Source organism: Pseudoduganella sp. R-32 (assembly GCF_049913245.1).
Taxonomy (GTDB): domain Bacteria; phylum Pseudomonadota; class Gammaproteobacteria; order Burkholderiales; family Burkholderiaceae_D; genus Rugamonas.
The window spans coordinates 1,467,428-1,690,637 of record NZ_CP183987.1; the positions used below are offsets into that span (position 1 = coordinate 1,467,428).

The window sequence follows — 223,210 nt, forward strand, 5'->3', positions numbered from 1 at the left end:
TGGATCCTGGCGAAGCGCCGTGGGAGGCGGTGGTTCGCGAGGTACGCGAGGAAGTCGGGTTGGAAGTTCGTGTGGAAAAGCTGCTCGGCGTGTATTCAGTTTCTTCTCGGGACGACCTTGTTTTCAGTTTCAGGTGCCTGCTCGTCGGCGGGGAACTTCGGACTTCTGACGAGGCGGACGATGCGGCATGGTTCGCGTGTAGCGATATTCCTGCAAACACTTCTCGGCGGCAGGTCGAGAGAATCCGGGACGCCTTTGAGCATCCGGGTGAGTTGCTATGCCGCGATCAGTCATAATGAACGTGTGAAAATTGTCGGCAAGGACAGCGCCAACGGCGCTCTTTGCCAGAGGGGGAAATGTCATGCTCGATCGAGTCAACGACGCAATCCGGACGCACTACGCCCGTTCCGATCTTGGGAACGCCATCCTTGCAGCGCTGGAAAAGGCCGGCAACGACCTGGATCACCTCACGCCCGAAGAGCTGGCGCCGGTGGACGAATTTCATATCCGCGGCAGGACAGCGACGCTTGAACTTGCGAGGGCGGCCTCGTTGGATGAGTCGAAGCGGGTGTTGGATGTCGGCAGCGGTATCGGCGGCACCTCTCGATGCCTGGCTAAGGAATTTGGCTGCCGCGTCACTGGCATCGACCTGACCGAGGAATACTGCAATGCTGCGGCGCTGCTCTGCGCCAAGGTCGGTCTTGCGGATCTTGTCGACTTCCGCCAGGGTGACGCAACCAGGCTGCCGTTCGATGACGCGTCGTTCGACGTCGTGTGGACCGAACACGTGGCGATGAATATTCCGGACAAAGCCCTGCTGTACCGGGAAATGCACCGGGTTCTCAAGCCGGGTGGCACCCTCGCGATCTACGACATTCTCGCCGGCCCGTCCGGTCCTGTTCTCTTTCCGGTTCCGTGGGCGCGCACACCCGATACCAGCTTCCTGGTGCAACCTGGTGAACTGCGCCGGCTGTTGGAGGCAGCGGGCTTCAAGGTGACCCATTGGTCGGACACGACCGATGCGGCGCGCACCTGGTTCGTGGCGCTTGCCGAGAAAATACGTCATGAAGGGCTGCCGGCAGTTGGTTTCCACATCCTCCTCGGACCTGATTTTCCGGCCATGGCCCAGAATCAGCGACGAAATCTCGAGGAAGGGCGGATTGTTCTCGCTCAAATCATCGCAAGCAAATGAAAACCATGGAGGCATCGTGACCGTCAAGCGCATGGACAATGTTGGCATTGTGGTGGAGGACCTGGACGCCGCCATTGCATTTTTCGCCGAGCTTGGCCTCGAACTTGAGGGGCGTGCGCCAGTGCAGGGCGATTGGGCCGATGGCGTCACAGGTCTGCACGGCATGCGTGTCGAGATTGCGATGTTGCGTACGCCGGATGGCCATAGCCGGCTCGAGTTGTCCCGCTTCCTGGCGCCGGCGGTGGTCGCCGATCACCGTGCCGCGCCGGTGAATGCCCTTGGCTACCTGCGCGTGATGTTTGCTGTGGATGACATTGACGATACGCTGGAGCGGCTTGGCAGGCTGGGGGCGACGGTCGTTGGAGAAGTGGTCCAATACGAAAACGTGTACCGGCTCTGCTACATTCGCGGACCGGAAGGAATCCTCATTGGACTGGCCCAGGAGCTTGGGCAGGGGTGAGGCCGGGGCGGGCGGACTGCGTGCTAGAATTTGCCAAAAAATTAACCAGCGCCCACATGTCCCGCCGAAGCAAGTTCCTGCCCTTATTGATCCTTCCCTGCCTCGTGCTGATTTCTGCCTGCGGCCAGAAGGCTGGTGGCGTATCCGATGAAGATATCAGGGTTTCCAACCTCGAACCACTGCCAAGCATTGCAAGGTCCATGGTCGGGAAGGAGCGCCAGATCAAGCCGAGCGAGCCGGATTACGTTCCCGAGCCGATAGCGCAGTCGCTCAAGGCTCAAGTTGCGAAATGGCCGAAGGGGGAGAAGATTGCTGAAGCTCTTGGCTATTGTTCCGGCGCGCTGGTTTCCGAGCGCCTTGGCGCGAAGTCGGCCTGCGCAGGTGCTGATTTGATCTCCCCGGAGAGTTCGTGCATCGAAAAGCATGGCTATGGCAGGAAATCCATAGGCCAGACGCTTACCGCCGACCGCCAGGACCTCAATGGCGACGGCATCAAGGATTACATCATCTCCGACCGTTACTACTGCCAAAGCCTGTCCGCAAACGCGGCCAATGTGCACTTCGTGATGCTGTCGAATTCAAAGAAGGACTTCACGCTGGCTTATGCGGACTGGGCGTCGCTAGGCCTTGTCGTGGTGGATGACAAGGTCAAGGGCAGGCTGGTCTTGCTCGAGCAGGCCGTCAGGTCATACGGAACTTTCTCGACCATTTATGAGTTGATTGATTCGAAGTATGTTGCGAAAGCCTGCGTCCTGCGCGACGATGATGGCTACAGTGCCTGCGAAATTGTTGCGCCTCAAAGCAGGTTTAATTGAATTCGCCATGACTTGTCCAGCGCGATCAATTGGCTTGTTGCGCGCGCGGTGCTCTATACTCGCCACGATTTTATAATTCGCGCCGCGTATGGAACACCTGAAATGACCAACATCACTGCTACCCAAGTCCCTCCACGAATCCGTCGAAGGCAAAGCCTGGCGCTGGTGCTGCTGGTGGCGAGCGGGGTCATCAATTACCTGGACCGCGCCACCCTGGCGGTGGCCAACGAGTATATCCGCGCGGACCTCGGCCTGTCGCTGGGCGAAATGGGTTTGCTGCTGTCGGCATTCTCGTGGAGCTACGCCTTGTGCCAGCTTCCGGTCGGCGCACTGGTCGACAAGATCGGTCCGCGCTGGCTGCTTGGGCTCGGGCTGGTGCTGTGGTCGGTGGCCCAGGCAGCCGGCGGGCTGGCCTCGACTTTTGGCTACTTCGTGCTTGCGCGCATTGCGCTCGGGGTCGGGGAGGCGCCGCAATTTCCTTCTGCTGCACGCGTGGTAAGCAATTGGTTCCCGCTGCGCTCGCGTGGGACGCCGACGGGTATCTACAATTCCGCCTCGCCGTTGGGCGTTGCCCTGGCGCCGCTGTTGCTGCCGCCACTGATCGCGGCGACCAGCTGGCATTGGGCGTTTTACGCCACCGGCGCGCTTGGCCTGCTGGCTGCAATCGTCTGGGTGAGCGTCTATCGCGACCCTGTGCGCGAGGAATTGAGCGCGGAGGAGCGCGCCTACCTGGAGGATGGTGAAGCCAGCGAAGCCGCACCCAAAACCAGCTTTGCCGGCTGGCTGGCGCTGTTCCGCCATCGCGTGACGTGGGGCATGATGTTCGGCTTTTTCGGCTCGGTATACCTGAACTGGGTGTACTTGACCTGGCTGCCCGGCTACCTGCGCACCGAGCGCCATATGGACCTGGCGCATGCGGGCTTCGCATCGGCAATACCTTTCCTGTGCGGTTTTGCCGGCGCGCTGATCGCTGGTTGGTCTTCCGACCGCATCGTGCGTTTTGCGAGCACCCCGATTTCGGGGCGCCGCAATGCGGTGGTGCTGGCGACGCTGGGCATGGTGATATTCACGATTCCTGCAGCGCTGGTGGAGAGCAATGTCCTGGCGGTGGCGTGCATTTCCATTGTGATCTTCCTTGCCAACGCCTCTTCGGCCTGCGCCTGGTCGCTCGCCACGGTGGCGGCGCCTCGCAGCCGCATCGCTTCGCTCGGCGCGATCCAGAATTTCGGCGGCTTCCTCGGCGGTGCGCTGGCGCCGGTGCTTACCGGGTATATCGCGCAGCAATGGTCCTTTGTACCGGCGCTGCTGGCCGGTGCCGCAATTGCCTTCCTTGGCGCCATGTCGTACCTGTTCCTGGTCGTGCGCCCCATTCCGGAAAACGACGGAGACAGTATTCATGCGTAAGGCTGCTTTCGCTCTGGGTGGGGCGCTGATTGGAATGGTCGCGGTGTCGTGCTGGATTGGCGGCGTCATCGGCTGGCAGCAAAGCGGGCAATGGCCGGCGTGGCTGGCGGTGCCGCTCGGCGTGGGCATGGGACCGGTCTATCTCGCGGCCGACCTGATGACCCTCGCAGATGGCAGGGCGCAGGACATGATCGCTCTGCCGCAATCGCTCCTTGGCGGCCTGGCCGGTGCAATCCTGGGCTTGGCGGCGGCCCGCATTCGCCGCTGAGAGGGCGGCGAGCAATTTTTTGAGAGAATTCGATGCGCTGCGGGCGCGTACAATCTTGCACCCATTCCCGCAAACGCGGCAGCGCTGCACTCAAAATGAAGACTCAATTTTTTACCGCGACAAGCCTTGATGGCTTTATCGCTACCGAAGACGATTCGCTGGACTGGCTGTTCCCGCTTGGCGATATCAATGACAGCAGCTATCCCGAGTTCATCGCCCGGGTTGGCGCCATCGCGATGGGCTCGTCCACCTACGAGTGGATGGTGCGCAATGCCGCAACGGTGGCGGCGGAAACGGGATCGCCTTGGCCCTATACGCAGCCGACCTGGATCTTTTCGTCGCGCACCTTGCCGTCGATTCCCGGCGCCGACCTGCGCTTCGTGAAGGGCGACGTCCGTCCGGTGCACGCCGTCATGCGCGAGGCAGCGGGCGACAAGAATATCTGGATCGTGGGCGGCGGCGACCTGGCGGGGCAATTCCATGACGCCGCACTGCTGGACGAATTGATCGTCCAGGTGGGTTCGGTCACGCTGGGGCACGGCAAGCCGCTGTTCCCGCGGCGCCTGACCAACCCGCCGCTGTTGCTGCAGTCGGCGCGGCAGATCGGCACCGGCATGGCCGAACTGCGCTACCTGGTCCCGGGACGCTGATCGCATGATTATCCGGCCTTATCAAGCTGCAGACTGGCAAGGCATCTGCGCGGTGCACGATGCCGCGCGCAAGTTCGAACTCGATTCCAGCGGCCTGGCAGATGCCTTCCTGACGCTGGAGCAAACCGGCGAGGCAGAGGGGCTGTTCGAGGCGACGCTGCTGGTGGCGGAAATCGCCGGTGAAGTTGCAGGCTTTGCCGGCTTCACGGAAGATGAAGTCACCTGGCTGTACGTCGATCCTGCCCGCTACCGGCAGGGAATCGGCCGTGCGCTGCTCGACGCAGTACTGCGCGAGTCGGGCAGGGCCTTGTCGCTGGATGTACTGGTTGGTAACACGGCCGCCCTGGCCTTGTATCAAAGCGCTGGCTTCAAGATCGTTGACACGATCAGCGGCAAGCTGGCGGGCAACGAGCAGTTCGCCGCGACTGCACATGTACTTCATAACTCAAACTCACTACTGGGGAAATCAATTGCTGGACAGGACTAACTACTTCGTCAAGGAGCACGTCGGCGTGCTCAAGCTTTCGGACGCTTACGACATCATCGACCCCGATACCCAGCAGAACCTGGGCGTGGCACAGGAAAAACTGAGCTTCCTGGTCCATGCGCTGCGCCTGGTGATCGACAAGCGCATCCTGCCGACCAAGGTGGAAATTTCCGAGCAGGCCAACGGCCCTGCGCTGCTCACCATCAAGCGCGGCGTAACCTTCCTGCGTTCCCGCATCGAGATCCTGGACCGTTCGGGCCAGGCGATCGGGTACTTCAAGTCCAAGCTGTTCAGCCTGGGCGGCGGCTTCTTCGTCTACGACATGCGCGACCAGCTGATCGCCGAAGTGAAGGGCGACTGGAAGGGCTGGAACTTCAAGTTCCTCGACGCCAAGGGCAACGAGAAAGGCACCGTCAGCAAGAAGTGGGCTGGCATCGGCAAGGAATTGTTCACCAGCGCCGACAACTACATGATCTCGATCGCGGAGGACTTCAAGGCCAATTCCGGCCTGCTGCTGGCCGCCGGCCTGGCGATCGACATCGTCTACAAGGAGCGTTAAGCGCTAGCCCGGCCGCTGGATCACCTCTGCGGCAGTCCTTCACGACCGGCCGTGCTAGACTTTGGCGAATATTCGAGGAGATTTCTCATGACTATTCGTCAACTTTTGGCGGTGCCGCTGGGCGGCTTGCTGTTGGCAGCGGCGCCTGCGGCCTGGAGCCAGCAGGCCGCGCCGGGGCAGGACAAGCCGGAAGCCCGGCAGCCGGCCAGGGCAACAGTAAAAGGCGAACCTTCCACCGCTGCGCGCAAGGCCACCGGGTTGCAGGAGCCGAAGAAGGATGGCCAGCCTGACCGCCGTGAGAAGGCGATGCAGGTGTCAGGCAGCCTGCAGAAAAAAACCAACGAAACGGCAAGCGCGGCCGCTTCCAACATGAAGTGAGCCCCGGGCTGTCCGGCCTTGATAGAATCATGCCTTGAACCTGTTTTTCGAGCTGGCATGAGCATTCAAACCGACAATTTCACCGAGCAGCGCATCATCGATGCGGCGCCATCTTCGCCCAACGAGGAGGCCATCGAGCGCGCCTTGCGTCCCAAGCATCTCGATGAATATGTCGGGCAGTCCAAGATCCGCGACCAGCTCGAAATCTTCATCTCGGCCGCCCGCAAGCGCAGCGAGGCGCTTGACCATACCTTGCTGTTCGGCCCCCCGGGCCTGGGCAAGACCACGCTGGCCAATATCATTGCGCGCGAAATGGGCGTTAACCTGCGCCAGACATCCGGCCCGGTGCTGGAGCGCCCGGGCGACCTGGCGGCGATCCTGACCAACCTGGAGGCGAATGACGTCCTGTTCATCGACGAGATCCATCGCCTGTCGCCGGTGGTCGAAGAAATCCTGTACCCGGCGCTGGAGGACTACCAGATCGACATCATGATCGGCGAAGGCCCGGCGGCGCGCAGCGTCAAGCTGGACCTGCAGCCTTTCACCCTGGTCGGCGCCACCACCCGCGCCGGCATGCTGACCAACCCGCTGCGCGACCGCTTCGGCATCGTGGCGCGGCTGGAGTTCTACACTACCGAGGAATTGGCAAGGATCGTCGCCCGCAGCGCGGCGCTGCTGAAGGCGAATATCGACGAAGGCGGCGCGCTGGAAATCGCGCGGCGCGCGCGCGGCACGCCGCGCATCGCCAACCGCCTGCTGCGCCGCGTGCGCGACTACGCGGAGGTGAAGGGCAACGGCGACATCACGCGCGAGCTGGCCGATGCGGCGCTGCGCATGCTCGACGTCGACCATGTGGGCTTTGACGTGATGGACCGCAAGCTGCTGGAAGCGGTGCTGTACAAATTCGGCGGTGGCCCGGTCGGCATCGGCAACCTGGCGGCTGCCATCGGCGAGGCCGCGGATACTATCGAGGACGTTTTGGAACCATACCTGATCCAGCAAGGCTTCCTGCAACGCACGCCGCGCGGGCGCGTCGCCACGGCGCAGGCCTACCAGCATTTCGGCGTGACCCCGCCGCGCAGCAACGCCACCGGAGACCTGTGGGATGCGTAAGCTCGCAGCGCTGGGCGCGGCGGCGTTGGCCGCGCAGATCGCATCGGCTGCCATGCCCGTGCAGGGCTACACGATCAAGGCAAGCTACCCGCACGATCCGCAAGCCTTCACCCAGGGCCTGTTCTTCAAGGACGGCTTCCTGTGGGAGAGTACCGGCCAGTATGGCGCGTCCTCCGTGCGCAAGGTGGAACTGGCCACCGGCAAGGTGCTGCAAAAGCGCGACCTGCCGGAGAAGGTGTTCGGCGAAGGCATTGCGCCGCATGGCGACAGCATTGTCGGCATCACCTGGATGAACCAGGCCGGCTACGTGATGGACCAGGGCAGCCTGTCCATCAAGGGCACCTTCAATTACCTGGGCGAAGGCTGGGGCATCACCAGCGACGGCGAGCGCCTCTACATGAGCGACGGCACGCCGGAAATCCGCGTGCTGGACCCGAAAACCTTCGGCGAGCAGCGCCGGATCAAGGTCACGGCCGACGGCCAGCCGCTGGCGCAGATCAATGAGCTGGAGTGGGTCGATGGGCAGATCTATGCCAATGTCTGGCAGACCGACCGCATCGCCCGCATCGACCCGTTCAGCGGCCATGTGCTGGGCTGGATCGACCTGTCCGGGCTGGCCGCTACCGCCAGGGCGGGCAGCGATGCCGACAATGTCCTGAACGGCATCGCCTACGACGCCAAGTCGCACCGCCTGTTCGTGACCGGCAAGCGCTGGCCGAAGCTGTTCGAAATCGTGCTGCGGCCACTAAAAAAATAGTAACTGTCGGTAGGCTTGCCTCATGGGATATTCCGCGCAAGAATAGGGTGAAAACTCAGCCTTGCGGAGGCTTGCCGTGCTCGCACGTTCCAGCAGCTTGTTCTGGAAGCTGTTCCTGCCAATCGCCTTGCTGCTGGCCGGGTGTGGTCTGGTCATTTCGGCATTATTGCCAATCCTGATCAGCGAGAACGCCGAGCGCGACGCTGTCGATTCGGCGCAGGCCACGGTGCGGCAATTCCTCATGCTGCGCAAGTACTACACTGAAAACGTGGCGGCGCGGGTGCTGGCGCAGACCGACATGCAGGTCGACCCGGACTATCGCAGCAAGGAAAACGCGATTCCGCTGCCGGCCACGATGATCCACGACCTGAGCGACCTGATGCAGGGCGGCGGCACGGTGGTCAAGCTTTACAGCCCCTTTCCTTTCCCGCAGCGGCGCGAGCGCGCCAGCGACCAGTTTGCGCGGGACGCCTGGACCTACCTGCAGAAGACTCCCGACGGCGTCTTCTCCCGCACTGAAACCCTGCACGGCCGCACGACGGTGCGCGTGGCGCTGGCCGACCGCATGAGCGCCGATGCCTGCGTTTCCTGCCATAACAGCCATCCGCAAAGTCCCAAGACCGACTGGAAGCTGGGCGATGTGCGTGGCGTGCTGGAGGTGGATTCCACGCGCGAGGCGGCCAGCGCCACCCGCGTCGTGAGCTGGGTGCTGATCGCATTCGGCTCCGTGCTGGTGCTGATGGCGGCGGCGCTGCGCGTGTTTTACCAGCGTAACGTGGCGCAGCCGCTGCACCGGGCGCTGGACTCGGCGCGCGCGCTGGCCGATTCGCGCGCCGGCCATGTGGCAGCTGTGCAGGCTGTCGCAAGCGGCAATCTCGATCACGGCTTGACGCCGGCGCCGCTGCCGCAGCTGGACCTGGCCGGCGTGGCGCACGATGAGGCGGGCGACCTGCTGCTGTCGGTAGCGGCGCTGGCCGAATCGCAGCGCAGCTTCGACGAGGCCTTCGCCAAAATGACCGAAGCGCTGCGCGCCAGCAAGCTGGCCGACCGTGCGCGCGACTGGCTCAAGTCGAGCCAGAATGAACTCAATATCGTGATGCGCGGCGAGCAGGAACTGGCGGTGCTCGGGCAGCGCCTCCTGGACTTCCTGGCGGAGCGCCTGGGGGCGCGGGTCGGGGCGCTGTACGTCGATGAAGCAGCGGGGGCGGGCATGTGCCTGCTGGCCGGCTATGGGCTGGCGCAGGAGCGCCATCCTGCACGCATTGCGCCGGGCGAGGGACTGGCGGGGCAGGCGATCCGCGACGGCAAGCGGATACTGGTCGACGCGGCGCCGCCCGGCTACCTGGAGATCGGCTCGGCCCTTGGCAGTGCGGAGCCGTCCTGCGTGCTGGTGCAGCCGCTGCAGCATGGGCGCAATATGGTGGGGGTGATCGAGCTGGGCGCCTTCAGGCACTTCAGCGATAACGAGCTGGCTTTTGTCGACCTGTGCGCGGAGGCGATCGCGATCGGGCTGGAGGTCAACATCACGCGCCATCGCACGCGCTCCTTGCTGGCGGAGACGGCGCAGCAGGCGGAGGAGTTGCGGGTGCAGCAGGAGGAGCTCCAGCAAAGCAATGCGGAGCTGGAGGAGCGCGCCGACCTGCTGGAGCGGCAGCGCGAGGAAATCCAGCGCGTCAGCGCTTACAAGAGCGAGTTCATGGCCAATATGTCGCACGAGTTGCGCACGCCCTTGAATTCCATGCTGATCCTGTCGGCGCTGCTGAAGGAAAACAAGGCGAACAACCTGAACGAACGGCAGCTTGAATATGCGGGAACCATCCACAATTCCGGGCGCGACCTGCTAAACCTGATCAACGATATCCTGGACCTGGCCAAGATGGAATCGGGCAAGGTGGAGCTGAACGTCGAGCCGGTGGAGCTGGCCGGCCTGTGCGACGACCTGCTGGCGCAGTTCCAGCCGCAGGCGGAGCAGAAGGGCCTGGTGCTGCGGATCGAGCGCCTGCCCGGCACGCCGGCAGCGGCAATGATGGATGGACAGCGCGTGCAGCAGGTACTGCGCAACCTGCTGGCCAATGCGCTCAAGTTCACGCACCAGGGCAGCGTGGCGTTGCGGATTTCCGTCGTGGGAGACCAGTTGTCGTTTGCGGTCAGCGACACGGGCATCGGCGTGCCGGCGGATAAGCAGGTGACGATCTTCGAAGCGTTCCGGCAGGCGGACGGCAGCATCAGCCGGCATTATGGCGGCACGGGGCTGGGCCTGTCGATTTCGCTGCAGCTCGCGCGCATCATGGGCGGGGCGCTGCACCTGCACAGCGTGGAGGGAGAAGGAAGCACGTTCACTTTCATGCTGCCGCTGCTGCCTGGGTCCGCCCCGGCAAGCGCCGGACCGGCAGCCGCTGCGCCGCCCGCCACGGCGCCGGGCGATGGCGTGCGCCGCATCCTGATCGTGGAAGACGATCCATTCTTCGCCAGCCTGCTGGCAGATTTCGTGCGCGCACGCGGCTACACGCCGCTGGTCGCGCCGGACGGGGAGCAGGGCCTGCAACTGGCACGGCACGAAGCGCCGCATGCCGTGCTGCTGGACGTGATGATGGCGCGCATGGATGGCTGGGAAGTGATGCGCGAGCTGCGCGCCGATCCCCGTACCAGCCACCTGCCGGTGCATTTCATCTCATGCCTTGACGAAATCCAGCGTGCGCGCGACCTGGGGGCGCTGGGCCTGCTGACCAAGCCGGCCAGTCCCGAACAGCTGTCGCAAGTATTCGAGACCATCGAGCAGGCCTGGGCCGGTGCGCTGAAGCGCGTGCTGGTGGTGGAAGACGACGAAAGCCAGTCAAGCAGCCTCGCCGCCCTGCTGGCGGGGCGCGACGTGGAAGTCGTGCGCTGCCTGTCCGGGCATGAAGCCATCGAGCTGCTGGCGCGAGGCCACTTCGACTGCATGGTACTGGACCTTGGCCTGCAAGACATGTCCGGCTACCAGGTGCTGGAGGCGATGCAGGCCACGCCCGGCATGCGCCACCTGCCGGTGGTGATTCACTCCGGCCAGGACCTGACGCGCGAACAGCTGCGCATGCTGAACCGCTACGCGCGCAGCGTGATCATCAAGGGCACGCACAGTCCCGAACGGCTGCTCAGCGAAGTGCAGTTGTTCCTGCACAGCGTGGAGCAGGGCGGCCATGCCACGCGGCAGGAGGCCCTGGCCCTGGCCGGCAGCAGGGTGCTGGTGGTGGACGACGACATGCGCAACCTGTTCTCCCTGGCCAGTCTGCTCGGCGACCGCGGGGTGGAAGTGCTGGAAGCGGAAAATGGCCAGGAAGCGCTCGACAGGCTGGCGTCGGAAGGAAGGGTGGACGCTGTGCTGATGGATATAATGATGCCGCAGATGGATGGTTACGAAGCGATGCGCCGCATCCGCGCCGATGCCCGCTTCAGGGATTTGCCTATCATCGCGATGACCGCCAAGGCGATGCCGGGCGATCACCAGCATTGCCTGGAGGCGGGAGCCAGCGATTACCTCGCCAAGCCGATCGATACCGCGCAGCTTTTGTCGCTGCTGCGGGTCTGGATTAGACGCTAGGGGAGCGCATGGAACTGAACATCCCGGTGCTGCTGGTCGACGACCGACAGGAGAACCTGACAGCGCTGGAAGCATTGCTGGAAGAGATGCCGCTGTCCCTGCACCTGGTGAAAGCCATGTCCGGCAACGAAGCCCTGCGCCAATCCCTCCGGCACGATTTTGCCGTGGTGCTGCTGGACGTGCAGATGCCGGAGATGGATGGCCTGGAAACGGCCGAACTGCTGCGCGCCAACCCCCGCACGCGCCACCTGCCCATCATCTTCGTTACCGCCGGCCTGCACGACCGCGTGCGCCAGTTCAAGGGCTATGAAATGGGCGCGGTGGATTTCCTCAACAAGCCGATCGAACCGGCCGTGCTGCGCAACAAGGTGGCCGTGCTGTGCGAGCTGTATGCGAAGGTGCAGGAGCGCACGCAAGCCCTGCACGAATCGGAGCGGCGCCTGCGCATGGTGATCGACAGCGCCTGCGAAGCCTTCATCGGCACCGACAGCCAGGGCATGGTGACCGACTGGAACCATGCGGCGGAGGACCTGTTCGGGTGGCGCCGCCATGAAATGCTGGGCCAGCCCGCCGGCAAGGTGCTGTTGCCGGCGCAGGGTTGCAGCCAGCGCGCACGCCACCGCACCGGGCGCGAGTTCGACGTCGAGGTGTCGCAATGGCAGGTGCCGCAATCGCAGCCGCCCGCCTTTGCGGCGCTGGTGCGCGACATCACGCAGCGCAAGGAGGCGGAGGAAGCGCGCAGCTGCGAGCTGCGCCTGGCCCTGCAGCAGATCGTCGAGCAGGAAAAGATGGTGGCGCTGGGCAGCATCGTGGCCGGCGTGGCGCATGAATTGAACACGCCGGTCGGCAACCTGGTGCTGCTGGCATCGACCCTGCGCGACCGCGTGGATGAACTGGCCGGCAATGCCCTGGCGGGCAAGCTGACGCGTTCCTGCCTGGTGCAGTCGGCCGGCGATTGCCGCGAGGCGAGCGAGGTGCTGATCCGCAGCGCCGACCGCGCGCGCGAATTGATCGAGAGTTTCAAGAACGTGGCGGTGGACCAGACCAGCCAGCGCCGCCGCCGGTTCGACCTGCATACCTGCCTGCACGATATCCTGGTCACGCTGGGACGCATGATGCGGCAGGCGAATGTCACGGTGGAGCTGCAAGTGCCGCCCGGGGTGCTGATGGATTCCTATCCGGGACACCTGGAGCAGATCCTGAACAACCTGATCGTCAACTCCATCCTGCACGGGTTCGAGGGGCGCGGCTGCGGCAAGGTGTCGATCGCCGCCAGCGTGGCGGGCGACCATGTGCGGCTGGTCTACAGCGACGACGGCGTCGGCATCGCGCCTGAGCTGCAACAGAAAATCTTCGAGCCCTTCTTCTCCACCAAGGTCGGCGCCGGCGGTTCCGGCCTCGGCATGTACATCGTGAACAACCTGGTTTGCGGTGCGTTGCAAGGCAGCGTAAGCCTGACCAGTGCGCCGGGCCAGGGCGTGCGCTTCGAATTCCGGCTGCCGCTGACGGCCGGCTAGTCCAGCCCCCGCGCGGTGACCGGCAGCAGGGCGCCAGTCACGGCGGCCGAAGCGTCGGACAGCAGGAACAGCACCACCTCGGCCAGCGTTGCCGGAGCGACCCAGCGGCTGGTGTCGGCGTCCGGCATGGCCGCGCGGTTGGCCGGCGTGTCGATGATGCCGGGCAGGATGGCGTTGACCGTGACGCCGCGTGCGAGCAGTTCTTCGGCCATGGCTTCGGTCAGGCGGGCCACGCCGGATTTGGCGGCGGCGTAGGCGCCCATGCCGGCCTGGGCGCGGCTGGCGGCCATGGCGCCGATATTGACGATGCGGCCGCGTCCCTGGCGCAGGAGGTGCGGCAGCGCTGCCTGCGATGCCAGCAGAGTGGTGCGCACATTCATGGCGTACATGCGGTCCCAGGTTGCGATGTCGCCGTGCTCCACGGATTCCCAGGCAAAGCCGCCCGCCACGTTGACGATGCCATCGAGGCCGCCGAAGCGCTCGGCGACGCCGTCGATGCAGCGTTGTGCAGCATGCGGGTCGCACAGATCCACGCCGCCGCAGGCCAGTGCGCCTTGCAGCTGGCTGGCGTTCGCCGGGGCGTGGTCGACCAGGGCGACGCGAGCGCCGCCGGCCAGCAAGGCGCCGCCAACGGCGCGGCCAAGGACGCCGAAGCCGCCTGTCACCACTATCCCGGCCTTATTCATCGCTATAGCTCTTTCCGCCGAATTTCAGGGCGCTGTATTCGCGCTTCGACTGCAGCAGCGGGTAGAACATCTGCCTGTCCCAGCGCTCGGCGCCGAAAAGCTGGTCGTCGCGCAGCCCGTACTGGGCCGGGTAGCGGCGCGTGATGTGGGCGGTGCCGAACAGTACGTCCCAGAAGAACAGCAGGTTGCCGAAATTGCCCTTGTAATGGCCGATGCCGTCGGCGTTGGTGATGGCGTGGTGAGCGCGGTGGGTGGCCGGGGTGGAGATGGTGCGCTCCACGACCCACATCAAGGGCCGCAGCGCGCAAACCTTGTACAGCGGTTCATCCCAGGCCCAGGCGCAGTGGGCGCCGAGGATGACCGCCTGCTTGACCACGACGTAGGCGAAATACATCCAGCCGCAGCCCAGGTAGACCATGGCGCCGGCAAACCAGATGCCCGGCATCATCAGATAGTAGAAGAAGTTGTTGCGGTAGGTGATGCGGATGCTCATGTAAGAGGCCGAGTGGTGGGCGCGGTGCAGGGGCCACAGCAACGGCGAGTGCGAGATGCGGTGCCACCAGTACTGCGTCATGTCGTCGCCCACCAGCAGCAGGCCGGCCCAGGCCCACCAGGGCAGGCCGGCCCAGGCATCGCGCATGCCGGGCGCCAGCCACTGGCCCAGCGCGCTGGTGGCGAAGAGGATCAACGGCTGGGTAATCAGCAACAGGCTGACTGTCATGCCCACTTCGAGCGCTGTATCATTGGCGCTGGCGTGCACCGTGTCGCGGTAGCGGCGGCTGGCGAATTCCGCCAGGGCGAGGCCCGTGATCACCAGTGCGAGCAGCGTGTACATCATGGTGTTGTCCATATGGCTGGTCTCCTTTGGCAACCATGATGCAGGGCTGCGCCGGCGAAGATTGTTCAATTCCGGGCAATTCAGGATTTTTTTTGCATGCAGATATTCTTCAACAACCCCTGGTTCGCGCGATTGCCGGCGGCGCAGGCCAGCGCCTTGCTGGCGGTGACGCGCAGCGTGCGCCTGGAGCAAGGCGAGGTGCTCTACCTGCAGGGTGAGCGGACGTCCGGGGCGCAGGATGGGCTGTGGGGCGTGGTGCGCGGCGCGGTCCGGCTGTCGGTCATGCATGCGGACGGCAACGAGGCGATCGTGACCCTGGCTGAAGCGGGCAACTGGTTCGGCGAAACGGCCCTGCTGGCGGACTTGCCGCGCAGCGCCACGGCAACAGCGCAGGAGGACACGGAACTGCTGGCGGTCAGCGCGGAACGTTTTACGGCCCTGATGCAGGACGTGGTGTTTGCCAACGCCATGGCACGGCTGGAGGCGGAGCGGCTGCACGCCGCTTTCGGCCTGATCGCCGACATGGCGATGCACAGCACCCGCACCCGCCTGGCGCGGCGCCTGCTGATGATGGCGCATGGCGAGCTGACCCAGGCTGCCAGCGCGCGCACCACCATCGCCGCTTCACAGGACCAGATCGCGATGATGCTCGGCGTCGGGCGCACCACCCTGAACAAGGAATTGCAGGCGCTGGCCGGCTGCGGCGCGATCGGGCTGCGCTACGGCCAGATCGAGCTGCGCGACCTGGAAGCGCTGCGCGCGGCTGCGGCCTGAGGCTGCGCCAGCGGAGCCGCGCCGGCGGATCACTGGCGCGGCATTTCCGTGCCGGCCAGTTGCGCCAGGATTTCCCGCGCCGCCTGCAGCACGCGCTGGGCGCCGGGCGAGAGGGTGCGCCCGCGCAGGCGGATGGTGGCAATGTCGGCCCATAGCGGCGGCAGCGGCACCTGTACCTGTTCCAGCCGGCCTTCCGCGGCCGCCTCGGCCAGCGCCGCATGGCTGGAGATCAGCAGCAGATCGCTTTCGGCCACCACGTCGACCAGGGTATGCACGCTGTCGCAACTGAGCATGATGGGCAGGTCGCGCCCCGGCGGCAGGCGGAACAGCTTGTTCATCTGCGTCATCAGCACTTCGGGAATGGTGGGCGCCGCCATGCCATAGGGCAGCAGCTCGGGCGGGGTGACGTCGTCGCGCCCCAGCAGCGGGTGGCCGGGGCGGCAGTAGATGCCGCCGTACTGGCGGCATTCGTGGGTAATGATCAGGTCTTCGGCCGGCTCGATCAGGCGCACGTCGGACATGAAGAATTCCATTTCCTCGCCGCGCAGGTGGTCCAGCAGGTAGGTCGAGGTGTTGATGGTGACCGACAGGCTGATGCCCGGCTGGTCGGCGCGCACCTGGCGCAGCATGCGCGGCAGCAGGGCGCCCGAGTGCAGGGGGCCGATGCCGAAGGCCACATGGCCGCTGTCGCCATTTCGCAACAACGATAAATCGTGTTCCATGTTGCGTACATCAAACAACAAGCGGCGCGCGTGGTTGAAGAAGGCGGCGCCGGCCACCGTCACCGCCACGTTGCGGTTGCCGCGGTCGAACAGCAGGAATCCCAGTTCGTCCTCCAGGGTCTGCACGGCGCGCGACAGGGCGGGCTGGCTGATGCTGATCTTCTCGGCGGCCCGCACGAAATTGCCTTCGTCGGCCACCGCCAGGGCGTAGCGCAAGCGCTTGAAATCCATGGAAAACTCCTAGTATGCGGAATATGCATTGTGCGGATAAATACAATGCATTGGACGAATAGTAGTGTCAAACACATACTCGTTTCAAGACAGCGTTAAATAAAACGCGGCGCAACTGGAGACACTGTGATGAAAGTTCAGGAATTCGACCCTGCCGTCGTAGGACGCGGCTCGCCATCGCTGCTGGACAGGCTGGAAGTGCAGCGCGCGGCCTTCAATGCCGACATGGTGCCGCCGGCCGCCATCCGGCGCGAGCGGCTTGACCGCCTGCAGGCGCTGGTGGCCGACAACGAAGCGGCCATCCTGGAAGCGATCGATGCCGACTTTGGCGGGCGCGCGCGGCAGGAAATGGTGCTGACGGAGCTGTTCGTCGTGCTGTCGGCCATCCGCCAGCAGCGCCGCAAGCTGGGGCGCTGGATGCGGCCGCGCCGCGTGGCGACGCCGCTGCACATGCTGCCCGGCTCGAGCCGGATCATGCCGCAGCCGCTGGGTGTGATCGGCAATATCGTGCCGTGGAACTACCCCTGCCAACTGGCGCTGGTGCCGGCGGCTGCCGCCCTGGCGGCGGGCAATCGCGTGATGATCAAACCCAGCGAGCTGACGCCGGCCTTTTCGCGCCTGCTGGCGCAACTGGCGGCGCGTTATTTCACCCCGGCCGAGCTGGCCGTGGTCGAAGGCGGCGTTGAGGTCAGCCGCGATTTTGCGGCGCTGCCGTTCGACCATCTCATTTTTACCGGCTCCACCGCGGTAGGACGCCAGGTCGCTGTCGCCGCGGCGCACAACCTGACACCGGTGACGCTGGAACTGGGCGGCAAGTCGCCCGCCATCATCGACGAAAGCTGCGACCTGGCGCAGGCTGCGCCGCGCCTGGCTTTCGGCAAATTGTTCAACGCCGGCCAGACTTGCGTGGCGCCCGACTACGCGCTGGTGCCGCGCGCGCGCGTGGACGAATTCGTGCGCGAACTGAGCGCGGCGGCGGCGGCGATGTACCCGCAGTTTGCCGGCAACGAGCAGTACACCAGCATCATCAGCGAGCGTCATTTCCAGCGGCTGGAGAAGCTGGTGCGCGAGGCGGAAGAGCAGGGCGCGCGCGTGCTGCGGCTGGGCGGTACCGAAGCGGGGCAAGCGGGCGAGCGGCGCATGGCGCCAGTGCTGCTGCTGGACGTCACGTCCGAGATGGCGGTCATGCGCGAAGAGATCTTCGGCCCGCTGCTGCCGGTGCTGCCCTACGACACGCTGCAGCAAGCCATCGCCTTCATCAACCAGCGCGAGCGCCCGCTGGCGCTGTACTGGTTCGGCAAGGAGCGCCGCAACTGCACCAAGGTGCTGCGCTCGACCATCTCGGGCGGGGTCACCGTCAACGACGCGCTGTGGCATGCGGCGCAGGAAAACCTGCCGTTCGGCGGCGTCGGCGCCAGCGGCACGGGCGCCTATCACGGCGAGCATGGCTTCCTCGCGTTCTCCAAGCAGAAGCCGATCTACCGGCAGGCGCGCCTGAACGGCTTCGGCCTGTTCCGCCCTCCGTATGGCCGCGTCTTCGACACGCTGGCCGGTTTCCTGAAACGCCATATGTAATGGATTAGCGTATGCAAGCCTTGATGCAGGATCAGCCGCTGCTGATTTCCTCGATGATCGAGCACGCGCGCCGCGTGCACCCGCGCGCCGAGATTGTCTCGCGCACTTGTGAAGGCACGCTGCACCGCAGCAGTTACGGCGAAGTGGAACGGCGCGCGCGGCGCATTGCCAATGCGCTGCTGGCGCTGGGCGTGGGCATGGGCGACCGGGTCGGCACGCTGGCCTGGAACACGCATCGCCACATGGAGCTGTACTTTGGCGTGTCGGGCATGGGTGCGGTGCTGAACACCATCAACCCGCGCCTGTTCCCGGAACAGGTGGAGTACATTCTCAATCACGCGCAGGACCAGGTGCTGTTCTTCGACACTACCTTCGCGCCCTTGGTGGCCGCGCTGGCGCCGAAGCTGGCAGGTGTGAAGGCATTCGTCTGCATGACCGACCGCGCGCATATGCCCGCCGGCCTGCCGGCGGGAACGCTGTGCTACGAGGAGCTGGTGGAAGGCGCCAGCGATGATTACGCCTGGCCGCAGTTCGACGAACGCACGGCGTCGGCGCTGTGCTACACCTCCGGCACCACCGGCAACCCGAAAGGGGTGCTGTACTCGCACCGCTCGGCCTACCTGCACTCGATGGGCCTGTGCGCTGCGGGCAGTGCAGCCATTTCGCACCGCGACAGCTGCCTGGTGGTGGTGCCGCTGTTCCATGTGAACGCCTGGGGCATGCCGTACGCCGGCGCCATGAGCGGCGCCAAGCTGGTGCTGCCCGGGCCAGCGCTGGACGGCAAGAGCATCTACGACTTGCTGCGCGACGAGCGCGTGACGATGGCGCTGGGCGTGCCGACCGTCTGGCTAGGCTTGCTCAACCATATCGACAGCGAAGCGCGGCCGGCGCTGCAGGAGCTATGCCTGGAGCGCATGCTGTGCGGCGGCTCGGCGATCCCGCCGGTGATGTTCACGCGCTGCCGCAACACGCTGGGGGCGACCCTGATGCAGGCCTGGGGCATGACGGAGATGTCGCCGCTGGGCACCGTGTGCTCGCTGTTGCAATCGCACGACAAGGCCAGCGAGGAAGAAAAGCTGCGCGTGCAGGCGCGCCAGGGCCGGCCGGTGTGCGGCGTGGAGCTGGCGCTGAAGGACGAAGCGGGCCGGCGCCTGCCGCACGACGGCGTGGCGACGGGGCGCCTGATGGTGCGCGGGCCGTGGATCCTGTCGGCCTATTACGGCAGCGATGCCTCGGTGCTGGACGAGGAAGGCTACTTCGATACCGGCGACATCGCCAACATCGACCGCGATGGCTATCTTCAGATAACCGACCGCGCCAAGGACGTGATCAAGTCCGGCGGCGAATGGATTTCATCGATCGATGTCGAGAACGCAGTGATGGGCCATCCCGATGTGATGGCTGCCGCGGTGATCGGCATCCCGCATGAAAAATGGCAGGAACGCCCGTTGCTGGTGGTCGTTCCCCGCCATGGCAGTTCCCCCACACGCGATGAAGTGTTAGGCTACCTTGCCAGCCGCGTAGCCAAGTGGTGGCTTCCCGACGACGTGGTTTTTGTCAGCGAGCTTCCGTATTCCGCCAACGGCAAAGTGCAGAAGATGAAGTTGCGTGAGGAGTTCAAGCAGTTAAATAAGCCTGTATAAGAAGCTGTAAAAACCATTAGGAGACACTAGGATGACGAGGAAGTACAACCGTATCATGGCGCTCGCCGTGGCGGCGGCGCTGGCAACCCCACTGGCGCACGCAGATACCTTCACCACCGACAATGGACTGGAAGGACGCTGGTCCCTGAACATGTCGGTCGGCACCAGCATCCGGATGAAGGATGCAGACAAGAACCTGATCTCTGTACCCAATGGCGGCACGGCGGGCGCCGGCGCCGACGACGGCAACCTGAACTTCAAGAAGCACGATGCCTATTCCACCGTCGGCAAGCTGACAGGCGAACTGGAACTGAAAGGCGATACCTACGGCATGTTCGTGCGCAGCTTCGCGTGGTACGACCGCGTCCTGAAAGGCAAGGAGATGCCGCACGGGCATTTCAACAACGGCTACAAGCAGAACGGAGAACTGAGCGACACCGGCTTCGACCAGCTGTCCACCTTCGACGGCGTGGCGCTGGCCGACGCCTATGTGTTCGCCAACTGGGACCTGGGCGGCAAGGCGCTGAGCGCCAAGCTGGGCAACCAGGTGATCAACTGGGGCGAATCGCTGTTCGTGCCGGGCATTAACGCCATGGGCGCCTTCGATACCAGCGCCGCGCGCCGCCCGGGCGCGCAGGTCAAGGAAGTCCTGCGTCCGCAGCCGGCCCTGATGGCTAACCTGGGCCTGGGCAACGGCGTGTCGGTGGAGGCCTTCTACAACCTGGGCTGGCGCCAGAACGTGGTCGACGGCTGCGGCACCTACTGGTCGGCGGCCGATTCGCTCAACTGCAACAACGGCACCGTGCTGTTTGGCGACGGCACCAAGCTGAACGACCAGGGCCAGTACAACGGCGCGCCGTTCCTGGCCGCGCTGCCTGCTGCGCTGGACCCGGTGCTGGCCTCGCTCGGCCTGTCGCGCAGCATGCCGCTCAACTTCCGCATGACCACCGCGGAAAAGATCAAGCCGAAGAAGTCCGGCCAGTTCGGCGTGTCGAGCCACTACTTTGCCGACGCCATTGCCACCGACTTCGGCGTCTATTTCGCGCGCTACCACAGCCACTCGCCGATCGTCTCGGTGGTCAAGCAGCCGTCGGCGCTGCCGTCGGTATGGTCGGGCCGCCTGGCGCAACTGGTCAAGGCCGTGCCGTCGCTGGCGCCGGCACTGGGCACGCTGGGCGTGCTGCCGGCCGGGAATATCGTGTGGGACTACAGCGGCGAGAACGTGAAGACCCTGGGCCTGTCGGCAGCCACCGAAGTGGGCGGCTTCTCGCTGTTTGGCGAAGTGTCGCGCACCAAGGACATCCCGGTGCAGATCAACGCGATCGACCTGCTGGTCGGCACTGCGCTGGGCATCGGCCCGCAGGCCAAGCTGGCGGTCATTGCGCGCAACCCGGCGGTGCCGACCGGCACCGTGATCCACGGCTATGACCGCAAGGACAAGACGCAGGCGCAGGTGTCGTTCATCCGCCAGATCCCGCAAGTGCTGGGCGCCGATTCGCTGACCCTGCTGGGCGAAGTGGCGGGCCAGAAGTGGAGCGGCATCGGCGACCCGAACACCAGCACCCGCTACGTGCGCGGCTTCATGTACAACTTCGGCCCGACCGCGGCGCTGGGCGGCACTTGCGGGCCGGCCGGCATCCAGCCCAATGCCTCCTACTGCGAGAACGAAGGCTATGCCACCAGCAGCGCCTGGGGATATCGCCTGTCGGCCGAAATGCTGTTTCCGAACGTGGTGGCCGGCGTCAACTTCAAGCCGCGCCTGTACTTCGCGCATGACGTGAAGGGTTATGCGGCCGACAACCTGTTCGTCGAAGACCGCCAGACCCGCAGCGTGGGCCTGCGCGCGGACTACAACAACCGCTACTACGCCGACATCAGCTATACCAGCTATAACAAGAGCGCCAAGTACGACCAGTTCCACGACCGCGACAACATGCAGTTCGTGATCGGCGCCAACTTCTAATAAAGACACAGGAGACATGTAGATGAAGATGATGAAGCAAAGCTTGCTGGCCGCAGCGCTGGCGTGCATCGCGGGCAGCGCCCTGGCCGGCCTGCCGCAGGCGGAAGCAGACCGCCTGGGCAAGGACCTGACGCCGGTCGGCGCGGAGAAGGAAGGCAACAAGGCCGGCACCATCCCGGCCTGGACCGGCGGCATCACCAAGGCGCCGGCCGGCTTCGACAGCAAGAACGGCTACGCCGACCCGCTGCCGAACGAAGCGCCCCAGTACACCATCACGGCCGCCAACATGGACAAGTACAAGGACATGCTGGCGCCGGGGCAGATGGAGATGCTGAAGCGCTACCCGAGCTACAAGATGAATGTCTACAAGAGCTACCGCACGGCAGGCTACCCGCAGGCGGTGTACGACAACATCAAGGCCGAAGCGACGAAGGCCGAGCTGACCGGCGGCGGCAACGGCGTGACCGGCACCGCCAAGACCACGGTGCCGTTCCCGATCCCGAAAACCGGCGTCGAGGTGATCTGGAACCACCTGATGCGCTACCGCGGCGGCACCATCGAGCGCTACACCGCCGAATTCCCGGTGCAGACCAACGGCGCCTTCACGCCGGTGACCCGCACCGAGAAGGTGGCCTTCGCCCAGGGCATGCCCAACCCCGAGCCTAACCGCCTGGTGTACTACATGGCGACCCTGACCGGCCCGTCCTCGGTGGCCGGCGACGCGCTGCTGGTGGTGGACCCGATGGACCAGGTGAAGGAATCGCGCCTGGCCTGGACCTACAATCCTGGCCAGCGCCGCGTGCTGCGCGCGCCGAACGTGGCCTACGACTCGCCGGGGCAGGGCGCGGACGGCTTGCGCACCACCGACGACTACGACGGCTTCAACGGCGCGCCCGACCGCTACGACTGGAAGCTGGTGGGCAAGAAGGAGATGCTGGTCTCCTACAACAACTACAAGATCACCAACAAGGCGATCAAGTATGCCGACATCGTCCGCCCCGGCCATATCAACCAGGACTTCGTGCGCTACGAGCCGCACCGCGTGTGGGTAGTGGAAGCGACCCTGAAGAAGGACAAGCGCCACATCTACGCCAAGCGCGTGTTCTACGTGGACGAGGATAGCTGGGAAGTGCTGCACACCGATTCCTACGACGGCCGCGGCGAACTGTGGCGCGTGCACGAAATCGGCGGCATCCAGTACTACGATGCGCTGACCCACTACTTCGCCTACGAAGTGTTCTACGACCTGCAGGCACGCCGCTACCTGCTCTCCGGCATCTCCAACCAGGAGAAGCCGATCAAATTTGGCGTCAAGCTCGATCCGTCGAACTTCACGCCAGATACGCTGCGCCGCTCTTCCAACTAAGGACGGCGTAGCGGGTTTGGGGGTGTCTCTTCGGGCGCTTGCGTTCACAGGGAGCGCTGCGCCCATTTTTTCGCAGGTAGAGCATGAATATAGTATTGAAACAGGCCGCTGCTGCGCTGCTGGGCGCATTGGCGGTGGCGCCGGCCGTGGCGCGCGATCCGCTGCAGACGCCGGCGCGCATGTCGGCGCGGGCGCCGAAAGCCATGCTGACGGCCATGGCGCTGGCCGGCCAGCGCACGGTGGCGGTGGGCGAGCGCGGCATCATCCTGGTGCGCGATGGCGGCGCCAATGCGCCATGGCAGCAGGCGAAAGTACCGGTGTCGGTCACCTTGACCAGCGTGGCGTTTGCCGATGCTTCCAACGGCTGGGCCGTCGGGCAGGATGGGGTGATCCTTTCCACCAATGACGGCGGGGCGCAATGGAGCACCCGCTTTGACGGCAACCAGGCCAATGCACTGATGCTGGCCGATGCCAAGGCGGCAGTCGAGAAGGCGCAGGCGGCCGGGGCGGGAGCGGGCAAGGCGGCGCTCGCCGATGCCGAGAACGCGCTGGGCGATATCGAAGCGGCGGCCAAGTTCGGCCCGTCGCGCCCTTTGCTGGGCGTATGGTTCCGCGATGCCAGGACCGGCTACGCGGTGGGCGCATACGGCCAGGCTTTCCGTACCACGGACGGCGGGGCACACTGGAATTCCATGGGCGCGGGCCTGCCCAATCCTGAAGGCTTGCATTACAACGCGATTGCGGGCGGGCCTGGCAATGTGTTGGCCATCGCGGGCGAGGGCGGCTACGTGTACCGCTCGGCCGACGGCGGCGCAAGCTGGCAGCGTATCGAGACCGGCTACGGCGGCCAGCTGTACGGCGTGATCTTCACCGGCCGCAGCGTGCTCGCTTACGGCTTTGGCGGCCATGTGTTCCGCAGCGAAGATGGCGGCGCCACCTGGCGCGAAACGCCGGCCGTGACGAAGAAGAGCCTGGTGGGCGGCGCCCTGCAGGGCAACAGCATCGTGCTCGCGGCACAAGATGGCGCGCTGCTGCGCAGCGACGACGATGGCGTGAGCTTCCGCGTTATGCGCCAGGGCGATGCGGTGCCGACGGCCGGCATGCTGGCTGTGAATGGCACGGTGCTGCTGTCCGGCGTGGGTGGTGTGCGGGAGGCGGCGAAATGAAGCGCGAAGACGAAAAATCCTGCAAGGTGGCCGAGGAAGGACACCAGCGCTTCACCTCCGTCGAGCACTGGCTGGAGCCGCGCCTGTTCAAGCACCGCCTTGTGATCATGGTGGCTTTCCTGCTGGCGTCGGTGCTGTTTGCCTGGCAGGCGGCGCTGCTGAAACCGGACGCCAGCTTCCAGAAGATGGTGCCGGCCACCCACCCCTTCATCGCCAACTACCTGAAGTACGAGAACGAGTTGCGCCCGCTGGGCAACAACATCCGCATCGCGGTGGAGGCGACCAAGGGCGACATCTACAGCAAGGAGTATCTCGATACGCTGAAGGCGGTGACCGACGAAGTGTTCTACATCCCCGGCGTGGACCGCGGCAACCTGAAGTCCCTGTGGACGCCGAACGTGCAGTGGATGGAAGTCACCGAGACGGGCTTGAACAGCGGCCAGATCATCCCGCAGGGCTTCGACGGTTCGCCGGCCATGCTGGACGAGGTGCGGGCAAACGTGGCGCGTTCGGGGCGCATCGGCAGCCTGGTGGCGGCGGACCAGAAATCCACCATCGTGCAGGTGCCGCTGCTGGAGATCGATCCGGACAAGGGCACCAAGCTCGATTACGGCCTGTTCTCCGAGCGCCTGGAAAAGCTGGTGCGCGACAAGTACGAAGCACAGGGCGTGAAGATCCACATCGTCGGCTTTGCCAAGGTGGTGGGCGACCTGATTCACGGCGCCAAGGCGATCGGCCTGTTCTTCGCGATCACCTTTGCCATGACGGTGGCGCTGCTGCTGTGGTATTCGCACTGCTGGAAGTCGACCCTGGTGACGGTGTTCTGCTGCTCGCTGGCGGTAATCTGGCAGCTTGGCATCGTGCGGCTACTGGGCTTCGGGCTCGATCCGTATTCGATCCTGGTGCCGTTCCTGACCTTTGCCATCGGCGTCTCGCACGCGGTGCAGAACATCAACACCATGGCCAGCGAGCGCCTGTCCGGCAAGTCGGCCACCGAGGCTGCCAAGCAGACTTTCCGCCAGCTGTTCATTCCCGGCACCATTGCGCTGCTGTGCGATGCGGTGGGCTTTTCGACCCTGCTGGTGATCGAGATCGGCGTGATCCGCGAGCTGGCGATTTCGGCCTCGGTGGGCGTGGCGGTGATCGTGCTGACCAAGATGTTCCTGCTGCCGGTGCTGATGTCCTACGTGGGCGTGACCGATGCCTGCCTGCGCAACCAGGCCCGGAAGGCCAAGCGCAAGCACCGCTTCATGCGCATGCTGTCGCGCATTGCGGAGCCCAAGTACGCCAAGCTGGCGGTGCTGGGCGCAGTGGCGGTGTTTGCCACAGCGTTTGCGCTGAACCGCGACCTGAAGATCGGCGACCTCGATCCGGGCGCGCCGGAGCTGCGCGCCGACTCGCGCTACAACCGCGACAACGCCTACATCACCGGCCATTACTCGACCAGCTCGGACGTGTTCGTGGTGATGGTAAAGACGCCGGCCGGCGAGTGCGGTGCCTACCCGACTGCCGAAGTGGTGGACCGCTTCCAGTGGGAGATGGAGAACGTGCCGGGCGTGGAGTCGACCACTTCGCTGTTCACGGTGCAGAAGCGGATCATCTCCAACGTCAATGGCGGCAGCCTGAAATGGCAGGCGCTGTCGCGCAATCGCTTCGTGTCCAATTCGGCGCAGCGCATGATTCCGTCCGAGTTGTACAGCAACGACTGCTCGATGCTGCCGGTGCTGGTGTTCCTGGCCGACCACAAGGCCGACACGCTGACGCGGGTGGTGCAGGCGGCGCAGGCGTTCGCCAAAGAGAACAACACGCCGCAGGCGGAGTTCATCCTGGCGGCCGGCAATTCGGGCATCGAGGCGGCCACCAATATCGTGATCAAGCAGGCCGAGATCACCATGCTGGTGCTGGTGTACGCCATCGTGGCGCTGCTGGTGTGGTGGGAGTTCCGCTCGCTGCGCGTAACCATCTGCATAATGGTGCCGCTGTATATCACGTCCGCGCTGTGCGAGGCCATTATGGCGCGCCTGGGGCTGGGGGTGAAGGTGGCGACCTTGCCGGTGATTGCGCTGGGGATCGGCATCGGCGTGGACTACGGCATCTACATCTACAACCGCCTGCAGTGCTTCCTGGACCGCGGCATGGAGCTGAAGGAGGCTTACTTCGAGACGCTGAAGACGACCGGCGTGGCGGTGGCGCTGACCGGCGTGACGCTGGCGCTGGGCGTGCTGACCTGGGTCTGGTCGGACATCAAGTTCCAGGCCGATATGGGCCTGCTGCTGATGTTCATGTTCCTGTGGAATATGGTGGGGGCGATTGTGATGATTCCGGCGCTGGCGTCGTTGCTGCTGCCTAAGCGCTAAACCGGGTAAACCGGGGTCTGACCCGCAGGGTCAGACCCCCTACGGTCTTCGGGCCCTCGACGGTGGGTCAGACCCTGGTTTACCGGTTTTACTCCTGGCGCTCCCAAGTCTGCGACCGGCCCAGCATCGGAATACCGATATACCCGCGCACTTTCAGCTTCTTGCCGCCATCGGCAACTTCCAGCTTGCTCTTATAAACCTTGCCGTTGTTCGGGTCGAGAATCTCGCCGCCGTTGTATTCGCTGCCGTCCTTCTTCAGGCCGGACACGATCACCATGCCGACAATCGGCTTGTCCTTGCGCGCATCGGTGCACTTGTCGCACACCGGATTCTGTTCTTCCGCCGGGCCGCGGTACAGTTTTTCGATCTTGCCCTGCAGGGCGCCGTTTTCCTCGGTGATGCGGATCAGGGCCTTCGGCTTGCCGCTGACGTCATCGATGTTCTTCCACAGGCCGACAGGAGAGGGATCTTGGGCAAATGCCGGAGCGGCAGCCAGCAAGGCTGCCGCAGCCAGCGCCACTGTGCGGGTTAGGCGCATGGGGGTGTCTCTTATTTAGATTTGGGGAAAATCAGTGTAGCAAAGGACCCGGCAGGGCACCGTACGGTCATGCTATTTTTTTTGGAGGGAAGACTCTAGAAAATTGAAAGTCGGGGTCAGGTCTGGCAATCCGCCACATTTTTCGCATCGCGGAAAATGTGGCGGATTGCCAGACCTGACCCCGACTTTTAAATCAGGACTTGAAGTTGCCGTCGTTGCGCGGAAGGGGGCTGCTGCACGAGGCCGGGGTGCTGAACTCGCGGTTGCCGGAGGCGGTGGCCTGGCTGCCTTCCCAGGTCGCCGTGCTGCCGTTCCATTTGACGTATTTGTACTGGATGGCGCTGGCCGCTGGCAGCGTGACGGTGCCGCTCCACGGTACGTTGGCGCCGCTGCCCTGGATCGCCAGCGCAAAGCCGCTGGCCGGTGCCCAGTTGCCAAGGCGTGTGTCGTTGCCGACCACGTACAGGTTCTGCCCCATGACGGTATTGGCGTTGGCGATGGTGAAGGTGACCTGGCAGGACGATGCCGCCGTGGTGGTCACTGCCAGCGCGGCGCTGGCTGCCGAAACGTTGCCGGCGGCGTCGATCGCCTTGACGGTGTAGCTGTAGCTGGTGGCGGGGGCCGCTGTGCTGTCGACGTAGCCGGTGCCGGTGGCGGTGCCGAGCAGGCTGCCGTTGCGGTAGACGTAGTAGCCGGTCACGCCGGCGTTGTCGGTGGCGGCGCTCCAGGCGAGGCTGACGCTGGTGGCGCCCACCGCGCTGGCGGCCAGGCCGTCCGGTGCGCCGGGCGGCGTGCTGTCGACATTGCACGGGTTGCTGCCGCTGGTGACGGCGCCGCCGGCCACGCTGGACAGGCCGGTGCCCAGCGCGTAGTTCTTGCCGCCGTTGTTGTCCCAGCTGCCGCTGCCGTTGTTGAACACGGCCTGCCAGCTGCTGGCCGAACCGAGGCTGGCGGTGTAGGACAGCCAGCCGCTGCAGGCTGCGGCCATCGGCACGCCGGGCACCGCGGTCCAGGCGCCACCGGTCGGGCTGTAGTGGATGTTGGCGCTGTTCCAGCCGCTGGGCAGGCGGTAGTAGACGGTGGCGATATTGCCGGCGGCCGTGGTGAGCGTGCGGGCGGCGGAAGCCGGGCCGGTATTGCCGGCGGCATCCTGCGCCTTGATGGTGTAGCTGTAGCTGGTCGAAGGTGCCAGCCCGCTGTCGGTGTAGCTGGTGGCGGCGGTGGCGCCGACCTGGCTGCCGTTGCGCAGCACCAGGTATTGCGCGACGCCGTAGTTGTCGCTGGCGGCGGCCCAGGACAGGGTGGCGGCTACCTGCGTGATGGCCGATGCCGTCGGCTGGCCCGGGGCGGTCGGTGCCTGCGTGTCGGCGGCCAGCGTGGTGACGGCCAGCGCCGGGCTGGCGGCGGACTGGTTGCCGGCGGCGTCGATGGCGCTTACCGTGTAGCTGTAGGCCGTGGCGGGCGCCAGGCCGCTGTCGCTGAAGCTGGTGCCGGTGGGCGAGCCGGCCAGCACGCCGTTGCGGAATACCTTGTAGCCGGTAACGCCGATATTGTCGCTGGCCGCGCTCCAGGCCAGGCTTACCGAGCGGTCGGTCAACTGGCTGCCGGCCGGCTGGCCGGGTGCGCTGGGCGGCGTGCTGTCGATCGTCAGGAAGGGATAGACGCCGTTGACGGTGCCGTTGATGTCTTCCGTGTAGCCGGAGCCGGTGGCCACGGCGCGGTAGCGGCCGGCGCCGACGAACACTTGCTGGATCTCCGAGCGCGTGACGTTGCCCAGCGTGTCGGTCATCTCGACGTAGTAGTCCAGCAGCTGGTTGCGGTAGCCCGGGATATAGGCGTAATACAGGTCGCCGCTGTCCTGCGCCGGCAGGGCGGCGATGGTGTCGCGCGTGGAGGGAATCCAGGCCACGCCGTTCATGTCCGGCTGCAGCTCGCGCACCTGCATCGTCACGTCCTGCCAGGCGCCGACATTGGCCGGGTTGATAGAGAGGCCGGGCTGGCCGGCCAGGGCGGCCGGATCGTACACCTTGTACGTGTCGTCGGCCGCGTCGATATTGTTGCTGGCGTGGACCCGCACCTTGACCTTGGCGCTGGCGATGCCCGACACGTCGTGGCCGTAGGTGTAGACGGCGAAGTCATTGCTGTAGTGCTGCACGGTCCAGCCTTCGGCCTTGGAGGCGTTGACCGAGCCGGGATTGTAGGGATAGCGCTGCGGCCACCACACGGAAGGGCCGGTGCGGTCTTGCGCCAGGTGCGCCTGCACATAGGGGCGCGAGAAGGCTAGCGAATTGTTGAAGGCCAGGGTCGGCTTGACCGAGTCGTCCTTGTTTTCATCGTAGTAGCCGAAGCCCGAATCCATGGCAGGCAGCAGGAAATACCAGGCAAGTTCCGCCGGGTTGGCGCCGCCGGCGTAGTCGTTGGCGCCGTCGCCCTTGACCGGGTAGGACAGCATCCACGGGTTGAGCTGGTTGCCGGCGTGCGTGACCTGCTTGTCCAGCGCGGTGCTGGGCGACCAGTGGTTGGGGTGGCCGTCCAGCCAGATCTGCTCGGCGGTCTTGGCGTAGTTGAGGGCGGCTTGCAGCAGGGCGAAATTGCGCTCCAGGTAGTGCCAGCCGTATTCGAAGGAGACGGTGGCGCCTTCCTGCTGCCCTTTCAGGTTGGTCTTGGGCGCCAGGTTGTTGCCGGTGACGCGGTTGAAGTCGGCGAACTGGCCTTTCCATATCAGGAAGGGCAGGTGCCAGTGGTACCAGGTGGGGTCGGACGAAGAGTCGCGCGTGTCGATCCAGGAGCCGTCCTGCACGTGCTGCACGTCGCTCTCGGGAATCGGCTTGGCGCGCAGGTACTCGTCGATGCCGAGGCAGTAGCCGTTGCCGCTGCAGGTGGTCGAGTGGCCGGCTTGCCAGGTGCTGAGCGCACCGGCGCGGCCGCCGGAATTGTCGCCGTCGTGCGCCACCACGAAGAACTGGCGTCCTTCCAGGCTGGTGTAGGGCGCCAGCTCGTCGACCGTGACCGCGCCTTCCCACCCTTCCAGCCAGGAGCCGTTCTGGCTGACGGGGATGCCGGCCAGGCGCGTGACGGCGCCGGTGGCGGGGTCGACGTGGCGTACCCAGTGCGGGGTGGAGGCAAAAGGGAATTTGTTGACCACCACTTGCTGCTCGTGGGCCATATTGGCGGCCACCCAGCTGCCGCTAGCGGAGGTGTTGCGCAAATCGGCGCGGTTGGGCGGGGAGGTCAGGGTGTCGACGCTGGCGTCAAAGCTGGCGTAGGGGTAGTCCTTCAGCGTGCGCGAAAAATGGTTGTTGCCTATCACCGACCACTGCACGCCCAACTTGGCCAGGGTCGGGATCAGGCGCTCCGAAAATCCCAGCTCGGTAGGAAAGAAGCCCTTGGAGGCGACGAAGCCGTTGCCGAGGAAGTAGGGCTGGGCCAGCGTGACGTTCTGGTAGACCAGGTCCTTCAGGAAGTAGTCGGGGCCTGCCAGTGGGCCCATGCTGTGGTGGCCGGTGAAGTGCACGGTGTCGAGCGTGCGGTAGTTGTTGGCGGTCTTCAGCGAGTTCCAGGTATTGAGCCAGGACGCGCCCCAGTTGCTGTTGCTGTAGCCGGGAACGTTCTGCGCGCTGGCGAGGCTTTGCACGTTGTTGATGACGGCGCCGGACATGGTGACGTGGACCTGGCCCTTGCCGCCGGACCAGCTTTGCATCTCGTTGGCCACCTGCATCGGCCAGTACTGGTAGGCGCCGGTCTTGGCGTCAGGCGTGTAGTAGGCCACCAGGTCGTCGTGCGGCATGATGGCGCCACCCAGCGAGGCAGGCAGGTAGTAGCTGTAGCCTGCTGGCGGATTGTTTTTCAGCTTGATCACGTCAGCGTCATAGGTGTAGCGCACTGGCGCGCCGACGGGCGTGGCGTTGTACTTGGCCAGGGGATCGACGGCGTAGAAGGGCCAGAAGTTCGGCATGTGGTTGTGGTACACGTGGGCGGCCGGGATGGTGCCGGCGCCGGCGTGGCTGGCGGCGAACAAGGCCGCGAGGACGGCGGCCAGGGGTTTCAAACGCGATTGCATGCACATCTCCTTTCACAGGTTGGAACTGCGGAACGGGTGCGCAAGGGCGCCTCGCCAGTGGGGCGATAGCGGCTATCGGGTGGAGCGTCTCAGTGCGTGGTGCCCTTTGCGGGACTGCTTGGGTGTGGATGTACTATTACTACCACTGAGGCGTGATGTGCAGAGGTAGAGAGGGGTAAACTACGGATTGTTTGACTACATGTCAACACGAATGATGTAGTTTACCTACAGTTCGGGGTAAAAAATGCCCGGCTGGGGCCGGGCATTGCTTTCATCTTGGGTGGCGGATTGCCAGACCTGACCCCGACTTTTAAGCTGGGAGCTTGGCCAGTTGTTCCTGCATCTTGGCCAGGGTGGCGCCGAAGGTGGCGACGCGCTCTTTTTCCTGCGCCACTACGGCGGCTGGGGCGCGGGCGACGAAGCTTTCCGAGGACAGCTTGCCGTTGGCCTTGGCGATTTCGCCTTCCAGGCGGGCGATCTCTTTCGACAGGCGTTCGCGCTCCGCTTTGACGTCGATTTCGACCTTCAGCATCAGCTTGGTGGTGCCGACCACGGAGACGGCGGCCGGCGATTCCGGCAGCACGTCGACGATCTGCACTTCCGACAGCTTGCCCAGCATCTGGATGTATGGGGCGAAGGCGGCCATGCGCGCTTTGTCGGCGCCGGTCGCTTCCACGATCAGCGGCACGCGCACCGATGGCGCCAGCTTCATTTCGCCGCGCAGGTTGCGGGTGGCGTCGGTCAGTCCTTTCAGTTCGCCCACCCAGGCTTCGGCTTCGGCGCTGATCGCCGCTTCGTTCGGCAGCGGGTAAGCCTGGGTCATGATCGATTGGCCATCGCCGCCTTTGCCGGCCAGCGGGGCCACGGTCTGCCACAGCTGCTCGGTGACGAACGGGATGATCGGGTGCGCCATGCGCAGGATGACTTCCAGTACGCGCAGCAGGGTGTGGCGGGTGGCTTGCTGCTGGCCCGGCGTGCCTTGCTGGACCTGCACCTTCGCCAGTTCCAGGTACCAGTCGCAGTACTCGTACCACACGAACTGGTAGATGGTGGAGGCGATGTTGTCGAAGCGGTAGTCGGCAAAGCCCTTATGCACTTCCTGTTCGGCGCGGTTGAGGGCGGAGATGATCCACTTGTCGGCAGCGGACAGGTCGGCTTCGTTGGCGGAGCAGTCGTGGCCTTCGGTGTTCATCAGCACGAAGCGGGTGGCGTTCCACAGCTTGTTGCCGAAGTTGCGGTAGCCTTCGCAGCGGCCCAGGTCGAAGTTGATGTTGCGGCCCAGCGAGGCGTAGGAGGCCATGGTGAAGCGCACGGCGTCGGTGCCGTAGGCTGGAATGCCTTCCGGGAATTCCTTGCGGGTGGCTTTTTCAATCTTCTCGGCCTGCTTCGGGTTCATCAGGCCGGTGGTGCGCTTGGCCACCAGCTCTTCCAGGCTGATACCGTCGATCAGGTCGATCGGGTCCAAGGTGTTACCCTTGGACTTGGACATCTTCTGGCCTTGCGAGTCGCGTACCAGGCCGTGCACGTACACGGTTTCGAACGGCACCTTGTTGGTGAAGTGGCTGGTCATGATGACCATGCGTGCGACCCAGAAGAAGATGATGTCGAAGCCGGTGACCAGGACCGACGAAGGCAGGAAGGCTTGCAGTTCAGGCGTTTCGTTCGGCCAGCCGAGGGTGGAGAACGGCACCAGGGCGGAGGAGAACCAGGTGTCCAGCACGTCGTTGTCGCGGGTCAGGGCGCCGCTCACGCCATTGGCGGCGGCTTGTGCCTTCGCGTCTTCTTCGCTGCGGGCGACGTAGACGTTGCCTTGCTCGTCGTACCAGGCCGGGATCTGGTGGCCCCACCACAGCTGGCGGGAAATACACCAGTCCTGGATGTTGTTCAGCCACTGGTTGTAGGTGGTGCTCCAGTTTTCAGGGACGAACTTGATCTCGCCGCTGGATACTTTTTCCAGCGCCACTTCGGTGATCGATTTGCCCGGGTTGAAGGTGCCTTCAGGTGCCGGCTTGCTCATGGCGACGAACCATTGGTCGGTCAGCATCGGCTCGATCACGACGCCGGTGCGGTCGCCGCGCGGCACCATCAGCTTGTGCGGTTTCACTTCGACCAGGAAGCCTTGTGCGTCCAGGTCGGCGACGATCTGCTTGCGGGCGGCGAAACGGTCCATGCCCTGGTAGGCGGCCGGGGCGTTTTCGTTGATCTTGGCGTCGAGGGTCAGGATCGACGGCATGTCCAGGTTGTGGCGCTGGCCAACGGCGTAGTCGTTGAAGTCGTGCGCAGGGGTGATCTTCACGCAGCCGGTGCCGAATTCCTTGTCGACGTATTCGTCGGCGATCACCGGGATTTCGCGGCCGACCAGCGGCAGCTTGAGCATCTTGCCGACCAGTGCGGTGTAGCGCTCGTCGGTCGGGTCGACTGCCACGGCGACGTCGCCCAGCATGGTTTCAGGACGGGTGGTGGCAACCACCAGGTGGCCGCTGCCGTCGGCCAGCGGGTACTTGATGTGCCACATCGAGCCGTCTTCTTCTTCCGACACCACTTCCAGGTCGGAGACGGCGGTGCCCAGCACCGGGTCCCAGTTGACCAGGCGCTTGCCGCGGTAGATCAGGCCTTGTTCGAACAGGCGCACGAAGACTTCGCTCACGACTTTGGAGCGCTCGGCGTCCATGGTGAAGTATTCGCGCTGCCAGTCAGGGGAGGTACCCATGCGGCGCATCTGGCCGGTGATGGTGGAGCCGGATTTTTCCTTCCACTCCCAGACTTTCTCGACGAATTTTTCGCGCCCCAGGTCATGGCGCGACACCTTCTGCGCGTCCAGCTGGCGCTCCACCACGATCTGGGTGGCGATGCCGGCGTGGTCGGTGCCCGGGATCCAGGCGGTGTTGTGGCCCAGCATGCGGTGGTAGCGGGTCAGGCCATCCATGATGGTCTGGTTGAAGGCGTGCCCCATGTGCAGCGTGCCAGTGACGTTCGGCGGCGGCAATTGGATGCTGAAGGACGGCTTGCTCAGGTCGAGGGAGGCTGCGTAGTAACCGCGCTTTTCCCACTCGCTGCGCCAGAACTGTTCAATGTCGGCAGGCTCGAAAGACTTGGCTAATTCCATGATTTGGGCTGTAAATTTGGCGAAAACTTTCATTATAAGGTAGATTGCTGGGGACATGGACGCCAGCAATTCCCCTCCGCCCCGCAAGCGCGGCCGCCCCGCGCAGGCCGCTTCCGACAGCCTGAAAACGCTGCTTATTGCCGTCTCGGCAAGACTTTTCCGCGAAAAAGGATTCGATAACACCACCGTGCGCGATATTGCGGCCGCGGCGGGCGTGCAGGCGGGGTCGTGGTTTTATCACTTCAAGTCCAAGCAGGACATCCTGCAGGCGGTGATCGAGGAGGGTATGCAGCAGGCCCTGGCCCGCATTGAGGAAGTGGCTTCGCTTGGCTTGCCGCCGCGCGAGGCGTTCCGGCGCCTGGTGCATACCCATCTCGAGACCTTGCTGTCGCCGGGACAGGATTTCGTCTACGTCATGCTCTACGAGTGGCGCGCGCTTTCCACTGAGGGCCAATTGCGCATCGTCGCGGCCAAGGATCGCTATGAGGCGCTGTGGGATGCTGTGCTGCGTGAGCTGCAGGCTTCCGGCGAATGGCCGGCGCCTGGCAAACTCGATCGGCTGTGGTTGTTCGGGGCTTTGAACTGGTCGGCGCAGTGGTACCGGCGCGACGCCGGCGTCAGCATCGATGAACTGGCCGAGTCCGCTATTCGCTTCCTGCTTCGGTAGCTCCTCGCGGGTCCCTCCGTGGAAGTGCTGAAATGGTGTTGCAAGGTGCTGAAAAGTGCTGAAATTTGAACTTCCCTCGAATTTCTCCCTCTAAGGGATTTTCACCTTGGGAGATTTCAGCATGAGCCAACACGTAAGTGTGACAGTCACACTGCCTACCCTGCGCGCCTTGCTCGACTATCAGGCAGAAAAGGCCTGCGATCAGGATTTCTCGGGGCTGGTCGACCGTGCGATGCATGTCGCCAAACCAGTTTGCCAGGGCGAGCCTTGGTACCGTGCGCAATGCATGGGAGGCCATCTTGGTCCAGCTCCCGGGCGAACTCAACTGGACGCCCGCAACCAAATTGCGCTTTTCCGCTGAGGCCGAAGCTCGCCGGAAAGCATACCGCGAGGCTGCACGAGCGAGAGAGGAAGCGATGTGCACATCTCGCGTTGAGAAGTGCTGAAATCGTGTTGCGAAGTGCTGAAAACTGCTGAAAATTTGATGCACCCGAAAATTCCCCCTCTGGAGTGATTTCAGTCCGCGTGATTTCAGCACCTCCCACAGACAGTGTCCGAGCGAAGACCCGCCGCCCAAAGCGTTGCGGCAGTCCTTGACATTTTATGTCATGCTTTTATACTAATGACATGATATGTCTAACCACCCGCAACAAGGAGTGACTTTATGGACGAAGTGATGGGCCGGATGCTGGCGATCGAGAGCGCGTTGTCCGCCCAGGTGGGTTCGCTGTCGGTGAGCGCCAACCTGCTGGCCCCCAACGAGCCGGATGGCGTGCCGGTCATGCGGATGTGCATCGAGGGCCAGGAGGAGATTCCTGTATTCGTCACTGCTTCGCCGCACCAGGTGCTTTGCATCTGCTACCTGTGGACCGAGCGCGAAGTGCGCCCCGAGCGCCGCGCTGAGATGCTGGAAGCGATGATGGACCTGAACATCGCCATCCCGCTGTCGAATTTCGGCCGCATCGGCGAGCACTACGTCATTTTCGGCGCGCTGGCGGCCGACGCCTCGCCGGAGAGCATCGCCACCGACGTGGCGATGGCCGCCGACAACGCGCTCGAAGCCCTGGAAGTGTTCAACGAATTTCTAATGTGAGGAGCCCATCATGGCTGTTTTTTCCAAAGTGCTGACCATGTTGCGAGGTAACCTGCGTGAGCTCGGCCAGAGCATCGTCGACAACAACGCCTCGACCATCTACGAACAGGAAATCGTCGAAGCCACTGCCCACGTGGCCTCCGCAAAGAACGACCTGACGGCCGTGATGGCCAAGGAAATGCAGGCCGACCGCGAAATCGAACGCCTGCGCGCCGAACTGAAAAAATACGAGGACCTGGCGCTGCAGGCGCTGCAAAAGGACGAGACCAGCCTGGCCGAGGAAGTCGCCGCGCGCGTGGCCGACCTGGAAGTGGCGCTGGCCGAACAGGAAGAGGCGCGCGCCCAATATGCCGGCCATATCGCGCGCCTGAAGGACATGATCCGCAACGCCGAGGCTACGCTGCGCGAGCACGAGCGCCAGCTGGCCATGGCCAAGACCACCGAGAGCGTCTACAAGGCCACCGCCACCATTTCCCAGAACATGGGTTCGAGCGGCTCCAAGCTGATGACCGCCAAGGAATCGCTGGAGCGCATCCGCCAGCGCCACCAGGACATGGCCGACCGCATGCAGGCGGCCGAAGTGCTGGAAGGAGAGTTCGGCAGCAAGGCGCTGGAGAACAAGCTGGCGCAGGCGGGCATCGGCGAGCGCGCCAACCGCAAGGCCGAAGTGATGGCTCGCCTGCAGGCGCGCGTCCGGCCGGCCCCGCCGGACCAGGGCTGACGCGCCATGGTCCGCAGTTCTTCCCGCTGGTCAGGATCGGATGCGGCCTTGCGCGCGGTCCAGGTGGCCTTCGACGTGGAGACGCAGGTGATCGATGCGGTGCGCCTCGCCGCGTTCAAGAGCCAGCTCTCCACCTCGGACCAGATCCGCAAGATCCTCGGCCTGCCGTATTCCAGCAAGCCGGTTCGCCCGCGCCTGACGGTCAGCCTGTCGGACGCCGATTACGCGCTGCTGGCCGAACGCCTGGGCGTCGACGCAGCCGACCGGCGCCGCATCAAGGAAATGTTGCATGAGCAGTTGATAACATTTGCATTAAAGCAATCGAAGCACGAGAATAGTTAGTAATTTGACCACCAAGAAGGGCACTGAATGAGCACCTGGCAAATCCTGGCCAGCTTTCCAACCGCCATCCCCAGCGTCCTGCTGATCATCCTGCTGGTGTACTGGACCTTGTCGTTGGTCGGTGTGTTGGACCTGGGCGAGAACATCGAAGGCGACGCCGACCACGCCGACCTGGAAACGCTGGCCTCTTGGCTGGTGGCGCTGGGGCTGGGCGGTGTGCCGTTCTCGATCGTCGCTACGCTGCTGGTTTTCTTCACCTGGCTGCCGACGGCCCTGCTGCACGAATACGTTCTGGCGTGGCTGCCGGCCGGGGTGCTGCAATGGGTCGGCGGCGCCGCCACCCTGCTGGCGGCGGCGGGGTTCAGCGTGTGGTTGTCGGCGCGCGTGATCAAGCCTTTGCGTCCGCTGTTCGTCAAGCACCACGCGCCGGAAAACCGCAGCCTGGTCGGCCGCACCTGCCGCATCGTCACGCTGTCGGTGGACGAAAAATTCGGCCGCGCCGAAGTGGAGAGCAGCGGGGCCAGCCTGAATATCCGCGTCTGGGCCAGTTCGCCCAACTCACTGGGCAAGGATGCTCTCGCAGTGATCGTCGCCTACGACGAGGCATTGCAGCAGTACGAAGTACAGGCCGCCAGCGCGGCAAATTAAATAACAACACCAACACAAACCTGAAGGAAATCCATGGACATCATGTTGATTGCAGCCGCCATCGGCGTCGTCGTTTTGCTCGGCGCCCTGGCAATGTTCGCGCGCTTCTACCATAAAGTCGAACAGGGTCACGCAATGATCATCAACACCCTGCGCGCCGAGCCGGACGTCAGCTTCACCGGCGGCATGGTCTACCCCATCATCCACAAGAAGGAACTGATGGAGATCTCGCTCAAGACCATCGAGATCGAACGCCTTGGCAAGGACGGCCTGATTTGCCGCGACAACATCCGCGCCGACATCAAGGTCACCTTCTTCCTGCGCGTGAACAAGACCAAGGAAGACGTGCTGAAGGTCGCCCAGGCGGTCGGCTGCGCCCGCGCTTCCAGCCAGGAGACGCTGGAAAACCTGTTCTCGGCCAAGTTCGCCGAGGCCCTGAAGACCGTCGGCAAGTCGATGGACTTCGTCGACCTGTACCAGGCGCGCGACCGCTTCCGCGACGACATCATCCGCCAGATCGGCAGCGACCTGTCCGGCTACATCCTGGAAGACGCGGCCATCGACTATCTCGAACAGACCTCGATCGAGAAGCTGGACAGCCATAACATCCTGGACGCCCAGGGCATCAAGAAGATCACCGAACTGACCGCGATCGAAAGCATCCGCACCAACGAATTGAAGCGCGACGAGGAAATGCGCATCAAGAAAAAGGACGTGGAAACCCGCGAAGCCATCCTGGAACTGGAACGCCAGCAAGCCGACGCCGAGGCCCGCCAGAACCGCGAAGTGACCAGCGTGCGCGCCCGCGAACAGGCGGAAGCCGAAAAGGTGCAGTCCGAAGAACGCGCCAAGTCAGAACTGGCCCGCCTGCAGGCCGAACAGGTCGTGCTGGTGCAGCAGGAAAACACCACCCGCGAGAAGGAAGTGGCGGAGAACAACCGCAAGCGCGCCGTCGCCATCGAGGAGGAGCGCGTCACCCGCGCCCGCCTGCTGGAAGTGGTCGCGCGCGAAAAAGAAGTCGAACTGCAGCGCATCGATAAAGAGAAGGCGCTGGAAGTGCAGAAGAAGGCCATCGCCGACGTGATCCGCGAGCGCATCGTGGTCGAACGCACCGTGGCCGAGCAGGAAGAAGCCATCAAGGACGTGCGCACCATCGCCGAGGCCGACCGCGGCAAGAAGTCGGTAGTGATCGCCGCCGAAGCCAGCGCGGAAGAGAAGCTGCTGCTGGCCGTGAAGGCCGCCGAAGCGGAAGAGCGCGCGGCCAAGCACCGCGCCGCGCAGGAACTGACCCTGGCGGAAGCGGCTCTGAAAGTGGCCGAGAAGGAAGCTGAGGCCAAGAAGCGCCAGGCGGAAGGCACGGAAGCCGAAATCGCCGCCCCTGGCCTGGCGGAAGCGAAGGTCATGCTGGCGTCGTCCGAAGCGATCGTCAAGCAGGGCGCGGCCCAGGCCGAAGCAACCCGCCTGCGCATGGAAGCCGAAGCCAAGGGCAAGGAACAAATGGGCCTGGCCGAAGCTGCCGTGAAGACGGCCGATGCGGCTGCCACCGCCACCCTGGGCACGGCGGAAGCCAAAGTGATCGAGGCGCGCTTCGAAGCCGAGTCGCGCGGCCTGGCGCAGAAGTTCGAGTCCATGTCCGCGATGAGCGCCGAGACCCGCGCCCACGAAGAGTTCCGCATGCAGCTGGAGCTGGCCAACGAGCAGGCCCTGAAAGGCATCGATGCGCAGACCATGATCGCCCGCGAACAGGCAGAAGTGCTGGGCAAGGCCCTGGGCAACGCCAAGATCGACATCGTCGGCGGCGACGGCAACTACTTCGACAGCTTCGTGCGTGCCCTGTCGGTTGGACGCGGCATCGATGCGGCCATCGAAAAGAGCAAGACCTTGCAGATCGGCCTTAAAGACCACCTGAGCGGGGAACGCGACATGCTGAACGACTTGCGCGGCCTGGTCGGCGCGCTGGGCGGCTCCTCGGGCGAGCTGCAGAACCTGACCGTGGCTTCGCTGCTGGCCAAGGTGTCGCGCGAAGGCACCCAGCAACAGCAGCACGCCCTGAACAATCTGATCGCTGCGGTACCTGAGCTGAAAGGCAAGCCATGATCTGCCCGGCCTGCGCACATACCCATTTCCAGCCGACCCGCATCGAAGGCGGCCTGCCCGCCGAGCGCTGCGACGCCTGCGGCGGCGTGCTGGTGGAACTCGAACGCTATCGCGCCTGGCGCAAGGCCATGCCCGAGATGGCATTGGCCGCGGCCGCGTGGGAGCCCAGCGTCACCGATGGCGCGGTCCGGCTCTGCCCCAAGACCGGCCGCCTCATGACGCGCCTGAAGGTGGACAGCCAGCATCCGCTGCGCCTGGACTACAGCGCGGCAGCCCAGGCAATCTGGCTCGACGCCGGCGAGTGGGACACCCTGGTGTCGCTCGGCGTCCATGGCCAGCTCGATGAAATCGCCTCCGACCGCTGGCAGGCCAGCGTGCAGAAGGCCGCATCGCGCGAGCGCATCGAGCAGGCCATGCAGGCGCGCTTCGGCGACGACCTGGCCGAGCTGGCCCGCATCCGCGCCTGGCTGGACGGCCAGCCGAACCGCCGCGAGATGCTGGCCTTCCTGGGCGCACCGAAAGACTAAAAGCGACTGAAGCACGAGATCATGAGCCAAGAACAAGCAGCACCTGCGGGTGCCGAGGCGTCCCTGCGCCATTCCAGCAGCTTCGACCTGCTGCGCAAGCGGCTGGCCGGCCAGGGCAAGTCCCTGCTGGAGAAAGCCACCGCGCTGAACGAAGCCAGGCTGGCCGAATTCGGCCGCGAAGAGATGGCGCTGCGGGCCCGCACTCGCGCCCGCACCGACAACAACTGCACCGCACGCGACCTGGTACTGGTCGGCGACGTGCTGCTGTTTGGCTATAACGTCTTCATCGGCCTGCGCCAGGAAACCCGGGTGGCGGACGTCTTCGCGCTGTACCGCCTGCGCCAGGACGGCGCCGAAGTGGAGCTCGACCCGCTGGCGCTGGACGGCAGCTTCCTGGCCGACCCGCGCTTCGTGGCCGAATTCAAGGAACTGTATAACTACTACCGCAACGCCCAGCTGGTGCAGTTGCGCCTCAACCAGGGCAAGCTGCTGGCCGCCTTCAAGATCGGCGAGCGCCAGAGCGACCTGCGCGTGTTCCGCTGGCAGCTGGACGAGCAGGGCGCGGCCACCTACATCGACTACCGCGGCGAACGCGATATCGCCTTGCCGCCGCCGCATGATTTCGAGTGGACCGCCACCACGCGCGACCAGCACGTGGTGGGCCAGCACCCGCACGTCAACGTGCTCGACACCCTGTTCGTGGAAACGGTGGGCGGCGACCTGACGGTCAAGATCGAGAACAACACGGAAACGGGACTGGGCATCCACAGCGAGCCGGTCGACGATCCCAACCAGTCGCTCAGCGACGCCGAAATCGCCTATGCCGCGCTCGGCGACTTGATCCTGCTGCGCATCCGGCCCTACCGCGAAACGCAGGTGCGCTACCTGGTGTATTCGCGCCTGAGCCAGCAGGTGCAGCGGGTCGACAGCATCGGCGCCTCCTGCGTGCAGCTGCCGGAAGACCACGGCATCGTGTTCCCCGGCGGCGTGATCCTGCAGGGCGGCGAGTCGCGCCTGTTCTCCGGCCTGCCGGACGGCCTGCAATTCGAGCGCCGCGTGCTGGCGCCGAACGGCGAAGATGTGCTGTACGTCTTCTACGAAGTGGTCAGCGGCACCTATGTCCTGCTGACCTACAACCTGATCAACAAGACCCTGTCGCAGCCGCTGGTGGCGCACGGCTACGCGCGCTATGCCGATGGCAGCATGCTGCTGTTTACCGCCGAGAGCGAGGAGCCGACCCGCAACCACCCGATGCAGTGGTGGCAGACGCCGTTCCTGAGCGAGGAATTTGCCGCCCGCGCCGCCCCGCGCCAGGGGTTCTTCGGCAAGATCGGCAACCGCGAGCTGGTGCGCGGGCTGTCCGAGCTGTATTCGATCGGGCGCATGGTGCGCGAGCAGGGCGAGGCCGGCGGCGATGCGCTCCCAGGCCGCGCCGTTTATGAAAGCCTGCTGCGCCAGTGCCGCCGGGTGGCCGACGCCTTCCACTGGCTCGGCGCGCCCGAAGCCAAGGGCGTCGGCGCCGACCTGGGCGGCCTGTCCGAGGTGGCCAATGCCACCATGGACGAATTCGACAAGGTCGCGGCAATCCAGCGCGAGGCCGCGCGCGTGCTGCAGCAGGCAGCGCAGGAACAGCGCCAACTGCTGGCGGAAACGGCAAGCCGGCTGTGGCAGTCGCCCACCGAATTCATCGAAGCCCTGGAACAGATCCGCCTTGCGCGCGGCCGCCTGGCGACGCTGAAGGAGCAGCGCTACATGGACGTGGCGCACCTGGCCGAATTGGACAGCGAGCTTGGCGCGGAAGAGGCCCGCGTGGGCGAGCGCACCGTGCAGTTCTTGTCGCAGGCCAATGCCTTCGCCAAGCTGGAAGCGGAACTGGCGAAACAGCGCGAACAGCTGCCGCAACTGGGCACCACGGCCGAACTGGCGCCGCTGAACGAAGCCCTGGACCGCACCGCCCGCAGCCTGGACGGCTTGAACGAGTTGCTTGGCACCCTGGCGGTCGGCGACGCCACCTTGCGCACCCAGATCCTGACGGCCATCTCGCGCCTGTACGCAGGCGTCAACCAGCTGCGCGCCGAAGTGCGACAGCGCCGCAAGCAGCTGTCGCAGGCAGAGTCGGCGTCCGAATTCGCCGCCCAGTTCCAGTTATTCAGCCAATCGGTGGAAAGCAGCCTGGAACAGGCCGACACGCCGGAGCGCTGCGACGAATTGCTCACCCGCCTGCTGGCCCAGCTGGAAACCCTGGAAGGGCAGTTCGCCGAACAGGAAGATTACCTGGCCGAGATTGCGCACAAGCGCGAAGCCGTGTACGAAGCGATGGAAGGGCGCAAGCAGTCGCTGCTCGATGCGCGTGCACGCCGCGTGCAGGCCATCGGCGATGCCGCCCGCCGCATCCTGGCCGGCGTGCCCAAGCGCCTGGCCCAGTTCAGCGAGCCGGCCCAGATGGAAGCGTATTTCGCTTCCGATGCCCTGCTGGGCAAGCTGAAGGCCAGTATCGAAGAATTGCGCAAGCTGGGCAACGCGGTCGCGGCCGACGACTTGAGCGGGCAGCTGAAAAGCCTGCGCGAACAGGGCCAGCGTGCGTTGCGCGACCAGAATGAACTGGTGACCGGCAATGTCATCAAGCTGGGACGCCACGACTTCACCGTCAACCGGCAAGCGCTGGAGCTGGCCATCGTGCCCCACCAGGGCGGGCTGGCTTTCCACCTGGCCGGTACTGACTACTACGCGCCGCTGCAGGACGAGCGCCTGGACGCCCTGCGCCCATGGTGGTCGCAGGAGACCCTGGCCGAGACGGCGCAGGTGTACCGCGCCGAATACCTGGCCTACCAGTTCGTGCTCGCCGTGCGCGCCGGCACGGCCGGCATCGACTGGCAGCAATTGCAGGAAGCGCTGGCGCAGCCGGACAACGCGGTGCTGGACGAACACGTGCGCCGCTTCGCCGCGCCGCGTTATCACGAGGGCTACCAGAAAGGCCTGCACGACCACGACGCCGCCGCCATCCTGCGCCAGCTGGTCCCGCTGTGGGAAGGCGCCGGGCTGCTGCGATTCAGCCCGCTGGGTCGCGCCGTCGCGCTGCTGTACTGGACCGACGTGAATGCCTCGCCAGCCTCACAGTCGCTGCGCCACCAGGCGGAACAGGCCGAGTTGATGCGCCGCCATTTCAATAGCGAACGCCTGTGGGACAAGTTGGCGGTGCAAGTCGAGCAGTCGCTGGAGCGTTTCCTCGAGGCCGAACAGCTCGACATCGACGCCTGGCTCGATCACGGCAGCGAAACCCGGGCCCTGCTGCTGCAGCAGGCCGCGCGCTACCTGCTGTCCGAGCTTGGCACGCCCGCTGGCGCCGACCAGGCCTGGCTGCTTAGCCGGACCGGCAGCGAACTGGCCAGCGGCCTGTCCCAGCACCTTGCTCGCCACAATATCGCCGCGCCCTGGCAGGCGCCTGCCTTGTCGTGGCGCGAACGCTGGACGCTGGCCACCGAATGGCTGCACGGTTACGCGAGCCAGCATGGCCACGAATTGTCGCTGCTGCCCGAGGCGGCCGCCAGCCTGCTGTGCAACCTGCCGCGCCGCGTGGTGCAGGCCAGCGTCGACGCCCATGTCGCCGGACTGCTTGGCGAGCATGCCCGCATCGACAACCGGACGCTCAAGCTGCAGCTGAACGACTTCCTGCGCCGCCTCGAACATCACGAGGCCGTGGTGGTGCCTGCCTTCCGCTCGCTGCAGCAATTGCGGCAGCAACTGGCACAAGAGGAAAACGCCCGCCTGCGCCTGGACCAGTTCCGGGCCAAGCCGCTGTCCAGCTTCTTCCGCAACCGCCTGATCGACGAAGCCTACCTGCCGCTGGTCGGCGACAACCTGGCAAAGCAGATCGGCGCCGCCGGCGACCAGCGCCGCACCGACTCGATGGGCATGCTGTTGCTGATTTCCCCGCCCGGCTACGGCAAGACCACGCTGATGGAATACCTGGGCGAGCGCCTTGGCATGATCTTCGTGCGCATCAATTGCCCGGTTCTCGGCCATAACGTCACCTCGCTCGACCCGGCCCTGGCCAGCAACAGTGCCGCCCGCATGGAACTGGAAAAGCTCAATCTCGGCCTGGCGATGGGCAACAACGTGATGCTGTACCTGGACGACATCCAGCACACCAATCCCGAGTTCCTGCAGAAGTTCATCGCCCTGGCCGACGGCACGCGCCGCATCGAGGGCGTGTGGCGCGGCGAGAGCCGCAGCTACGACCTGCGCGGCAAGCGCTTCGCCGTCGTCATGGCGGGCAATCCGTACACCGAGTCCGGCGACGTGTTCAAGATTCCGGACATGCTGGCCAACCGCGCCGACATCTACAACCTGGGCGACGTGTTGAGCGGGCGCGAAGAATTGTTTGCCCTCTCGTACATCGAGAACGCACTGGTGGCGCATCCGGAATTGCAGCCGCTCGCTTCGCGCGACCCGCAGGACCTGTACCTGCTGGTGCGCATGTCGCAGGGCGAGCCGGTGGCGGCATCGGAACTCAAGCATGCCTACACCTCGCAGGAGATCGACCAGATCTGCGCGGTCCTGCAACGCCTGTCCAAGGTGCGCAATGCGCTGATGAAGGTGAACCTGGCCTACATCGCGTCGGCCGCGCAGGACGACGCCTACCGCAGCGAGCCGCCGTTCAAGCTGCAGGGCAGCTACCGCAACATGGCCAAGCTGGCGCCCAAGGTGTCGGCCCTGATGCACGACGCCGAACTGGATGCGCTGCTGCGCGACCACTACCGCGGCGAGGCGCAGACCCTGACCACCGGCGCCGAAGAGAACCTGCTGCGACTGGCGCACTTGCTGGGCCAGCCGACCGGCGCGGAACAGGCGCGCTGGAACGAATTGGTGGAGGAATTCGTCCGCCTGCGCAAGAACGGCGGGCAGGCGGATGGCGAAACGCGGGTGGCAGATTACCTGGCCGAAATCGGCGCCGGCATCGCCGCCCTCGGAGGCCGCATGGCGCCGCAGGTCCAGGTGCACGTGCCGGAACAGGAGCGGCTGCACGAACTGCTGCAGCGCCTGGCCGACAGCTATGAAAAGGTCCTGCTGCCCATGATGAGCGCAATGAACTACAAGATGCGGCTCGACCACGGCATCTGGGACGAGGTGCGGGCCACCAGTTCCATCGTGAAGGACTTGGAGCACCGCCTGCGCTACCGGGGCAAGAAGGGCCCGCCGCCACCCAAGCAGCAGCGCGAGCCGGCTATTGAGCCGCCGGCCGACTGAGGCCTTGCATCACCCGGCGTACAGCGCCTGATGGCTGGCGCGCAGCACGTGCTTCTGGATCTTGCCGGTGGAGGTCATCGGCAAGTTGTCCACGATGGCGATGTGCTTGGGAATTTCGAAGCCGGCCAGCGTGCCGCGGCAATGCTCGCGCAGGCTGTCGGCGTCCGCCGCCTGGCCGGGCTTGAGGCAGACGAAGGCAGTCACGGCTTCGATCCATTCCTGGTGCGGCAGGCCGACCACCGCTGCCACGGCCACGGCGGGGTGGCCGAGCAGCGCCTCTTCCACGCGGATGGCAGGCACATTCTCGCCGCCGGTCTTGATCATGTCCTTCAGCCGGCCCTTGAAGTGCAAGTAGCCGTCCTCGTCCCACATGCCCAGGTCGCCGGTATGGTGCCAGCCGAAGCGGCGCGTGGCCGCCGTGGCTTCGGGATCCTTGAAGTAACCCAGCATGGCATTGGGGCCGCGGTGCACGATTTCGCCGATCTCTCCCTTGCCGAGCAGGCGTCCGTCGGTATCCATGATGGCCGTGTCGTTGACGGGCGTCGCTTGCCCCCAGCAATTGCCGGTGCGGTGCTGCTGGTCGGGCGGGAAGTAGACTGTCATCGGGAACATCTCGGTCTGGCCGCTGCCCAGCGCGAAATGCGGGCAGAATTCCTGCATCAGGCGCCGCAGCAGCTCCGGCGCCATCGGCGCCATGGCGTAGATGGCCAGGCGCAGCGCGGACAAGTCGTGCCCGGCGCGCGAAGGGTGCATCAGCATGGCACCGTACATGGCCGGCAGGGCTGCCACCAGCGTGACACGGTCGCGCGCCAGCGTGGCCAGCACGGCGGCCGGATCGAAGCCGCGCGAGATCGAGATGGCGGCGCCGCATGCCAGCCCCGCTGCGGCCATGCTGAACTGGGCGCAATGGAACAGTGGCAGGATCGCCGACAGTACGTCCTGCTGCACGATCGATACAGTCACCGCGTTCGACATCACGGCCGCCAGCACCGAACGGTGCGAGTGCATGGCGCCCTTGGGGTTGCCGGTGGTGCCGCTGGTGTACATGATCAGCGCCAGGGCATTCTCGTCGAGCGCCAGTTCGGCGGCGGTGCCCGGTTGGCCTGCGATCGCCTGCGCCAGCGTGCCGTCGCCGCTGTCGGCCCCCGTCGCGCAGCGCAGAAGCGGCAGGCCAAGCGCGGGAAGAGCGGCGTTCCAGGCGGGGTGCGCCGCCAGTTGGGCATCTGCCACCATCAGGCGCGCTTCGGCGTGCTGCGCAATATAGGCCACTTCCGTCGGCGACAGCATGGCGTTGATCGGCACCCACACCATGCCTGCCTTCAAGATGCCGAATGCGGCCACCACGAATTCCATCGAATTGGGACTCAGCATGGTCACCTTGTCGCCCGGCTGCAAGCCGCTGGAAAGCAGGTAGTGTGCGAAGCGGTTGCTGTCCTCGTCCAGCTGGGCATAACTCATTCGCCTGCCGCCTTCCAGCAGTGCCGTCGCCGCGCCGTTGCGGCGCGCGCTGCGGGAAACCAGGCTGCCAAGGGTGTCCTGCATGGGTTCATTCATTGCCAGCCTCCACGAATAAATCGATCATTGGCTCAACGCCCGGCGTCACCAGGTATTGGGAGAAGTCGGTGATGCCGCCGGCGCGCAGCACTTCCTCGTCGATGAAGAAATTGCCGTTGGTCGAGCGGCTGTCGCGCGTCAGGATCTGGTGCGCCGCATCGGCCATGATCTCCGGCTTGCGGCCGTATTGGCCGCCGCCGGGCAGGGCCACGTTGAGGGCGGCCGTGGCGATAATGGTGCGCGGCCATAGCGCATTCACGCCGATTCCATCCTCGGCCAGCTGGGCCGCCAGGCCATGCACGATCATGCTCATCGCGTATTTCGACGTGGTGTAGGCGGCGTGACGCGCGAACCATTTCGGATTCATGTCGATCGGCGGCGACAGCGTCAGGATGTGCGGGTTGCTCGATTGCTGCAGGTGCTCGATGCAGTGCTTGGCGCAGACAAAGGTACCGCGCACGTTGATGTCCATCATCAGGTCGTAGCGCTTCATCGAGGTGTTCTGCGCGTTGGTAAGGCTGATGGCGCTGGCGTTGTTGACCAGGATGTCAATGCCGCCGAATTCGGCGACGCCTTTTTCGATAGCCGCAACGACCTGCTCCTCTTCCCGGATATCGACCGCCAGCGGCAGCGCCTTGCCGCCTGCCGCGCGGATCTCCTCCGCGGCGGAGTAAATGGTCCCTGGCAGGCGCGGATCGGGTTCGGTCGTCTTCGCCGCGATGATCACGTTCGCGCCATCGCGCGCCGCGCGCAAGGCGATGGCCTTGCCGATGCCGCGGCTCGCGCCGGTGATGAACAGGGTCTTGCCTTGCAGTGTATTCATGGCTTCTCCGTCAATGTGTGATTTCCAGCAGCAGCTGCCCGGTCGCCACCTGCATGCCGAGCGCGGCGCCGAGCGTGGCAACCGTCCCGTCACGGCTTGCCAGCAGGCTGTGCTCCATCTTCATCGCCTCCAGGGCCAGCAGCGGCTGGCCGGCGCTGACTTTTTCGCCTTGCGCGACATGCAGCGCGACCACGCGGCCGTTCATGGGCGCTTCGATGCGGCCATCGGCCGCGCCATTGCCGGCCATGCGCGGCGGCGCGTCGCACAGGTCGTGCAGCGCATGCTCGGTGTCGTCCAGCAGGAAGTACAGCCTGGCGCCGTCGGCGGCGAAATGCAGCGTGGCGGGCTGGCCATCGAGCGACAGCTGCAGCGTGCCAGGCGGCGCTTCGGTGATTTCGGCGCGCACCGGCGTGGCGCTGTCGCCGCTGGCAACGCGCCAGGCGTCGGGACCGTCGGCGCTGGCCCGGCCCTGCTGCTCGGCGTCGTCCAGCGTAAAGCGCAAAGGCTGGGCATAGGCTTGGCTGGAGCACCAGCCGTGCAGTTCATCGGGGTAGCGGCGCGCGTGCCGTTGCGAGCGATGCCACACCAGGAGGGCGCCTGCCGCCGGCAGGACGCGCGCCAGATCGGCCGCCGCCCCACGCTGGCCGGCCGGCAGGTGCAGCGCGATAAAGCCGGTGCTGGCCTGGCCTGCTGCGAAGGCGGGATGCGCCAGGCATCGCGCGAGGAAAGCACGGTTGCTCGGGATGCCGAGCAGCACGCATTCGTCCAGCGCGCGGCGCAGGCGACGCAGGGCGTCCGCGCGGTCGCTGCCGTGGGCGACCAGCTTGGCAAGCATTGAGTCATAGTACGGCGGTACCCGCGCGCCGTCGGCCAACGCGTGGTCGCAGCGGACGCCTGCCGGCGCGCTCCAGCGCAGCACCTCCCCGCTTTGCGGCAGGAAGTCCTGGGCCGGGTCTTCCGCGCACAACCGCACTTCGATGGCATGGCCGCCAACCGCTCGCCGCGCATCGAGTTCGGCCTGCGTCAAAGGCAGCGGCGCACCCGCCGCCGCCAGCAGCTGCCACTCCACCAGGTCGATGCCGGTGATCGCTTCCGTCACCGCATGCTCGACCTGCAGGCGGGTGTTCATCTCCATGAAATAGAACTCGCCGTCGCGGTCGAGCAGGAATTCCAGGGTGCCTGCTCCGACGTAGCCGATGGCGCGCGCCGCAGCCACGGCCACCGCACCCATGCGCTCGCGCAGCTCCGGCGATACTGCCGGCGAGGGCGATTCCTCGATCAGCTTCTGGTGCCGCCGCTGGACAGAACAATCGCGCTCCCCCATATGCACCACGTTGCCATGGCTGTCGGCAAACACCTGGATCTCGACATGGCGGGGCTCGAGGATGGCGCGCTCGAGGATCACTTCCGCGCTGCCGAAGGCGTGCAGCGCCTCCGAGCGCGCCGATGCCAGCGCGGCGCCGAATGCGCCCACCTCGTCCACCCGCCGCATTCCGCGCCCGCCGCCGCCGGCGGCAGCCTTGATCATCACCGGGTAGCCGATGCGGCGCGCTTCGGCGGCCATGCGCTGCTCCGTCTGGTCCTCGCCCTGGTAGCCCGGCACGCAGGGCACGCCAGCCTCCAGCATCAGCCGCTTGGCGCCGGCCTTGTTGCCCATCGCCCCGATCGCTGCGGACGGCGGGCCGATGAAGGCCAGCCCGGCATCGGCGCAGGCCTGCGCGAATTCGGCACTCTCGGCCAGGAAGCCGTAGCCGGGGTGTATGGCGCCGGCGCCGCTGGCCTTGGCCGCCGCCAGCAGCGCCGGGATGTTCAGGTAAGAATCGGCCGGTGCGGCGCCGCCGATGCGCAGCGCCGCGTGCGGGCCGTCGGCCGCGTCGATCGCGCAGTGCGGCGCGCCGGCATCGGCGTCGGAATACACCGCCACGCAGCGGTAGCCCATGCGCCGCGCCGTGCGCATCACGCGCAGCGCGATTTCGCCGCGGTTGGCGACCAGGATGGTGTCGAAGGCGTTCACGCTTTGCGGCCCGGCAGGATGTCCATGTATTTGCAGATGATGCCCAGCATGACTTCGTCGGCGCCGCCGCCGATGGACGTCAGGCGCCCGTCGCGGTAAAACTGCGACACCGGGTTCTCCAGCGTAAAGCCCATGCCGCCCCAGAACTGCATGCAGCCGTCGGTGATCTGGCGCGCCAGGCGGCCCGCCTTCAGCTTGGCCATCGAGGCCAGCTCGGTGACGTCGGCGCCGCCGATATACATGCCGCAGGCGCGGTAGGTCAGGGCGCGCAGCGATTCGAGCTCGGTCTGCATTTCGGCCAGCTTGAAGTGCACCCACTGGTTGTCCAGCACGCTGGCGCCGAAGATCTTGCGCTCGCGCGTGTAGTCGATGGTGGCGTCGATGCAGTTCTGCATCTGCTGCACGATATTGGCCGCGCACCACAATCTCTCTTCCTGGAACTGCAGCATCTGGTAGGTGAAGCCTTTGTCTTCCTCGCCCACCAGGAAGCGCTGCGGCACCCGCACCTCGTCGAAGTGGATCAGGCCCGTGTCGGAGGAGTTCATGCCGATCTTGCGGATCTTCTTGCCCACGCTGATGCCCGGCGTATCCATCGGCACGATGATCAGCGACTTGTTGCGGTGCGCCGGGCCGTCGCCGGTGATCGCGAGAAGGCACATCCAGTCCGCCTGCAGGCTGTTGGTGATCCACATCTTGCTGCCGTTGATGATGTAGTCGCTGCCGTCCTTGCGCGCCGTGGTGCGGATGGCCGCCACGTCGGAGCCGGCGCCCGGCTCCGATACGCCGACGCAGGCCACTGCCTCGCCGCTGATTGCCGGCGCCAGGAACTCGCGCCGCAGTGCGTCCGAGCCGAAGCGCGCTAGCGCCGGGGTCGCCATATCGGTCTGCACCCCGATCGCCATCGGCACGCCGCCGCAGCGGATATGGCCAAGCGCTTCGGCCATCGCCATCGAATATGAATAATCGAGGCCCAGGCCGCCGAATTCGACTGGCTTGGACACGCCCAGCATGCCCAGCGCGCCCAGCTTGCGGAACACTTCCTTGGCGGGGAAGATCTCCGCCGCCTCCCATTCGTCGACGAACGGGTTGATGTCGGTCTCGATGAAGCGTTTCAGGTTGCGCTGCAGTTCCAAGTGTTCGTGGCTGTATTCCATGGGGTCTCCAGTATTTATGGTCGGGCGACGCCGAATTGCACCGGCCGCAGCTCGCGCCGGCGCGCCTCGTCGCACACTGCCAGCACGCAGGCCAGCACCTTGCGCGTGTCGCGCGGATCGATGACGCCGTCGTCCAGCAGGCGTCCGGATGTAGTGAAAGCATCGGTCTGGCGCTCGAAGGTGTCGATCACCTTTCCCCGCATGGCGGCAATCGCCGCATGGTCGACTTCCTGGCCCTTGCGCCGCATGCTGCCCTCCATCACGATGGCCATCGTGGTCGCGGCCTGCTCGGCGCCCATCACGGCGGTGCGCGCATTGGGCCAGCTGAAGCAGAAGTCCGGCATGAAGCCGCGCCCGGACATACCGTAGTTACCGGCGCCGAAAGAAGCGCCGCAATGCACGGTGATGCGTGGCACGTTGGCGTTGGCCAGCGCCTGGATCATCTTCGAGCCGTGCTTGATCATGCCGGCCTGTTCGTACGCCTTGCCGACCATGAAGCCGGTGGTGTTCTGCAGGAACACCAGCGGCGTGCCGGACTGGCAGCATAGCTGGATGAAGTGCGCCGCCTTGGTGGCGCCGGCCGGGTCCAGCGGGCCGTTGTTGGTGATGATGCCGACTGCCATGCCGCAGATGGCCGCGTGGCCGGTCACGGTGGCCGCGCCGTAGCCGGGCTTGAATTCCAGGAAAGCCGAACCGTCAACGATGCGCGCGATGACTTCTCGCATATCGAGGGGCTTGCGCTGGTCACTGGGAGCGATGCCGAGCAGTTCAGCGGCGTCATAGAGTGGCGCTTGGTAGCCGCCGCCCGCCACGGCCGGCGCCGCAGCCCGGGGCGCGCCGCCATTCCAGCCCAGGCTGGCTACCAGTTCACGTGTGATGCGCAGCGCGTCGGCATCGTCCTCAGCCAGGTATTCGGCCAGCCCTGACACTGCGGCGTGCATCTGCGCGCCGCCCAGTTCTTCCTCGCTGGCGATTTCGCCGGTGGCTGCCTTCAGCAGCGGCGGCCCGGCCAGGAAAGCCTTGGCGCGCTCGCGCACCATCACCACGTAGTCGGAGAGGCCGGGCATGTAGGCGCCGCCCGCCGTGCTCGAGCCGTGCACCACGCTGATCACAGGCAGCCCCGCCGCAGACAGGCGCGCCAGCCAGTAAAAACCGCTGCCCCCATGGATGAAGGTTTCGACCTTGTAGTCCAGCAGGTTGGCGCCCGCGCATTCGACCAGGTGGATGAAGGGCAGCTTCTGCGCCAGCGCCACTTGCTGCAGGCGCTGGAACTTCTCTATCCCCATCGGCTGCACCGCACCGGCATCGATGCCCGAATCGTCGGCCACCACCATGCAGCGCACGCCGCCGACGAAGCCGATGCCGCCCACCATTCCGCCGCCGGGCACCGAGCGCTCTGGATCCGGATGGTCAAGGCAAAAGCCGGCCAGCGTCGCCATTTCAAGGAATGGGGCACCGGCATCGAGCAGGGCACCCAGGCGTTCGCGCGGCAGCAGCTGGCCGCGCTTGGCGAACAGAGGCGCCGAGGCGGCCGACTTGTCGCGCGTGCGCGCCTCCAGTTCGCGCAGGCGCCCCAACTGCACTTGCAGCGCAGCGCTGTTGGCCTGGAAGGCTTCGCCCTGCGGCACGACGCGGCTCTCCAGCGCGGGCATTATTCGCCCTCCAGCACGCGCGGCGCGGCAGCCAGGTGGAAGCCGTTGAAGGCCGCTGTCGCCCCAGCCTGGCGCGGCCGAGGCATCGGCATGCCTGGCCGCACGTTGGGCCGGCCGCCGTCGACGCGCAAGGTGGCGCCGGTGATGAAGGCTGCCGCATCGGATAGCAGGAAGGCAATCGCCGCCGCCACTTCCGACTCGGTACCGAAACGGTGCAGTGGCACGGTGCGCGGAAAGGCGCGGATGGTGTCACGCATCTCCGGTGGATACTGGTCCATGCCTGAAGAAGCGATATAGCCCGGCGCCACGGCATTCACCCGCACCCCGTATTGCGCCCATTCGAAAGCCGCGGTCTCGGTCAGGCTCACCATGCCGGCGCGCGCCGCGCCCGAATGGCCCATATCGGGCATGCCGCCGAACATGTCGGCCACGATATTGACGATGGCGCCGCCATGTTCGGCCATGCTCTGGTTCAGGCATTCGCGCGCCAGCAGGAAGCCGCCGGTCAGGTTGGTCTGCACCACTGCCTCCCAGCCCTTTTGCGAAATTTCGCGCAGCGGCGCAGGGAACTGGCCGCCTGCATTGTTGACCAGGCCATGAACCAGGCCATGCTCGGCCACCACCGTAGCCACCAGTTCGCGCACCGCTTCTTCGCTGCGGATATTGCAGCTGTAGCCGTAGGCCGCGCCGCCTGCGCGGGCGATTTCGGCACGAACGGCATCGAGCTTGGCCGATTCCCGCCCCACCAGCAGCACGCGCGCCCCCAGCGCCGCCAGCTCATGCGACGCACAGCGCCCGATGCCGCTGCCGCCGCCCGTCACGACAATGGTGCGGCCCTCGAACAGGCCGGGTTTGAAGATCGATTGATACATTCAGCTTCCTTTCAGGACCAGCCGAGCTGGCGCGCAGCCAGGTCGTTGAGGATTTCTTCGGCGCCGCCGCCGATCATATACACCTTGGCGTCGCGGTAGACGCGTTCCGACACCGTGCCGCGCATGAAGCCCATGCCGCCCAGGATCTGCACCGCCTCGCCGGAGCAGGCCTGCATGGTTTGCGCCGCGAAGTTCTTCAGCATGCATACCTGCGCCACCGGCTGCTCGCCCCCATCCATGCGCGCCACGATGCTGTCGATGAAGGCGCGCGTGGCTTCGATGCGCGTCGCCATCGCCACCAGCTTGTGGCGCACGGCCTGGTGCTGCACCAGCGTCTTGCCGAAAGTTTTGCGCTGCTGCGCCCACTCCACCGCCTCGTCAAGGCAGGCTTGCGCCAGGAAGCAGGCGTGCATGGCCAGCATCAGGCGCTCGTCGTTGAAATTGCGCATCAGCAGCGCGAAGCCGGCGTTTTCCGCACCCAGCAAGTTGGCGGCCGGCACCCGGCACTGGTCGAAATGCAGTTCTGCGGTATCGGAGCACCACCAGCCCATTTTCTTCAGCGGGGTGCGCGCCAGGCCGGGCGTGTCGCCGGGCACCAGCAGGGCGCTGATGCCAGAGGCGCCAGCACCGCCGGTGCGCACAGCCGCCGTAATCCAGTCCGCGCGCATGCCCGAGGTAATGAAGGTCTTGCTGCCATTGACGATGTAATGGTCGCCATCGCGCACGGCCGTAGTCGCCAGACTGGCCACGTCGGAGCCGCCGCCCGGTTCCGTCACCGCCAGGGCGCTGATCTTCTCGCCGGCGAATATGCCGGGCAGCACACGCGCCCGCAGTGCCGCCGAACCGCCATGCACGATGGGCGGCGCGCCGATGCGGTGGCTGAACAGGGAAGCCAGCAAGCCGCCGCAGCCGGTGCGGCACAGTTCCTCGTTCAGCACCTGCAGCTGGCGATAGCTGGCTGGAATGCCGCCCTCCGGTTCCGGAAAGCCCAGGGCCAGCAGCCCAAGCTCGCCAGCCTGTTTGTACAGTGCGCGAGGGAAGGTGCCTGCCTCCTCCCAGTCGTTGACGTGTGGCCGCAGCTCCTGCTCGACGAAACGTCGCACCGTGGCGCGCAGTGCCTCTTCCATCATGTCCTCCGGCTGGTAAAGTTGGGCGGCACAGCAACCGGCATCGCCAGCAGCCACTGCGCCATGCCTTTGCCGAGCGGGTCATGGCGCAGCGACGCCATCCCGCCGCCGCCCAGAGCCTGTTCGCACACGAAGTTAAGAGCACGAATTCCAGGCAGCTCATAGCGCGTCACCGCACCGCGCACCTTGTCGGCCAGGTACGCCGCCACCGCATCCGGCGTGAGCTGCTCACGGAGCAAAGGCAGGTCGTCCGGATGGCGCGCGATCACGCCGATATTCGAGGTATCCCCCTTATCCCCGCTACGCGCCCAAGCCAGCTCGATCAGCGGCACCACGCGCCACCCCTCTCCAGTTGGGCTCGTGTCACACTTGGGGTGTGACCCCAGGGTGTGACACGAGCTCTGCCGTGCAGGGCCGCTATGCTCGAGGCCGTGTCCCTCTTGGGGGCTCGGCGTCCCCGTGATGATCCCAAGGTGTGACACGGGCTGGGCCGTGGTGCCGTCGGGCAGGTGGACGATGGGCTGGAGGCGGGTTTTGGCGAGCAGGAAGGAGAACTGTTTGATGGCGGGGGATACGGCAGGTCGGCCGCCGAAGCCGGTAGTGCCGGGGGCCCAGGAGGTGCCGGCCGGGGCGATCTCGCGCGCGAAGATTTCAAGCGCGGCGCGCTGCGGGTGCGCTACCGCCAACCACATTACTGCCTGGCCGAAGCCTTCCTTCGCGCCCAATACATCGATATGGGTTGCCGAATAGTCGCCCAGGCCGGCGCGCGCGAACATCGCCCGCGTGCGCGCCAGGATCGCTTCGGCGCTGCGGCGCGCCTTGCGCCCCGCTTCGTGGCCGACCACAGTCAGTTGCGCAGCACTGCGGAAGCCGTCGGCATAGGTGGCGCTGACTTTGTAAGTCGGCGTTGGCGCCTGGCCGCGCGCACCTTGCACCAGCACGCGCTGCGGGCCTTCGGCTTGCAGGGTGACGGCGGTGAAGTCGCATACAACGTCGGGCAGCAGGTAGCGCGAGGGATCGCCAATCTCGTACAGCAACTGCTCGGCCGCTACGGCCGGGGTCACCAGGCCGCCGGTGCCTTCCGGCTTGCCCAGCACGAAGCTGCCGTCGGCGCGGCATTCCACTACCGGATAGCCGCTGTTGGCCCAATCGGGCACCTGCTCCCAGTCGGTGAACAGGCCGCCGCTGCCCTGGCAGCCGCATTCGATCAGGTGCCCGGCCAGGCTGCCGGCGGCTAACCGGTCGTAGTCGTCGGGCGCCCAGCCGAATTCGTGCATCAGGGCGCCCAGTGTCACCGCGCTGTCGACGCAGCGGCCGGTGATCACCACGTCGGCGCGTGCATCCAGCGCGGCCTTGATCGGCAGCGCGCCGAGGTAGGCGTTTGCGCTCAGCACCGTGGCCGGCAGCTCGATGCCTTCCGCATGCAGGGCGGGCAGCAGGGCAGATACATCGTCGCCTTCGACCACGGCGATGCGCGGCTCCAGCCCCTGTTCCGCCGCCAGCGCGCGCAGTGCTGCCGCGCAGCCTTGAGGGTTGATGCCGCCGGCGTTGGCGACGATGCGTACGCCGCGCGCCAGGGCGTCGCCCAGCACGTCGCGCATGACGTCGATGAAGTCGGTGGCGTAACCGAGTCCGGGCTGCTTGCGGCGCGCTGCCGCCAGCAGCGACATGGTCAGCTCGGCCAGGTAATCGAAAACCAGGTAATCGAGGTCGCCGCCATCGAGCAGCTGGCGCGGGCCGAGGGCGCTGTCGCCCCAGAAGCCTGCTGCACCGCCGATCCGGACATGGTTCCTGCCTGCGCGCACTGCGGCTCCCTTTTTATTAAATCGATCGATTGAATAATTCAGGATACCGCGGAAAAGCGCGCCTGCGCAAGCCTGTTGCGTTGCTGCGGCACGACGCATGAAAAAAGCCCCGGCTGCCGCCAGTGGCGGGGCCGGGGCCGTCGCGTCGGCGGAGCCGACGCAGGTGCTTAAGGCACCAGGTTGAAGTTCACGTTGACCGCGTTGGCGACATTGATGTCGACCGCCGCGTTGGACAGCGTGGTGTAGCCGGTGGCGGAGGCATCCACCTTGTACATGCCGGTTGCCGGGATCGTGCCTGCGCTGGAGAATGCCAGCGGCAGGGTGGCGCTATAGGCGGCGTACTGCGGCGCGGCCAGCGGCAGCTTGGTGATGCTGTAGGCGCCGGTGGTCAGGTCCGCATTGGTGTAACGCAGGGTGACGGTCGGGCCGCCGGTAATGGCTTGCTTGGCCGAGACCAGGGCCGATTCCGTGGCGCTGGCCGGGGTCAGCGTCGCGGTGCCGCTGATCGAGCCCATCAGGCTGGTGCTGGCCAGGGTGAAGGGCGCGCCGGTGGTGCTGATCGGGACCATGCCGGTGGTGGAGGTCACCGGCACGCCGCCCACCACGTAGGCCGCGTGGGTGTTGGAGGTGATCACTACGTCGTAGTTACCGAGAGGCAGGCGTGGCAGCACGAATTCACCGGTGGCGCTTGGCACCGTCGCCGCCACCACGGCGCCGTTTTGCTGGGCGCTGACGGTGACGCCGTCGGATAGCGTCGACGTGGCAACGAAGCCGCTGATGCCGTTCAGGGCAGTCGGGATCACTTTAACCACCGGTTTCAGCGCGTACTTGCCATTGCCCTTGGTGACGATGGATTTGCAGGCGTCGAAATCCATCACCAGGTCGTAGCGCTGGCCCGCTTCCACGGTGAAGTCGGCATTCATCTTGATGCCGGACTGGACCGCGCTCGGGGTGTCGAGCGAGATCTCGGTGGTGGTGCCGCTGAGGACCACGGAGTTGGCAGTCGCGTTGCCGGTGTTCGGGTCCAGTACCAGGCGCACCTGGTTGTAGCGGCCTGCTGCCAACGAGGTCTGGCCCAGTGCATCCAGGGTGCCGTTGATCAGGTTCAGCAGGTTGATTTTCTTGCCGGGCGACAGGGTGATGTCGGTCCAGCCGCTGTCGGTGTCGCTGGCGGTCGCGCTTGTGTTGACGCGTACTTTGTTGACCGTCACGTTGACGGCATCGAAGCCGCAGGCCGGTGCGTCGGTAATCGACACGCCCAGGGTGCCCATGGTCTGGACCGGCGGGGCGTCGCCGCCGCCACCGCCGCCGCAGGCCGCGAGCAAGAGGGATGTCAGTGCGAGTGGAAGCAGGGAGACTTTGGAGTTCATGGTGTTGCCTCTCGAAGTAGTTATTGGTGCTCTTCCATTATCGGAACCGAGAGGAAAAACGCTATGTGCGATTACGCACATAGTAACGAATTGTTACACTTGCAGATGGCAAGTAACTGAGCGGTTCCGCCTTGTGTTGGCGCATGGCAACACAGCCATCCCGCACTCCTATGGGCAGTTGACATTCCACGCGGTGAGCTCCGCGCGCGACGGCCGCACCGTCACGTCTACCTTGCTGCCGATATCGCTTTCGTAAGCAAGCAGGAACATGCCATCGGGACTGCGGCCCAGTGCGCGCAACTGGAAATTGCGCGAGCGCGTTGGTGCGCAACTGGTGTTGCCGGCCATGAGCAGGCGAGCGCGCTGCAGCAGTTCGCCCTGGGCCTGGATCAGGCGCAGCATGTCGATCTCGGCCAGCGGCGCGCGCAGTTCGACCATCGTGGCCGGCGGCGTGCCGCAGCTGGTGGTGTGGTGAATCCAGACATGCTGGCTGCTGTCGGCGCTCCAGCTGTCGTCGGCCTGCTGTGCGTAGCGGGTGCGCGTGACGCGGCACAGCGGCAGCACCAGGCGCACCGGCGGCGCGTCGCTGCTAGCGCTGGCAATCCATTTTCTTCCATCGTGTCCGCGCTCAATGCGCAGCGGCGGAACGGGCGCGCCCGGCGCGGTGCGCTGCATGAACTGTTCGAACGAGCGCTGCTCGGCCAGCGTTGGGGCGCGCGCATCGGCGCCTGGCGCCGCCATGGCGGCCTGCGCAGCCATCGCTGCCAGGAATACTACATATCGCATCCGGTCTCCTTTTAATGCGCACCGATTATAGATATAATCCGCTCGCTGCCGAAAGGTGGCACACGCTAGGGGTCCTGTGCGCGCGGTTCGATACCGGGTGCGCGGGTGAGAAATACCCTCCGAACCTGATCTGGATAATGCCAGCGAAGGGAAGCTTCAGGATACGCAGCGGTTGCGCCTACACGGCGCAACCGCAAGCGCAACCTAACCTCCTTTGCTGGCTCCTGCGCCAACAAAGGAGCCAAAATGAACGCCAATCCAACCTTCCTCGCCGCCCAGGCCGAGGTCGACTCCGCAGCCGTTACCCCGCTGCCGAATTCCCGCAAGATCTATGTTACCGGTAGCCGCCCGGACCTGCGCGTGCCGATGCGCGAAATCAGCCTGTCCGGCGACAACGCACCGGTCACCGTGTACGATTGCTCCGGCCCGTACAGCGATCCGGACGCCGCCATCGACATTCGCAAGGGTTTGGGCACGCCGCGCGCCGCCTGGATCGCCGAGCGCGACGACACCGAATTGCTGGCCGGCCCGACTTCCGATTACGGCCGCCTGCGCCTGGCCGACGAAAAGCTCGACGCGCTGCGCTTCGAGCTGCACCGCCAGCCGCGCCGCGCCCAGGCCGGCCGCAACGTAACGCAGATGCACTACGCGCGCCAGGGCATCGTCACGCCGGAAATGGAATACGTGGCGATCCGCGAAAACCTGCGCCGCAAGGAATACCTGGCCGGCCTGCGTGCCCAGGGCGAGAAGGGCCAGCGCATGGCCGACCTGCTGGGCCGCCAGCACCGTGGCGAATCGTTCGGCGCCGCCATCCCTGAGGAGATCACGCCGGAATTCGTGCGCCAGGAAGTTGCCCGCGGCCGCGCCATCATCCCGGCCAACATCAACCACCCGGAACTGGAGCCGATGATCATCGGCCGCAATTTCCTGGTCAAGATCAACGCCAATATCGGCAACTCCGCCGTGACCTCCTCCATCGGCGAGGAAGTGGAGAAGATGACCTGGGCCATCCGCTGGGGCGGCGACACCGTGATGGACCTGTCCACCGGCAAGCATATCCACGAAACGCGCGAATGGATCGTGCGCAATTCGCCGGTGCCGATCGGCACCGTGCCGATCTACCAGGCGCTGGAAAAGGTGAACGGCAAGGCCGAAGACCTGACCTGGGAAATCTTCCGCGACACCCTGATCGAACAGGCGGAGCAGGGCGTCGACTACTTCACCATCCATGCCGGCGTGCTGCTGCGCTACGTGCCGCTGACGGCCAACCGCATGACCGGCATCGTGTCGCGCGGCGGTTCGATCATGGCCAAGTGGTGCCTGGCGCACCATCAGGAAAACTTCCTGTACACGCACTTCGAAGAGATCTGCGAAATCATGAAGGCCTACGACGTGAGCTTCTCGCTGGGCGACGGCTTGCGTCCCGGCTCGGTGTGGGATGCCAACGATGCGGCGCAGCTGGGCGAGCTGAAAACCCTGGGCGAACTGACGCAAATCGCCTGGAAGCACGACGTGCAGGTGATGATCGAAGGCCCTGGCCACGTGCCGATGCAGCTCATCAAGGAGAACATGGACCTGCAGCTGGAACAGTGCAGCGAGGCGCCGTTCTACACCCTGGGCCCGTTGACCACCGATATCGCGCCGGGCTACGACCACATCACCTCCGGCATCGGCGCCGCGCAGATCGGCTGGTACGGCACCGCCATGCTGTGCTACGTGACGCCGAAGGAGCACCTGGGCCTGCCGAACAAGGCCGACGTCAAGGAAGGCATCATCACCTACAAGATCGCGGCTCACGCGGCGGACCTGGCGAAGGGCCATCCGGGCGCGCAGATCCGCGACAACGCGCTGTCGCTGGCGCGCTTTGAATTCCGCTGGGAAGACCAGTTCAACCTGGGCCTGGACCCGGACCGCGCGCGCGAATTCCACGACGAGACCCTGCCGAAGGATTCGGCCAAGGTGGCGCACTTCTGCTCCATGTGCGGCCCGCATTTCTGCTCGATGAAGATCACGCAGGAAGTGCGCGAGTTCGCTGCCAAGGGCATGCAGGAAAAATCGATCGAGTTCGTCAAGGGCGGCGCGAACATCTACCGCGAGCAAGCATGATCGAGATTGAACTGAATGGCGCCGCGCATGCGGTGCCGCCGCAGCAGACGCTGGACCAGCTGATCGATTCGCTCGAGCTGACCGGCCAGGCGCTGGCGCTGGCGGTCAACCGCCAGGTGGTGCCGCGCCAGCGCTGGCCGCAGGTCGCGCTCAACCACAACGATAAAGTAGACATCGTCCGCGCCATCGGCGGGGGCTAAAAAGGGGAGACTGCAAATGCAAGACAAACCATTGGTTATCGCAGGCAAGGAATACAACTCGCGCCTGCTGGTCGGCAGCGGCAAGTACAAGGACCTGCCGCAGACCCGCGAAGCCACGCTGGCTGCGGGCGCGGAAATCATCACGGTGGCGATCCGCCGCGTCAACATCGGCCAGGACCCGCACGCGCCCAGCCTGCTGGACTATGTGCCGCCGCACGAATTCACCATCCTGCCGAATACGGCCGGCTGCTACACGGCGCAGGACGCCGTGTACACGCTGCAGATGGCGCGCGAGCTGCTGAACGGCCACAAGCTGGTCAAGCTGGAAGTGCTGGGCGACGAGAAGACCCTGTTCCCGAACATGCCGGAAACCCTGGTCGCGGCGCGCGAACTGGTGAAGGACGGCTTCGACGTCATGGTCTACTGCAGCGACGACCCGATCCAGGCGCGCATGCTGGAAGACATCGGCTGCTGCGCGGTGATGCCGCTGGCGTCGCTGATCGGCTCCGGCATGGGCATCCTGAATCCGTGGAACCTGTCGCTGATCATCGAACAGTCGAAGGTGCCGGTGCTGGTCGATGCCGGCGTCGGCACCGCCTCCGATGCAGCGATTGCCATGGAGCTCGGTTGCGACGGCGTGCTGATGAACACCGCCATCGCCGCTGCCGGCGACCCGGTACGCATGGCGCGCGCCATGAAGCTGGGCGTGCAGGCCGGCCGTGAAGCCTTCCTGGCAGGCCGCATGCCGCGCCGTTTCGCCGCCTCGCCTTCGTCGCCGACGGCGGGGAGGCTCGCATGAGCGACCGGCCCTGCGTGCTGGTGTTTTCCGGCGCCGATCCTTCGGGCGGCGCCGGCATGGCGGCCGATATCCAGGCCATCACCGCGATGGGGGCGCATGCGCTGCCGGTGCTGACTGCCATCACGGTGCAGGACAATAACCGCGTGCACGCGGTGATGCCGGTGGCTGCGGATGTTGTGCTGCAGCAGGCGCGCGCGCTGCTGGCGCAGGTGCCGGTGGCGGCGGTGAAGATCGGCATTCCGGGCAGCGCGGAAAACGCGCAGGCCATCGCAACGCTGATCGGCGAGCTGCGCGCCACGCATCGCGCGGCAGCCGGCGCGGCGCCGGGCTGGGCGCAGCGGCTGTACAGCGATCCGCCGGTGGTGCTCGATCCCGTGCTGCGCAGCGGTCACGGAGATGCGCTTGGCCGCGACGATGCGGTGCAGGCGCTGGCGCCCTTGCTGCCGCTGGCGACGCTGATCACGCCGAATGGACCGGAGGCGGCAGCCTTGGCTGGCAACGCGGCGCGCTATCGAGCTCCCGTTCGCCTGGGCGCCGCGGCGGTTTCCATGACGGCCTCCATGGCCACGGCGCCGGTTGCTGGCAGCGCGAAACCGTACGATGAACCCGGCCCGGAGCGTGGCGAGGTGCCCGCCCGCGCGGCAGGCGTGCCGCGGGCATGGCATGGCACTGCCCATGGCAATGCACTGGCCCATGCCCGCGCGCTGCGCGCCCTCGGCTGCACCCACGTGCTGGTGACCGGCGGCCACGACGAAGACAGCGACGTGGTGGTCAACCGCTGGCTCGGGCCGGACCGCCAGCAGAACTGGAGCTGGCCGCGCCTGCCCGGCGGCTTCCACGGCAGCGGATGCACGCTGGCCGCCGCCACGGCAGCCCTGCTGGCACTGGGCAATACCATGGCACAAGCATTAACCAAGGCGCAAGGCTACACCCAGCGCGCACTGGCCGCCTCATACGCGATCGCACCCGGCCAGCGCATTCCGCAGCGATAAGGAGAAATAATGCAAGGACTTTACCTGGTGACCCCGAATTGGGACGACACCGACAAGCTGCTCGGGGTCACCGAGCAGGCCCTGCGCGCCGGCGTCGCGCTGCTGCAGTACCGCCACAAGGACGCCAGTACCGCCCTGCGGCGCGAGCAGGGCGGGGCGCTGCGCGAACTGTGCCACAAGTACAGCGTGCCTTTCCTGGTCAACGACCACGTGGCGCTGTGCCGCGAACTGGGCGCCGACGGCGTGCACCTCGGCGGCACTGATGCACCGCTGGCCGAGGTGCGCGCTTCGCTCGGCCCCAACAAGCTGATTGGCGCTTCCTGCTACGGCGAGCTGGCGCGCGCCCAGGCGGCACAGGCGGCCGGCGCCAGCTACGTGGCGTTCGGCGGCTTTTATCCATCGAAAGTGAAGCAGTACGCCGTCACCACCCAGCCTTCCATCCTGCGCCATGCGCGCGAGGTGATCAGCGTGCCGCTGTGCGTCATTGGCGGCATGACGCCGCAGAATGCCGCGCCACTGGTGGCCGAGGGGGCGCAGCTGGTAGCGGCTATCACCAGCGTCTACCTGGCCGAAGATGTAGCGGCGGCAGTGCGGGAGTTTCAGTCTATAATTTGTCCATTAGCATAACCATAAGGTTGACGCCGATGAACGCCCAGACTCCGCAAAAGCGCCTGATCCTGATCGTCGATGATGACAAGATCCTGACCGAGTTCCTGGGCGAATTGCTAGCCCGCGCCGGCTACGACACCATGCTGGCGCATTCATCGGACCAGGCCTTGTCCCTGATCGCCGAGCGCGAACCCGACCTGGCCCTGCTCGACATCCACATGCCGGGCATGTCGGGCCTGGAGCTGGCCAAGCAGCTGAACCGCAACACCACGGTGCCTTTCATGTTCCTGTCCGGCCGCGGCGACGCTGACGCCGGCAAGCAGGCAGCCGCCTACGGCGCCGTGGGTTTCGTGGTGAAACCTGTCGACGAGCACCACCTGATGCCGGCCTTCGAGGCCGGCCTGGCGCGCGCCGACGAAATCCGCCAGTTGCGGCGCACCGAGATCAACCTCAACGCGGCGCTGGCGGCCGGCCGCGAGACCAGCCTGGCCGTCGGCCTGTTGATGTGCAAGTACCAGACCGACCGCAACACCGCCTTCGAAGTATTGCGCGACCACGCCCGCTCCAGCCGGCGCAAGATCAATGAAGTGGCCGACCAGCTGCTGGCCGCCGAGGAAATGTTGAATGGCTTGCATGCAGCGTTTAACGCACGCCTGAAAAAATAAAACTTTCCGCAGGCCATCTTCTTGCATTAGACTATTGCGGTGGGCCCTGACTCGCCCGCCGCAACACACTTCAGCGGCCGCCACTCCTTCGCGGCCCGGCAATATCCTTCGGCCCAGCTCCGCCGACCATTCCCCCTGCAGTGCGGAGAACCGTTTCATGAACATGTCATTTGATTTGCATCCGGCGCCACGGGTGCTGCACGTCGATCACGATGAAGATAGCGCCGTGGTCCTGGCGACCTTGCTGGCGCCCGAAATCCACGTGGTGCATGCCGCCAGCTTCGACCAGGCGCAAAGCCAGTTGCAGCAAGGCGAATTCGCGCTGCTGGTGATCGATCCCGACCTGCCAGACGGCGATGGCCACGCCCTGATCCGCTCCATGCGCCAGGCCGAGCAAGACATCCCGGTGCTGCTGTATTCGGCCAGCCAGCCGATGCTGCACCACCAGGCCCACGCCTTCCTGCCCAAGCCCTGGACTTCGCCGCGCCAGTTGTGGCGCACCGTGTCGCACATGCTGGGGCTGGAGTCCATGCTGGCGGTGAGGAGTTAGGCTATGCTGTCGTCTTTATCACATTCGGAGTACCGGGATGAAGACGAGAGCAGCAGTTGCATGGAAGGCGGGCGCGCCCCTGACCATTGAAGAAGTGGACTTGGACGGGCCACGCGCGGGCGAAGTACTGGTGGAGATCAAGGCCACCGGCATTTGCCACACCGACCACTACACGCTGTCCGGCGCCGATCCGGAAGGGCTGTTCCCGGCCATCCTCGGCCATGAAGGCGCAGGCGTGGTGGTCGACGTCGGGCCGGGCGTCACATCGCTCAGGAAAGACGACCACGTCATCCCGCTGTACACGCCGGAATGCCGCCAGTGCAAATTCTGCCTGTCGCGCAAGACCAACCTGTGCCAGGCAATCCGTTCCACCCAGGGCAAGGGCCTGATGCCGGATGGCTCCAGCCGCTTCTCGCTCGACGGCAAGCCGCTGTTCCACTACATGGGCACCTCCACCTTCTCCAACTACATCGTGGTGCCGGAGATCGCGCTGGCCAAGATCCGCTCCGACGCGCCGTTCGACAAGGTGTGCTACATCGGCTGCGGCGTGACCACCGGCGTCGGCGCCGTGCTGTTCACCGCCAAGGTGGAAGCGGGCGCCAACGTGGTGGTGTTCGGCCTCGGCGGCATCGGCCTGAACGTGATCCAGGCGGCGAAGATGGTCGGCGCCGACAAGATCATCGGCATCGACATCAACCCGGCGCGCGAGGCGATGGCGCGCCAGTTCGGCATGACCCACTTCATCAACCCGCGCGATGTGGAGAACGTGGTGGACGCCATTGTGCAGCTGACCGATGGCGGCGCCGATTACAGCTTCGAGTGCGTCGGCAATACGCAGCTGATGCGCCAGGCGCTCGAGTGCTGCCACAAAGGCTGGGGCAAGTCGATCGTGATCGGCGTGGCGGCGGCGGGGCAGGAGATCTCAACCCGTCCATTCCAGCTGGTCACCGGCCGCCATTGGCTGGGCTCTGCTTTCGGCGGTGCGCGCGGCCGCACCGACGTGCCGAAGATTGTCGATTGGTACATGGAAGGCAAGCTCAAGATCGATGAGCTGATCACCCACACCCTGCCGCTCGATCGCATCAACGAAGGCTTTGACCTGATGGAACGCGGCGAATCGATCCGTTCCGTGGTCGTCTACTAAACCTCTACAGTCCGTGGCTTCGGCCGGTTGGGTCAGACCCTCGGGTCTGACCCAGGTTTACCGGTTTTAAGCATCCTGGAACAACAAATCTGCATTCTGTCGCACTCCGCATGCCGCCGTGGCGGCGCGCGGCTACATTGGCTCCAGAGCACTTGCATTCCTATCTAGACAAAAAGTTCTAGACACAAAGTTCTAGATCATTTAATCTAGTTTGCAAGGACACCATCAAACCGGAGCCGCCCGCCATGAGCAACCTGCTGAACGCCGTCATTCCAGCCCTGGGCTGGTCATTGCTGCACTTCCTGTGGCAAGGCTTGCTGATCGGCTGCGTCGCGGCACTGCTGCTGCATGCCTTGCGCAACGCCCGCCCGCAGGCGCGCTACCTGGTCGCGTGCATCGCCTTGTTCCTGAGCGCAGCGCTCCCGCTGGCCAACTTCGCCTGGCGCCTGGCCGATGCCGTCGACACCGGCTACGTGCTGCCGGCCCCGTTGGAAGCCGGCGCCATTGCCGCCATTCCGGGCGTCGCCGACGGCCAGCGCGCCGAAACAGCCTTGGTCGACGTCGACGCCATGGCCTCCTGGGAATACCTGCTTCGCCGCCAGATGCCCTGGCTGGTGCTGCTGTGGGCCGCCGGCGCCGCTCTGATGACGCTGCGCCTGTCGCTCGGCCTGCAGTGGGTGCGCACCCGCACCCTGCCCAACCATTACCACGCCGACGCCACCTGGCAGGCGCGCGCCACCGCGCTGGCGCAGCGCATGGGCATTCGCCGCGCGGTGCGCCTTGGCATCTCCGACGATGCGCTGGAAGGCCCGATCACGGCCGGCATCCTGCGCCCGATCGTGCTGCTGCCGGCCTCGCTGGTCAGCGGCCTGCCGCCCGATTTGCTGGAAGCCTTGCTGGCTCACGAGCTGGCGCATGTGCGCCGCCACGACTACCTGGTCAACCTGGTCCAGAGCGGCATCGAGATTTTCCTGTTCTACCACCCCAGCGTATGGATGCTGTCGCAATGCATCCGCCGCGAACGTGAACAGATAGCAGACGACTTGGCAGCAAGCACGCTCGGCGAACCGCGGCGCCTGGCACTTGCACTTTCCGAGCTGGATAAATTCCAGTTCACCACCAATCACTTTGCCGTTCCCGCGGCAAACGGAGGAGACCTCATGTCCCGAATCAAACGCCTGATCCGTCCCGATGCACAGCCACTGAGCTGGAAGATGGCGACCCCGCTGTTAGGAATTTTTGCTGCCTGCGCCGCCTTGCCCACGCCATGCCGCAAGCAGTATCGCTCCCCGCCGCCAGCGCTGTTGCGGCACCAGCGCCCGCCGTGGCAATGCACGTCACCGATGCCGACGACCAGCACGACGTCGAGCCCGCGCCGCCAGCTCCGCCAGCGCCGATGGCTGCAGTCCTGGTTCCGCCCAAGCCGCCGAAACCGCCAAAGCTGCCGAAAGAGCTGCGGGATATCGAGAGCCACAACTACTTCTTCATCGATGACGGCAGTCGCAGCGCCTACGCCTATGTGCGTGACAACAACCAGAAGCTATCGGTGACCAACTTCCACGGCGCCCCCAGCGACCTGGCTGCGCTGCGCAAGCTGCACCAGGAAACCAAGGGCGAATTCATCTACGTGCGCAAGGATGGCAAGTCCTATGTCATCCAGGACCCGGCCCTGCTGGGCAAGGTGCGTGAGTTGTGGAAGCCAGCCGAAGCACACGGCAAGCTCATGGAAGAGCAGGGCAAGTTGATGGACGTCCAGGGCAAGCAGGTAGAAGCCATGAGCGACAAGATCGCAAAAGAAGCCGAAGCCGCCATGGGCAGCAAAGAGCAGCAAGCGATCGAGCGCGAGCTGGAGCGCCAGATGGAGCTGCCCGCGCGCCAGCAGGAACGCATCGCCCGCGCCATGGAAAAAGCCAGCCGCAAAATGGAAATGGCCGACGACAAGACCCGCGCCCAGCTCGAACGCGACCTGGAAGGCTTGCGCAAGCAGATGGAGCCGCTGTCGGAAGAGATGGCGCGCCGCGGCAGTGAGATCGGCGCCCGCCATGCCGCGCTGGCAGCACGCCAGGCGCCAATGGCCGCCATGCACGCCCGCATCGCCGAAGCGTCCCGGCCCCTGGCCGAAATGGGCCGCAAAATGGGCGAGCTGGGACGCGAACAGGGCCGCCTGTCGCGTGAAGCCGATAAAGCCTCGCGCGCCCTGATCGACGAAGCCATCAGCAACGGCAGCGCCAAGCCCCTTATGTAATAAAAGTCGGGGTCAGGTCTGGCAATCCGCCATCTTTTTCGCATGGCGAAAAAGATGGCGGATTGCCAGACCTGACCCCGACTTTCATTTCCATGGTATTGTTGATTTTGCATTTCCTCATTGTCAACAAATCACCATGGAGAAAGCATGTCCCTCAAACAGTATTACACCCTCGGTAATTCCGGCTTGCGCGTGTCGCGCCTGGCGCTTGGCACCATGACCTTCGGCACCGATTGGGGCTGGGGCGCCGACAAGGCCAGCGCGCGCGAGCAGTTCATGACGTACACCGAGGCCGGCGGCAACCTGGTCGATACGGCCGACCTGTACACCAATGGCGAATCGGAACGCTGGGTTGGTGAATTCGTGCGCGATAGCGGCCTGCGCGACAAGATCGTGCTGGCCACCAAGGCGTCCTACAGCAGCGACCCAGCCAACCCGAACGCGGGCGGCAATGGCCGCAAACATTTGATGCGCGCGCTGGAAGGTTCGCTGCAGCGCCTGGACACCGATTACGTCGACCTGTACCTGGTGCACGCCTGGGACATGGTGACGCAGCCGGAAGAGGTGCTGCGCACGCTGGACGATGCGGTACGCGCTGGCAAGGTGCGCCACATCGGCCTGTCGAACGTGCCGGCCTGGTATGCCAGCCGCATGCAAACGATCGCCGAACTGCGCGGCTACGAAGCATTGTCCGCGCTGCAGATGGAATACTCGCTGGTGGAGCGCGCCATTGAAGACGAATACATCCCGCTGGGCACGCGGCATGGCATGGGCGTGATGGTCTGGAGCCCGCTGGCCAGCGGCCTGTTGTCCGGCAAGTACAAGCCCAGCACCGGCGGTCAGTTCGGCGAAGGGCGCCTGCAAACCATGAGCGGCTCGAACAACCCGGCCTTCGCCAAATTCAACGAGCGCAATTTCGCCATCGTGGCGGAGTTGGAAAAGGTGGCGAACGAGGTGGGCCGCAGCATGGCGCAGGTGGCGGTGAACTGGGTGGCCAACCGTCCGGGCGTCGCAACCGTGATGGTGGGTGCGACCAGGCTGGCGCAGTTGCAGGACAATCTCGGAGCGCTGGACTTCGACTTGCCGGCGCAATTGCGCGAACGCCTGGATGCGGTCAGCGCCAAGGCGGCAGGCTATCCCTACACCTTCTTCACCCCGGGCATGCAGACCATGCTGTCGGGCGCGGCGCCGCTGGGCGACAAGCCGGGCGGATACCGGGCGCCGGTGCGCATCAGCGGCCCCGCGGCAGGCGTGCAGTAAAAATATCTGGACGTCCGTCACTGGCAACGGTGCGGACAGCGCTCAGGCAAAGTACTGCGCCGCCAGGGTGCCGACCAGACGGCGCCCCTGGTTGTCCCCTGCGATCCATTCTTCCGGGGGGAACAGGTCGAACAGCCCGACCTTGGCGACGGTCGGGATGGCCGCCGCGAGTTCTTTCTCAATCTCGCCACGCTCTCCGGCGTTGTACAACTCGATGTTGCGCAGCATCGTTGCGACGGTGCCGGTTTGTACCTTGCTGCCGTCTTTTAACTGCACCAGCGGCAGGGACTCGCCGTCGGCGAGGATCTTCTGGTTGATAGCAGCAAGCTCGTTTTGCGTGTTCATCATTGCTCCTTTGGTTTGCATGAAGCGCATATTCGCATCTTCAGGAGCGCCTTCAAGGCCCGGGCCCCCAACTTGGCGGTTTCCCGACAAGATGTGGCGAAAATCCTGCATTCAGTACAATGCAGGCACGATGAACCGCGAGCAAATGCTAGAGAATGAGCAAACTTAAAGACGATATCCTGTCGGGAGATGCGACCAGGGTCTGGTCGAGTGCATGCGCGATTATCAAGCTGCGCGACAGCGCAGAACTGGATGCACTCGCTTCGATTCTCGACGAGATTGCGGCCAGCACGAAGAAGCTCTCGCTTGGGGGCGTGGTGTTCCCCAACGATAAACACCTGCAGTTTGCCCTTCGAAAGCTGCGTTTTCACCGTGACCGGGAAGGGTGCCTGTGCCGCCTTTATCCCGAATACCTGATGTTCGACCCGAATCAGGAGCTAGCCGCAGGGAATGTGCGCATCGAAGGAATCACCTACCTCGAAGGCAACTGGGTCGACTTTTACCGGTGTTCATGCTCTGTTTGCGGAACCGCCTTCAAGGTCGAGGAGCGCGAATACCACTATACCTGGTGGGGCTGGCGTCTCTCACAGTAGCTTGATGACTGCCACACCGGCCAGCAGCAGCACGACGCCCGTCAAGCGCAGCGCGGAAACATCACGCTTCGGCAGCCGGAACCAGCCATGACGGTCGACGAAAACTGACGCCACTTGCTGTCCTGCCACCGTCAAGCCGACTGCCGCCGAAGCGCCGATGACCGGGATTGCAGTGAAAACGGTGGTCACATAGATCGCGCCGGCGAAGCCGCCCAGCCAACCCCACCAGGGCATGGCAGGCAGTCCTTGCAGCGTGGGCGCCGGTGCGCGCAGTACCGTGGCCGAGAACAGCAGCGTCACCGTCATCGCCAGGGTGGCGACGAGAAAGCTCACGGCGCCGACCACGAACGGTGCACCAAGGTCATGCCGCAGCAAACCGTTCACCACGCCCTGCACCGGAAGGACCGCCCCGGCCAGCAGCGCCAGGACAATCCAGCCAGCCTTGCCCGCGCCAGGCTGCGACTGCTGGCCCGACTGCCCCTTCACGATGATGGCGGCACCTGCCAGGATGGCCAGCATGCCGATGGCAAGCGGCGCATCGATTGTGCGCGGCGTGCCGCCCGCCAGTCCGGTGACATCAAGCGCAAATGACGCCAGCATCTGGCCCGCAATGAACAGGCCAACCGATACGATCGCGCCTAGGCGAGGAAACAGCAGGATGGTGGAGACGACATAGAAGGCGCTCGCCACGCCGCCGACCGCATGCCACCAAGGCACGCTGGGGAGGGCAGCGACGGCGGTCAATGTTCCAGTGAGCAGGGCAAGCACCAGCAGCGCAAGCGTGCCGACCGAGAGCTGCAGCGTAGTTGCCGCAAAAGGACTGCCGGTTGCTTTGGACAGTTGCGCATTAGCGCCCGCCTGCACGGCGAGCAGGCCGCCGGCGAGGAGCGAAGCAGGGATCAGAAGGGTTTCCATGTGTAGCCTCCAGTGGGAATGTCAGTAACGATGGCGTCCACTGTAGGCTATGCTTCATTGCATGAATATTTCAAATAATCGCTTTTAGCTTATGCAAAAATGCAGATGACTGCTCGAACGAGTAGTTCGCGATAGCGAAGGTTATCTATTCGCAGGTTCGGTGCTGATGCACATTGAATCAAAATTTGCGTGCACCCTCGAATTTGAGGAGCACGATTCCAGGATGCAGCGGGCATTCCGGGCGGCAGGACCACATTGGCGAGATACCCCCGAAGCCGAAGCAATTGGCGGACACAAGTCAGTGGTCTACCTCGTTGGAAAAGGCGGATCACAAGATGCAGCAGAAGCGATGATGCGTTGCGCTGCCGCTTTGTTGAAGGCGGGAGGCCTGGGCGTAAAGGTGGAGAGCGCAGGCGTGGCTCACGCGCCCCAAGCCTGGCTGGATTATGTGGAGACCTTTCATTTGTTCAGCTCATTCGACGCCCTGGTGGTCTATGTCACGGGCGAGCAGGCATATTCCTGTGGGATGCACAACCTGGGTCTTCCGGACGCCATTACAGATGGTGTAGGACATGCAGGCGCCGCTGATCTGTTGCGAACATTCAATCGCCACCAGTTTGTGGAATCGCCTGAGTTGTTCGATGATCAAACGTTTGCGGAGGACGCAGAGGCAACAGTCTATCGCCTCAGGCAGGAGCCGAGCGTCGACTATGGCGAGGACTCCCCCTACAACAACCCTTACGGTTGCTGGCGCCTTACAAGTTTGGCAACCCGTCAGTAGGAAGGATCACAGATCCGGTGCAAGCCGTGGGAATGGGCGGAAATGCGAGCACTTCCGCCCGAGCCGGCATCAGAGCCGTTCCAGCTTGGCGACCGAGAGGTCGAGCACCTTCATGCCGAAGGAGCCGAAGTTGATTTGCGCGCGGCAGTTGGCGCCGCTGCCTTCGAGGTTGACGATCACGCCTTCGCCGAACTTGGCGTGAGCGACAGACTCGCCGATGCGCCAGCCGCCGGATGCACCGGAGCGCTCGTTCATGCGTGCAGCCAGGCGGTTGTCCGCGCTTGGCACGGAAGGCATTTCATCCCACGCCGACTTGCGCGAGCCGGTAGAGAACCAGTTGTTCTGCACACGCGCCGTCAACCACTTCAACGATTCCTCCGGCAGTTCGTCGAAGAAGCGCGACTTCATGTTGTAGCGCGTCTGGCCGTGCAGCATGCGGGTCTGGCAGAACGACATGTACAGCCGCTTGCGCGCGCGCGTGATCGCGACGTACATCAGGCGACGCTCCTCTTCCACGCCGCCTTCTTCCTTCGAGCTGCTCTCGTGCGGGAACAGGCCTTCTTCCAGGCCGGTGATGAAGACGTTGTCGAATTCCAGGCCCTTGGCCGAGTGCACCGTCATCAACTGCAGCGCATCCTGGCCTTCCTGCGCCTGGTTGTCGCCGGCTTCCAGCGAAGCGTGCGACAGGAAAGCTGACAGCGGCGACATCACGGTCGCCAGCGGAGCGTCTGCATCAATGATCTCGACACCATCGGCCACCACCACTTGCGCGCCCGCAGCTGCAGAGGCCTGCGGACCGAGGTGCGCAGGCGCGCCCTGGCCGAAGCCTTCCTCCGAAACGAACTGCGTTGCCGCGCTGACCATCTGCTCCAGGTTTTCGACGCGGTCGGCGCCTTCCTTCTCGTTCTGGTAATGCTGCAGCAGGCCGGAAGAATCCAGCGTGATCTTCACCAGTTCCGGCAGCGCCAGTTGCTGCGTCTCGAAACGCACGCCTTCAATCAGCTTGGTGAAGGCGGCCAGCGAGCTGCCAGCCTTGCCGACCATGTATGGCACGGCTGCATACAGCGAACAATTGTAAGTAGCCGCTGCATTCTGCAGTTGCTCGATCGAGCGCGCACCGATGCCGCGCGCAGGGAAGTTCACCACGCGCAGGAAAGCCGAATCGTTGTGCGGATTGTCCATTAACTGCAAGTAGGCGATGGCATGCTTGACCTCAGCGCGCTGGAAGTAGCGCAGGCCGCCGTACACGTGGTAAGGCATGCCGGCCGAGAACAGCGCATGTTCGATCACGCGCGATTGCGCATTCGAGCGGTACAGGATCGCGATCTCGCGGCGCAGGGCGCCTTCGGCAATCAGCGACTTGGCTTCCTCGATGATCCATTGCGCTTCCTGCAGGTCCGAGCTCGCCTCGTACACGCGAACTTGCTCGCCGTGGCCGGCGTCAGTGCGCAAGTTCTTGCCCAGGCGGCGGCTGTTGTTCGAGATCAGCAGGTTGGCTGAATCCAGGATGTGGCCGTGCGAGCGGTAGTTCTGTTCCAGCTTGATCAGGTTCTTGACCTGGAACTCGCTTTCGAAGGCCTGCATATTGCCCACGTTGGCGCCACGGAAGGCGTAGATGCTCTGGTCATCGTCGCCCACCGCGAACAGCGCGCCGCCGAACGGCGAGGCGTGGCCCGCCATCAGCTTCAGCCAGGCGTACTGCAGGTTGTTCGTATCCTGGAACTCGTCGACCAGGATGTGGCGGAAGCGCTGCTGGTAATGCTGGCGCAGCGGCTCGTTGCGCGACAACAGTTCGTAGGTGCGCAGCAGCAGTTCGGCGAAATCCACCACGCCTTCGCGCTGGCACTGATCGTCGTAGAGCTGGTAAAGCTCGACCAGCTTGCGCTCCAGCGCGTCGTAGGCCTCCACCTGCGAGGCGCGCAATCCCTGGTCTTTGTTGTTGTTGATGAAGTACATCACCTGCTTCGGCGGGAACTTCTCGTCGTCGATATTGTTCGCTTTCAGCAGGCGCTTGATCATCGACAGCTGGTCCTGCGAATCGAGGATCTGGAAAGTCTGCGGCAGCGCAGCATCCTTGTAGTGGGTGCGCAGCAAGCGGTTGCACAGGCCGTGGAAAGTGCCGATCCACATGCCGCGTGTATTGATCGGCAACATGGCGCTCAAACGGGTGAGCATTTCCTTGGCCGCTTTATTGGTAAAGGTCACCGCCAGCACGCCGGCCGGAGAGACCTGGCCAGTCTGGATCAGCCACGCGATACGGGTGGTCAGCACACGCGTTTTGCCCGATCCGGCGCCGGCCAGGATCAGGGCGTTTTGCGGTGGCAGGGTGACTGCTGCGAGTTGTTCGGGATTGAGGTTGTGGAGGAGATTTTGCATGCCGCCATTATACCGGCGGTGCGCTTGGAAGGCCGTCTGGCCGCCGCCATAGCTAGTTGGTTATGGCTTGGAGATTGATTGCCAGAGTGTTAGACGTCATAATGATGTTTGTTAAAACGTCAATATGACATCGAATTCACGTTGGGCTGTGTAATGGAGCTATCCGAATACTTTGAACAATTTGAACGGCGCCTGAACGTTGAAGTCGGGACCGGTTTCCCTGCCAACATCGCAGCGGAGATCGCCGCTGCACATTCCATTGGTTTGAGTCTTGAGCAACTTCAGCAATTTCTTGCCCGTCGTACTGAAATCACCAGCGTTGCCGTTGCTTTGAAAGGGCATACGCTCTCGGTAGAAAAAATTGAACGAATCCTTTCTACTCGTCGTAAGGGGCTAATCTATCCAAAAGACATTTTGGGAGCAGGATTTTCGAAAGACGAAATCTTGGAGAACTTCCATGCTGATTTATGAGCGAACTGCCCAACAATTCATTCAACACGGACGCGCTGACGCGCGCCGGTTAATTCAAACACGTTGGGCTGCTGGATCGAAAACTAATGGATAACACCGACCGTAATCGTAAACGTGCGTGGAAAGTCGAACAGAAAATCCAGGCGCGAGCGTCCTTCCCGCTCAAAGACGAATTGATGGAGCAGCTCTTTTCTGCTGTCGATCAGGCGCTGGAAGCTGAAGGATGCGATCACACCCTCCGATTCACTGAGTCTTGGCTCGATCGCAGTGGCTTCGATCGGCAGGCCCCGATCGCCTGGCTCAAAGAACATGGCGGGTACTGCGACTGTGAAGTCATTGCGAACGCTTGCGATCACTGGGAGCAAAATCGGTGAACATTAGCTTTTCTATGCCCAACCCTTCCGTCAACCGAACCTCCGCATCGCTTCGCGCTGCTACGGCCGGTTACGTCCCACGTTGGGCCGCATGATGAAAGAAGAAGGGAAGCGCTGCGATGAATGCGGAAGCCCGTTCGTGGCAGCTCGTTCGCCGATGGCTTCGTTATGTGCCGAGTGTGCCTCGGCTCTGTACAGATATCCGGCATGCGAGCACCTATTTGAAAATGGTCGCTGCAAAACCTGTGGCTGGGACGGCAGTCGCTCCGAGTACGTGGGTGTTCTTCGCCCAACTGTTCATTCAACACGGACGCGCTGACGCGCGCCGGTTAATTGAACCACGTTGGGAGTTTTGAGTGCGTAAACTTATCGCCGGTATCGCGGCATTAATAACCACAAGCGCCGCTTCAGGTACTGCGCAGCCCGTTGGTTCGAAGCAGATCAACTACCGCGGGGGCTTAGTCGAGTTTTCCATACCAGCGGCATGGGTCGAAGAGTATGAACCCGAGGGCGGCGGCACATTCTATGAGCCAGGCGACGGTACGGGCACGCTCAGGCTGAATGTCATTTCGGCGAAGCCACCGAATTCGGACGCAAAGTTGACGAGTGATCGAGTCCTTGCGCAGATCGGTCACCCCGCATCTGAACTCCTTCCGAACGGGAATGCCATTTCAACGAAGGTCTCAAGAGAAACCGAGCAAGGAACTCCGCTCATAACCTTTTGGTGGCACGTGGCGAATGTGGTGAGCCCAACGCACGTTCGAATCGCGAACTTCAGTTATACGATATTGAGCTCTAACGAAGGAACTGCGCTTGCAAAATCAGAACTATCCTTTCTTGAGAAATCAATTCGAAACGCTAGTTTTAGTTCGGTGACTGGAAAGTGACCTATCCCAACTTTTCCATCAACACGGACGCGCTGGCGCGCGCCGGTTATGGCCCACGCTGGGAGAATCAATTGCGCGGTATTCTTGCAGTCCTGTTTATGGCCGTGCTTCCTTTAGCATCGGCGACTAAAGTTCAAGACATGCCTTTGAAAGACATGGTTCAAGGGGCAACGCAGATCGCAGTGGCAACGAGTGATTCTGTTTATGGGCGAACTGCTGACGGCTCGATCCTTCTGAAAGGGCAATTCCGAACCGGCCCTGGGCTGGGAAACGTCCTCGTGTCAAAAATGCGAATTGTTCGCGTGCTTCGCGGAAATGCTTTACGCAAAGGAGAGGTCCGCGACGTTGAGTTCTGGCCGGGGTGGCATATGGACACAGACTTGGCTGCAAAGTCGGATCACTATCCGGTAATTCTGATGCTAAAGGAATCCGAAGGTTCATTGGTCCCTGTTTTCCCACCGGAGCCTTGGATCGATAGTCGTTTGGAAAAAGATGTTCTCGGCTTGTTGAAGGTCAAGAAATGAGTCATGCATACTTTTTTTGTCCCAACCCATCATTCCAGCGGACGCCTGCGGCGCCGTTGAATTCAACACGTTGGATTTCTGCCTAAATATGCCAGTTCTTTACACCCCTGATCATCCGCAATTTGAAATGCCGGATCTGCGCGAACTTGTGGAGAATCTTGGGTTCGCATCCGAAGCGACAACCCTTGGCGGGCTGCTTGAGGAGTACGAATCTTCTACTGGATTTTGCTTCGCACTTCATGATCCGCCAAAGTACTTCCGTTACTTTGGCAACGACTTCAAGCCCGAATTTATCTTGGTTGACATCCATGTGATGCGCAATGGAATTGAAATATGCCCCAAGCAAGCACTCGACTTTCCACTTGAGCCGAATGATGTTGTAGAAGCGGGAGTGTTAATTTGCTGAATTTCTACAATCGCAACACGTTTTGTTCCGACCATTTGTTCCAGCAGACGCCTGACGGTGCCGCTGAACAGCGACGTTGGGCGGATTGAGTTCAGTGACTATGGCAACAATTGAAATCATCAACGAACCACGTTACTCGTTTGGATCGTCGGACAATGCTCGGCGATATTCGGTTGAACTGGATCTTTCTGGAGACTATCGCCCAAGCTCCGCGCATGGCGTAATGATCGATGGAGATCCTGTCGCAGTCATTGGCGCAGGCGGTGGCGCCACAGGTGTTCATTCAAACACACTGCTTGAAATCAATGGTTGCGCTTATGTCGCCGTCGGACCTTACATTGTTTGCTTTGGGACTGCGCCATTTGAGTTTCACTGGTCGTTGGAGGCTGATTCAGCAACTTGCTTTGGTCTCTACTACCACAAACCCACCGGATCACTGATATCGCACGGCGAGTTGGAGATTGCCCGCTTCAACTCTTCTGGCAAGGTTCTATGGTCGGCTTCCGGGGCAGACATTTTTACAGAAGGTTTCTCTTTGCAGCGAGATCATATTGAGGTAGTCGACTTTAATGGTGAGGTCTACCATTTCGGATACGATGATGGTCACGTTATGGCCCAACCTAGAATTCCAGCGGACGCCTCACAGCGCCGCTGAATTGGCACGTTATGCCTAAGATGATCCTGAACTGGGAACGCCCCCTATACAAATTGCATGCAGATTTGGCTGCTTCAACATCATCAGTTGCGGACGCCGACGTGCTGTTCGTGATCGATGGAATTGAGCGCTCGCTGCAAACAAACTGCGACAGCGCCGCTCAATACCTTTTTTTCGCAATCGCGCCTATCTGCCAAAGCAAACCATACCTGGAAAGTGCATTGCTCCCTATTGCGCTGCGTCCGCTATACGCTCTCGGCATCGAAACTGAGGCCGCCGTATCAGAATGGCTCAAAGACTTCCTCGCTCGAGGCAAACCGTACGTTGATTTATCGGAGAGCGGGCGTACCTGGCTTGAGCGCGCGGTGTCTAGTCCGAACACCTTTCAATCAGCCCTCTCCAAATTGGTCGTGGCAGGTGAGTGAGCCTCCTAATCTGCATAACACTTCCGTCAACCGGACCGCTACATCGCTGCGCGCTGTAGCGTCCGGCTACGTCAAACGTTAGCCAATGAAGAACGCCAACGACTACTTTGAACTGATTGCAGCAACGGCTGATTTGGATGATCCGAGTGAGGTGGCTCTCGCTCAGAAGTTTATGATCGACGCGCTGTATCGGGTAACTGACGATTTACCACTTCAAGCCCGAGATGCCGCTGCAGTGGCAAATCGATTTTCGACCGGGGTGGCGACTGAGTCCGACCTTGAAAAAGAGCGAGTTCGCCTGTGGAATTCAATCAACGGGCGAGATATGTCTCAAGATGCTGATGTACTGCGTACTCGAACGGCAATTCATGTACTGTACCCGCCAGAGGCTCTCGATATGCACGATACTCTGGCTTCCTTCTTGGGGTTCTGGTTTGGAGGTGGCCTGAGTGAATCTAAGCTTTCCGCTGTGCTTGCGAACGACTATGGGCTAACAATCAATTCCAGCGGATCGCCTGTGGCGCCCGCTGAATAATCACGTTGGGCCCAAGAGCAATGACTTGTAGTGGTCGCGATCTGATCGGACAGTGACCCGGTTTGGACATCGGCGCTGTCAGATCAAATTCCGTCGTTCAGTGCGATGATTTTATCGCGCCACGCCTCCTTTCCGTCAATTAGAGTTTGCATCGGCGTCCGGCCACAGCACATCTTCCCTTGATGCGTGCGCTCGTTGTTGTAGTAGCGAAGCCATTCGTCGACGTCCGCCTGCAGTTCATCGATGCTCCGATAGATCCTGCGTCGAAACGCCACCTGGTAAAACTCCTGCAGGATGGTCTTGTGGAAGCGCTCACAGATACCGTTGGTCTGAGGGTGTCGGACTTTGGTCTTGGTGTGTTCGATTTCGTTCAGCGCCAGATACAGCTGGTAATCGTGCTTCTCCGGCTTCCCGCAGTATTCGGTACCTCGGTCGGTGAGGATCCGGATAACGCCCATCCCTTGTTCCTCCATAAACGGCAAGACCCTGTCGTTAAGAAGATCTGCCGCAGTAATCGGGGTCTTCGTGCTGTACAACTTGGCGGCAGCCCACTTGGAGTAAGTGTCCACGAAGGTCTGCTGATAAATCCGTCCGACGCCTTTGATCGTGCCGACGTAAAACGTGTCCTGACTTCCGAGATAGCCAGGATGTGCAGTCTCAATCTCGCCAAAGGCAACGTCATCTTCTTGCTTGCGCTCGAGTGCTACCACCTGCGCCTCTGTCAGTACATCCCCGGTTTCCGCAACGTGCCGCTCAAGCGCAGAAAGGCGCTTCCTAAAGGACTCCAGGTCATGCCGCAGCCAAATTGACCTGACGCCCGATGCCGAGACGAAGATGCCGCGCTTGCGTAGCTCATTGGACGTCCGAACTTGACCGAATGCCGGCTGTTCCAACGAAAAGCCTACTACGGCCGTCTCGATGGCTTCATCGACGCGATTCTTGACGTTGGGCTTCTTGCGATTGGCGTCGATGAGCGCGTCCACGCCGCCAGTCTCCATGGCAGACTGATAGCGATAGAAAGTGTCACGGGAAAAGCCCATCACCTTGCAGGCGCGGGACACGTTGCCAAGTTCGGCGGCCAGATTCAGCAGGCCGACCTTGTGTTTAATGACGTTCTGAGGAACACTACGCATGGGGTTACTCCTTTGCGCTAACGCGCAGGTTTAATAAAGATTCGCACCTCTATCAAACCGGGTAACCCCACCCTTGGCAAGGCCTTACTGTACGATCAGATCTGAACTACTACAAATGACTACCTCAGTACGTTCGTTAACAATGCGCTTCGCGCTTCGCGCTGCCGCGGCCGCAAAACTAGAGGACGGTTGGCTTTATCTGCCCTGCGACGAAAATCCTAGCCTTGATTCTGCTTGCCTATTGGTCGTTTCTGATTCAGATGATGACCCTCAGGCTATCGCAAGTGAACACGGGTTCCCTTCGGAGGGCTTGGACACGCCAACGATTGAGGACACGGTAAACGCTGCTCGGCAATTCCAAGACTCTCCGTCGGACGAACTCATGCTGGAGTCCTTTATTTATTATTGGCGCTTTGATGCATGGTTGCCTGAGCCTGGAGCACCGGAACCCGCTCCTTGGGAAGGAGCGAAGCTCAAGTGGGATAGAGAGTTCCTTGATTCATTGGGTGCCGAACGACCGACGGAGCCGTGCCATGCCGAGGGATGCCCGCGCGGTGCGATTCATCACAGCGTTCTTTGTCGGATACATCACTTCGAAATGATCAGGAAGGAACCATGTCCGTTTCTGGAGTAGGTATTTGCCCAACAATTTGCTCAACCGGACACGCCGATCGCTTCGCGTTTGTCGTGCCGGTTGGCACGGCACGTTGGGCCAAACCTGAGCTCACGTCTGCTTTAGGCACATGAATACCCTCATGGATAAGATTGAAGACTACTCTACCCAATTCGTCTTGCTGCCCGAGTATGATTGCATCTTGGTCGCCTCTTGGGACGACACCAACGTTGCCTTCTTCAACTCCAGAGAGCGTGCCGAACCACTTATCTCTCTTGCAAAAGACTGCGGATTGCATTGCCTTGAATTCGACGCTTAAGCCTAACCCACTATTCAACCGGACGGCTTCCGCGCTGCGCGCTCCAGCCGCCGATTATCGTACAAGTTATGCCTGAAAAAACTTAGCTATGTGGCCCTTCAAAAAAAAAACACCTCCCAATAGAAACGCTCGACGATGATAATCACAAGTGGTCGATCGCCGAAGCGAAGGGAAACGGCGGTCCGATGATTGTCCGTTTCAACGAAACGGCAAAGTCGTGGGCTAAGCACCCAGCACTTGATATCCGCGTTGGCTTTGCCGTTCCTTTGAAGCAGGCAAATCCGGATGGGCTACCTGTCCCCGAAGAGAATCAGGAGCTCTCCCTCGTCGAAGACTCGATTCTCTCCCAAGTCCGAAAGTTGGGGCCATCGATTCAAGTCCTAGCCATTACAACCGGGACCTTTAAGGAATTCGTGTTCTACGTTGGCAACGCTGCAGGCATTGCCGATGTCCACAAACAAATCATGTCTGATGTAACTTCACTTGAAGTTCAATGTGTAGCAGAGCGGGATCCAAAGTGGAGCGTCTATGACGTTTTTGCGAAATTCGCATAACAATTCCGTCAACCGGACTCACGGAAATGGCCAACTGGTGGCTGAGGTACACTATGAAAATGGTAAGGAAGTCGGCACCTGGAACTCCTGGAACGCCGACAGTCAAAAGGAGTAGTAATTGTTTTGACCTTCTGCTCCAGCGGACGTGCTACAGCGGGCGATGCCCGCTTCCGCTCGCCGCTGAGCAATCACGTTATGCCTTATGATTAGCCGCCCCAAATCGCACTTGCCATTTATCTCTGGTGTGCTTACTTTCCTTCTCTTTGTTGCGGCTGGCGCACTGTCGGCGAACTTGATCGGCGTTGTATGCGTATGCCTCGTAAGCTTTTGCGTTGGTGCTAGTGGCTTTGCGCGCTTCAGCGAATTTGCGGGAGGCATCCTCGCTGCGCTGGTCGCGTGCTGCATGCTTGGCTTCGCTCTTGGTGATCAACTCTCGTCCACCATGATCATGCTCCCAATTATCGCAACCCTTGTGTTCTTCTATTGTGGTGTAACATTTTTACTTGGCTGGATATCCGCGAAGCTTTTTCATCGCATAACAATTCATTCAACACGGACGCGCTGACGCGTCGGTTAATTCAAACACGTTCGGCCACAAAATAAGATGACAACAACAGACCTGATGACTGTGAATTGCGGGCCTCACGGGGAACGAATTGCGACGGTGGTTTGCAGGCACATGCTTCAATCCGAGCCAGCACCAGCGGGATTCATTGAAAATTCTGATGACCCGAACGATCTGCAGGCGTGGTGTTATCACTGCGAAGAAAAATTTTTAGAAGAAGGCGGCATGACGGACGCGTTCAAAAAATTCAACGAAATGGCCATAGTGTGCGTCGTATGTTACGAGGAAGCCAAGGCGCGGCACACAATCAAAACCAGCTAGTCATGATAAATGCAGCAATTCGCCGAACAGTTCATTCAACCGGACGCGCTAAAACGCGCCGGTTAATTCATGAGTCGAAGCGTCCTTCGAACACGTCACAGATTTGCTTGCGGAGTAAGGGCTTCTTGAACAGATTACGGCGGCGTATAGGCTTCTTGATGACGTGCGCGATTCAGTCCTCTGGCCAAAGACGTTTCAAGGTGTATTTGAAATCGCATGATCAGTGATCGGAGCCGCACGGCTTCAAGCAGGGTCGTGGCTATCAGGTCTACTTATTCAAGGAGTTCGTATAATGCCCAACAATTTCGTTAATCGGACCCCAGCATCGTGCCGCGCTGCAATAGCCGGTCAAGTCCAACTTTAAGCATCATGAACATCTCTCGCAGTCGATTCGAACAATATCAATGTGCCGACTACCTCACTTCAGTCTGGAGCGTGGACGGTCTTTGGGATGAGGCTTCCTGCCTTTGGCTTCTGGAACCGTTATCTCAAATCGACGAAATCGGCGAGAGGGGCTTCTTACAAGTTGGACGTGCCGGTGTCGATGGAATTGGATTTGGATATCGGCTCGGGTATGAGGGATTCTGGGCGTATTACCCGATGGAAGATCACTTTGAGATTTTGTCTCCATCGATAACCGAGTTTGTAGAGGGGTGGCAAGCCGGTACGATTGCGGTATAGGCTCACTTTGCATTCCGGCCGACGCCTTCGGTGCGACCGAACCCACACGTTAAGTACGCAGGCCCTGAAGGGGAAATTTTTAGGTTGAATATGAACGAATCACAAAGCACCACTGGACAGACATCCGCGAAGCAGCCCAACGCGGGCCTCTACGAAAAATTCATTCACGGTGAGTTTGGCCTTGCGAAAACATATTGGTTATTTGGAGTTCTTCCCAATTTCCTTGTCAACATCGCGCTACGTACTGTAGCGTCGGATGACTTGGCGTACTGGATTGGAGCCACGTTCCTGATCTATTTGTGTGTCTTGCTCGTGGCGCTTTGGAACGCGGGGCGGAAATACACTGGGTCCAAGATCTGGTCGGTCCTAGCCTTCCTTGTAGTATTGTCGGCAGTACTGCGGAGCATAGGTCCGGTTCTCAATATGGGAAAGAGCTAGCGCGAATGCCCAATCATTCAATCCGGCGGACGCCTGACGGTGACGTTGAACCTGCGCGCCAGGCGTCATGCTTACTAGACCCGATATCATCCAACGGCGCTCGAGGCGACATGGACGGCGCCTGCCACTCGAAGCCTGTTTCTGGACGAATCGACCTTGAGCAAAAGTACGCTGAAGCCATACTGGCGTCTTGGGTTCCACGACATATTCGTAAGTCGTATATTCGTGACGCAAAAAAACGAAACGTCCCAACAATGCCGCCGGCCGCCGTCCTCGGGATGGCTGAACGGTTATGTTGTCATGATCTAGAAAGAGCCTCTTATGAGTCAGTTCCAACGGCTGAAAACGTTATTCATGATCCTGCTAATGAGTACTTCGTTACAGGGATGCGTGGGCCTTGTTCAGTATGGAGAAAAGACGACGCAAACTGAGATGCCGAGCGTTTCACTCAGTGCAAAGTCTCCATCCGCTAATCCGCCTGCAATCTCTCCAGGAACTGATAAGCAAGACGGTCGCTGGATTTCGACACCGACCACCAGCTGGATGCGGGAAAACTGGGGCAACCCGACACGCGTGAAGGCAGTTTCAGAAGAACCGAAAGCCGAACTATGGACTTACGAGTTCGACACAATTTGGGGTGGAGTGATGCCTATTTTCTTGGTCCTGCCAATCCCACTTCGTGCACCGACTGGCAAGGAAAAAATCGAGTTCTTGCTGCAAGACGATCGTGTTATTCGTGCCACCGTGACGCAAGCTACTTACCAGTATGGCGGTGTTTTCCTCTTTTCCCCAGAGGGCCCATTTGTCAGGTCATTCCGTTGAATGGTAAGGGGTTCTAATGCCGATCTTTACAGAAGGACGGTTCACGCAGGTAATGAAAGGCCTCGGTCGTTTCTTGTTATGAGGTAACCTGACTTTTTCGGACACTCTCGTTTGTTAAACTTAGCAACGGGAGAAGCATTTATGAAATCGAAGACATACACACCGGAGTTCCGGGCAGAGGCGGTCAAACTAGTCCTCGCACAGGGACTGACACTGGAGGAAGCCGCGCAGCGGCTTGACATTCCTAAGGGAACACTGGGGACTTGGGTTAACGCTGCAAAGCGAAGCAATGATACTGGGGCTGCTCCCGGTAGTCGCAGCGTGGCGGAGCTTGAAGCGGAAGTGGCTAGGCTGCGCAAAGAATTGGCCGTTGAACGCATGGAGAAGGAAGTGCTAAAAAAAGCAACGGCGTACTTTGCAAGGGAGTCGCTGCCAGGTACGCGTTCATGAAGTCGGTGCGACTCGACGGATACCCGACGGATTTGCTTTGCAGGGTCTTCAATGTCTCTCGCAGCGGCTTTTACGCATGGCAGGGGCGCAAGCCGTCGCGCCGCGCTCAGGAGGACGCCAAGCTGAAGGTGGCGATTCAGGCCGTGCATCAGCAATCGCGCGAAACCTATGGCACGCTGCGCGTTCATCCTGAACTGAAGGAGCAAGGATTTGAGGCCGGGCGTGATCGCGTCGCCAAGTTGCGGACAGAACTTGGTCTGCGCTGCAGACAAAAGCGCAAGTTCAAGGCCACCACCAATTCCGGGCATGACATGCCGGTCGCGCCGAACTTGTTGAACCAAACGTTCCTGCCGACGCGGCCAAACGAAGCCTGGGTGGCAGACATCACCTACATCGCGACTGAGGAAGGCTGGCTCTATCTGGCCGGCGTGAAGGACGTTTTCACCTGCGAGCTGGTGGGGTATGCGATGGGGCCACGCATGACGCAGGACTTGACGGCGCAAGCCTTGTGGCGGGCTGTGCGCAACAAAAGACCGGCGGCGGGATTGATCCATCATTCTGATCGCGGCAGTCAATACTGCGCCGAGAAATACAGGAAACTGCAGAACCAATTCGGAATGCAGACTTCGATGTCGCGCAAGGGAAACTGCTTCGACAACGCGCCGATGGAGAGCTTCTGGGGCAGCTTGAAAAATGAGCTGGTTCATCATCGTCGCTTTGCATGCAGGTCTGAAGCGCAGGCGGCCATTACGGAGTACATCGAGATCTTCTACAACCGCCAACGGCGTCATTCGCGCCTTGGCTACAAATCGCCGGCACGCTTTGCGGCAGACTTCAACAAGGAAGTGCTGGCAGCTTGAGACGAGAGTGTCCACCATTGACAGTACACCTCATTAAGCCCAGGCCCGATCGAACTCGCAAGAAGGAGGAAGAGAGATCTTGAGCGGGAACGGTCCACGCTCACTGCAAGTGCTAGTCCTGACGAACACGCTCAGCTCAGCGCGCTGATTGACTTTGAAGAGGAGTTCATCCGTTCTATGTCGGAGCGAGCGGCTGAAAAAAGGAAGCGGGACTATTCGGTCAGCGCAAAAGGCATTCTTCAACTCTTGGGGTTGTCCGTGCTCGTGCTTTTCGTCGTCGTTTGGCTAAGGTGATTGTCATCCACGTCAGGAGGCAGGCATCAAAACTTTCGTGATAATTCTATGCCTCGTCGCGTTGGCGCTCGCTGTTGTGCGACTCGACTCCTGGCGGCGGAAAAGAATGATTGAGCGTGCCTTCCAGGGGCGCGCATCGCTCACGCCTGAGAAGTTCTATGAAACGTATTTTCTGAAGAAGGGCTTTTCACTTTCTGTGGTGGCTGGCGTGCGAGACGTGCTCGAAACGCAGCTTTCTGCAGACTTGTCTCGGCTTGTAGATACCGATGATTTTTCTAAGAACCTGAGTTTCTTTTGGTCCTTTGACTCGATGGCGGACGTGGAAGTGGTGTGTGCGTTGGAAGAACGGTTTCACATTGAGATCTCGGACGACGAAGCCTTGAACACCCACACGGTTGAAGACATCGTAAGTCTTGTACATAAAAAAACTGGAGTACAGGGGCAACCGTGAGCCATGGTACATTCCGATCTCAAACTTTCTAACCAGCGCACGCTAGAGCCTCAGTTATGTCTTCCGAAAGATTATCGTTTTCCTGTGTCAACGACACATTGATGGTTGCACGCGTCAGCGGTCAACGTTGGGGAGAGATTAATTTTCAGGCTGCCGACCGTCAGTTGGATATCTACTTGATTTACGCTCCTTACGGGCGCGAACCTGTTCCTTTATCGGAGCGGGAAATGGAAATCGTGGAGTGGGTGCTTGAGAACTCCGAAGAAATTGGCCACTCGATTGTTGATGCGGTTCATAGCAACTGCGCAGAGTTGCTGGCCACCAGTTCATCTACGCGAAAACACGACAACCCATTGCCCAACATTCAGTCAAGGGAAGAGGTGCTACGTCATATTAGTCTCAATGCGATATATATCCATCACTTGCCAGATGTGCCAGGTACGATCATTGGTGCGGAACTGGGCTGCACGTGGGACCGCTGGGGCGTTGGTGTGTTGTTGTCGGGAAGTACTGTGCTCCGCGTTGGTTCTCTCGAAACGGCGTTCTCTGAGTCGCTGGCGCGGCAATATGCCAGCGAGCCATCTGGGACGAAGGCTTCGGATTGACCTGCGGCTGACTAGGGAAGCGTATGCGGATTAAGGAAATGGTTCATCCGGGCAGCGTAGTGCGCCAGTTCTCCGAGGCGGAGGCGAGCCAGCTTGCGGACGACTGGCTCGCGGTATTCGGCAATAACCGGCAGGGCGCCAACACGAAGGCATACCTCTGGCATGTTTTCAGCGGTGCGCGCTATCCGAGTATTGCCGGCGCCGAAGCAATTCAGCAATACGAGCAACAGGCGGGCATGGAGTTCGTCGTCCTGGCGAATGATCGCAAACTGGCCTTTGTCACCGATTTGCTCCCCACGTCATCTTCGCTCGCCGACTACTATGTGTTCCCGCCAAACTTCGCGTGGACCATGGCATTTACGCACGAAGACGGCTGGCTGGGCCCGTACTTTGCGCGCCATCCTGACTTTGTGAAACTGGATGCTGAAAATCAGTTCAAGCTGGAGAAGCGGCGCCAGGCCGAGGCCGCGCGTCGGAAAGGATGGGCCTAAGGGATTTATGATCGGGTGGAATGAGCGCATTCAAGGCTTGCCAGCAGCGGCGGCACGGGCGGGTCGGACCCTTGGGTCTGACCCTGGGTTACCGGGTTTGCACTTTTGGGATGAGACAATTGCGGTCGCGGCGATCATGCGGCCTGTGCGCCAGCCTGACTTTTGCACTCTTTCGATTTTCAAACCAGAACCGGTAAATCAGGGTCAGACCCAAGGGTCAGACCCGATACGCGACGGTCGCTGACTTCGGTATTCCCGATGAAATTGCAGATCTCCACCTTGCTGTTCTTAGCTCTCATGACGAATACTTTTGCCGCTGAAGTTGGGCGGCCTGGCGAGCTTCTCGGATGTTGGGGCGGTAGTGAGGGTGAGACTCGTTTCAGCGATGGCGTGGTGCAGCGAACTACTACGGAGTGCACGCGCTTCTACTCGGATTCGGAAATTTTCGTGACGTGCGCTGGGCCGAGTCCAGGCCAAACCTCATGGCTCATACTCGAGTACCAGGTGGAATCTCCCTCAACATACACGCAGCAGCCTCGAAGAGGCAGCCATTTCGAGGCAATTATTGACCTGGCGCCGCTCCCGGCAGCGCCGGCTCGCCAAAAATAGCCTTGTAAGCGGCGTATACCGAGCATTGGATGACCATGACGAGTACCATCAGCGACGATTGCAGCACTGCCATGCCCAGCAGGGTCTTGCCGAGCAGGAGCAGCACCACATTAGTCAGCAGCATCACAATCGCCACCCAGCATACGAAATACAGCAGGAAGGCACGCAGCGCTCGCCAGACGGCAAAGAAGCTGTAGAACAGCGCTTTGCCGACCCGCATTTGCTGCCAGAAGATCAGCGGCGCGGCGAACAGCATCGCCATGCTGAGCGGCAGCGACAGCAGGAAGATCACAAACATGGCCCAGCCGAAGTTGCCGTTGGCAGCCGCGGCCGCTGCTGCTGCATCCGGCTTTGCCTGCTGCTCCGCCAGCTGGCGCATCGTGTCCATGCCGACCACGGACGCAAACAGCATGGCCAGCAGGGCCAGCACCAGGACGAACAGCGCCCCCAGTCCGGCCAGGCGCGGGAAAATCGGTTTCTGGAAGACCGGGCGCAGCATTTCCGGCGTCAGGCTTTGCTTGCGATCGGCGGCGGCGCAGGCCTGCACGAAGACTGCGGTGAATACCGGCGCCAGGATCATTGGCAGCCATTGCCCCAGCAGGGGAATAATTCCCAGCACCACACCCGCCACCAGGTAGGCCAGCATCAATAGCATCAGCCCGCCGGGCTGTTTGCGGAAGATGGCGAAGCCTTCGCGAATCCAGGCGACGCCTGCGCTGGCGGGGATGTTACTCATTTAATACAACTCCGGGGCCGGAACGGCAATGCGTGTGCGCAGGATGCGCTCAAAGTGGGTCGGGTCGTGCGGCGTCAGCATTTCGGCGGCGCGCGGCAAATAAAAATCGTACAGGCGCGACAGCCAGAAGCGCAAGGCGCCGGCGCGCAGCAGGGCCGGCCACAGCGAATGCTCGGTGGCGGTGAAAGGCCGCACCGCGTGGTAGGCGTCCAGCATGGCGCGCACGCGTGCTTCGTCGAGGGCGCCGGTCGCCAGGTCGATGCACCAGTCGTTGACGGTCACTGCGACGTCGAACAGCCAGCTATCGCAGCCGGCAAAGTAGAAGTCGAAGAAACCGGTCAGGCGCTCGCCGTCGAACATCACGTTGTCGCGGAACAGGTCGGCGTGCACCGGGCCGCGCTGCAGGGCGTGGTAGTCGTCGGAGGCGTGCAGCGCTTCCTGGAACTTCATTTCATCGTGCAGCAGGTGGGCTTGTTCCAGCGCCAGGTGCGGCAGCACGGCGGCGGTGGCTTCGCGCCACCATGGCAAGCCGCGCAGGTTGGGCTGCTGCAGGGCGAAGTCCTGGGCGGCCAGGTGCATGCGCGCCAGCATGGCGCCGACCGCAGCGCAGTGCACCGGTTGCGGCGCCATTTGCGGCTTGCCTTCCAGCTTGGAGACGATGGCGGCCGGCTTGCCGTGCAGCGGCACGCAAAGTTCGCCCTGGTCGTTGGGGACGGGCGCCGGCACCAGCACGCCGTGGTCGGCCAGGTGGCGCATCAGCTGCAGGTAGAACGGCAGCTGCTCGAACGTCAGGTTTTCAAAAATCGTGAGCACGAACTCGCCGCGCTCGGTAGTCAGGAAAAAATTGCTGTTCTCGATGCCGGACGCGATGCCTTTCAGCGCGAGGGCTTTGCCAAGGGGGAATTGCTTGATCCAATGGCCGACATCTTCCAGTGAGACCGGGGTAAAAACTGCCATGAGAAACCAGGTTAAGTGTTCGTACGGGGCGCGCGCTTACTTGGTCGGCGCGGCCGGCTGGGCTGGCGGTGGAGGTGGCGGCGGGCCGTCTTCCTTTTCCGCTTCCTCGGCAGAGCGTTTCTTCTTCTTGCTGAGGAGGTCGAACTCCAGCACAGTCCACTGCGGGCCACGGTTGGCCGAGCCGGCTGCATCGCCGGGCAGTGCGCTGCCAGCCGGGGTATTCGGCTTGACGGTATACGTGCTTCCGCCGCTCTTGACCTTGGCTTCGGTCACGCGGCCACCTTCGCGCTTTTCCACAATCTTGGTTTCCCGGCCCGGCTTGGCCGTGACGGTGACCGGATTGTCCACTTCCTCGATGCGTTCCAGTTGCTGCGGCTGGGGCGGGGCAGACTGCGCCAGGGCGCCGGAGGCCAGCAGGACTAGGGGGAGGGCAAGCCAGGAAGTGTGGGCGCGCATGATGGGATTTCGTTCAATTTATTGGTTTGACCATTGTATCAAATGCCCTCCTGTCCCGTTGTAAAACTCTGCGATAATGGAATATTGAGATTTACACCACTCCCCTGCTATGCAAAAGACCCTGTTGCTGGTCGATGGTTCCAGCTACCTGTACCGTGCCTTCCATGCCTTGCCTGACCTGCGCAGTGCCGAAGGCTATCCAACCGGCGCCATGCATGGCATGGTCAATATGCTGCGCCGCCTGCGCGCCGATTTCCCGGCTGCCTACATTGCCTGCGTCTTCGATGCCAAGGGCAAGACTTTCCGGGACGATATGTATCCCGACTATAAGGCGACCCGGGCGCCGATGCCGGACGACCTGCGCCTGCAGATCGAGCCTATCCACGAAGCGGTGCGCGCCATGGGCTGGCCGATCCTGATGGTGGAGGGGGTGGAAGCGGACGACGTGATCGGCACCCTGTCGGTGCAGGCTGAGCAGGCCGGCCTGGACGTGGTGATTTCCACCGGCGACAAGGACCTGGCCCAGCTGGTGACGCCGAAAGTCATGCTGATCAACACCATGACCAATGAAAAGCTGGACGAGGCGGGTGTGCTGGCCAAGTTCGGCGTGCCGCCGAACCGCATCATCGATTACCTGACCCTGATCGGCGATACCGTCGACAACGTGCCGGGCGTGGCCAAGTGCGGCCCGAAAACCGCGCTGAAGTGGCTGCAGGAGTACGACAGCCTGGCCGGCATCATGGAAAACGCCGACAAGATCGGCGGCGTGGTGGGCGGCAACCTGCGCGCGGCGCTGGAATGGCTGCCGAAGGGGCGCGAGCTGATTACCGTGAAGACCGATTGCGACCTGTCGGCGCACATGATGTCGATTTCCGAGTCGCTGGGCGCCAAGGATGAAGACCGCGAACAGCTGGTCGCCTTCTTCACCAAGTACGGCTTCAAGACCCTGCTGCGCGAGCTGTCCGGCCTGACCCCGGCCGCGCCGGCACCGGGCAGTGCTGCCGCTGCCGTGCCGGCACCGGGCGCCACGGCCGACCTGTTTGCCGCGCCGCCGGCGACCATCAGCTACGAAACCGTGCTGACCGAAGAGCAGTTGAAAGCATGGCTGGCGCGCATCGATGCCGCCGCGCTGACCGCGCTCGATACCGAAACCACTTCGCTGGAACCGATGTTGGCCGAAATGGTCGGCATTTCGCTGTCCACCGAGCCTGGCATTGCCTGCTACATTCCGCTGGCGCACCGTTACCCTGACGCGCCGCAGCAGCTGCAGCGCGACTGGGTGCTGTCGAAGCTGAAGCCCTGGCTGGAAGACGGCAGCAAGCCGAAACTGGGCCAGAACCTGAAGTACGACGCGCACGTCTTCGCCAACCACGGCGTGACCCTGCGCGGCATCGTGCACGACACGCTGCTGCAATCGTACGTGTTCGAGTCGCACCGCACCCACGACATGGACAGCCTGGCGCTGCGCCACCTGAACCACAAGGCCATCGCTTACGAAGAAGTGTGCGGCAAGGGCGCCAGCCAGATCGGCTTCGACCAGGTTGAAATCGGCCGCGCCACCGAGTACGCGGCGGAAGATGCCGACATCACGCTGCGCCTGCACCTGGCCATGCACGGCCAGGTCTCCGGCGACGAAGGCCTGACCCGCATCTACAACACCATCGAGCTGCCGACCGCCGTGGTGCTGCAGAAGATCGAGCGCAACGGCGTGTTGATTGATGCCGCCCTGCTGGCGACCCAGTCCAACGAACTGGGGGCGCGCATCCTGGAACTGGAGCAGAAAGCCTACGAGCTGGCAGGGCAGCCGTTCAACCTCGGCTCGCCCAAGCAGATCGGCGAGATCTTCTTCACCAAGCTGGAACTGCCGGTGGTGAAAAAGACCCCGAGCGGCGCGCCATCGACCGATGAGGAAGTGCTGCAAAAGCTGGCGGAAGATTATCCGCTGCCGAAAGTGCTGCTGGAATACCGCGGCATGGCCAAGCTCAAGTCGACCTATACCGACAAGCTGCCAAAGATGATCAACAGGCTGACCGGCCGCGTGCATACCAACTATGCCCAAGCGGTGGCGATCACAGGCCGCCTGGCGTCCAACGATCCCAACCTGCAGAACATTCCGGTGCGTACCGCCGAAGGCCGCCGCATCCGCGAAGCATTCATCGCGCCGCCTGGCGCGCACATCGTGTCGGCCGACTACTCGCAGATCGAGCTGCGCATCATGGCCCATATTTCAGGCGATGAAGCGATGCTGCGCGCCTTCCACGAAGGCGAAGACATCCACCGCGCCACCGCCGCCGAGATCTTCGGCGTGGCGCCAGCCGATGTGCAGCCGGAGCAGCGCCGTTATGCCAAGGTGATCAATTTCGGCCTGATCTACGGCATGAGCGCCTTCGGCCTGGCGGCAAACCTTGGCATCGACCGCACCGCCGCGCAGAACTACATTGACCGCTATTTCGCCCGCTTTGCCGGCGTCAAGCGCTACATGGACGAAACCCGCGCCGAAGCCAAGGCGCAAGGTTATGTGCAGACCGTGTTCGGCCGCCGCTTGTGGCTGCCGGAGATCAACTCGCCAAATGGCCCGCGCCGCCAGGGCGCCGAACGCGCGGCGATCAATGCGCCGATGCAGGGCACGGCGGCGGACCTGATCAAGCTGGCCATGATCGCGGTGCAGGACTGGATCGAGCGCGAAGGACTGGCGACCAAGATGATCATGCAGGTGCATGACGAGCTGGTGCTGGAAGTGCCGGACGCCGAACTGGCCTTGGTCAAGGACATGCTGCCGAAGCTGATGGCCGGCGTGGCCGAACTCAAGGTGCCGCTGGTGGCCGAAGTGGGCGTTGGCTGCAACTGGGAAGAAGCCCACTAAGCCGACTGGTAGCCCTCGAGCCGTTGTTTTGCCTGTGCCATTTCCTGTGGGGCTGACAGAATTTGGCAATCGGGTTGACAATTTTTGTCATATTCAGGCTGCTGCAATTGTCATTCAATTAATATTCCCAACAATTAAACCGCATGCAGGATTTGCAAAACGACGCCAAAGCGCTGATTGGCCCAGCAGAAGGCATGGATCGCCGCGATTTCATCAAGGCTGCCTTGGGCACCGGTTTCGCCACCGCTGTGATGCCGGTGCAGGCGCAAACCGTGATCAGCACGGATACCACGGGCCTGACTGCCGGCACCATCCAGATCCAGGTCGGCGGGCAAACCGTCCCGGTCTACCGCGCCCAGCCGGAAGGCAAGACCAGGCTGCCCGTGATTCTTGTTGTTTCTGAAATTTTCGGCGTCCACCAGCACATTGCCGACGTGACGCGCCGCTTGGCCAAGGCGGGATACCTGGCGCTGGCGCCGGACCTGTTCGTGCGCCAGGGTGACGCAAGCCGCGAGCAATCCATCGCTGACCTGATGGCTAACATCGTCCGCAAGACCCCCGATGCTGACGTGATGGGCGATCTGGATGCCGTTGTGGAGTGGGCGCACACTAACGGCGGCGATGCCAGCCGGCTGGGTATCACCGGCTTTTGCTACGGCGGCCGCATCACCTGGCTGTACAGCCACCACAACCCGCAAGTCAAAGCCGGCGTCGCCTGGTATGGCCGCCTGGTGGGGGAACGCACTGCCGCCTGGCCCGCGCTGCCGGTCGACATTGCGCCAACCCTGAAAGTGCCGGTACTGGGGCTGTACGGCGGCAAGGACCAGGGCATCACGCTTGCTTCGGTGGAGCAGATGCGCGCCGCCCTGGCGCAAGGAAGCGGCAAATCCACCATCCACGTCTATCCCGATGCCCCGCACGGCTTCAACGCAGACTACCGTCCGGAATATCGCCCGGACGCGGCGCAGGATGGCTGGCAGCGCACGCTAGCGTGGTTCCAGGCCCACGGCGTGGCCTAAGTTAGCGAAAAATGCTGCAGGGCGGTAAAATGCCCGGTTTGCACGCGAAGGAAGCACCATCGACCCCGTCCTGACCTCCATCCTGCTGGCCACCACGATTGCCGGCGTTGCCAGTATCACGGCAGCGGCGGTGTTTTCGTTCGCCCTGCTGTCGAAGGTGGTCGAAAAGATGGTCAGCCTGTCGGTCGGCATCATGCTGTCGACCTCGCTGCTGCACGCGCTGCCGGAAGCGTTTGAATCGGGCACCGACCCGCGCCACCTGTTCGGTGCGCTGCTGGCCGGCCTGCTGGCCTTCTTCCTGCTTGAAAAGCTGGCAATCTTGCGCCATTCGCACCATCACGAGCATGACGGCCACCACCACCATCACGGCCACGACAAGGCGGAAGCCGGCCGTGCAGGCTGGATGATCCTGCTGGGCGACGGCATGCACAATTTCACCGATGGCATCCTGATCGCGGCGGCCTTCCTGGCCAACCCGCAGCTTGGCATCGTCACTGGGGTAGCCATCATCGCCCATGAAATCCCGCAGGAAATCGGCGATTTCATCGTGCTGCTCAATGCCGGCTTTTCACGCACCCGGGCCTATGTCTACAACCTGCTGTGCAGCCTGTTGTCCGTCGCCGGCGGGGTGCTTGGCTACTACACGCTGGACAAAGCTACCAACCTGATCCCCTTCGTGCTGGTGTTTGCCTCATCGGGTTTCATCTATATCGCGGTCAGCGACTTGATGCCGCAAATGCAACGCCGCGCCACCATGCGCGAAACCATCCCCCAAGTTGTCTTAATTGCACTTGGTGTTGTAATTGTGCTTTTCCTGACCGCCGGTGCGCACAATACGCACTGATTAGTTACGTGCGGGCATCATTTTTGCTACGCTACGGGGGATAGGAGATCCACATGCAAGAAACTTCGACCGAACACCACACTGCCGATGCCCTGATGGCTGCGTTCCAACGCGGCGCCGGGGTGCAACCGAACTGGCAACTCACGCCAGAATTCATGGAAATGCTGGGAAAACTGGTCGGTACCTCGATCAGCGGTGCGCATAGCCTGCTGCTGAATCGCGCTGAGCTCAAGCGCAATATCCACGCCGACGCAACGGTCGTCGTCGTACGCAACAACAATCCCCTGAAGTTCCTGCCTGACAGCCAGGCTGCCAAGACCCAGATGCTGCGCAAGAAAATGCCTGGCTTCATGGGCCCGGTGGAAGCGCTGGAAGATGCCTTTGCCGACCTCTCCGCCCACCAGGCCTGCGTCAAAGCCGGCATGGAGGGCGCCGTGGCGGAAGCGTTGACGCGCCTTTCGCCGAAAGCGGTCGAGGAGCAGCAGAAGCGCAGCGTGCTGGGCACGGTGCTGCCGCTGGCGCGCAAGGCCGCCCTGTGGGATAGCTACCGCGCCAGGCATGCAGACCTGGCCAAGGCCTGCGAGTCCAACTTCAACGGCACGCTGGGCGATGCTTTCCTGAGCGCCTATGAGCGCCGCCAGGACGAGATGGAATAAGGGAGTCAGCCATGGCCGATATGCCCCAGCGCATTGCGCTCAGCGTCGCGGAGGTTTCCTCCGTCGGCGGACGTGCATCCAACCAGGATGCCATTGGCCGTGCCGAGCGCGGTGAACTGGTGTGCTTCGTGGTCTCCGACGGCGCGGGCGGCCATGAGGGAGGCGAAATCGCCTCCCAGATCGTGGTGCAGGCGGTTTTGTCCAACTTTGGCGCGCGGCCCGACTTCAGCGCCGACGCCACGCCGGCCATGGTGGCCGAAGCGGCTATTGCGGTGGCCCGCAGCAAGAGGGAGCGCCCGGCGCTGCAGGGCATGAGCGCCACGGTGGCGCTGGCGCTGGTCGATCGTGCCGGCGCCCAGGCGACGTGGGCGCATATGGGCGACACCCGCATCTACCTGTTCCGCCGCGGGCGCCTGCTGCATGCCACGCGCGACCACAGCATGGTGCAGCAGATGATCGACGCCGGCCTGGCCGCCGGCGCCGACCCGCGCAGCCATCCCAAGCGCAATGTGCTGTATGCTGCCATTGGCACTGAGAACGAAGTGCAGCCGTCCGTGATGCCGCCGATGGCGCTGCGCGCGGGCGACGCGATCCTGATCTGCACCGACGGCCTGTGGGAATGGGTCGCCGAGCCGCAGATGGAGTTGTTGCTGGCGAAAGCGGGCAGCGCGCAGGAATGGCTGTCCGCCATCTGCACCCTGGCCGACGAGCGCGCGGGCCTGGTGCACAAGGCCCGCGATAATTTCAGCGCGCAGGCAATTTTTATCGGTGAAGCTCCATGAACAAAGCAGTCGAACTGCCTAACAGCCTGCCAATCGGCACCCGCGTCGCGGAATTCGAGATCCGCGAAGTGATCGGTGAAGGCGGTTTCGGCATCGTCTACCTCGCCTTCGACCACTCGCTGCAACGCACGGTGGCCATCAAGGAATACATGCCGTCGGCGTTGGCCGCGCGCGCCAACGATCACACGGTGACGGTGCGCTCCAAGCGCCATGCGGAAGCATTCGAGGCCGGCTTGCGCAGCTTCATCAACGAAGCGCGCTTGCTGGCGCAATTCGACCACCCGGCGCTGGTCAAGGTGTACCGCTTCTGGGAATCGAATGGCACGGCCTACATGGCCATGCGCTATTACGAAGGGAGCACTTTCAAGGCGGTGATTCGCGACAATCCGGAGCTGGTGAACGAAGCCTGGCTCAAGCGACTGCTGCAGCCGGTGCTGGGCGCGCTGGAAGCGCTGTATGCGGCCAAGATCCTGCACCGCGACGTTTCGCCGGAAAACATCATGATCCAGCCGGATGGCCAGCCGGTGCTGCTCGACTTCGGCGCGGCGCGCCAGATCGTGCAGGACATGGCACAGTCGCTGACCGTGATCCTGAAGCCGGGCTTTGCGCCGGTCGAACAGTATGCCGATGACGAATCGATGCGCCAGGGCCCGTGGACCGATATCTATTCTCTGTCGGCCGTAATGTACGCCGCCATCACCGGCAAGGCGCCGCCGGCAGCGGTGGCGCGCATGCTGAATGACCCGATCGAGCCGCTGGCGATCAGCGGGCGCGAAGGCTACAGCAACCAGTTCCTGGAAGCGATCGACCGCGGCATGGCCGTGCGTCCGGAGATCCGGCCGCAATCGATCGCCGAATTTTCCTCGCTGCTTGGTTTTGACGCTGCTGCGCCGGCCGCGGCGCCCGCCGCCGAGGGCAGCAATGCAGCAGCCGACGCCGCTGCCGACGGCGCAAATGCCAGCGCCGCCGGCGACGCCAGCGCAGCGCCAGAGAGTGCGCCGCGCCGCCATCGTTCGCGCTCGGCCCGCAATGCCGAGAAAGGCGGGCCGGCAGCAAGCGAAGCCAGCGCCAGTTCAAGCCCGAGCGCCAGTTCGCCGTTCGACTCCGGCTCGCGCTCGAGCCGCAACAAGACCAGCAGCAAATCGGGCAGCAAGTCGGGCCGGCAGGCAATGCCGGTCGCACGCAGCTCGCGCCCGTCAAACAATATGATCGCTGGCGGCCTTGTCGTGCTGGCTTTGCTCGTTGGCGGCATTTCGTGGCTGGCCGACGGCAGCCCGGTCAAGCCGGCCGCGCCGGAAGTAGCCAGCGCGCAGGTGCCGGCCGCTGGCAGTGCCGGCAGCGAAGCGCCGGCCAGCGCAGCATCGGCCGGCACAGAATCGGCCAGCGCGATTGCCGCAGCCAGCACGCCGCCTGCCGAGCCACAGCTTGCAGTTGCCGGCAGCAGCACTAATGCAGCGTCGACCTCCGGCGCCGCGCCGGTCGCGGCACAGGCGGCATCGGCCGGCGCAGCGCCAGGCGCCGCAGCCGCGAGCGCAGAAGCTGCCGCGCCGACTACCGGCACGCTCAGCATCGCTGTGCAGCCCTGGGCTACAATCTACGTCGACGGCGTCCAGAAAGGCATCACACCGCCTTTGAAGAAACTGACGCTGCCGCTGGGCGAGCACGAAGTGCGCCTCGAGAACCCCAACTTCCAAGCCTATGTCCAGAAAGTTAATGTGGACGCCAGGAAGCCGGTCACCATCAAGCATGACTTTGCACAATGAAGAATAAGATTTTCCTGATCGCGGCCGCGCTGGTGCTGGCCGGCTGCGAATCCTTCGGGCCACTGCACGACAAGCCGGCGCACCCACCTGCAACGGCCAAGGAAGCGGCGCCGGCGCCGGTCAAGAAGGCCAGCCCGCCCCCTCCGCCAGCGGAGCCTGAAGTGCCCGATGCGCGCAAGGCGCTCAACGCGGGCATCGAGATGTACAAGGCCGGCAATTTCAACGGCGCGATCAAGCAGCTCACCGGACCGGAACTGGCCAATGCGGAAAAGCCGCTGCAGGTGGAAGCGCTCAAGTACACCGCCTTCAGCTACTGCGTCACCAACCGCGCCACGCTGTGCCGCCAGCAGTTCGCCAAAGCCTTCAAGCTGGACAGGTCCTTCGACCTGAGCCCGGGCGAAAAAGGCCATCCTCTGTGGACGCCTTCTTTCGAACGCGCCCGTAAGGAAGCCGCAAAAAAAAAGTAGTTGCTAATGAACGACGCGCAATGACGGGGTGTGACGCAGCAAGTTCATGATCTCTTCATCCCGGAAGCCATTCTGCTTCAGGAAGATCCAGGCATGAATGCTGCCCGCCTCCACGTTGATGCGCATGGCAATCTGGACGATGTCCTGGGTCTCGAATTGCGCGGCCGCCAATTCTGTTCTGATTTTCATATTTTTGCTCTCGCAACAAGTTCGTTATCCCCGACGAACTCCCAAGAACATAGTCACACGTTCCCATGCAAATTTCCAACGAAAAGCGAGCTGTTGCGGCAAGCACGCCACGTTGTAATACAGTTGTCACAATCTTTCCATAGGCTGGCATCATGATTTGGACAATGTTGAATACCTGGTACGCCCAGCGTCTCATGCAGCGCTCGCGGCACGGCAAGGCCCTCAAGGAACTACCGCCCGGCCTGTACAATTACTGGAAAAGCAGCGCACGTCTCGAATACCACGGCATCCCGACGGATGCCGTTTTTTTTGCCCGATCCGCGATTGGCCTGCTCGACTTTTTCGAATGCGCCGCACAGGGCAGGACGCCATGCGCCTTGCCCTCGAAGGCCGCCGACTCGGTCTGGCATGCCTGGCTGCGCCTATCGCCGCTCAAGCTGGAAGCGTTCTGCCGCAAGCACTTTGGTCGCGTGGTGCCGCATGTGGAAGGTTCTGCCATGGGCGGCAACCTGGATGAAGCGCTGGCGGTCTGCCTGGTCAGGGCGCGCCATGCGGAAGGACTGAACCGCGAAGGACCGCGGCTGCCGTCGCTCTTCCTGTTGGACAAGAAGCTGAATATGCCGCTTGGCTATGGCTACTCGGTCAAGCACGGACAGCCGGGTTACAGCCAGCTCGACGCACGAGGCCGGTTCGACCCAAACATCAACTGCCAACCGCAGATGGCTGCCGCCGGCTTGCTGACAGCGGGCCTGATCACGACCGCACAGTTCAACGACTTCGAGCAACGCGCCCGGCAGCAGGCTGCGAGCAGTGACAGCAGCGGCAGCAGTTGCGGCTCCGGCTGCGGCAGTTCGGTCGACTGCAGCGATGCCTCAAGTTCCAGTTGCGACAGCGGAGGCAGCAGCTGCGGCAGCAGTTGTGGCAGCAGCTGCGGCGGAGGCGGCGACTAACGCTACGCTCGAGCCCGTGTCACACCCTGGGGTCACACCCCAAGTGTGACACGGGCTCGGCTGTTCACGCAGATGAGGCCGTGTCACTGTCGGGGTGTGACCCCATGGTGTGACACGGGCTGGGCCGTGGGATTTCAGGCGGGGCCGGTGGCGACGGGACGGGTGCTGTCGGCGCACCATTCGGACCAGGAGCCGGGGTACAGCGCGGCACCTGGCAGGCCGGCGATTTCCAGTGCGAGCAGGTTGTGGCAGGCGGTGACGCCGGAGCCGCATTGCATCACGGCGCTGGCCGGCGCGCCGACTATCTGCTGCAGTTCCTGTTTCAGCACTGCGGGCTCTTTGAAGCGGCCGTCGGCTTGCAGGTTGTCCTTGAAGAAGCGGTTGCGCGCGCCGGGGATATGGCCGCCTACCGGGTCGATCGTTTCGTTCTCGCCGCGGAAGCGGTCGTTGGCGCGGGCGTCGACGACTTGCAGGCGTTTCGTGTCGAGATTTTCAAGCAGCTCGCCGACCGTTGCCGTGCGCACCAGCGTTGCCTGGTCGGCGAGCTTGCCGCGCGGGCGCTCGGTGATCGTCGTCACCAGGGGCTGGCCGGCGGCGCTCCACGCTGCCAGGCCGCCGTCGAGCACCGCTACCGCGCCATGCCCGACCCAGCGCAGCAGCCACCACAGGCGCGCTGCGTACATGCCGCCGTGTGCATCGTAGGCGACGACTTGCGTGTCGTCGTTGATGCCCCAGCGGCGCAGGGTTTCCAGCAGCGCTGCGCGTTCCGGCAGCGGATGGCGGCCGCGGAACACGCCTTCGGCGTCCTTCTTGGGGCCCGACAGGTCGGTGTCGATATTGGCGAATTGGGCGTTCTGGATGTGGCCTTTGGCAAAGGCATCGCGGCCGAAAGCGGGATTCATCAGGTCGTGGCGGCAGTCGAGGATGATCCATTGCGGGTCGTCCAGGTGCTGCGCAAGGGTGTTGGCGTCAATCAGGGTGGTATGCATGCAGTTTCCTTCAGTGTCGCTGGCAATGCTGGCGACTATAGCAGCTTAGCTCCGCGCATGACAGCGCGTGGGGCCGCCTGCTCAGACTTCACTGGCAATCGGGTCGGTTTCGGAAATGGCCTTGCCGCGATCCGTGCTGCGTGTGTTGTAGAACGTCGCGGCCACGCCGGACAGCAGGATGATCGCCATGCCTACCCAGCTTAACCAGCCGAAGCTGTCGCTGAACAGCAGGACGCCCCAGATGCTGGAGAACACAATCCCGGTGTACTGCAGGTTGGCTACCACCAGCGTCTTGCCGAGGCGGTAGGCGCGCGTCATTGCCACTTGCGCGGCGGTGGCGCACAGCCCCACGCCCAGTATCAGCAGGATGCTGCGCGAGTTGTCCAGCGGGTGCCAGTGCCAGCCGCTTTCCAGCAGGTGTCCGCTGAAACCGGCGAAGAGGTTGGTCACGCTGAAGAAGAACACCACGCGCGATTCGGGTTCGCCCGCCAGGCCCAGCTTGCGCACCTGCATATAGGCCATGGCCGACAGCACGGAGGAGCCGAGCGCCATCAGGGCCGGGCCCAGCTGGTTGGCGTCAAAGGCCGGCTGCAGCAGGCAGGTGACGCCGACAAAGCTCATGCCGACCGCCATGATCAGCGGCCATTCGACGCGGTTTTTCTGGTGCCACCAGCCATGCGCGAACAGCCACACGGCGATCCAGATCGGCGCCATGTAATTAAGCGTCATGGCCGTGGCCAGGGGGAGCTTGGCGATGGTGTAGTACCAGATCCAGAGGGAGAGCACGCCGACTGCGCCGCGCCAGAGGTGGGCCAGCGGCATGGTGGTCTTGAGGGTGCCGCCTTGCAGGCGCAGCATGGTGAACAGGATGATCATGCCGATCACTCCGCGGTACATCACCATTTCGGATACGCTGAATTCGTCGGACGCCAGTTTCACGCACACCCCCATGGCGGCGAACAGGAAACTGGCAACTAACATCCAGAGTGATTGCATCAGATGTCCAGTTTGCTCCGGTACCATTCATGGAAGTGCTGCATGCCGTCTTCCATCGGCGATTGGTAAGGGCCGGCGTCGTTTTCGCCGCGTTCCATGAGGATCTTGCGGCCGGCGTCCATGCGGGCGCCGATTTCATCGTCCTCGACGCAGGTTTCCATGTAGGCTGCGCGTTCGGCTTCGATGAATTCGCGTTCGAACAGCACGATTTCTTCCGGATAGTAGAACTCCACCACGTTGCGGGTGCGGTTCGGGCCTTCCGGCCACAGGGTCGATACCACCAGCACGTGCGGGTACCATTCGACCATGATGTTCGGGTACAGGGTGAGCCAGATCGCGCCGTGCTTCGGCGGTTCGCCGTTGCGGAACTTGAGCAGCTGCTCGTGCCATTTCTGGTAGGTGTCGGAGCCGGACTTCTTCAGGCCCCGGTTCACGCCCACGGTCTGCACGCTGTAGTCCTGGCCGAATTCCCAGCGCAGGTCGTCGCAGGTGACGAAGCTGCCCAGGCCCGGGTGGAACGGCTCGACGTGGTAGTCCTCCAGGTAGACCTCGATGAAGGTCTTCCAGTTGTAGTCGCAGTGGTGCACTTCCACGTGGTCCAGCATGTAGCCGCTGAAATCCAGGTCCTTCGTGACCGACAGGGCGCCCAGCTTGTCCATCACGTCGTAGCCGTTCTGCTCGAACAGCAGGCCGTTCCAGTTCTGAAGCCTGGCTTTCGGCAGGTTCAGGCACGGGGTGTCCGGGAAGTGCGGCGCGCCAATCAGCTCGCCCTTCAGGTCGTAGGTCCAGCGGTGCAGCGGGCAGACGATGGTGTCGGCATTGCCGCGGCCATTGAACATCAGCGCCTGGCGGTGGCGGCAGACGTTGGACAGCAGTTCGATGCCGTTGGCATTGCGGACCAGCATGCGGCCTTCATTTTCAGCCGCCAGCGTGGCAAAGTCGCCGATATTCGGCACCATCAGCTCGTGGCCGACGTAGCGCGGGCCTTTCTTGAACAGTTCCTGCATTTCACGCTGCAGCAGCGTTTCGTCAAAATAGACGTTGACCGGAAGTTGCGCGTTCGAACGCGCCAGCTTGGCGTGGCTACCCAGATCGGACATCCAAACCCCCCTTAATTAAATATCAAACCAAGAAGAGAAAGATCCGTAAAGACCTGAATTCAGATTATAAAAACGGTATTTCGGACAGAACCGGAGATTATAGCGCGGAATAGGCTATCTTCGCTGAACTTTCTGGGGTGGAGCGCCCCGCAGGCGGCGTGAATGTAATTGCAACGTTTCCGCCTGTTTAGAGGCCGCTTTTTAGACCGGATACAGGAGTTTGTTCTAAAATAGCGGGCTACACTAGTGTTATATAGCTTTATGACCAAGAAAATGAATGCGCCCGCCACCTTTGAGGAAGCGATGGCCGAACTGGCCCAGCTGGTCAGCCAGATGGAAGCCGGCCAACTGCCGCTGGAAGCTTCGGTGGCCGCCTATGCGCGCGGCTCCGAACTGGTGAAGTTCTGCGCCGGCCAGCTCGACAAGGTCGAAGCCCAGGTCAAGGTGCTCGAAGGCGATATGCTCAAGCCTTTCGCCGAAGGCGAGGAGGCAGCCCAATGAGCGCATCGTTCCAGGACTGGATGAAGACCATCCAGGCCGGCATGGAGCAGGACTTGTCGTCCTACCTGCCTGCCGAAGATGTAGTTCCAACCAAGCTGCATGCCGCCATGCGCTATGCCGTGCTCGATGGCGGCAAGCGCGTGCGTCCGCTGCTGGTGCATGCTGCCGGCGCCTTGTCTGGCGCCGATGCACAGGCCCTGAGCCGCGCCGCCGCCGCCTTGGAAATGATCCACGCGTATTCGCTGGTGCATGACGACATGCCCTGCATGGACGACGACGCGCTGCGCCGCGGCAAGCCGACCGTGCACGTGGCTTATGACGAAGCCACCGCGCTGCTGGTGGGCGATGCGCTGCAGGCGCAAGCCTTCGGCGTGCTGGCCGGCGTCGAATCGGTGCCGCCGCAACGCCTGGTCGGCATGCTGCGCCTGCTGGCCGATGCCGCCGGTTCGGCCGGCATGTGCGGCGGCCAGGCCATCGACCTCGATAGCGTGGGCGTCAGCCTGACGCTGGAACAGCTCGAGCGCATGCACCAGCTGAAGACCGGCGCGCTGTTGCGTGCCTCGGTCGTGCTGGGCGCGATGGCTGGGAAGGACTTGACGGATGCCGAGCTGGCGGCCCTGCACGATTATTCGCGCGCCATCGGCCTGGCCTTCCAGGTGGTGGACGATGTGCTCGACGCGACGGCCGATTCGGTCACGCTGGGCAAGACGGCAGGCAAGGATGCGGCGGACAACAAGCCGACTTACGTATCCATCCTCGGCCTGGAACCATCGATCGCCCTGGCGGAAAAACTGCGGCAGGATGCGCACGCTGCGCTGGCGCCGTTCGGAGAACAAGCTCTGCGCCTGCGTGAACTCGCAGACCTGATCGTGCAGAGGAAAGCTTAAAATGAAACTGCTTGAAACCATCAATAACCCGGCCGACCTGCGCAAGCTGGCTCGCCACCAGCTTACGCCGCTGGCCGAAGAACTGCGCAGCTTCCTGCTCGATTCCGTGTCCAAGACCGGCGGCCACCTGTCCTCCAACCTGGGCACGGTGGAACTGACCGTCGCGCTGCACTACGTGTTCAACACGCCGCAGGACCGCATCGTGTGGGACGTGGGCCACCAGACCTATTCGCACAAGATCCTGACCGGCCGCCGCGACCAGTTCCATACGCTGCGCCAGTTGAACGGCATTTCCGGCTTCCCGCGCCGCGTGGAATCGGAATACGACACCTTCGGCACCGCGCACTCCTCGACCTCAATTTCCGCCGCGCTGGGCATGGCCCTGGGCGCCAAGATCAAGGGCGAGCACCGCCACGCGATCGCCGTGATCGGCGACGGCTCGATGACCGCGGGCATGGCGTTCGAAGCGCTGAACAACGCCGGCGTGGAAAAGGACTGCAACCTGCTGGTGATCCTGAACGACAACGACATGTCGATCTCGCCCCCGGTCGGTGCACTGAACCGCTACCTGGCGCGCCTGATGTCGGGCCAGTTCTATGCAGCAGCCAAGAACGTCGGCAAGTCCGTGCTGCCAGGCCCGCTGCTGGAAGTGGCCAAGCGCCTGGAAGAACACGCAAAAGGCATGGTGGTTCCAGCCACCATGTTCGAAGAGCTGGGATTCAACTACATCGGCCCGATCGACGGCCATGACCTCGATTCGCTGATCCCGACGCTGCAGAACATCAAGCAGCTCAAGGGTCCGCAGTTCCTGCACGTGGTGACCCGCAAGGGCCAGGGCTACAAGCTGGCCGAGGCCGAGCCTATCCTGTACCACGGTACCGGCAAGTTCAATCCGGCCGAAGGCATCAAGCCTGCGCTGGCGCCTTCCAAGAAAACCTATACCGAAGTGTTCGGCGACTGGCTGTGCGACATGGCCAAGGCCGACAAGCGCCTGGTGGCGATTACGCCGGCCATGCGCGAGGGCTCGGGCATGGTGCGCTACGAGAAAGAGCACCCGGACCGCTACTTCGACGTCGGCATCGCCGAGCAGCATTCGGTGACCTTCGGCGCCGGCCTGGCCTGCGAAGGCTTGAAGCCGGTGGTGGCGATCTACTCGACCTTCCTGCAGCGCGCCTACGACCAACTGATCCACGACGTGGCGCTGCAAGACCTCGACGTGACCTTTGCGCTGGACCGCGCGGGCCTGGTGGGCGCCGACGGCGCCACCCACGCCGGCAATTACGACCTGGCCTACCTGCGCTGCATCCCGAACATGGTGGTGATGGCGCCGTCCGACGAGAACGAATGCCGCCAGATGCTGACGACCGCTTACCAGCATCCTGGTCCTGCGGCCGTGCGTTATCCGCGCGGCGTCGGCATCGGCGCGACCATTGTCCAGGAACTGACAACGCTGCCGATCGGTAAAGGCGAAATCCGCCGCAAGGGCCAGAAGATCGCGATCCTGGCTTTTGGTTCGATGGTGGCCCCGGCCATGGGCGCGGCCGAACTGCTGAACGCCACCGTGGCCAATATGCGCTTCGTGAAGCCGCTGGACGTGGAACTTGTCAAGCAACTGGCGGCCGACCACGATGTCCTGGTGACGGTGGAAGAGGGCTGCATCATGGGCGGCGCAGGCGCCGCCGTGGCCGAAGCCCTGGCGGCCGAAGGCATCATCAAGCCGCTCCAGATGCTCGGCCTGCCGGACAAGTTCATCGACCACGGCGACCCGGCCAAGCTGCTGGCGCTGGTGGGCCTGGATGCGGCCGGCATCGCGGCCTCGATCAAGGGACGTTTCGGCGACGAACCGCGCCTGGTGGTCAACAACGGCTGATCACGCACAGCCTGCAAGGGACGGCAAGAGGCGAGGGATGCTGGCCGGGCTCCGGAGTTCAGCCAGCTTGGCGGGCGCTGAGTGCCTATTGGTGATTGACCCCGAGGTGCTGCACGGGTTCAACCCGGCAGCGCTGGATGCCTCGATCCGGCGCGCCGCGCCTTAGGGCAGGCGTGCCACGCGCAGCGTTGGGGCTTCCTTGTCGCGTGCATCAAGCATGAAGGCGTAGCGGCCGGCGCTTTCCACTTTCAGGTGCAGGCGCTTGCCCTGTTTGGCCAGCGGCACGGCTACACCGTCCGCCAGCTGCTGTTCCGGCGCCGGCGCGCCAAGGCTGATTGCGGCCAGGCCGCGCGTGCCGACCTTGAATGAATGTGAGCCCTTGTCCAGGTCCAGTTCTGCGGCGTAGATGCCTTCCTCAACCCTGCGCAGCGGATTGCGCGAAGCCCAGTCGCTCATGGAGCCGGTCACGAAAAGCGTTTGCAGCCAGGGGTTGGCTTTTTCTTCAGGCGTCAACTCCGGCGCGTAACGCAGCTCGATGCGGGCTTCGTTCGACCAATCGCTTTCGCCGATCGGCGAGCGAAAGCTGAAGTCGCCGGTGTCGATCTGTTCGCGGCGCTCGCCGTCGGTGATTTCGGCGCTTTCAAGCGGGCGCAGGCTGCGGAAGGCGAACCTGATCTTCTTCTTGTCAAAGCTCATGTCGCACCAGTTGGTCGTCATGGCGACAGTGTTGACGAACAGCTTCATCATCAGGCCCATTTCCTTCTTGGCGATGGCGATCATCACCTGGCATTCCAGGCGCAGGTCGCCCAGGCGACGGACGTTTTCCGGCAAGCCTGGCGTGCGGATATCGGGGTAGCCTTTCAGCACGCCTTTCTTGCGGTTCAGTATCAGGTCTGCATCGTCATCGATTGCCGATTGCACGCGTGGCACGGCGAAGGTGCCGTCTTGGGCGATGGGGACCGGGATCGGTTCGCCGTTGCCGACAATGCGCAGGTAGAGTGCATCGCCGGCAAGCTGCTCCTGGCCCTCGCGCCCAGTCAGCCGGAAGCGCAGCTCCGGCACCGATGGCGCCAGCGCGTGGTGCTCCTCGAATGCATCGAGGCCGGCCACGACGGCGCGGTAGGACTTCATGTCCGGATTCTTTACGCCCTGTACCTCGACGCTTGGAGGCGTCTCCTGGGCCGCAGCGCCACCGGCCGCAAACGCGACTGCGATGGCAAAAACATATTGTTGAAATTTTCGCATCTGCGCAGTCTAGCAAAATTCCGTCAAATCTTGTGCCTGCGGTGAGTGTCGCCTAAATTGGTATAAATAGTTTATTCCAATCGTGGGAGCGAAATGCGCTATCTCCTGCTCGCACTGCTGGTCTTGGCCTCGCAAGCCATGGCGCAGGTTCCCGAATCCGGCCGCTGGCAGGAATTGCGTTTTTCCGCCGAAGAAGTCGAGCAACAGGCGGAGAGCCAGTATATCGAGCAGACGGTGTCGCTGGCTGCGGCTGGCCGGCTTGACCGCGACAAGGTCCTGCTGCTGCGCGTGAAGGGCATCGCCGATGGACTGGTGCGCGCAGCCAGCGCGCTAAGGCCCGCTGCTGCGGGATGGTCGTGGGAAGTCCACGTTACCGACGATCCGGCTGTGGAAGCCGAAAGCCAGGCCGGCGGAAAATTGTTGGTCGGCAGCCTGTTTGTCGAACGCCTTCGGCTGAATGATGGCGAACTGGCGGTCCTGCTTGCGCATGAAATTGCCCACGTCGTCGCAGAACACGAGCGCGAAACCCTGTCGGAGGCCTTGCTCGACAGCCGGCGCGATTTGCCGCTCGATGTGGTTCTGGAGCGGTTGGCCTCTGACGTGCCCCTGCAATTTCGCCTGTCCAAACTCGCCGCGATCCAGGAGCGGGAGGCTGACCAGCTTGGCATGCTGATCGCCTATCGCGCGGGCTGGCCATGCGCGGACATGCTGACCTTTTACCGCAAGCTTGCCGCCGATTCCACCGCCTCAACCGTGCTCGCCAGCCACCCCAGTGGCGCCACCCGCCTGAGCCTTGCCAAAGGCATGTCGCGCTTGCTGGGCGATTAAAGCAGCGGCGCGTGCCATTTCGGCATAGCCAGCGTCGCTGGGGTGCAGGTGGTCGCCAGAGTCGAATTCGGGGCGCAGGCGGGATGGGTGTGCAGGGTCTTGCAGCAGGTGGTCGAAATCGATGATGGCGTCGAATTCACCGCTGTGGCGGATCCACTCATTGACTTCGCGGCGCACGCGGTCCTTGGCGGGCGAGTAGTGGCCGGCGTAGGGCGTGCCTTGCAGGGCGTCTTCGAAGGGCAGCAGCGTGCCGCCGACGATGCGCACTTGCCGGGCGCGTGCGGCGGCGATCAGCTTGCGGTAGCCGGCAATCATGGCGCCGGCCGTGACTGGCGGCTCGTTCGGGGCGAATGCGCTGCCAGGCCAGCCGATGTCGTTGATGCCCAGCAGGACGATCACCGTGTCCACGCCTGGTTGCGACAGCACATCCCGCTCGACGCGCGCAGCCGCCTTTTCGCCCATGCCATCCGCCAGCAGCCGCGCCCCGGAAATGCCGGCATTGACCACGGCGACGCCCTCGGCGCGCTCGGCCAGCTGGTCGGGCCAGCGGAGGTTGCGGTCGGGTGTGGAGCCGTTGCCGTCGGTGATTGAATCTCCGAGAGCGACGACGGTGCGTCGCGCTGGGCCGGAGACTTGCAAGGCACTCAGGAAGGTGCGGCCAGCCAGCGCTTGCGCACCCGGCAGCTCGGCGGCAGCGGCCCAGTTGCCGGGCGCCGCAAAGGCCGTTTGCTGCGCCCCCCAGTGGAAAGTCGTGAGCGGAGAGCGTTGCGGCAGCCAGGTGGAAATTGACAGGCGCTGGCGGGCGCCGACCGCCAGCGGGGCCGCGTCGCTGGTGACCGTCTGTCCCGGTGCAATTGTCACGCTGCGCTGGCCGCCAAAGGTCAGTTGCACGCCTGCGCCATCCTGCTGCGACGTAGCCGCGCGCGACGGTTCGCCGCGGGTCGGCGCCAGCCGCACTTCGCCGACCACGAGCGGCGCGCTGCCATAGCGATTGGAATAGCTGACGCGAACCTGCTCGCCGCCGACGCTGGTGCGAACGACCTCGCGCACTGTCTGCGCCTCCAGCGACGGCGGCATCATGGTGGGCAAGGCGAATTCGGCGCCCCAGGCCGGCATCGGCGCAGCGTACCAGCTGGTGCGCCATTCGGCTGCATGGACGGCTGTTGCGGCCAGCAAGGCAGCCAGGGTAAAAGCAAGGCGTTTCATGTGGATTCTCCAGTCAAGTTCGGATGGGGCCATGCTCCCTTATTCCGATGCCGACTGGTAGTCGCGAAAATGGACTATAGTTAAGTCCAAAAAGGAATGATGGATGGACACTTTACGCTCCCTCGAATGCTTCGTGCGTGCCGTTGAACTGGGCAGTCTTTCGGCCGTCGCCCGCGAGCAGCACACCACGCAATCGAATATCAGCAAGGTCGTCGCGGCGCTGGAGGCCGACCTTGGCGTGCGGCTGCTCGAACGCAGCACCGCCAGCCTGTCGCCGACCGTGCCCGGCCGCCGCTTTTACGAACGCGCCCGCGGCGTGCTGGAAGAATATGCCGACGCGGTAGCCGACGTGCGCGGCGAGACGGCTGCCGCCAGCGGCCTGCTGCGCATCAATGCACCGGTGGCCCTGGGGCAGTTCTGCCTCAACGCCTATGTGCAGGACTTCCTGCGGCAATACCCCGCCATTGAAGTTGAACTGATCCTGAACGACCGCATGGCGGACCTGGTGGAAGAGGGCGTGGACATCGCGGTGCGTCTCGGCAGCGACTTGCCGCCGAACGTGATCGCGCGCCGCATCGGGGCTTCGCCGCGCCAGCTGGTGGCCGCGCCGTCCTACCTGAAGACGCACGGCACGCCGCAAACGCCCGCTCAACTGGGCGAGCACGAATACATCCGCTTCGCCTGGTTGAGCAGCGGGGACACGCTCGAATTATCGGATGGGGAGCAAAATGTGACAGTCGCCACGCACGGCCGTTACCGCGTCAACAATGCGCTGGCAATCCGCGATACGCTCGCTGCTGGCGGAGGGATCGGCTTGTGCCCGGAATGGCTGGTGCATGACTTGCTGGCCCAGCGCAAGCTGCGCCGGGTGCTGCGCGGCTGGCGGGGGCCGGCGCAGGAACTGCACCTGCTCTACCCCAGCCGCCGCTACCTGCCGCACCGGGTGCGGCTCATGCTCGACTACCTGCAGCAGCGCTTTGCCGCGCAGGCCGGCTTTTAACCGCGCTTGCGGTCGTGGTGCCACAGCACGTCGCTGCCGCCTGCAAAGCGGTTCAGCACACGCGCCAGCACGAACATCAGGTCCGACAGGCGGTTGACGTACTGGCGCGGGAAGTCGTGGATGGTTTCGCTCTTGCCCAGCGTGACGATGGCGCGCTCGGCGCGGCGGCATACGGTGCGGCACACGTGCGACAGCGCCGCGGCGCGCGAACCGGCCGGCAGGATGAATTCCGTCAGCGCCGGCAGCGTGGCGTTGTACTTGGCCAGCAGCGCATCCAGGCGCTCGACGTGTTCTTCCTTGATCATCTGGTAGCCCGGAATGCACAGCTCTCCACCCAGGTCGAACAGGTCGTGCTGGATCGAGACCAGTTCCTCGCGCATCTCGTCCGGCAGCGCTTCGGCCAGCAGCACGCCGAGGTTGGAGTTCAGCTCATCCACTTCGCCGATGGCCTGGATGCGCACATTGTCCTTGTCCACGCGGGAGCCGTCGCCCAGGCCGGTGGTGCCTTTGTCGCCGGTGCGGGTGGCGATTTTCGAGAGTCGATTACCCATTGCAGCCTCAAATTGTCGTTAACGGTGGCAGGATACGACAAATTACCATTGGTTGGGAGGGGAATTCCGCGTGCTTGCAGGATTTGAACTTACAATGGATCAATGAAAAACAGCACAGCCTTTGTTGCCGCCCTGCGCGCGGCCCTGCCGCCATCGAGCGTGCTGTCGGAAGCGGAAGACACGCGTCCCTATGAGTGCGATGGCCTGTCGGCGTATCGCCAGCTTCCCATGGCGGTTGCCTTGCCGGCTGACGAAGCGCAGGTGCTGGCCGTCCTGCAGGTCTGCCGCGAATTCAATGTGCCGATCGTGCCGCGCGGCGCGGGTACCGGCCTGTCCGGCGGCGCCATGCCGATTGCCGACGGCCTGGTGCTGTCCACCGCACGCATGAACCAGATCGTGCGCATGGACGCCTTTTCACGCACGGCAGTCGTGCAGCCGGGCGTGCGCAACCTCGCCATCTCCGAAGCGGCCGAACCATACGGCCTGTACTATGCGCCCGATCCTTCCTCGCAGATCGCCTGCACCATCGGCGGCAACGTGGCGGAGAATTCTGGCGGCGTGCACTGCCTGAAGTACGGCCTCACCGTGCACAACGTGCTGCGCGTGCGCATGGCAACCATCGAGGGCGATGTGGTGGAGCTGGGCGGCGAGTCCCTCGACGCGCCGGGCCTGGACCTGCTGGCCGCCTTTGTCGGCTCCGAGGGCATGCTGGGCATCGTCACCGAGGTCACCGTCAGGCTGGTGCCCAAGCCCGCCAGTGCGCGCGTCATCATGGCTTCCTTCGACGAGGTTGGCGCAAGCTGCAGCGCAGTGGCTGACGTGATCGCGGCCGGCATCATCCCGGCCGGCCTGGAAATGATGGACCGCACTTCGTCGCGCATGGTCGAACCCTTCGTGCGTGCCGGCTACGATACCGATGCCGCCGCCATCCTGCTGTGCGAAGCCGACGGCACGGTCGATGAGGTCGAGGAGGAAATCGCCCGCATGACGGCCGTGCTGCAGGCGGCCGGCGCCAGTGCGGTACTGGTCTCGAGCAGCGAGCAGGAGCGCCTGAAATTCTGGTCCGGCCGCAAGAACGCCTTCCCGGCAGCAGGGCGCATTTCGCCCGACTATTACTGCATGGATGGCACCATCCCGCGCAAGCAGCTTGCGCGCGTGCTGCTTGGCATTGAGCAGATGGAAGCGAAGTACGGCCTGCGCTGCGCCAACGTGTTTCACGCGGGCGACGGCAACCTGCACCCGCTGATCCTGTTCGATGCCAACCAGCCCGACGAGCTGCATCGCGCCGAAGCTTTCGGCGCCGAGATCCTGGCGCTGTGCGTGGAAGTGGGCGGCACCATCACCGGCGAGCATGGCGTGGGGATTGAGAAGATCGACTCCATGTGCGCCCAGTTCAGCGATGCCGAACTGGTGGCCTTCCTTGCGGTGAAGCGGGCGTTCGATACTTTGACGCTGCTGAATCCGAACAAGGCGATTCCAACGCTGAACCGCTGTGCGGAGTTCGGCAAGATGCATGTGCGTGCAGGCCGTTTGCCGCATGCCGGATTGCCGAGGTTCTGAGATGGATGCGATGCTCGAACAGTTCCGCGCCCGCATCCAGGCTGCCAGCGCCGATGGCACGCGGCTGATGCTGCGCGGCGGCGGCACCAAGGACTGGTATGGGCAGAACGTGGTCGGCGATGTCTTCGATACCCGCGCCTATGCCGGCGTCGTCGAATACGAGCCGACCGAGCTGGTGGTCACGGCACGCTGCGGCACGCCGCTGGCCGACATCGAAGCCTTGCTGGCGCAGCATGGACAGATGCTGGCCTTCGAGCCGCCGCGCTTCGGCGCCGGGTCGACCATCGGCGGCGTGGTGGCCAGCGGCCTGTCCGGCCCGCGCCGCGCCACAGCAGGCGCCTTGCGCGACTTCGTGCTGGGCGCGCAGCTGATGGATGGCCGCGGCGAACTGTTGTCCTTCGGCGGCCAGGTAATGAAGAATGTGGCCGGCTATGACGTATCGCGGCTGCTGGCCGGTTCGCTGGGGACGCTGGGCCTGGTTACCCAGGTGTCCTTGAAGGTGCTGCCCGTGCCTTTCTGCGAGGCGACCATCCGCTTCGAGGTGGACGAAATCAAGGCGCTGCGCATGATGAATGAGTGGGCCGGGCGGCCGTTGCCGGTGTCGGCGACCTGCTGGCATGGCGGGGTGCTGACCGTGCGCCTGTCGGGAGCCCAGGCGGCAGTCAGGGCGGCGCAGGCCGGCATGGGCGGCGAGGCGCTGGCCGATGGCAGCGCGTTCTGGAGCGCCTTGCGCGACCAGCGCGGCGATTTTTTCGCGAGCGCAGAGGCGGGAGCGGCGGAGCTGTGGCGGCTGTCCGTGCCAAGCGCCGCCAGCGCGCTGGTGATGCGCGGCGAACAGTTGATCGAGTGGGGCGGGGCGCAGCGCTGGCTGCGCGTCGACCACGGCGGCGCCGAAGACATTCGGCGCGTCGCGGCTGCGGCCGGAGGACACGCTACGCGTTACCGGGTCGAGAGCGAAGATCTTGGCGCAGGGGTTGGCGCTTTCCATCCGCTGGCGCCGGCGATCGCGCGCATCCACGAACGACTGAAGGCCGCCTTCGACCCGGCGGGCATTTTCAATTGCGGCCGCATGTACTGATATGCAAACGAACCTCGCAGATTTCATCAAGGGCACGCCGGACGGCGACGAAGCGGAAGAGATCCTGCGCGCCTGCGTCCATTGCGGCTTTTGTACTGCGACCTGCCCGACATACCAGCTGTTGGGCGACGAACTGGATGGGCCGCGCGGCCGCATCTACCTGATCAAGCAGGTGCTGGAGGGTGCGCCGGTGACGGCCAGCACCCAGCTTCACCTGGACCGCTGCCTGACTTGCCGCAATTGCGAAAGCACCTGTCCTTCCGGCGTCAGGTATGGGCGCCTTGCCGACATCGGCCGCAAGGTGGTTGAGCAGCGCGTGCCGCGCAAGCTGCCGGACCGCATCCGGCGCTATGTGCTGAAGGAAGCTTTGCCGCGCCGCTGGCTGTTCGAGCCGGCCCTGCGCGCGGGGCAGCTGCTCAAGCCTTTGCTGGGCAAGCCGTTGCAGGACAAGCTGCCAGCGCGCAGTCCCGCGAGCGCGTGGCCGGCGCGCACGCACACTCGCAAGATGCTGGTGCTCGATGGCTGCGTGCAGCCCGGCCTGGCGCCGAACATCAATGCGGCCGCTGCGCGCGTGCTGGATGCCCTGGGCGTGCAGTTGCTTGCTGCACCCGGCGCCGGCTGTTGCGGGGCGCTGCGCTTTCACCTGAACGACCAGGATGCGGCGCTCGACGACATGCGGCGCAATATCGACGCGTGGTGGCCATACGTGGCGCAGGAGCAGGTGGAGGCGATTGTGATGACCGCTTCCGGCTGCGGCGTCACGGTCAAGGAATACGGCCATCTGCTGGCGCACGACAACGTCTATGCCGCCAAGGCGGCGCGCATTTCGGAAATGACGCGGGACCTGAGTGAAATCCTGCCGGCGTTCGAGGCCGAACTGGTGCAACGCGCAGGCGCCCGCACTGCCGGCGCGCCGGTCGCGTGGCACCCTCCCTGCACGCTGCAGCACGGCCAGCAGATCCGCGGCAAGGTCGAGGGGCTGTTGCGCGCGCTGGGCGTCGAGGTAAGGATGTGCCGCGATGCGCACTTGTGCTGCGGTTCAGCCGGCACCTATTCGCTGCTGCAGCCGGAATTGTCGCTGCAGCTGCGCGACCGCAAGCTTGCCAGCCTGGCCGGCACCGGCGCCGAACGGATCGTCTCGGCCAATATCGGCTGCATCGGGCACCTGCAGTCCGGCACGCAAACGCCGGTCGAGCACTGGATCGAACTGCTCGACCGCGCCTTGCACGGCTAGCTTCAGCGCTCGGCCCACTTGTCCATGATGCGCGTCACCTCGGGCAACTGGTCGAGGAACAGGTCCACCAGCCGCGGCTCGAAATGCCGGCCGCGCTGGTCCTTCATCCAGGCGCAGGCATCCTCCAGCTTCCAGGCTGCCTTATAAGGGCGCACGGACGTCAGCGCATCGAAGACGTCGGCTACCGCCACGATGCGGCCCGCCAGCGGGATGTCCTCGCCGGCCAGGCGATTGGGATAGCCGCTGCCGTCCCATTTTTCATGATGGCACAGCGCCACGTCGTGCGCCATGGCCAGCATGCCGCCCTCGTGCTGGCCGATGATGTGGGCGCCGATGCCGGGGTGGGTTTGCATGACCAGGTATTCTTCCGGCGTCAGGCGGGCAGGTTTTTGCAGGATGCTGTCGGGGATGCCGATCTTGCCGATATCGTGCATGGGGGCGGAAATGAACAGGTCATCCGCGTCCTGCTCGTCGAGGCCGGCGGCGGTGCCGAGCAGGCGGGCATAATGGCTCATGCGAATCACGTGCAGGCCGGTCTCGTTGTCCTTGTATTCGGCTGCCAGGCCAAGCCGCTGTACGATGGCCAGGCGGCTGGCGCGCAGCTCCTCCATGCGCACCATCGACAGGTGCAGCTTGACGCGGACCTTGACCACGGCGGGACTGAGCGGCTTGCTGATGAAGTCCACCGCGCCCGCTTCGAAGCCGTCCACTTCGTCGTTCGAATCGGTCAGCGCGGTGACGAAGATCACGGGGATATTGGCAGTGGCGGGGTTGGCCTTCAGTACCCGGCAAACGTCGTAGCCCGTCATTTCGGGCATCATCACGTCAAGCAGGATCAGGTCGGGTTTTTCGTTGACCGCCAGCTCGATGGCGCGCGCGCCATCCTTGGCAAACAGCAGCCGGTAGCTGTCCTGCAGGATCTGGCGCAGCAGTTGCAGGTTGGTCGATTCGTCGTCGACGGCAAGCACGGTGGCTTGTCGGGTCATGGCGTATTCCTTTGCGTGTCCAGGCACTCGTCGAGCAGCGCTTGCACGGCGTCGCGGGCGGCCGGGAAGTCGAAGTCGTCCAGCGCGCGCTGCAGGGCCTGCAGGTGTGCTTCGGCGACGCAGCCGCGCAGCACATGGGCCAGCGCGGCCAGTTCCTGCTGCTCGAAGCAGCCGCGCTCCAGCGACTGCAGCATGGCCTTGCCCATCGCCTGCACCTGCTCCAGGTCGAGCGGCGACGCCGGCGTCGCGGACTGCGCAAGCGGGTCGCCGGCATCGTCCCGCGCCCACACGGCGGCCAGGGCGTCCGTCAGGCACTGCGTCGCCTGTTCCAGCAAGGCCGGCAGCCCGGCACGGCCGTCCTGCGCCTGCAGGCCGGTCTCCAGCCGCCACAGCGCATCCGCCAATTGTTCCATGCCAAGGTTGGCGGCGGCGCCACGCAGGCGGTGTGCCAGGGCTGCGCAGGCTGCGTGCTGGCCGGCAGCAATTGCGGACCCGAGTTCCCGCTGCGCGCTCTCATAGTCTTGCGCGAAGCGCTGCAGCGCGCGCTGGTAGGCTTCGCGCTGCCCGGCCCAGCGTGCCAGGCCCTTGTCCGCATTCAGCACCATGCCGTGCGCCGGGCTGGCCGCTGGCGCCAGTTGCGGCGCGCCGGACGGCATGCCAAGCACGCGCGCCAGCTCCTGCGTCAGCACGGCCACGTCCACCGGCTTGGTGGTGAAGCCGTCCATCCCGGCCTCCCGCGTGGCGTCGCGGTCGCGTTCCAGCACGCTGGCCGTCATGGCGATAACCGGGGTGCGCTTGCGGCCCATGGCCGCTTCGTCGGCGCGGATGCGGCGTGTGGCCTCCAGGCCGTCCATGCCGGGCATCTGCACGTCCATCAGGATCGCATCGAACTGCGCTTCGGACGCCAGTTGCGCAGCCATGGCGCCGTCGCTGGCGCCGGTCACGGTATGGCCCAGCTTTGCCAGCAACAGCATCAGCACCTCCAGGTTCTGCGGCACGTCGTCGGCAGCCAGGAGATGCATCGGCGGCAGCAAGGTGGGCGCTGCCGCGCTGCGCACGGCTTCGTCGCGCGCCGCCAGCAGCGGCAGCAGCACGTGGAAGGTGCTGCCCGCGCCCGGCGTGCTGTCGGCCCACAGGCGTCCGCCCATCAGCTCCACCAGTTGCTTGCAGATGGTGGTGCCCAGGCCGGTGCCGCCGAAGCGGCGGTTCATCGAAGCGTCGGCCTGCACGAAGGGCTCGAAGATGGCAGCCATGCGGTCGGGCGCAATGCCGATGCCGGTATCGCTGACGGCGAAATGCACCAGGCGCCGCTCGCCTTCGCGCTCGGCGTTGACGGCCAGCGACACGCTGCCCTGGCTGGTGAACTTGACGGCGTTGTCCAGCAGGTTGGTCAGCACTTGCCGCACGCGCAGTTCATCGCCGTGGATCCAGTTCGGCAGTGCCGGGTCGTAGTGCAGCGACATCGCCAGGCCCTTGGCCTTGGCCGCATTGCCCATGCTGGAAGAGAGTTCGTCGGCCAGGGCCAGCAGGCTGAAATCATGCAGTTCGAGTTCCACCGCGCCCTTGTCCAGCTTGGCGGTATCGAGGATGGCGTTCAACAGGCGCAGCAGCGAACGGCCGGCATTGCGCACCGTGTCGAGGTGGCGCCGCTGCACGGCGCTCAATTCGCCATGCAGCAGCACGTCGGTGAAGCCAAGGATGGAGTTCATCGGGGTGCGGATCTCGTGGCTCATATTGGCCAGGAAAGCGGCTCGTGCCGCCGCTGCCTGCTCGGCGCGCTCCTTGGCAATGCGCAGGTCCTGCTCCATCAGGCGCCGGTTGCTGATGTCGAGCACCACGCCGTCCAGCAGTTCGACTTCGCCGTCCGGGCCGAGCACCACGTTGCCGTTGCCCCAGAACCAGTGGATGCTGCCGTCGCGGTGGATGATGCGGTATTCCAGCGTGAACGCGCGGCGCTGTTCGACCGCGCTGCGGCAGCCTTGCTGCACGCCCGGCCAGTCGTCCGGATGCACCAGTTCCCCGAACAGGCGCCGGGGCGGATCGCCGAGGAAGTCGGAGGCGGGGTAGCCGGTCATGCTTTCGATGGCGTCGCTGACGAATACCAGCGGCCAGCCTGGCGCATTGCGGCAGCGGAAGGTGATGCCGGGGATGTTGGCGACCAGCGAACGCAGTTGCTCTTCGCTGGCGCGCAGCGCCTGTTCCAGGTCGCTCACGTGGTGGAACAATGCGCGGTAGCGCAGCATGCCGTTGGCGAACACCACCAGCGCCGTCAGCAGCGCGGTGGTCAGGGTCACCGCCAGCGCCAGAAAGCCTGCATTCGCGATGCCGCTGGCCGGGTCGAGCGGCACGCGGCCGACGAAGCGCGCCGCAGCCATGCCGGTATAGTGCATGCCGGAGATGGCGCAGCCCATGATGACGCCAGCCACGGCGACGGTTCCGTTTTCCCCCAGCCGGCGGCGCAGGCCCTGCGAGCCCTGCAAGCCAAAGCGCACCCACAGCGCCAAGGTCGCCAGCGCGATGGCGACCACGATGGACAGCCCGAACATCCACGGGTCATAGCGCAGCTGCAGCGCCGAGCGCATGGCCGCCATGCCCGTGTAGTGCATGGCGCCGATGCCCGCGCCGACCAGTACGCCGCCCACCAGCAGGCTGCGCACGCCGATACGATGACGGCCAAGCAGCGACAGGGCGACGGTGGAAGCGGCGATGCTGGGCAGCATCGACAGCAGGGTGGTGGAAGGATCGTAGGAAACCGGCGTGCACAGGTTAAAGGCCAGCATGCCGATGAAGTGCATGGCCCACACCCCGCTGCCGAGCGCAAAGCTGCCGGTCGCCAGGGCGGCCAGGCGCAGCGTGCGCTTGCTGCTGCGTGCCGCCTGGCCGGCCATCTGCAGGCCCATGGCGGAGGAAAAACTCGCCACCAGCAGCGACAGGATGACAAGCGAGGGAGTGTAGATCCCGTAGGTGAGTAGCGCCGGGTCAGCTGGCGGCGAAAACAGCTGGATCAAGTAGTGCTTGATCTCGCCCATGGCGGCGCTTCCTCCTTACTGCGCTATCAGCTTCCTGATCTCGTCTGCCAGGTCGGCAGGCTTGGTGGTCGGCGCATAACGGTCATGGATGCTGCCGTCCTTGCGCACCAGGAATTTGGTGAAGTTCCACTTGATGCCTTCCGTGCCGAGGATGCCCGGCGCATTCTTTTTCAGGTGCTGGTACAGCGGGTGCGCGTTGTCGCCGTTGACGTCGATTTTGGCGAACACCGGGAAAGTGACGCCATAGTTCTTCTCGCAGAAGGCGCCGATTTCGTCGGCGCCGCCAGGCTCCTGCTGGCCGAACTGGTTGCAGGGGAAGCCCAGCACTTCGAAGGGCTGGCCGGCGAACTGCTTGTGCAGTTCCTCCAGCCCCTGGTACTGCGGCGTGAAGCCGCATTTGCTGGCCGTGTTCACGATCAGCAGCACCTTGCCCTGGTACTGTTTCAGGTCCACCTGCTGGCCTGACAGGCTGTCGGCGCTGAAGTCGTAAACAGTGCTCATCAGACGATCCCCAGGTGCTCGGTGCCGGCGGCCAGGTCGCGGTTCCTCGCTTCCTTCGATTCCAGCTTGATGGCCAGGCGCAGGTCGTTGACCGAGTCCGCGTTGCGCAGCGCATCTTCATAGGTGATCTGGCCCGCTTCGTACAGGTCGAACAGCGCCTGGTCGAAGGTTTGCATGCCAAGTTCGCGCGAGCGCTTCATCAGCTCCTTGATCTCGTGCACCTGGCCCTTGAAGATCAGGTCCGCGATCAGCGGGGAGTTCAGCATGATTTCCACCGCCACGGCGCGGCCCTTGGCATCCTTTTTCGGAATCAGGCGCTGCGAAATCATGCCCTTCAGGTTCAGCGACAAGTCCATCAGCAGCTGCTGGCGGCGCTCTTCGGGGAAGAAGTTGATGATACGGTCCAGCGCCTGGTTGGAGCTGTTGGCGTGCAGGGTGGCCAGGCACAGGTGGCCGGTTTCGGCGAAAGCGATCGCGTGGTCCATGGTCTGGCGGTCGCGGATCTCGCCGATCTGGATCACGTCCGGCGCCTGGCGCAGGGTGTTCTTCAGCGCCACTTCCCAGTCCTCGGTATCGACCCCCACTTCGCGCTGGGTGATGATGCAGTTGCGGTGCGGGTGCACGAACTCGACCGGGTCTTCAATGGTGATGATGTGGCCGTAGCTGTTTTCGTTGCGGTGGCCCACCATGGCCGCCAGCGTGGTCGACTTACCGGAACCGGTCGCGCCGACCATGATCACCAGGCCGCGCTTGGACATGATCACGTCCTTCAGGATGGGCGGCAGGCCCAGTTCGTCGAATTGCGGGATCGAGCTGTTAATGGTACGCAGCACCATGCCGACCGCGCTCATTTGCACGAAGGCCGAGACACGGAAGCGCCCCAGGTCGCCGGGGCTGATCGCGAAGTTGGCTTCCTTGGTCAGTTCGAAAGAAGCGGTCTGCTTGTCGTTCATGATCGAACGGGCCAGGTCGGAGGTGTGGGCCGGCGTCAGCGCCTGCGCCGACACGGGCGTCATCTTGCCGTCGATCTTGATGGCCGGCGGGAAGCCGGCGGTAATGAATAAGTCGGAGCCCTTCTTGCTGACCATCAGGCGCAGCAAGTCGAACATGAATTTTGAAGCCTGGTCGCGTTCCATGGTTAGCCTGGGAAGTTATCTGGGATCTTGGCCGCCGAGCGTGCTGCTGCCGGGGAGATCATGTTGCGACGGATCAGGTCCGTCAGGTTCTGGTCCAGCGTCTGCATGCCAACGTTGTTGCCGGTCTGGATCGAGGAGTACATCTGCGCGATCTTGGCTTCGCGGATCAGGTTGCGGATTGCCGGGGTGCCGATCATGATTTCGTGCGCGGCGACGCGGCCGGAGCCGTCCTTGGTCTTGAGCAGGGTTTGCGAAATGACCGCCTGCAGCGACTCCGACAACATGGCGCGCACCATTTCCTTTTCTTCGGCCGGGAACACGTCGATGATACGGTCGATGGTTTTCGCGGCCGAGGAGGTGTGCAGGGTGCCGAACACCAGGTGGCCGGTTTCCGCCGCCGACAGCGCCAGGCGGATGGTTTCCAGGTCGCGCAGCTCGCCCACCAGGATCGCGTCCGGGTCTTCCCGCAGCGCCGAGCGCAGCGCGTTGTTGAACGACAGCGTATGCGGGCCCACTTCGCGCTGGTTGATCAGGCACTTCTTCGATTCGTGCACGAATTCGATCGGGTCCTCGATGGTCAGGATGTGGCCGTACTCGTTTTCGTTGAGGTGGTTGATCATCGCTGCCAGCGTGGTCGACTTGCCGGAGCCGGTCGGGCCGGTCACCAGCACCAGGCCGCGCGGCTTCATGGCGAAATCGGCGAAAATCTTCGGTGCGTTCAGTTCTTCCAGCGTCAGGACCTTGGAAGGAATGGTACGCAGCACGGCGGCGGCGCCGCGCTCCTGGTTGTAGGCGTTGACGCGGAAACGCGCCAGGCCCGGAATGGCGAACGAAAAGTCGCATTCCAGCATCTCTTCGTATGCCTTGCGCTGGCCGTCGTTCATGATGTCATAGATCATGCCGTGCACGTCCTTGTGCTCGAGCGGAGGCAGGTTGATGCGGCGCACGTCGCCGTGCACGCGGATCATCGGTGGCAAGCCTGCCGACAGGTGCAAGTCGGATGCCTTTTGCTTGAAGGAGAATGCGAGAAGTTCGGAAATGTCCATTTATAATCCCTGTGCTTTTTCAATAGCCAAAAAAGCTTGGCACTGTCTCATTCGATTATGTCCACAATAGCCCACAACTTGCAAGTTGTTACTGAAGCAATTAACGTTGCCGCGCGCGAAGCGCGGCGCGCGCCCAACGAAGTGCAGCTGCTGGCCGTCTCCAAGACCTTCCCGGCGCAGGCAGTTTTCGAGGCGGTGCTGGCGGGACAGCGTGCTTTCGGTGAAAACTACGTGCAGGAAGGTGTGGACAAGATCCACGAACTGGCAAGAATGCGCGGCTGCACGCCGTTGGAATGGCATTTTATTGGACCAATCCAGAGCAATAAGACGCGTCTTATAGCTGAAAACTTCGATTGGGTGCACACGATTGAACGCGAAAAGATCGCGCAACGCCTGAGCGAGCAGCGGCCGCCAGGCCTGCACCCCATGCAGGTGTGCATCCAGGTCAATACCAGCGGGGAAGCCAGCAAAAGCGGCGTGCTGCCCGCCGGCGCCGCAGCGCTGGCCCGTACCGTGGCCGCGCTGCCGCGCCTGGTCTTGCGCGGCCTGATGTCCATCCCCGAGCCGCAAGACGATTTCGACCAGCAGTGCGCGGCCTTCCGCGTCCTGCGTGAACTCTCCGATCAACTGCGTGCCGAGGGCCTGGCGCTCGACACGCTGTCGATGGGCATGTCGGCCGATATGCGCGCCGCCATTCATGAAGGCGCGACCATCGTGCGCGTCGGCAGCGCCATTTTCGGCGCCCGCGACTACAACAAAGGATAACGTGATGAAGATTGCATTTATCGGCGGCGGCAACATGGCCGCCGCGCTGATCGCCGGCCTGGCCGGCAAGCTGGCGCCCGGCGCCAATATCCACGTGGTGGACCCGAACCCGGCCTCGCTGGAAAAACTGCGCCAGGAATACGGCGTCACCGTGGCCGCGGCGGCCGGCGAGCCGGTGGCGGCGGCCGAGGTGCTGGTGCTGGCGGTCAAACCCCAGGTCATGCACGAAGTGACGCAGCAATTGCTGCCGCTGCTGCAGGCGGCGCAGGCGGCCGGCCGCTCGCCGCTGGTGCTGTCGATTGCGGCCGGCATCCGCGCCGCCGACCTGTCGCGCTGGCTGGGCGGCTACCAGGCCATCGTGCGCACCATGCCGAATACGCCGGCCCTGATCGGCATGGGCGTGACCGGCATGGTGGCTTCCGCCGGCGTCAGCGTCCAGCAGCGCGAGGCGGCCGACCAGATCCTGCGCGCCGTGGGCGCCACGGTATGGCTGGACGATGAAGCGAAGATCGACGCCGTGACAGCCGTTTCCGGCAGCGGTCCGGCCTATGTCTTCTATTTCATCGAAGCGATGCAGCAGGCGGCCGAGGAGCTGGGGCTGACGGCGGAGCAGGGCAAGGCGCTGGCCATGGCCACCTTTACCGGCGCGGCCCAGCTGGCGCTGCAGTCGCCCGACCCGGTGCCGGTGCTGCGCGAGAAAGTGACCTCCAAAGGCGGCACCACCTATGCAGCCCTGACCAGCATGGAAGCGAGCGGCGTCAAGGCCTCCATCATCGCCGCCGTCAAGGCTGCCGCCGCGCGCGGCAAGGAGCTGGGCGAGCAGCTCGGCGCCGCCGGCTGACGCCGGGCGGCTTCCCTGGCTTGCCAGGCCATGCGCTTGGCTCGCCGGGCCAGTGGACCCGGTGTGGCACAGCACATATCATTCTTGCTTTATTGATATTGGAATGGAGCAGGATATGCGCAGGACGATCGCGGCTGGCCTGGCAGTGCTGGCTGCGACATCCGCATGCTCAGCGAACACCTGAGTATTTCCGTCAAGCGCATCGAAGTGGAATACCGCTTCCGCAACGAGAGCGCGCGCACGATCGAAACCGTGGTCGCCTTCCCGATGCCGGAATTCCACTGGGACCCGGAACAGGATGCGAACTGGCGCAATATCGGCCCGGTCGAGAGCTTCCTGGTGCACGTCGATGGCAAGCCGGCCGTGGTGCGTGCGGAACGCAAGGCTTTGCTGCAGGGGCGCGATATCACGGCGCTGTTGCGCCGGGCCGGCTTGAGTGAAGACCACATCTTCCGCACCTTTGGCGATGCCTTCGATACCGGCGGCATGACGCTGCCGGAGGCGGTGGTGGCACGCCTGCATGCACTGGGCGCGAGCGACCAGAGGATGCCGCAATGGCGGGTGGCGGAAACGGCGTACTGGACCCAGGCCTTCCCTGCCGGGAAGGAAGTCGTCGTCACGCATTCCTATCGGCCCTTTGCCGGCCGCATCTTCGGCACCTATGATGACGCAAGGCCACCTTCTGAAGATAGCGTCCCGCTCTCATCCATCGGGGAACAGGATCGCGCCTGCCTGGCGGAAGGGGGAATGAAAGCCGTGTTGAACAAGGCACGCCAGAAAGTGAAAGATGGCGCCAGATCGGGCTACATCAACCTGAACGACGTTGAATACATCCTCGGTACGGGGCGCAACTGGAAAGGCAGCATCGGCGAGTTCACGCTCGACATCGTCAAGGAGGCACCGCAGGACACCGTCTCGCTATGCTTCCCCGGCAAGCCGGAACGCATCGGCGAGCGCACTTTGCGCTTCAAGATGCGTGACTATGTGCCACAGGAGCGGCTGGTGCTGAATTTTTACAGTCTTGAATAAGGGCCAGTTCGGCCAGCAGCGCCGCCAGCTCGCTTTCCACTTCGCTGACAAGCGGCGGGATGCGCTCGATCATGCCCGCGTTGGCAAGCGTTTCGACCAGGCCGCACAGGGCACTGAGTTCGCGCGCGCCAAACAGGCCGGCGCTGCCTTGCAGGCTATGCGCGTTCAGGCTGATGGCCGGCACGTCGCCGCACTGGATGCCCCGCCGGATTGCGGCAAACTGGCGCGGGCCTTCCTGCATGAAGGCGGCGCAGGCTGCGGGGCTTAAGGCGCGCGTCGGCGCCGGCGGCACCACGCTATCCGCGGTGCCGAACATGGCGTCAAGCTCGGCACGGCGCGGCGACTGCATCAGCAAGCCGGCGTGGCGGCCGATTTCCGCATGCAGGTTTGCCTCGTCGATCGGCTTGGGCAGGAAACCGTTGGCGCCGGCTTCCATGAAGCGCTCACGCTCTTCGGCAGCTGCGTTGGCGGTCAGGGCGATGACCGGAATGGCAGGCTGCCGCACGCGGGCCGCACCGGCACGCAGCAGGCGCAGGGCGGCGATGCCGTCCATGCGCGGCATGCGGCTGTCCATGATCACCAGGTCGAAGTCGCGTTCCGCCAGGCGCGCCAGCGCAGCGGCGCCATCTTCCGCGATCGTGACGGCATGGCCCATTTCGCCGAGCAGCTCGCGCAGGATGATCTGGTTGGTGCTGCCGTCTTCCGCGCACAGGATCTGCAGGCGCGCGGCATGCGGGGCGCGCGCCTCCAGCGCCCTTTCGGTTGCGGGCTGTCCTGCCTGCAGCGGCAGCCACACCTCGAACACGCTGCCGGCGCCGCGTTCGCTGCGCACCTCGATTGTGCCGCCCAGCGCGTCGACAATGTTCTTGCAGATCGCCAGTCCCAGGCCGGCGCCGCCGTACTTGCGCGAGGTGGCTGCATTGGCCTGCTCGAATTTTCGGAACAGGCGGGAAATCGCATCGGGCTCGATGCCGATGCCGGTGTCGCTGACGGCCAGCGCGATGCCGCCGTTGTGCGCCACGCTGGCCATCAAGCGCACTTCGCCGCGCTCGGTGAACTTGACGCCGTTGCCCACCAGGTTCATCGCCACCTGGCGCAGCCGTACCGGATCGCCGCGCCACCAGCGCGGCAAGGCCGGGTCGATCTCGGCCACCAGCGAAATGCCCTTGGTCTCGGCACGATCGGCCAGCAGCGCCACCACGTCGCGCAGCAGGGCCGGCAGGTCGAAGTCGATGCTTTCGAACGGCATCTTGCCCGCCTCCAGGCGCGAGAAATCGAGGATGTCGTTAATGATGTGCAGCAGCACCTCCGCGTTGCCCAGGCTGATGCGCAGCTTGTTGCGTGTTTCGGCCGACAGGCTGGCGTCCTTCTTCGCAAGCTGCAGCATGCCGATCACGCCGCCCAGCGGTGTGCGCACTTCGTGGCTGATCATGGCCAGGAATTCCGACTTCTGCTCGTTCGATTCTTCCGCCGCCTTGCGTGCAGCCATTGATTCGCGCAATTCCAGGTCGCGCGCCTGCAAGGTGGCGACCTGCTTTTCCAGCGCTTCCTGCACCGCACGCTGGCGCGCCAAGGCGCCTTCCAGGCCGTGCAGCAGGTAGGCGCAGGACACCACCAGCACCGCAGCCACCAGCGTGAAGTTCAGCGACACCAGCGACCAGTGCATCAGCAGGGTCACAAACACCTTGCTCAAGCCAGGATCGATGTTCCCGAAATAGCCGACGATGAAAAGGGTGGCGCTGCACCAGAGCAAGGCCACCATGGCCGGGCGTAGCCCGAGCAGCACGGTGCACAGGATCGGAACGGCAAGCAGGTAGGGCTGGACCAGCGGCCCCACGGAAAAGAGCTGGACCAGTGCAAGCAGGTAGCTGATGGCCAGGAATGCCAGCGCGCGGAAGCGGAACGACAAGGCGCGATAGCAATACAGGATGCCGACGCAAACCAGGGCGGTGATATCGCTCACGATCAGCGGCCACTGGTTCATCTTCATGCTGCCCACGACGCTGGGGATTGCCACCACCAGCCCGAGGAACAAGGCAACGGCGCACAAGCCGTTCAACAGGTTGTTGCGCCAGGTTTGCAGGTTGTCGGCCTGTTCGTTCAGGCCATCGAGCCGGCGGGACAGGAAGTCCCCGGCCCCGTCGTACTGCGGGGGCCGGTCCGGTGTGGTGGAAGAACTCTTGGCGCGGACGAACATTGCAACATAAAAGTATTGGCTAAGGGGTTGATTTTACTACAAGTGGCTACATGTTCACGCGCAGTTCGACGCCGACCTGGCGCGGCGAGTTGACCATGGCGTACGGCGTGCCAAGCAGGCCGGTGGTCATGTTGCCGATGCTGGTCACATAGCGCTTGTCGAACAGGTTGTTGGCAAACAGCGCCACTGCCCATTGATGGCTGGCGGCTTCGTAGCCGGCGCGCAGGTCGGTGCGCTGGGTGGCGCCGCCGACGCGGAAGCGAGGCGTGGTCAGGCAGGCGCCCTGCAGTGCATCGGCATTGCAGCGCGTGGCGCTGGTATAGGCATGCTGCAGCGTGAAATTCAGGTCCCCGCCCGCCACGCCGCGCACCCAGTAATCGGCGCCGAGCGCGGTGGTCCACTTCGGCGTGCCGACCGGCTGGCCATCGAGCCGGATGCCGTCGCTGGTGGTGAAGGTCTTGTAGGTCTGGTCGATGTAGGCGCTGCTCATGTTCAGGCGCAGGTCGCGCACCGGCTGCCAGCGCATGTCGAAGTCCAGGCCATGCGCTTCCTGGTCGCTGCTGGTGACCTGGTAGGTCGGGATGGCGGATCCGTTGTTCACCAGGGCCAGCGATTGCAGGTTGCTGAACTTGTACTTGTAGAGCGAGGCGTTCACCAGCAGCTTGTACTGGCGGTAGTAGTTTTTCACGCCGACTTCCGCGTTCCACACTTTTTCCGGTTCGTAGGTGGCGTTCACCTGCAGTGCATTGAACCCGCCGGCCTGGTAGCCCTTGGCGATGGAGCCGTACACCATCATGTCGTCGTTGAGCTTGTAGTCGAGCACTGCGCGCGGGCTGGTGTCGTTCCACCTGTTCTTCCTGGACAGCGGCGCCGTGGTCGCGCCGGCGCTGGTGAACTCGATGTTCTGCGTCATCGCGCCCAGCGCCATCATCAGCTGCTCCGGCGTGAGGGCGCCCATGCCGACCAGGGCATCGAAGAAGCCGAGGTTTTGCAGGCGGGTGATGCTGTCGTCCAGGCCGGCCGCCGTGCGCGGCGGGCTATACCAGCTGAAGCGCTTGTCGTCGCGCGTGTAGCGCACGCCGGTGGTCAGGTTCAGCTTCGGCGCCAGGTGCCAGATCACGTCGCCGTAGATCGCGGTCGCCTTGTAGCGGCCCTCGACGTGCATGTTCTCCTGCCAGGGGTTGCCCAGCAAGCCGGCCGGAATGTCGACAGCGGCCGCGGCGCCTTCCAGCAGGCTGAAAACGGGGAAGCTGGCCACGTTGCCGAAAATGGTGTCCAGGGTGTTGGTGTTGGTGTTGACCTGGCTGGTCTGGTGGGCTTTCTCGTGATAGAAGCTGAGGCCCGTGACCCAGTCCGCCATGCCGGTATTGCCCGACAGGCGGAATTCCTGCTGCCAGCTGCGGTTGCGTTCCGAGTTTTCGGTATCGACGTAGTGGGTGATCAGGTTGGTGCCGTCGTTGTCCTGCCGGTTGCGCGAGTCGAAGCGGCGATAGCCGGTGGTGGAATTGAAGGTGGCCCAGCCCAGCGGCACTTCGATGCGCAGCGTGCTGCCGCGGAAGTCGCGCGTTTCGCCGTTGTTCATGGCGTCGTTGTAAACCGGGGCCGTGCGCGGGTCGAGGTAGGTGGAAGGGTCGGACGGCACTACCGGAACGCCGGCCACCAGGCCGATGGCAGGGCGCGCCATGTGGTCGAGCTTTTCGGCCTCCACCGACAGCAGCACTTTCGCGCGTGCCGGCGCGTCCCAGCGCAGGGTCGCGCGCAAGCCGTTGTCGGTGCCGTGCTGTAGCGAGTCGCCTGTGGCCGCATCCTTCAGCCAGCCGTCGGTGCCGTGATGCACGGCGGTGATGCGCAGCGCCGTGGTGTCGCCGAGCGGCGTATTGGCCAGCAGCTCGACGTTGCGAGTGTGGAAGCGGCCGTAGCGCAGGCGCGCTTCCAGTTCGGTGTCGCGGCCCGGTTCGCGCGTCACGACCGAGATGGCGCCAGCCGCGCTGTTGCGGCCGAACAGGGTGCCTTGCGGCCCTTTCAGCACTTCGATGCGCTGCACGTCGTTGAAATTCATGATCGCCCCGCCGGTCTTGCCGGCATAGACGCCATCGATGTACATGCCGACCGGAGCGTCGGTGCCGATGCCGAAGTCGCCGGTGCCGATGCCGCGCAGCGACAGCGAGGGCTGGGTCGCCTGCTCGGCGTTGACCGACAGGCCGGGGATGTAGCCGTTCATTTCGGCCAGGCTGGGAGCGGCCAGCTTGTCGATCTGGTCGGCGCCAATGATCTGCAGCGCAATCGGCACGTCCTGCGCCTGCTGCGTGCGGTTCTGCGCGGTGACGACCACCACATGGGTTTCTTCCTTCGGCGCCGGATCGGCGGCCATGGCGGCGCCGCTGCAGGCGAGCAGGGCGGTGGAAATGCTGGACGACAGGACTTTCTTGCGCAGCTTCATGTGGTCTCCCCCGTTATTGTTGGTTGCAGCTTTCCTTCATCGATGCGATCCATTCGCGTATCAGTTCAACGCCTTCGCGGTGCGAAGTGGTGCGTCCCAGTTCGGGCATCATCACGCCGGTTTCAGTCGATTTCAGGCGGAAGACGAAAATCGAGTCGTCCGGTTTGCCGGGATTGATGCCGAAGGAGTTGCCGCCGGTGCCGGCGCCTGCGGCCACGGGCGGTTTGCACAGGCCCAGGTGCTGGTTGGCCGGCGCGCCAATCTCCAGGTGCAGGGCGGTAGTATTGGCGGTGCCCTTGTTGTTGTGGCAGTGGGCGCAGTTGATGTCGAGGTAGGCGCGCGCCCGGGCATCGATCGAAGCGCCCTTGTCGCGCCAGTCGACGTTGTGCGGCACGTCGGCGGCGTCCGGGACGCCTTGCAGGTAGCCTGCCTGCACCATCTTTTCCAGCTGGCCGTTCAGGTTGATGTGGCGCGCTTTCAGGCCAAGCGGTTCGAACTTCCTGCTCTTCAAGTCCGTTACATGGCAGGAGGCGCACTGGTTCACGTTCGGCACCACATAGGTGAACTTCTGGCGGCCCTGGGCCGATACCAGCTCCATCGGCACCTGGTCGCCGGTGCGCTTCAGTTCGGCCTCGGTCTGCGCCTCGTTCCAAACGTAAGGCAAGGCGATCCAGCCGCCTTCGCGCCGCACCAGCAGGCGCGTTTCCATAAGCCGCACCTTGCCCAGGTCGAGCGTGGTGTCGGTGCCGCTGTCGTCGCTCGCCAGCACGGCCTGGCTGCCGCCGTCGCGCGGATAATAGAAGGTCTTGCTGATGATGGTCCCGACCGGGAAGTCGAAGGCGGTATCGGCCTTGTAGGCAGCCGAAACGCCTTTCGGCATCCACACCGTGCGCAGCTTGTGGGCGTAGTCGCTGAAAAGAGGCGTGTTCAGCGTGTAGGGCAGCACGTCCTTATTCAGCGCCAGGCGGCCGTCGCCGGCGGCCATCAGGCGCCACTCGCTGAGTTTTTCAGGGCGGCCCTCGGCGATGAATTTCACGGGTTCGGCGGGCGGGGCAGGGCTGCGTGCGCAGGACGCGAGAACGAGCGCGCACGCCGCCATGCCGACCGCCCTCCACGGGCGGAAAGCAGGGACGGCAAGCTTCATCAGGATTGCGAACTGAGTTGAGGGATGGTAACCGGCGGCAGCTTGGCAAGCTGGCAGCGGTGCGGGGCCGAATCGGCTTTCGGGTTCTTGTACTTGTTGGGGCCATCGGCATTCAGCACTTCGACGTTGTCCTGCACGCAGATGCGGGCCTCGGCCGGCATGACGCCGTTCCTGGCCAGCGCATTGTCGGCGTAGCCGTCCCACAGCACGTCGGGCAGGTGGCCGGACAGGCCGTACATCGCCACCTTCAGCGCCTTCAGGTCCAGGCCGTCGGGCGCGTCGCCGCCGCCCTTGAAGTGGTTGCCGTAGACGTAGATCGCCTTTGGATACGGGTCGTAGTCCTTGGAGACGCCTTTCTCGGTGAAGTAGCCGGTCGAGTGGTAGCTGGAGATGATGACGTTGGCGGTCTGGTTGTTGACGATGTCGTTGTCGAAGATCTCCACCTTCGAATTCGAGTTGATCACCACCCCCGAACCGGCCGGCACGCTGGCCACGGCCGTGCCCTTGGCGGCAAAGTTGCCCAGGTTATTCTCGATGACCTTGTTCCTGAACACGCGCGTGCTGTGCCCCGGCTGCTGCAGGTTGGGCATGTTGAACACCAGGATGCCGCCGGTATTGGCGGTGGCGACGTTGTCGTAGACGTCGGCGTTGATGGTGTTTTCGATTTCAATGCCCGCCACATTGGCTTCGGCGCGCGAGTTGCGCACTACCACATTCTGCGACTGGCCGACGTAGATGCCGGCGTCCGATGCGGCAATGGCCACGCAGTGGTCGATCAGCACATTCTTTGTCTTGACCGGGTAGATGCCGTAAGCGCCGTTGCTCACCTTGGAGCCGCCGGTCCATTGCACCTTCACGCTGCGGATGGTGATGTGGTCGCCGTCGTTGATCTTCAGCCCATCGCCCTTGGAGTCCTCGATGGTCAGCCCTTCGATGGTGAAGTCGTTGCCGTAGACAAGCAGCCCTTCCGGTCCTGTTACTTGCGGCTTGAAAGACAAGACAGTCTTGTCCATCCCCGCGCCGCGGATGGTCACGCCGTCCGCGCGCAGTTGCAGCCCGCTGGTGAACCGGTATTTGCCGGCGGGGATCTCGATCACCGAGCCGGGCTTGGCGTCGAGCAGTTGTTCCTGGAGTTGCTTCTGGAACGCGATGTCGGCAGCCGAAGCAGGCGCCGGCAAGGAGGGCGTGGTCTTGTAGCAGGCGGATAGCAGGCCGCACAGCGCGAGTGCGCCGATGGCTTTGTACATACATGTCTCCCATTATTGTTGTAGGGATGCAGCAGCGAAGCCAGTATATCTGTCCATTATTGAAATGATATGTGCAAGATCGGCCAATTCTGCTGTTAGTATCGGCCAGGATGAGAGCGCCAGTTTCAATCGCCATTGTTGTGGGGGACGACTGCTGGGGAGGCCTTGCCCTGCTGGCGCGGGAAGCGTTTGCCATCGCCGGCACGCTGCATGCGCGCAACGCGGACCTGCGCGCAGCGGAGCTGTTCCGGGCGCGCCTGGTGGCCATCGACCGGGCCCCGGTGCGCTCCTTCACCGGCCCGTCATTGCAGCCGGAGGCAACGCTGGCCGACATGCCGGCGCCGCAAGCCGTCATCGTGCCGCCTTATTATTTGCCGCTGTCCGCGCGCCAGCCGATCGCCTCGCCGCTGCGCGATTGGCTGCTGCAAGCCCACGCCGCCGGCGCAGTGCTGGTGGGCATGGCGGGCGGCATGCGCATCCTGGCCGAGACTGGCCTGCTCGACGGCCGCGAAGTGACGGGCAACCTGTCGGACCAGCGCGTCTTTGCCCAGCACTACCCTGAAGTGCGCTTCAGCCCCGACGTGCCGCTGGTGATCGACGGCAGCATCATCAGCGCCGGTTCGGTCAACCCCTGCCTGGATGCCTGCAGCTACCTGGTCGGCCACTTCCACGGCGACGCGGTGGCGCACAAGCTCTCGCGCTATACCAATCCTCCCAGCCAGCCGAGCGCGGGGCACATCGCCCTGCGCAATGCAGGGCTGAAACAGCATGGCGACCAGCGCATCCGCCAGGCGCAGGAATACATCGAGCGCTGCTTCAAGCAGGACTTGACGGTGGAAGGGGCTGCGCAGCGCACGGCCATGAGCGTGCGCAATTTCTCGCGCCGCTTCCAGCATGCGGTGGGCATGCCGCCGCACATCTATATCGCGCGCTGCCGCGGCGAATATGCCAAGGAGCTGCTGGCCCGGCCGGGCCTGTCGATGCTGCAGGTTGCGCTGCAATCGGGGTTTCGCAGCGAGGCGATGATGCGCCGCAGTTTCTGCCAGCTATTCGGCGTCACGCCGGCCGCCTTCCGCGCCGGCGCCGCTCAGTCGCCTGCCAGGTATTTATAGTAGATGGCCTGGAAGCGGCCGGTATCCTTCAGCTGCTTCAGGCCTGCGTTGAAATCGTCGCGGATGGCGGCGTCGCGGAAGACAGGCCGGTAGTCCATCGGGTTGAGCTTGACGAAGGGATGCTCGACCACCGGCTTGGGCTTGAACGACTTGTTAAGCTTGAGCTGCAGGGTAAAGTACTTGAAGATGTTGCGGTCGCTGAGAACGACGTCGTAGCGTCCGCGATCGAGTGTCAGCACTTGCAAGGCCTGGTCGTTCTGCTCATAGTAATGGCCCGCCTTGCGTACAGCGTCCAGCCAGTCCGGATAGCGTTTGGATGCGCCGGCGAAGGAAATCACGGTCAGCCCCCGCAAGTCCTCCGGCTTTGTGATCGACAAGTGGCGTTCTTTCAGCGTGATGAAGACATTGTCGTAGATGACGGCGGGGTTGCCATAGTAGGCGCCCCAGCTCGTCATGTCTTCGCCCAGGTCGGTCATCGCTGCTTCCACTTCGCCAGCCTTGAAGGCGACCGGGATGCGGGCAAACGAGTAGTAGCGCGGCCTCAGGACGTGGCCGCGGTACGCCAGCGCTTCGCGCATCACTTCCAGTTCGATGCCGGAGTCCGTTTCGGGAAAGCAGAAGGGCGGGATCTTTTCGCCGAAAGCCATGGTGACCTCGGCCGCCAGCGCGGGGACGGCAACCAAGGCCAGGGCGGCGGCGCGTACGAGATGGATGGTCCAGGACACGGCATGCCTCAGAATTGATGGCGCATGCCGCAGGCAAGCAGGCGCCGCGCGCCACCGGGCAAGGATGCCTGGTATTGCACGGCATCGTCATTGCGCAGGTCGGAAGCGATGAGATAGGTATTGGTGCGCTTCGACAGCGCGTAGTAATAGCCCACGGCCAGCTGGCGTGCATCGGCATTGGCGTGGAAGCGGTCTGCCTTGTAGACGTAAGTGGCGGCGACCGAGGCAACGCCAAACGGCACGCTCACGCCCAGCAGGTAGTCGCGCGTATCGAGCTCGCTCTCGTTGCGGTTGCGCGCAGCCAGCAGCCAGGCGCGCAAGCGGCCGAAATCCATATTGCCGCCTGCGAGCACGCTGCGCACCTGCTTGCGGCCCTGGGCATCGTTGGTCTGATGGAAGGCCAGCACGGTATTCAGGGGCCCGGCCGTATATCCCGCGTCCATGCTGAGCTGCCGGTTGGCCGCCTGGCTGACACCGGATTCGCCAAAACCATAGGCCAGGTCGGCGTAGAATCCGCCCAGTGTCGGCGGCAGCGAGTACTTGACCGTATTGTCCATGCGCACGCCGGAATCCTGGAACAGGCGTGTCGCTTCGCCGGGACCTTTGGCGTCGAACGGATCGTTGGTGGCGATGGCGCCAAAATAGGGAGTGAACATGCGGCCCAGCCTGACCGTGCCCAGCGGGCTGGACAAGCCGACCCACACCTGGCTGCCAAACACGCGGCCGGCGAAAGATGGCTGGCCCGAATCGGCTTCAATCTGGGATTCGATGACAAAACTGGCCGCCAGGCCGCCGCCCAGTGCTTCAGTGCCCTTGAAACCCAGGCGCGAGGCGGTTTGCAGGCCGCTGTCAACCTTCATGGTGGTAACGCCTGAATCGCTGTCGCGCACCACGCCAAGATCGGCCACGCCATATACGGTGATGCCCTGCTGGGCAAAGGCTGTGACGCAGGTTGCCAATGCAGGCCATGCCAGTGCAAGCCGGTTCACGACTGCCTCGCGGAAAAAGCAGATAGTTACTTTGTACGCCTGGGCGCGCAACAATGCAATGCTGAGGCCGGGCACTGTTTTGCATTCGCTACAGGATTTGTCTATGCTGGCCCCATGTTGACCAAGACCCTACTGTGTGCAGCGCTCTGGCTGGGCGGCCCGCTGGCGGCGGCCCATGCTTGCGAAGCGGCGCGCGGCGGCAAGTTCAGCATCGGGGTCGAGAAACTGCAATACCTGCCGCTGCACACCGTGGACGCGAACAATCGCTACGGCGGCTATGCGCGCGAGGTGCTTGACGCCTTCGCCGCCCAGCATGGCTATACCTTCGAGTACGTTCCCTTGCCGATCAACCGGCTGTACAGCCGCTTCCTGTCCGAACGCACGCTCGACTTCAAGTATCCCGATCATCCGCAGTGGCGCGAGGACTTGCGAGCCGGCATACAGCTGAGTTACAGCAAGGTGGTGGTGTCAACCGAGGAGGGCGCCATGGTACTGCCGCAGCAGCGCGGCAAGCGCCTGGCGGACCTGCGGACACTGGGCACGGTGCTGGGGTTCACCCCATGGCCTTACAAGGCTGCCATCGACAGCCACGCATTGAAAGTGTCGACCGTCGGCAGCACCGACAGCCTGCTGCGGCTGGTCCTTGGCGGCCATCTCGACGCCGCGTACGTGAATGTCGATGTCGCCAACCATATGCTGGCCGGCGACCTGAAGGCGCCGGCCGGCCTGGTGTTCGACCCAGGCCTGCCGCATGCCCGCTCCGACTTTCGCTTGTCGACTTTACGCTGCAAGGAAGTGGTTGAGCAATTCAACCGCTTCCTGCAGCGGGAGCAGGGCATGTTGCAGCAGCTGCGTGCCAGCCACGGCATCGGCGAGGCCGGCAGCAACGGACGCTAGCGGCGCGCGATCAGCAGGCCGACAATCACGCCGATGGCGGCGCCAGTGGCAACCGACTTCCACGGATTGTCATGCACATAATGGTCGGTGGCCTGGGCTGCCATCTTGCCACGGGCAATCATGCTGTCTTCCAGCTTCAGCAGGTCGCGCTTGGCGGTACGCAGCGTGTCTTCGAACTTGGCCTTGACCATGCCAAGGTCTTCGGAATTGGCCGTAGCAGCATTGCGCAGCCAGGTTTCGGCATCCTGCACGGCCTGTTTCAAGTCGCCCATCAATTTTTCGCGGGCTTCCATGCTTTCGTTGTGGCTATGGCTCTTGCCGTTGGCAACGCCGCCGCCGTTGGGTTTTGCGGTAGTGGATTGTGGTGTCTGGTCCATGATCGCCTCGTCTCAGTGAACAGCACTCGAAGTAAATTCCAGTATAGGTCAGCGCAGCGCGTAGTCGAGCGCAATGCCTGCGAAGACTGCGGCGCCGAGGTAGTTATTGTGGCGGAAGGCGGCAAAGCAGGGCGCACGCTCGCGCCCGCGGATCAGGAAGTAGTGGTAAATCGCGCAGCCGGCTGCCACTGCAATACCCAGCAGGAAGGGCAGGCCCAGGCCGAACTGCCGGCCGACCACCAGCAGGATCGCCAGGTGCACGCCGTAGCAGAGCATGATGGCGGCCACGTCGAAGCGGCCAAAGGTGATGGCGGAGGTCTTGATGCCGATCTTCAGGTCGTCGTCGCGGTCGACCATGGCGTATTCGGTGTCGTAGGCAACGGCCCAGAACACATTCCCCGCCAGCAGCAACCAGGCCACCGGCGGCACCGTGCTTTGCACGGCGGCGAAGGCCATCGGCATGCCGAAGCCGAAGGCGATGCCGAGGTAGGCTTGCGGAATGGCGAAGAAGCGCTTGAAGTAAGGGTAGGTGCCGGCAATGATCAGCGCCGCCACGCTCAGTTGCTTGACCAGCGCGTTGAGCGGCTGGATCAGGAGGAAGGCCAGCAGGGACAGGCTGGCGGCGATCAGCAGCGCCTCCTTGCCGCTGACGCGGCCGCTGGTGATCGGGCGTTCGGCGGTGCGCTTGACGTGCTTGTCGAAGTCCTGGTCGGCGTAGTCGTTGACGGCGCAACCCGCGGAACGCATCAGGAAAGTGCCCAGCGAGAAGATCAGCAGCAGCTTCCAGTCCGGCACGCCGCCGGAAGCCAGCCACAGCGCAGCCAGGGTTGGCCACAGCAGCAGCACGGTACCGATCGGCTTGTCCAGCCGGACCAGGCGGAAATAGAGTTCGAGTTTGCTCAGGGGAGGAGTAGTCGCATGCATCCCGGCATTTTACTCTTCGTGGCCGTTCAGCATGCTGACGCCGGGCAGCTGGCAGTCGGCCACTGCGGCGACGATGGCATCGATGGCAGCCTTGCGGGTGAAACTCTTGCGCCAGACAATCACCACACGCCGGTTCGGCTCCGGCTTGTCGAAATAGCGGAAAGACAACATGCCGTCACGGCCTTCCATGTCCGGCACCGAGGCGCGCGGCAGCACGGTCAGGCCGATGCCGCTGGCCACCATGTGGCGGATAGTTTCCAGCGACGAGCCTTCGAAGGTGCGCTGCATGCCGTTGCCTGGCGAGGAAAAACGCGCCATTTCGGGGCACACTTCCAGCACCTGGTCGCGGAAGCAGTGGCCGTTGCCCAGCAAAAGCATGGTTTCGGTCTTGAGGTGTTCGGCGGGAATGCTGCTGCGTGCGGCCCAGGGATGGTTTTTTGGCATCGCCACCACAAACGGCTCGTCGTACAGCGGCTGGACCGCCATGCCGTGTTCCGGCAACGGCAGCGCCATGATGGCTGCGTCCAGCTCGCCCTGGCGCAGCATTTCCAGCAGCTTGACGGTGAAGTTCTCCTGCAGGACCAGCGGCATCTGCGGCGTGGTTTCAATCATCCGCTTGACCAAAGGCGGAAGCAGGTAGGGGCCGATGGTGTAAATGACGCCCAGCCGCAACGGCCCGGCCAGCGGGTCCTTGTTCTGTTTTGCCAGTTCCTTGATGGCCGCCGTCTGCTCCAGCACCCGTTCGGCCTGGGCCACGATCTGGGCGCCCAGCGGGGTGACCGAGATTTCCGCCCCGCCGCGCTCGAACAGGACGACGCCGAGTTCGTCTTCCAGTTTCTTAATTGCGACAGAAAGAGTAGGTTGGGCGACGAAACATGCCTCGGCGGCATGGCCGAAGTGTTTCGCTCTGGCAACTGCTACGATATATTTGAGCTCGGTCAGTGTCATGAACCCATTTGAACACAGTTGAATGCCTTGTTGCAATGCCATGAATGGGGGAGGGCTCTGGCTATAATGACCAGCAAAACCATAGAACGAGGCGAATATGTCTTCCACACTTGGCCATGAAGAGGCCCAGTCGTATATCTTTAAACTGCTGACGGCCATGCACCAGGTCGGCGGCTCCGACCTGTTTATTTCGGCGGATTTCCCGCCCAGCATCAAGTCGCAGGGCTCGATGCGCGCCCTGAGCCAGCAGCGCCTGACCCCCGACGTGACCCGGGCCCTGGCTTACGCCATCATGAACGAGAAGCAGCGCCGCGAGTTCGAAACCGAGCTTGAGTGCAATTTCGCGATTTCGCTGCCCAATGTCTGCCGCTTCCGCGTGAATGTCTTTGTGCAGCAGCAGGCGGTGGGCATGGTATGCCGCACCATTGCTTCCGAAATCCCGAATTTCGAGAAGCTCGACCTGCCGGAAGTGCTGAAAGAAGTCGTGATGACCAAGCGCGGCCTGGTGCTGGTGGTGGGCGGTACCGGCTCCGGCAAATCGACTTCGCTGGCGGCCATGATCGATTACCGCAACCAGAATTCGGCCGGCCATATCATCACCGTGGAAGACCCGGTCGAGTATGTACACAAGAACAAGAACTGCCTGATCACCCACCGCGAAGTGGGCGTGGATACCCTGTCCTGGCATCATGCGCTGAAAAACACCCTGCGCCAGGCGCCGGACGTGATCCTGATCGGCGAGATCCGCGACACCGAAACCATGGAACACGCGATTGCCTTCGCCGAGACGGGCCACCTGTGCCTGGGCACGCTGCACGCGAACAATGCGAACCAGACCATGGACCGCATCATCAACTTCTTCCCGGAAGAGCGCCGCAACCAGCTGCTGATGGACCTGTCGTCCAACCTGCGCGCCATCGTCTCGCAGCGCCTGATCCGTACCGAAGACGGCAAGGGCCGCAAGGCTGCCATCGAGATCCTGCTGAACACGCCGACCATCTCCGAGATGATCTTCAAAGGCAACTTCCACTCGATCAAGGAGATCATGGCCAAGTCGCGCGAACTGGGCATGTGCACCTTCGACCAAGCCTTGTTCGAACTCTATAATAAGGGCTACATTGCCTATGAAGAGGCGCTGCGCAATGCCGACTCGACCAACGGCCTGCGCTTGCAGATCAAGCTGAATAGCAGCCGTCCACCACCAGACGCCGCTGCGCCAGCCGCGGCGGCGCCGAAGTCGTCGGGCGGCCTGAGCATGCAGCTGGATGAAGAAGAGGAAGAAGAAGGCGAATGATCGAGTTTGAAAAGAAGATGTGCTCGCGCGAGGAACTGGCCGCGCGGGTGGCTGCGCTGCCGAAACCGGTGGTGATGACCAATGGCGTGTTCGATATCCTGCACCGTGGCCACGTCACCTACCTGGCGCAGGCGCGTTCGCTGGGCGCCTCGCTGGTGGTGGCGGCCAATACCGACGCTTCCGTCAAGCGCCTGGGCAAGGGCGATGACAGGCCCTTGAACAATTGCGAGGACCGGATGGCGCTGCTGGCGGCGCTGGAATCGGTGAGCCTGGTCGTGCCATTCGACGAAGATACCGCGCTGGAAGCGGTGCTGCAGGCCAGGCCCGAGATCTACGCCAAGGGCGGCGATTACGATATGACCGCGATCCCGGAAGGGCAGGCGGTGCTGGCATACGGCGGCAAGGCGGTGGCCATCGATTTCGAGCACGACCGCTCGACCACCAAGCTGCTGGCCAAGGTGCGCATGTTTGGACAATAGGAGGCCGTCATGGCTTTTGGTGTGCTGCTGACCGACGAAGGCGTGGCCGAACTGGGCGCTACGCTGAAGGATTACCTGACTGACGGACCGTCCGGCAAGTTCTTGCCCTGCAAGGAGGCCAGTCCCGACCGCAGTTTCTTCCACCTCATCTCCGAGACGCGCAATGCCGAAGGGGCGATGGTGGAGGTCGAGCTGTACATCCCCAACCGCTACATCAAGCTGGTGATGTCGGGGCTGGAGCGCAAGCACATCGGCTTCCTCTGATAGTTGTAGTCGTTCAGACTTGACATGACGTGAATGTCCAGTGTGTTGGAGTTCGTTTGAGCCGATCGGCTGCCAACCCCGGACGCTCAGGCGCCCGCCGATTAACGCAAGCTTGTTGACCCTATGAAGATAAATTGACTATGGCTAGCAAAATGAGTGCAGAACAACGATTCAAAGACCTGGATCTCGAGCTTCCTCACGTCAGCGCGCCAGCGGGTAATTACGCAACTGCAGTTCAGTCTGGAAATTTCTTGTTCATTTCTGGCAAAGCTCCACTACCGGTCAACGGTCGCCCCGCGAAAGGACGACTCGGGCAAGAGTATTCAACCGCTGAAGGATATGCCCTTGCTCGCTCTGCGTGCATGGACCTTATAGCCGCCATAAGGGAAAAGCTAGGTTCCCTAGACCGAGTCGTCCAGGTGGTTGAACTTCATGGCTCCATCAATGCTGTTCCTGAGTTCGAGGATCACGCAAAGGTCTTGGACGGTGCCTCAGACCTTCTCGCAGAAATTTTTGGTCCAGCCGGGGTCCATGCTCGTTCAGTCATAGGTGTGAGCTCACTTCGCAATGGGGTCCCCCTAACAGTTAAGGCAACCGTGGAAGTTAAGTCTGAATAGATGACGTCTCGTCAGCGAGCGATGAGGCGGCCGAGATCGGCCAGCAGCGGCCCTTGATGACCGAAAGCATTTATAACCTCAAGTGAAACTGCCCACGATGGCTCGAAATATTTCGTTCATGTTTTGCCTTGCGTGTTTCGCGGCGAATAGCTTAGCGAACGGATCGAAAAGCATCGAGAAGCCAAAACACCCAGATACGAAACAGGAGTGCGTCGCAAAAGGTGGAAAATGGATCCTCTATCCCATGGGGCAGTTCTACTTTTGTGCCGTCAAAACGACCGATGAAGGAAAGGCATGCTCTGATGATAGCGAATGCGAAGGGGATTGCATTCCAGCGGCGCGAAAGGATAAGTCACCGGGCATCTGCTCACCGACTTTACCTATGCCAGGAGGGTGTCCGAAGCATATGATTAACGGTAAGATAGTCTCCGAGCCGTGCATTTGAGGCTGCCTTGAATTTTATGAGGCTTGCCTGGAGACCGTATCCGGCCAGTACGTGACGTTCGCCTTGAATTCGCCGAGACAATTGGAAAAATTTTGACGGACGATATACATCGAGTAGTTTTATCATGGCGAGAACAGGGCATTGCGCTATTGCCGGGGCTTGCAGTTGATGAAATCCGCGATCTTGCAAAAGAAGCTCGCATCAATTTGTCCTCTGACATTGAGCTCTTATACACCCTCTGCGGCGGCATGCCGAAGGGCACCGTCGATGCCAACTGGTTTGAATTATGGCCGCTAAAGAGGGCGTTGCAAGACTCAATAAATTTCCCTAATTTGCTCATCCCTTTCGCTGAGGGTTTCTTGTCAGCGCAACTCTATTGTTTTCGTGTTGAAAACGCCACAAATGCCTCGATCCATATGGATTTTTCATTTGATGGCAATTCGACCAGGGAAATTGCACCATCCTTAGACGCCATGTGTGGGTTGCTCTTAGATAGTCCTAGTGCATTGTGTTTGCCCTAAGTTTGCGTCAAGTGACTTCATTTTTTGCGGCACGGAAGCGACCGAATACAATCGGCCAATACCGGACTTAGTTGCGGTTTCCTCTGTTTTACAGCAGGTCTTTGAAGGACAAGTAAATTGAATCAGCAAAGGGCATTCGCTTGGGGACAATGCAAAAACTTGAGTGGAAAAAGGAGCCTGGCAGAGTCTCTTCAGTTAAAGGGTCTGAAGGTTGATGAGAGAAGTTATAGTATCGTTATACGGGATTGTGAATGCTTTACCATCGAGTTCGATAGTCAATCTGAAGTCGAGTCTTCAATCGAAGGAACGGCGGCGGCACTCCAAACGCTCGTAGCGGACGTCGAGTTGGTGGCGACAGCGCTTCAAGCGGCAGACATTACCTTCTGGATTGAGATCACGGACGCCGTTCAGAATCCACTACACTATGTCCACAACAAATGCCCTGAATGCTGACCGTTGCGAGATGCCCAGTCCGTCAAGCGGGTTGCGTGCCTTTCGGCCAAATGCGGACTGCCAGATTAAGCAGAGACTCATGCTATATTGCTAATTTGCCGAATAAGGCACTTTAAAAGTTTTTATGGCTCGTAGGCGCGAACTTAAGAATATTGCATCTGGATTGATGTGTTCCTTCATTAGCCGTAACAATGACGTTGGCGGGTATTGGGGTATTGGAAAGCTATGCTCGCTTGCTCAAGATAGTGCCACAACATGCGTGGAACTCGATCTTCTTTCCAAGACTGTGCTTCCGGAATCTGCAGAATTTTCAAAGCTGCTGCGAGGCTATAATTCGCTTTTACAGAGACACCTTGCCGCTCGAAATATCCCAGACTGTTGGGTTACATCGGCATTTATCGAGCTCGATTTCAGTCCGATAGAACATCCCGAAAAGCAGGTGCCGATCATTACGTGGGGAAGTCTTTTCAAGCTCTCGGTAACAATTTTGGACGACAGGTCCAGAAAGCATACAGTTTCGACTTACGGTTATTGCGCTGCGCATAATTCGAGGACGGAACATCAAAGTGTTGGTCTCCGCTTCTAACTAGGCCCTTTCAACCGGTACTGAAGCCGTAGGGAGAACCCGGCCAGGAGTGGCCGGTTCTATAGAAGGTTATTTCATTAGGAACGCAATGTGAGTTATTTGCAAGAAATCAATAAAAGTGCATTTGTACTGCCAAAAATTTTCGATGCGATTTCTTCTAGCGCGATGCAAGATGCATATAGTCGTGCATCACCTTCTGGAAAGCCTCCGGAAGAACCAGATTTTGTGGCAAGTCTCGTAAAACACGGTGTTGTAAGAATAAAAAAAGTATTGGACATCCTATTCAACGGCACAGGCATCCATGTCGCTACTACGGGTGTATTCTGCCATCAATCGCCAATGGTGAAGTTCAGGCATGGCGGTAACGATTTTCGGTGCGAGCTGGGTGATATTCTGTTTGTGCATATCCACAAGGATAAAGCTGGTTTTATTCAGAGAAATGCACTCTTGCTTCAAGCGAAAATGACCGAACCATCGGCTTCAAAAAAAGCCGTTCCGGCCGCAGAGCAACATCAGCTTTCTCTTTACCAGTCTTGGCCAAACTTTACCTATGACATGAAAGGAGGTCCATTGCATGGAAAATCCAGAACCATATCACCTCAAACTCGCCACGCAGGAGCTCAATATTTGCTCATCGATTCTGGTCCACAATTTGCCGGAACAACCATCGCAATAGGTGAATATCCTATGGCAGTATGGATGGCTGAAACACCGCTTTACACCAGCCGGACGTTTGGCAATTCGCTTTTTGATTTTTTAACAATGACCTCTGGTCGTCAATTCTCTGAAAGGGCAGTGGCGAGAGGCTGGTCCAATGTTATATGGGATTTGATTGATAATGGTTTGAAAAAGGGATTTACAAGGGCTAGGACTGGGCATGTCTCAACTCCGGGCTCACGCATGGCGGGCTCTCCTATTCCTTCTTATGCCTGTTATTCAATGGGATTCGGTCAGACGACACAGTCTATCGTTACTGAAGTTCTCGGAAATAGTTCAGCACTGTTTAGACAAGCTAATGATGACGGCTCGATTCCTCCTGATCTGTTTGCAGAATTTGATTTTCAAGATCCGGTTGGGGGAATCAGCTTGGTACTGATTGAGACGGATGAATCCGGGCTTCAAGAAGAGGTTGATGAATAAGCCAAGTTTTGCACTTTCCAAACCAGTGAATTATCTGCATTGGTAATAAAAATGATCACTCGGGAACGACTTCCATCATTAATGCGGGGGGCCGATTTGGGGCGGAAGCTGCCAGCCGCCTGGCGCGTTTAGTCATCAAGTTTGAGCTGCGACAGATTAGTGCTGCAGGATAGTGATCTTGCCGTCTGCCTCAAGGAAGGCATATTTCATTTTTTCGCGCGGGCAGTCGGCCTCGCGCAGCGACTGCTCCAGGTCGCTTTCTGCCACGTGGTTGCGGCGTAGCGCTTCCTTGAAGATTTTGCCGTCACGTCCCAGGAGCACGGCGGTGCCCTCCACCAGGTCGGCAGCCTTCCTGTTGCGGGCGGTGATGAAGGCGATTACCACGTTCAGCGCCACCAGGGTGACGACCACGATCAAGCCGCCGGCAACTGAATCGTCGCCGCCCGTCAGCCCGGGCGATACCGATTCACTGAGCAGCATCACCACCAGCAGGTCGAATGGCGTGAACTGGCCGATGGTGCGCTTGCCGCTCAGGCGCATCATCACCAACAACGCGCCGTAAATCGCAACGCCGCGCATGACGTATTCCCACCAGGGCAATTCGAGATCGAACATTGCGGCCTCCTTCCTGGCCGGTTATACGACGAATCGCCTGAGCCCGGCCACACGCTTCGATCGGGCAACGGCCAGTTGACGGGCTCAAGTCAATATCCCAGAATGTTCGATCTTGATTTACGGAAACATGTTTGATGAAGAATGCGATTGCCGTATTGAGCCTGTGCAGCAGCCTGTTGCCAGTGTTGGCGCGGGCGGACGAAGTGGAATACATCACCGGCAAGCTGGTGGCAGAGGCACAGCTGAAGTGCCTCGACGAGGCGCTCACCATTTCGAACAATCATTTTCGCAGCATCCTGCCCGACCTGATGCTGGACGGCGCGCGCGACCTGGCGAAAATGGGGCCGGAATGGGGGCCGGGCAATGAAAACTATCGCCAGGCTCGCGACCTGCTGGAAATGGCTTTCCAGGATGATGAGATGAGCAATGGGCCGTTGCTTGACGCCGGTTTGCCCCCTTTGCTGCATACCATGGTGAGTGGCTGGGCGCCGGCCCAGCGCACGGAATTCCAGTCCTTTTTGAAGCAGAAGGGCGGCCGCCTTTACTGGGATACGATGATGGACGGCGCGATGTGCGAGGCCTTGATCGAGTTGAGTTCGAAGCCTCCGCATCCACTGCCGCCAGGCGCGGATAAGAATCGCCTGTATGCGCTTGCAACAGGGATTGGCATCCGCAAGATGACAATGGAGCTGGAGTTCAACCTGCTGCCAAAGGACCAAGCCGCCCAGGTGGAGAAGGTGGGGGCGGAGTTGAGCAAATCCGTGCAGCAGGCATTCGGCACTGTGTCCGAGGCCTACGCTGCGCGCGCGCAACAAGTTTTCCGTGCCGTGGAGCCGGATCTAAAGAAAATCCTGGCGGCCTACAAGCCGTAGAGTTGCCGATTACTCAGGCGCCGCCGGCATAGCCGTGCTGGCGCCAGGCTTCGAACACCACCACCGCAACGGTGTTGGAGAGGTTGAGGCTGCGGTTACCGGGCATCATCGGCAGGCGAATGCGCTGTTCGGTCGGGAAGGATTCGCGGAACTCGGGTACCAGGCCGCGGGTTTCGCTGCCGAACACGAACACATCTCCGGGCTGGAAGGCCAGTTCGGCGAACGGGCGCGAGCCGTGGGTGGTCATGGCGAACATGCGGCTCGTATTCGGCTGGATATCCGCCAGGAAGGCGGCCCAGTCCTTGTGCACTTTCATCTGCGCGTACTCGTGGTAATCGAGGCCGGCGCGGCGCATCTTGGCGTCGTCCAGCGGGAAGCCGAGAGGCTCGATCAGGTGCAACTGAGCGCCAGTGTTGGCGCACAGGCGGATCACGTTGCCCGTGTTGGGCGGGATTTCCGGGTTGACCAGCACTACATGAAACAAATCGTTCTCCTAATTCCTAATGAGTCTGCGGCGGCGTGCGGGCGAACACATAGTTCGTCACGCGCGCGGCGCCGTGGCGCTTTAGCGTTGCGGCAAGTTCCTGCAGCGTTTCGCCGCTGCTCATGACATCGTCCACCAGGCCGATATGCCGGCCTTCGACCAGCGCCCGCTCGGGAATCGCAAAGGCATGCGCGATATTGGCATGGCGCGCGCCGTGGGGCGTGCTGCTCTGGGCCAGCGTGTCGCGCACGCGTACTGCGAGTCTGGCATGGACGGCGATGCCAAGGGCCTTGCCTAGCGGGCGGGCGATTTCCAGCGCCTGGTTGAAACCGCGCTCCGACAGGCGCTGCAGGCCAAGCGGCACGGGGCACAGCAGGGCAGGGCGCGGGTAAAGCCTGGCATCGGCGCGCTGCACCGCGTCTGCCAGCAGGCCGGCAAACAGGCGCGCCAGCGCGAGCTGGCGGGCGAATTTTAACTGAAGCACGAGGCGGTCCACAGGAAGGGCGTAGTCGGCAGCGGCCACCGTGGCGTCGAAGGCGGGACGCTCGGCCTGGCAGCGGCCGCAGGGCATTGGCTCCAGGTCCTCGGGCGCTGGCGGCAGTGGATTGGCGCAGATCGGGCAGCGGGGAGCCGTGGCGGCGAAGAACTGCTGGCGGCAGCCGGGGCAGAGCAAAGCTGGTCCGCAGGCGCCGCACAGCACGCAATTACAGGGCAACAGGGCGGCCAGCAGGCCGTTGGCAAATGCACTACCCATCGCAAATCTCCGCGAACGAGTAAACTGCCCGGATTATCCCATTAAAGAACCGTATTAAATATGCAAGCCCCAGCAAAACCGCCGAAATTGAGCGCTCCTATTGACCTAGATCGAGTCCGCGCCCTGTTTGCCGACCCGGCCCGCGTGGCGGAAGCCGATTTCCTGCGGCGCGAGATTGCCAGCCGCATGCACGAGCGCCTGCAACTGGTCAAAGTCAACCCGCTGCGCGTGATCGATGCGGGTTGCGGCACCGGCCCGGATTTGCCGGCCTTGCAAAAAAGCTATCCCGCCGCCCAGATCCTGGGCGTCGACACCTCGCCCGCCATGATTGCTGCCGCGCGCGGCCAGGCCGGCAAAACCGGCCTGAGCCAGCTGATTGGCAAATTGCTACCAGCAAAATCGGGCATTGACTACCTGTGCGCCGATATGGCCGACCTGCCGCTGGCGCGGAACAACGCGGACCTGGTGTGGTCTAACCTTGCGCTGCACTGGCACCCGCAGCCGGACCGCGTGTTTGCGGAGTGGCATCGCGTGCTGAAGGTAGGCGGCCTGCTGATGTTCTCCTGCTTCGGCCCGGATACGCTGCAGGAACTGCGGACCGCCTTCGCCGAAGTCGACCTGGCGCCGCATACGCTGCCCTTCGTCGACATGCACGATTTCGGCGACCAGCTTGTGGAAGCAGGCTTTGCCGAGCCGGTCATGGATATGGAAAAGATCACGGTGACCTACGACAGCGCCGACAAGCTGCTGGCCGATGCCCGCGCGCTGGGCGGCAATCCGCTGCAGACGCGGCGCAAGGGGCTGCTCGGAAAACTGGCATACCAGCGCATGCTGCAAGGCCTGGAAAAGCAGCGCCGGGCGGACGGCAAGCTGGCGCTGACCTTTGAAGTGATCTACGGCCATGCCTTCCGCCCGGCCCCAAAGGTCACCAGCAGCGGCGAAGCGATCATCCGTTTTGACTTGACAAGGAAGCCCAAAAAATAGGCAGGGAAGGCCGGGGTTACTTGCGTATACCACAGTGAAGGGTGTGCTGCCCTTGATGTAGGACATGTTCACTGAGTATAATCTTTAGCTAATTTTGCCAAGACTTCGCCCAGCCGAACGCAACAAGGCGGTCCAGGCCAGGCAAATATGGCAGCAAAGCTATCGATGATGTGTGGTCATCGGGAGTGTTTTTCAAGGTTCCAGCACAGTCCGGTCGCGAATTATTTTGCGCTGGCTTGGCTCGGAGCCTTTAGGTGTTTAGCGTGCGGCGGGTCCGCGGTTAGGCGGGCCTGGCGCACAAAAATCTTCTTTATTTTTGGGTGGTTGGGGAAAACATGAAACTTGCGAAGCGACTTCAATCGTTGATGCTCGGCTTGGCCGTTACCGCCGCAGCAATGCCGGCGTGGGCAGAGCCTGCGGCGACAGCGGCCGGCGACTACACGGCAAAGACCGGTGGCACCGGCGGTCCGATGGTCCATCAGTTGAACCTGCAGGCTCCTGCAACAAAGATCGCTGAAAACATCTATGACCTGCACACCATGATGATGGTCATCATTATGGTCATCTTCGTCGCCGTGTTCGGCGTGATGTTCTACTCGATCTTCAAGCACCGCAAGTCGGTCGGCCACAAAGCCGCCACCTTCCACGAATCCACCGCCGTTGAAATCGCCTGGACCGTCGTGCCTTTCCTGATCGTTATCGGCATGGCACTGCCAGCAACCAAGACCGTGGTTGCGATGAAAGACACCTCCAACGCCGACATCACCATCAAAGCCACCGGCATGCAGTGGAAATGGGGCTATGACTACCTGAAGGGCGAAGGCGAAGGCATCTCCTTCATCTCCAACCTGTCGACCCCGCGCTCGCAAGTGGGCAACCCTGGTGAAGAATTCACCGGCAAGCGCAACGAAAACTACCTGATGGAAGTGGACAACGAAGTCGTGGTCCCGGTCGGCAAGAAGGTCCGCATCGTCACCACCGCCAACGACGTGATCCACGCCTGGATGATCCCGGCATTCGGCGTCAAGCAGGATGCGATCCCAGGCTTCGTGCGCGACACCTGGTTCAAGGCTGAATACACCGGCACCTTCCGCGGCAACTGCGCCGAGCTGTGCGGTAAAGAGCACGCCTTCATGCCGATCGTGGTCAAGGTCGTGACCGCCGAAGAGTACACCGCCTGGGTCAACGGCAAGAAGAAGGAAATGGCTGCCCTGGCAGACGATCCGAACAAGACCTGGACCATCGACGAATTGAAGACCAAGGGCGAAAAAGTCTACACCGCTAATTGCGCAGTCTGCCACCAGGCAAACGGCAAGGGCGTGCCGGGTGCCTTCGCGCCACTGGACGGCTCCGAAGTGGTGAACGGCCCGAAAGCCGAACAGATCAATGTGCTGCTGCACGGTAAGAAATCGGGCAAGTACCCATCCGAAATGCCGGCATGGAAGCAACTGTCGGATACCGATATCGCGGCTGTCATCACCTACACCCGCAACAACTGGTCGAATAAGCCAGCGGAAAACATCGTTCAGCCAGCCGAAGTTGTGGCTGCTCGCGCCAAGTAATTAGGAGCATTACATGAGCACTATCGATCACGCACACGATCACGCCCACGGCGACCACGATCACGCACACGATCACCCACACGGCCTGAGCCGTTGGCTGTTCGCGACCAACCACAAGGACATCGGTACCCTGTACATGTGGTTCTCGTTCATCATGCTGCTGTCCGGCGGCGTGCTGGCGCTGATGATCCGTACCGAACTGTTCAAGCCTGGCCTGCAGTTCTTCCAGCCTGAATTCTTCAACCAGCTGACCACCATGCACGGCCTGGTGATGGTGTTCGGCGCCATCATGCCGGCCTTCGTCGGCTTCGCCAACTGGATGATCCCGCTGCAGATCGGCGCATCCGACATGGCGTTCGCCCGCATGAACAACTTCTCGTTCTGGTTGCTGCCTCCTGCGGCGATCCTGCTGGCCGGCTCGTTCTTCGTGCCTGGCGGCGCGACCGCTGCCGGCTGGACCCTGTACGCTCCGCTGTCGACCCAGATGGGCATCGGCATGGACATGGGTATCTTCGCCATGCACATCATGGGCGCGTCGTCGATCATGGGTTCCATCAACATCATCGTCACCATCCTGAACATGCGCGCTCCTGGCATGACCCTGATGAAGATGCCGATGTTCTGCTGGACCTGGCTGATCACCGCCTACCTGCTGATCGCCGTGATGCCGGTCCTGGCAGGCGCCATCACCATGACCCTGACCGACCGTCACTTCGGCACCTCCTTCTTCAACGCCGCCGGCGGCGGTGACCCGGTCATGTACCAGCACATCTTCTGGTTCTTCGGTCACCCAGAGGTGTACATCATGATCCTGCCGGCCTTCGGCATCGTGTCGCAGATCATCCCGGCCTTCGCCCGCAAGCAGCTGTTCGGCTACGCTTCGATGGTGTACGCCACCGCGTCCATCGCGATCCTGTCGTTCATCGTCTGGGCCCACCACATGTTCACCACCGGCATGCCGGTGACCTCGCAGCTGTTCTTCATGTACGCCACCATGCTGATCTCCGTGCCGACCGGCGTGAAGGTCTTCAACTGGATCGCGACCATGTGGAAAGGCTCGATGACCTTTGAAACCCCGATGCTGTTCTCGGTCGGCTTCATCTTCGTGTTCACCATGGGCGGCTTCACCGGCCTGATGCTGGCAGTGACCCCGGTCGACATCCAGCTGCAGGATACCTACTACGTGGTGGCGCACTTCCACTACGTGCTGGTGGCAGGTTCGCTGTTTGCGCTGTTCGCAGGCTTCTACTACTGGGTACCGAAGTGGACCGGCCACATGTACAACGAGACGATGGGCAAGGCCCACTTCTGGCTGTCGCTGATCACCTTCAACGTGACCTTCTTCCCGATGCACTTCCTGGGCCTGGCCGGCATGCCACGCCGCTACGCCGACTATCAGGCGCAGTTCACCGACTTCAACTCGATCGCTTCGATCGGTGCTTTCGGTTTCGGCCTGAGCCAGGTGTTCTTCCTGTTCTTCGTGGTGCTGCCGACCATCCGTGGCGGCAAGCAGGCGGAAGCCAAGCCATGGGATGGCGCTGAAGGCCTGGAGTGGACCGTGCCGTCGCCGGCGCCGTTCCACACCTTCGAAGTACCGCCGACTGTCAAGTAATCGCTTTTCGGGGACGGGCCAGCCCGTCCCCTATAGGAAGTACCATGTCTGACCCGAAGAAGCCGAATAGCAACCTGCGCCTGGCCCTGATTCTGTTGTCGGTCGCCGTAGTGTTCTTTGTTTCCGTCATCGGCAAGCAATGGATGCTGGGGCACCACTGAAATGAGCGGCGGCGAGAACAAGAAGCTGCTTGGCAAGTTGCTGGTCATTGCCGTCATGATGTTCGGCTTTGGCTATGCGCTGATCCCGGTGTACAAGCACCTGTGCGAGGTGCTGGGACTGAACCTGATCGATGGCAAGCCGCAGGAAGTTGCCAGGAACAGCCAGGTCGACATGAGCCGTGAAATCACGGTGGAGCTGGTCAGCAATGTGCAGGGCACCTTGCGTTTCCGCGCCACCCAGAACAGCGTGACCGTGCACCCTGGCGAAATGACGACGGTGGTATACGAGGTAGTCAACAGCGTGGACCGCACGGTGAAGGCGCAAGCCGTCCCGAGCTACACGCCGATGGAAGTGACGCCGCACTTCAAGAAGGTGGAATGCTTCTGCTTCAAGGAGCAGACGCTGAAACCGAAGGAGGCGCGGCAGATGCCGGTGGTGTTCTTCATCGATCCGGCGGTGCCGAAGAGCGTGAAGACCGTCACCCTGTCGTACACCTTTATCGAGGCGGGCGGCCTGGGCAACCAGACCGCAGCCAATTAAGGAAGGCAGATGGGATCGTTTTTGTATTCGATGAAAGCAGTGATCTGGTCGTTCTTCGGCCTGCGCCGCAAAAGCGATTTTGACCAGGACCAGGAGAAGATCAAGCCGGTCCACGTCATCGTCGCCGGATTGCTGGGCGCGGCCCTGTTCATCGGCTTGCTGGTTTCGATCGTAAAACTCGTGGTTTCAAAGTAAATTATTGCAGGATTTTAGGGAGAACAAGATGAGCTCTAATAACGCCGCGGCACCGTACTACTTCGTGCCTGGTCCTTCCAAGTGGCCGATGCTGGCAGGTATTTCCCTGCTGGTGACCATGATTGGCGCATCCGCATGGGTCAACGACGCACCATGGGGCATGATCGTCAATAACATCGGCATCGTCATGACCCTGGCCGTGCTGTACTTCTGGTTCGGCGACGCCATCTCAGAGTCCGAGAAGGGCCTGTACTCCAAGCGCATCGACGTGTCCTACCGCTGGTCGATGGGCTGGTTCATCTTCTCCGAAGTGATGTTCTTCGGCGCCTTCTTCGGCGCGCTGTACTACGCACGCCAGATCACCATGCCTTGGCTGGCCGACCTGGACCACAAGCTGATCTGGCCTGACTTCTCGGCCAACTGGAATGGCGGCGTGGGTCCGGCAGGCACCGTGGACAACTACACCCCGATGGGCCCGTTCCCGATCCCGACCATCAACACCGCGCTGCTGCTGGCTTCGGGCATGACCCTGACCATTTCGCACCACGCGCTGCAGGCTGCCAACCGCTCCAAGGCGATCTTCTGGCTGGCTGCCACCGTGCTGCTGGGCGCAACCTTCATGGGCTTCCAGGCTTATGAATACATGCACGCTTACAGCGAACTGAACCTGAAGCTGACCTCGGGCATCTACGGCTCGACCTTCTTCATGCTGACCGGCTTCCACGGCTTCCACGTGACCATGGGCGCGATCATGCTGTCCGTCGTGCTGTACCGCCTGATCCGCGGCGACATGAGCGCTGAACACCACTTCGCCTTCGAAGGCGCGGCCTGGTACTGGCACTTTGTTGACGTTGTCTGGCTGGGCCTGTACGTCGTCGTGTACTGGATGTAAGACGCGGTTATAATCTAACCGCAAAAAAGCCGCATCGGCCAGAACGCGCCCCAGGTCGCGCTCTGTGCAGATGCGGCTTTTTGCATTTAGCGGATACCGGTCGGTTTAATATAGCCGAGCTTTGCCAGCACCAGGATGGTGATGAACAGCGCGATCGAGAAACCGACGCGCAGCGCAAAAGCGCGCACCATTTTCGGGTTGGCCGATTTGCTGCGCATCATGCTGATGAAGGCTGAAGCCAGGCTGCCAATGATCAGCACGAAGGCGACGGCGACAAAGTATTTCATGGTAATAGAGCGGTTTCTGAGGAACCTTATTGTATGGCATTCCGCTTTCGGTTGATCCCTTTCCTGGCCACGGTGGTCCTGGTGGCGATCGGCGTTTCCGCCGGGCGCTGGCAGGATGGCCGCGCCGCCCAGAAGCTTGCGCTCGAAGCGCGCCTGGCGGCCGGCAATGCCGCCGCGCCTTTGGACCTGGGCGCCGCTCCGGTGGCTGCCGCCGACGTGGAATTCCGCCGCGTGCGGCTGCAAGGCGAGTGGGTGAGCGGCTGGCCGGTCTACCTCGACAACCGCCCGCACGCAGGGCGTCCCGGCTTCTACCTGTTGATGCCGTTGCGGCTGGCCGGCAGCGATATGCACGTGCTGGTGGCGCGCGGCTGGCTGCCGCGCGATATGGCCGACCGCAGCAAGCTGCCTTCGTATGCAACGCCGGCGGGCCCGGTGGTGGTCGAAGGCATCGCCCGGCTGGCGCCAGGGCATGTGATGCAACTGGGCGAAGCGCCCAGACTTGCGCCGGGAGCGATCGTGCAGAATGCCGATGCGGCGGCGCTGGCCGCAGCGACGGGCTGGAGATTCCAGCCGCTGGTGGTCGAGCAATCGTCGCCGGATGGCGCGACCGGCACCGCCGAAGCGCTGCAGCGCGACTGGCCCGCACCGGCGATGGGCGCGGACAAGCATAAAGGTTACGCCTTCCAGTGGTACGCACTGGCGGCAATGGCAGGTCTTTTCTTTGTATTCACCGGATTGAGAAAAAGTGGAAAACGCTAAACAAGACGAGAACCAGCGCCGCCGTGGCCGCTGGAGCATGTTCGCGGTGCTGCTGGTGTGCGCCGCACCGATCCTTGCTTCCTATGTCACCTATTACTTCATCAAGCCCGAAGGGCGCACCAACTACGGCGACCTGCTCGACCCGCGCCAGCACCCGATCCCGGCCATGGCCAGCACCACGGTCGATGGCAAGCCGCAAACGTTGGAAGACTTCAAGGGCAAGTGGCTGATGGTCAAGGTGGGCGGCTCTGCCTGCGACCAGAAATGCCAGGACATGCTGTTCATGATGCGCCAGCTGCGGACCATGCAGGGCAAGGAAGCGGACCGCATCGAGCGCGTGTGGCTGATCACCGATAGCGAGCCGCTGGAAACCTTCATGCTGCGCGTGAACGACGGCACCCGCTTCCTGCGTGCGCCGGCCGACGCGGTGGCCAAGTGGCTGCCGCTGGAAAAGGGCGGCAAGGTGGAAGAGCACATCTACCTGATCGACCCGATGGGCCACCTGATGATGCGCTTCCCGAAGAACGCCGATCCGGCCAAGGTGAAGAAGGACCTGGCCAAGGTACTCAAGGCTTCGGCCATCGGCTAAGGCGGGCGCAATGGACCACAATTCCTTTGCCCATATGGCGATTACGGCGCTGGTCGTCGCCTCGCTGCCGCTGTCCATCGTCTGGATTTCGAAGGACACCAATAAATACCGCAAGCTGGTCTGGATCGCGGTCTTCCTGACCTTCGACCTGATCGTGTTCGGCGCCTTCACGCGCCTGACCGATTCGGGCCTGGGCTGCCCGGACTGGCCGGGCTGCTACGGCGAAGCCAATCCTTTCATCGCGCATGAACAGATCCGTGCCGCCGAAGCGCTGATGCCGACCGGCCCGGTCACCATGATGAAGGCCTGGATCGAGATGATCCATCGCTACCTGGCCATGGGCATCGGCGTCCTGATCGTGGCCATGATGGGCGTGGCGTGGTGGCGCTCGACGGGCAGGGGCCGCGCCGGCGCCGGTGCCGGCATGGCGCGCCGCATTCCGCCGGGCTACCCGACTTTCCTGTTCTTCTTCATCCTGCTGCAAGGCGCGTTCGGCGCCTGGACCGTGACGCAGAAGCTGCAGCCGATCTTCGTGACCGGCCACCTGGTGCTGGGCATGTCGCTGCTGGCCCTGCTGGCCTGGTTCGGCGGCCGCGAGGACCAGCTGCATGCGCCGCTGCCGCGCGCGGCTGGTTCGCAGGCGGCGCGCCTGGGCCGCATCCGCCTGCTGGCTGCGCTATCCGGCGTGGTGCTGCTGGCGCAGCTGGCGCTGGGCGCCTGGGTCAGTTCCAACTACGCCACGCTGGCCTGCACCGAATTCCCGACTTGCGCCGGGGCCTGGGTGCCGCCGATGGACTTCGAGCACGGATTCCACCTGTGGCGTGAGCTGGGCAAGACTGCCGCCGGCCACTACCTGCCATTCGAGGCGCTGACCGCGATCCACTGGGTGCATCGCAACTTCGCCGCCGTGGTGGTGCTGGTGCTCGGCGTGACCGCCTGGCAGGCATGGCGCGTCGAGGGCCTGGGCAAGCATGCGCGCTGGATGGCGGCGGTGCTGGTCCTGCAGGCATTTACCGGGGTCGCGACCATCTATTTCAACTTCCCGCTGGCCATTGCCGTGATCCATAACGCCGGTGCGGCAGCCCTGGTGCTGTTGCTGACCATGATAAACTACAGGGCTAAGTACCTGGCTGCCCCCGCCTACCAATAACAATGAAATCCTCGACCTCCCGCATGGGCCAGTACTGGGCCCTGACCAAGCCGCGCGTGACGCAGCTGGCGGTGTTTTGCGCCGTCATCGGCATGTTCCTGGCCTCCGAAGGCATGCCTGACTGGCGCGTGGTGATTGCGGCGACTGCCGGCATCTGGCTGCTGTCCGGTGCTGCGTTTGCCGTCAACTGCCTGGCCGAGCGCGAAATCGATGCACGCATGGCGCGCACCGCACGCCGTCCGATGGCGATGGGCGAGATTACCGTCATGCAGACCGTGGTGTTTGCCGCCGTCATCGGCGGCGCCGGCATGTGGATCCTGCACCAGTTGGTCAACCCGCTGACCATGTGGCTGACCTTTGTCACCTTCGTCGGCTACGCCGTGATCTACACCATGATCCTGAAGCCGGCCACGCCGCAGAACATCGTGATCGGCGGACTGTCCGGCGCCATGCCTCCTGCCCTCGGCTGGGCTGCCATTGCCAACGACGTGCCAATGCAAGCCTGGCTGCTGGTGCTGATCATCTTCGTCTGGACCCCGCCGCACTTCTGGGCGCTGGCGATGTACCGCAAGGCCGACTACGAGCGTTCCGGCCTGCCGATGCTGCCGGTCACCCACGGCATGGGCTTCACCGCCTTCCACGTCTGGCTGTATTCGATCATCCTGGCTGCCACCACGCTGCTGCCATTCGCCGTGAAAATGAGCGGCCTGATTTACCTGTTCAGCGCAATTGCCCTGAACGCGGTATTCTTGTACTACGGCTGGCGCATCTACAAACACTACAGCGACATCGTGGCGCGCAAGGCATTTACCTGGTCCATCATCTACCTGTCGTTGCTGTTCGCGGCACTGCTGGTCGACCACTACTTCAAGTTCTGAGTCCTATGAAAAAACTGTTTGCGGCGCTGTTCATGCTGCTGGCGCTGGCTGCCTGCGGCGAGAAGCAGCTCAAATTCGAAAACACCGACTTGACCGGCCTCGACTACGGCAAGGGCTTTTCGCTGAATGACCACACCGGCAAGCCGGTGACGCTGGACTCTTACAAGGGCAAGGTGGTGGTGCTGTTCTTCGGCTTTACCCATTGCCCGGACGTGTGCCCGACCACCATGGCTGAAATGTCGGCCGTGATGAAGGAGCTGGGCCCGGACGCCGACAAGGTGCAGGTGCTGTTCGCCACTCTCGACCCTGAACGCGACACCAAGGAACTGCTGTCGCAATACGTGCCGGGCTTCGACTCGCGCTTCGTGGGCCTGTACGGCACACCGGAGCAGGTCGCCGCCACCGCCAGAGAGTTCAAGGTGTTCTACCAGAAGGTGCCTGGCAAGACGCCTGACAGCTACACCATCGACCACACGGCCGGCAGCTATGTGTTCGACAAGAGCGGCAAGCTGCGCCTGTTCCTGCGCCATGGCGGCGGACCGGCGCCTATCGTGCACGACCTGAAGCTTCTCGTCGTCAACTGATTCCTGCTAAGCTAAGGGCATGGAACAACGATTTCAGCCCTATAGCCGCCTGGCAGCCATTGTCTTCCTCGTCATTGGTTGCCTTTACGTCCTTCGCCCCTTCCTGGCCGGCATCCTGTTTGCCGCCGCCATTGCGATTTCTTCCTGGCCTCTTTACCAACGCCTGCTGGCCCGCCTGAAGGGCCGGCGCACGCTTGCGGCTGCAGTAATGACGGTGTCGCTGGTATTGATCATCGTCCTGCCGCTGTCGCTGGTGACATGGAATATCGCCGACAGCGTCACCCACTTCTACCGCGGTGCGCGCGATGCGCTCGATGCTGGCGGCTTCGAGCCGCCAGCGTGGCTGCGCCAGCTGCCCCTGGTGGGCGAGTCGGTCGATTCCTACCTGCGCCAGATCCTGAGCAGCAAGGAGGAGCTGCTGGCCGTGGCCAAGAAGTACGTGGAACCGGCCCGCAACATCCTGCTCAATAGCGGCATTGTGCTGGGCGCCGGCGTGGCGCAGGTCAGCCTGGCCGCCTTTGTCTCGTTCTTCCTGTACCGCGACGGCCATAACATCGTGGCCGCGCTGGAAGTGGGCATGGACAAGATCATGGGCGAACATGCGGTCGAAGTCGCGGAGACTGTCAGCCGTACCGTCACCGGCGTGATGTACGGCATGCTTGGCACCGCGCTGGCGCAGGCAGCCGTAGCGGCGGTGGGTTTCCTGATTGCGAGGGTGCCCGCGGTGGCCCTGCTGTCGGTAGCCACCTTCGTCTTCTCGCTGGTGCCGGTGGGCCCGCCGCTGATCTGGGGCGGTGCGGCGATCTGGCTGTTCTCGCAGGGAATGACTGGCTGGGGCATCTTCATGCTGATTTACGGCACGGTCGTCATCAGCGGCGTGGACAACGTGGTCAAGCCGATCCTGATCTCGCGCGGTTCCAGCCTGCCGTTCGCGCTGGTGCTGCTTGGCGTGATGGGGGGCGTGCTCGCCTTCGGCTTCGTCGGCCTGTTCATCGGCCCGACCCTGCTGGCCGTGGCGCTTGGCCTGCTCAGGAACTGGACCAAGATCAAGCCAGTCGTTTGAGCGCTAGCGCACCAGCATGGCCAGCGCCCGTTCGGGGCTGGTATGCCGTTCCATGATCGTCTTGACGGTGCCGTCTTCGCGCATGGCGCGCAGCGCCTGTTCGATCCTGCTGGCCGAGGTATCGGCAACCAGGCGGGAAATGACCAGCGAACCCTGTACGTTCTCGCGCGGCACCAGGTCCAGTACGCGGAACTGTCCGCGCAACTGCGGATCGCGATGCAAGGCGTCGACATTGCTGCTCAGCTGGAGGATGGCGTGCACGCGGCCATACTGGAAGAGCCGCAGCAGCGTGGTGTAGTCGGGCGTGTCATACACGCGGCCCTGCTTGCGCAGGCGGTCCAGCCAGGCATCATAGGTGGCGCCGTGCCGGAATCCCTTGATCACGGCGATCTTCAGATCCGGCTGCCCGGCGAACTGTTCGAGCGTGGCGGCATGCCGCGCCACCTCGTTGCGCAGCAGGAGCATATTGCGCGATTGCAGATAGGGCGTGAAGCGCGCAAAGCCTTCGCGTTCGGGCGTGGAAATGCCGGACATGGTCATGTCCAGCGTGCCGTCTTTCAGCATGGTCCAGATGCGGATGCGCGAATCGCGCGTCATGCGCAGTTCGCAACCGGTACGGCGCGCCAGTTCGTCGACGATATCCTTGTCGATGCCGGCCCACTGCTCGCCGATGCGGTAGTACAGGGCGCCGTGTTCGTACATGGCGACCGTGTAGGGACCACAGGATGCCGCTGCGGCGCTGCCGGCAAGGCAGGCCGCGACGGCCAGCAGCATACTGCGCACAAGCATATCAATCCTGTTCGTCGGAATCGGGCGGCAAGTTGCGCGGGATTACCTTTACCAACAGTATACGCGGGCCGTTCATCTTTTTCACGACCAGGTCGAAGGCATCGAATTCGACGCGTTGGCCCTGTTTCGGAATGTCGCCGAGCTTCAGCATGATCAGGCCACCGACCGATTCCACTTCATCCAGGCCCATTTCTTCGTTCTCGATGTCGACGCCGAGGATGCGCTCCAGGGAGAAGATGGGCAGGCTTGCCTTGCCGATCAGGGAGCCGTCCGGCTGCGACAGCCAGTCGTTTTCGTTGAGGCGGAACTCGTCGTGGATCTCTCCGACCATGGCGCCCAGCAGGTTATCCAGCGTGAGGAAGCCCACCGGGCGCTTGCCCTTTTCGCCGATCAGGGCGAAGTGCGGCGCGCCATCCTTGAAGCGGCGGAACAGTTCCAGCGCCGGGGTACGGGCCGAGATGGTCTCCACCGGACGCAGGAAGCCTGCCAGGTTTTTCAGTTCCTTGCGCGACTGCAGGGCGAAGAACAGGTCTTTCAGGTGCACCACGCCCAGCACCGCGTCGCCTTCTTCGTCGAAGTAAGGGTAGCGGCTGAAACGGTTGCGCACAACGGTGTCGAGGTTCTCGTCGATCGAACGGTCGGCGTGCAGCGCAATCACCTCATTGATCGGGCGCATCAGGTCGGCCACGCTCAGTTGCGAGAAGTCCAGCGAGTTGGCCAGGATGTTGCGTTCGTCCTTGTTGAAGGATTCGCCGGGCTGGCTGGTGCGCAGGATCAGCTTCAGTTCGTCGGTCGAGTAGTGCGACTCGTGGCCGCCGGCATTGCCAAGCCCGGCCAGGCGCAGCACCGCGTTGGCGCTCTGGTTGAGCAGCCAGATGGCCGGGTACATGGTCCAGTAGAAGGCGTACAGCGGAATGGCGCTCCACAGCGCGACCGCTTCGGGAATGCGGATCGCCAGCGATTTCGGCGCCAGCTCGCCCACCACGATGTGCAGGAAGGAGATGGTGACGAAGGCGAACACGAAGGAAATGCCGTGCACGATTTCCGGCGAGGTGATGCCGATGAAAGTGAGCAGGGGTTCCAGCAGGCGGGCAAAGGCTGGCTCGCCGATCCATCCCAGGCCGAGCGAGGCAAGGGTGATGCCCAATTGGCAGGCGGACAGGTAGGCATCGAGCTGGCCGTGGACCTTGGCAAGGATGCGGCCACGCAGGCCCTGGGTCTTTTCGATGGCACGCACGCGGGTGCGGCGCAGGGTGACGATGCTGAATTCAGCGGCGACGTAGAAGCCGTTCAGTGCTACGAGGAAGAGTGCGAAAATGACTAGTAAAAGGTTGTCCATATGCGCCCTAAGGCGGAGAGTCGAAAACCTCTATCTTATCCGACCCGGGGCATAGCTCGCGCAATTGTGATAATTTCTTGACGGAAAGCTAAGGCTGCGGAGCCAGGCCGCTGGCCTTGCAAATGGCCAGCAGGCGCATGGCCAGCTCGCTGTCGTTGGCGGCGCGCTCGCGCTGGATGGCCAGCAGGGCGCGCTGCGCTTGCAGTACCGGCTGCTCGTCGCTCATGCCGCGCCGCGCGCGCGTTGCCGCCAGTTCCAGCGCGGAGCGGGCGCTGGCTTCCCGGACGGCGAGAGCTTGCCGGCGCTGGCGCGCGGCGGCGTAGGCGGACAGGGCGTCATCCATTTCATGCCAGGCTTTCAGGACGGTTTTCTGGAAACTGATGGCGGCTTCCTGCTCTTCCAGCTTGCGCAGCTCGACGGTCGCGCGGCGCCGCCCATTCTCGAAGACCGGCAGTTGCAGGCTCGGTCCGAGCGACCATTGGCGGCTGCCCCAGTCGCCGAACTTGCCGGCATCGACTGATTCGAAGCCGAGTGAGAGGCCAAGCGTGATGCGCGGATAAAGGTCGGCGACTGCCACGCCGATCCTCGCCGTTGCCGCCTGCAGGCGGGCCTCTGCCGCCTGGATGTCCGGGCGATGCCGGATGACCTCTCCCGGCACGCCAAGTGCAAGGTCAGGGCCGTCTGGCGCCGGCGCGCCCTGCTGCGCTGCAAGTTGCTCCTGAAGCGCGCCGGGCGGCTTGGCAAGCAACATGGTCAGCCTGTTGGCGCCTGCCGCTTCCTGCTCGAGCAGGGCCGGCGCGTGGCTTTCCAGTTCGGCGAGCGCCAGGCGCTGTTGCTCGACTTCGAGATCGGTGGCGAGCCCGCCGCGCTGGCGGGCCGCTGCCAGCGCAGCCAGGTCGCGCGCTGCGGCCAGGTCGGCCTGGAGCAATTCCTGCTGGCGCTGGGCTGCGCGCAGCTCGTAGTAATTGCGGGCCACTTCCAGCTGCACCGCCAGTTGCACGTCGCGCAGGATCGAGCTGGCTTCCGCCATCCCGGCATCCGCCGCCTGCACGCTGCGCCGCACGCGCCCCCACAAGTCCAGCTCCCAGGCGGCATCGAAGCCGGCCTGGTACAGCGCGAAGGGATCGCTGAGTTTTTCGATCAGCACCTCGCGATTGGCAGGGGCGATCGCGTCGACCATGCGCGTACCTGCGCCGGATTCCGACTGGCGCTGCCGGGCGGCGCCGGCATGGGCGGTAAGCTGCGGCCCCTGGGCGCCGGCGGCGACGTTGCGTGCCATCCTGCTTTGGGCGAAGCGCAACGCGGCCGACTGCACGTCGAAGCTTGCGGCCAGTGCTTGCTGCTGCAGGCTGCGCAATACGGGATCGTCGAAGCGGGCAAACGATTGCGCCGTGCCGGCTGCCAGGCCTGTCTCGCGCAGGGCAGGAGCCCCGCCGTGCCAGTCTCCATAGGCAGCAGGCGCTTGCACGGCCGGTTCGTGGTAGTCCGGCCCAACCGTACAAGCAGCCAGCGCCAGGCAAAGCAGGGAGACGGTAATCTGTTTCATGATGGTTCCAGTTCAAGCAAGACGATGGCGGAACAGCCATGCCGCCAAGGGCAGCGTTATGAGGGCAATCAGCACGAGCGGCACCATATTCGGCCACAAGGTGCCGAGCCCGACGCCTTCGAGATAAATCCGCTGCACCATGTCGATGGCAAAGCGCAGGGGATTTGCCATCGTCGCGACTTGCAGCACTTGCGGCATGTTGCGTACCGGCGTGGTGAGGCCTGACAGCAGCATCATCGGCATCACCAGGACAAAGGTGTACAGCATTGCTTGCTGCATGTTCAGTGATACGGCAGATATCGACAGGCCGATGCCGACGCTGGCAACCGTGAACAGCGTCAGTCCTGCGTAGATCGAAAGCAGCGAGCCCGCCATCGGCACACCGAACCAAAGCCGCGTGACCAGCAGGATCAGGGTCGACTGCACCAGCCCGATCATGATGGGAGGCAGGGCCTTGCCGATCATGATGTCGATCGGCGTCAGCGGTGTCACCAGCAACTGGTCGAAGGTGCCTTGCTCGCGCTCGCGCGCTACGGAAAGGGCGGTCAGCAGCAGGGTTTGCAGCATGCTCAGGGCCGCGATCATGCCCGGCATCAGATACCAGCGGGTTTCCAGGTTCGGATTGAACCAGGCGCGCGCCTCGATGCGCAATGCCGGCGGGGCGCCGCCGTGCCGCTCCCGCCACTGGCGATTGAAGTCAGCGACTACGGCGCCGACATAGGCTGCGGCCGAACCGGCCGTATTGGAATTGCGGCCGTCCAGTACGATTTGCAGCGGTGCTGCATCGCCAGCATACAGGCGGCGTTCAAAGTCGACGGGGATGATGATGGCAAGCAGGGCCTTCTCGCTGTCGATGGCGTCGCGCAGCGCTTCCTGCGTTTCGACAGTCAGCGCGCGGCGAAAGGTACCGCTGGCATCCAGCCTGGCCAGCAGCTCGGCAGAGGCGGCGCTGTGGCTGGCGTCATGCAGCGCATACGGCACGTACGTCAGGTCATAGGTTGCGGCGTAGCCGAACAGCAGGCTTTGCACGATGGCGGGCACCAGCAGGATGAAGCGGCTCTTGGGATCCTTGAGCACGGCCAGGAATTCCTTGCGGACGATGACGGCAATGCGGCGGAAGAGTGCGATCATGGCTAGTCCAATTGCTTTCGGGTGACCGCACGGGCGATGCCCAGCAACAGCACGGCGTAGGCGGCGAGGATGGCGCAGTTGCGCAGTATCAGCGGCCAGACATTCCCGGCCAGGAACAGGGTCTTTACCAGTTCCATGAAATAGGTCGCGGGCAGGATGCGGCCGACCACCTGCACCGCCAGCGGCACATTGCGCAGGTCGAACAGGAAGCCGGACAGCATCAGCGAAGGCATGAAGCTGCTGACCAGGGCGAGCTGGCTGGCCAGGAACTGGTTCCTGGTCGCGGAAGATATCAGCAACCCCATGCCGACCGCGACGACCAGGTACAGCATGGAGGCGAAAATGATGACCAGCAGCGATCCCTGCATCGGCACCTTGAACAGGAAGCGTGCGGCGGCCAGGCACAGGAAGAGCCCCATCATCCCGACGCAGAAGTAGGGGATGACCTTGGCCAGCAGGATTTCGACTGGCCGCACCGGCGTGACGAACAGCGCTTCCAGCGTGCCGCGCTCCCATTCGCGTGCCATCACCAGGGCGGTGAGGAAGGCTCCCACCAGCGTCATGATCAGCACAATCAGGCCGGGTACCAGGTACCAGGTGCTGGTGTTGGCGCTGTTGTACCAGATGCGCTGCTCGATGCGTACCGCGCCGTTGGCTGGAAGGGCGTCGGGGCGGGCGGCGCTGCCCAGGCGTTCTGCGCGGCGGGCACTCCATTGCTGCAATGCTCCGCTTGCATAGTTCAGGATGATGCTGGCGCGGTTGGCTTCCGCGCCGTGTACGATGATTTGCACGGCTGCGCTGCCTGCTGCCGCATCGCGCGTGAAGGTGGCGGGAATTCGAACGATGGCGTCCACGCGGCGGTCGCGCATCAAGGCCTCGGCATCATGCATTGACGTGACGGGCAGCGGCGCGAAGGATGGCGACAGGCTGAAGCCGGCGACAGCTTCCTGCGCGGTTGGCGAACTGTCTTCCATGACGATGGCAACCGGAGCATTTTTTACGTCGAGCGACAGGCCGTAGCCAAAGATCAGGATCAGCACGATTGGCAGGGCGATGCCGATTGCCAGGTTCGAAGCGTCGCGCAGGAGCTGGCGGAATTCCTTGCGCACCAATGCCGCGAGGCGGGAGCGGAAGCCGCTGTTCATCGTGCGCCTCCGCTACGGTTCTTTTCGACGATCTTGATGAAGGCGTCTTCCATATTGCTTGCATCGCCCGCCTGCGTCCTGACCTCGCGCGGCGTGCCGATGGCGAGCACCTTGCCTGCATCCTGGATCACGATCCGGTCGCAGTACTCGGCTTCTTCCATGAAGTGGGTGGTCACCACGACGGTGACGCCTTGTTCGGAGAGAGTGGTGATCCGGCGCCAGAATTCGCGCCGGGCGAGTGGGTCGGCGCCGCTGGTTGGCTCGTCCAGGAACAGTACTTCAGGCTCGTGCAGCAGGCCGGTGGCCATGGCGAGACGCTGCTTGAAGCCGCCCGGCAGCTGGCCGCTGGGCATGTGTTCCTGTCCCCGCAGCTGGAATTCTTCCAGCACCTGGCTGGTGCGCTTTTCCAGGCGCTGGCCGTACAGGCCGTAGGCGCCGCCAAAGAAATCGAGGTTTTCCCGAACGGTCAGGTTGCCGTACAGGGCAAATCTTTGCGATACGTAGCCGACCTTGGCGCGTGCTTGTGCGCGGGCGTGGCGCAGGTTGACGCCTGCCACCTGCAGGAAGCCGGAGCTGGCAGGAAGCAGTCCGCACAACATGCGGAAGGTGGTGGTCTTGCCGGCGCCGTTAGGGCCCAGCAAACCAAAGATCTCGCCGCGCGCGACCCTGAAGCTGGTGCTCGCCACGGCGGTGAAGTCGCCAAACTTCCGCACCAGGTCGCGCACCTCGATCATCGAATCCGCGCCGCCCTCAGGGCTGGCGGCTGGCGCGGGCTTGCTTGCTGCAGGGGGCGTGAGGGCGGGCGAGGTGGGCGAGGTGGGCGGTGGCGGGGCCGCGCGCAGCAGCATCATGAATCCATCTTCCAGCCGTGCGGGAACGGGGTTGACTGGCAAGCCGTCAAGCAGTTGCGCGACCGCGCCATCCGAAGCCTCCGCCCGCCGGATGAACCTCACGTGCCCACCCTCCGGCACGGCATCGACCACGACATCGCGCGCATCGAGCAAACGCGCCTGCAACGCCCGCGCCGAATCGCCAGTACGCGGCACGGCCGTAAAACTCAAGCCCTCGGCACGAGAACGCAGGTCAGCCGGCGCACCGGCCGCCAGCAAACGTCCCTCATGCATGACAAACACCTGCTGGCAACGCTCCGCCTCGTCCATGTAGGACGTGCTGACGATGACGGAAAGCCCTTCTTGCTCCACCAGTTGCCGCACGATTTCCCACAGTTCGCGCCGCGACAAGGGATCGACGCCGACAGTCGGCTCATCGAGCAGCAGCAACTCCGGCAAGCGCACCAGCGTGCAAGCCAGGCCAAGTTTCTGCTTCATCCCACCGGACAGCTTGGCCGCCGGCCGCGCCGTGAAGCGCGCCAGGTCGGTCATGTGCAGCAGCCGTTCGAATCGCTCGCGCCGCACGTCCGCCGGCACGCCATGCAGGTCCGCATACAGGTCCATGTTTTCCTGCACGCTCAAGTCTTCGTACAAGCCGAAGCGCTGCGGCATGTAACCGATACGGTCCTGCACTGCCTGCGGATGCGCCGCAACATCGACGCCCAGTACCGACAGGTTGCCAGCGCTGGGCGCCAGCAGGCCCGCCACCATGCGCAGCAAGGTAGTCTTCCCGGCGCCATCCGGCCCGACCAGCGCAGTCAAGGCGCCAGGCGCCACCTCCAGCGTCACGTCGCGCACCGCCTCGACAGGCGCTGCTGCGCCTTTGACGTTGAAGTGGCGGGACAGGCTGCGTCCGCTGAGGACTGCCGAATCCACGATCAGTGCCCGGTTGCGATCCGCACGGTTGCCGGCATCCCCATGCGCAGCACATCGGCCTTGTCGTCGGCCAGCACGCGCACCTCATAGACCAGCGCCGTGCGCAGCTCCTCCGTCTGCACGCTCTTCGGCGTGAACTCGGCGACTGAGGAAATGTAGCCAACCTTGCCGGCCAGCGCCTTGCCTGGCTGGCTGTCGATGGAAATGCTGGCGGCTACGCCGGGCCTTACACGGCCCAGGTCAGCCTCGCGTACATAGGTTCGGACCCATTTGGGGTCGGCAATTGCCAGCGTATAGACAGGACGCTGCGGCGAAGCCATGTCGCCAGCCTCCATCAGTCGCGCGCGCACCACCGCGTCGACAGGCGCCTTCAATGATGCCTCGCCAAGCTGGTATTGCAGCAGCGCGACCGCTGCATTGGCGGCATCGAGTTGCGCCTGCGCTTGCGCGATATCTTCGCGGCGCGGGCCGTGCTGGGCCAGCTCCTGCGCCTGGCGCGCCTGTTCCAGCGCCGCTTGCGCCGATTTGGCGCGGGCGCGCGCGGCGTCGACGTCCTGCTGGCTGACGGCGCGGCCATTGCTGTCCTGTTGCACGGCCAATACGCGCTCGAGCTGCTGGCGCGCGAGATCGGCTTCCGCCTGCGCGGCGCCGGTGCGGGCACGCGCCTGCGCCAGCTCTTCGGAGCGTGTGCCGGCCTTGAGGCGAGCCAGCGCCTGCTGCTGGGCCGCCGCCTGGGCTTCGGCCTCCGCCAGGCGCAAACGCAGGCCGCGCGTATCGAGTTCCGCCAGGACCTGGCCCGGCCGCACCTTCTGGCCTTCTTCCACCAGCACGCGTGCAATCCGTTCGCTGGAGGGAAAGGCGAGTGCCACCTGGCGCAGGTCGACATTCCCGTACAGGACCAGTTCCTTGTCATTTGGCGCAGGACGGCTCCAGTACCAGGCGCCTGCCGCGATGGCCGCTGCGGCGACAATGGCAAATCCAACAAGCTTTTTGTTCATGGCAGAACCTCCTGCGGAAAATTCTACATCAAATTCAAATTTGGATTTGAAATAGTTTTGGACGTAAAATGCGAGCCATGCAAAAAAAGACAGCCATCCGTGCCAGCCGCCAGGACGGCGACGCCACCCGCCAGGCCCTGTTGGACGTGGCGGGGCAGGTGTTCGCGGAACGCGGCTTTGCCGATGCCACCAGCAAGGAAATCTGCGCCCGCGCCGGCACCAATATCGCTGCCGTCAATTATCACTTCGGCAGCCGCGGCGCGCTATACGAAGCGGTGCTGGTGGAAGCGCACCATCATTTGCTCAAGCTTGAGGATATGCAGGAAATCGCGTCGCGCGACTCGTCTCCGCGCGACAAGCTGCGCCTTGTCTTGCGCGGCATCGTGCTGCGCGCCACCGGACCGGACGCGCATTGGGGCGCCCGCGTCGTGATTCGCGAACTGATGTCGCCCACCGAGCACGCCCCGGTGCTGGTGCATCAGGCCATCGCACCCAAGGCCATGGTCATGCTGGGGCTGGTGTGCGAACTCCTCGGCCTGCCGCCCGCCACGCCGGGCCTGCAGCGCGCGCTATTCCTCCTGATGTCGCCCTGCCTGGCGCTGCTGGTGGCCCCGCGCGAAATGCGCACGAAACTGTTCCCCGCGCTGGGCGACGATGCCGAAGGCCTGGTCGACGACATGATGACCTATGCCAGCGCCGGCCTTGACGCTATCGCTGCGAAATATTCAGCATCGCCTCGACCACGGGGTGGCTGATGCGGCGTTCGCTGGAGATGGCGTAGAACTGCTCGCGCAGTTCGGAGGCCGGCCTCACGGGAACGGCGCCAAACTGCTCCAGCATGTCGCCCGCCAGCGCCGCCGGTGCAAAGAACAGGCCCATGCCGCTGCGGCCGAAAGTATTCAGCATGGCGCTATCCTCGAATTCCCCCACCACGTCGGGCCGCACGTCCTGTTCCAGCAGCCAGGCGTCGATCCGGCCGCGCAGCGCGGTATTCCGGGTCGGCAGCAGGATCGGGGCGCCGTTCAGGCTCTCCGGGAAGTCCCTGCCGTACTTGCGCGCCAGCGCGCGCACGCCGAACAACTGCATTTCGCTTTCACCGAGCAGGTGGCTGAATACCTTGAGCGATGCGCTGGCGCGCACCGGACGGTCGGTCAGCACCACGTCCAGCTTATGCAGCGCCAGTTCGGCCAGCAGGGCGTCAAATTCGCCCTCGGTGCAAACCAGGCGCACCGGCGTGTCCGGCGGCAGCGCCGCCTGCAGGTAGTGGGCCGCGATCAGTTTGGGCATGGAGTCGGAAATGCCGACCGTCAGCCGGATCTTGCCGGCATCCACTTCTTCCAGCGCCTCTTGCATCCGGTCGCCGAGCTGGAAAATCTGCTCGGCGTAGGTCAGCGCCACCCGGCCCGCTTCGGTCGGCACCAGGCGCCGGCCCTGCTGGGTCAGTAGTGACTTTCCGATCGATTGCTCCAGTGCGGCGATTTGCGTGCTGACCGTCTGGATGGCCAGGCCGAGCCGGTCGGCAGCCCGGGTCACGCTGCCTTCGGCGGCAACCATGCGGAAAAAGTAGAGGTGGCGGAAGTTCAGCCCAGTGGTCTTCATGCTTCTGTTTTTACGAAGTAATACTTCGATTATCTTCTATTTTTTAAAAGTTGTCCCGGGCTTAGACTTGCCAGACTTATCAACGAGAAAGGGTCAACCGATGAAGCACTTCAGGATCTCATTCCTGGTCTCCTTCATCTGTCTTGCTGTGGCAGGGTGGTGGGGGTACCAACAAACCGGCGTCAGTGGCGCCCTGGCGGCCTTGTGGATCGCCTTTATCCTGAGCGTGATGGAAGTCTCGCTCTCCTTCGACAACGCGGTTGTCAATGCCTCCGTCCTGAAAAACTGGGACGAATTCTGGCAAAAGCTGTTCCTTGGCGTCGGCATCATCATCGCGGTATTCGGCATGCGCCTGGTATTCCCGCTGGTGATCGTGGCGGTGGCGGCAGACCTCAGCATTCCCGATGTATGGAACCTGGCGCTGAACGACCCGAAAGCCTTCTCGACCCATCTGACCAACCACCACGCCGAGGTGGCGGCTTTCGGCGGTATCTTCCTGCTGATGGTGTTCCTGAATTTCATCTTCGATCATGAAAAACAGATGCACTGGCTGGGCAATGTGGAACGCAAGCTCGGGGCGCTGGGCAAGGTGTCTTCGATCGCCATCATGATCTCGATGGGTGTGCTGCTGGGCAGCCTCGGCATCGTCGAGGAATCGCAGAAATTCATCGTGCTGGTGGCCGGCATGTGGGGTCTGCTGACCTACATTGGCGTGGATGCGCTGTCGTCCTGGATGGAGAAGAGCGAAGAAGGCGGCGTGAATGCCGGTGAACTGGTCAAGCGCGGCGGCGTGGGCGGCTTCCTGTACCTGGAAGTGCTGGATGCCTCGTTCTCCTTCGACGGCGTGATCGGCGCGTTTGCGATTACCAGCGACGTCGTGATCATCATGCTGGGCCTGGCCATTGGCGCGATGTTCGTACGCTCGATGACGGTCTACCTGGTGCACAAGGGCACGCTCGAAGAGTATGTCTACCTGGAGCACGGCGCGCACTACGCGATCGGCATCCTGGCAGTGATCATGTTGGCGAGCATGAAGTTCCATATTCCGGAAGTGATTACCGGCCTGATTGGGGTGGCGTTCATCGTGGCATCGCTGTGGTCCTCGATCCGCCATAAGAGACTTGAAATGAAGGGAGCCTGAAACCATGACGATTTTTAAAGTGACCGGGGATATCGATCCCTTCCTGCAGGTGTCGATGAAGCAGGGCGAGCGCATCTTCTGCGAATCGAACGCGATGGTGATGATGGATTCCACGCTCGAGCTGAAAGGCAAGATGCGCGGTGGCCTGGGCGGCGCCCTGATGCGCTCCCTGGCGAACGGCGAGTCCTTCTTCCAGCAGAACATCGAAGCCACCGGCGGCGACGGCAACTGCCTGCTCTCGCCCAACCTGCCGGGCGCCATGCGCGTGCTGGACGTCGGCGAGCGCCAGTACCTGATCAGCGACGGCGCCTTTGTAGCAGCCAGCAGCGGCATCGACCTGCGGGTGCGTACCCAGAACGTGGGCAATGCGCTATTCGGCCAGAGCGGCGGCTTCTTCGTCACTGAATCGACCGGTTCCGGCCAACTGGTGGTGTCGGGCTTCGGTGCGCTGCATGAAGTCGACGTGGAGCCGGGCAAGGAAGTCGTGATCGACAATGCCCACGTCGTGGCCTGGGATAGCGCCCTGCGCTACGAGATGGCCGTGGCGACGCGCTCCGGCGGCGGCTTGTTCGGCAACCTGGTCAACTCGGTGACCAGCGGCGAAGGCATGGTGCTGCGCTTCTCCGGCCGCGGCAAGGTGCTGATCTGCTCGCGCAACCGCGAAGCTTTCGTGGCCTGGATGATGTCGCACCAGTCCCGCTAATACGGTTTACCTCCGTTAAACGCCCCCCATGGCGTTCTTCCTTGCGGTGGTCCTGGAAACAGGCCACCGCTTTTTTTACTGGAGGACGAGCATGCCGGCGTTATACAGGGCATGCGCCAGCATGGGCGCCAGCAGCGATTTGCTGCGTTCCGCGGCAATTGCCGTGCACAGGCCCAGCACGAAGACCGGCGCCATGGCCAACGGCGGATGGATCACCGCGAACAGCGCCGCGCTGGCCGCCATTGCCTGCCAGGCTGGCAGCGAGCGGCGCAGGCCGCCGAAAACCTGGCCACGGAAGATGAATTCTTCAAAGACCGGTGCGGCCAGCACGGCAAGGGGCGCCATCCACACCAGGGCGACCGGTTGTGGCGCGCCTGGCATGGCGCCGGCATGGCGCAGGATGGCCAGCCACAGGAAGCCAGCGGCCAGCGCGGGCAGTGCCATCAAAAACCCCCAGCCCACTGCGCTGGGCCATGCGGCGCGCCACGGTCCATGCCACAGGCGCGGCACGCCGCTGGTTCCGCTGCGCCAATACACCAGGCGCGCCAGCCCGTAGACCAGGGCGCCGGAAACGGCGAAGGACAGCGTCACCGTCGGCAGCGAAACCGGCTTGCCGGCAAGGTATAGCGCGCCTGCGACCAGCAGTTGCAGCAGGAAGAACAGGATGGCGGCAATGATGCCGTCCGATGCGGAAACCCGCGGCGGCGGCGAGGCGGCAGGGTCCAGCAGGTAAGGCAGCGAGTCGCGGGCCCGCTGCCACAGCGACATTGCAAGGGACGCCAGCAGCACGATCGCCGCGAGGCGCACATGCCATTCGCGCGTATTCAGCGAGTAGGTGTATAGCGACGACAGGATCAGGTAGGCGTAGGCAAAGGTGGGGCGCACGCGGGCGTGCATGTCCTGCGCCAGCGGATCGCAAGCCCAGACGCCCAGAGCCACGGCGATCGTCGCGAAAATGGGAATGCCGGCCGTGACCAGCACGAGTTGCGAGAGCAGTTGTCCATCGGCCGGCACGCCGAACCATAGGCCCATCGCGAAAACGGCCAATGGGTAGATCAATGCCAGCACCGACCATAGCTGCGCTTTCTCGGCCAGCATGCTGCCAATGCTCTTTGGATAGGTGTAGAGCAGCCACAGGGCGTGGCCCTCGGTGTTGATGGTCTGGAAGGCCGACAGCATCAGCACGTAGGCGCCGAGGCCGAAGGCAACGGAGGACAGCAGGGCCGGGTCGCTGATGAACTGGTGCATGTTCTTCACCTGGCCGTTCAGCACCAGCTGGCTGCCGAAGATGATCAGGGGGATCAGCAGGCTTTGCACCAGGAAGTTGCGGTCGCGGCCGAGCAACCGCAGCTCGCGCCGCTGCAGCGGCGTGCCGGGCGCCCAGCCGGCGAAAGCTGGGCGCACGACGCTCCCGCGGCCGCTTTCGCGCGAACCGGTGGCAACCACGCCCTCGGCAAGCAGGGTTTGCAGCAGGCGCAGGCCAAGCCAAAGCACGAACGCGGTTTGCGCTGCCAGCAGGGCAGCGTAACCCATGGCATGCGCCGCATCGCGCGCATTCAGCGCCTGCAGCGCAAGAGCCGGCGGCGTCCACAAGGTCCAGGCTGGAAATTGAGCGGCCCAGCCGAGGGTCAGCGTGGCGGTCGGCATGGCAAGCGACATGGCAAGGTACATCAGCGGCATGCTGGCCACGGAGGCGATGGCCTGCAGGTTGCGCAGCTGGGACGGCGCCAGGCGCAGGCGCAGGCCGGTATCGGCCACCGTGCGCATCGTCGCGGCACAGGCCAGCAGGGGCAGGGTGCATGCGGCCCCCAGCAATGGCGTGCTCCAGCGGTAGCCGGAATGCCAGGCCACCGCCATGCACATCGGCCATAACGCCAGGATGCCTGAAGGATTGGCCAGCGTGCGCTCGGCGATGCGCGCCAACAGCAAGGTGCGCCGTTCCAGCGGCAGCGTGACCAGCCACTCCAGGTCCCAGTCCGGCTGCGCCAGTTCCTTGCTTCCCAGTGGCAGCAGGAAGGCGATGCCGAACAGCAGGCTGGCCTGCATGGCTGCCGCCTGCATCAGTACCGGATGGAAGGGCGCCGACTGCAATTCCTTGCCCGCCTTGCGCATGGCGGCGCGCGGGGCGGCGTCCGATTCGGCGGCGGCGCACTGGCTGCCGGTCGGCAGCCTGCACTGCATGTTCAGCAGCGACGTGCTGGCGGTGTTGATGAAGGCGAACAGCATGAAAGCCGACAGCACGAAGGTGATCAGCCAGCGTGCATTCCTTTTACCGCGCGTGGCTGCGCGGCTGGGGCCGGGCCGGCCCTTGCGCAAGCGCAGGGCGTTGCCGATGTTCAGTAACCGCAACAGCCGCAGGCGTGCAAGCAGCCAGAATGCACGCGGCGCGCTGGGCAGGTCCATCATGCGGCCAGGCTGTCTTCGTCGGTGAATTTGAGGAACAGCTCCTCCAGGGTGCTGTTGGCGCTGCTGGCGCCGCGCAGTTCTTCCAGCGAACCGGTGGCCACCAGGGCGCCGCGGTTGATGATGCCGACCCGGTTGCACATGCGCTGCGCCATGTCGAGCAGGTGGGTGGAGACGAAGATGGTCTTGCCGGCGGCCGCACTGGCGATCAGGCGGTCCTGCACTTCGCGCGCGGCACGCGGATCAAGGCCGTTGATCGGTTCGTCCAGGATCAGCACTGCGGGGTCGTGCACCAGCGCGCAGGTCAGGCCCAGCTTCTTCTTCATGCCCATCGAGTAGTTGACGGCGAATTCCTCGCTCACGTCCTGCAGGCCGAATTCCTGCAGCAGCTGGACGGCGCGTTCGACGGCAGCCTTGCGCGGCATGCCGTGCATCTCCGCCACGAATTGCAGGATTTCCCGCCCGCGCAGGAAATCGTAGAAGATGGGGTTGTCGGGCAGGTAGCCAACGTGGCGTTTGACTTCGGCGGCGTCGGCCTGGCAATCGAGACCGTCGACCAGCACGCGGCCGGCGCTTGGCACCAGGATGCCCATCATCATGCGGATGGTGGTGGTCTTGCCCGCGCCATTCGGTCCAAGGAAGCCAAACACTTCGCCGCGCTGCACCGCCAGCGTCAGCGGCTGCACGGCGGGAAAGTCGCCGTAAAGCTTGGCCAGTCCCTGGAATTCGATCATGGCCGCAAGCTCATGCCGATACGTTCCGTGCGTGGCGCCCAGTTGCCCAGGATGTCGGCGGAAACCAGCACGCGTTCGGCGCGGCCGATCAGCAGCTTGCGCGGCACGAAGCCGATAAAGCGCGAATCGCGGCTGTTGTTGCGGTTATCGCCCAGCATCAGATAGCTGTCGGCCGGCACGGTGACCGGACCGAAATCGCGCTTGGCGTCGACTTGCGGCAGCACCTGGATGCTGTAGCTGGCGCTGGCATTGTGTTCCTGCAGCTGCAAAGCCTGCAGGTCGCCGACCTTGTCGATATGTTCGGTGGCATTGCCCAGCACTGCGTATTCAGAGGTCTTGCCATTGATGATCAGGTGCTCGCCGCGGATTTCGACGCGGTCGCCGGGCAGCGCTGCAATGCGCTTGATCAGGCGGGTGCGGTCCTCCGGCGAGAAGAAGGTGACCACGTCTCCGCGCTGCGGCTCGCCAAGGTGGCTGACGGAGATGTCGGTCAGCGGTACTTTCAGGTCGTAGGCGATGCGGTTGACGAAAACCACGTCGCCTTCCAGCAGGTTGGGATGCATGGAGGCGGACGGAATCGGATTCCAGTCGGCGATGGCGGTGCGGAATACACCCAGCGTCAGTAGGAAGACGATGAAGCCTTTGTTTTCACGAATGAGTTTTTTCACGTCCGGAGTCTCCGACAAGTTCAGGAAACTGCATCATCTTATCAAAATCTTAAACGCTGCTTAGACCGAAGGCTGCCAGCATCTGGCGCTGTCCCCTGGGCGGTACTTGCAGCGCGCGGCTGTCGAGATCCTGCTCGACCCAGCCGCGTTTCAGGGCCAGTTGCAGCAGGGCTGCGCCGAGCGCTCCGCCAAGATGTGGTTTGCGTTCGCTCCAGTCCAGGCAAGGGCAGGCAAAGCGGCGGCGCAATTTGCGCAGGGCAGCCAGGTCCAGGCCCAGTTGCGCGAATTGCTGCTCGCCTGCCGTGCTCAGGTCGTAGCCATCGCTTGCCTCCGCCAGCCAGCCCTGCGCGGCGAAATGGTCATGCAGCCTGACCGCTACCGTACCCGCCATGTGATCGTAGCAGGTGCGTGCATGGCGCAGGCGGTCGGGCGTATTGGGCTTGAATTCATCGCGTGGCAGGCCTGCAACGACCAGCAAGGCTTCCAGTGCGCTGGCCACTTCCGGGCTGGCGAGCTGGTAGTAGCGGTGTTTGCCTTGCGCGAGCTGCACCAGCAGTTGCTCGTCCTTCAAGCGTGCAAGGTGGGCGCTGGCGGTGGACGGGCTGACTTCCGCCACCACGGACAGTTCGGTTGCGGTGCGTGCATGTCCGTCCAGCAGGGAGCACAGCATGCGGGCGCGGGCCGGTTCGGCGATGGCGCCGGCGATGTTGGCAAGTTTGGAATCCATATTTCGGCCGTGGGCGAATTGTCGTTGTGCTTTTTTCAGCATACTGCAATTTCTTGAACGTTGCCGGAGGAATGAAATGCAGAACCTGGAATGGGATGCGGGGCGCGGCTTGTGGGTCGCGGCCGGCGCCGCGCTGGTGGAAGAGGTGCTCAGCCACACCATGCTGCGCGTGCGGCCGCCGGCCGAACCTGTGCCGGCCGCGATAGCCGGCGGCAGCGCCGGCGAGGTGTTCGGCGCACTGGTGCGCATGAACGATGGCGAACGCCACGCCGCGCCCAAGTTGGCGCTGCAGCGCGCGCTGGCCCTGGCCGCGAGCGGGGAGCTGGCGCGGCAGCGCGCGCAGTCGGTGGCGGAGCGCCTGCTGGCCGAGGGCCGCCCGATCGGCGACTGGGCATTCGAAGCGCCTGTCAGCACAGTCGCCAGCCTGCTTGGCTTCGCCGCCGCCCAGTTGCCTGCGGTGGCGCGCTGGATGGGCGACTTCGTGGCCTGCCTGTCGCCATTGAGTAGTGCGGAGCAGGTCGAACAGGCGCACGCGGCGAGCCTGCGCCTGCTGGCCGCCATGCGCGAGTTGCTGCAAGCGGCGCCGGAAGGATCGCTGGCCGCAACCGTCGCACAGGAAGCCGCCGCTGCCGGCTGGCGGGATGACCACGCCATCATCGCCAACCTGGTTGGCCTGCTTTCGCAAACCTACGAAGCGACGGCAGGGCTGCTGGGCAACAGCATGGTTGCGCTCCAGCAGGGCGCGCCAGGCGACGACGCCGACGCGCTGCTGGCGCAAGTGATGCAAAGCGATCCGCCCATTGTCAACACGCGGCGTTTCGCCGCGGAGCGCTGCCAGGTCGGCGGCGTGACAGTCGAGGCGGGGCAGGCGATACTGGTCTTGCTCGGCGACGCAGGGCGCGGCTTTGGCCATGGCCGCCACGCCTGCCCCGGCCAGCAACTGGCGCAGCAAATCGCTGCCGGCTGTATCGAAGCGCTGCGCAGCAAGCCGCTGCCGCAGCTAAGCTGGACTTACCGCGCATCGCTCAACGCGCGCATACCGGAATTCCACCAATGATTGCAGTGATTTTTGAAGTCACCCCGGCCGAAGGCCGCAAGGACGCTTACCTGGACATCGCAGCGCGGCTGAAGCCAACGCTGGAGCAGATCGACGGCTTCATCAGCGTCGAGCGCTTCCAAAGCCTGGCCAACCCGGGGAAGATGCTGTCGCTCTCCTTCTTCCGCGATGAGGAAGCGGTGCAGGAATGGCGCCGCGTGGAAGCGCATCGCGCTGCCCAGCAGGCGGGGCGCGAAAGGCTGTTTGCCGATTACCGCCTGCGCATCGCCCACGTGGTGCGCGACTACGGCCTCAATGAGCGCGCGGAAGCGCCGGCCGACAGCCGCGAACGGCACGGTTGATCAGTGCCCGCGTTTCTGCACCAGCGCACTGCCGGCACCGTGGCGCTTGCCTTCGCTGACTGCGGTCACCGTGCCATCGGGATTGAAGACGATGGCGTTGGCGGCGCCGATCTCCTCGGCCGAGGCATCCCAGCGCTGGCCGAAACGCTCCAGCGCCCGGGCTTGCGCGCTGCCGGCAAATCCCGGCTCGACGGACGTGGCCTGGCCGTTGCGCTCGGAGATGCGCGGCGCGTTCAGTGCGGCGGGCATGTCCATGCCCAGGTCGATATGGTTGAACATGGTCTGCAGCACCGTGGTCACGATGGTGGCGCCGCCCGGGCTGCCGATGGTGAACGCCGGCTTGCCGTTGCGGAAGGCGATGGTGGGCGACATGCTGCTGCGCGGGCGCTTGCCGGCTTCCGGCACGTTCGGATGCGGGCCGGTGAAATCGAAGTCCGTCATCTCGTTGTTCAGGATGAAGCCATAGCCCGGCACCGTGATGCCGCTGCCGCCCCATGATTCGATGGTGAAGGTGTAGGCGACGATATTGCCGTCCTTGTCCGACACGGCCAGGTGGGTGGTGTGCGCGCTTTCCGACAGCAGCCTGGCCTTGGCCGCAGCGGCCGGCCGCAGCGGCACGCTTGGGTCCTGCTGGAACAGGTAGGGATCGCCAGGCTGCGCGTGGTATCGGGCCTGGGCAGGGTCGATCAGCTCACGGCGGCGTGCCGCATATTCCTTGCTGACCAGGCCCGCCACCGGCGTGTCCACATATTCGGGATCGGCCAGGTAGGCATTGCGGTCGGCGAAGGCCAGGCGCGCCGCTTCCATGTACAGGTGTTCGGCTTTTTCGCGCGGCATGGATTTCAGGTCGAAGCCTTCCAGGATATTGAGCGCTTCGGCAATCGTCACGCCGCCGCTGCTTGGCAGGGGCATGCCGACCAACTCATAGCCGCGGTAAGTGCTGCGCACCGGCTGGCGCCAGCGCGCTTCGTAATTGGCCAGGTCGGCCAGCGACATCCGGCCCGCGCGCACCGAAACGCCGGCGGCGACCGGCGGACGGTTGACCGTGTCGACAATCGCCTGCGCCAGCTTGCCCGAATAGAAGGCTTTCACGCCGCCGGCGGACAGCAGGCGGTAGGTCTTGGCCAGGTCGGGATTGCGCAGCAGGGTGCCGGCCGGCAGTGCCTTGCCGTCCCGCATATAGCGCGCCGCGGTGTCAGGGAACAGCGCGAACTTCTTCTCATTTTCCGTGACCAGCGCCACGAAATTGGCGTTCAGCCGGAAGCCATCCTGGGCCACCTTGATGGCCGGGGCCAGCACCTGTTTGAACGACATGGTGCCGTAGCGGTCCAGCGCATCATGCCAGCCGCGCACCGTGCCCGGCACGCCAACGGCCATGCCGCTGGCGACCGCGGTCTCGAAATCCATCGCCTTGCCATCCGGCGCGAAAGCGTTGGACTGGAACGATGCCGGCGCCACCTCGCGATGGTCGAGCGTGATGACGCGGTTTTCCCTGGCCAGGTAAATCACCATGAAGCCGCCGCCGCCCACGCCACAGCTGAACGGGTCGGTCACGCCCAGCGTGGCCGCCGCCGCCACTGCCGCATCGACCGCGTTGCCGCCTTTGTCGAGGATCGCCAGCGCGGCCTGCGAGGCCGGCTCGCTGATGGTCGCCACGGCGCCGCCGGTGCCGCTGGCAACCGGGGTCTTGGCCCAGGCCGGGGCGCTGAACGCCAGCGCAAGGATGATGGTGGACGTCAGTCGTCGGGGCAGGGCATGTGGCGTCATGGGCAGCTATGTTGGCTGGGAAATATTTACCCGCAAGCTTACCCGATAATCCGGCGCCGGTGCCTTCAGCGACGGCGGTTCTGCCGGCTCCATCCCCAGCAGCGTGAAGGTCAGCCCATTAAGCGTCACGGTCTTGCTGGCCCCCGGCATGGCGTCCGCCAGCACGAAGCTGGAGCTGCCTTGCTGGTCGCTCAGCACGAAGCTGTAGCTGATGTATCCAGCCCAGACGCAGACTGCGCCTTTTTTACAGCGGCTGTCATTGACACGCTCGAGCTTGAGCGTGACTGCAGGGGCCAGCTTGACGATTTCCCCTTGTGCCAGGACGTAGCTGGCGCTGGTGCGTGGTGCCGGGCGGCTGGCTGCATCCTCGGCAGTGCTGCGGGTCGAGCCGCAGGCGGCGGCAATGGCGAGGACCAGGCCCGCCATGCCCAGACAGATCAGTCTAGCTTGCATGATGTTCTCCTCTGGCCTGGGAACAGCTTAGCAAATTACAAACTATCGTGTTGCACTGTTGAGTCCACTCAACAGTATGGTCGTGCCGAAAAAAAAGCGCCCCGGAGGGCGCCAGTTTTTATAGTTGGTTTTCACAACTTATTGTGTGCGGCGGCGGCGGGCTACCCCCAAGCCCATCAGGCCGACGCCAAGCAGTGCCAAGGAAGCGGGTTCCGGAACCTCTTGCGGGGGAAGGCCCGGGTCGGTCGGCGCATTGGCGCTGTTGGCCATGACTTTGAATTCGACATTGGTATTGTTGTCGTGCACGTTCAGCGAATTGAGCTTGAAGGTGTGGACGACGCCCGCCGTCAGGGAAACTTCGTCCCAGTAAGCGGAATAGCTGCTGGGCTTGGGGAGGGTCTTGGCCACCCCAACGTTGTCGAGGAAGAGGTCGAAGTCGAAATCCTGGACGCTGCCGCCATTTGGCGGCGTAATGCCAAAGTCGAAGGTGGTGTCGACGCTCACCGTCACGTACAGGACCTCCAGGTCTTTTACGTGAATCCAGTCGGCAAAGGTCCAAACCGATTCACCGTCAGGATTCCAGCCAGCACTGATTACCGAATCAACCGTCAATGCCAGTGGATTGCCGTAGGTTTGTCCGTCTTTGGTCGGGCCTGCAACGGCCAAGCTGGCTGTCAGGGCGCAAATTGCGGTCAATGCAAGCTTCTTGAACATGGGTAACTCCTCAGTGAGTGTGCTTGAGAGTTACTAAGCAATCGCTATGCCAGGAATTCAAACTCAGCCATATCAAGGGCTTAGCGATAGTTGCGATGTGGAATGTAAAAATTCCCGACATTAAGAAGCTTGCCCAAAAGTAAAAAAGCACCGACCCTTGCGGAATCGGTGCTTTTGCCGGAGGGTGCAGGCTTACATGTAGGCGGCCAGCGCACCCTTCATTTTCTTCAGCGCAGCCGCTTCGATCTGGCGGATGCGCTCGGCCGACACGCCGAACTCTTCCGCCAGCGTATGCAGCGTGGCGCCCGAACCATCGTCGTTGGCCAGCCAGCGTGCCTCGACGATGCGGCGCGAACGGGCGTCGAGCTTGGACAGGGCGGTTTCCAGGCCTTCGGACTGCAGGCGCACCACCTGTTCCGCTTCCAGCACCTTGGTCGGCTCCATATTGTCGGAGGACAGGTAGGCGATGGGCGAGAACTTGTCGTCTTCGTCGTCGGACGGCGCTTCCAGCGCGATGTCACGGCCGCTCAGGCGGGTTTCCATCTCGATCACGTCCTCGCGCCTCACGTCCAGGGTCTTGGCCAGTTCGTCGATTTGCGCCGGCGACATGGCGTCGAGCCCCTGCTTGTGGCTGCGCAGGTTGAAGAACAGCTTGCGCTGGGCCTTGGTGGTGGCCACTTTGACCAGGCGCCAGTTCTTCAAGATGTATTCGTGGATTTCAGCCTTGATCCAGTGCATGGCATAGGACACCAGGCGCACGCCCTGGTCGGGGTCGAAGCGCTTGACTGCCTTCATCAGGCCGATATTGCCTTCCTGGATCAGGTCGCCGTGCGGCAGGCCATAGCCCAGGTAGCCGCGCGCGATCGACACCACCAGGCGCAGGTGAGAAGTCACCAGCGTTTCCGCGGCCTTGATATCGTTCTTTTCCTTCAGGCTCTTGCCCAGCGCCACTTCTTCCTCATGGGTCAGCATGGGCAGGCGATTGACAGCCGAGATATAAGCGTCCAGGTTGCCCAGGCTCCCGCTGAAGCCAAGGGTCAGCGCGTTGCTGCCGGCAGGTACCAGTGCGTTTGTTGCGGTCATCTTGTCTATCCTCGCTTGAAGGGAATGCTTTTCAGAGTTACCAGCATGCACGACAGAACTTAAATGATTCTTAACCTCTATCATGCCGTTCTGAACATATATTAGCACTCTCCCTTGGTGAGTGCCAATTGCTGGGATTTTATGGCTCTGATAGCAAAAACACTATCGGCAAAGCGCTATTCCTTGCGTTGGATCAAAGTCAGGATAAGGCGGGCAGGGGCGCGGCTCCGTGCGGGTACGCACTTTCAATTTAGCCTGGAAAGATGACGCTGGACGCAGAGCAGGGCGCCGATCAGGCCGAGGCCGGCGGACAGGGCCAGCAGGCCGGCCGTGCCCAGGGGATCGAGCGGAGCCAGCTGGAATTCGGAGGCATACAGTCTTGCAAACTCTGCAATGGCCCGGTTGAGGGGCTGCAGGGCCAGCGCCACGCCGCCCAGGGCCACGCCGCCGGCACACAGGCCGAGCAGGGCGCCGGTGTAATAGAAGGGGCGGTGGATGAAACTGTCGCTGGCGCCGATCAGCTTGGACACCAGGATTTCTTCGCGCTGGGTCATCACTTGCAGGCGTATGGTATTGAACACTACCGCCACCACCACTGTGGCCAGCGTGGCGGCCAGCAGGAGCAGGGCCAGGCGCAGCACGCCCAGCAGGGCAGCCAGCCGTTTTACCCAGGCCGAATCGACTTGCACCGATTCCACGCCCGGCAGGGCGCGCATCTGGTCGGCGATGCTGTCGATCTTGCTGCCTTCGGCCGCGTCCTGGAAGGCGTTCAGCTTCACCACGTAGCTGTCCGGCAGCGGATTCTCGCCCAGGGTGGCGACCACGTCGGACAAGCCGCTCTTGGCATTGAGCTGTTCCAGCGCTTTTTCGCGCGAAGTGAAGATGATCTTGGCCGTCGGTGCAATGTTGCGCAGCGAGGAGGCCAGCCCGGTGGCCTGTTCGCGCGGCGTGTCGGCCTTGATGAAGACGCTGAGTTCAGGCTCGACCGCCATCTGCTCCGACATCGGCCGTACATTGTCGAGCAAGGTCACGCCCATGAAGGGCAGGGCCAGCGCAATCGCGACCACCAGGATATTGAACAGGAAAGAACCTGGCGCCCGGCGCACGTGCACCAGTGCAGAGCCGAGGGCGAACAGGTGGTGGCGCAGCCAGGTGCTCATGCGGCTTCCCTCATCAGTTCGCCACGTTCGAGATGGATCACGCGTGCCGCGGCGTCCAGGATCTGTTCATCGTGCGAGGAAATCAGGCAAGTCACGCCGACCGAGTGGAAGGCATGCAGCGCATCGATCACCCGGTTGGCGCTGGCGCGGTCCAGGTTGGCGGTCGGCTCGTCGGCCAGGATGATTTGCGGGCGGTTGACGATGGCGCGTGCGATCGACACGCGCTGCTGCTCGCCGCCGGACAGGGCCAGCGGCTGGCCGTCGGCGCGGTCCAGCAAGCCTACCTTGTCGAGGGCGGCCCGGGCACGCTGCTCGGCGGCGGCGCGCGGCGAACCGGTCACCAGCAGCGGCATCATGACATTGGCCAGCACCGAACGGTCGTTCAGCAGGCGTTGCTCCTGGAAGATCAGGCCCAGGTTGCGGCGCAGGAAGGGAATGCCGGCGCGCTTCAGGGCGCCGATGTCCTGGCCGTTCACCAGCACCTTGCCCGAGGTCGGGCGCTCCATGGCGGCAATCATCTTCAGCAGGGTCGACTTGCCGGCGCCGGAAGGGCCGGCAAGGTAGACCAGCTCGCCCTTGGCAATGGTGAAGGAAATGTCGCGCAGCGCGACACCGTCGGGAGAATACTGTTTGCTGACGTGCTGGAATTCGATCATGTAGGCCGCTTATGCGAGCAGTGCTTCAACAAATTCAGCCGCATTGAACGGCTGCAGGTCTTCAATCTTTTCGCCGATGCCGATGAAGTACACCGGAACCGGGCGTACGCGGGCGATGGCGGCCAGGATGCCGCCTTTCGCAGTGCCGTCGAGCTTGGTAATGATCAAGCCCGACAATTGCAGCGCATCGTCGAAAGCCTTCACCTGGGCCAGGGCATTCTGGCCGGTATTGCCGTCGATGACCAGCAGGGTTTCGTGCGGCGCCCCTTCCATGCCTTTGCCGATCACTCGCTTGACCTTCTTCAGCTCTTCCATCAGGTGGAGCTGGGTCGGCAGGCGGCCGGCCGTGTCGATCATCACGACGTTGGTGCCGCGCGCCTTGCCGGACTGCACCGCGTCGAAGGACACGGCCGCCGGGTCGCCCGATTCCTGGGAAATCACGGTCACATTGTTGCGTTGGCCCCACACCATCAGCTGTTCGCGCGCTGCGGCACGGAAAGTGTCGCCGGCAGCCAACAGTACCGATTGGCCGTGGGCTTGCATATGCTTGGCCAGCTTGCCGATGGTGGTGGTCTTGCCGGCGCCGTTGACGCCGGAAATCATCATCACCAGCGGCTGGTGGCGGCCCAGTTCGAATGGCTTTTGCAGCGGCTGGAGCAGGCTGGTCATCAGCTGCTTGAGCGCCTCCTTGACCTGGGCGGCGTCCAGCAGCTTCTCTTCCTTGACTTTGCGCTTGAGCGCGTCAAGCAGGTATTGGGTGGCTTCGACGCCGGCATCGGACATCAGCAGCGCCGCTTCCAGCTCGTCATACAGGTCTTCGTCGATCTTGGCGCCGACGAACAGGATGGACAGGTTGGCGGAGGTCTTCGACAAGCCAGCCTTCAGGCGGCTCATCCAGCCTTGCCTGGGCTCCGGCTTGGCGGCAGTGTCGACTTCGAACGCCAGCGGCGCAGCAGTCTCGGCGCTGGCTGGCGCGGCAGGAGCAGGGGCCGCAGGCGTTGCGGCCGGCGCGGCGGGCGCGGCTTCCGGCGCGACCGGTTTCTTCTTGAAAAAACTGAACATGGACAGGTTGGCAGAGGGTCCTTCAATCGAACCGCGTATTCTACCAGAGGCTAGCTGAGGGCCTGCCGTTGGCGCTGCCGCCATTCCGCGACCGCCGGGCCGATATCGCCCAGTTCACATACCGTCACATGGCTTGGCGGGCGTTTGCGCAAGGCCGGGTTGGTGCCGCCGGCCCAGATCTCCGCCTGTTCCGGCAGGCGGGCCCGCAATTCGCGCAGGCTGTCGTTGACGTGGCGCGGGTTCATGGTGGCGGAAAAGGACAGGGCCACGATGTCGGCTTGCATGGCGCGCGCGCCTTCAACGATGTCCGGCAGCGGGGTCTGAACGCCTAGCGGAATGCAATGCGCTCCCTCGGCGGCGAACATGGCCTCGGCCATCAGCAAGCCCAGGCCGTGGCGCTCCTGGGGCAGGGTGGTCAGCAGGACGCGCGGGCGCGGCGCTCCGCTGCTGTGGTTAACTTGCGGCACCGAGAAGACGGCGCTGCGCAGCACGATCTGCACCGATTCTGCATATAAATGCTCTTCAAATACTGCAAACTGCCCGCAAGCCCAGGCTTCGCCCACCAAAGTGGACAGCGGCGCGACCAGGTTGACGACAAAATTCTTCAAGCCCATGACGAGCATCGCCTGCGTCAGTTTGCGGCGGAATGCTTCCATTTGATGGGTTTTGCAGAGCTCCAGGTAGGATTGCAGCTCGGGATGAGGCAAGCTGGTCTCATCGCGCAGGCTGGAAGCGCTCTTTTGTGCCAGGGCCTGCAACTCATCGGCCGAATAGCCGATGACCTTGCCCGGACGATAGCCGAGATCAATCAATCTCTTGATCAATCTCAATTTAATTACCTGTTCACTTGGATAGACTCGCTCCCCGAATGTATCGCGTTCAGGGCGGGGGAAATCGTAACGGCGTTCCCAGACGCGCAAAGTTTCCTTTGCCAGACCGGTGTCCCGTTCCACGTCACTGATCGTGGATGGAATTGTTACAGAAACCGCACTCGTTTTCATTCGCCGACAGCGCCCCCAGATTGATACGCGACCTGCATTCTAACGCCGAAGTCTGGCACAAAGTTGCATGCGGTGCAGGCTAGTTTCACTATGAAACTGGGGTTCAAACCGCTTGTCCATGACACAACCATGATGCTCTCAGTTTAGCCTCGAAAAGCATCGGAATTGTGAAATATGTCCTGAACAAAAATGTTGAAGCTTGCATAAATTTTGTTCGGTTGCTGTGGCAAAAGGCGCCATCTTGCAATACGTATTACTACGTGAATAGCAGGAAATATTGAGATCATATAAAATGGCGGGCGATCAGCGCCGAAGAGCCCTGGTGATTGATAACAAAGAAAAGGAAGAAGCACATCATGAAGAAGACCCTGATTTCCCTCGCAATCCTCGCAGTATCGGGCAGCGCCTACGCCCAGTCGAACGTAACCATCTTCGGTATCATGGATGCCGGCATCGTGTCCGAACACGGTGGCAAGAACGGTAACGTGACCAAAGTGTCCTCCGGCGTCGCCAATGCATCGCGCATCGGCTTCAAAGGCACCGAAGACCTGGGTGGCGGCCTGTCCGCAGTGTTCCTGCTGGAAGGCGGCATCAAAGGCGACACCGGTGAATCCGACGTGTCCGGTTCCGTATTCCAGCGTCAGGCATACGTAGGCCTGGTGTCGAAATCGGCTGGTACCCTGACTCTGGGCCGCCAGTACACCCCTTGGTACAACGCCTTCGTACAAGTTGGCGATCCGTTCCAGGCTGGCCTGTCCGGTTCGGCCAAGAACATCTTCCCAGCAAACGGCATCAACGTACGTAACAGCAACTCGGTGTACTACAAGTCCCCAGACATGATGGGCGTCACCGCTGAAGTGTTCTACGCTGCCGGCGAACAGAAGGAATCCTCGACCGGCCGTCAACTGGGCGCGTCGATCGGCTACAAGAACGGCGACTTCGAAGGCCGCCTGGCTTACAACAACCGCAACAACGACACCGTTGCCAACAACGTCGTGACCGGTCGTGACATTGGCCACAACACCCTGCTGGCCGTGAACTACGACTTCAAAGTTGTGAAAGCCTTCGCCATGTTCAACGCCAACAAGGGCCTGAACAGCGTTGCATACCCGAACGGCACTGCTTACACCGCAGCTGCAGTGGCTCCTTCGACCGACAGCCGCAACTACCTGCTGGGCGCGACCGTTCCTGTGTCGGCAGCCGGCTCCCTGGTGGCTTCCGTGGCCCGCGCGGATGACCGTGAAGTTGCCAACCGCGATGCTAACCAGTACGCAATCGGCTACCTGCACAAGCTGTCCCCACGCACCACCACCTACATGTCGTACGGCAAGATCAAGAACAAGAACGGCGCTTCCTTCACCGTTGGTAACAACGCTGAATCCGGCTCCGGTGACTCCGCTTACAACGTAGGCATCCGTCACACCTTCTAATCCAGCCTGTTCCTGGTCAAAAACGGCTGCCTCGCGCAGCCGTTTTTTTTTACAATGCTGACATGAAAACTTCCCATCGTATCGGCAGCGCGCTGCTGCTCGCTTCAGTGACTGTCTTGCCGGCTGCGCTGGCGGCCAACAAGGCTGGCGGCCTGCCGCGCTACGGCATGGTGGTCTATTCCGACTTGTGCGTGCATGAAGGCAGCGGCGAATATGGCGGCCAGCGCATCACACTGCAGCGTTTTGCCGAAGTCGATACGGTGATCTACGAGTACACGGCAGGGGGCTTGAGCTGGCCCCTGGTGGCGACCGACGTGAATGTCGACCCGCGCGGCAAGATGATGTACTTCACCGTGCAGGAAGGGGAAGAGGAGCGCACCATCAGCGGCAAGTTCTCGCCCAACGGCGAAACCCTGACGCTGGATGGCGGCTATTGCGACGACCAGTCGCAAGCGATGGTGCTGACGAAAGTGCGCGACTTCAGCCGCACTGCGAAAGCCTGCAAAGCCTGCCCCGCGCCGAAGCGGCGGGGTGCGGATTGATTATTTGCCGGCGGCGACAGCCTGCTTGCGGATGGTGTCGAGGGTGGCGCCTGGAGTGATCAGGTTGCCGTCGTAGCGCAGCTCGATGATGGCCGGCAGGCTTTGCTCGCGGGTGAAGGCGAGGGCGCGTTGCAAGGCCGGGGCGAAGTCTTCGGTGGCCGCAACGGTTTCGCCATGGCCGCCGAAGGCGCGCGCCACTGCGGCGAAGTCCGGGTTGTGCAGCGTGGTGCCGGAGACGCGGCCAGGATATTCGCGCTCCTGGTGCATGCGGATGGTGCCGAACATCTGGTTGTTGAAGACGATGATGATCAAGCCCGCCTTGTACTGCACGGCGGTGGCCAGCTCCTGGCCGTTCATCAGGTATTCGCCGTCGCCTGCAAACGTCACCACGGTGCGCGATGGATCGATGATCTTTGCAGCCACGCCGGACGGCACGGAGTAACCCATGGCGCCGCTGGTGGGCGCGAGCTGGGTGCGCATCTGGCCATACGGCCAGTAGCGGTGCGCCCACGTGGCGTAGTTGCCGGCGCCATTGGTGATGATGGTGTCGGCCGGGCACTGGGCCTTCAGTTCCTGCACCACTTGCCACAGGTTCAGCGGGGCGTTGTTGTCCTTGAAGATCGAGGGCTGCTGCTGCCAGGCGTTATACTCGGCGCGCGCCTGTTCGACGCTGTCGCGCCATGCGCTCGCATCGACCGGCTCCATTGCCGCCAGCATGGCCGCAGCCTGCGGCATGCCGGAAGCGATCATCAACTCGCCCTGGTAGACGCTGCCCAGTTCTTCGGGACTGGCGTGGATGTGCACCAGGCGCTGTTGCGGCACCGGCGAGGCGATGATGGAGTAGCCGCTGGTGGTCATTTCACCGAGGCGCGGGCCGATGGCGATCAGCACGTCGGCTTCTTTCACGCGTGCAGCCAGCTTCGGATTGATGCCGATGCCGACGTCGCCGATGTAGTTCGGGTGGGTGTTGTCCAGCAGGTCCTGGAAACGGAAGGCGCAGCCGACCGGCAGGTGGTTCGCTTCGGCGAACTTGCGGATGTCGGCCGTGGCTTGTTCATTCCAGCCGCCGCCGCCCAGCAGCAGCATCGGGCACTTGGCTTCGGACAGCATCTGGCGCAGTTGCGCCACCTGCGGTGCGGAAGGCGCGCCCTGGGTCGGCACGTAGGCGCGGGTGTCGGCCACGGTGGCTTTGGCGGTCAGCATGTCTTCCGGCAGGGCCAGCACCACGGGGCCTGGACGGCCGCTGGTGGCGACCTGGAAGGCGCGTGCAATGTATTCGGGGATGCGGTCGGCGCGGTCGATCTGGGCTACCCATTTCGCCATCTGGCCGAACATGCGGCGGTAATCGACTTCCTGGAAGGCTTCGCGGTCCATGAAATCGCTGCCGACCTGGCCGATGAACAGGATCATCGGGGTCGAATCCTGGAAGGCTGTATGCACGCCGATCGAGGCATTGGTGGCGCCCGGGCCGCGGGTCACGAAGCAGATGCCTGGCTTGCCGGTCATCTTGCCGTAGGCGTCGGCCATGAAGGCAGCGCCGCCTTCCTGGCGGTTGATGATGAAGCGGATGCCGGATTCGTGCAGGGCGTCCAGCACGTCCAGGTAGCTTTCGCCTGGCACGCCGAAGGCGGTATCGGTGCCGTGGACTTTCAGCGCATCGACCAGGATCTGGCCGCCGGAACGAGGAGTTTGCGTCATGGTACTTGCCTTCTTATACATGGATTTGGCATTCTATGCCTGCGCTGGGGAAATGGCTTTCGGTTTTGCGACACCAATTTATATGGACGAAGGCAGTATTAAAAAAAGGGGACGTACCCCTTTTTTCCGGAAAAGGGGTACGTCCCCTTTTTTATACGCCGCCGCCGATGATGTAGAATATCGCCCGAAGCAAGCCAGACAGCCGCTGGCTCATGTTGCAAGACATGGGCGGGAGGAAGGTCCGGACTCCATAGAGCGGGGTGACGGTTAACGGCCGTCCGCTGAAAGCCAGCAATGGTATAAGGCGAGGAATAGGGCCACAGAGACGAGCGTATTAAGTTACGGTGAAACGCGGTAACCTCCACCTGGTGCAATTTCAAATAGGCACGCGATGATGTTGCTCGCGGAGCGTGCGGGTAGAAAGCTTGAGCGGCGGAGTAATCCGTCGCCTAGAGGAATGGCTGTCATAGCACCTTCGGGTGCCGTAACAAAATCCGGCCTATCGGCTTGCTTCAACTAATTCTTGAGAGATGACTCAATACATCCTCGCCCTGGACCAGGGCACAACCAGTTCGCGCGCCATCCTGTTCAACCACGAGGGCAAAATCGCAGGATGCGCGGCGCAGGAATTCCCCCAGCACTTCCCCCAGCCCGGCTGGGTTGAACACGACGCCAACGAGATCTGGAACAGCCAGATCACCGTGGCCCGCAAGGTCCTGCAGGACTTCGATATCAAAAAGGTGCGTGCCATCGGCATCACCAACCAGCGTGAAACCACCGTGGTGTGGGACCGCAAGACCGGCGAGCCGATTGCGCCGGCCATCGTGTGGCAGGACCGCCGCACTGCCGATTACTGCGAAGAGCTGCGCGCCGCGGGCAAGGCGAAGATGATCTGTGACGCGACCGGCCTTGAGCTGGACGCCTACTTCTCCGCCACCAAGGTCAAATGGATCCTGGACCACGTGCCGGGCGCGCGCGAACGTGCGCGCAAGGGCGCGCTGTGCTTCGGCACCATCGACTCCTGGCTGGCCTGGAAGCTGTGCGGCGTGCACGTCACCGACGTATCGAATGCCTCGCGCACCATGCTGTTCAACATCCACCTGATGCGCTGGGACTCGGACCTGCTGCACCTGTTCGACATCCCCGAAGAAATGCTGCCGCAGGTGGTCTCCTCCAGCGAGGAAGTGGGCGCCACGCGCGACGCGCTGTTCGGCCATGCGATTCCGGTGGCTGGCATCGCCGGCGACCAGCAGGCCGCCACGTTCGGCCAGGCCTGCCACAAGCCGGGCATGGTGAAGAATACCTACGGCACCGGATGCTTCATGCTGATGCACGCAGGCCGCCATCCGCGCACCTCGCACAACCGCCTGCTGTCTACCGTGGGCTGGCGCGTCGACGGCGCCACCGACTACATGCTGGAAGGCTCGGTGTTCATGGGCGGCGCCACCGTGCAATGGCTGCGCGATGGGCTGGGCATCATCCAGCAATCGAGCGACGTGGAGGCGCTGGCCAACAGCGTGCCTGACAGCGGCGGCGTGTTCCTGGTGCCGGCCTTCGTCGGCCTTGGCGCGCCGCACTGGGACCCTTATGCGCGCGGCACCATCGTCGGCCTGACGCGAGGCAGCAACAAGGCCCATATCGCGCGCGCCGCCGTGGAATCGATCGCCTACCAGAGCGCCGAGCTGCTGGCCGCCATGCAGAAGGATGCTTCCATGCCAGTGACGGAAGTGCGCGCCGACGGCGGCGCCGCCCGCAATGACATGCTGATGCAGTTCCAGTCCGACTTGCTGGGCGTGCCCGTGCTGCGCCCGAAAGTCACCGAAACGACAGCGTTGGGCGCGGCCTACCTGGCCGGCCTGGCTGTCGGCTTCTGGGAGTCGCAGGAAGAAATCGCCACGCAATGGGCCTGCGAGCGCCGCTTCACGCCAAACATGGGGGATGACCAGCGGGCCGAGTTGCTGGCAAAATGGAATCGCGCCACAGAGCGCGCCAAAGCTTGGGAGACACCTTTATGATGGACCGTCCGTGGAACGTGGAGCTGGACGCGATCGAGAAACTGTTCGACGCGATGACTGAAGTAGCCTTCTTCGTGAAGGATCGCGATGGCCGCTATGTGGCCGTCAACAACACGCTGGCGCGCCGCTGCGGGCTGCGCAACAAGTCCGACATCCTCGGCAAGACGGTGATGGACGTGCATCCGCGCCCGCTCGCCGCCGCCTATGAGGCGCAGGACCGGCAGGTGATCGACATGGGCGCCACCATCGAAAAGCACCTGGAGCTGCACCTGTACCCGAACCGCCGCCGCGGCTGGTGCCTGACCCATAAAGCCCCGCTGCGCAACGAGCAGGGCGATATCGTCGGCCTGGTCGGCACCTCGCACGACCTCGGCCTGGTCGATGAACAGCACCCGGTGTACCGCCAGGTGGCGCGCATTGCGCAGCGCATCCGCGAGAACTTCCACATGCAGCTGAACCTGGCCGACCTGGCGCGCGAGGAAGGCCTGTCGCTGGCGCGCGTGGAGCGCCTGTTCCAGAAGGTCTTCCATTACAGCCCGCGCCAGCTGCTGCTGCAATCGCGGCTGGAAGGCGCGCTGGCGCTGATTGAAGCCTACCCTGGCCGCAGCATCGCCGAGATCGCGCGCGAATGCGGCTATACCGACCACAGCGCCTTCAGCCGCCAGTTCAAGGCGATGACGGGTTATACGCCAAGCCAGTTCCGAACCGGCTCCGGCGCGCGTCCGCCTGTGGCTTTTTCGCCCATCGCCTGTGCAGTTCACGTTGCCTGACGCAGCGAAATCACCATAACGGCGCGCACGATTGAAGCCGCGCCGCCTCTCCTCGATAGCATGGGCGCTCCCATTACTATAAAGAAGAGGTGGAGATCATGATGTTGAAAGCAATCGGCGCAGCAGCCCTGCTGCTCGCCGCGCAAGCCCACGCGGACAGCGGCGACAAGCTGCACCAGCCGCCCGCACCGCACCAGCGGCAAACCCTGCCGCCGACGGTGGAGCAAAGCAAATACGACCTAGCGCCGACGCGCAAGCCGCGCAACGACCTGATGCCGCGCAACCTGAAGACCAGCATGACGCTCATGTCCGCAACGCCGCAGTGCAAGGACATGAACACCCTGGCCAGCTACAGCGGCGCCGCGCTGGCCGAATACGTGGCCACGCTGCCAGACTACGAGTGCACCTATCCCTTGTTCTCCGCCGCGCCGGCGCTGGCCGCCAGCATCTATTCCAGCGCCAACGTGAGCGCCGTCGCCAGCCGCCTGGCCAGCGAAGCGGCCAGCTACAACGGCACCAACATGAAGCTGGTGAACCTGGTGCTTTACCTGCGCGCCGGCTATTACCAGGCCAGCGGCGGCACCATTCCTGCGCTGACCGAATCGGTGCGTGCCCCGCTGCGCATGGCCATCCATGGCCTGGTGCAGGGCAACGGCCTGTACGCCAACAACACCGTGGCGCCGACCACCGCTGGCGAAACATGGAAGCTGGTCACCAATATGCACGACGAGGTGCAGTTCCTGCCGGACGCGAAAGCGACCGTGGCGCGCTTCACCAATACCTCGGCCAGGCCGACTGCGGCGGAAGCGCTGAAGCAGGACAGCGCCGGCGGCGGCATGACCGGCGCGCTGACCGTGCTGTTCCGCGGCCATACATCGCCGGATGTCGGCACCACGCTGTCGAACGACATCTCCTACGCCAACACGCTGTACGCCTTCATCACCAACAACAAGTCGGCGCTGCTGAACTCCAATGCCGGCTACCAGCTGACCGATGCCTCGAACGAGACTTTCCGCTTCATGCAGTACGCCGGCCTGAAGCCGCAAGTGAAACCGATGGTACAGAACACGCTGAACACCAGCACCATGCTGGGCGCCGACAGCGGCATGTGGCTGGCGGCGGCGCAAGCGGTCAAGTACTACGACTACAGCAATTGCGCGCAGTACGGCGTGTGCAATTACGAAGCCCAGCTGGCCAATGCCGTGCTGAAGACCAGCTACAACTGCAGCCCGACCCTGCGCCTGCGCGCACAGGACGTGACCCAGGCGCAGGTGCAGGAAATCTGCTCCGCACTGGCGACGGAAGAGGGATATGCCCACACCATGCTGCAGACCAACCGCACCCCGGTGGCGCACGACAACAACACCGCGCTGGAACTGGTGGTGTTCGACGACTACGCCAACTACAGCAAGTACGCCGGCGTGATCTACGGTATCGACACCAACAACGGCGGCATGTACCTGGAAGGCGATCCTTCCGTGGCCGGCAACCAGGCGCGCTTCATTGCCCACGAGGCTTCGTGGCTGCGCCCGACCTTCAAGGTGTGGAACCTGGAGCACGAGTTTGTTCACTACATCGACGGCCGCTTCGACATGTACGGCGACTTCGGCCAAGGCACTTCCGTGCCGACCGTGTGGTGGATCGAAGGTATCGCGGAATACCTGTCGCTGAAGAATAACAACCAGCCGGCCATCGACATGGCGCGCAGCCGCAAGTACCGCCTGAGCGACATCTTCGGCAATACCTACTCGATGTCCGACTACCAGGACCGCGCCTACCGCTGGGGCTATATGGCGGCGCGCTTCATGGTCGAGCGTCACCGTTCCGACGTGGACCAGGTGCTGGCCAAGTTCCGTGTCGGCGACTACGCGCGCTACAACGACTTCATGCGCGACATCGGCACCCGCTACGACAGCGAGTTCACCGCCTGGGCCGACGCGGCCACCACGGCCGGCGAACCACCGCTGCCTGACAGCGTATCCAACCTGCCGACCTGCAGCGGCCAGGCTTCGCCAACTTACCTTGGCAAGAACTGCGCCATCCGCAACCTGTCTTCCAGTTCGCGCACCTACCTGCACCTGATCGTGCCGGCCGGGGCGAAAAACCTGAAGATCATGAGCGCGGGCGGCAGTGGCAATATGGACATGTACGTGGCCCTGAACCGCTACCCGACCACCGCGTCCTATGATGTCGCCTCGACCAACTCGGGCAATGCGGAAAATATCAGCATCCCAAGCCCGGTCGCCAACCAGTGGTATTACATCACGCTGGAAGCGAAGCAGCCGTTCAGCGGCGTCACGGTAGGCGTCACTTACGAGTGAGAAGCATCGCAAGCCGTATAATGTAGGCAAGCGGCGACCACGCCATTTGTCTATACAAGTTGCCGCCCAGTCCACGCTGGGCGGCATTGTTCTTTTGAGGGTAGAAATCGCGCGCAAAGCGCGGCAGGCAGTCATTCCCCCGGTTATCGGGTCTACGGCACTTGTTGTTAAATTGATAAAGTGTCGTTGTCTTCAGGCAACCAATCGCTGATTTGCAAATTTATTTTTAGTCATTTTTACAGCGTTTGGCCAGCCCTGCACGTGAAGTAGCACTTTCAGTATCTTTCATAAGTCCCTAATTTCTCAATGGTTTTTACTTCGGCTATTTCTCAAGGAATGCCGCTAAGTCCTTAATTTCATTGGACAAATCGCTGTTTTCGCTTGGGAAAATCGCTTGACCGCCTTGTGAGCATCCTCTAAAGTGGGCGATAGTGTGAAAAAGTGTAGTTTTGTGGGATTTTTTAGATAAGGTTAAGTCGTGTTCCAAGGCGCGTCCGCGATCACATTAGATGCGAAAGGCAGGATGTCCATCCCGGCCAAGCATCGTGACGCACTGATGATCCAGTGTGAAGGACGCCTCACGCTTACCAAACACCCGGACGGTTGCCTGTTGATGTACCCGCGCCACGTCTGGGAAGCCAAGCGCGACCAGATCGCCTCGTGGCCGATGTCGGCCCGCGGCTGGCAGCGCATCCTGCTGGGCAATGCCGCCGACGTCGAGATGGATTCGGCCGGCCGCATCCTCGTTGCCCCTGAACTGCGCGACGCTGTCGGCCTTGGCCGCGAAGTCGTGCTGTCCGGCATGCTGACCCACTTCGAGATCTGGGATCCGGTCAAGCGCGCCGAAAACGAGCAAGCCACCATCGAGGTGGGCATGCCCGATACCCTGTCCGATTTCTCCTTCTGAGGCCTGGTTCAATATGACGACGACCTCGGTGCCAGAATTCCAGCATCGTACGGTGCTGTTAGATGAAGCGGTGGATGCGCTCGACCTGGAGGGCGCGCGCGCCAACGGCATCTATATAGATGGCACCTTCGGCCGCGGCGGCCATAGCCGCCTGATCCTGTCCCGACTGGGACCGGAAGCCCGCCTGATCGCCTTCGACAAAGACCTGCAAGCTATCGCCAACGCCGAAACCATCGGCGACAAGCGTTTCACCATCGTGCATGACAGCTTCGCCACCATGGCGGATGCGCTGGCCGAACGCGGCATTCCCGCCGTCGACGGCATTTTGCTGGACCTCGGCATCTCGTCACCACAAGTGGACGATGCTGCGCGCGGCTTCAGCTTCCGCAACGATGGCCCGCTCGACATGCGCATGGATACCACGCGCGGTATCTCCGCTGCCGAGTGGCTGGCCACGGAATCAGAAAAAACACTGGAAAAGGTGATAAGGGATTATGGGGAAGAACGGTTTGCTTTTCAGATTGCAAAGGCGATTGTTGCTCGCCGGGCAGTCGAGCCAATTTCAAGCACACGACAGCTTGCCGGTATCGTGGCAGGCGCGGTCAAGACTCGCGAGAAGGGCAAAGATCCGGCCACCCGCACCTTTCAGGCTATCCGGATTTTCGTCAATAAAGAGCTTGAGGACCTCGAATCGGCCCTGAGCCAGGCCTTCGACGCCCTGAAGCCGGGCGGCATCCTGGCCATCATCAGCTTCCATTCGCTGGAAGACCGCATGGTCAAGCAGTTCCTCGCCTCCAAGGCCAAGGTGGAGCAGCCGGACCGGCGCCTGCCGATCAAGGCGGCCGACCTGCCGCAGCCGGAGCTGAAACTGCTGGCCCGTATCAAGCCCTCCGACAAAGAGGTGGATGAAAACCCGCGCGCCCGTTCGGCCGTGATGCGGGTTGCCATGCGCCTGCCTTCCACCGGGGGCGTACCTTGAGCAACAAGGTCAATATCGTGTTGACGGCATTGCTGGTCGCATGCGGCCTTTCGGCCGTTAACGCGCAATACCAGGCGCGCCACCTGTTCGTGGACAAGGAGCGCGCCGAAGCGCAGGCGCGCCAGCTCGATACCGAGTGGGCCCAGCTCCAGCTCGACCAGTCGACGCTGGGCAAGCACGCCCGTATCGAGGAAATCGCACGCCGCGAACTGAACATGACCCAGCTCACGCCGAACCGCACCCAATACCTGACGGAGGGCGAAAAATGATGCGCTCCAGCGGTGGAACCGGATCGGCACGCGTGGCACGCTCGCAGGGCGTGGCCTTCTCGAAGAGCCCTGTATTGGCGGTGCGCCTGCCAAGCTGGCGCTCGCGCGTCGTGCTGTTCGGGATGTTCATCGCCTTCGGCGCGCTGGCAGCGCGGGCGGTCTGGCTGCAGGGTACTTCCAGCCAGCAGCAGTTCCTGCAGAAGGAAGGCGCCAACCGCTACCAGCGCACGCAGGAATTGCCGGCCGTGCGCGGCAAGATCACCGACCGCAACGGCCAGGTGCTGGCTTCGTCCATTCCCGTGCGCGCCATCTGGGCCGCGCCGGAAGAACTGCTGGCCGCGCCAAAAGAAAAAATCCGCGCCCTGGCCGGCCTGCTGGAAATGAGCGAAGCCGAACTGCGCAAGAAGCTCGATTCCGACCGCAACCTGGTCTACCTGAAGCGCCAGGTCGAGGTGGAAACCGCCGACAAGATCAAGGCGCTCGACCTGGACGGCATGGATATCCGCCCTGAATACAAGCGCTTCTACCCGCAAGGCGAGGTGATGACCCACCTGGTCGGCTTCACCAACGTCGACGACAAGGGGCAGGAATCGATGGAGCTGGCGCAGCAGGCCAACCTGGTCGGCAAGCCCGGCTCGCGCCGCGTCATCAAGGATGGCCGCGGCCACATCGTGGAAGATATCGGCGGCAAGGTCGAGCCGCATAACGGCAAGGACGTGGTGCTGTCGGTGGACAGCAAGATCCAGTACATCGCCTACACCCAGTTGAAGGCGGCCGTGGAGCACTTCGGCGCCAAGGCTGGCGGCGCCGTGGTGCTGGACGTGCATACCGGCGAAGTGCTGGCGCTGGCCAACTTCCCGAGTTACGACCCGAACGACCGCCGCAAACTCACAGGCGCGCAGCTGCGCAACCGAGTGATGACCGACACCTTCGAGCCAGGTTCCACGCTGAAGCCGATCACGGTGGCGCTTGCCCTGGACAGTGGGCGCGTCAAGCCGGGCACCTTCATCGATACCGGCGGCGGCAAGCTGACCATCGCCGACCGAACGATTTCCGATACCAAGGCGCACGGCGTGATCAATGTGGGGCAGATCATCGAAATGTCCTCGAATATCGGCACGTCGAAGATCGCGCTGAGCATGCCGGCCCAGGATATGTGGGAGATGTTCACCAAGGTCGGCTTCGGCCAGCAGCCCAAGTGGGGATTCCCCGGGGCTGTGGCGGGAAGGGTGCGGCCCTATAAATCCTGGCGGCCGATTGAGCAGGCGACCATGAGTTACGGTAACGGTATCTCGGTGTCGCTGATACAGCTGGCGCGGTCTTACATGATGTTTGCACGGAATGGTGACACCATTCCTTTGTCGTTTGAGAAGGTCGATAAAGAGCCGCTGGGCCAGCAGATCATCAAGCCCCAGACTGCCGCGCAGATGCGCGAGATGCTGGAGTCCGTGGTGTCGGGCAAGGACGGTACTGCCAAGAAGGCGCAGATTCCGGGCTACCGCGTGGGTGGCAAGACCGGCACCGCCTACAAGGTGGAGAACGGCCGCTATGCGATGCCGCGCAAGTACATCGGTTCCTTCGTCGGCATGGTGCCGATGTCGGCGCCGCGCTTCATCATTGCAGTCATGATCGACGAACCGACCCAGAACGGCCACTTTGGCGGCTCGGTCGCAGCACCAACTTTCGCGGCTGTCGCAATCAACGCATTGCGCGCCTCCAATGTGCCTCCTGACTCCAACGTCACCGAAATCGTGGTGCCGGCGGATACCGGACCGGAGGCCATGTAAATGACGACGATGAACCATCAAGAAATTATCAGCTGGATGCGCGAAGCTGCACCAGACGCACAACTGGCATCCGACTCGCGCCGCATCAAGCCCGGCGACGTGTTCTTTGCCTATCCGGGCGACGCCAAGGATGGCCGCACTTTCATTTCCGCAGCCATCGCCAACGGCGCCGCTGCCGTGGTGTACGACGACACCGATTACGCCTGGGATGCCGCGCCGGATTTACCACATGAGGTGCCGCACCTCGCTGTGCCGGGCCTGAAAAAACAGGCCGGCCCGATCGCGCACGCCTGGTACGGCCAGCCCGATGCGAGCATGTTCACTGTGGCCGTTACCGGCACCAATGGCAAGACCTCCTGCGCGGTGTGGACCGGACAGGCGCTGGCGAAGGTCGGCGAAACGACCGCCGTGATCGGCACGCTGGGCGTCGGCATGTTCCGCGCCCGCGGCGAAGTGGAATTCGACGAAACCGGCTACACCACGCCGGATGCGGTACTTCTGGCACGCAAGCTGAAGGACGTGCACGCCGACGGCGCCAATGCGCTCGCCATCGAAGCTTCATCCATCGGCCTGCACCAGGGCCGCACCGAAGGCATGCACTTCGACGTCGCGATCTTCACCAACCTGACGCGCGACCACCTGGACTACCACGGCGACGAAGCCAACTACGAAGCAGCCAAGACGATTTTGTTCGACTGGCCCGGCCTGAAGCACGCCGTGGTGAACCTGGACGACCCGATGGGCCATCGCCTGGTCGCGCACATCAAGGCGTCCAAGGCGGCACGCAAGCCGGCCATCATTGGCTACACGCTGAAAGACATCAAGGCCCAGCCGAACGTGCCGGGTATTTCGATGCTGCGAGCCAGCTCGCTGCGCAGCCGCAACCTGGGTACCGAATTCAACCTCGATTCCACCTTCGGCCACGCCCATGTGCGCACCCAGCTGGTTGGGCCGTTCAACGTGAGCAATGCACTGGCCGTGCTGGCCGCGCTGCTGGCGAAAGGCATTGCCTTCCGTACCGCCATTGACGGCATCGAATCGCTGCAGCCGGCCCCGGGCCGCATGCAGCAGATTGGCGGCCAGGAGGCGCCGATGGTCGTGATCGACTACGCCCATACGCCGGATGCGCTGGAAAAAACGCTGGAAGCCCTGCGCTCCGTGGCGTCCGACCGTGGCGGCCACCTGTGGTGCGTGTTCGGTTGCGGCGGCGACCGCGATCCTGGAAAGCGCCCGCAAATGGGCAGGATTTCGCAGATGGCCGAGCATGTACTCGTCACCAGCGACAACCCGCGCAGTGAAGATCCGGCCGACATCATTCGCCAGATCGTGGCGGGCATGGACGCCAACCATCCGAATTCCGAGTTCATGGCAGTGGAAGATCGCGCCGCGGCAATCCTGTCCGCTGTGCGCAACGCCGGCAAGGCGGATGTGATCCTGCTGGCAGGGAAGGGCCATGAGCCCTACCAGGAAATCAAGGGCCGCAAGATGCCGTTCTCGGATGCCGAGCACGCGCAGCTTGCCTTGTCTGCACGCCTGACCATGATGAGGCCGCACTGATGCGCAGCACGCTCGCCCACATCCTGCCGGCATTGACCGGCGCGCACCTGCACCATGGCGTCCTGTCCAGCGAGGCTGCACTGGCGCTCGACTTCGACGGCGTGTCGACCGACACCCGCACGGTCGGCGCTGGCCAGTTGTTTGTTGCGCTGCGCGGCGAGGTATTCGACGCCCACGACTTCCTGCAGCAGGTGGTCGACAAGGGCGTGGTCGCCGTCGTCGTGGAAAAGCTGCCGGAGGGGTGGACCCTGCCTGCCATCGTGGTGCCGGACACCCTGGTGGCGCTGGGCCAGATCGCCAACTACTGGCGCAGACAGTTTGCGCTGCCACTGGTATGCGTGACCGGTTCGAACGGCAAGACCACCGTCAAGGAGATGATCGCCTCGATCCTGGCCGCCGCCCATGGCGAAGAGGGCCGGCTGGCGACGCGCGGCAACCTGAATAACGAAATCGGCGTGCCGTTGACGCTGTTCCGCCTCAATGCTTCGCACCGTTCCGCCGTGGTGGAACTGGGCATGAACCATCCGGGCGAGATTGGCCGCCTCAGCGCGATTGCCGCACCGACGATCGGCATGGTGAACAACGCCCAGCGCGAGCACCAGGAATTCATGCACACGGTCGAAGCGGTGGCGCGCGAGAATGGCAGCGTGCTGGCGGCATTGCCGGGCGACGGCGTGGCCGTGTTCCCGCATGGCGACGAGTTCACACCGGTCTGGCATGAGTTGTCCGCCGGCCGCCGCGTGCTGACCTTCGGCCTCGACGCCGCTGCCAACGTGAGCTGCACCTTCACCGCCAACGACTTCGGCGCCGAGCTGGAAGTGACGCTGCGCCCTGCGGCAACCGAGCAGCCTGCCGGCCATGGCGCCGCCGCATCCTTCGCTGCGCCGGATGCCGTGCCGCGCCACTTCAGCGTGTCGCTGCAGGCCGCTGGCGAGCACAACGTGCGCAACGCGCTGGCCGCGATTGCCTGCACCTATGCCGCCGGCATCGACACTTCCACCATTCGCACTGGGCTGGAAGCTTTCGCGCCAGTGAACGGACGCCTGCAGAAAAAGCAGGCCGCCAACGGTGCACTGCTGATCGACGACACGTATAACGCCAACCCGGACTCCGTGCGCGCCGCCATCGACGTGCTGGCCAAGGCAAAAGCGCCACGCGTGCTGGTGCTCGGCGATATGGGGGAAGTCGGCACGCAGGGCAAGGAATTCCACGAAGAGGTGGCAGCCTATGCCGCCAGCAAAGGCATTGAGCACGTGCTGGCGACAGGCGAACTGGCGGCGCATATGGCGCCGCACGCAAAGCACTATAAAGAATTCGACGCGCTGCTGCAGGCCGTAAGTGCTGCAGTAACGCCGGATACAACCGTATTGATCAAGGGCTCCCGCTTCATGAAGATGGAACGGGTCGTGCAGCATTTGATTGGATCGCAACACGCTACAAAGGAAACACACTAATCATGCTGCTCTGGCTTGCACAAATCCTGCAGGACGATATCGGGGCTTTCCGCCTCTTTAACTACATTACTTTCCGTGCCGTGATGGCTACCATCACGGCACTGCTGATCGGCCTGATCGCCGGTCCCGCCGTGATCCGCAAACTGACCGTCATGAAATACGGCCAGGCGGTGCGCACGGACGGTCCGCAGACCCACCTGAAGAAGCACGGCACCCCGACCATGGGCGGTGTGCTGCTGCTGATCGCCGTCGGCATCGCCACCGTGCTGTGGTGCGACTGGTCGAACCGCCTGATCTGGCCGGTGATGGTCGTGACCATGGGTTTCGGCGCCGTGGGCTGGGTCGACGACTACCGCAAGGTGGTGCGCCAGGACCCGGAAGGCATGCGTTCGGCTGAAAAATACTTCTGGCAGTCGCTGGTCGGCATCGCCGCCGCGCTGTACCTGGCGTTTTCCGTGTCGGCGCCGACACCGGCCAAGGTATTCGAGCTGTTCTTCCAGTGGGTGCAGTCGGGCTTTTCGATGGACCTGCCGCCGAAGGCCGACCTGATCGTGCCCTTCGTGAAAACCATCAGCTATCCGCTGGGCGTGTGGGGCTTCATCGCGCTGACCTATTGCGTGATCGTCGGCACCTCGAACGCGGTGAACTTCACCGACGGCCTGGATGGCCTGGCCATCATGCCGACCGTGATGGTCGGTTCGGCCCTGGGCCTGTTCGCCTACCTGACCGGTTCCGCGACGTACTCGAAATACCTGTTCATCCCGCACATCCCTGGCGCTGGCGAGCTGATCATCTTCTGCGGTGCGATGGCGGGTGCCGGCCTGGCCTTCCTCTGGTACAACGCGCACCCTGCACAAGTGTTCATGGGCGACGTCGGCGCACTGGCGCTGGGCGGCGCACTCGGCACGATCGCCGTGATCGTGCGCCAGGAAATCGTCCTGTTCATCATGGGCGGCATCTTCGTTGCGGAGACGGTCTCGGTGATCATCCAGGTGGGCTGGTTCAAGTACACCAAGAAACGCTATGGCACTGGCCGCCGCGTGTTCCTGATGGCGCCTTTGCACCACCATTTTGAACAGAAGGGTTGGAAAGAGACCCAGGTCGTCGTGCGCTTCTGGATTATCACGATGATGCTGGTCCTGGTTGGCCTGTCTACTCTGAAGCTGCGCTGATGATCTATAACGGCAAAATTGCACTGGTTCTGGGGCTCGGCGAATCGGGCCTGGCGATGGCGCACTGGCTGGCGCGCTGCGGCGCGCTGCTGCGCGTTGCCGACACGCGCCCGGTGCCGGACCGTCTGCCGCTGCTGCGTGAGCAGCTGCCGGGCACGCAGTTCATTTCCGGACCGTTCAATGCGGCCCTGCTCGATGGCGTGGACTTCGTCTGCGCCAGCCCGGGTCTGGGTCCGAACAAGGAACTGGCCGAGATCATCCCGGCCGCGGCCGAGAAGGGCATTCCCGTCTGGGGCGAGATCGAACTGTTTGCCCAGGCGCTGAAATGGCTGAAGGAAGACCGCGCCTATGCGCCGAAAATCATCGCCATCACCGGCACCAACGGCAAGACCACCGTCACCAGCCTGACCGGCCAGCTGTGCGAACGCGCCGGCCTGTCGGTGCGCGTGGCCGGCAATATCAGCCCGGCCGCACTAGACGTGCTGCGCGAAGTGATGGAGAGCGATACCCTGCCACAAGCCTGGGTGCTCGAGCTTTCCAGCTTCCAGCTGCACACGACTTACAGCCTGAACGCCGATGCCGCGACCGTATTGAATGTGACCCAGGACCACCTGGACTGGCACGGCAGCATGCAGGCCTATGCCGACGACAAGAAGCGCATCTTCGGCGAAGACACCGTGCGCGTGCTGAATCGCGACGACAAGTGGACCATGGCGATGGCCAACCCGACCGGCGAAAACGTCACTTTCGGCACCGATGCGCCGGAACTGGCGCACAGCTTCGGCCTGGTCAACGAGCGCGGCGTGTTCTGGCTGGCGACTGCCGAGCCGGCCGACGACGCCGAACCGCCGAAGCGCCGCAAGAAAAATGATCCGCCGCCTCCGCCTGTGGAGTGCTACGCCAAGAAGCTGATGCCGGCCGATGCCCTTCAGATCCGCGGCACGCACAACGCGTCCAACGCGCTGGCCGCGCTGGCCCTGTGCCGCGCCATCGGCCTGCCGTTTGCGCCGCTGCTGCATGGCCTGCGCGAGTACAAAGGCCAGCCGCACCGCGTCGAGCTGGTGGCCTCGATCAATGGTGTTGACTACTACGACGATTCGAAGGGCACCAACGTGGGCGCTACCGTTGCCGCGCTGGTTGGCCTGGGCCAGTCCTTCGGCGGCGAGCAAAAGCTCATCGTGATCGCCGGCGGCGACGGCAAGGGCCAGGAATTCGACCCGCTGGCCGGACCGGTGCGCCGCTTCGTGCGCGCCGTGGTCCTGATCGGCCGCGATGCGCCGGCCATCCGTTCAGCGCTGGAGCCAACCGGCGTGAAGATGGAGGATTTCGCGACGCTGGAAGAGGCGACCAAGCGCGCGGCCGCGCTGGCCCACGCCGGCGATGCCGTGCTGCTGTCGCCGGCCTGCGCCAGCCTGGACATGTTCAAGAACTACGCGCACCGTGCGCAGGTGTTCATCGACACCGTGCGCGAGATCGCACTTGATGCGGGGCAGGAGATCTGATGGCAATCCAGCTTCCATTCCGCTTCGGTGGCGCCGAGTCCCCAGCTCCGCTGGATGGACGCGCACGCCATTCGAAGATGATGGATTACGACCAGCCGCTAGTCTGGTCGGTGCTGCTGCTCATGCTGTTCGGGATGGTAATGGTGTATTCGGCTTCGATTGCGCTGCCGGATTCGCCCAAGTTCGCCGCCTATAAGAATCACTACTTCGTGCAGCGCCAGGCGATATTCATTGCCATTGCCATCGTGGCCGCCGCCGTGTCCTTCCGCGTGCGCGTGGAAGACTGGCAGAAGGCGGCGCCTTATCTGTTCATCGCAACGCTGGTGGCGCTGGTGCTGGTATTGATTCCCGGCCTCGGCGTGAACGTGAACGGTGGCCGCCGCTGGCTGTCGCTCAAGGTGTTCCAGTTCCAGCCGTCCGAACTGATGAAGCTTTTCATCGTGCTGTATGCGGCGGACTACACCGTGCGCAAGCAGGAATTCATGCACCGCCTGTCCAAGGGCTTTGCGCCGATGGCGCTGGCGGTGGCTTTCGTCGGCCTGTTGCTGCTGCTGGAACCAGATCTTGGCGCCTTTGGCGTGATCGTTTGCATCGCCATGGGCATCCTGTTCCTGGGCGGCGTCAATGCGGTCTGGTTCGGCGGCATTGCCGGCATGCTGGTGACGATTTTCGTCGCCATCATCTGGCTGTCGCCATTCCGCCGCGCGCGTTTGTTCGCCTACCTGAATCCCTGGGAAGAGGAGAACGCGCTGAACAAGTCCTACCAGCTGACCCACTCGCTGATTGCCTTCGGCCGCGGCGAGATCGGCGGCGTGGGCCTGGGCGCCAGCGTGGAAAAACTGCACTACCTGCCGGAAGCGCATACCGACTTCCTGCTGGCGGTGATCGGCGAGGAGCTGGGCATGATCGGGGTGCTGGTCACCATCGGCATGTTCTACTGGATCGTCAAGCGCGCTTTCGACATCGGCCGCCAGGCCATCGCCATGGACCAGACCTTCGCCGGACTGGCCGCCAAAGGCATTGGCATCTGGATCGGCGTACAGACATTTATCAATATGGGCGTGAACCTCGGCTTGCTGCCAACCAAAGGCCTGACCTTGCCGCTCATGAGCTATGGCGGCACCGGCATCATCATCAACTGCGTGGGCCTGGCGATTTTGCTGCGCATCGACTTCGAGAACCGCCAGATGATGCGGGGAGGGCGGGTATGAGCAAGCGCCTGATGATCATGGCAGCCGGTACCGGCGGCCACATTTTCCCCGGCCTGGCGATCGCCCAGGCCATGCGCGCCCGTGGCTGGGAAGTCACCTGGCTCGGTACGTCGCATGGCATGGAAACGGAGCTGGTGCCGAAGCACGGCGTGGAAATGGACGTGGTCCACTTCAGCGGCATGCGCGGCAAGGGCCTGGCGCACAGCATCGGTGGCGCGTTCAAGATGATTGGCGCGTTCGTGGATTGCTTCCGCTTCATCGGCAAGCGCAAACCGGACGTGGTGCTGGGCATGGGCGGCTATGTCTGCGTGCCGGGCGGCGTCATGGCGAAACTGCGCGGCGTGCCCCTGGCGCTGGTGAATGCCGATGCCGGCCTGCTGCTGTCGAACAAGACATTGGCGCCGATGGCGAAAAGGGTTTTCTTCGGCTTCACGGCCGATTTCGGCTCGGTAGCGGGCAAGGCCGTCGTTACCGGCAATCCAGTACGCAAGGAAATCCTGGCGCTGCCGGCGCCGGAGCAGCGCTTCGCGGGCCGCGATGGCGTGCTGCGCATCCTGGTGGTGGGCGGCAGCCTGGGGGCCAAGGCGCTCAACGATGCGCTGCCGGCGGCATTGGCGCTGATCGCGCCGGAACAGCGTCCGCTGGTGACCCACCAGTCGGGCAAGAAGAATATCGAAGCCCTGCGCGCGGCTTACGCGCAGGCGCATGTGGAAGCAAACGTGGTCGATTTCATCGACGACATGGCGGGCGCCTACGCGCAGGCGGACATCGTGATCTGCCGCGCCGGCGCGATCACCGTGTCGGAACTGACTGCCGCCGGGGTAGCCAGCGTGCTGGTTCCCCTGGTGGTCTCGACGACCAGCCACCAGCGCGACAACGCGCAATGGATGGCCAAGCAGGGCGCGTCGATCCACATGCCGCAGACGGAATTGAATTCGGAAAGCCTGGCAGCACTGTTGCAGACCTTGAACCGGAGCACTTGCCAGAAGATGGCGTCCGCAGCGCTTGCAGTGGGCAAGCGCGATGCGAATGACGCCATCGCACAAGAATTGGAAGCACTAGCATGAAACATAAAGTAAAGAACATTCACTTCGTCGGCATCGGCGGCAGCGGCATGAGCGGCATCGCCGAAGTGCTGGTAACGCTGGGCTATAACGTCTCCGGCTCGGACCTCGGTTCGAACGCCGTGACCCAGCGCCTGGTCGACATGGGCGCCACCGTGCACCAGGGCCATGACGCCAGCTATATCGGCAACGCCGACGCGGTCGTCACCTCGACAGCCGTGAAAGAAGACAACCCTGAAGTAATCGCCGCGCGCGCCCGCAAGATCCCTATCGTGCCGCGCGCCGTCATGCTTGGTGAACTGATGCGCCTGAAGCGCGGCATCGCCATTGCCGGCACCCACGGCAAGACCACCACCACCAGCCTGGTGGCGTCGGTGCTGGCCGAAGGCGGCCTGGACCCGACCTTCGTGATCGGCGGCCGCCTGACCGCAGCCGGCGCCAACGCCAAGCTGGGCTCCGGCGAATACCTGGTGGCCGAAGCGGATGAATCGGACGCCTCGTTCCTGAACCTGACCCCAATGATCGAAGTCATCACCAACATCGACGCCGATCACATGGAAACCTACGAGCACGATTTCGAAAAGCTGAAGCAGGCTTTCGTGCACTTCACGCATCGCCTGCCTTTCTACGGCCGCGCCATGCTGTGCATCGACGACCCGCATGTACGCGCCATCATCCCGCAGGTGACCAAGCCGGTGACGACCTACGGCTTTGCGGAAGATGCTGAAGTGCGTGCCGTCAATGCGCGCGCCGTCGGCACCCAGATGCACTTCACCGTGCTGCAGGAAGGCTTCCCGGACCTGGACATCGTGCTGAACCAGCCCGGCATGCATAACGTGCAGAACGCCTGTTCCGCAGTCGCCATCGCGCGTGAAATCGGCGTGCCGGATACGGCAACGCAAGCCGGCCTGGCAGGCTTTGCCGGCGTCGGCCGCCGCTTCACCAAATACGGCGAAGTCGCGATCCCGTCGGGCGGCAGCTTCACCCTGGTGGACGATTTCGGCCACCACCCGATTGAAATGGAAGTCACCACCGCCGCTGCGCGCGCCGCCTATCCGGGCCGCCGCCTGCTGCTGGCTTTCCAGCCGCACCGCTACAGCCGCACGCGCGACCTGTTCGAGGACTTCGCGAAAGTCCTGAGCACCGTCGACGTGCTGGTCCTGTCCGATGTTTATGCAGCGGGCGAGGCGCCGATCGTGGCAGCCGACGGCCGTGCCCTGGCGCACGCGATCCGCGCGCGCGGCAAAACTGAACCGGTATTCGTCGAAAACATCGCCGACATGCCGGAAACAATCATGAACGTGGTGCGCGACGGCGACGTCGTGCTCACGATGGGCGCAGGTTCGATCAGCGGCGTCCCTGCAAAACTGACGAACTGGAAGGCTTGACGCGATGACGAAACTGACTGCACAAGAAGCGCAAGCATTCGGCAAGGTGGGCGTGCTGATGGGCGGCCTGTCGGCCGAGCGCGACGTGTCCATCATGTCCGGCACCGGCGTGCTGGCGGCCCTGCAATCGCAGGGCGTAGACGCCCACGCCTTCGACCCGGGCCAACGCTCGCTGGCTGAACTGGCCGCCGAAAAATTCGACCGCGTGTTCATCGCGTTGCATGGCCGCTACGGCGAAGACGGCAGCATCCAGGGCGCCCTGGAACTGCTGGGCATCCCGTACACCGGCTCCGGCGTGATGGCCAGCTCGGTGGGCATGGACAAGATCACCACCAAGATCCTGTGGCTGCGCGAAAACCTGCCGACCCCGGAATACGCGGTGCTGGGCGCCGATTCCGACCTGGACGCGGAAGCCGCGCGCCTCGGCCTGCCATTGATCATGAAACCGCCGCATGAAGGTTCGACCATCGGCATCACCAAGGTGAGCGACAAGGCCGGCCTGAAAGCCGCCTATGACGCCGCCGCTGCGCTGGATGACTGCGTGCTGGCCGAAGAATTTGTGGAAGGCCGCGAGTTCACCGTTGCCGTGCTGGGCACCGGCAAGGATGCGCGTGCGCTGCCGATCGTGGAAATCGTGGCGCCGCAAGGCAACTACGACTACCAGAACAAGTACTTCACCGACGACACCAAGTATTTCTGCCCGCCGCAACTGGACCAGGCGATGCAGGACGAGATGCAGCGCCTGGCCGTAGCGGCCTATCGCGCCGTCGGCTGCGAGGGCTGGGGCCGGGTCGACGTGCTGCTGCGCGCCAAGGACCATAAGCCTTTCCTGCTGGAAGTGAACACCTCGCCAGGCATGACCAGTCATTCGCTGGTGCCGATGGCCGCCCGCGCGACCGGCGTAAGTTACGAAGAGTTGTGCGTGGAAATCCTGCGCACCGCGCGACTGAAGCTGAAGAAGTAAGGACGGAAAAGACCTATGTGGCACGACGTCAAAGCCTTGAATGCATCCGCCAGCGGCCTGTTCGCGCTGTCGGTGCTGGCTTGCGCCGTCGCCGGCGTGTGGTGGGTGGCGAATCGTCCTGTATTCGATTTGCGCGCTATCCGCGTTGAAACCATGGACAAGTCCGAGTTCAAGCACGTGAATCACCTGACGCTGCGCAACGGCACTCAGGGCCGCCTGGCCGGCAATTTTTTCACCGCCGACCTGGAGCAGGTACGCAAGGTGTTCGAGTCGGTGCCGTGGGTGCGCCGCGCCAGCGTGCGGCGCGAGTGGCCGAACCAGCTGATCGTGTCGCTGGAAGAGCATGAAGCGCTTGGCACCTGGGGCGAAGATGGACGGCTGCTGTCGGTAAAGGGCGATGTGTTCACCGCCAACCTGGCCGAAGCGGAAGAGGATCACGAGCTGCCGGAGTTTTCCGGTCCGGATGGCAGCGAAAAGGAAGTGCTGGCGCGTTACGGCGAGTTGAAGACATGGTTTGCGCCGGCCAGCCTGGTGCCGAAGAGCGTCGCCCTGTCGGGACGCTATGCGTGGACGGTGAAGTTGGACAACGGCGCCAGTGTGGCGCTGGGACGCGAGGCAACGCATGACACCCTGCATCAACGGGTGATGCGCCTGGTCGGAATCTGGCCGCAGATTTCCAGCCGCGTGCCGAATATTGAAACGATTGATATGCGCTACCAGAACGGCCTGGCTTTGAGCGCAGCGGGACTGAAGATCCCGTCAGATACGAAGAAACGTTGAAAGCAGGGCATAGAGATGACTAAAGACGCTAAAAACCTGATCGTCGGCCTCGACATCGGCACCTCCAAAGTGGTGGCCGTGGTGGCCGAGGTGATGGGCGATGGACGCCACGAAGTGATTGGCCTGGGCCAGCACGAGTCCAGCGGCCTGAAAAAGGGCGTGGTGGTGAACATCGAGGCGACCGTCGAATCGATCCAGCGCGCGCTGGAAGAGGCGGAACTGATGGCCGACTGCAAGATCCGCAACGTGTACGCGGGCATTGCGGGCAGCCATATCCGCAGCTTCAACTCCAGCGGCATGGTGGCGATCAAGGACAAGGAAGTCACGGCCACCGACGTGGCGCGCGTGATCGAGACCGCCAAGGCAGTCAACATCCCGACCGACCAGCAGTTGCTGCACACGGTGCCGCAGGAATTCATCGTCGACTCGCAGGACGACGTGCGCGAGCCGATCGGCATGAGCGGCATCCGCCTGGAAGTGAAGGTGCACATCGTCACCGGCGCGGTGAGCGCGGTGCAGAACATCGTCAAGTGCGTGCGCCGCTGCGGCCTGGAAGTATCGGACCTGATCCTGCAGCCGATGGCCTCGGCCGACGCCGTGCTGACCACCGACGAGAAGGAACTGGGCGTGGTGCTGATCGACATCGGCGGCGGCACCACCGACGTGGCGGTCTTCAGCGACGGCGCGATCCGCCATACGGCCGTGATCCCGATCGCCGGCGACCAGATCACCAACGACATCGCGATGGCGCTGCGCACCCCGACCGGCGAAGCGGAAGAAATCAAGATCCGCTACGGCGTAGCCAAGCAGGTGCTGGCCGATCCGGGCGAGCACCTTGAAGTGCCGGGCCTGGGCGACCGTGGTCCGCGCAACCTGTCGCGCCAGGCGCTGGCGGCGGTGATCGAGCCGCGCGTGGAAGAACTGTTTGCGATGGTGCACCAGGTGGTACGCGAGTCCGGCTACGAGGGCGTGCTCTCGTCGGGCATCGTGCTGACCGGCGGCACCTCGATCATGCCGGGCATGGTGGAGATGGCGGAAGACATCTTCCTCAAGCCTGCGCGCCTGGGCACCCCGGATTACCGCGGCCAGCTGGCCGACGTGGTGCGCAGCCCGCGCTATGCAACCGTGTTGGGCCTGTTGTTGGAAGCTAAGAAGCAGTATCTGCGCGGCCACATCGTGACGCGCCAGGATGGATCAGTGAAGGCAGTTTGGCAGCGCATGAAGGAATGGTTCCTGGGTAACTTTTAAGACAATTTTTGAATAATAAACCCCTGCAGTTTTCAATCTCCAGTTCTCCTACCCATATGAGGCCTGGCGCTTGAAAACCGCATTCTAGATAGGAGTAAATCATGGAGTTTGATATGGTTGATAACGCAACACTGGGAACGGTCATCAAGGTCGTCGGCGTTGGCGGTGCAGGCGGCAATGCCGTCCAGCACATGATCAACAAGGGCATGAGCGGCGTGGAATTCATCGCTGCCAATACCGACGCACAAGCGCTGGCCGCCTCCAAGGCAAGCAACATTATCCAGATCGGCGCGAGCGGCCTGGGCGCGGGCATGAAGCCTGAGATCGGCCGTGCGCTGGCAGAAGAATCCCGCACCCGCATCGAAGATGCGCTGCGCGGCGCGCACATGGTGTTCATCGCTGCCGGCATGGGCGGCGGAACCGGCACCGGCGCGGCGCCGATCGTGGCGGAAATCGCCAAGCAGCAGGGCGCACTGACCGTGGCGGTGGTCTCCAAGCCGTTCTCGCACGAAGGCCAGAAATGCCTGGACATCGCCGAAGCGGGCCTGGAAGCGCTGTCGCAGAACGTCGACTCGCTGATCGTGATCTGCAACGAGAAGCTGGAAGAAATCTACGAAGACGAGTCGCTGATCGAGTGGCTGCAGCACGCTGACGACGTCCTGAACAACGCCGTAGCCGGTATCGCCGAAATCATCAACGTGCCTGGCCACATCAACGTCGACTTCAACGACGTGAAGACCATCATGGGCGAGCAGGGCAAGGCGATGATGGGTACCGCCACCGCTTCCGGCGTGGACCGTGCACGCGTGGCGGCCGAACAGGCGGTTGCCTCCCCGCTGCTGGACGGCGTCGACCTGGCGGGCGCACGCGGCGTGCTGGTCAACGTCACCGCATCGCGCGGCCTGAAAGGCAAGGAAATCAAGGAAGTCATGGCTGCCGTGCGCGCCTTCGCCGCACCGGATGCGTCGATCGCACAAGGCATCGCCTACGACGACGCGATGGGCGACGATATCCGCGTGACCGTGGTGGCGACCGGCCTGGGCAAAGCCAAGAAGCACGTGCAACTGGTACCGCAGCAGCAACTGCGCACCGGCACCCACGGCGGCAACCCGCTGAACGTCAACGCAGGCCTGGGCGGCGGTGCAGCAACTGCAGCAGTGGGCGGTTTCGGCAACGCAGGCTTCTCCGGCGTGTCCGCCGACGTGCAGAAACAGCCAGCCGTATGGCGCCGTGAATCGGCCACCGAGCAGGTGAACGCACTGGCCAAGTCGGGCATGGAAACCTACGACATTCCTGCCTTCCTGCGCAAGCAGGCTGACTAAATAGGGTCAGCCGCGCCGCCGGATCACGCGTCCGGCGGCGCGGAGTTATACTAGGCATTCAGGGCTACCCGCGCACTGCGCGGTTTTTTATTTTCAGAACCGGTAAACCGGTGTCTGACCCGCAGGGTCAGACACTGACCTGCGGCAGGCGCCTACCGGTTTTCAACAACAGGAGAAAAAGAATGACCATCAAGATCGGCGACAAACTGCCGGAAGGCCAACTGTCCGAATTCATCGAAACCGAGACCGAAGGCTGCTCCCTCGGCCCGAACACCTTCAATGTGCAGGACATCGCCAAGGGCAAGAAGATCGCGATCTTCGGCCTGCCAGGCGCCTACACCCCAACCTGCTCCGCACAGCACGTACCGGGCTACGTCAAGCACGCTGCCGAACTGAAAGCCAAGGGCGTGGATGAAATCTGGTGCATCTCCGTGAACGACGCCTTCGTGATGGGCGCATGGGGCCGCGACCAGAAAGCCACCGGCACCGTCCGTATGATGGCTGACGGCAACGCTGCTTACTCCAAGGCTCTGGGCCTGGACGCAGACTTCTCCAAGTTCGGCATGGGCACCCGCTCCCAGCGTTACTCGATGCTGGTGGAAGACGGCGTGGTCAAGCAACTGAACGTCGAGCAAGGCGGCAAGTTCGAAGTGTCGAATGCCGAAACCATGCTGGGCCAGCTGTAACCCCTGGATTACTCCGCTAGAGACGGCGCTTCGGCGCCGTTTTTCGTTTCGTCTTTCGTTTTTGCGCGCGACTTGCGCTTCTTGGGCGCCAGCATGACGCCGGTGCAGGACGGGGCGCCGCAGTAGCAGGCGAACTCCTTCTTCACCTTGGCGGTGTGGCGGGCTTCGTAGATCAGCCCGTAGTTGTAGTTCAGTTCTTCGCCTTCGGCGATGTCGCGCAGGGAGCAGATGTAGACGCGGTCGTCTTCGTCTTCTTCCGCCTCGCAATTAGGTTCGCAGGAATGGTTGATGTAGCGCGCCTCGTTGCCGCCCGAACCGCCGTCGATCAGCATGCCGTTGTTCAGGCTGAAGAAGAAGGTATGGCCGATCGGACCGCCTTTCTCCTCGGTACGGCGGCAGCACTCTTCCCAGTCGACGATCTCGCCGGTGTATTCGATGATGCGGGTGCCGGCAGGGATCATCCGGCGCGCAAATACGCCGCGCCCATGCACGGGCGACTCATGGACCACGTAGAGTGGCTCGACATCTTCGATCACTTCGACAAGTTGGGCTTCTGTGTTCATCATGCCATCATAACCCGCCACGAAATCATTCGTGATTTCTTTCGGAAAGCGGGAACAATTCCAGCGCGGATTTGTCTCATCGTTTTTGCATTTTGGGACGCTGACATGAATCGCAATGAACTTCACGACCTGACGCGGATGCGCATCAGCGAAGGTAAAAGCCTGCTGGACGCGGAATTTTATGCAGGCAGCTACTATTTGTCGGGATACGCGATCGAATGTGGGCTGAAGGCCGCCATCGCGAAACAGCAGGAGCGCCACGAATTTCCAGACAAGCGATTGGCAAACGAATGCAATACCCACAATTTGCGGACGCTCGTGAGATTAGCCGGCTTGCAGCTCGAGCTCGAGGAAGAAATTCGTTCCAGTGCAGCGTTCGCTGAAAATTGGTCCGTAGTTCGCAAATGGAGTGAGATCGCGCGCTACGAAGTCAACGTGCCTGCGCAAATGGCGCGATGCATGTACGTCGCATGCGCTGGCCATCTGAAAGGAGTACTACCATGGATACAGAAGCACTGGTAGAGGGACAAATGACGCAAGAAATGATCGCTGGCGGACGCAAGTTCCTTCAGCAACTGGACCAGGAAGGGCTAAAGCCGGTTTCCATGTACTGGGAATATGATGAAGAGTGCCGTGAATGGCTGCTCCAGGTCATCATCAAACAAATGGATATAGAGGACAACTTCAAGGTTCTTCGGAGGGTGTTCAAGGCACTGGATGCCTTGCCCGAAGTGAAGGAGCTGTTGAGGCCTGACTACTTTGACGTGAGGGGGGCAATGGATCCCGGTTATAAGTTGTCACGGCAGCGAATGCCTTATGGCCGAGGCGCGAGCGATCGCGAGTGGGCAAACCGGGACTTCTACTGTTACCGGCTAAGCTGACACAGCCTCAGCAGCAAACCCTTTCTTTCAGTACAATGGACGACCCGGCAACGCTTTTGGGCCTTCCATCGTGACTCCGCAACAAAAAGAAAACCTGCAAGCCATTTACGCCATGGTGGCCGCGGTCGCCATGTTCTCCCTCATGGACGCTTCCATGAAAGTGCTGGCCGCGCGCTATCCGGCAGTACAGGTGACTGCGTTGCGATGCATGCTTTCAATGCCCCTGGTGTGCGCATTCATGGCCTATCGCGGCAAGTTCACCGGCATTTTCAAGGTGCGCTGGCCGTTGCACCTGCTGCGCGGCGCCGTCGGCATTGCGATGCTGTCGCTGTTTGCCTACGCGTTGAAGTCGCTGCCCCTGGCAGATACTTACGCCATCTTCTTTATCGCACCGGCGCTGGTGACCGTGCTGGCGGTGTTCATCCTGAAAGAAAAAGTCAGCCTGGGGCAGTGGGTGGCGATCTTTGTCGGCCTGGGCGGCGTGCTGGTGGTGCTGCGTCCGGACGGCACCAACTTCGCGTCGATCGCCGGCCTGGCGGTGCTGGCCTCGGCCGTCTGCTACGGCATTTCCGCGATTGCTGGCCGTGTGCTGGCCAAGACCGACGCGCCCGAGCATGTGATGTTCTGGGTGCTGACCTTGATGGGCATCGGCGTGGCGCCGCTGGCCATCAATGCCTGGGTGAGCATCGACTGGTCGTTGTGGCCTGCCATGGCGGCCTTGGCGGTAAGCGGCTTCTTCGGCCAACTGGCGCTGACGCGCGCCTTCAGCATGGGCAAAGCTTCGATTGTGGCGCCGTTCGAGTACACGGCGCTGGCCTGGGGCGTGGGCATCGACTGGCTGCTGTGGCATACGCTGCCGGATGCTTACACACTGGTCGGCGCAGCCATCATCATCGGCTCCGGCATCTACCTGGTGCGCCGCGAGACCGAACATGCCGAGGCTGAGCATCCGTAAGCGGGGAAGGGCGCAGGGCGCTATAATCCTTGCATGCTGAAACAACGAACCATCAAAGAAATCGTCCGCACCACAGGTGTCGGCCTGCACTCCGGTACCAAGGTCGAGTTGACCTTGCGCCCAGCCGAGCCGGATACCGGCATCGTGTTCCGCCGTGTGGACCTGGACCCGCAGGTTGTCTTCCCGACAAGGGCTGACATCGTGGGCGATACCCGCATGGCAACTGTGCTGATGAAGGACGGCGGCCGCGTCTCGACCGTCGAACACCTGATGTCGGCCTGCGCGGGCCTGGGCATCGACAACCTGTACGTCGACGTCACGGCGGAAGAAATCCCGATCATGGATGGTTCGGCATCGTCCTTCGTCTACCTGCTGCAGCAGGGCGGCGTGCAGGAGCAGGAAGCGCCGAAAAAGTTCATCAAGGTGAAAAAGCCGATCGAAATCCGCGAAGGCAAGGGCGCCGCTGAAAAGTGGGCGCGCCTGGTGCCGCACGACGGCTTCAAGCTGGACTTCTTCATCGAATTCAATCACCCGGCGGTGGACGGTACGGCGCAGCGCGCGACCGTCGACTTCGGCGACGTGTCTTATATTCAAGCCATCGCCCGCGCCCGCACCTTCGGCTTCATGCAGGACGTGGAAATGCTGCGCGGGATTGGCCTGGCGCGCGGCGGCTCGCTGGAAAACGCCATCGTGATGGACGAATACCGCATCCTGAACCAGGATGGCTTGCGCTACGACGACGAATTCGTGCGTCACAAGATCCTCGACGCGATCGGCGACCTGTACATGGTTGGTCACCCGATCATCGCCAGCTACGAAGCCCACAAATCCGGCCACGCCCTGAACAACCAGCTGCTGCGCGCCATGCTGGCCGACCCGGATTCCTACGAACTGGTCACCTTCGACTCCCTCGACACCGCCCCGCCGTCCTACGCCAAGCAGATGTCGCGCGAGTGGGCCTACCTTTAATTTAGTTCTCCTGCTCTGCTTGCCAGACCGGCCTTCCGTTAGCAATACTGACAGTATTGCAACGGGAGGACGCCATGATGCAGATCACCCTTGAGGTTAGCGACGAAGTCGATCGCATTATTTCCGATATCGCCGATCGAAATGGCCTGCCACGCGGCTTAGCAATAGGCAGGGCCCTTGCGCTTCTCGCCATCGCGGATGAAGAGCAAACAAAGGGCAATTCACTCGCTATTGTTGATGCGGAGTTCAATCCGCTACACCGCTTGGTCGGAATCTTTTGATGCAATCGGGCCGAATGAACGGTCAGCAGCATGCCGACATAGATGTCGCCCAGCACTTGCCATGGTCTGCGACGGTTGCTGACATCAGCCCTGGGGCGCGACTAACGTTTGCAAAACAAGTCCTTGGTTGTTTGGCGATCATTTGTATTGGGATCATGGTCGCGTATGGGCTAGATCCAGATAATTCCGCACTCCAGGCCATGTTTGAGCTAGTGAAAATCGGCGCTCTGCCGATTGTGACCTTGATGGTTTCGTTCTACTTTCCGATCAGGAAATAGCAGGTCAGCCGCGGCGGCGGGCAACCAGGCGCCGCATCGCTTCGATCAGCGGCTCGTTGGCGGCGGTCGGCTCCAGTTTCTGGCTTAGCTCGTCGAAGGAATTGACGGCCGTTTCGGGCAGCCTCAGGCCTTCCCCGCTCGGCCCCACGTGGGCGATCCCTTTCGGCATCTGCACCCGGAAGCGGATATTGTTTATCTGCCATCCATTTGCGTTCAGCGCTTCCTGCAGCTTTGGCACTTGCTGCTTGAGCTTGGCTGCCACGGCCGTGTTCGGCACGGCCAAAGTCAGCTCACCACCGTCAAAAGCAAAGATTTCACAGGTTTTAAAGGCTGATGGCAGCACTTCACGGCAGTCTTGTTGTAATTTAGCCATGCGCTGCACGGCCGGCAGCAAAGCGGCCAGCCGTGCGTTGCCGAGCAGGAAATTGGTCGCTTCCTGCGGGGCGTGCTTGCGGTTGGTGAAGGAAAATGCCATACCGCCATTTTACAGTGGCGGCCCCAGCCGGTGAATTTTTCATCGCTAGCCTATTGTTATATAGGTCAAGATCCCAACCTTGCTACGAACGCATGATAAAATCACGCACTTTTGCCATTGGCGGACCCGAGGAAGAATTTAAGAAATGTCCTTACTGACCCAGATTTTCGGCAGCCGCAACCAGCGTCTGCTTAAGCAATACCAAAAAACGGTAAAGGCGATCAACGCCCTGGAGCCGGAGTTTGAAAAGCTGTCGGATGCCGAGCTGCAAGCGAAAACGCCTGCCCTCAAGGAACGCGTTGCCAATGGCGAATCGCTGGACAACCTGCTGCCGGAAGCCTTTGCCGTCTGCCGCGAAGCTTCCAAGCGCGTGTTCAAGATGCGCCACTTCGACGTCCAACTGATCGGCGGCATGGTATTGCATTACGGCAAGATCGCCGAAATGGGCACCGGTGAAGGCAAAACCCTGACCGCGACCCTGCCAGCCTACCTGAATGCACTGTCCGGCAAGGGCGTGCACATCGTGACCGTCAACGATTACCTGGCACAGCGCGACGCCGAGACCATGGGCAAGCTGTACCGCTGGCTGGGCCTGTCCTGCGGCGTGAACTTGTCGCAGATGCCGCACGCCGACAAGCAGGAAGCCTACGCGTCCGACATCACCTACGGCACCAACAACGAATTCGGTTTCGACTACCTGCGCGACAACATGGTGTTCGAAGCCAGCGAGCGTGTGCAGCGCACCCTGAATTTCGGCATCGTCGACGAAGTGGACTCGATCCTGATCGACGAAGCGCGTACCCCGCTGATCATCTCCGGCCAGGCCGAAAACCACACTGACCTGTACCACAAGATCAACCTGGTGCCGCCGCAACTGACCCTGCAAGTCGGCGAAGAAACCGCGGACGGCAAAGGCAAGATCGAAATCCCTGGCGACTACACCAAGGATGAAAAAGCGCACCAGGTGCTGCTGACCGAAGCCGGCCACGAAAAGGCCGAAGCGATCCTGACCAAGATGGGCCTGCTGCCGGAAGGCGCTTCCCTGTACGACTCCGCCAACATCACCCTGGTGCACCACCTGTACGCTGCCTTGCGCGCGCACGTGCTGTACTTCAAGGACCAGCACTACGTGGTGCAGAACAATGAAGTGGTGATCGTCGACGAATTCACCGGCCGCCTGATGACTGGCCGCCGCTGGTCCGACGGCCTGCACCAGGCAGTCGAAGCCAAGGAAGGCGTCAAGATCCAGAACGAGAACCAGACCCTGGCCTCGATCACCTTCCAGAACTACTTCCGCATGTACGGCAAGCTGGCCGGCATGACCGGTACCGCCGACACCGAAGCCTACGAATTCCAGGAAATCTACGGCCTGGAAACCGTGGTGATCCCGCCGAACCGTCCGTCGCAGCGCAAGGACCGCCAGGACCAGGTGTACAAGTCCAACGCCGAAAAGTACAACGCGATGATGCTTGACATCCGCGACTGCTACGAGCGCGGCCAGCCAGTGCTGGTAGGTACCACCTCGATCGAGAACTCCGAACTGCTGTCCAGCATCCTGGACAAGGCCGAGCTGCCGCACAACGTGCTGAACGCAAAACAGCACGCCCGCGAAGCTGAAATCATCGCCCAGGCGGGTGCGCCGAAAGCCATCACCATCGCCACCAATATGGCCGGCCGTGGTACCGACATCGTCTTGGGCGGCAGTATCGAAAAGATGATCCAGATCATCGAAGCCGACCCGGAGCTGAGCGATGCAGATAAAGCCGCCAAGGCGCAGCACCTGCGTTCCGGCTGGCAGTCGCTGCACAACCAGGTGGTGGCGGCAGGCGGCCTGCACATCGTCGGTACCGAACGCCACGAATCACGCCGCGTCGACAACCAGCTGCGTGGCCGTTCCGGCCGCCAGGGCGACCCGGGCTCTTCGCGCTTCTACCTGTCGCTGGACGACCCGCTCCTGCGCATCTTCGCCGGCGACCGCGTGCGCGCGATCATGGACCGCCTGAAGATGCCGGAAGGCGAACCGATCGAAGCGGGCATCGTGTCCCGTTCCATCGAATCCGCGCAGCGCAAGGTTGAAGCCCGCAACTTCGACATTCGTAAGCAGCTGCTGGAATACGACGACGTCGCCAACGACCAGCGCAAGGTGATCTACTCGCAGCGCAACGAACTGCTGGAAGCGACCGACATTTCCGAAACCATCATGAACCTGCGCCATGGCGTGTTCACCGACGTGGTGCGCACCTATGTGCCGGAAGAATCGGTGGAAGAGCAGTGGGACATCCCTGCGCTGCAGAAGACGCTGGCGCAAGAGTGGATGCTCGAGGTCCCGCTGGTCGAAATGATGGAGAAGGAAAGCAGCATCACCGACGACGACATCGTCGAACGTGTGATTGCCGCAGCCGATGCCGCATATCAGGCCAAGGTCGATATCGTGTCGAAGGAAGCCTTCGGCGGCTTCGAGCGCAATGTCATGCTGCAGTCGGTGGACACCCACTGGCGCGAGCACCTGGCAGCGCTGGATCACCTGCGCCAGGGCATCCACCTGCGCGGCTACGCGCAGAAGAATCCCAAGCAGGAATACAAGCGCGAAGCGTTCGAACTGTTCGGCACCATGCTGGACATGATCAAGAACGACGTGATTCGCATGGTGATGATGGTACGCATCCAGTCGCGCGAAGAAGTCGAGGCAGCGGAAGCGGCCATGAACCAGTCGCACGTCGAGAACGTCCACTACCAGCACGCCGACTTCAACCCGAACGCGGCGCCGGAAGAACTGCTGGCGCCGACCGCCATGCCGGCCGGCGAGCTGGACGCGGCGATCAGCCAGGGTTTCAAGGTCGGCCGCAACGACCCATGCCCATGCGGCAGCGGCAAGAAGTTCAAGGCTTGCCACGGCAAGCTGGCTTAAGCCTGAAAGCCCCCAACTAACGGCCCGGCCGCGCAAGCGCCCGGGCCGTTTTGTTTTGTGACGCCAATCAGCAACTACGTCACTTGACGTATGGGCCATCGCGTTCAGCCTCTTTACCCTGTTCACAAGCAGCAACACTTTCAAACTTGTGACAAGAGGACTGGCATGCAAACGATGATCAAGCTCTCCGTATTACTCAGCGCAGCCGTGGCGTCGTTGGCGCACGCGGGCGCCACCATTCCCATCGGCGAAGACAAGTCCATCAGCGTAGGCTTTGGAGCGCGTGGCAGCTTTACCAGCGAGAAGGACGGAGCGCCGGACGGGAGCTCGCGCTCGAACGACTTCAACCTGGACAGCGCGCGCCTGTTCTTCGGCGCCTCCCTGAACAAGAACATCAAGGGCATGCTGAACACGGAATGGGATGGCGACCAGATCCGGGTGCTGGATGCTGCCGCGCAGTTTGCCTTTTCGCCGGAGTTGAATATCTGGGCCGGCCGCCTTTTGTCGCCGAGCGACCGTGCGAATATGGCCGGTCCCTATTATTCGCTCGGTGGCGGCTACTGGGCGGGCGTGGCTTCGCGCTACGGCTACAACGGCGGCATCTTCCGTGGCCGCGATGACGGCGTGGTGGCCTGGGGTAATGCGGCCGAGGGCAAGCTCGGATACTCTTTCGGCGCGTTCGAGGGCCACACCTTCGGCATCGGCAGCCTGACGCAGAAGGAGGCCAAGGCGGCAGGCATCAAGGCCGACGACAGCCTGATGTATGCGGGCCGCGTGCAGTACGACTTCTGGGATGCCGAGCCAGGCTACTACGGCACCGGCAACTACCTCGGAACCAAGGATATCCTGGCCATCGGCCTGGCAGGCCGCTACCAGAAGGATGGTGTGCTGACCATCGCCAAGACCGGCGACTACAAGGCCTGGAACCTGGACTTCCTGCTGGAGAAACGCATCGGCGCCGGCGCGGTGTCGGTGGAAGCAGCCTACTACAACTACCGCAACGGCGACGTCATCCTGGCGGAACAGGGCAAGGCGTGGTCGACCGGCCTCGCTTACGTATTCAACCTGGCGCCAGGCCAAGGCAAGCTGCAGCCTTTCGTCCAATTCCAGAAGTTCAAGCCTGATAACAACATCGACGTCAAGCAGTCGGACATCGGCCTCAATTACATCATCGATGGCTACAACGCGCAGTTGAGCGCCAAGTATTCGAAGACAGAGACCGTTGCCGCCGCCGACCAGTCGAAGTTCGTCGTCGCGCTGCAAGTCCAATACTAAGCACCATCCTTCCACTATCAGAAGAGGTAACCATCATGCAAACTCGCCGTCATTTCATCGCCTCCCTGACCCGCATCGCGGCGGCTGCCGCCATGTTGGGTGGCAGCTTCGCGGCGTACGCTGCCGATACCATCAAGGTCGGCATCCTGCACTCGCTGTCCGGCACCATGGCGATTTCCGAAACGTCGCTGAAGGACGTGGCCTTGATGGCCATCGACGAAATCAACGCCAAGGGCGGGGTGCTGGGCAAGAAGCTGGAGCCGGTGGTGGTCGATCCGGCGTCGAACTGGCCGTTGTTCGCCGAAAAGGCGCGCCAGCTGGTAGCGAAAGACAAGGTGGCCGCCGTGTTCGGCTGCTGGACTTCGGTATCGCGCAAGTCCGTGCTGCCAGTATTCAAGGAGTTGAACGGCCTGCTGTTCTACCCCGTGCAATATGAAGGGGAAGAACTCGAGAAGAATGTGTTCTATACCGGCGCGGCGCCGAACCAGCAGGCGATTCCCGCGGTCGAATACCTGATGAGCAAGGAGGGCGGCGGGGCCAAGCGCTTCGTACTGCTCGGCACGGACTATGTGTACCCGCGCACCACCAACAAGATCCTGCGCGCATTCCTGAAGAGCAAAGGCGTCAAGGACAGCGACATCGAGGAAACCTACACCCCGTTCGGCCATTCGGATTACCAGACCATCGTCGCCAATATCAAGAAGTTTTCGGCCGGCGGCAAGACCGCGGTGATCTCGACCATCAATGGCGATTCCAACGTGCCCTTCTACAAGGAGTTGGGCAATGCCGGCCTGAAGTCAACGCAGGTACCGGTCGTCGCCTTCTCGGTGGGTGAAGAGGAACTGCGCGGCGTGGATGCCAAGCCGCTGGTCGGCCACCTCGCCGCCTGGAACTATTTCGAGTCCGTCAAAAATCCGGTGAACGATGCCTTCATCAAGAAATGGAAGGCTTATGCCGTTGCGAAGAAGCTGCCGAACGCGGCGACCGCGGTGACCAACGACCCGATGGAGGCAACCTATGTCGGCATCCATATGTGGGCGCAGGCCGTGGCGAAGGCGAAGTCCACCGATACCGACAAGGTGATCGCGGCAATGGGCGGCCAGTCCTTCAGCGCGCCATCCGGATTCACGCTGACCATGGACCCGAGCAACCATCACTTGCACAAGCCGGTGATGATCGGCGAAATCAAGGCTGACGGCCAGTTCAGCGTGGTGTGGAAGACCAGGGAACCGATCCGCGCCCAGCCCTGGAGCCCGTTCATTCCGGGGAACGAAGGCAAGCAAAAGCTGTAAGCCGTGATGCCGGCGGCTGCTGCGCGCAGTCCGCCGGACTTGATTACTGGAGACTTCCCCATGATGTATTCCGCTGTGCGCCGGCTGCTGGCTGGCATTGCGCTTTACCTGCTTGCCGGGGCCGCGCCGGCGGCCATTGCGCCAGCCATGCTGCAGCCGCTGGCTGGCGACGATCCCGACGCGCGGGTGGCGGCAGTCGCTGCCATCGGCGCGCTCGGCACGCCGGAAGCGGCGGACGTACTGCGTGCTTTGAAGGACGATGCCTTGTACCTTTTGCCCGACGGGCGGGTGGCCAGCCTTGCGCCGTCGGCGCCAGCGCCAGAAGGTGCGTCGGTCATTGTCGTCAATAACCGCCTGCGCGCCGCCATCGAGACGGCCCTGTCGGGCATGGATCTGCTGGCACCCGGGACGGCACAGCGCCTGGTGGCCGCGCGTGCCTTGCTGGGCCAGGAATTGGACCCGGCCCAGGTGGCGCTGGTGCAGCGCGCCCTGCAGGGTGAGCAGGACGGGCAAACGCGATCGGCGCTGCAACTGTTGCTGGCCCTGGCCAGCTTGCAGGCGCCGCAGGCTGGCGAACGTGCCGCAGCCGCGCGCCAGTTGGGTGAACTGGGCGGCAGCGCGCAGCGCGCGCCGCTGCAGGCCAGGCTGGAGCAGCCATCCGCCGAATCTGATGCCGCCGTTCGCCTGGCGCTAACGGACGCCGTGAAGGCGATCGACGCCAGGCAAGCGCGCACTGAGCTGGTCGGCAACCTGTTTTATGGCATGTCGCTGGCCAGCGTACTGCTGCTGGCGGCATTGGGGCTGGCCATTACCTTCGGCCTGATGGGCATCATTAATATGGCGCACGGCGAATTGCTGATGATCGGCGCCTATACGACTTACCTGGTGCAATCGCTGTTCCGCCACTACTTGCCGCAGGCGGTCGAGCTGTACCTGCTGGCGGCGCTGCCTGCTGCATTCGCCGTGGCGGCGCTGGTGGGCATGGCGCTGGAACGCACGGTGATCCGCTGGCTGTACGGACGCCCGCTGGAGACCTTGCTGGCGACCTGGGGCATCAGCCTTGTGCTGATGCAGGCCGTGCGCACCCTGTTCGGCGCGCAGAACGTGGAAGTGGCCAATCCGGCCTGGATGTCGGGCGGCATGACGGTACTCGGATCGCTCGTGCTGCCTTACAACCGCATCGCGATCATCGTGTTTGCCGTGCTGGTGACGGCCGGCGTCTGGCTGCTGCTGAATGGCACCCGCCTGGGCCTGTTCGTACGTGCCGTCATGCAGAACCGGCGCATGGCGGGCTGCGTTGGCGTGCCGACAGGCCGCATCGACATGCTGACTTTCGGGCTGGGCTCCGGCATTGCGGGGCTGGGGGGCGTAGCCTTGTCGCAGCTGGGAAATGTGGGGCCGGACCTCGGACAGTCCTACATCATCGATTCGTTCATGGTGGTGGTGCTGGGCGGCGTCGGCCAACTGGCCGGCACCGTGATTGCCGCCCTGGGGCTTGGTGAAGCCAACAAATTACTGGAGCCGGTGGCGGGCGCCGTCCTGGCCAAGATCGCCATCCTCGCCTTCATCATCATCTTCATCCAGCGCCGGCCGCAAGGGCTGTTCGCTGTCAAAGGCAGGAGCGTTGAATGAACAAGCTGTTTTCCCGCCGCGCCTGGTGCGCTCTCGCGTGCCTGGTGGTGCTGGCAGCCTTGCTGCCGGCATGCAACCTCGCCTTCGCGCCTGGACATGCGCTGCATGTGCCGGATTACCTGGTCGGGCTGGCCGGCAAATTCATGTGCTATGCCATGGCGGCGCTGGCGCTCGACCTGGTGTGGGGCTACACCGGCATCCTGTCGCTGGGCCATGGCCTGTTCTTTGCCTTGGGCGGCTATGCGCATGGCATGTACCTGATGCGCGCCATCGGCCGCGACGGCGTGTACCAGAGCGCTCTGCCCGACTTCATGGTCTTCCTCGACTGGAAGGAGCTCCCCTGGTACTGGGCCATGACGGACAGTTTCTGGTACTGCCTGGCGCTGGTGGTCCTGGTGCCGGGCGCGCTGGCCTTCGTGTTCGGCTACTTCGCTTTCCGTTCGCGCATCAAGGGCGTGTATTTTTCCATCATTACGCAAGCCCTGACGTATGCCTTCATGCTGCTGTTCTTCCGCAACGATACCGGCTTCGGCGGCAACAACGGTTTCACCGATTTCAAGCGCATCCTCGGCTACAGCATCACGGCGCCGGCCACCAAGGCAGTGCTGTACCTGGCGACACTGGGGTGCCTGGTGGGCGCCCTGCTGCTTTGCCGCTGGATCGTGGCCTCGCGCCTTGGCCGTGTGCTGCAGGCCGTACGCGATTCGGAAGCGCGCCTGATGTTCATCGGCTATAACCCGCTGTGGTTCAAGCTGTTTGTCTGGACCCTGTCGGCAGTCCTGTGCGCGATTGCCGGCGCGCTGTACGTACCGCAAGTGGGCATCATCAATCCGTCGGAAATGTCGCCGGCCAACTCGATCGAAATGGTGGTCTGGGTGGCGGTCGGAGGGCGCGGCACTTTGCTGGGCGCGATCCTCGGCGCTTTCACCGTGAATGGCCTGAAAAGCTGGTTTACCGCTGCCTTCCCGGACCTGTGGCTGTTTGCCCTCGGGCTGTTGTTCATCCTGGTGACGCTGCTGATGCAGAAAGGCCTGCTGGGACTGCGCCTGCCGCGGCGCCCCCGACGCGCTGCACAGGCGCCTAGGCAGGAACTGGAGGAGGTGGCATGAAGGTCGCGCAAGACAATCGGCTGGACACCAGCCATGGCGCCATTCTCTACCTGGAGGACGTGACGGTCGAATTCGACGGTTTTCGCGCCCTGAACAAGCTCAGTCTCGATATCTCCGTGGGCGAATTGCGCTGCATTATCGGCCCCAATGGCGCCGGCAAGACCACGATGATGGATGTCATCACCGGCAAGACGCGCCCCAGCTCCGGCAGCGCATGGTTCGGCCAGCGCCTCGATTTGTCGGCGCTGACGGAATACCAGATCGCGCAAGCCGGCATCGGCCGCAAATTCCAGCGGCCTACGGTCTTCGATTCGCACACGGTATTCGAGAACCTGGAGCTGGCCATGAAGATGGACAAGCGCGTGCGGCCCACGCTGTTCGCGCGCCTGGGCGGCGAACAGCGCGACAAGATCGACGCCATCCTGCGCCAGGTCCGCCTGGAAGGGCAGGCGCAGCGCCAGGCCGGGCTGCTCTCGCACGGCCAGAAGCAATGGCTGGAAATCGGCATGCTGCTGATCCAGGATCCCCAATTGATCCTGCTCGACGAGCCGGTGGCCGGCATGTCCGACGCCGAAACGGCGCGCACCGCGGAATTGCTGGATGAATTGCGCGGCAAGCATTCCATCGTAGTGGTGGAGCACGATATGGGCTTCGTGGCCGAAATCGCCCAGGGCGGCAAGGTGACGGTGCTGCACGAAGGCGCGGTGCTGGCGCAGGGGCGCATGGACGAAGTGCAGGCCGATGAACGGGTGATCGAAGTCTACCTGGGACGCTAGGACGATGATGCTGCAAGCCGAAAACCTGAACCAGTATTACGGCTCTTCCCATACCTTGCGCGGCGTCTCGCTGCAGGTGGCGCGCGGGGAGTGCCTGGCGCTGCTGGGCCGGAATGGCGTGGGCAAGACCACGCTGCTGAAATGCCTGATGGGCGTGCTGCC

General features: G+C 63.1%; 211 protein-coding genes, 1 other RNA gene and 1 riboswitch (2 of these 213 cut by a window edge). Of the genes, 140 read left to right on the top strand and 72 right to left on the bottom strand.

Annotated features, from left to right (window positions below):
• The 14 genes from ACN9MU_RS06920 to ACN9MU_RS06985 all read left to right on the top strand — a co-directional run.
• Positions 1–296 carry the 3' portion of an NUDIX hydrolase gene (locus ACN9MU_RS06920; protein WP_426321307.1) on the top strand. 103 nt of this gene lie to the left of the window's left edge, so only the last 296 of its 399 coding nucleotides appear in the window; its start codon lies beyond the left edge, outside the window; the stop codon is at positions 294–296.
• Between the two features lie 65 nt (positions 297–361).
• Positions 362–1,192 (top strand): class I SAM-dependent methyltransferase, encoded by an 831-nt coding sequence (locus ACN9MU_RS06925; protein WP_426344334.1) that lies wholly within the window; start codon positions 362–364, stop codon positions 1,190–1,192.
• Between the two features lie 16 nt (positions 1,193–1,208).
• Positions 1,209–1,652: a VOC family protein gene (locus ACN9MU_RS06930; RefSeq protein WP_426172129.1), complete on the top strand. Its 444-nt coding sequence runs from the start codon at positions 1,209–1,211 to the stop codon at positions 1,650–1,652.
• Positions 1,653–1,672: 20 nt separating this feature from the next.
• A complete protein-coding gene (locus ACN9MU_RS06935; protein WP_426321311.1) occupies positions 1,673–2,467 on the top strand; it encodes a hypothetical protein in 795 nt (264 codons plus the stop codon).
• A 102-nt stretch (positions 2,468–2,569) separates the two neighbouring features.
• Positions 2,570–3,871 carry an MFS transporter gene (locus ACN9MU_RS06940; protein ID WP_426321313.1) on the top strand — a complete coding sequence of 434 codons (1,302 nt, stop codon included), beginning with the start codon at positions 2,570–2,572 and terminating at the stop codon, positions 3,869–3,871.
• Positions 3,864–4,139 carry a hypothetical protein gene (locus ACN9MU_RS06945; RefSeq protein ID WP_426168880.1) on the top strand — a complete coding sequence of 92 codons (276 nt, stop codon included), beginning with the start codon at positions 3,864–3,866 and terminating at the stop codon, positions 4,137–4,139. The genes ACN9MU_RS06940 and ACN9MU_RS06945 overlap by 8 nt, the downstream gene beginning before the upstream one ends.
• Before the next feature lie 95 nt (positions 4,140–4,234).
• A complete protein-coding gene (locus tag ACN9MU_RS06950; protein WP_426321315.1) occupies positions 4,235–4,789 on the top strand; it encodes a dihydrofolate reductase family protein in 555 nt (184 codons plus the stop codon).
• Between the two features lie 4 nt (positions 4,790–4,793).
• A complete protein-coding gene (locus ACN9MU_RS06955) occupies positions 4,794–5,276 on the top strand; it encodes a GNAT family N-acetyltransferase (RefSeq protein WP_426168886.1) in 483 nt (160 codons plus the stop codon).
• Entirely contained in the window at positions 5,260–5,835 is a 576-nt protein-coding gene (locus tag ACN9MU_RS06960) for a phospholipid scramblase-related protein (RefSeq protein WP_426168888.1), read from the top strand. Before ACN9MU_RS06955 ends, ACN9MU_RS06960 begins: the two co-directional genes overlap by 17 nt.
• 87 nt (positions 5,836–5,922) lie before the next feature.
• The gene (locus ACN9MU_RS06965) at positions 5,923–6,213 is read left to right on the top strand and encodes a hypothetical protein (protein WP_426168890.1); all 291 of its coding nucleotides are present in this window, start codon (positions 5,923–5,925) and stop codon (positions 6,211–6,213) included.
• 57 nt (positions 6,214–6,270) lie between these two features.
• The gene (ruvB, locus tag ACN9MU_RS06970) at positions 6,271–7,326 is read left to right on the top strand and encodes a Holliday junction branch migration DNA helicase RuvB (RefSeq protein WP_426168893.1); all 1,056 of its coding nucleotides are present in this window, start codon (positions 6,271–6,273) and stop codon (positions 7,324–7,326) included.
• Positions 7,319–8,083 carry a glutaminyl-peptide cyclotransferase gene (locus ACN9MU_RS06975; RefSeq protein ID WP_426168896.1) on the top strand — a complete coding sequence of 255 codons (765 nt, stop codon included), beginning with the start codon at positions 7,319–7,321 and terminating at the stop codon, positions 8,081–8,083. Before ruvB ends, ACN9MU_RS06975 begins: the two co-directional genes overlap by 8 nt.
• Before the next feature lie 76 nt (positions 8,084–8,159).
• Positions 8,160–11,660, top strand: coding sequence for a response regulator (locus tag ACN9MU_RS06980; RefSeq protein WP_426321321.1), 3,501 nt, complete (start codon positions 8,160–8,162; stop codon positions 11,658–11,660).
• A gap of 8 nt (positions 11,661–11,668) precedes the next feature.
• Positions 11,669–13,177: an ATP-binding protein gene (locus tag ACN9MU_RS06985; RefSeq protein ID WP_426344335.1), complete on the top strand. Its 1,509-nt coding sequence runs from the start codon at positions 11,669–11,671 to the stop codon at positions 13,175–13,177.
• Here the strand turns inward: ACN9MU_RS06985 and ACN9MU_RS06990 are convergent.
• Both ACN9MU_RS06990 and ACN9MU_RS06995 read right to left on the bottom strand, forming a co-directional pair.
• Entirely contained in the window at positions 13,174–13,863 is a 690-nt protein-coding gene (locus ACN9MU_RS06990; RefSeq protein ID WP_426321325.1) for an SDR family NAD(P)-dependent oxidoreductase, read from the bottom strand. The genes ACN9MU_RS06985 and ACN9MU_RS06990 overlap by 4 nt on opposite strands.
• The gene (locus tag ACN9MU_RS06995; RefSeq protein WP_426321327.1) at positions 13,856–14,713 is read right to left on the bottom strand and encodes a sterol desaturase family protein; all 858 of its coding nucleotides are present in this window, start codon (positions 14,711–14,713) and stop codon (positions 13,856–13,858) included. Before ACN9MU_RS06995 ends, ACN9MU_RS06990 begins: the two co-directional genes overlap by 8 nt.
• An 84-nt stretch (positions 14,714–14,797) precedes the next feature.
• Here ACN9MU_RS06995 and ACN9MU_RS07000 point away from each other — a divergent pair, with 84 nt between their 5' ends.
• Entirely contained in the window at positions 14,798–15,475 is a 678-nt protein-coding gene (locus tag ACN9MU_RS07000; RefSeq protein WP_426321329.1) for a Crp/Fnr family transcriptional regulator, read from the top strand.
• Between the two features lie 29 nt (positions 15,476–15,504).
• On the opposite strand, the gene ACN9MU_RS07005 is transcribed toward ACN9MU_RS07000, so the two are convergent.
• Positions 15,505–16,428, bottom strand: coding sequence for a LysR family transcriptional regulator (locus ACN9MU_RS07005; protein ID WP_426168913.1), 924 nt, complete (start codon positions 16,426–16,428; stop codon positions 15,505–15,507).
• Between the two features lie 129 nt (positions 16,429–16,557).
• On the opposite strand from ACN9MU_RS07005, the gene ACN9MU_RS07010 reads away from it, so the two are divergent.
• The 6 genes from ACN9MU_RS07010 (at position 16,558) to ACN9MU_RS07035 (ending at position 26,498) form a co-directional block, all read left to right on the top strand.
• A complete protein-coding gene (locus ACN9MU_RS07010; protein ID WP_426168915.1) occupies positions 16,558–18,003 on the top strand; it encodes a coniferyl aldehyde dehydrogenase in 1,446 nt (481 codons plus the stop codon).
• A gap of 11 nt (positions 18,004–18,014) precedes the next feature.
• Positions 18,015–19,646: a long-chain-fatty-acid--CoA ligase gene (locus tag ACN9MU_RS07015; RefSeq protein ID WP_426168917.1), complete on the top strand. Its 1,632-nt coding sequence runs from the start codon at positions 18,015–18,017 to the stop codon at positions 19,644–19,646.
• Positions 19,647–19,677: 31 nt separating this feature from the next.
• Positions 19,678–21,609: a DUF1302 domain-containing protein gene (locus ACN9MU_RS07020; RefSeq protein ID WP_426168920.1), complete on the top strand. Its 1,932-nt coding sequence runs from the start codon at positions 19,678–19,680 to the stop codon at positions 21,607–21,609.
• Positions 21,610–21,631: 22 nt separating this feature from the next.
• Entirely contained in the window at positions 21,632–22,975 is a 1,344-nt protein-coding gene (locus ACN9MU_RS07025; protein WP_426168923.1) for a DUF1329 domain-containing protein, read from the top strand.
• Positions 22,976–23,058: 83 nt separating this feature from the next.
• Positions 23,059–24,141: a WD40/YVTN/BNR-like repeat-containing protein gene (locus ACN9MU_RS07030; protein ID WP_426321332.1), complete on the top strand. Its 1,083-nt coding sequence runs from the start codon at positions 23,059–23,061 to the stop codon at positions 24,139–24,141.
• Entirely contained in the window at positions 24,138–26,498 is a 2,361-nt protein-coding gene (locus tag ACN9MU_RS07035; RefSeq protein WP_426168928.1) for an efflux RND transporter permease subunit, read from the top strand. The genes ACN9MU_RS07030 and ACN9MU_RS07035 overlap by 4 nt, the downstream gene beginning before the upstream one ends.
• An 88-nt stretch (positions 26,499–26,586) precedes the next feature.
• Here ACN9MU_RS07035 and ACN9MU_RS07040 read toward each other — a convergent pair whose 3' ends face one another.
• From ACN9MU_RS07040 to ACN9MU_RS07050, 3 genes are all read right to left on the bottom strand, one after another.
• On the bottom strand, positions 26,587–27,036 hold the full coding sequence (locus tag ACN9MU_RS07040) for a DUF2147 domain-containing protein (protein ID WP_426168931.1): 450 nt from the start codon (positions 27,034–27,036) through the stop codon (positions 26,587–26,589).
• Between the two features lie 193 nt (positions 27,037–27,229).
• Entirely contained in the window at positions 27,230–31,096 is a 3,867-nt protein-coding gene (locus ACN9MU_RS07045) for a carbohydrate binding domain-containing protein (protein ID WP_426344336.1), read from the bottom strand.
• A gap of 310 nt (positions 31,097–31,406) precedes the next feature.
• Positions 31,407–34,202 carry a valine--tRNA ligase gene (locus ACN9MU_RS07050; RefSeq protein ID WP_426344337.1) on the bottom strand — a complete coding sequence of 932 codons (2,796 nt, stop codon included), beginning with the start codon at positions 34,200–34,202 and terminating at the stop codon, positions 31,407–31,409.
• Between the two features lie 55 nt (positions 34,203–34,257).
• Between ACN9MU_RS07050 and ACN9MU_RS07055 the strand changes: the two genes are divergently transcribed.
• The 9 genes from ACN9MU_RS07055 to ACN9MU_RS07095 all read left to right on the top strand — a co-directional run bounded on the left by ACN9MU_RS07055 (position 34,258) and on the right by ACN9MU_RS07095 (position 45,544).
• On the top strand, positions 34,258–34,869 hold the full coding sequence (locus ACN9MU_RS07055; RefSeq protein ID WP_426321340.1) for a TetR/AcrR family transcriptional regulator: 612 nt from the start codon (positions 34,258–34,260) through the stop codon (positions 34,867–34,869).
• 121 nt (positions 34,870–34,990) lie between these two features.
• Entirely contained in the window at positions 34,991–35,230 is a 240-nt protein-coding gene (locus tag ACN9MU_RS07060) for a hypothetical protein (RefSeq protein ID WP_426321342.1), read from the top strand.
• A 303-nt stretch (positions 35,231–35,533) separates the two neighbouring features.
• Positions 35,534–35,962, top strand: coding sequence for a DUF2170 family protein (locus tag ACN9MU_RS07065; protein WP_426168942.1), 429 nt, complete (start codon positions 35,534–35,536; stop codon positions 35,960–35,962).
• A 10-nt stretch (positions 35,963–35,972) separates the two neighbouring features.
• Entirely contained in the window at positions 35,973–36,683 is a 711-nt protein-coding gene (locus tag ACN9MU_RS07070) for a PspA/IM30 family protein (RefSeq protein ID WP_426168944.1), read from the top strand.
• Between the two features lie 6 nt (positions 36,684–36,689).
• Entirely contained in the window at positions 36,690–37,025 is a 336-nt protein-coding gene (locus ACN9MU_RS07075) for a hypothetical protein (protein WP_426168947.1), read from the top strand.
• 27 nt (positions 37,026–37,052) lie between these two features.
• A complete protein-coding gene (locus ACN9MU_RS07080) occupies positions 37,053–37,673 on the top strand; it encodes a ubiquinone biosynthesis protein (protein ID WP_426321344.1) in 621 nt (206 codons plus the stop codon).
• A gap of 33 nt (positions 37,674–37,706) precedes the next feature.
• Entirely contained in the window at positions 37,707–39,770 is a 2,064-nt protein-coding gene (locus tag ACN9MU_RS07085; protein ID WP_426168953.1) for a flotillin family protein, read from the top strand.
• The gene (locus ACN9MU_RS07090) at positions 39,767–40,297 is read left to right on the top strand and encodes a zf-TFIIB domain-containing protein (RefSeq protein WP_426168956.1); all 531 of its coding nucleotides are present in this window, start codon (positions 39,767–39,769) and stop codon (positions 40,295–40,297) included. The genes ACN9MU_RS07085 and ACN9MU_RS07090 overlap by 4 nt, the downstream gene beginning before the upstream one ends.
• Before the next feature lie 21 nt (positions 40,298–40,318).
• Positions 40,319–45,544, top strand: a complete 5,226-nt coding sequence (locus tag ACN9MU_RS07095) for a DNA repair ATPase (RefSeq protein WP_426321347.1) — start codon at positions 40,319–40,321, stop codon at positions 45,542–45,544.
• Positions 45,545–45,553: 9 nt separating this feature from the next.
• On the opposite strand, the gene ACN9MU_RS07100 is transcribed toward ACN9MU_RS07095, so the two are convergent.
• From ACN9MU_RS07100 to ACN9MU_RS07145, 10 genes are all read right to left on the bottom strand, one after another.
• Positions 45,554–47,098, bottom strand: coding sequence for a class I adenylate-forming enzyme family protein (locus ACN9MU_RS07100; protein ID WP_426344338.1), 1,545 nt, complete (start codon positions 47,096–47,098; stop codon positions 45,554–45,556).
• Entirely contained in the window at positions 47,091–47,921 is an 831-nt protein-coding gene (locus tag ACN9MU_RS07105; RefSeq protein WP_426168964.1) for an SDR family oxidoreductase, read from the bottom strand. Before ACN9MU_RS07105 ends, ACN9MU_RS07100 begins: the two co-directional genes overlap by 8 nt.
• A 10-nt stretch (positions 47,922–47,931) precedes the next feature.
• On the bottom strand, positions 47,932–49,878 hold the full coding sequence (locus ACN9MU_RS07110; RefSeq protein ID WP_426323697.1) for a biotin carboxylase N-terminal domain-containing protein: 1,947 nt from the start codon (positions 49,876–49,878) through the stop codon (positions 47,932–47,934).
• Between the two features lie 53 nt (positions 49,879–49,931).
• Positions 49,932–51,089: an acyl-CoA dehydrogenase family protein gene (locus ACN9MU_RS07115; RefSeq protein WP_426321351.1), complete on the bottom strand. Its 1,158-nt coding sequence runs from the start codon at positions 51,087–51,089 to the stop codon at positions 49,932–49,934.
• Between the two features lie 14 nt (positions 51,090–51,103).
• Positions 51,104–52,741 carry an acyl-CoA carboxylase subunit beta gene (locus ACN9MU_RS07120; RefSeq protein WP_426344339.1) on the bottom strand — a complete coding sequence of 546 codons (1,638 nt, stop codon included), beginning with the start codon at positions 52,739–52,741 and terminating at the stop codon, positions 51,104–51,106.
• A complete protein-coding gene (locus tag ACN9MU_RS07125) occupies positions 52,741–53,613 on the bottom strand; it encodes an SDR family oxidoreductase (protein WP_426321355.1) in 873 nt (290 codons plus the stop codon). The genes ACN9MU_RS07120 and ACN9MU_RS07125 overlap by 1 nt, the downstream gene beginning before the upstream one ends.
• Before the next feature lie 11 nt (positions 53,614–53,624).
• A complete protein-coding gene (locus ACN9MU_RS07130) occupies positions 53,625–54,743 on the bottom strand; it encodes an acyl-CoA dehydrogenase family protein (RefSeq protein WP_426321357.1) in 1,119 nt (372 codons plus the stop codon).
• Positions 54,740–56,545 carry an acyclic terpene utilization AtuA family protein gene (locus ACN9MU_RS07135; RefSeq protein ID WP_426321359.1) on the bottom strand — a complete coding sequence of 602 codons (1,806 nt, stop codon included), beginning with the start codon at positions 56,543–56,545 and terminating at the stop codon, positions 54,740–54,742. The genes ACN9MU_RS07130 and ACN9MU_RS07135 overlap by 4 nt, the downstream gene beginning before the upstream one ends.
• Before the next feature lie 167 nt (positions 56,546–56,712).
• Positions 56,713–57,915 carry a DUF4382 domain-containing protein gene (locus ACN9MU_RS07140; protein ID WP_426344340.1) on the bottom strand — a complete coding sequence of 401 codons (1,203 nt, stop codon included), beginning with the start codon at positions 57,913–57,915 and terminating at the stop codon, positions 56,713–56,715.
• Between the two features lie 168 nt (positions 57,916–58,083).
• Positions 58,084–58,701: a hypothetical protein gene (locus ACN9MU_RS07145; RefSeq protein ID WP_426321363.1), complete on the bottom strand. Its 618-nt coding sequence runs from the start codon at positions 58,699–58,701 to the stop codon at positions 58,084–58,086.
• Positions 58,702–58,758: 57 nt separating this feature from the next.
• Positions 58,759–58,870: riboswitch (TPP riboswitch) on the top strand.
• Between the two features lie 77 nt (positions 58,871–58,947).
• Between ACN9MU_RS07145 and thiC the strand changes: the two genes are divergently transcribed.
• The 11 genes from thiC (at position 58,948) to ACN9MU_RS07200 (ending at position 69,271) form a co-directional block, all read left to right on the top strand.
• The gene (gene thiC, locus ACN9MU_RS07150; RefSeq protein ID WP_426321364.1) at positions 58,948–60,807 is read left to right on the top strand and encodes a phosphomethylpyrimidine synthase ThiC; all 1,860 of its coding nucleotides are present in this window, start codon (positions 58,948–58,950) and stop codon (positions 60,805–60,807) included.
• On the top strand, positions 60,804–61,007 hold the full coding sequence (gene thiS / locus ACN9MU_RS07155; RefSeq protein WP_426168987.1) for a sulfur carrier protein ThiS: 204 nt from the start codon (positions 60,804–60,806) through the stop codon (positions 61,005–61,007). The genes thiC and thiS overlap by 4 nt, the downstream gene beginning before the upstream one ends.
• Positions 61,008–61,023: 16 nt before the next feature.
• Complete coding sequence (locus ACN9MU_RS07160) at positions 61,024–61,806, top strand: thiazole synthase (RefSeq protein ID WP_426344341.1); 783 nt, start codon at positions 61,024–61,026, stop codon at positions 61,804–61,806.
• Positions 61,803–62,798 (top strand): bifunctional hydroxymethylpyrimidine kinase/phosphomethylpyrimidine kinase, encoded by a 996-nt coding sequence (thiD, locus tag ACN9MU_RS07165; RefSeq protein WP_426344342.1) that lies wholly within the window; start codon positions 61,803–61,805, stop codon positions 62,796–62,798. The genes ACN9MU_RS07160 and thiD overlap by 4 nt, the downstream gene beginning before the upstream one ends.
• 9 nt (positions 62,799–62,807) lie before the next feature.
• Positions 62,808–63,425, top strand: a complete 618-nt coding sequence (gene thiE / locus ACN9MU_RS07170; RefSeq protein WP_426344343.1) for a thiamine phosphate synthase — start codon at positions 62,808–62,810, stop codon at positions 63,423–63,425.
• A 17-nt stretch (positions 63,426–63,442) separates the two neighbouring features.
• Positions 63,443–64,072, top strand: a complete 630-nt coding sequence (locus ACN9MU_RS07175) for an ANTAR domain-containing response regulator (RefSeq protein WP_426321372.1) — start codon at positions 63,443–63,445, stop codon at positions 64,070–64,072.
• A gap of 157 nt (positions 64,073–64,229) precedes the next feature.
• Entirely contained in the window at positions 64,230–64,622 is a 393-nt protein-coding gene (locus ACN9MU_RS07180) for a response regulator (RefSeq protein ID WP_426168999.1), read from the top strand.
• Between the two features lie 37 nt (positions 64,623–64,659).
• Positions 64,660–65,766: an S-(hydroxymethyl)glutathione dehydrogenase/class III alcohol dehydrogenase gene (locus ACN9MU_RS07185; RefSeq protein WP_426344344.1), complete on the top strand. Its 1,107-nt coding sequence runs from the start codon at positions 64,660–64,662 to the stop codon at positions 65,764–65,766.
• Between the two features lie 245 nt (positions 65,767–66,011).
• Positions 66,012–67,316 carry a M56 family metallopeptidase gene (locus ACN9MU_RS07190; RefSeq protein ID WP_426344345.1) on the top strand — a complete coding sequence of 435 codons (1,305 nt, stop codon included), beginning with the start codon at positions 66,012–66,014 and terminating at the stop codon, positions 67,314–67,316.
• Positions 67,313–68,011: a hypothetical protein gene (locus ACN9MU_RS07195; protein WP_426344346.1), complete on the top strand. Its 699-nt coding sequence runs from the start codon at positions 67,313–67,315 to the stop codon at positions 68,009–68,011. Before ACN9MU_RS07190 ends, ACN9MU_RS07195 begins: the two co-directional genes overlap by 4 nt.
• Before the next feature lie 147 nt (positions 68,012–68,158).
• Positions 68,159–69,271: an aldo/keto reductase gene (locus tag ACN9MU_RS07200; RefSeq protein WP_426321379.1), complete on the top strand. Its 1,113-nt coding sequence runs from the start codon at positions 68,159–68,161 to the stop codon at positions 69,269–69,271.
• Between the two features lie 42 nt (positions 69,272–69,313).
• Here ACN9MU_RS07200 and ACN9MU_RS07205 read toward each other — a convergent pair whose 3' ends face one another.
• A complete protein-coding gene (locus tag ACN9MU_RS07205) occupies positions 69,314–69,619 on the bottom strand; it encodes a DUF7709 family protein (RefSeq protein ID WP_426321380.1) in 306 nt (101 codons plus the stop codon).
• A gap of 152 nt (positions 69,620–69,771) precedes the next feature.
• Here ACN9MU_RS07205 and ACN9MU_RS07210 point away from each other — a divergent pair, with 152 nt between their 5' ends.
• Positions 69,772–70,209 carry a hypothetical protein gene (locus ACN9MU_RS07210; protein WP_426344347.1) on the top strand — a complete coding sequence of 146 codons (438 nt, stop codon included), beginning with the start codon at positions 69,772–69,774 and terminating at the stop codon, positions 70,207–70,209.
• On the opposite strand, the gene ACN9MU_RS07215 is transcribed toward ACN9MU_RS07210, so the two are convergent.
• On the bottom strand, positions 70,201–71,124 hold the full coding sequence (locus ACN9MU_RS07215; protein WP_426344348.1) for a DMT family transporter: 924 nt from the start codon (positions 71,122–71,124) through the stop codon (positions 70,201–70,203). The two genes, ACN9MU_RS07210 and ACN9MU_RS07215, sit on opposite strands and share 9 nt — an antisense overlap.
• A 160-nt stretch (positions 71,125–71,284) precedes the next feature.
• Between ACN9MU_RS07215 and ACN9MU_RS07220 the strand changes: the two genes are divergently transcribed.
• Positions 71,285–71,905 (top strand): hypothetical protein, encoded by a 621-nt coding sequence (locus ACN9MU_RS07220; protein WP_426344349.1) that lies wholly within the window; start codon positions 71,285–71,287, stop codon positions 71,903–71,905.
• Between the two features lie 69 nt (positions 71,906–71,974).
• On the opposite strand, the gene ACN9MU_RS07225 is transcribed toward ACN9MU_RS07220, so the two are convergent.
• On the bottom strand, positions 71,975–74,281 hold the full coding sequence (locus tag ACN9MU_RS07225; protein ID WP_426321386.1) for a UvrD-helicase domain-containing protein: 2,307 nt from the start codon (positions 74,279–74,281) through the stop codon (positions 71,975–71,977).
• A gap of 153 nt (positions 74,282–74,434) precedes the next feature.
• Between ACN9MU_RS07225 and ACN9MU_RS07230 the strand changes: the two genes are divergently transcribed.
• The 8 genes from ACN9MU_RS07230 (at position 74,435) to ACN9MU_RS07265 (ending at position 78,558) form a co-directional block, all read left to right on the top strand.
• Positions 74,435–74,752: a hypothetical protein gene (locus ACN9MU_RS07230; protein ID WP_426344350.1), complete on the top strand. Its 318-nt coding sequence runs from the start codon at positions 74,435–74,437 to the stop codon at positions 74,750–74,752.
• A gap of 86 nt (positions 74,753–74,838) precedes the next feature.
• Positions 74,839–75,126, top strand: coding sequence for a DUF2695 domain-containing protein (locus ACN9MU_RS07235; protein WP_426169025.1), 288 nt, complete (start codon positions 74,839–74,841; stop codon positions 75,124–75,126).
• A gap of 356 nt (positions 75,127–75,482) precedes the next feature.
• A complete protein-coding gene (locus ACN9MU_RS07240) occupies positions 75,483–76,013 on the top strand; it encodes a hypothetical protein (protein ID WP_426344351.1) in 531 nt (176 codons plus the stop codon).
• Positions 76,010–76,537, top strand: a complete 528-nt coding sequence (locus ACN9MU_RS07245; protein ID WP_426344352.1) for a hypothetical protein — start codon at positions 76,010–76,012, stop codon at positions 76,535–76,537. Before ACN9MU_RS07240 ends, ACN9MU_RS07245 begins: the two co-directional genes overlap by 4 nt.
• 16 nt (positions 76,538–76,553) lie before the next feature.
• Positions 76,554–76,943 carry a hypothetical protein gene (locus tag ACN9MU_RS07250; protein WP_426344353.1) on the top strand — a complete coding sequence of 130 codons (390 nt, stop codon included), beginning with the start codon at positions 76,554–76,556 and terminating at the stop codon, positions 76,941–76,943.
• Positions 76,944–77,043: 100 nt separating this feature from the next.
• Positions 77,044–77,598, top strand: coding sequence for a hypothetical protein (locus tag ACN9MU_RS07255; protein WP_426344354.1), 555 nt, complete (start codon positions 77,044–77,046; stop codon positions 77,596–77,598).
• Between the two features lie 11 nt (positions 77,599–77,609).
• Positions 77,610–78,023 carry a hypothetical protein gene (locus ACN9MU_RS07260; protein ID WP_426344355.1) on the top strand — a complete coding sequence of 138 codons (414 nt, stop codon included), beginning with the start codon at positions 77,610–77,612 and terminating at the stop codon, positions 78,021–78,023.
• An 85-nt stretch (positions 78,024–78,108) separates the two neighbouring features.
• Entirely contained in the window at positions 78,109–78,558 is a 450-nt protein-coding gene (locus tag ACN9MU_RS07265) for a hypothetical protein (protein WP_426344356.1), read from the top strand.
• An 83-nt stretch (positions 78,559–78,641) separates the two neighbouring features.
• Here the strand turns inward: ACN9MU_RS07265 and ACN9MU_RS07270 are convergent, their stop codons facing one another.
• Positions 78,642–79,691, bottom strand: coding sequence for an IS481 family transposase (locus ACN9MU_RS07270; protein WP_426317908.1), 1,050 nt, complete (start codon positions 79,689–79,691; stop codon positions 78,642–78,644).
• Between the two features lie 142 nt (positions 79,692–79,833).
• On the opposite strand from ACN9MU_RS07270, the gene ACN9MU_RS07275 reads away from it, so the two are divergent.
• The 3 genes from ACN9MU_RS07275 to ACN9MU_RS07285 all read left to right on the top strand — a co-directional run bounded on the left by ACN9MU_RS07275 (position 79,834) and on the right by ACN9MU_RS07285 (position 81,177).
• Positions 79,834–80,325 carry a DUF7716 domain-containing protein gene (locus ACN9MU_RS07275; protein WP_426344872.1) on the top strand — a complete coding sequence of 164 codons (492 nt, stop codon included), beginning with the start codon at positions 79,834–79,836 and terminating at the stop codon, positions 80,323–80,325.
• 121 nt (positions 80,326–80,446) lie between these two features.
• Positions 80,447–80,623 carry a hypothetical protein gene (locus ACN9MU_RS07280; RefSeq protein WP_426344357.1) on the top strand — a complete coding sequence of 59 codons (177 nt, stop codon included), beginning with the start codon at positions 80,447–80,449 and terminating at the stop codon, positions 80,621–80,623.
• 155 nt (positions 80,624–80,778) lie between these two features.
• Positions 80,779–81,177 carry a DUF695 domain-containing protein gene (locus ACN9MU_RS07285; RefSeq protein WP_426344873.1) on the top strand — a complete coding sequence of 133 codons (399 nt, stop codon included), beginning with the start codon at positions 80,779–80,781 and terminating at the stop codon, positions 81,175–81,177.
• A gap of 193 nt (positions 81,178–81,370) precedes the next feature.
• On the opposite strand, the gene ACN9MU_RS07290 is transcribed toward ACN9MU_RS07285, so the two are convergent.
• Entirely contained in the window at positions 81,371–81,607 is a 237-nt protein-coding gene (locus tag ACN9MU_RS07290; protein ID WP_426344358.1) for a hypothetical protein, read from the bottom strand.
• Positions 81,608–81,781: 174 nt separating this feature from the next.
• On the opposite strand from ACN9MU_RS07290, the gene ACN9MU_RS07295 reads away from it, so the two are divergent.
• From ACN9MU_RS07295 to ACN9MU_RS07320, 6 genes are all read left to right on the top strand, one after another.
• On the top strand, positions 81,782–82,063 hold the full coding sequence (locus ACN9MU_RS07295; RefSeq protein WP_426344359.1) for a hypothetical protein: 282 nt from the start codon (positions 81,782–81,784) through the stop codon (positions 82,061–82,063).
• Between the two features lie 1,440 nt (positions 82,064–83,503).
• Positions 83,504–84,004 carry a hypothetical protein gene (locus ACN9MU_RS07300; RefSeq protein WP_426344360.1) on the top strand — a complete coding sequence of 167 codons (501 nt, stop codon included), beginning with the start codon at positions 83,504–83,506 and terminating at the stop codon, positions 84,002–84,004.
• Positions 84,005–84,145: 141 nt separating this feature from the next.
• A protein-coding gene (locus tag ACN9MU_RS07305) for an IS3 family transposase (protein WP_426344361.1) occupies positions 84,146–85,314 on the top strand; the annotation gives its coding sequence in 2 pieces (ribosomal slippage) (positions 84,146–84,413 and positions 84,413–85,314; 1,170 coding nt in all).
• Positions 85,315–85,714: 400 nt separating this feature from the next.
• Positions 85,715–86,059 (top strand): acyl carrier protein, encoded by a 345-nt coding sequence (locus ACN9MU_RS07310; RefSeq protein WP_426321390.1) that lies wholly within the window; start codon positions 85,715–85,717, stop codon positions 86,057–86,059.
• Between the two features lie 101 nt (positions 86,060–86,160).
• Positions 86,161–86,664, top strand: a complete 504-nt coding sequence (locus tag ACN9MU_RS07315) for a DUF6985 domain-containing protein (protein WP_426321392.1) — start codon at positions 86,161–86,163, stop codon at positions 86,662–86,664.
• A 23-nt stretch (positions 86,665–86,687) separates the two neighbouring features.
• Positions 86,688–87,155, top strand: coding sequence for a DUF4275 family protein (locus ACN9MU_RS07320; protein WP_426321394.1), 468 nt, complete (start codon positions 86,688–86,690; stop codon positions 87,153–87,155).
• Positions 87,156–87,717: 562 nt separating this feature from the next.
• On the opposite strand, the gene ACN9MU_RS07325 is transcribed toward ACN9MU_RS07320, so the two are convergent.
• Genes ACN9MU_RS07325 through ACN9MU_RS07335 form a run of 3 tightly spaced genes read right to left on the bottom strand, consistent with a single transcriptional unit; the run spans position 87,718 to position 89,913 of the window.
• On the bottom strand, positions 87,718–88,500 hold the full coding sequence (locus ACN9MU_RS07325; RefSeq protein ID WP_426169058.1) for a BPSS1780 family membrane protein: 783 nt from the start codon (positions 88,498–88,500) through the stop codon (positions 87,718–87,720).
• Positions 88,501–89,457 (bottom strand): homoserine kinase, encoded by a 957-nt coding sequence (locus ACN9MU_RS07330; protein WP_426321398.1) that lies wholly within the window; start codon positions 89,455–89,457, stop codon positions 88,501–88,503.
• Positions 89,458–89,493: 36 nt separating this feature from the next.
• Positions 89,494–89,913, bottom strand: a complete 420-nt coding sequence (locus ACN9MU_RS07335; RefSeq protein WP_426169063.1) for a hypothetical protein — start codon at positions 89,911–89,913, stop codon at positions 89,494–89,496.
• 109 nt (positions 89,914–90,022) lie between these two features.
• On the opposite strand from ACN9MU_RS07335, the gene polA reads away from it, so the two are divergent.
• The 7 genes from polA to ACN9MU_RS07370 all read left to right on the top strand — a co-directional run bounded on the left by polA (position 90,023) and on the right by ACN9MU_RS07370 (position 98,307).
• A complete protein-coding gene (gene polA, locus ACN9MU_RS07340; protein WP_426344362.1) occupies positions 90,023–92,776 on the top strand; it encodes a DNA polymerase I in 2,754 nt (917 codons plus the stop codon).
• Positions 92,777–92,919: 143 nt separating this feature from the next.
• A complete protein-coding gene (locus tag ACN9MU_RS07345; protein ID WP_426169068.1) occupies positions 92,920–93,795 on the top strand; it encodes a dienelactone hydrolase family protein in 876 nt (291 codons plus the stop codon).
• 130 nt (positions 93,796–93,925) lie between these two features.
• The gene (locus ACN9MU_RS07350; protein ID WP_426169071.1) at positions 93,926–94,639 is read left to right on the top strand and encodes a ZIP family metal transporter; all 714 of its coding nucleotides are present in this window, start codon (positions 93,926–93,928) and stop codon (positions 94,637–94,639) included.
• 53 nt (positions 94,640–94,692) lie between these two features.
• Positions 94,693–95,295 (top strand): type VI secretion system-associated FHA domain protein TagH, encoded by a 603-nt coding sequence (tagH, locus tag ACN9MU_RS07355; protein ID WP_426321401.1) that lies wholly within the window; start codon positions 94,693–94,695, stop codon positions 95,293–95,295.
• 11 nt (positions 95,296–95,306) lie between these two features.
• Positions 95,307–96,077 (top strand): PP2C family protein-serine/threonine phosphatase, encoded by a 771-nt coding sequence (locus ACN9MU_RS07360; protein ID WP_426169075.1) that lies wholly within the window; start codon positions 95,307–95,309, stop codon positions 96,075–96,077.
• Positions 96,074–97,840, top strand: a complete 1,767-nt coding sequence (locus ACN9MU_RS07365) for a serine/threonine-protein kinase (protein WP_426344363.1) — start codon at positions 96,074–96,076, stop codon at positions 97,838–97,840. The genes ACN9MU_RS07360 and ACN9MU_RS07365 overlap by 4 nt, the downstream gene beginning before the upstream one ends.
• Complete coding sequence (locus tag ACN9MU_RS07370; protein ID WP_426321405.1) at positions 97,837–98,307, top strand: TssQ family T6SS-associated lipoprotein; 471 nt, start codon at positions 97,837–97,839, stop codon at positions 98,305–98,307. Before ACN9MU_RS07365 ends, ACN9MU_RS07370 begins: the two co-directional genes overlap by 4 nt.
• Positions 98,308–98,310: 3 nt before the next feature.
• Here the strand turns inward: ACN9MU_RS07370 and ACN9MU_RS07375 are convergent, their stop codons facing one another.
• Positions 98,311–98,496: a hypothetical protein gene (locus ACN9MU_RS07375; RefSeq protein WP_426169083.1), complete on the bottom strand. Its 186-nt coding sequence runs from the start codon at positions 98,494–98,496 to the stop codon at positions 98,311–98,313.
• Between the two features lie 152 nt (positions 98,497–98,648).
• Between ACN9MU_RS07375 and ACN9MU_RS07380 the strand changes: the two genes are divergently transcribed.
• Positions 98,649–99,446 carry a hypothetical protein gene (locus tag ACN9MU_RS07380; RefSeq protein ID WP_426344364.1) on the top strand — a complete coding sequence of 266 codons (798 nt, stop codon included), beginning with the start codon at positions 98,649–98,651 and terminating at the stop codon, positions 99,444–99,446.
• Positions 99,447–99,580: 134 nt separating this feature from the next.
• Here ACN9MU_RS07380 and ACN9MU_RS07385 read toward each other — a convergent pair whose 3' ends face one another.
• The 3 genes from ACN9MU_RS07385 to ACN9MU_RS07395 all read right to left on the bottom strand — a co-directional run bounded on the left by ACN9MU_RS07385 (position 99,581) and on the right by ACN9MU_RS07395 (position 102,531).
• Positions 99,581–100,435: a sulfurtransferase gene (locus ACN9MU_RS07385; RefSeq protein ID WP_426321409.1), complete on the bottom strand. Its 855-nt coding sequence runs from the start codon at positions 100,433–100,435 to the stop codon at positions 99,581–99,583.
• An 81-nt stretch (positions 100,436–100,516) separates the two neighbouring features.
• The gene (locus ACN9MU_RS07390) at positions 100,517–101,431 is read right to left on the bottom strand and encodes a DMT family transporter (RefSeq protein WP_426321411.1); all 915 of its coding nucleotides are present in this window, start codon (positions 101,429–101,431) and stop codon (positions 100,517–100,519) included.
• Positions 101,431–102,531, bottom strand: a complete 1,101-nt coding sequence (locus ACN9MU_RS07395) for an aromatic ring-hydroxylating oxygenase subunit alpha (protein ID WP_426321413.1) — start codon at positions 102,529–102,531, stop codon at positions 101,431–101,433. The genes ACN9MU_RS07390 and ACN9MU_RS07395 overlap by 1 nt, the downstream gene beginning before the upstream one ends.
• Before the next feature lie 261 nt (positions 102,532–102,792).
• Here ACN9MU_RS07395 and ACN9MU_RS07400 point away from each other — a divergent pair, with 261 nt between their 5' ends.
• From ACN9MU_RS07400 to dxs, 3 genes are read left to right on the top strand one after another with little or no spacing between them, the layout of a single operon-like run.
• On the top strand, positions 102,793–103,032 hold the full coding sequence (locus tag ACN9MU_RS07400) for an exodeoxyribonuclease VII small subunit (RefSeq protein WP_130315456.1): 240 nt from the start codon (positions 102,793–102,795) through the stop codon (positions 103,030–103,032).
• Positions 103,029–103,919, top strand: coding sequence for a polyprenyl synthetase family protein (locus ACN9MU_RS07405; protein ID WP_426344365.1), 891 nt, complete (start codon positions 103,029–103,031; stop codon positions 103,917–103,919). The genes ACN9MU_RS07400 and ACN9MU_RS07405 overlap by 4 nt, the downstream gene beginning before the upstream one ends.
• Position 103,920: 1 nt before the next feature.
• Complete coding sequence (gene dxs, locus ACN9MU_RS07410; RefSeq protein ID WP_426321419.1) at positions 103,921–105,789, top strand: 1-deoxy-D-xylulose-5-phosphate synthase; 1,869 nt, start codon at positions 103,921–103,923, stop codon at positions 105,787–105,789.
• A 162-nt stretch (positions 105,790–105,951) separates the two neighbouring features.
• Here dxs and ACN9MU_RS07415 read toward each other — a convergent pair whose 3' ends face one another.
• Positions 105,952–107,034 (bottom strand): hypothetical protein, encoded by a 1,083-nt coding sequence (locus tag ACN9MU_RS07415; RefSeq protein WP_426344366.1) that lies wholly within the window; start codon positions 107,032–107,034, stop codon positions 105,952–105,954.
• Positions 107,035–107,127: 93 nt separating this feature from the next.
• Here ACN9MU_RS07415 and ACN9MU_RS07420 point away from each other — a divergent pair, with 93 nt between their 5' ends.
• On the top strand, positions 107,128–107,862 hold the full coding sequence (locus ACN9MU_RS07420; protein WP_426344367.1) for a M48 family metalloprotease: 735 nt from the start codon (positions 107,128–107,130) through the stop codon (positions 107,860–107,862).
• On the opposite strand, the gene ACN9MU_RS07425 is transcribed toward ACN9MU_RS07420, so the two are convergent.
• Positions 107,782–109,068: an SGNH/GDSL hydrolase family protein gene (locus tag ACN9MU_RS07425; protein ID WP_426344368.1), complete on the bottom strand. Its 1,287-nt coding sequence runs from the start codon at positions 109,066–109,068 to the stop codon at positions 107,782–107,784. The genes ACN9MU_RS07420 and ACN9MU_RS07425 overlap by 81 nt on opposite strands.
• Positions 109,069–109,171: 103 nt before the next feature.
• On the opposite strand from ACN9MU_RS07425, the gene ACN9MU_RS07430 reads away from it, so the two are divergent.
• Positions 109,172–110,068 carry a LysR family transcriptional regulator gene (locus tag ACN9MU_RS07430; protein ID WP_426344369.1) on the top strand — a complete coding sequence of 299 codons (897 nt, stop codon included), beginning with the start codon at positions 109,172–109,174 and terminating at the stop codon, positions 110,066–110,068.
• Here the strand turns inward: ACN9MU_RS07430 and ACN9MU_RS07435 are convergent.
• Positions 110,065–110,619: a cob(I)yrinic acid a,c-diamide adenosyltransferase gene (locus tag ACN9MU_RS07435; protein WP_426344370.1), complete on the bottom strand. Its 555-nt coding sequence runs from the start codon at positions 110,617–110,619 to the stop codon at positions 110,065–110,067. The genes ACN9MU_RS07430 and ACN9MU_RS07435 overlap by 4 nt on opposite strands.
• A 102-nt stretch (positions 110,620–110,721) precedes the next feature.
• Between ACN9MU_RS07435 and ACN9MU_RS07440 the strand changes: the two genes are divergently transcribed.
• The 3 genes from ACN9MU_RS07440 to glcF are packed head-to-tail and all read left to right on the top strand — an operon-like array spanning position 110,722 to position 114,491.
• Positions 110,722–112,179 (top strand): FAD-linked oxidase C-terminal domain-containing protein, encoded by a 1,458-nt coding sequence (locus tag ACN9MU_RS07440; protein WP_426344371.1) that lies wholly within the window; start codon positions 110,722–110,724, stop codon positions 112,177–112,179.
• Position 112,180: 1 nt separating this feature from the next.
• Positions 112,181–113,257 carry a glycolate oxidase subunit GlcE gene (glcE, locus tag ACN9MU_RS07445; RefSeq protein ID WP_426344372.1) on the top strand — a complete coding sequence of 359 codons (1,077 nt, stop codon included), beginning with the start codon at positions 112,181–112,183 and terminating at the stop codon, positions 113,255–113,257.
• Position 113,258: 1 nt separating this feature from the next.
• Positions 113,259–114,491, top strand: coding sequence for a glycolate oxidase subunit GlcF (glcF, locus tag ACN9MU_RS07450; RefSeq protein WP_426344373.1), 1,233 nt, complete (start codon positions 113,259–113,261; stop codon positions 114,489–114,491).
• A 2-nt stretch (positions 114,492–114,493) separates the two neighbouring features.
• On the opposite strand, the gene ACN9MU_RS07455 is transcribed toward glcF, so the two are convergent.
• Genes ACN9MU_RS07455 through ACN9MU_RS07475 form a run of 5 tightly spaced genes read right to left on the bottom strand, consistent with a single transcriptional unit; the run spans position 114,494 to position 121,189 of the window.
• The gene (locus ACN9MU_RS07455; RefSeq protein WP_426344374.1) at positions 114,494–115,477 is read right to left on the bottom strand and encodes an HD domain-containing phosphohydrolase; all 984 of its coding nucleotides are present in this window, start codon (positions 115,475–115,477) and stop codon (positions 114,494–114,496) included.
• A complete protein-coding gene (locus ACN9MU_RS07460; protein WP_426344375.1) occupies positions 115,474–118,506 on the bottom strand; it encodes an MHYT domain-containing protein in 3,033 nt (1,010 codons plus the stop codon). Before ACN9MU_RS07460 ends, ACN9MU_RS07455 begins: the two co-directional genes overlap by 4 nt.
• 15 nt (positions 118,507–118,521) lie before the next feature.
• On the bottom strand, positions 118,522–119,007 hold the full coding sequence (locus tag ACN9MU_RS07465; RefSeq protein WP_426169126.1) for a glutathione peroxidase: 486 nt from the start codon (positions 119,005–119,007) through the stop codon (positions 118,522–118,524).
• On the bottom strand, positions 119,007–120,143 hold the full coding sequence (locus tag ACN9MU_RS07470) for a PilT/PilU family type 4a pilus ATPase (protein ID WP_426169129.1): 1,137 nt from the start codon (positions 120,141–120,143) through the stop codon (positions 119,007–119,009). The genes ACN9MU_RS07465 and ACN9MU_RS07470 overlap by 1 nt, the downstream gene beginning before the upstream one ends.
• Before the next feature lie 2 nt (positions 120,144–120,145).
• A complete protein-coding gene (locus tag ACN9MU_RS07475; RefSeq protein ID WP_426169131.1) occupies positions 120,146–121,189 on the bottom strand; it encodes a type IV pilus twitching motility protein PilT in 1,044 nt (347 codons plus the stop codon).
• Positions 121,190–121,246: 57 nt separating this feature from the next.
• Here ACN9MU_RS07475 and ACN9MU_RS07480 point away from each other — a divergent pair, with 57 nt between their 5' ends.
• The 3 genes from ACN9MU_RS07480 (at position 121,247) to ACN9MU_RS07490 (ending at position 123,824) form a co-directional block, all read left to right on the top strand.
• On the top strand, positions 121,247–121,954 hold the full coding sequence (locus ACN9MU_RS07480) for a YggS family pyridoxal phosphate-dependent enzyme (protein ID WP_426344376.1): 708 nt from the start codon (positions 121,247–121,249) through the stop codon (positions 121,952–121,954).
• 4 nt (positions 121,955–121,958) lie between these two features.
• Positions 121,959–122,795 carry a pyrroline-5-carboxylate reductase gene (gene proC, locus ACN9MU_RS07485; protein ID WP_426321441.1) on the top strand — a complete coding sequence of 279 codons (837 nt, stop codon included), beginning with the start codon at positions 121,959–121,961 and terminating at the stop codon, positions 122,793–122,795.
• Positions 122,796–122,960: 165 nt separating this feature from the next.
• Complete coding sequence (locus ACN9MU_RS07490) at positions 122,961–123,824, top strand: DUF4424 family protein (RefSeq protein WP_426321443.1); 864 nt, start codon at positions 122,961–122,963, stop codon at positions 123,822–123,824.
• Here ACN9MU_RS07490 and ACN9MU_RS07495 read toward each other — a convergent pair.
• From ACN9MU_RS07495 to ACN9MU_RS07510, 4 genes are read right to left on the bottom strand one after another with little or no spacing between them, the layout of a single operon-like run.
• Entirely contained in the window at positions 123,763–126,021 is a 2,259-nt protein-coding gene (locus tag ACN9MU_RS07495) for an ATP-binding protein (RefSeq protein ID WP_426321445.1), read from the bottom strand. The two genes, ACN9MU_RS07490 and ACN9MU_RS07495, sit on opposite strands and share 62 nt — an antisense overlap.
• 46 nt (positions 126,022–126,067) lie before the next feature.
• On the bottom strand, positions 126,068–128,461 hold the full coding sequence (locus tag ACN9MU_RS07500) for a TonB-dependent receptor (RefSeq protein ID WP_426321447.1): 2,394 nt from the start codon (positions 128,459–128,461) through the stop codon (positions 126,068–126,070).
• 13 nt (positions 128,462–128,474) lie between these two features.
• The gene (locus tag ACN9MU_RS07505; protein WP_426321449.1) at positions 128,475–129,605 is read right to left on the bottom strand and encodes an SO2930 family diheme c-type cytochrome; all 1,131 of its coding nucleotides are present in this window, start codon (positions 129,603–129,605) and stop codon (positions 128,475–128,477) included.
• On the bottom strand, positions 129,605–130,852 hold the full coding sequence (locus tag ACN9MU_RS07510; protein WP_426321451.1) for a parallel beta-helix domain-containing protein: 1,248 nt from the start codon (positions 130,850–130,852) through the stop codon (positions 129,605–129,607). The genes ACN9MU_RS07505 and ACN9MU_RS07510 overlap by 1 nt, the downstream gene beginning before the upstream one ends.
• A 110-nt stretch (positions 130,853–130,962) precedes the next feature.
• On the opposite strand from ACN9MU_RS07510, the gene ACN9MU_RS07515 reads away from it, so the two are divergent.
• Positions 130,963–131,964 (top strand): GlxA family transcriptional regulator, encoded by a 1,002-nt coding sequence (locus ACN9MU_RS07515; protein ID WP_426321453.1) that lies wholly within the window; start codon positions 130,963–130,965, stop codon positions 131,962–131,964.
• On the opposite strand, the gene ACN9MU_RS07520 is transcribed toward ACN9MU_RS07515, so the two are convergent.
• The gene (locus ACN9MU_RS07520) at positions 131,940–132,689 is read right to left on the bottom strand and encodes a substrate-binding periplasmic protein (protein WP_426321455.1); all 750 of its coding nucleotides are present in this window, start codon (positions 132,687–132,689) and stop codon (positions 131,940–131,942) included. The genes ACN9MU_RS07515 and ACN9MU_RS07520 overlap by 25 nt on opposite strands.
• A gap of 8 nt (positions 132,690–132,697) precedes the next feature.
• Positions 132,698–133,678, bottom strand: coding sequence for a porin (locus ACN9MU_RS07525; RefSeq protein ID WP_426321457.1), 981 nt, complete (start codon positions 133,676–133,678; stop codon positions 132,698–132,700).
• A gap of 114 nt (positions 133,679–133,792) precedes the next feature.
• Between ACN9MU_RS07525 and ACN9MU_RS07530 the strand changes: the two genes are divergently transcribed.
• Positions 133,793–134,575, top strand: a complete 783-nt coding sequence (locus tag ACN9MU_RS07530; RefSeq protein ID WP_426321459.1) for a substrate-binding periplasmic protein — start codon at positions 133,793–133,795, stop codon at positions 134,573–134,575.
• On the opposite strand, the gene ACN9MU_RS07535 is transcribed toward ACN9MU_RS07530, so the two are convergent.
• The 3 genes from ACN9MU_RS07535 to ACN9MU_RS07545 are packed head-to-tail and all read right to left on the bottom strand — an operon-like array spanning position 134,572 to position 136,824.
• The gene (locus tag ACN9MU_RS07535; RefSeq protein WP_426169160.1) at positions 134,572–134,952 is read right to left on the bottom strand and encodes a DUF883 family protein; all 381 of its coding nucleotides are present in this window, start codon (positions 134,950–134,952) and stop codon (positions 134,572–134,574) included. The two genes, ACN9MU_RS07530 and ACN9MU_RS07535, sit on opposite strands and share 4 nt — an antisense overlap.
• A 48-nt stretch (positions 134,953–135,000) precedes the next feature.
• Positions 135,001–135,855, bottom strand: a complete 855-nt coding sequence (gene ubiA / locus ACN9MU_RS07540; protein WP_426323699.1) for a 4-hydroxybenzoate octaprenyltransferase — start codon at positions 135,853–135,855, stop codon at positions 135,001–135,003.
• Positions 135,856–135,885: 30 nt separating this feature from the next.
• Positions 135,886–136,824 carry a hydrogen peroxide-inducible genes activator gene (locus ACN9MU_RS07545; protein ID WP_426321461.1) on the bottom strand — a complete coding sequence of 313 codons (939 nt, stop codon included), beginning with the start codon at positions 136,822–136,824 and terminating at the stop codon, positions 135,886–135,888.
• Between the two features lie 97 nt (positions 136,825–136,921).
• On the opposite strand from ACN9MU_RS07545, the gene ACN9MU_RS07550 reads away from it, so the two are divergent.
• The 6 genes from ACN9MU_RS07550 to ACN9MU_RS07575 all read left to right on the top strand — a co-directional run bounded on the left by ACN9MU_RS07550 (position 136,922) and on the right by ACN9MU_RS07575 (position 142,623).
• A complete protein-coding gene (locus ACN9MU_RS07550; protein ID WP_426169165.1) occupies positions 136,922–138,118 on the top strand; it encodes a PilT/PilU family type 4a pilus ATPase in 1,197 nt (398 codons plus the stop codon).
• Positions 138,115–138,597 (top strand): adenylyltransferase/cytidyltransferase family protein, encoded by a 483-nt coding sequence (locus tag ACN9MU_RS07555; RefSeq protein ID WP_426169168.1) that lies wholly within the window; start codon positions 138,115–138,117, stop codon positions 138,595–138,597. The genes ACN9MU_RS07550 and ACN9MU_RS07555 overlap by 4 nt, the downstream gene beginning before the upstream one ends.
• 9 nt (positions 138,598–138,606) lie before the next feature.
• Positions 138,607–138,861 (top strand): hypothetical protein, encoded by a 255-nt coding sequence (locus ACN9MU_RS07560; RefSeq protein ID WP_426169170.1) that lies wholly within the window; start codon positions 138,607–138,609, stop codon positions 138,859–138,861.
• 152 nt (positions 138,862–139,013) lie between these two features.
• On the top strand, positions 139,014–139,478 hold the full coding sequence (locus ACN9MU_RS07565) for a RidA family protein (protein WP_426169173.1): 465 nt from the start codon (positions 139,014–139,016) through the stop codon (positions 139,476–139,478).
• A gap of 537 nt (positions 139,479–140,015) precedes the next feature.
• Positions 140,016–140,444, top strand: a complete 429-nt coding sequence (locus tag ACN9MU_RS07570; RefSeq protein WP_426344377.1) for a hypothetical protein — start codon at positions 140,016–140,018, stop codon at positions 140,442–140,444.
• A 1,129-nt stretch (positions 140,445–141,573) separates the two neighbouring features.
• On the top strand, positions 141,574–142,623 hold the full coding sequence (locus ACN9MU_RS07575; RefSeq protein WP_426344378.1) for a hypothetical protein: 1,050 nt from the start codon (positions 141,574–141,576) through the stop codon (positions 142,621–142,623).
• A 156-nt stretch (positions 142,624–142,779) separates the two neighbouring features.
• Here ACN9MU_RS07575 and ACN9MU_RS07580 read toward each other — a convergent pair whose 3' ends face one another.
• The gene (locus tag ACN9MU_RS07580; protein WP_426169186.1) at positions 142,780–143,238 is read right to left on the bottom strand and encodes a DUF421 domain-containing protein; all 459 of its coding nucleotides are present in this window, start codon (positions 143,236–143,238) and stop codon (positions 142,780–142,782) included.
• Positions 143,239–143,372: 134 nt separating this feature from the next.
• On the opposite strand from ACN9MU_RS07580, the gene ACN9MU_RS07585 reads away from it, so the two are divergent.
• Entirely contained in the window at positions 143,373–144,110 is a 738-nt protein-coding gene (locus ACN9MU_RS07585; RefSeq protein ID WP_426337074.1) for a hypothetical protein, read from the top strand.
• Positions 144,111–144,123: 13 nt separating this feature from the next.
• Here the strand turns inward: ACN9MU_RS07585 and trmL are convergent, their stop codons facing one another.
• On the bottom strand, positions 144,124–144,594 hold the full coding sequence (gene trmL / locus ACN9MU_RS07590) for a tRNA (uridine(34)/cytosine(34)/5-carboxymethylaminomethyluridine(34)-2'-O)-methyltransferase TrmL (RefSeq protein ID WP_426321467.1): 471 nt from the start codon (positions 144,592–144,594) through the stop codon (positions 144,124–144,126).
• Between the two features lie 16 nt (positions 144,595–144,610).
• Complete coding sequence (locus ACN9MU_RS07595; protein WP_426337075.1) at positions 144,611–145,348, bottom strand: phosphoribosyltransferase family protein; 738 nt, start codon at positions 145,346–145,348, stop codon at positions 144,611–144,613.
• A 60-nt stretch (positions 145,349–145,408) separates the two neighbouring features.
• Between ACN9MU_RS07595 and ACN9MU_RS07600 the strand changes: the two genes are divergently transcribed.
• The 7 genes from ACN9MU_RS07600 to ACN9MU_RS07630 all read left to right on the top strand — a co-directional run bounded on the left by ACN9MU_RS07600 (position 145,409) and on the right by ACN9MU_RS07630 (position 151,295).
• Positions 145,409–146,332: a methyltransferase domain-containing protein gene (locus tag ACN9MU_RS07600; RefSeq protein WP_426337076.1), complete on the top strand. Its 924-nt coding sequence runs from the start codon at positions 145,409–145,411 to the stop codon at positions 146,330–146,332.
• A 335-nt stretch (positions 146,333–146,667) separates the two neighbouring features.
• Entirely contained in the window at positions 146,668–147,894 is a 1,227-nt protein-coding gene (gene coxB / locus ACN9MU_RS07605; protein WP_426169197.1) for a cytochrome c oxidase subunit II, read from the top strand.
• A 13-nt stretch (positions 147,895–147,907) separates the two neighbouring features.
• Positions 147,908–149,506, top strand: coding sequence for a cytochrome c oxidase subunit I (ctaD, locus tag ACN9MU_RS07610; protein ID WP_426169200.1), 1,599 nt, complete (start codon positions 147,908–147,910; stop codon positions 149,504–149,506).
• A 44-nt stretch (positions 149,507–149,550) separates the two neighbouring features.
• Positions 149,551–149,667 (top strand): cytochrome oxidase small assembly protein, encoded by a 117-nt coding sequence (locus tag ACN9MU_RS07615; RefSeq protein WP_229209989.1) that lies wholly within the window; start codon positions 149,551–149,553, stop codon positions 149,665–149,667.
• A gap of 1 nt (position 149,668) precedes the next feature.
• Positions 149,669–150,208, top strand: a complete 540-nt coding sequence (locus tag ACN9MU_RS07620) for a cytochrome c oxidase assembly protein (RefSeq protein ID WP_426337077.1) — start codon at positions 149,669–149,671, stop codon at positions 150,206–150,208.
• A 9-nt stretch (positions 150,209–150,217) separates the two neighbouring features.
• Positions 150,218–150,403, top strand: a complete 186-nt coding sequence (locus ACN9MU_RS07625; RefSeq protein ID WP_426169206.1) for a DUF2970 domain-containing protein — start codon at positions 150,218–150,220, stop codon at positions 150,401–150,403.
• 28 nt (positions 150,404–150,431) lie between these two features.
• Positions 150,432–151,295, top strand: a complete 864-nt coding sequence (locus ACN9MU_RS07630; RefSeq protein ID WP_426169209.1) for a cytochrome c oxidase subunit 3 — start codon at positions 150,432–150,434, stop codon at positions 151,293–151,295.
• Positions 151,296–151,381: 86 nt separating this feature from the next.
• Here the strand turns inward: ACN9MU_RS07630 and ACN9MU_RS07635 are convergent, their stop codons facing one another.
• A complete protein-coding gene (locus tag ACN9MU_RS07635; protein WP_155455435.1) occupies positions 151,382–151,582 on the bottom strand; it encodes a DUF2909 domain-containing protein in 201 nt (66 codons plus the stop codon).
• A 33-nt stretch (positions 151,583–151,615) separates the two neighbouring features.
• Here ACN9MU_RS07635 and ACN9MU_RS07640 point away from each other — a divergent pair, with 33 nt between their 5' ends.
• Genes ACN9MU_RS07640 through ACN9MU_RS07665 form a run of 6 tightly spaced genes read left to right on the top strand, consistent with a single transcriptional unit; the run spans position 151,616 to position 156,605 of the window.
• The gene (locus ACN9MU_RS07640; protein ID WP_426337078.1) at positions 151,616–152,341 is read left to right on the top strand and encodes an SURF1 family protein; all 726 of its coding nucleotides are present in this window, start codon (positions 151,616–151,618) and stop codon (positions 152,339–152,341) included.
• A 37-nt stretch (positions 152,342–152,378) separates the two neighbouring features.
• Entirely contained in the window at positions 152,379–152,930 is a 552-nt protein-coding gene (locus ACN9MU_RS07645) for an SCO family protein (protein ID WP_426337628.1), read from the top strand.
• A gap of 10 nt (positions 152,931–152,940) precedes the next feature.
• Positions 152,941–154,080, top strand: a complete 1,140-nt coding sequence (locus ACN9MU_RS07650; RefSeq protein ID WP_426337079.1) for a COX15/CtaA family protein — start codon at positions 152,941–152,943, stop codon at positions 154,078–154,080.
• 2 nt (positions 154,081–154,082) lie between these two features.
• Positions 154,083–154,958, top strand: coding sequence for a heme o synthase (gene cyoE, locus ACN9MU_RS07655; RefSeq protein WP_426169218.1), 876 nt, complete (start codon positions 154,083–154,085; stop codon positions 154,956–154,958).
• Positions 154,959–154,963: 5 nt separating this feature from the next.
• On the top strand, positions 154,964–155,542 hold the full coding sequence (locus ACN9MU_RS07660) for an SCO family protein (RefSeq protein WP_426344379.1): 579 nt from the start codon (positions 154,964–154,966) through the stop codon (positions 155,540–155,542).
• A 19-nt stretch (positions 155,543–155,561) separates the two neighbouring features.
• Positions 155,562–156,605, top strand: coding sequence for an AI-2E family transporter (locus ACN9MU_RS07665; RefSeq protein WP_426344380.1), 1,044 nt, complete (start codon positions 155,562–155,564; stop codon positions 156,603–156,605).
• A 3-nt stretch (positions 156,606–156,608) separates the two neighbouring features.
• Here ACN9MU_RS07665 and ACN9MU_RS07670 read toward each other — a convergent pair whose 3' ends face one another.
• The 7 genes from ACN9MU_RS07670 to ACN9MU_RS07700 all read right to left on the bottom strand — a co-directional run bounded on the left by ACN9MU_RS07670 (position 156,609) and on the right by ACN9MU_RS07700 (position 165,319).
• On the bottom strand, positions 156,609–157,394 hold the full coding sequence (locus ACN9MU_RS07670; RefSeq protein ID WP_426321484.1) for a substrate-binding periplasmic protein: 786 nt from the start codon (positions 157,392–157,394) through the stop codon (positions 156,609–156,611).
• A 1-nt stretch (position 157,395) separates the two neighbouring features.
• Positions 157,396–158,733 carry a hemolysin family protein gene (locus ACN9MU_RS07675; protein ID WP_426321486.1) on the bottom strand — a complete coding sequence of 446 codons (1,338 nt, stop codon included), beginning with the start codon at positions 158,731–158,733 and terminating at the stop codon, positions 157,396–157,398.
• Between the two features lie 88 nt (positions 158,734–158,821).
• A complete protein-coding gene (locus ACN9MU_RS07680) occupies positions 158,822–160,279 on the bottom strand; it encodes an efflux transporter outer membrane subunit (protein ID WP_426344381.1) in 1,458 nt (485 codons plus the stop codon).
• 12 nt (positions 160,280–160,291) lie between these two features.
• Positions 160,292–161,410, bottom strand: coding sequence for an ABC transporter permease (locus tag ACN9MU_RS07685; protein ID WP_426344382.1), 1,119 nt, complete (start codon positions 161,408–161,410; stop codon positions 160,292–160,294).
• Positions 161,411–161,412: 2 nt separating this feature from the next.
• Positions 161,413–162,555, bottom strand: coding sequence for an ABC transporter permease (locus ACN9MU_RS07690; protein ID WP_426344383.1), 1,143 nt, complete (start codon positions 162,553–162,555; stop codon positions 161,413–161,415).
• Positions 162,552–164,324 carry an ATP-binding cassette domain-containing protein gene (locus tag ACN9MU_RS07695; protein WP_426344874.1) on the bottom strand — a complete coding sequence of 591 codons (1,773 nt, stop codon included), beginning with the start codon at positions 164,322–164,324 and terminating at the stop codon, positions 162,552–162,554. Before ACN9MU_RS07695 ends, ACN9MU_RS07690 begins: the two co-directional genes overlap by 4 nt.
• Complete coding sequence (locus ACN9MU_RS07700) at positions 164,324–165,319, bottom strand: HlyD family efflux transporter periplasmic adaptor subunit (protein WP_426344384.1); 996 nt, start codon at positions 165,317–165,319, stop codon at positions 164,324–164,326. Before ACN9MU_RS07700 ends, ACN9MU_RS07695 begins: the two co-directional genes overlap by 1 nt.
• A 77-nt stretch (positions 165,320–165,396) precedes the next feature.
• On the opposite strand from ACN9MU_RS07700, the gene ACN9MU_RS07705 reads away from it, so the two are divergent.
• The gene (locus ACN9MU_RS07705) at positions 165,397–166,074 is read left to right on the top strand and encodes a TetR/AcrR family transcriptional regulator (RefSeq protein ID WP_426344385.1); all 678 of its coding nucleotides are present in this window, start codon (positions 165,397–165,399) and stop codon (positions 166,072–166,074) included.
• On the opposite strand, the gene nhaR is transcribed toward ACN9MU_RS07705, so the two are convergent.
• Complete coding sequence (nhaR, locus tag ACN9MU_RS07710) at positions 166,028–166,918, bottom strand: transcriptional activator NhaR (RefSeq protein ID WP_426344386.1); 891 nt, start codon at positions 166,916–166,918, stop codon at positions 166,028–166,030. The two genes, ACN9MU_RS07705 and nhaR, sit on opposite strands and share 47 nt — an antisense overlap.
• 100 nt (positions 166,919–167,018) lie before the next feature.
• On the opposite strand from nhaR, the gene ACN9MU_RS07715 reads away from it, so the two are divergent.
• Together ACN9MU_RS07715 and ACN9MU_RS07720 are read left to right on the top strand one after the other, a co-directional pair.
• Entirely contained in the window at positions 167,019–168,059 is a 1,041-nt protein-coding gene (locus tag ACN9MU_RS07715) for a DUF475 domain-containing protein (RefSeq protein WP_426344387.1), read from the top strand.
• 4 nt (positions 168,060–168,063) lie between these two features.
• Positions 168,064–168,762, top strand: coding sequence for a TIGR00266 family protein (locus ACN9MU_RS07720; RefSeq protein WP_426169250.1), 699 nt, complete (start codon positions 168,064–168,066; stop codon positions 168,760–168,762).
• A 75-nt stretch (positions 168,763–168,837) separates the two neighbouring features.
• Here ACN9MU_RS07720 and ACN9MU_RS07725 read toward each other — a convergent pair whose 3' ends face one another.
• From ACN9MU_RS07725 to ACN9MU_RS07740, 4 genes are read right to left on the bottom strand one after another with little or no spacing between them, the layout of a single operon-like run.
• Positions 168,838–171,168 carry a CPBP family intramembrane glutamic endopeptidase gene (locus ACN9MU_RS07725; RefSeq protein WP_426337087.1) on the bottom strand — a complete coding sequence of 777 codons (2,331 nt, stop codon included), beginning with the start codon at positions 171,166–171,168 and terminating at the stop codon, positions 168,838–168,840.
• Positions 171,165–171,899, bottom strand: coding sequence for an ABC transporter ATP-binding protein (locus tag ACN9MU_RS07730; RefSeq protein WP_426337088.1), 735 nt, complete (start codon positions 171,897–171,899; stop codon positions 171,165–171,167). Before ACN9MU_RS07730 ends, ACN9MU_RS07725 begins: the two co-directional genes overlap by 4 nt.
• Positions 171,896–172,567, bottom strand: coding sequence for a signal peptidase I (gene lepB, locus ACN9MU_RS07735; protein WP_426169258.1), 672 nt, complete (start codon positions 172,565–172,567; stop codon positions 171,896–171,898). The genes ACN9MU_RS07730 and lepB overlap by 4 nt, the downstream gene beginning before the upstream one ends.
• A gap of 49 nt (positions 172,568–172,616) precedes the next feature.
• A complete protein-coding gene (locus ACN9MU_RS07740; protein WP_426337089.1) occupies positions 172,617–173,294 on the bottom strand; it encodes an ArsR/SmtB family transcription factor in 678 nt (225 codons plus the stop codon).
• Between the two features lie 76 nt (positions 173,295–173,370).
• On the opposite strand from ACN9MU_RS07740, the gene ACN9MU_RS07745 reads away from it, so the two are divergent.
• Both ACN9MU_RS07745 and ACN9MU_RS07750 read left to right on the top strand, forming a co-directional pair.
• Positions 173,371–174,351 (top strand): cytochrome P450, encoded by a 981-nt coding sequence (locus tag ACN9MU_RS07745; RefSeq protein ID WP_426337090.1) that lies wholly within the window; start codon positions 173,371–173,373, stop codon positions 174,349–174,351.
• Entirely contained in the window at positions 174,348–174,692 is a 345-nt protein-coding gene (locus tag ACN9MU_RS07750) for an antibiotic biosynthesis monooxygenase family protein (protein WP_426169265.1), read from the top strand. The genes ACN9MU_RS07745 and ACN9MU_RS07750 overlap by 4 nt, the downstream gene beginning before the upstream one ends.
• On the opposite strand, the gene ggt is transcribed toward ACN9MU_RS07750, so the two are convergent.
• The 8 genes from ggt to ACN9MU_RS07790 form a co-directional block, all read right to left on the bottom strand.
• A complete protein-coding gene (ggt, locus tag ACN9MU_RS07755) occupies positions 174,693–176,459 on the bottom strand; it encodes a gamma-glutamyltransferase (protein WP_426337091.1) in 1,767 nt (588 codons plus the stop codon).
• A 6-nt stretch (positions 176,460–176,465) separates the two neighbouring features.
• Entirely contained in the window at positions 176,466–176,912 is a 447-nt protein-coding gene (locus ACN9MU_RS07760) for a hypothetical protein (protein WP_426169269.1), read from the bottom strand.
• Between the two features lie 138 nt (positions 176,913–177,050).
• Positions 177,051–177,626, bottom strand: coding sequence for a PEP-CTERM sorting domain-containing protein (locus tag ACN9MU_RS07765; protein WP_426337092.1), 576 nt, complete (start codon positions 177,624–177,626; stop codon positions 177,051–177,053).
• Between the two features lie 192 nt (positions 177,627–177,818).
• Entirely contained in the window at positions 177,819–178,709 is an 891-nt protein-coding gene (gene rpoH, locus ACN9MU_RS07770) for an RNA polymerase sigma factor RpoH (RefSeq protein WP_426321509.1), read from the bottom strand.
• A gap of 245 nt (positions 178,710–178,954) precedes the next feature.
• Positions 178,955–179,869 carry a permease-like cell division protein FtsX gene (ftsX, locus tag ACN9MU_RS07775; protein ID WP_426169275.1) on the bottom strand — a complete coding sequence of 305 codons (915 nt, stop codon included), beginning with the start codon at positions 179,867–179,869 and terminating at the stop codon, positions 178,955–178,957.
• Positions 179,866–180,525, bottom strand: coding sequence for a cell division ATP-binding protein FtsE (locus ACN9MU_RS07780; RefSeq protein ID WP_426169278.1), 660 nt, complete (start codon positions 180,523–180,525; stop codon positions 179,866–179,868). The genes ftsX and ACN9MU_RS07780 overlap by 4 nt, the downstream gene beginning before the upstream one ends.
• Positions 180,526–180,534: 9 nt before the next feature.
• Positions 180,535–181,587, bottom strand: a complete 1,053-nt coding sequence (gene ftsY / locus ACN9MU_RS07785; protein ID WP_426344388.1) for a signal recognition particle-docking protein FtsY — start codon at positions 181,585–181,587, stop codon at positions 180,535–180,537.
• Positions 181,588–181,637: 50 nt separating this feature from the next.
• A complete protein-coding gene (locus ACN9MU_RS07790; protein ID WP_426344389.1) occupies positions 181,638–182,588 on the bottom strand; it encodes a MerR family transcriptional regulator in 951 nt (316 codons plus the stop codon).
• 356 nt (positions 182,589–182,944) lie between these two features.
• Between ACN9MU_RS07790 and ACN9MU_RS07795 the strand changes: the two genes are divergently transcribed.
• Positions 182,945–184,018 carry a porin gene (locus ACN9MU_RS07795; protein WP_426344390.1) on the top strand — a complete coding sequence of 358 codons (1,074 nt, stop codon included), beginning with the start codon at positions 182,945–182,947 and terminating at the stop codon, positions 184,016–184,018.
• Between the two features lie 62 nt (positions 184,019–184,080).
• Positions 184,081–184,560 (top strand): hypothetical protein, encoded by a 480-nt coding sequence (locus tag ACN9MU_RS07800; protein WP_426344391.1) that lies wholly within the window; start codon positions 184,081–184,083, stop codon positions 184,558–184,560.
• On the opposite strand, the gene ACN9MU_RS07805 is transcribed toward ACN9MU_RS07800, so the two are convergent.
• Positions 184,561–186,258: a thiamine pyrophosphate-binding protein gene (locus ACN9MU_RS07805; protein ID WP_426344392.1), complete on the bottom strand. Its 1,698-nt coding sequence runs from the start codon at positions 186,256–186,258 to the stop codon at positions 184,561–184,563.
• Between the two features lie 186 nt (positions 186,259–186,444).
• Here ACN9MU_RS07805 and rnpB point away from each other — a divergent pair.
• The 20 genes from rnpB to ACN9MU_RS07905 all read left to right on the top strand — a co-directional run bounded on the left by rnpB (position 186,445) and on the right by ACN9MU_RS07905 (position 209,654).
• Positions 186,445–186,776: RNase P RNA component class A (rnpB, locus tag ACN9MU_RS07810), an RNA gene on the top strand.
• Positions 186,777–186,788: 12 nt separating this feature from the next.
• Complete coding sequence (gene glpK / locus ACN9MU_RS07815; protein WP_426344393.1) at positions 186,789–188,273, top strand: glycerol kinase GlpK; 1,485 nt, start codon at positions 186,789–186,791, stop codon at positions 188,271–188,273.
• Positions 188,270–189,043 (top strand): PAS domain-containing protein, encoded by a 774-nt coding sequence (locus ACN9MU_RS07820; protein WP_426169299.1) that lies wholly within the window; start codon positions 188,270–188,272, stop codon positions 189,041–189,043. The genes glpK and ACN9MU_RS07820 overlap by 4 nt, the downstream gene beginning before the upstream one ends.
• 98 nt (positions 189,044–189,141) lie before the next feature.
• Complete coding sequence (locus tag ACN9MU_RS07825; protein ID WP_426344394.1) at positions 189,142–191,364, top strand: collagenase; 2,223 nt, start codon at positions 189,142–189,144, stop codon at positions 191,362–191,364.
• A gap of 478 nt (positions 191,365–191,842) precedes the next feature.
• Entirely contained in the window at positions 191,843–192,271 is a 429-nt protein-coding gene (mraZ, locus tag ACN9MU_RS07830; protein ID WP_057261932.1) for a division/cell wall cluster transcriptional repressor MraZ, read from the top strand.
• A 13-nt stretch (positions 192,272–192,284) separates the two neighbouring features.
• Positions 192,285–193,250, top strand: coding sequence for a 16S rRNA (cytosine(1402)-N(4))-methyltransferase RsmH (gene rsmH / locus ACN9MU_RS07835; RefSeq protein ID WP_426169305.1), 966 nt, complete (start codon positions 192,285–192,287; stop codon positions 193,248–193,250).
• The gene (ftsL, locus tag ACN9MU_RS07840) at positions 193,247–193,519 is read left to right on the top strand and encodes a cell division protein FtsL (protein WP_130315381.1); all 273 of its coding nucleotides are present in this window, start codon (positions 193,247–193,249) and stop codon (positions 193,517–193,519) included. The genes rsmH and ftsL overlap by 4 nt, the downstream gene beginning before the upstream one ends.
• Positions 193,519–195,306: a peptidoglycan D,D-transpeptidase FtsI family protein gene (locus tag ACN9MU_RS07845; RefSeq protein ID WP_426172138.1), complete on the top strand. Its 1,788-nt coding sequence runs from the start codon at positions 193,519–193,521 to the stop codon at positions 195,304–195,306. Before ftsL ends, ACN9MU_RS07845 begins: the two co-directional genes overlap by 1 nt.
• The gene (locus ACN9MU_RS07850) at positions 195,307–196,863 is read left to right on the top strand and encodes a UDP-N-acetylmuramoyl-L-alanyl-D-glutamate--2,6-diaminopimelate ligase (protein WP_426169307.1); all 1,557 of its coding nucleotides are present in this window, start codon (positions 195,307–195,309) and stop codon (positions 196,861–196,863) included.
• The gene (locus ACN9MU_RS07855; protein ID WP_426169310.1) at positions 196,863–198,317 is read left to right on the top strand and encodes a UDP-N-acetylmuramoyl-tripeptide--D-alanyl-D-alanine ligase; all 1,455 of its coding nucleotides are present in this window, start codon (positions 196,863–196,865) and stop codon (positions 198,315–198,317) included. The genes ACN9MU_RS07850 and ACN9MU_RS07855 overlap by 1 nt, the downstream gene beginning before the upstream one ends.
• A 2-nt stretch (positions 198,318–198,319) precedes the next feature.
• Positions 198,320–199,489, top strand: a complete 1,170-nt coding sequence (gene mraY / locus ACN9MU_RS07860; RefSeq protein WP_426169312.1) for a phospho-N-acetylmuramoyl-pentapeptide-transferase — start codon at positions 198,320–198,322, stop codon at positions 199,487–199,489.
• On the top strand, positions 199,489–200,991 hold the full coding sequence (gene murD, locus ACN9MU_RS07865; RefSeq protein ID WP_426169314.1) for a UDP-N-acetylmuramoyl-L-alanine--D-glutamate ligase: 1,503 nt from the start codon (positions 199,489–199,491) through the stop codon (positions 200,989–200,991). Before mraY ends, murD begins: the two co-directional genes overlap by 1 nt.
• Positions 200,991–202,202, top strand: a complete 1,212-nt coding sequence (gene ftsW / locus ACN9MU_RS07870; RefSeq protein WP_426169316.1) for a putative lipid II flippase FtsW — start codon at positions 200,991–200,993, stop codon at positions 202,200–202,202. The genes murD and ftsW overlap by 1 nt, the downstream gene beginning before the upstream one ends.
• Complete coding sequence (gene murG / locus ACN9MU_RS07875) at positions 202,199–203,269, top strand: undecaprenyldiphospho-muramoylpentapeptide beta-N-acetylglucosaminyltransferase (RefSeq protein WP_426169318.1); 1,071 nt, start codon at positions 202,199–202,201, stop codon at positions 203,267–203,269. The genes ftsW and murG overlap by 4 nt, the downstream gene beginning before the upstream one ends.
• Complete coding sequence (murC, locus tag ACN9MU_RS07880) at positions 203,266–204,654, top strand: UDP-N-acetylmuramate--L-alanine ligase (RefSeq protein WP_426169320.1); 1,389 nt, start codon at positions 203,266–203,268, stop codon at positions 204,652–204,654. Before murG ends, murC begins: the two co-directional genes overlap by 4 nt.
• A gap of 4 nt (positions 204,655–204,658) precedes the next feature.
• Positions 204,659–205,618, top strand: coding sequence for a D-alanine--D-alanine ligase (locus tag ACN9MU_RS07885; RefSeq protein WP_426344395.1), 960 nt, complete (start codon positions 204,659–204,661; stop codon positions 205,616–205,618).
• Positions 205,619–205,633: 15 nt separating this feature from the next.
• Positions 205,634–206,398, top strand: a complete 765-nt coding sequence (locus tag ACN9MU_RS07890; RefSeq protein ID WP_426169324.1) for a cell division protein FtsQ/DivIB — start codon at positions 205,634–205,636, stop codon at positions 206,396–206,398.
• Between the two features lie 15 nt (positions 206,399–206,413).
• Positions 206,414–207,646 carry a cell division protein FtsA gene (ftsA, locus tag ACN9MU_RS07895; RefSeq protein WP_055932698.1) on the top strand — a complete coding sequence of 411 codons (1,233 nt, stop codon included), beginning with the start codon at positions 206,414–206,416 and terminating at the stop codon, positions 207,644–207,646.
• A gap of 101 nt (positions 207,647–207,747) precedes the next feature.
• Entirely contained in the window at positions 207,748–208,968 is a 1,221-nt protein-coding gene (gene ftsZ, locus ACN9MU_RS07900; protein ID WP_426169327.1) for a cell division protein FtsZ, read from the top strand.
• Positions 208,969–209,150: 182 nt separating this feature from the next.
• Positions 209,151–209,654 (top strand): peroxiredoxin, encoded by a 504-nt coding sequence (locus ACN9MU_RS07905; RefSeq protein ID WP_426169330.1) that lies wholly within the window; start codon positions 209,151–209,153, stop codon positions 209,652–209,654.
• A gap of 8 nt (positions 209,655–209,662) precedes the next feature.
• On the opposite strand, the gene ACN9MU_RS07910 is transcribed toward ACN9MU_RS07905, so the two are convergent.
• A complete protein-coding gene (locus ACN9MU_RS07910; protein ID WP_426172139.1) occupies positions 209,663–210,217 on the bottom strand; it encodes an SET domain-containing protein in 555 nt (184 codons plus the stop codon).
• Between the two features lie 105 nt (positions 210,218–210,322).
• On the opposite strand from ACN9MU_RS07910, the gene ACN9MU_RS07915 reads away from it, so the two are divergent.
• The 5 genes from ACN9MU_RS07915 to ACN9MU_RS07935 all read left to right on the top strand — a co-directional run bounded on the left by ACN9MU_RS07915 (position 210,323) and on the right by ACN9MU_RS07935 (position 213,303).
• Positions 210,323–210,739 (top strand): hypothetical protein, encoded by a 417-nt coding sequence (locus ACN9MU_RS07915; protein ID WP_426169333.1) that lies wholly within the window; start codon positions 210,323–210,325, stop codon positions 210,737–210,739.
• A complete protein-coding gene (locus tag ACN9MU_RS07920) occupies positions 210,718–211,098 on the top strand; it encodes a hypothetical protein (RefSeq protein ID WP_426169335.1) in 381 nt (126 codons plus the stop codon). Before ACN9MU_RS07915 ends, ACN9MU_RS07920 begins: the two co-directional genes overlap by 22 nt.
• Positions 211,099–211,210: 112 nt before the next feature.
• Positions 211,211–212,053, top strand: a complete 843-nt coding sequence (locus tag ACN9MU_RS07925) for a DMT family transporter (RefSeq protein WP_426337629.1) — start codon at positions 211,211–211,213, stop codon at positions 212,051–212,053.
• 33 nt (positions 212,054–212,086) lie between these two features.
• Positions 212,087–213,022, top strand: a complete 936-nt coding sequence (gene lpxC / locus ACN9MU_RS07930) for a UDP-3-O-acyl-N-acetylglucosamine deacetylase (protein ID WP_426169338.1) — start codon at positions 212,087–212,089, stop codon at positions 213,020–213,022.
• 74 nt (positions 213,023–213,096) lie between these two features.
• The gene (locus tag ACN9MU_RS07935; protein ID WP_426321539.1) at positions 213,097–213,303 is read left to right on the top strand and encodes a hypothetical protein; all 207 of its coding nucleotides are present in this window, start codon (positions 213,097–213,099) and stop codon (positions 213,301–213,303) included.
• 282 nt (positions 213,304–213,585) lie between these two features.
• Here the strand turns inward: ACN9MU_RS07935 and ACN9MU_RS07940 are convergent, their stop codons facing one another.
• Positions 213,586–214,056 (bottom strand): DciA family protein, encoded by a 471-nt coding sequence (locus ACN9MU_RS07940; RefSeq protein ID WP_426169344.1) that lies wholly within the window; start codon positions 214,054–214,056, stop codon positions 213,586–213,588.
• Positions 214,057–214,201: 145 nt separating this feature from the next.
• On the opposite strand from ACN9MU_RS07940, the gene secA reads away from it, so the two are divergent.
• The 7 genes from secA to urtE all read left to right on the top strand — a co-directional run.
• Entirely contained in the window at positions 214,202–216,964 is a 2,763-nt protein-coding gene (gene secA, locus ACN9MU_RS07945) for a preprotein translocase subunit SecA (RefSeq protein ID WP_426344396.1), read from the top strand.
• 165 nt (positions 216,965–217,129) lie between these two features.
• Positions 217,130–218,239 carry a porin gene (locus ACN9MU_RS07950; protein ID WP_426337104.1) on the top strand — a complete coding sequence of 370 codons (1,110 nt, stop codon included), beginning with the start codon at positions 217,130–217,132 and terminating at the stop codon, positions 218,237–218,239.
• Positions 218,240–218,331: 92 nt separating this feature from the next.
• Complete coding sequence (urtA, locus tag ACN9MU_RS07955) at positions 218,332–219,531, top strand: urea ABC transporter substrate-binding protein (protein ID WP_426172143.1); 1,200 nt, start codon at positions 218,332–218,334, stop codon at positions 219,529–219,531.
• A 63-nt stretch (positions 219,532–219,594) separates the two neighbouring features.
• Positions 219,595–221,163 carry an urea ABC transporter permease subunit UrtB gene (urtB, locus tag ACN9MU_RS07960; RefSeq protein ID WP_426344875.1) on the top strand — a complete coding sequence of 523 codons (1,569 nt, stop codon included), beginning with the start codon at positions 219,595–219,597 and terminating at the stop codon, positions 221,161–221,163.
• A complete protein-coding gene (gene urtC / locus ACN9MU_RS07965) occupies positions 221,160–222,272 on the top strand; it encodes an urea ABC transporter permease subunit UrtC (protein ID WP_426344397.1) in 1,113 nt (370 codons plus the stop codon). Before urtB ends, urtC begins: the two co-directional genes overlap by 4 nt.
• Positions 222,269–223,048 carry an urea ABC transporter ATP-binding protein UrtD gene (gene urtD / locus ACN9MU_RS07970; protein WP_426169354.1) on the top strand — a complete coding sequence of 260 codons (780 nt, stop codon included), beginning with the start codon at positions 222,269–222,271 and terminating at the stop codon, positions 223,046–223,048. The genes urtC and urtD overlap by 4 nt, the downstream gene beginning before the upstream one ends.
• 7 nt (positions 223,049–223,055) lie before the next feature.
• Positions 223,056–223,210: the start of an urea ABC transporter ATP-binding subunit UrtE gene (gene urtE / locus ACN9MU_RS07975; RefSeq protein ID WP_426323708.1), read on the top strand. It continues 544 nt past the right edge of the window; only the first 155 of its 699 coding nucleotides appear in the window; it begins with the start codon at positions 223,056–223,058; its stop codon lies beyond the right edge, outside the window.

What these genes read in the sequence shown, in the direction of transcription:
- ACN9MU_RS06925 (WP_426344334.1), top strand. Translation starts at nt 362, where the DNA reads ATGCTCGATCGAGTCAACGACGCAATCCGGACGCACTACGCCCGTTCC.
- ACN9MU_RS06940 (WP_426321313.1), top strand. Translation starts at nt 2,570, where the DNA reads ATGACCAACATCACTGCTACCCAAGTCCCTCCACGAATCCGTCGAAGG.
- ACN9MU_RS06945 (WP_426168880.1), top strand. Translation starts at nt 3,864, where the DNA reads ATGCGTAAGGCTGCTTTCGCTCTGGGTGGGGCGCTGATTGGAATGGTC.
- ACN9MU_RS06950 (WP_426321315.1), top strand. Translation starts at nt 4,235, where the DNA reads ATGAAGACTCAATTTTTTACCGCGACAAGCCTTGATGGCTTTATCGCT.
- ACN9MU_RS06955 (WP_426168886.1), top strand. Translation starts at nt 4,794, where the DNA reads ATGATTATCCGGCCTTATCAAGCTGCAGACTGGCAAGGCATCTGCGCG.
- ACN9MU_RS06965 (WP_426168890.1), top strand. Translation starts at nt 5,923, where the DNA reads ATGACTATTCGTCAACTTTTGGCGGTGCCGCTGGGCGGCTTGCTGTTG.
- ruvB (WP_426168893.1), top strand. Translation starts at nt 6,271, where the DNA reads ATGAGCATTCAAACCGACAATTTCACCGAGCAGCGCATCATCGATGCG.
- ACN9MU_RS06975 (WP_426168896.1), top strand. Translation starts at nt 7,319, where the DNA reads ATGCGTAAGCTCGCAGCGCTGGGCGCGGCGGCGTTGGCCGCGCAGATC.
- ACN9MU_RS06985 (WP_426344335.1), top strand. Translation starts at nt 11,669, where the DNA reads ATGGAACTGAACATCCCGGTGCTGCTGGTCGACGACCGACAGGAGAAC.
- ACN9MU_RS06990 (WP_426321325.1), bottom strand. Translation starts at nt 13,863, where the DNA reads ATGAATAAGGCCGGGATAGTGGTGACAGGCGGCTTCGGCGTCCTTGGC.
- ACN9MU_RS06995 (WP_426321327.1), bottom strand. Translation starts at nt 14,713, where the DNA reads ATGGACAACACCATGATGTACACGCTGCTCGCACTGGTGATCACGGGC.
- ACN9MU_RS07000 (WP_426321329.1), top strand. Translation starts at nt 14,798, where the DNA reads ATGCAGATATTCTTCAACAACCCCTGGTTCGCGCGATTGCCGGCGGCG.
- ACN9MU_RS07005 (WP_426168913.1), bottom strand. Translation starts at nt 16,428, where the DNA reads ATGGATTTCAAGCGCTTGCGCTACGCCCTGGCGGTGGCCGACGAAGGC.
- ACN9MU_RS07010 (WP_426168915.1), top strand. Translation starts at nt 16,558, where the DNA reads ATGAAAGTTCAGGAATTCGACCCTGCCGTCGTAGGACGCGGCTCGCCA.
- ACN9MU_RS07015 (WP_426168917.1), top strand. Translation starts at nt 18,015, where the DNA reads ATGCAAGCCTTGATGCAGGATCAGCCGCTGCTGATTTCCTCGATGATC.
- ACN9MU_RS07020 (WP_426168920.1), top strand. Translation starts at nt 19,678, where the DNA reads ATGACGAGGAAGTACAACCGTATCATGGCGCTCGCCGTGGCGGCGGCG.
- ACN9MU_RS07025 (WP_426168923.1), top strand. Translation starts at nt 21,632, where the DNA reads ATGAAGATGATGAAGCAAAGCTTGCTGGCCGCAGCGCTGGCGTGCATC.
- ACN9MU_RS07030 (WP_426321332.1), top strand. Translation starts at nt 23,059, where the DNA reads ATGAATATAGTATTGAAACAGGCCGCTGCTGCGCTGCTGGGCGCATTG.
- ACN9MU_RS07035 (WP_426168928.1), top strand. Translation starts at nt 24,138, where the DNA reads ATGAAGCGCGAAGACGAAAAATCCTGCAAGGTGGCCGAGGAAGGACAC.
- ACN9MU_RS07040 (WP_426168931.1), bottom strand. Translation starts at nt 27,036, where the DNA reads ATGCGCCTAACCCGCACAGTGGCGCTGGCTGCGGCAGCCTTGCTGGCT.
- ACN9MU_RS07045 (WP_426344336.1), bottom strand. Translation starts at nt 31,096, where the DNA reads ATGCAATCGCGTTTGAAACCCCTGGCCGCCGTCCTCGCGGCCTTGTTC.
- ACN9MU_RS07050 (WP_426344337.1), bottom strand. Translation starts at nt 34,202, where the DNA reads ATGGAATTAGCCAAGTCTTTCGAGCCTGCCGACATTGAACAGTTCTGG.
- ACN9MU_RS07055 (WP_426321340.1), top strand. Translation starts at nt 34,258, where the DNA reads ATGGACGCCAGCAATTCCCCTCCGCCCCGCAAGCGCGGCCGCCCCGCG.
- ACN9MU_RS07060 (WP_426321342.1), top strand. Translation starts at nt 34,991, where the DNA reads ATGAGCCAACACGTAAGTGTGACAGTCACACTGCCTACCCTGCGCGCC.
- ACN9MU_RS07065 (WP_426168942.1), top strand. Translation starts at nt 35,534, where the DNA reads ATGGACGAAGTGATGGGCCGGATGCTGGCGATCGAGAGCGCGTTGTCC.
- ACN9MU_RS07070 (WP_426168944.1), top strand. Translation starts at nt 35,973, where the DNA reads ATGGCTGTTTTTTCCAAAGTGCTGACCATGTTGCGAGGTAACCTGCGT.
- ACN9MU_RS07075 (WP_426168947.1), top strand. Translation starts at nt 36,690, where the DNA reads ATGGTCCGCAGTTCTTCCCGCTGGTCAGGATCGGATGCGGCCTTGCGC.
- ACN9MU_RS07080 (WP_426321344.1), top strand. Translation starts at nt 37,053, where the DNA reads ATGAGCACCTGGCAAATCCTGGCCAGCTTTCCAACCGCCATCCCCAGC.
- ACN9MU_RS07085 (WP_426168953.1), top strand. Translation starts at nt 37,707, where the DNA reads ATGGACATCATGTTGATTGCAGCCGCCATCGGCGTCGTCGTTTTGCTC.
- ACN9MU_RS07090 (WP_426168956.1), top strand. Translation starts at nt 39,767, where the DNA reads ATGATCTGCCCGGCCTGCGCACATACCCATTTCCAGCCGACCCGCATC.
- ACN9MU_RS07095 (WP_426321347.1), top strand. Translation starts at nt 40,319, where the DNA reads ATGAGCCAAGAACAAGCAGCACCTGCGGGTGCCGAGGCGTCCCTGCGC.
- ACN9MU_RS07100 (WP_426344338.1), bottom strand. Translation starts at nt 47,098, where the DNA reads ATGAATGAACCCATGCAGGACACCCTTGGCAGCCTGGTTTCCCGCAGC.
- ACN9MU_RS07105 (WP_426168964.1), bottom strand. Translation starts at nt 47,921, where the DNA reads ATGAATACACTGCAAGGCAAGACCCTGTTCATCACCGGCGCGAGCCGC.
- ACN9MU_RS07110 (WP_426323697.1), bottom strand. Translation starts at nt 49,878, where the DNA reads ATGCGCACGGCGCGGCGCATGGGCTACCGCTGCGTGGCGGTGTATTCC.
- ACN9MU_RS07115 (WP_426321351.1), bottom strand. Translation starts at nt 51,089, where the DNA reads ATGGAATACAGCCACGAACACTTGGAACTGCAGCGCAACCTGAAACGC.
- ACN9MU_RS07120 (WP_426344339.1), bottom strand. Translation starts at nt 52,741, where the DNA reads ATGCCCGCGCTGGAGAGCCGCGTCGTGCCGCAGGGCGAAGCCTTCCAG.
- ACN9MU_RS07125 (WP_426321355.1), bottom strand. Translation starts at nt 53,613, where the DNA reads ATGTATCAATCGATCTTCAAACCCGGCCTGTTCGAGGGCCGCACCATT.
- ACN9MU_RS07130 (WP_426321357.1), bottom strand. Translation starts at nt 54,743, where the DNA reads ATGATGGAAGAGGCACTGCGCGCCACGGTGCGACGTTTCGTCGAGCAG.
- ACN9MU_RS07140 (WP_426344340.1), bottom strand. Translation starts at nt 57,915, where the DNA reads ATGAACTCCAAAGTCTCCCTGCTTCCACTCGCACTGACATCCCTCTTG.
- ACN9MU_RS07145 (WP_426321363.1), bottom strand. Translation starts at nt 58,701, where the DNA reads ATGCGATATGTAGTATTCCTGGCAGCGATGGCTGCGCAGGCCGCCATG.
- thiC (WP_426321364.1), top strand. Translation starts at nt 58,948, where the DNA reads ATGAACGCCAATCCAACCTTCCTCGCCGCCCAGGCCGAGGTCGACTCC.
- thiS (WP_426168987.1), top strand. Translation starts at nt 60,804, where the DNA reads ATGATCGAGATTGAACTGAATGGCGCCGCGCATGCGGTGCCGCCGCAG.
- ACN9MU_RS07160 (WP_426344341.1), top strand. Translation starts at nt 61,024, where the DNA reads ATGCAAGACAAACCATTGGTTATCGCAGGCAAGGAATACAACTCGCGC.
- thiD (WP_426344342.1), top strand. Translation starts at nt 61,803, where the DNA reads ATGAGCGACCGGCCCTGCGTGCTGGTGTTTTCCGGCGCCGATCCTTCG.
- thiE (WP_426344343.1), top strand. Translation starts at nt 62,808, where the DNA reads ATGCAAGGACTTTACCTGGTGACCCCGAATTGGGACGACACCGACAAG.
- ACN9MU_RS07175 (WP_426321372.1), top strand. Translation starts at nt 63,443, where the DNA reads ATGAACGCCCAGACTCCGCAAAAGCGCCTGATCCTGATCGTCGATGAT.
- ACN9MU_RS07180 (WP_426168999.1), top strand. Translation starts at nt 64,230, where the DNA reads ATGAACATGTCATTTGATTTGCATCCGGCGCCACGGGTGCTGCACGTC.
- ACN9MU_RS07185 (WP_426344344.1), top strand. Translation starts at nt 64,660, where the DNA reads ATGAAGACGAGAGCAGCAGTTGCATGGAAGGCGGGCGCGCCCCTGACC.
- ACN9MU_RS07190 (WP_426344345.1), top strand. Translation starts at nt 66,012, where the DNA reads ATGAGCAACCTGCTGAACGCCGTCATTCCAGCCCTGGGCTGGTCATTG.
- ACN9MU_RS07200 (WP_426321379.1), top strand. Translation starts at nt 68,159, where the DNA reads ATGTCCCTCAAACAGTATTACACCCTCGGTAATTCCGGCTTGCGCGTG.
- ACN9MU_RS07205 (WP_426321380.1), bottom strand. Translation starts at nt 69,619, where the DNA reads ATGATGAACACGCAAAACGAGCTTGCTGCTATCAACCAGAAGATCCTC.
- ACN9MU_RS07210 (WP_426344347.1), top strand. Translation starts at nt 69,772, where the DNA reads ATGAGCAAACTTAAAGACGATATCCTGTCGGGAGATGCGACCAGGGTC.
- ACN9MU_RS07215 (WP_426344348.1), bottom strand. Translation starts at nt 71,124, where the DNA reads ATGGAAACCCTTCTGATCCCTGCTTCGCTCCTCGCCGGCGGCCTGCTC.
- ACN9MU_RS07225 (WP_426321386.1), bottom strand. Translation starts at nt 74,281, where the DNA reads ATGCAAAATCTCCTCCACAACCTCAATCCCGAACAACTCGCAGCAGTC.
- ACN9MU_RS07230 (WP_426344350.1), top strand. Translation starts at nt 74,435, where the DNA reads ATGGAGCTATCCGAATACTTTGAACAATTTGAACGGCGCCTGAACGTT.
- ACN9MU_RS07235 (WP_426169025.1), top strand. Translation starts at nt 74,839, where the DNA reads ATGGATAACACCGACCGTAATCGTAAACGTGCGTGGAAAGTCGAACAG.
- ACN9MU_RS07255 (WP_426344354.1), top strand. Translation starts at nt 77,044, where the DNA reads ATGGCAACAATTGAAATCATCAACGAACCACGTTACTCGTTTGGATCG.
- ACN9MU_RS07260 (WP_426344355.1), top strand. Translation starts at nt 77,610, where the DNA reads ATGCCTAAGATGATCCTGAACTGGGAACGCCCCCTATACAAATTGCAT.
- ACN9MU_RS07265 (WP_426344356.1), top strand. Translation starts at nt 78,109, where the DNA reads ATGAAGAACGCCAACGACTACTTTGAACTGATTGCAGCAACGGCTGAT.
- ACN9MU_RS07270 (WP_426317908.1), bottom strand. Translation starts at nt 79,691, where the DNA reads ATGCGTAGTGTTCCTCAGAACGTCATTAAACACAAGGTCGGCCTGCTG.
- ACN9MU_RS07275 (WP_426344872.1), top strand. Translation starts at nt 79,834, where the DNA reads ATGCGCTTCGCGCTTCGCGCTGCCGCGGCCGCAAAACTAGAGGACGGT.
- ACN9MU_RS07280 (WP_426344357.1), top strand. Translation starts at nt 80,447, where the DNA reads ATGGATAAGATTGAAGACTACTCTACCCAATTCGTCTTGCTGCCCGAG.
- ACN9MU_RS07295 (WP_426344359.1), top strand. Translation starts at nt 81,782, where the DNA reads ATGACAACAACAGACCTGATGACTGTGAATTGCGGGCCTCACGGGGAA.
- ACN9MU_RS07300 (WP_426344360.1), top strand. Translation starts at nt 83,504, where the DNA reads ATGAGTCAGTTCCAACGGCTGAAAACGTTATTCATGATCCTGCTAATG.
- ACN9MU_RS07310 (WP_426321390.1), top strand. Translation starts at nt 85,715, where the DNA reads ATGATTGAGCGTGCCTTCCAGGGGCGCGCATCGCTCACGCCTGAGAAG.
- ACN9MU_RS07315 (WP_426321392.1), top strand. Translation starts at nt 86,161, where the DNA reads ATGGTTGCACGCGTCAGCGGTCAACGTTGGGGAGAGATTAATTTTCAG.
- ACN9MU_RS07320 (WP_426321394.1), top strand. Translation starts at nt 86,688, where the DNA reads ATGCGGATTAAGGAAATGGTTCATCCGGGCAGCGTAGTGCGCCAGTTC.
- ACN9MU_RS07325 (WP_426169058.1), bottom strand. Translation starts at nt 88,500, where the DNA reads ATGAGTAACATCCCCGCCAGCGCAGGCGTCGCCTGGATTCGCGAAGGC.
- ACN9MU_RS07330 (WP_426321398.1), bottom strand. Translation starts at nt 89,457, where the DNA reads ATGGCAGTTTTTACCCCGGTCTCACTGGAAGATGTCGGCCATTGGATC.
- ACN9MU_RS07335 (WP_426169063.1), bottom strand. Translation starts at nt 89,913, where the DNA reads ATGCGCGCCCACACTTCCTGGCTTGCCCTCCCCCTAGTCCTGCTGGCC.
- polA (WP_426344362.1), top strand. Translation starts at nt 90,023, where the DNA reads ATGCAAAAGACCCTGTTGCTGGTCGATGGTTCCAGCTACCTGTACCGT.
- ACN9MU_RS07345 (WP_426169068.1), top strand. Translation starts at nt 92,920, where the DNA reads ATGCAGGATTTGCAAAACGACGCCAAAGCGCTGATTGGCCCAGCAGAA.
- tagH (WP_426321401.1), top strand. Translation starts at nt 94,693, where the DNA reads ATGCAAGAAACTTCGACCGAACACCACACTGCCGATGCCCTGATGGCT.
- ACN9MU_RS07360 (WP_426169075.1), top strand. Translation starts at nt 95,307, where the DNA reads ATGGCCGATATGCCCCAGCGCATTGCGCTCAGCGTCGCGGAGGTTTCC.
- ACN9MU_RS07365 (WP_426344363.1), top strand. Translation starts at nt 96,074, where the DNA reads ATGAACAAAGCAGTCGAACTGCCTAACAGCCTGCCAATCGGCACCCGC.
- ACN9MU_RS07370 (WP_426321405.1), top strand. Translation starts at nt 97,837, where the DNA reads ATGAAGAATAAGATTTTCCTGATCGCGGCCGCGCTGGTGCTGGCCGGC.
- ACN9MU_RS07375 (WP_426169083.1), bottom strand. Translation starts at nt 98,496, where the DNA reads ATGAAAATCAGAACAGAATTGGCGGCCGCGCAATTCGAGACCCAGGAC.
- ACN9MU_RS07380 (WP_426344364.1), top strand. Translation starts at nt 98,649, where the DNA reads ATGATTTGGACAATGTTGAATACCTGGTACGCCCAGCGTCTCATGCAG.
- ACN9MU_RS07385 (WP_426321409.1), bottom strand. Translation starts at nt 100,435, where the DNA reads ATGCATACCACCCTGATTGACGCCAACACCCTTGCGCAGCACCTGGAC.
- ACN9MU_RS07390 (WP_426321411.1), bottom strand. Translation starts at nt 101,431, where the DNA reads ATGCAATCACTCTGGATGTTAGTTGCCAGTTTCCTGTTCGCCGCCATG.
- ACN9MU_RS07395 (WP_426321413.1), bottom strand. Translation starts at nt 102,531, where the DNA reads ATGTCCGATCTGGGTAGCCACGCCAAGCTGGCGCGTTCGAACGCGCAA.
- ACN9MU_RS07400 (WP_130315456.1), top strand. Translation starts at nt 102,793, where the DNA reads ATGACCAAGAAAATGAATGCGCCCGCCACCTTTGAGGAAGCGATGGCC.
- ACN9MU_RS07405 (WP_426344365.1), top strand. Translation starts at nt 103,029, where the DNA reads ATGAGCGCATCGTTCCAGGACTGGATGAAGACCATCCAGGCCGGCATG.
- dxs (WP_426321419.1), top strand. Translation starts at nt 103,921, where the DNA reads ATGAAACTGCTTGAAACCATCAATAACCCGGCCGACCTGCGCAAGCTG.
- ACN9MU_RS07415 (WP_426344366.1), bottom strand. Translation starts at nt 107,034, where the DNA reads ATGCGAAAATTTCAACAATATGTTTTTGCCATCGCAGTCGCGTTTGCG.
- ACN9MU_RS07420 (WP_426344367.1), top strand. Translation starts at nt 107,128, where the DNA reads ATGCGCTATCTCCTGCTCGCACTGCTGGTCTTGGCCTCGCAAGCCATG.
- ACN9MU_RS07425 (WP_426344368.1), bottom strand. Translation starts at nt 109,068, where the DNA reads ATGAAACGCCTTGCTTTTACCCTGGCTGCCTTGCTGGCCGCAACAGCC.
- ACN9MU_RS07430 (WP_426344369.1), top strand. Translation starts at nt 109,172, where the DNA reads ATGGACACTTTACGCTCCCTCGAATGCTTCGTGCGTGCCGTTGAACTG.
- ACN9MU_RS07435 (WP_426344370.1), bottom strand. Translation starts at nt 110,619, where the DNA reads ATGGGTAATCGACTCTCGAAAATCGCCACCCGCACCGGCGACAAAGGC.
- ACN9MU_RS07440 (WP_426344371.1), top strand. Translation starts at nt 110,722, where the DNA reads ATGAAAAACAGCACAGCCTTTGTTGCCGCCCTGCGCGCGGCCCTGCCG.
- glcE (WP_426344372.1), top strand. Translation starts at nt 112,181, where the DNA reads ATGGATGCGATGCTCGAACAGTTCCGCGCCCGCATCCAGGCTGCCAGC.
- glcF (WP_426344373.1), top strand. Translation starts at nt 113,259, where the DNA reads ATGCAAACGAACCTCGCAGATTTCATCAAGGGCACGCCGGACGGCGAC.
- ACN9MU_RS07455 (WP_426344374.1), bottom strand. Translation starts at nt 115,477, where the DNA reads ATGACCCGACAAGCCACCGTGCTTGCCGTCGACGACGAATCGACCAAC.
- ACN9MU_RS07460 (WP_426344375.1), bottom strand. Translation starts at nt 118,506, where the DNA reads ATGGGCGAGATCAAGCACTACTTGATCCAGCTGTTTTCGCCGCCAGCT.
- ACN9MU_RS07465 (WP_426169126.1), bottom strand. Translation starts at nt 119,007, where the DNA reads ATGAGCACTGTTTACGACTTCAGCGCCGACAGCCTGTCAGGCCAGCAG.
- ACN9MU_RS07470 (WP_426169129.1), bottom strand. Translation starts at nt 120,143, where the DNA reads ATGGAACGCGACCAGGCTTCAAAATTCATGTTCGACTTGCTGCGCCTG.
- ACN9MU_RS07475 (WP_426169131.1), bottom strand. Translation starts at nt 121,189, where the DNA reads ATGGACATTTCCGAACTTCTCGCATTCTCCTTCAAGCAAAAGGCATCC.
- ACN9MU_RS07480 (WP_426344376.1), top strand. Translation starts at nt 121,247, where the DNA reads ATGTCCACAATAGCCCACAACTTGCAAGTTGTTACTGAAGCAATTAAC.
- proC (WP_426321441.1), top strand. Translation starts at nt 121,959, where the DNA reads ATGAAGATTGCATTTATCGGCGGCGGCAACATGGCCGCCGCGCTGATC.
- ACN9MU_RS07490 (WP_426321443.1), top strand. Translation starts at nt 122,961, where the DNA reads ATGCTCAGCGAACACCTGAGTATTTCCGTCAAGCGCATCGAAGTGGAA.
- ACN9MU_RS07495 (WP_426321445.1), bottom strand. Translation starts at nt 126,021, where the DNA reads ATGTTCGTCCGCGCCAAGAGTTCTTCCACCACACCGGACCGGCCCCCG.
- ACN9MU_RS07500 (WP_426321447.1), bottom strand. Translation starts at nt 128,461, where the DNA reads ATGAAGCTGCGCAAGAAAGTCCTGTCGTCCAGCATTTCCACCGCCCTG.
- ACN9MU_RS07505 (WP_426321449.1), bottom strand. Translation starts at nt 129,605, where the DNA reads ATGAAGCTTGCCGTCCCTGCTTTCCGCCCGTGGAGGGCGGTCGGCATG.
- ACN9MU_RS07510 (WP_426321451.1), bottom strand. Translation starts at nt 130,852, where the DNA reads ATGTACAAAGCCATCGGCGCACTCGCGCTGTGCGGCCTGCTATCCGCC.
- ACN9MU_RS07515 (WP_426321453.1), top strand. Translation starts at nt 130,963, where the DNA reads ATGAGAGCGCCAGTTTCAATCGCCATTGTTGTGGGGGACGACTGCTGG.
- ACN9MU_RS07530 (WP_426321459.1), top strand. Translation starts at nt 133,793, where the DNA reads ATGTTGACCAAGACCCTACTGTGTGCAGCGCTCTGGCTGGGCGGCCCG.
- ACN9MU_RS07535 (WP_426169160.1), bottom strand. Translation starts at nt 134,952, where the DNA reads ATGGACCAGACACCACAATCCACTACCGCAAAACCCAACGGCGGCGGC.
- ACN9MU_RS07545 (WP_426321461.1), bottom strand. Translation starts at nt 136,824, where the DNA reads ATGACACTGACCGAGCTCAAATATATCGTAGCAGTTGCCAGAGCGAAA.
- ACN9MU_RS07550 (WP_426169165.1), top strand. Translation starts at nt 136,922, where the DNA reads ATGTCTTCCACACTTGGCCATGAAGAGGCCCAGTCGTATATCTTTAAA.
- ACN9MU_RS07555 (WP_426169168.1), top strand. Translation starts at nt 138,115, where the DNA reads ATGATCGAGTTTGAAAAGAAGATGTGCTCGCGCGAGGAACTGGCCGCG.
- ACN9MU_RS07560 (WP_426169170.1), top strand. Translation starts at nt 138,607, where the DNA reads ATGGCTTTTGGTGTGCTGCTGACCGACGAAGGCGTGGCCGAACTGGGC.
- ACN9MU_RS07565 (WP_426169173.1), top strand. Translation starts at nt 139,014, where the DNA reads ATGAGTGCAGAACAACGATTCAAAGACCTGGATCTCGAGCTTCCTCAC.
- ACN9MU_RS07580 (WP_426169186.1), bottom strand. Translation starts at nt 143,238, where the DNA reads ATGTTCGATCTCGAATTGCCCTGGTGGGAATACGTCATGCGCGGCGTT.
- ACN9MU_RS07585 (WP_426337074.1), top strand. Translation starts at nt 143,373, where the DNA reads ATGAAGAATGCGATTGCCGTATTGAGCCTGTGCAGCAGCCTGTTGCCA.
- ACN9MU_RS07595 (WP_426337075.1), bottom strand. Translation starts at nt 145,348, where the DNA reads ATGGGTAGTGCATTTGCCAACGGCCTGCTGGCCGCCCTGTTGCCCTGT.
- ACN9MU_RS07600 (WP_426337076.1), top strand. Translation starts at nt 145,409, where the DNA reads ATGCAAGCCCCAGCAAAACCGCCGAAATTGAGCGCTCCTATTGACCTA.
- coxB (WP_426169197.1), top strand. Translation starts at nt 146,668, where the DNA reads ATGAAACTTGCGAAGCGACTTCAATCGTTGATGCTCGGCTTGGCCGTT.
- ctaD (WP_426169200.1), top strand. Translation starts at nt 147,908, where the DNA reads ATGAGCACTATCGATCACGCACACGATCACGCCCACGGCGACCACGAT.
- ACN9MU_RS07615 (WP_229209989.1), top strand. Translation starts at nt 149,551, where the DNA reads ATGTCTGACCCGAAGAAGCCGAATAGCAACCTGCGCCTGGCCCTGATT.
- ACN9MU_RS07620 (WP_426337077.1), top strand. Translation starts at nt 149,669, where the DNA reads ATGAGCGGCGGCGAGAACAAGAAGCTGCTTGGCAAGTTGCTGGTCATT.
- ACN9MU_RS07625 (WP_426169206.1), top strand. Translation starts at nt 150,218, where the DNA reads ATGGGATCGTTTTTGTATTCGATGAAAGCAGTGATCTGGTCGTTCTTC.
- ACN9MU_RS07630 (WP_426169209.1), top strand. Translation starts at nt 150,432, where the DNA reads ATGAGCTCTAATAACGCCGCGGCACCGTACTACTTCGTGCCTGGTCCT.
- ACN9MU_RS07635 (WP_155455435.1), bottom strand. Translation starts at nt 151,582, where the DNA reads ATGAAATACTTTGTCGCCGTCGCCTTCGTGCTGATCATTGGCAGCCTG.
- ACN9MU_RS07640 (WP_426337078.1), top strand. Translation starts at nt 151,616, where the DNA reads ATGGCATTCCGCTTTCGGTTGATCCCTTTCCTGGCCACGGTGGTCCTG.
- ACN9MU_RS07645 (WP_426337628.1), top strand. Translation starts at nt 152,379, where the DNA reads ATGTTCGCGGTGCTGCTGGTGTGCGCCGCACCGATCCTTGCTTCCTAT.
- ACN9MU_RS07650 (WP_426337079.1), top strand. Translation starts at nt 152,941, where the DNA reads ATGGACCACAATTCCTTTGCCCATATGGCGATTACGGCGCTGGTCGTC.
- cyoE (WP_426169218.1), top strand. Translation starts at nt 154,083, where the DNA reads ATGAAATCCTCGACCTCCCGCATGGGCCAGTACTGGGCCCTGACCAAG.
- ACN9MU_RS07660 (WP_426344379.1), top strand. Translation starts at nt 154,964, where the DNA reads ATGAAAAAACTGTTTGCGGCGCTGTTCATGCTGCTGGCGCTGGCTGCC.
- ACN9MU_RS07665 (WP_426344380.1), top strand. Translation starts at nt 155,562, where the DNA reads ATGGAACAACGATTTCAGCCCTATAGCCGCCTGGCAGCCATTGTCTTC.
- ACN9MU_RS07670 (WP_426321484.1), bottom strand. Translation starts at nt 157,394, where the DNA reads ATGCTTGTGCGCAGTATGCTGCTGGCCGTCGCGGCCTGCCTTGCCGGC.
- ACN9MU_RS07675 (WP_426321486.1), bottom strand. Translation starts at nt 158,733, where the DNA reads ATGGACAACCTTTTACTAGTCATTTTCGCACTCTTCCTCGTAGCACTG.
- ACN9MU_RS07680 (WP_426344381.1), bottom strand. Translation starts at nt 160,279, where the DNA reads ATGAAACAGATTACCGTCTCCCTGCTTTGCCTGGCGCTGGCTGCTTGT.
- ACN9MU_RS07685 (WP_426344382.1), bottom strand. Translation starts at nt 161,410, where the DNA reads ATGATCGCACTCTTCCGCCGCATTGCCGTCATCGTCCGCAAGGAATTC.
- ACN9MU_RS07690 (WP_426344383.1), bottom strand. Translation starts at nt 162,555, where the DNA reads ATGAACAGCGGCTTCCGCTCCCGCCTCGCGGCATTGGTGCGCAAGGAA.
- ACN9MU_RS07700 (WP_426344384.1), bottom strand. Translation starts at nt 165,319, where the DNA reads ATGAACAAAAAGCTTGTTGGATTTGCCATTGTCGCCGCAGCGGCCATC.
- ACN9MU_RS07705 (WP_426344385.1), top strand. Translation starts at nt 165,397, where the DNA reads ATGCAAAAAAAGACAGCCATCCGTGCCAGCCGCCAGGACGGCGACGCC.
- nhaR (WP_426344386.1), bottom strand. Translation starts at nt 166,918, where the DNA reads ATGAAGACCACTGGGCTGAACTTCCGCCACCTCTACTTTTTCCGCATG.
- ACN9MU_RS07715 (WP_426344387.1), top strand. Translation starts at nt 167,019, where the DNA reads ATGAAGCACTTCAGGATCTCATTCCTGGTCTCCTTCATCTGTCTTGCT.
- ACN9MU_RS07720 (WP_426169250.1), top strand. Translation starts at nt 168,064, where the DNA reads ATGACGATTTTTAAAGTGACCGGGGATATCGATCCCTTCCTGCAGGTG.
- ACN9MU_RS07725 (WP_426337087.1), bottom strand. Translation starts at nt 171,168, where the DNA reads ATGATGGACCTGCCCAGCGCGCCGCGTGCATTCTGGCTGCTTGCACGC.
- ACN9MU_RS07730 (WP_426337088.1), bottom strand. Translation starts at nt 171,899, where the DNA reads ATGATCGAATTCCAGGGACTGGCCAAGCTTTACGGCGACTTTCCCGCC.
- ACN9MU_RS07740 (WP_426337089.1), bottom strand. Translation starts at nt 173,294, where the DNA reads ATGGATTCCAAACTTGCCAACATCGCCGGCGCCATCGCCGAACCGGCC.
- ACN9MU_RS07745 (WP_426337090.1), top strand. Translation starts at nt 173,371, where the DNA reads ATGCAGAACCTGGAATGGGATGCGGGGCGCGGCTTGTGGGTCGCGGCC.
- ACN9MU_RS07750 (WP_426169265.1), top strand. Translation starts at nt 174,348, where the DNA reads ATGATTGCAGTGATTTTTGAAGTCACCCCGGCCGAAGGCCGCAAGGAC.
- ggt (WP_426337091.1), bottom strand. Translation starts at nt 176,459, where the DNA reads ATGACGCCACATGCCCTGCCCCGACGACTGACGTCCACCATCATCCTT.
- ACN9MU_RS07760 (WP_426169269.1), bottom strand. Translation starts at nt 176,912, where the DNA reads ATGCAAGCTAGACTGATCTGTCTGGGCATGGCGGGCCTGGTCCTCGCC.
- ACN9MU_RS07765 (WP_426337092.1), bottom strand. Translation starts at nt 177,626, where the DNA reads ATGTTCAAGAAGCTTGCATTGACCGCAATTTGCGCCCTGACAGCCAGC.
- rpoH (WP_426321509.1), bottom strand. Translation starts at nt 178,709, where the DNA reads ATGACCGCAACAAACGCACTGGTACCTGCCGGCAGCAACGCGCTGACC.
- ftsX (WP_426169275.1), bottom strand. Translation starts at nt 179,869, where the DNA reads ATGAGCACCTGGCTGCGCCACCACCTGTTCGCCCTCGGCTCTGCACTG.
- ACN9MU_RS07780 (WP_426169278.1), bottom strand. Translation starts at nt 180,525, where the DNA reads ATGATCGAATTCCAGCACGTCAGCAAACAGTATTCTCCCGACGGTGTC.
- ftsY (WP_426344388.1), bottom strand. Translation starts at nt 181,587, where the DNA reads ATGTTCAGTTTTTTCAAGAAGAAACCGGTCGCGCCGGAAGCCGCGCCC.
- ACN9MU_RS07790 (WP_426344389.1), bottom strand. Translation starts at nt 182,588, where the DNA reads ATGAAAACGAGTGCGGTTTCTGTAACAATTCCATCCACGATCAGTGAC.
- ACN9MU_RS07795 (WP_426344390.1), top strand. Translation starts at nt 182,945, where the DNA reads ATGAAGAAGACCCTGATTTCCCTCGCAATCCTCGCAGTATCGGGCAGC.
- ACN9MU_RS07800 (WP_426344391.1), top strand. Translation starts at nt 184,081, where the DNA reads ATGAAAACTTCCCATCGTATCGGCAGCGCGCTGCTGCTCGCTTCAGTG.
- ACN9MU_RS07805 (WP_426344392.1), bottom strand. Translation starts at nt 186,258, where the DNA reads ATGACGCAAACTCCTCGTTCCGGCGGCCAGATCCTGGTCGATGCGCTG.
- glpK (WP_426344393.1), top strand. Translation starts at nt 186,789, where the DNA reads ATGACTCAATACATCCTCGCCCTGGACCAGGGCACAACCAGTTCGCGC.
- ACN9MU_RS07820 (WP_426169299.1), top strand. Translation starts at nt 188,270, where the DNA reads ATGATGGACCGTCCGTGGAACGTGGAGCTGGACGCGATCGAGAAACTG.
- ACN9MU_RS07825 (WP_426344394.1), top strand. Translation starts at nt 189,142, where the DNA reads ATGATGTTGAAAGCAATCGGCGCAGCAGCCCTGCTGCTCGCCGCGCAA.
- rsmH (WP_426169305.1), top strand. Translation starts at nt 192,285, where the DNA reads ATGACGACGACCTCGGTGCCAGAATTCCAGCATCGTACGGTGCTGTTA.
- ACN9MU_RS07845 (WP_426172138.1), top strand. Translation starts at nt 193,519, where the DNA reads ATGCGCTCCAGCGGTGGAACCGGATCGGCACGCGTGGCACGCTCGCAG.
- ACN9MU_RS07850 (WP_426169307.1), top strand. Translation starts at nt 195,307, where the DNA reads ATGACGACGATGAACCATCAAGAAATTATCAGCTGGATGCGCGAAGCT.
- ACN9MU_RS07855 (WP_426169310.1), top strand. Translation starts at nt 196,863, where the DNA reads ATGCGCAGCACGCTCGCCCACATCCTGCCGGCATTGACCGGCGCGCAC.
- mraY (WP_426169312.1), top strand. Translation starts at nt 198,320, where the DNA reads ATGCTGCTCTGGCTTGCACAAATCCTGCAGGACGATATCGGGGCTTTC.
- murD (WP_426169314.1), top strand. Translation starts at nt 199,489, where the DNA reads ATGATCTATAACGGCAAAATTGCACTGGTTCTGGGGCTCGGCGAATCG.
- ftsW (WP_426169316.1), top strand. Translation starts at nt 200,991, where the DNA reads ATGGCAATCCAGCTTCCATTCCGCTTCGGTGGCGCCGAGTCCCCAGCT.
- murG (WP_426169318.1), top strand. Translation starts at nt 202,199, where the DNA reads ATGAGCAAGCGCCTGATGATCATGGCAGCCGGTACCGGCGGCCACATT.
- murC (WP_426169320.1), top strand. Translation starts at nt 203,266, where the DNA reads ATGAAACATAAAGTAAAGAACATTCACTTCGTCGGCATCGGCGGCAGC.
- ACN9MU_RS07885 (WP_426344395.1), top strand. Translation starts at nt 204,659, where the DNA reads ATGACGAAACTGACTGCACAAGAAGCGCAAGCATTCGGCAAGGTGGGC.
- ACN9MU_RS07890 (WP_426169324.1), top strand. Translation starts at nt 205,634, where the DNA reads ATGTGGCACGACGTCAAAGCCTTGAATGCATCCGCCAGCGGCCTGTTC.
- ftsA (WP_055932698.1), top strand. Translation starts at nt 206,414, where the DNA reads ATGACTAAAGACGCTAAAAACCTGATCGTCGGCCTCGACATCGGCACC.
- ftsZ (WP_426169327.1), top strand. Translation starts at nt 207,748, where the DNA reads ATGGAGTTTGATATGGTTGATAACGCAACACTGGGAACGGTCATCAAG.
- ACN9MU_RS07905 (WP_426169330.1), top strand. Translation starts at nt 209,151, where the DNA reads ATGACCATCAAGATCGGCGACAAACTGCCGGAAGGCCAACTGTCCGAA.
- ACN9MU_RS07910 (WP_426172139.1), bottom strand. Translation starts at nt 210,217, where the DNA reads ATGAACACAGAAGCCCAACTTGTCGAAGTGATCGAAGATGTCGAGCCA.
- ACN9MU_RS07915 (WP_426169333.1), top strand. Translation starts at nt 210,323, where the DNA reads ATGAATCGCAATGAACTTCACGACCTGACGCGGATGCGCATCAGCGAA.
- ACN9MU_RS07920 (WP_426169335.1), top strand. Translation starts at nt 210,718, where the DNA reads ATGGATACAGAAGCACTGGTAGAGGGACAAATGACGCAAGAAATGATC.
- ACN9MU_RS07925 (WP_426337629.1), top strand. Translation starts at nt 211,211, where the DNA reads ATGGTGGCCGCGGTCGCCATGTTCTCCCTCATGGACGCTTCCATGAAA.
- lpxC (WP_426169338.1), top strand. Translation starts at nt 212,087, where the DNA reads ATGCTGAAACAACGAACCATCAAAGAAATCGTCCGCACCACAGGTGTC.
- ACN9MU_RS07935 (WP_426321539.1), top strand. Translation starts at nt 213,097, where the DNA reads ATGATGCAGATCACCCTTGAGGTTAGCGACGAAGTCGATCGCATTATT.
- ACN9MU_RS07940 (WP_426169344.1), bottom strand. Translation starts at nt 214,056, where the DNA reads ATGGCATTTTCCTTCACCAACCGCAAGCACGCCCCGCAGGAAGCGACC.
- secA (WP_426344396.1), top strand. Translation starts at nt 214,202, where the DNA reads ATGTCCTTACTGACCCAGATTTTCGGCAGCCGCAACCAGCGTCTGCTT.
- ACN9MU_RS07950 (WP_426337104.1), top strand. Translation starts at nt 217,130, where the DNA reads ATGCAAACGATGATCAAGCTCTCCGTATTACTCAGCGCAGCCGTGGCG.
- urtA (WP_426172143.1), top strand. Translation starts at nt 218,332, where the DNA reads ATGTTGGGTGGCAGCTTCGCGGCGTACGCTGCCGATACCATCAAGGTC.
- urtB (WP_426344875.1), top strand. Translation starts at nt 219,595, where the DNA reads ATGTATTCCGCTGTGCGCCGGCTGCTGGCTGGCATTGCGCTTTACCTG.
- urtC (WP_426344397.1), top strand. Translation starts at nt 221,160, where the DNA reads ATGAACAAGCTGTTTTCCCGCCGCGCCTGGTGCGCTCTCGCGTGCCTG.
- urtD (WP_426169354.1), top strand. Translation starts at nt 222,269, where the DNA reads ATGAAGGTCGCGCAAGACAATCGGCTGGACACCAGCCATGGCGCCATT.